A 230686-nucleotide genomic window follows, 5' to 3' on the forward strand; every position below is an offset into this window, starting at 1 on the left:
TTTAGTTCATTGCTTAATGTTGTTGTAAAACTACTACCTTTATGACTCTGTTGTTGTGGTCTAGGATAATCTGTCCGCAGGTCGAGCACAGGGATGTCATCGGAAAATTCTTTTAACCAGTATTCTCCTTGAGAACCTAAATCTCTTGCATTCTGCCACGCACTGAAATCCTTATATTGTGCATTAAGTTCTGGTAAATCTTCACCATTGTAAAATCTAGATAAATCACCGAGTAATACTCCTTTGGATCCGTCATCGTAGATGATGTGATGGATGTCTATCATGATTATGGTTTCATCTTCCGCAATTTTTACAGCCTTCGCTCTCATTAAAGGGGCTTTCTTCAAATCGAATGGACGGATAAATTCTGTTAATACTTTTTGAATATTTCCCTCGTTCTCTTCTACATACTCTAAGTTTATATCAACTGAATCGTCTATCATTTGAAAGAACTTATGTTGATCATAATTAAAATGTGTTCGTAATATTTGATGGCGCTCGCACAACTGTTTAAGAGCTTTATTTAGTCGTTCTAAATTAAGAGAACCCTTAAGCTTCAAAACCATTGGGATATTATAGGAGATGCTTCCTTCTTTCATTTGGTCAATAATAAATAATCGCTTCTGGGCAGAGCTCATTTCATAGCTGTCTTTTTGAGGTTGCAACTCAATTGAGGTATAGTATGTATAATTAGTTGCATCTCTTACTTTTTCAGCAATATTTCTTACTGTATTCCCTGTTAATACTTCACGTAATGGGATTCGCACCCCTAATTCCTGTTCAATAACATTTACTAACTTGGTAGCTCTTAACGAATGTCCACCTAATTCAAAGAAGTTATCGTCAATCCCTATTCGATCAGTTCCTAAAATGTCTTGAAATGCTTTTGCAATGCAGATTTCTATGTCGTTTCTCGGAGCAATATACTCCACCATGCTTATTACTTCAGGTTTAGGTAAAGCTTTTTTATCCAACTTTCCGTTCCTTGTTATAGGTAGACTCTCTATTTGGATAATATATGCTGGTATCATATATTCCGGCAATTTTTTTCTTAATTGTTCTTTGATGCTATTGCTATCAAGTTTTCCATTTCCAACCACATATCCACACAAATATTTATCGTTATTCTCTTCTCTTGCAATGACAACCGCGTTTTGAATTTCTTCCAAATTTCTCATTTCACTTACAACTTCGTCAATTTCTATTCTATATCCTCTGATTTTTACTTGCTCATCTATTCTTCCTAGATACTCGATATTGCCATCTTCCATCCAACGCGCAAGGTCCCCAGTTCGATAGATTTTTTCTCCTTCACAAAAAGGATTTTCTACAAATTTCTCTGCCGTCAATTCAGGTCTATTTAAATATCCCCTTGATACTCCTTCTCCCCCAATACATAGTTCACCCATCATACCAATACCACAAAGTCTATTACCGTTTAAAATGTATATCTTTGTATTGGAAATTGGTCTTCCAATATGAACAAAGTCCAAATTAAAATCTGTGGGCACATCAAGGGATGTCGCAAAAACAGTCGTCTCTGTAGGTCCATAGGAATTAATAAGCCCCACTTTCCCGTTGCAAATTTGGTTGAAACGATTAGCCAATTCAACCGGTAAAGCTTCTCCTGACAATTGTATTTTGCGTAAAGTTTGTGTTACTTCAGAATTAACATAAGAAGTAAAGCCTTCTAATACTGACGGTACAAATGATGTCCTAGTAACATGATGCTTTTTTATTTGTTCTGCAATTTTACTTGGATCCATTTCATCTTCCATAGGTAGAAGCACCAATTTTGCTCCTGCTAAATATCCAACGAAAAATTCCCAAATAGACAAATCAAAGGTAAATGTAGTTTTTTGGAGAATAACTTCGGACTCATGATATTCATTTTTCAACATCCAAGTTACCAGATTTACGACATTACCATTTTCAACCATAACCCCTTTAGGAGTGCCTGTTGTTCCAGAAGTATAGATAACGTATGCCAAGTTATTTGGTTTAGAAATCAGTTTTAAATTTTGCTCTTTTTCTCCTTTACATTCACATAAATCAACCACATTAATATTTTGTAAATCCTTGGATATATGCCTACTTTCGGTCCCTTCAAGAAGTACATTTGTTCCACTGTCATTTAACATAAATCTTATTCGATCTATTGGGAGACTTGGATCTATAGGTAAATAAGCTCCTCCTGCTTTTAAAACCCCATAGATCCCAATCACCATTTCAATAGACCTCTTTGTAATAATTCCAACAATACTATCAGATTTTACTCCCTGTTCTCTTAACAATTCCCCCAAATAATTTGCCCTATTATTTAATTGTTTGTAAGTAAGCGTTTGTCCTTCATATTCTAATGCAATATTATTTGGTGTTTTTACGACTTGTTCTTCAAATAATTCAATTATAGTTTTTGTAGTTGGATATAGATCGTCACTATTATTAAATTCATGAAGTACCTGGTTTAATTCAAAATCATCTAAAAATGTTATCTCATTTAGATAGTTTCGTTTCTTTTTACTCATTTGCTCACATATTTTCATTATTCGTTTATGTGTCAAATCTAACATTTGTTTACTAATGGAGTCTGAATTAAATTCATAGATAATTTTAATTTTTTCATTATTTCGAGATATGCCAATGGTTAAATCATATTCCCCTCTATCATATACACAACATTCTGAATACAGGGAATATAAAAGGATATCTGGAGAATTTGATGAATGCGAATTTCCACTTTCAGTTTGTTCATTGACCTTTGATAGATATTCACTTGCCATATCCAAATACTTTTCCATGGTTTGCTCATGATTTACCATCAAAGAAGCAAGAATAACGGAATTCTTATTGTTAACTAAAGCAATCGATTCAGGGTTATTTCCTGTAACGAGATTTTTATACAATATCCATGCGGAAGTAAATAGCTGTACTACGTCCATCTTATGATAGATGCAAGCTTGATTTATTTGATTACAATAAACCTCATTAATAACGTACTCTATTACATGCCTTTTCCTATCTGCAGATCTTTTTCTTAAACCAAAAATGTTATGTTGAGTAGATTCTGATACCAAACTGTTGCAATTTTCATTGTTAATAGTAGTTATATTCATATCAAATTCGCCTCCAATGAGTTTAGTGACATTTCTGCTAATAATGTTTTATTAATAATTTTTACAAATTCTTCAGTGTAAAAATTAATAAAAAAATGATTTCCTTCCATTTTATAGTATCTACAAAACTTTGTTGTATGTTTAGACCATTCATAGATTTTTTCATTCTTATTTTCCTCATCTGAATAGACGATAGTTATATTGGATAATATGGGTTCTGTTTTCATCATATAATTATATTGTGTATACAGTTTCAAATCTGAGTAAAATATTGGAACCATTAAATCTATTAATTCTTCATGATGAAGCACTTCATGAAATTCCCCACCCATTTTAGTCAAATTTTTAGTTAATTTTTGAGCAGCTTTGTAGTAAGACATTTCTTGTATCTCTCTTACCTCTGGTGCTACATGTGCTGCAAAGAAAATATGAACTGGTCTTCTTCCAGTACGCCTATAAATTTCATAGTATACTTCATATGCTACTAAACTTCCCATACTATATCCAAGAAGGGCAAATGGTGCATCAGTTAAATTTTCTATAATAGTTTTTGCTACATCACTAACCATTTCTTTGAAATTACAGTAAAATTCTTCTGAAATTCTTTCTCCATGTCCCGAATACTCAAGTGGAATAATTTCAATTACTTCATTGATGTATTTTTCAAGTGAGTTATACATTACAGCAGATCCTCCAGCATACGGTAAGCAAAATAATTTAATATCTTTCACATTCATTCCTCGATTCTACTCTATCTTTTGCTTTGTATATTATTTACTACTTTTATTCACTCACTGATACTTTCTGATTAATATCCACTTGTTCAACTGTGCTAAACAATTTTTTTGTCACTAATGCCAGTAAGACTGTTATGACTGCTACTGCAAATATTAATGTGTATACATTGTCTGCAAATTTATCAATTAATGTACCAAATAATACTTGACCAACAGGTACTGAACAAGTAGATACCGCTGTTAAAATTGCCATTACTTTACCCAGCAATAAATTTGGAGTTTGTTGTTGCAGTAATGTAATGATAAATATATTAATAATGGTTATAGCGAACATAATTAGCATTGAACTGAACGAGAAAACAAGAAATTGTAGAGTTATTTCCCCACTATTATTTACAAATTCAGGATAAACGGTAATTGCCATTGGAATAAATAGAATTCCACTTGCAACAAACCAGAGATACAGATTATTTACTTTAAGTTTTTTTGAAATAAAACCAATTGCAACAGCTGCAAATATCATACTTAAAGAAATACCACCTTGCGTTAGTCCAAATAAACTATCGCTCATGCCTAAAGTGATCTTGATAATATACGGAATTCCTACTAAAAATAGAGGTGTAATAAATAAATTTAATGATGCTGCTATTAATATTACTTTAGAGATAAATGGATTTTCCTTTACAATGTATGACACGCCTTCCTTAATATCCAGAAGAGTTGTCTTCACTGCCCCATAAGGTTGCTCTCTCTTTTCAAATGGGATTTTTATGAACAGCTCTATTACAGCTGAGAGAAAAAAGCTGATGCAAGTTATAATGACGATCATTTCAATGCCTGCGATACTATATAAAAGACCTCCTAAAACCGGACCTGCAAAATTAGTTATAGAAGAAACTCCTGACACAATTCCATTTGCCTCTAGTAGTTTATCTTGTTTCACTAATACAGGAATACTTGCCTGTACAGTAGGTTGATAAAAAGCACTAACAATCATCAGCAAAGTCATAACAATCCCAATCATCACAATATTGGATGATTCACTAGTAAATAAAAATATTGCCAATCCACCAACTATGACACTACTAATAACATCAAGTATCACCAACAAATTTCTTCGGTTGATGCGATCGGCGATAGCACCACCGATAGGTGCTAAGAATATAGTCGGAATTGTTGAAATGGCTAATATTAAGCCAAATATTTTTGCTGATCCAGTAAGATCAAGGATATACAATGATAATGCAAATCTTAAGATGGAGCTTCCAAATAAAGTGATAACCTGACAAATAACCAATACTCCAAAATTCCTATTTAAATTAGCCAATTCCAAGAATGCCTCCCAATAATTATTTGTTTACATAATTAATAATTCCACTAACAAACGCACAGCATGCAATTATTATCAACCACCATGCCCACTTGTAGGGTGTCCCGTTCTTCTTTCCAACTATTAATCCAAAGATCCCTGCAAATAACAACAAAACAGCTACTATTGTTCCTACTAAAAATGGGATTTCCATGTTTTTTTCTCCTTTATAAAGATGAATTATAATATGTCAAATCAAGTAAAAACTCACTAGACCCTTTATTCTTTCGATACTTACTGGAGTAGTAATCTACTTCAGTTATCACTATTTTAAATTTTTGATATTGAAAAAGAACCGCCTCTAATTTCTGCACTAAATATATTCTTTCCATTTTTGTATATATAAGAATCTCCAGAGTGCATTAAAGAAAAATCACTTTTAAAGTTTCCTGAAAGTTTTTTCAAATGACACGAAAATCCGTCATTCTCTGGAATCTCTACTTTTACATTTGCCCCTGTAGAAGTCGATTCGATTTTCTGTATCATAGTTGAGGAACTTACTTTAGTAGTTCTACCAGTTGAGTTGACATTTATTTCTGAAAATTTTCCCAAAAAATCTATTTTTGTTGATGTCGTCTGTAAGTGTAATTTCTGAATTTCCAAAAATTCTCCCGATACGTTAGATCCGATGGCATGGAAAGTAAATTCCTCCATTTTCCCTGAAAGTTTAGCCGTGCCAGATGTTAAATGACATTTGCATTTTATTGCATCAAGATGATCAACAAACAAATTAACTCCAGTACAGTCAATAGAAATAGAATCAAATTGTTTTTTAGGTAGGTATATTTCCAAATTTGTTTTATGAAGATTGAATCCAATTTGTATCTTCTTTTTCCTACCATCTGTAATGGAAAGCTTTCCGTTTTTTACTGTATGATGAAAAAGTTTATGTTCTGGAAACTTTGTATCGGTGATTTGAACAACTTTTATTTCATCATTCTCATTTTCAAAAATATGAATATCACCTGTGATCCAATCTAGTGCAATATCTGATATCGTATGATCTAAACAAACTTTTTTTCTATCAATCAATTCACTATATCCAACCATTTCGTTTTCTCCTTTTCATTTATTATTTTCATATTTCAGCTATTCAAAAACAATCTGCATCTCGTAATACTAATCACGAAACGATCATAATGCCATTTTCTATAAAATCATTCCACTTCGATTCTATTAATTTTCCCCATCAAATTCATTGTGGCAATGATTCCTGCAGCTGTAGAAATCGCTAATAAAATCAGGCTTAAAGTACTTTTCTCAAAACTTCCGATAACAGCATTTCCAAAGAGAGCACATAACAAAAGAGCTGACACAATGGTACTAGGAACTGATTTATTGATAAAACCTATTCTCATGGCAATTAAGGAAATCCCATTCATACCTATAGACAAAATAATGATTGTTTTAATGACTGAAAACAGTAATTCTGAAGATAGCGTATCATTAACAATTGGTGAGAAAGTTTCAGTAATACTAAAAATAACGATTGGAGGAATATTACTGATAATCATTGAAGCAGTTGAAAACACAACAACTACCGCGATTTTAGAAAGTAATATTTTTTTTCGATTGACTGGATAAGAAAATAAAAGTATCATCTTTTTCCCTTTATATTCTTCTATTACAAACCGTGAAAACATAGTTGCAGAGAGGATGGAAAAAAAAAACATACTCATAATACTAGTGAACAAAAAGATATTCGAATATTTTTGAAAATCCGGCTCATTTTCTACTTGTGCTACAACAGCTACAAAATAGATAAATCCAATAAGAAACAGACATCCAATCATACTGATCTTCATGTAAGTATTAAGATTATTTCGTCTTAGCTCCAGTTTCATTAATTTATACAATTTTGACACCCCTATTCGTCATTTCAAAGTAGAATTCCTCTATTCCACTAGGATACTGCCTTTTGATATCGGACAACGTTGCTTCTCCTTTAACAACTCCGTCAACAATGATGCTCACTGTATCAGCAATTTGCTCAATTTCACTGAGAATATGACTGGAAATCAGAATGGTCATTCCATAATCCTCTACAAGATCCAAAAACAATTTTCTCATATCGCGAATCCCAGAAGGATCTAGTCCGTTTATCGGTTCATCTAATATCAGTAATTTGGGTTGATGGACTAACGCTCTTGCAATTCCTAATCGTTGTCGCATGCCTAATGAAAACTTTGAGACTGGCTGTGAACCTGTGTTAGCAAGCCCTACCTTTTCTAATGCTTTAGAAATATCAACCTCTTCTCTGTTCAAATAAGCAAGATGCAGACTTAAATTTTCTTCTGCTGAAAGATGTTCATAAAAAATAGGCACTTCGATAATACTACCGATGTTTCTTAAAATTTTATCCCTATTGACAGTAACATCCATACCAAGCACTTCTACTTTTCCTGCTGACGGTGTAAGTAAACCCGTTAAAATTTTAAAAATGGTTGTTTTACCCGCCCCATTCGCTCCTAAAAAACCATAAATAGATCCTTGTCGAACAGTCATATTGCATCCTTTTATTACTTCTACATTAGAAAGCACTTTTACCAGATTTTCTGTTTTTACTACAACATCATTGTTATTCATTTTGAATGTATCCTCCAATATCAGAATAATGATCAGATATTTTTTTAATCAGTTGATCACTGACAATATCCGCCCCCAATCCCTTCATCATCTGTTGTAAAAATCTTAAACGATTAACTGTATCATCATGTTTTCGTTCAAATAGAATAGGGTTAATCCAAATATTTACTAACAGCATAAAAATCTCTGCACATTCAGTTGGATATTCCGTATTGATTGACCCATCCTCTTTTCCCTCTAACATGATTTTCGCAATATTAGGTGCATCCTTATTAACACCATTTTTAATTCCCGTTAAGACAAATTGAGGATTTTTAATCTGCTCGCTCAAGAAACTGTCTATGGAATGTGCTTTAGGATCTGCTACAATGTGTTCTAAAATCTTTGCAAGTTTTTCTCTTGAATTGGCTGCTTGAGTATTATTAATCAAGTCGTCTAACATTTGTGCAGCATAACTAAATTGTTGCTCCATCACTGCAAGTAATATTTCTTCTTTTGATCTGAAGTGATGATAAATCGCTCCCTTCGACATACCTAACTCGTCAATAATATCTTGTATACTCGTCTTTTCATAACCTTTTTCTTTAAAGAGTATTGTTGACACCGATAGTATTTGTTCTAAAGTTTGTTCTGGATATTTATTTCTTGCCATTTTCTTCCTCCTCTTTAATACCAACCGTTGGTATCTATAACACATAATACACAACAATTTTTTCCTTGTCAATATAAGGTAATAGTCCAAATTTTAATAAAAAGGTGAACAGTTACTTCCCTTTAACAAATTTATTAGCTGATTGCAAGTTATCATGAGGATGATGTGGCAGACCGTTTAACCTTGCTTCTCAACCGTCGTTAGGGGCAAATCAGCCATTACTTGATAGAGGCATCATTTTCACACAATCATAAGCACTAATTTTGATTTACATTCTTCACATACCAATACATTTGTGTAAAAAATATATTCAGTAGAATTTATGATATTTTTTAAAGTTAAATAGATATTAAAAATAGATTAAAGTATGATTTCTCTTAGTCATTAACTGCTGTTCAATAAACACCTATTTATAATATAAAAACGGATTCTACTCTTCTTTTATTTAAGATAATAAAAAAGGCGTCCAACAAGTATGAAAAATACTCATTGGACACCTTATACAATTAATTATGCTTTTTGGTAGCGAAGCACTGGTGTACGAGCAGCACGTGTTTCGTCTAGGCGAGATACGACTGTTGTATGTGGTGCTTCTTGAACGATTGATGGATTTTCTTCTGCTTCTTTTGCAATTTGAATCATCACATCGCAGAATGCATCTAAAGTTTCTTTTGATTCTGTTTCTGTTGGTTCAATCATTAACGCCTCTTCCACATTTAATGGGAAGTAAGTTGTTGGTGGATGGTAGCCAAAGTCCAACAGACGTTTCGCAATATCTAAAGTACGAACGCCAAGTTTCTTTTGACGACGTCCTGATAATACAAATTCATGTTTACAATGACGGTTGTATGGTAGATCATAGAATGCCTCTAAGCGACGCATCATATAGTTTGCGTTTAGTACTGCGTATTCTGTAACAGCTTTTAAGCCATCTGGACCCATTGTACGGATATAAGTGTATGCACGTACGTTAATACCAAAGTTACCATAGTAAGGTTTAACACGTCCGATTGATTGTGGACGTTCGTAATCGAAGTGATATGTTCCTTCTTCTGTTCTTACTAAAACTGGTTTTGGAAGGAATGGAATTAAATCAGCTTTCACTCCTACTGGACCTGAACCCGGGCCACCGCCACCGTGAGGACCTGTAAATGTTTTGTGTAAATTTAAGTGTACGCAGTCAAAGCCCATATCACCAGGACGTGCTTTACTCATAACTGCGTTTAAGTTTGCGCCGTCATAGTATACTTTACCGCCAACAGAGTGAATTAGCTCTGCCATTTCGATAATGTTTTCTTCAAATAGACCAAGTGTATTTGGATTTGTCAGCATCAATGCCGCTGTATCAGATCCAACTACTTTGCGTAAATCCTCAATATCTACTAAACCATCTTCATCTGATTTAACAGTGATAGTTTCAAAGCCTGCAACTGTTGCCGATGCTGGGTTTGTACCGTGAGCAGAGTCAGGGACAATAACTTTATTACGGTGACCTTCACCATTTGCTTCGTGGAATGCGCGGATCATCATTAATGCTGTCCATTCACCATGTGCACCTGCTGCAGGTTGTAATGTCACTTCATCCATACCTGTAATTTCAACTAATGAAGTTTGTAGATCATAAAGAAGCTCCATCGCACCTTGAGTTGTTGATTCATCCTGTAATGGGTGAACATTAGCAAAGCCTGAAATTCGGGCAACAGCCTCGTTAATTTTTGGATTATATTTCATCGTACAAGAGCCAAGAGGGTAGAAACCTGAGTCTACACCGTGGTTTCGACGAGAAAGTGCTGTATAGTGGCGCATAATATCAAGCTCAGAAACCTCTGGTAATTCCGCCTCTTCAGCACGTACTAAGTTCGCAGGAAGTAAATCTGCAAGGTCAACCTCTGGTACATCAAGTGCTTCTAAGCTATAGCCTACGCGACCTTCTTTGGAAATTTCAAAAATGAGTGATTGATTTTCGTTATTCATTAAGAGCCCCCATTTCTGCAACAAGTGCATCAATTTCTTCCTTCGTGCGTAATTCTGTTACTGCGATTAGCACGTGATTTTTAAGAGATTCATATGTTTGACCTAATGGGTAACCACCGATGATACCTTTTTCAATTAGGCCTTTATTGATTTCTTTCACACATTTATTTGTTTTCACAACGATTTCGTTAAAGTGTGCACCTTGGAATGCTACTGTAAAGCCTGCCGCTTCAAAAGCATTTTTAGCATAGCGAGTTTTCGCAATATTTTGCGTAGCCATTTCACGAACGCCTTGTTTACCTAGAGCAGTCATTGCAACAGAAGCTGCAAGTGCAAGAAGTGCTTGGTTAGAACAAATATTAGACGTTGCTTTATCACGACGGATATGCTGTTCACGTGCTTGTAATGTTAAAACATAACCACGACGACCTTCTCCGTCCACTGTTTCACCAACAAGACGGCCTGGAACTTTACGCATAAGCTTAGTTGTTACAGCAAAGAAACCACAGTGTGGACCACCAAATGCCTCAGAAATACCGAAGACTTGTGCGTCACCTACACAAATATCAGCACCTAGCTTACCAGGTGGTGTTAAAATTCCTAGTGCAAGTGGGTTTGAAGATACGACAAATAAACTTTTTGCCTCATGTGCAATATCACCCATTACTTGTAAGTCCTCTACCTGACCAAAGAAGTTAGGGTATTGTGCAATAACAGCTGCCGTATTATCATCGATTAGTTCTTTTAATGCTTCTACATCTGTCACACCATCTTTATGTGGAACAGTAACAATTTCAATTGATTGTCCGTATGCATATGTAGCAACGACATCGCGATACTCAGGATGAACCGCTTCAGATACTAAAATTTTCTTACGGCGTGTATGGCCAGCTGCAAGCATACCTGCCTCAGCTAACGCTGTTCCCCCATCATACATAGAAGAGTTTGCAAGATCCATACCTGTAAGCTCTGCAATCATCGTTTGGAATTCAAAAATTGCTTGTAATTCCCCTTGAGAAATTTCTGGTTGATACGGAGTGTATGCTGTGTAAAACTCTGAACGTGAAATAACATGGTCCACGATAATTGGTTTATAGTGGTTGTATACGCCAGCGCCTAAAAACGATACGTTAGCATTTGTATCTTTATTTTTCGCAGCAAGTGCTGATAATTCTTTTAATAAAGCTGATTCAGATTTTGCTTCTTTAATATCATACAGGCCTTTAAAACGTACTTTTTCTGGAATATCCCCAAATAACTCATCAACTGAAGATACACCAATTACGTCTAACATTTCTTGTTTATCTTGCTCCGTCATTGGTAAATAACGATGTTTCATAAATGTAGCTCCCTCTTTTCACCTATTATTTTGAACGCTTGTAAAACGGTGTTTCAACTGTTACTACCTTTAATTGCTTACCGCGAATTTCGATTTCCAACTCAGTTCCGATAGTTGCGAATTGGCTGTCAATTAATGCGTTACCAACATTACGTTTAGAGGAAGGAAGCTGAGTACCTGTTGTCACTTCACCGATTTCCTTACCATCCTTAAACACTTTATAGCCATGTCGAGGAATACCTTTATCGATCATTTCAATGCCCACAATTTTACGTGACAACCCAGTTTCTTTTTGTGCCACTAATGCCTCATGACCATTAAAGTCTTCTTTATTTAATTTCACAGCAAAGCCAATACCCGCCTCAAGAGGTGAAATTGTCGCTGATAGCTCTTGCCCGTATAATGGCAGACCTGCTTCAAAACGAAGTGTATCGCGGCAACCTAAACCTGCTGGCACAACACCTTTGTCTTTTCCAGCTTCTAAGATTTTATCCCATAAAGCTTTAATATCTTCTGGGGAGCCGTATAATTCAAAACCATCTTCTCCTGTGTAACCACTACGAGAGACTAATGCTTTATGACCAGCAACTTCAACATCTGCTTGGAAACGGAAGTATTTAATGGCACTTACATCAGTAGCTGTTAATGATTGAAGAACTTCTTCTGCTAATGGACCTTGAAGGGCAATTTGTGCATAAGCATCTGATTGGTTGTCGATCGTCACGTCATATTGATGTTGATTTTCCATCATCCAATCATAATCTTTTTCAATATTTGACGCATTTACACAAAGTAAATAATGATTATCTGCTAATTTATACGTTAATAAATCATCGACAACACCACCATCTTCATAGCACATTGCATTATATTGCGCTTGACCAACTGCAATTTTCGAAATGTCATTTGTCAAAAGATTTTGTAAAAAATTTAGAGAATCAGGGCCAGTTACTAAAATTTCACCCATATGTGATACATCAAATAAACCTGCACGATTACGTACTGCATCATGTTCTTCTTTAATAGAAGAGAATTGTACTGGTAATTCCCATCCACCGAAGTCAATTGTTTTACCACCATACTTTGCGTATTCGTCAAATAGAGGTGTACGTTTTAATTCGTTCGCCATTCTTTTTGCCCCCTTATTGTTAGTTACATTTTTACTAGTAGTAGTTCGTCTGTTCTTCTTATATTAGTACAGTTCATGTTTCACTTACTTGTTCATCCAAATAAATAAGAGGAAATTAGGCAAAACATTCTGACATAAAAAAAGACAGACGAACCCCTTTTCGGGATTCTCTGTCCTTGCACCTGAAAGTTACACCAGACTGGCTCGCATTGTTACAATGCCAATCAGCCGGCTTTCCCCTTTGGTGGCTGTTGTATTACAGCTCTCTCCAGAGTTGCGTCTTGTACGAGTCCTTTTACCTGAGAGATTCATAACACTTTGCTACTTGCTCCTTCGGTGACGTCTACACGTGCTCTCCCCGCACAATCATCCGCCCAAGATAATCTTGGTACTATTTAGTATTCAATGAACATTAAGTTACTTATTTGTCTATATCCTAACATTAATTGCATTGAAAAGGCAAACATTTTTTATTTTATAATGAAACACGAACGTTAAAATCATCAATACACATTATCGTTCGCCTTTTAACCTTTTAACTTGGAATACTAAATACTCAAGAATTTGGCGGATTGTTCTACCTTCAGTTAACACTTGTATATGTCCTGCCTCACGATAGAACTTTCTTCTGTAATGATACAGATTCTCAAGCTCCTCTTTTGTTGAACTTTGTACAATCGGTCTGTTTGGGTCATGCTGTATTCGTTTGTAAATATCTTCGAATGTCGCATCTAAAAAAAACACGAGTCCGCTGCGTCTCATTATTTTTCGATTTTCAACATTGACCGCAACTCCACCACCTGTTGAAATAATACAAGCTTCATCTCGGAAATTTTTCAAAAATTCTGTTTCTATTTCTCGAAAACGTGCTTCGCCGTATTTTTCAAAAATCTGTGGAATGGTCATGCCCTGCTGTCTCACTATTTCATGATCCATATCATAATATGGCATCTTTAGTAAATAGCTTAAACGTCTTCCTAACGCACTTTTCCCGCAGCCCATAAAGCCAACTAAATATATTTTTCGCATTCGAATCACCTTCTTATAACTACGATTCTACACTGTCTGACAAAATTTGTCCTAATAAATTTATCGTAGCTCGAACATTCATCTTTTCTAGCCCTTCATATGTTCGAAACTGAATTTCATAAGACGCACAATACGTAAGAACAAAAGTAGTTACAAAAAATAATAATGCAATTGCGATTAAAAAAATAGCCCCTCTGTCATTTTTCAATAACCGGTACATAGAAGGTTCGCTCCTTTTGGATACCACTTGGAAGTTCAACAGTTACTGTTAACATATTTTTTTCATATTTGAACTGGCATTTATTAATACCAATTAGCAGTGGCACATGACCACCCTTCACTTGATCGCGAATAATATTACTATAACAATCAATATTATGAGTTGCATCTGCTGCTTGGAAGGTTATTCTCTTTTGATCTTTTCGAATCGTGAATGATGAAATATCCTCTAAATACATATTCAAATCATAAACAAATAGCTCCCACTTCGATTGTTCATCGGATAGTACCGTTACTTTCATTTCTGCGAACCATAACATAATGAAAACAACAAGATGTGCAATAAGCATAAAAACAACTAATTGAAACAATGCTTCTAATAATGTATAACCCCGCTCATTCATCGACTTCACCTGTCTGCTGGATACATTTTTTACGTAATTCTCTTGTATTTTGAAAGCTTACACATACCCCTTGTCCATCAAAAGCCCAAGTAAATTCTACATTTTCAATTATTTTAGAGCCTTCCGCTTGCTGTAAATAGTAATATTGCTTTAAACCTTCATAAGCCGTTTCAGCTGCGATGACCTCTAGCTTCTTGTTATAAAGCGTTGTTTTCATCGTGTAGCTAATTGGTATTAACGTCGTGCATAATAACATGACAATGACCACTGATAAAATCGTTTCTACAAATGAATAACCAGATTCATTCAACTCTTGATCTCCCTCGCCCTAACGTAATCACAACCTTTTTAATGCCCTGAGGTGTATTAAAATAAATAGTCCCTGGAGTCATGACGGTCCCATAGTAGTTATAGATAATCGTGTGAACCGAATTTGATTCAGGTATGAATTCTACCCCTTTCGGAAAAGGTCGTTCATATAATTCGGTATAAAAATCTTTTTTAATGATATATCTTTTGGATGAACTTTCAAACTTCATCGAAATATATTCCCTTTGATGCATACTATAAGTTTGTATATATTGAATATCTAATTGAATTTGCGTGAAAAATCGCTCAAGCTCCCTAGTTTCCGCTGCTTTTAACGAATACTTAACGACAATCACTGACAAACACATAACGATAAACAATACAATGATCATTTCAACAAACGTATAGCCACGCTCACTTTTTATAACATCCATCAGCTACCAGAACCTACTTCAGAAGATGGCTTTGCCAATCGTACCTCTCCATCATTCGTTATCTCGATCACTTTTTTATTTGGACAGGTCGTTTCATTCTTCTTCAAATAGCCTTTTTCTACTAATTCCCCAATTGTTGGATATGCCATAAAATCTACTCGATACGCCTCTACTTGCCCCTGCACCATGCTAATATACGCTTTACAGCCCTTCTCATCAATTGTGGCAAAATGTTTCGTAACGTTTGGAATTGTGATTAAAATTAATATTGAAATAATAAGCAGAACGATTAACATTTCGATCAATGTAAAGCCAGCTTGCTGCTTTAGACGTTTCATTATTATCCTCCTATACTAGTTCAATCATTTGATATATTGGTAATAATAAACTTACATACGCGGCAACTATACACACTGCAATAATAATAAAGAAGGTTGGCTGCACAAACGCAAGGATTTTATGCAATAGTTGCTCCTGCTTTTCTGTCAGTAATTCGCTATACAGTACTAGCTCTTTCCCTAAATAGCCACTTTGCTCCCCATGTTCAACAAATACGGAGAAATCCTTCTGCCAAACTTCCATCAAATTTACAGCTCGTGTGAGCGTATCACCAAAAACAACACGCTCCTTTATACATCGGGCCAAATGTTGAAGAAATGGTTGAAGTCGCTGCTCCTCTAAAATTTGTAGACTTGCCTGTAAAGAAAATCCACTTTGTAACAAACTTCCTAAATACGCAGCAAATTGTCTCGTTAAAGATATTCGTATATACATCCGAATAAATGGAGTTTTTAAGATGATTTTTAGCCGCTGAGCAATTGGTTGTCGTTTGAGATACAGCTGAAAAATCAAAATGCTACAAATTACGGCTATCCCTACAACAAATAGAGCGTCGGGAAAATGCAATAATAGCTTTGACAAAGCAATACTACTTGTTTCCTCTTTGCCGGTAGTTCGACTTGTCACCATTTTTTCTATATTAGGAAAAAATACGGTGCGAAATACTAAAAACAACAGCAACAAAAATAGAAAGAGTACCACTGGATATAAGAGTAGCTTCATTAACTTTTTCTTCGTCGCCTCACTCAAAGCCATTTGCTTAGCCACACCTTTTAACGTTTCGATCATATGCCCATTGTTTTCTGCAACTGTAATAGCCACTAAATACTGCTTTGAAATGTGCAAAGTTTCAAGAATTCCTGAAACACCGACTCCCTGCCTCAGCTTTTCATTGATTAGCTTTTGTATTTCTTCATGTGCTTCAATATGATGGGGTAATAGAATTGAAATAGCTTGCGGGAATAAATAACCTTCCTGCATTAGCACGCTTAATCGGCTAAAAAAATGGGCTTGCTCCCTAACTCGCCAAATTGTCGCCTTTTTGTAATCAAGACGAATTCTCTCAATCAATTTTCGTATTCGCATAGTTCGGACTCTCTATTAATTCTCTTTGACCTGAAAGTGTTAACTCATGTGGTAGCTCATAGCTAGTTTTTTGCGTAATTGCCTTTAAGGCCATTTGAAGATGCACATCGCTTAATATTTCAAATAATGCACGGCGTTCTTCTTTGATTATTGGCGATTGGAAAAGAGTTTGAGCAACAATACCTACAACTGTTTGACGAAGTTCTTCCACTGAAACGCCTAAGTCAATGAATCGATAAAGGCAATTGACTGAATCCTTGGCATGAATCGTCGTGACCACTAAATGACCTGTTAACGATGCCTCGATTGCGATTTTTGCCGTCTCTTTATCACGTATTTCTCCAATCATAATAACGTCAGGTGAGTGGCGCAAAATAGCCTTTAAGCCTGTAGAATATGTAACTCCTGCTCGTTCGTTCACCTGAATCTGAAGAAGATTAGCCTGATTATTTTCGACAGGGTCCTCTAATGAAATGACGTGTCTATTTAACTCTGAAGAACAATAATGGATCAGAGAATACAAAGATGTTGACTTACCAGATCCGGTTGCACCTGTGAAACATAATAGCCCTTGTCGATGTTTCACTAGTTCCATCAACATGTCTGCTGCATACTTAGAGTAAGATAGGGAAGTAAGTGGGAAAGCATGATTTTGTAAAAGCAGTCGAATAATTAGACTTTCTTTTAAAAATACTGAGGGAAGTGTAGAGACACGGAAGGCATATTGATCTTCTTCCATAGCTTTTTGGAAAGAGCCGCTTTGGGGTTTTCGCCGCTCGCTTATATCTAATGCCGCTAAAAATTTATAATAGGAAATCATTCGTTCCGCAAGATCGTACGGTAACTCACCTGCTTGGAGTAGCTTATCATATTTTCGAAAATAAATACGATATCGTACTCTTTCTGGAACTAACAATAAATCTGATGCACCGAAATGATATGCTTTTAGTAAAAGTTGCTCACATTTTTGTTCGACAATTGTTTCAAAATTCTGCATATTCGCACCCCTATTCTAGTTCATTCGAATATGACCGCTCTATTCGTTATCCCTAGTATAGATACGAATTTGCCACAAGAAAAGCCCTTTTCTTAAAATAAAAATTTACTATCAAATTTCCTTTCAAATATGTTTTTTACGATAAAACTGTGAATAACGCACAAATTTTCACTAAAGATGAACATAGTCATATGAATGATGAATGCACAAGACCTCATCACCATAACGTGTGGTTGATTTCCGTTCCTACTAGGGCGTTTTATAGCTGTCGCTTTGCTTTCGCTACAGAAAACATTTGGTGTTGGTGTTGCTGTCGCTTCGCTTTCGCACAGAGCAAAGCTTCCTGGGGAGGCGTCCGATGAGCCACTGATTCCCAAGGAGTCGCCCTGCTGGAACGAAGATCGACTAATATACATGGAAAATGTTTCAATAAATGTCATCCACCATTTTTGATGATGAGCTAAAATTTTGTTTAAGTTAGAAAATTAAATAAGACTAAGTCCTTCATCTTTAAGTTCTTAGACCTATTTTTCTCTTAAATATAAACCCTCAGTTGAACTGATTGTATCGATAAGTTTTCTATATTTCTCATCTTGAACAAATACAGAAACAATTAATTCATTTACCCATGCAATAATCTTTAATTCTGGTAAATAAATTATAGTTTGCTCGTACCCTCTTAGACTTAATTTTAAGTAATTACTTAATTCTTTCGGGGATATAATTTGAATAAAAGGATGGTCTTTCATTTTTAAAAGATAATCTTTTTCTTCATTTGTGAAGAAATCTGGTATCTCTCTTTCTGAAAAGTAATAAGAACTTTGTACCAACAAAGAGCTATAACACGATAAGATAGTTAAAGTATTTATAAATTTTTTTTCAACTTCAAAAAATTCTTTTGGTGTTTGTTTATTTTGACTAAAACAAACGTCCAGAGGAGCAAACCATTCCATCGATTTACTAATAATCATGGGAAAACGATCTATTATTAGAAAATTTTCTGGGTACTTAGTGTAAATCTCTTCTTCTTTTTCAAGATACCCAGTAAGATCGAAATTAATGGAAAGATTAAATGAATCAATCATATTTTTAATAATCTTATTTTGATTGGAAAATTTTTCACTCATCTAAATAGTCACTCCCTTTAATAAGCTTATTATATTTTCTACAACATCGTACATTTTTCTGGAACTAAAAATCATCTGATACACTGAAATGATGGGCTTTTAGTAAAAGTTTCTGTACTTATTTCAAGATTCCGAATATTCACACCCCTCTTCTAGTCCATTCGAATATTACCGAGCTATTCGTTTTTTCCTAGTACACGATACGAATTTGCCACAAGAAAAGCCCTTTTCTTAAAATAAAAATTTACTATCAAATATGTTTTTTACGATAAAACTGTGAATAACGTGCAAATTTTCACTAAAGAACTGTATCTTTTTCAATAATACAATATAATAGAATTAACATGTTTTTCCTAACACTGGTAGAGCAGATATTATTTAAAAAATTTATAGAGGTGATACAAATGATCCATCCATTAAAAATTACGAGTACATTAGCCGATGAAACTAGATACTCTATTTATGAGTACATCCTGAAAGAGAAGAAAACTGTAACAGTCCAAAATATCGCTGATGAATTCGGCATACATCCAAACGTTGCACGTCTACACTTAACAAAGCTCTCAGAAATTAATATTATAACAGCTGATTTTGCCAAGACAGGAAAAGGTGGCCGACCTGGTCGTGTATATAAGGCCTCAGATAAAGGCGTATCATTATCGTTCCCAAGACGTGATGAGGATCGACTACTAAAATGGACAATTCAATTAATTCAAGAATTTGGACCATCTGCATTAGAAAAAGGCAAGGAAATTAGCTACCAAGATGGTTATCAGCAAATGAGGAATTATGTAAATGCTGAGTTATCTTTAAATAATACTCTTTCCTTCGACCAAAAACTTCAGCTATTAACTGACAATGCAGCATTAATTGGCTATATTCCGCAAGTAACGCAAACAGAGCAAGGTAAAAAGGTGACATTCTCCATTTTTAATTGTCCGTTCCAGGAGCAACTTGCTACTCATTCAGAAATTGTTTGTTCTTTACATGAATCCTATTTAAAGGGACAGTTAGATGCGTTATTTTCTAACAATGAATTTATACATATTGAAAGCATGATACATAATTGCGATTTATGTAAATATGAAATAAACGTGACAGAAATTGATAGCTAATTTAAAAATCCATTTGTTTGTCACAAAGAAGCAGAAGTTCCAGTTTACAGATACCTTTCATATCATTTATAATGAGTAAGAGATTATTGTGTCGTGGGCAAAAGGAGGGGAAATCTTCATGGATAATATGTATAAAGTTATGGCATTCTGGACAGGTATTTTTGCAGTCATGTTCTACCTTGGTGGTATGAACGAGGTATCGCTATTATTCGTAGGTAATACAGGTTTATTCTTATTATTAGGCTTCTTAAACCTTTCAGAGCGTATGTACATGTACATTTTCGGAGCCTATTTAACTGTATTCTTCGCTGGCTTCACGTACTATACAACATTCATTCACGTACCTGGCGGCGGTCATTAATACAAAGAAATCGCGTGTCTCATCGAATGTGAGACACGCTTTTTTTATGAAATACATAGTAAAATCCCCCTTTGCAATGAAATAGGATAGAAGTTGATTTATTCTATCTATCCTACAAAATGCTAGGGGGATTTTTGTATGTTATGAAGTTACTTTACCCATACCGATCATTTCAATCTATTGCTTAAAAACCATTTAAAAAAGGATTCGTCTCCATTTCTGCACCGACCGTTGTATAATTACCATGGCCAGGGTAGATAATCGTATCCTCAGGTAGTGTCAATAACTTATCATGAATCGATGTCAGTAATATTTTTGTTGAGCCTCCAAGTAAATCTGTACGTCCAACACCTTGCTCAAATAGCGTATCCCCAACAATAGCAAAGCCATCATTTTCAAATATATATGAAATACTACCTGGTGAATGTCCCGGCGTAAAAATAGCTTTAAAACTAAAATTACTTATTTCAAATAACTGTTCTTCTTTAATAATATTTTCTTCAGCAGGGGCAGCGACTATATAATCTGGTAATGCTGCGTATTTGCTAGAGCCATTTTTTGTTGGATCTCCTAACCAGCTAACTTCTTTTTCATGAATCCATACCGGAACATTAAAAGCTTCACGGACAGCATCTACGGCACCGATATGATCGAAATGTGCATGTGTTAAAAAAATAGCTAATGGTTTTAGACCGTTACTCCGTATAGTCTTGATGATTCGATCTGCTTCTTCTCCTGGATCAAATATTATGCATTCCTTATTTTTATTCGATACGATATAACAATTCGTTTGAATTGGTCCAAGCGAATAACTTCGTACGTTCATCATTGTCATCACCTCAATTTCATATTATACAGCCTTTGCCACAATTTGACGATAAATGTTCATAGTTTACGCTATTTTAGTTCTCGACAAAAACAGGTAGAACGTTTACAATTAAGGAGGAATATTGTTTACGACATTCATTTTCTGATGTCGAAAGGAGTGTCTTTTTTTAATGAACTTATTAATGGTTATTTTTGGTCTAGTGGCGATTTTAGCAGCAGTTGGTACATTCCAAGCAATTAAAGAAAAGAACCTTTTAAGCGTTGTTTTCAACTTATTAAGTGCGGTAATATTCGGTTGGTTCGTAATTATGACAGTTATTAATAGCGGGTACCCACCAACACACTAAAATTTAGACAGAAACAAGAGCAGTCTCAATTATGAGACTGCTCTTTTTCTGTCGTTTTTAGCTCTATTTCTCCTATCTACTAACTGAACGCTCATCTCTTCCACGTGGGCTGTTTATTTGCCTTCCTGAGCGCTTAGAATTTAGATTTGATATTAAACCCTCTATAACATGAAAATATTTCCACATGGCTCCTGTTTAAGTGTAAAATGAGGCTTTAAAATATTTGTCGAGGTATTCATAAGCTAGCGTGATGGATTGTAACCTCGAACCGACCGATTGAACATGTTGCCCACTCCAACATTTGATATAGAATCGAGTAGGAGGGAGTGATTAACTCCCTACCTCTCACACCACCGTACTTACGGATCCGTATACGGCGGTTCCATGAAGTCTGACGAACAGCGATTTTGTATCTCCCTATTCGTTATGCTTTTCGGTCTCTCCTTGCCACTTGTATTCTCAGCCCTCTTAATGTCTCCCATGGGATTCACCATTTCTTCCACTAAATAAGTCCATCTTTGGATTGTCTGCTTCATCGAATAAGTGAAATTTGAGTTTATTCCACACTCCTTCATGGTTCGGTCCTTCCCATGTAAACGGTACTATGACCTCTGCTGACTTCTGATGGTTCAGCTACCTATCGCTAAGTAGGTTACAAAGTGTACTTTGCATTTCCATCAGACCTCCCCGGGTAAGCGCATGCACTTTCACACCATCTATCCGCCTCATTTACTCGATATGACCTTCGACAGAAAGGACTTTGTTTTGTTATGCAAACTCATCCAATCATACCTAGCCTTCTATGAGATTCGTGTTCCTCGGACCGGTGTTTTGCCTCCAGCTTCCTTCAGATTCCGCGTCGCCACGGACACCCTTGCTTCTTGGCTAACCTCTACTTCTGTCTTCGGGGTTCGGGACTTGCACCCTATAGCCGGGCGCACATCAAAAAAGAGATCTCATGTCCAATGAGATCTCTTTTTTATTATTTGACAGATTCTTGCTTCAAGTTACCTGTCTTTTCATCATAGAAGCGAAGCAAATCGCCGTTAATGATAGCATCAGAATTTTCTAGTTCTGTCGTAGCCCGATCAGCGTATGGCTGACATGGCTTGCCATCAATTTCTTCACCAGTAGCTTTGTCATAGCAAGCTTCACCAGCATAAACATATTTATCTGTTACAAAACGACCGTCACGGAAAATAACGAAATCTTCATGCTCTGGTGAGAATAAGTCAGCACCAAGTTGCATATCTTTTGAAGTTTCAATGCCAAGAAGGTGTAGAATTGTTGGACGTAAATCCATTTGTCCAGACACTTCTGTCATTTCTTTACCATCACCAGCTCCTGGGATGTGGATGAATAAAGGTACTTCTTGTAGCAGTGCATTATCAAATGGTGTAATGCTTTCTTTTCCTAAATATTGAGCCATCGCTTTGTTGTGGTTTTCTGAAATACCATAATGGTCACCATACATTACGATAATTGAGTTATCATAAACTCCTTGATCCTTTAAGTTTTGGAAGAAGTCTTTTAGTGCTTCATCCATATAACGAACGGTTTGGAAGTAACGGTTTAATGTACCTGAGTTTGAAGTGTATTCAGGAATCATTACGTCTTCTGGATCCAACGTAAATGGATAGTGGTTCGTTAATGTAATTAGTCGAGAATAAAATGGCTGTGGCATATCTTTCATTAATGCCGCAGATTGCTCTAAGAATGGAATATCTTTCATACCCCAGTTAACAGCTTCGCCTTCGTTAACTTTATATGAATCTACATCATAGTATTTATCAACTTTTAATGATTGATACATCATGTCACGATTCCAGAATGATTTATTATTCGGGTGCATGACATTAGTAAAGTAACCATTTTCTCCAAGGCGCTCAGCCATTGAGTTATACGTATTTCCACCGTGTGTGAAGAATACCGCACCACGGCCTAAACCGAACAACGAGTTTTCTACAATAAACTCTGAGTCAGAAGTTTTCCCTAACCCAGTTTGGTGATAGAAGTTGCTGAAATAAAACGTATCTTTATCTTTTGTTAACGAGTTTAAGAATGGTGTAATTTCATGACCATCCATCTGGTTATTAATTACAAAGTTTTGTAAAGACTCCATTGAAACAACAATTAGGTTACGATCTTTGTATTTCCCAAACATTTCAGGGTTAACCGCTGCTTGATTAGATCGAATAGAGTTGTTCACTTCTACTAATTCACTGCCATCCGCTAATGCACGTTGAGCAGAAGATTTAGATTGAATATAGATGTCATACAAATGGTAGTTATAAGTCCCAATGTTTTTCACAAGTAATTCACGGTCAAAGCTACGTGTTAATAATTGCGGACGCTCTATTTCCGCTAATCCTAAGTTTAAGAAAGTCATAGCAACCGCCAATACGAAGTACGCGCGGCGGAATTCCACATTGACTTTCACAGCTGTTTTCATTCTAGGCGCATATTTATTAGCTAAAATTAGAATAAATACGTCGATGAAATATAATACATCCCAAGGGTTTACAATCGCCGATATAGAAGTTCCTAAATCACTAAAGTTACTTGTTTGGAATAATACCGGTAGCGTAATAAAGTCGTTGTAGAAACGATAGAACGCCACATTTCCGTATAAGACAATTGATAAAATAACACTGACTGTAATAATATAACGATTTTTACCTTTTGGAGATTTAAAGAATAACGCTAAACCATAAGCAAATAGCAAGAAACTTAATGGATTAATAAACAAAATAAATTGTTGCATCGCATTTTCGATTTTCATCTCAAAGCTTGTGTGATAAACAATGACCGTTTTTATCCAAGTTGCTACAATTGCTAGTATCATAAATGAATGTTTAGGCCACTTTATTGATTTCATTCCTAACATCCTCCCTACTTTCTAACACGAAAAAATAATAATTTTTAATAATTGTTACTGAAACAAAATATATCTTAATCTTTTTTTAACAGTTACGCAACAGATATATTTTGGGATACCTTTTCACATTGCTCGTCTATGCGCTCGATACTTATATATACGTCTTTGTTTGTAAAAAGTTTCACAAAATCATAAAAACAGTGGAAAACCACTGTTTCTTACAATATTACATACATGTTACATTATTTTTACAATACCCCAATTGAATTATATTTAAAACATTATTGATTGTTTTCTTTCATACGAAGTTTTGTCGTTTCTTGCCGAATTAGTAATAATGCCATTTGGTAATCTTTAATATCTAGGACATTCGCTTTATACAACTCACGAATTTCATCCTCCATTAACATCAAATCACCAATAGGATCTCGTGTATAAATAAATGTGCCATATGTTTTTAATAATTCATAAATATCTAACATCTTGTCCATTTTAATTCGCTCCTCGTTGTGTTACACAGTCAATACGTTTTGTAGGTGTCACAATGATATCTACTGGGCAATCGTGTACATCTGTAGGTACTTGTTCATATAGCTGCTCATCAAATAACAGCGATATGAGCTTACCTTTTCTGTAGTTTATTACATAGCGATCATAATAACCACCACCATAGCCTACTCGATAACCGAACATATCAAAAACAACACCTGGAACAAGTATGACATCCATTTCATTTGCGTCAATAAACTCACTTTTTTCTGGAATTGGCTCACGCAAATGCATATAAACAGTTTCAAGCTGGTCAAACGATTCAATGGCGTAAAATGACATTTCTCTTGTTTTTGGGTTGCATTTAGGTATAGCGACTTTTTTACCAAGCTGCCACAGTTCTTCAATTAAATGAATTGTGTCGACTTCTGGCTTATTGGAAATGGTAATGCCAATTGTATTTGCTTCTATTATATATGGTTCCTGTAGCACTTTTTTCACTACAGTAATAGATCGATCATGGTAAGCTTCTTCACTCATTTTAGTAAGAACTTCCCTTACCTCATTCCGTATAGTTGTTTTATCCATGCTAAGCTACCTCCTAATCAATTTCGACTTGGCGTAATTGATAAAATGTAGAAAGCCAAAACCACTTGTGGTTTTGGCTTAATGAGCAATTACTTAGTTTCACGGTGAAGAGTGTATTTCTTCTCGCGAGAGCAATATTTTTTAAGTTCAAGACGCTCTGGATTGTTACGCTTGTTCTTTTTAGAAATGTAGTTACGTTCGCCGCAATCTGTGCAAGCTAAAGTAATGTTTACGCGCATCATTAACCCTCCCACTCTATATCAAGAATTTAAATTTTGAGCATGATTTATACGACTTACCTATTATAACACAAACTAAAAAAAAATCCAGCTTCATTTCATATTAAGTTTGCATATGGTAAAATACCTTATAATTACATAACTTAATGAGGTGAAACTATTGGATTTATCCATAATACTTATGATTGTTGGAATTCTTCTAATCATCGTGTCGTTCTTTTTCAAAAATAGCGCGAAAAAAGTCGAACAAGATGTAGAAGAGTTATCCATCTCTATTTTTCAAGAAACAAATAATTTAAAACGTCGTCTAAAAATTGTTGAGGAAGAACTATTATTAGAGCCTGAATTCCAGGTTAAATCAAATTCAGCTCCAAATAAGATGCAAAATCCAAAGGTTCAACAAGTGATGCAGGCTGTTCAACAAGCTGCTCAAGCATCAAAAGCTGAACAAGGATTACCACAAACAAAACCTATTCATCAAATTATCGTAAGTCAGGTGCTTGAATTAAATAAGCAAGGTCTTTCTGTAGCCGATATAAGTATTCGCTCAAATTTAACAGAAGAGCAAGTGCGACAAGTGATTGCAAATGGAGGTCGGTAGTACATGAATAAATCCTCTATCCGTGCATTTGGCATTGCACTTTTTCTTGTCGGAGCTATGCTAGCTTTAGCAACTCGTTTTGATCTCAATATTGGTCTACCAACTAAAGCTTCCTCAAGTGAGGATAATGTAGAGGAGCTACAAAAAAAGCTCGAACAGGCAAATAAAGAAATTGCATTGCTAAAGAAACAAGTTACGCAATCTCAAAAGGAAAGCCCTAAGAAGACTGAAGCAAAGACGAAAGACAATCATGAATCGGCAGATACCCCAGCTGATGTTACCACTATGACACTTCAAATTTACAGTGGTATTACACCATATATTGTAGCGCAAAAGCTTGAAGATGGTGGCATTATTGACAATAGTGTTGAAATGGAAATTTTACTTGCTAACCCTAAATACGCTCGAAGCTTACAAATTGGTTCCTATGAAATCAATTCCTCGATGCCTTTAGAGGAAATTGCAAAATTGATTACAGGGAAAAAGAAATAACATGATTTCTTATTGAAAGAATAAATAGGGTGTGTTGATTAACCATTTTTATCCATGCAAAGAGGCTGATTTCCGCTACGGGCTACTCGCTTTGTTGCAGCTGCCACTCCGCTTTCGCGCAGATAAAACATTTGTCGCTGACGCTTCGCTTTCGCGCAGGTAAAACATTTGTCGCTGACGCTCTATTCTTCATAAAAAAACGGCTGTCACCCAAAAATCACAACTGCTGATTTTTGGGTGACAGCCTATTTTGTTTCGTTTATGAAATTTGTTCTAAGAAGGTTTGCATCATTATACCGCCCTCTTTCGTCCCAATGGATTCTGGATGAAATTGTAACCCCAAAAGTGGATAATCCTTATGTTGAATTGCCATAATCTCACCATCATCACTGGAGGTTGCTAAAATAGTGAAATCCTCATGTAACGTGCTTTGCTCAATGATGAGAGAATGATAGCGCATTACTTCGATTTTACCTTCTAGCTGAGCAAATAAACCTGTTTTTTCGTATTGAATCGTAGATAATTTTCCATGCATAATATTTTTGGCTTGAACGATGCTACTGCCAAATGCTTGCCCGATCGATTGGTGTCCAAGACAGATGCCCAAAATCGGAAATTCCGTATAAAGCTCTTTGACAACATCCACCGTTATCCCTGCATCAGTTGGCGTACCTGGACCAGGCGATAAAATAATAGCTGCTGGTTGCATTTTCTTAATTTCTTCTATTGTAATTTTGTCATTACGCACTACTTCTACGTCTTTTCCAAGCATACTTATTTGTTGAAATAAATTATATGTGAATGAATCATAGTTATCGATTAGTAAAATCATTTTTTTACCTCCAATAGCGCGCGAGCTTTATTGAGTGTTTCCTCGTATTCAGACAATGGCACAGAATCGTACACAATACCAGCCCCTGCCTGCACATGAGCACGATCATCTTTAATGATCATTGTGCGAATGGCTAGAGCTAAATCCATATCCCCGGTAGTGGAAATATAGCCAACTGCGCCTGCATAGACCCCACGTTTTACGGGCTCTAACTCATTAATTAGCTGCATAGCGCGAATTTTCGGCGCACCTGATACTGTACCAGCAGGTAAGCAAACTCGAAGAACATCCAAAACATGTACATCATCGCGTAATTCGCCGATAACCTCTGATACAATATGCATAACATGTTTATAGCGCTCAATATTCATATATTTCACAAGCTTCACTGTACCAATTTTGGCAATTCGCCCAAGATCGTTACGACCTAAATCCACTAACATACGATGTTCAGCAATTTCTTTTTCATCATTTAGTAAGCCTTCCGCAATCGTTTTATCCTGCTCCACTGTTTTGCCTCTAGGTTTTGTTCCTGCGATTGGATTTGTCGTTACCTTTCTCTCCTTCACCTTCACGAGACTTTCAGGAGACGTTCCTAAAACGGTATACGGGCCAAAATCCATATAGAACATATATGGTGACGGATTTGATGTACGCAACTGACGATATAAATCGAAAGGATTACCTGTAAATGGTGAGGTGAAACGTTGTGATAAAACAATTTGGAAAATATCACCCTTACAAATATACTGTTTAGCTCGTTCAACCATTGCTACAAAATTTTCTTTTTCAATCAGTGGCTTGAAATTAAGCTCTCCAAGTGTCATGACATCAAATGTTTTCCCAGCATAAAGCTGCTCTTCCATCGTAGAAATAGCCAACTCCATTGCTTCAAGAGAGCGCCCTTCATGAAATAAATCAATTGCCGCTAATGTCACTTCTTGCTTTAAATGATCAAAAACAATAAATGTATCATAGAAAAAAACATGTACATCTGGCATTTCTAAATCATCCTGCAAGAATTCTCCTATTTTCTCTGCATAAAATGCAGTTTCGTATCCAAAAAAACCAATCGCTCCTCCAAAAAAGGCGAAAGGATATTGTGCCTCATGGAATGGCATTACCTGCTTTAATTTAGTGAGTACATTTCCACTCGCTTTTTCGCTTTCTCCGCCTTTGGTAAAGGAATAACCATCCTTATCTCCAATCAATTCTGCAACTGGATTAACGGCGATAAACGAGTAACGCCCACTTTCTTCATGTTTCGCGGACGACTCAAAAAGCATTTTCCGCTTCCCTTCAAGTGATTGATAAACGGAAATCGGCGTCATCATATCACCCTGTAATACCTTCATAGCAAACTTTCTAAGCTCAACTGTCATATTCTTTCTCTCCTTTTCTATGCTCTGCTCTTCTACACTAAAAAAGGCTTTTCCATCACAAAAGGACGGAAAAGCCGTGGTGCCACCTTCATTGGTCTTAAGAATTATGCCCGGGCATAATTGCGTCGCAAGGCGTTAAAAGACCTACTCTATACCCTATAACGTAGGCAAACGCTAATCCATACTTTATTCAGGATTAGAGCTCCGAAGTCCATTCACCATTCATTTGTACTAGTTTCCACCAGCCACTAGCTCTCTACAACAAATAATAATAGCTACTACTCTTCATCAAAGCTGATTACTCATTATCATTTTAAAACAAAGAAACTAACAATTCAAATTATTTTTTCTGACGAAGCCATTCATCTTCTGCTGGGTCAGCTAGCTCAATATTTTGTTCCTCAAATATTTGTCGAATAGCAAATAAAATATCCTGTCGCGTACTTAGCATCACGGCCGTATCATTTGTTGCTACAAAGAAACGTATAAGAACGCGATAAGAAGTAGGATAAAATTCATCTATAAATACATGAATCAATTCTTTTTCTGTATTTGTATGCAAATAAATTTCCTTTTGGATAGCACTTAAAGCATTTCGTAATTTTTCTTCTTTATTTTCAGCAGCTACATATAAAAATTGTTCACATTTTCGTTTTTCTCGTCTAGATAAATTATAGATTGGCCGATTGACTAAATATGAGTTCGGGACATAAACAAGCCCTTTATCACCCGTTTGAATTAAGGTACTTCGAAGATTAATATCTTCAATGGTTCCATCTATTTTTTGATCTTCTGTCGCTATCCAGTCGCCAATTTTAAACGGGTTGTCTAATGCGACTGACATACCACCAAAAACATGGGCTAAAGTATCTCGAATACCAAAGGCAATCGCTACACCAGTTAAACCAATCCCTGTTAAAAAGCCATTCAAATTAAAATTCCAGAAAGAAGCAATCGTAAACATCGCTGCTATCATAATAAGCACTTTGCCTATACGAAGAAAAAACGGTAACAGGACATTCGGCTCTTCTTCACTATTCAATGGTAGTGGCTGCTTCGTATAAAAATGTAAAACATCATATACACCTTTAAATGCAAAAAACACAATAATGGACAATACAAAATTCTTAGTCACTGCATTTGTAAATAAATTTTCTTCCAATAATATAGTTAAGCTGAGTACAATAACAGCTGACATAAATGCATAGCGAATCGCTTTATTGAATTGTTCTAGCACCGTTGCCTGAAAGTCTTGCTGACGATTTCTTAAAAATGTAACAATACGATTAATAATTCCCTTTATAACCAGTTGCTGAAAAAGCCAACCTACGACGCAAATAACGATGGCGATAATAACGTCCATCCACGTTGGGGCTGTAATATTCGGTAATAACCATTTCATTGAATCCATATTCTTCTCCTCTAACTACTATGTATATTTACACAAAAAGAAGCCGATCAACGATGATGATCAGCTCCTTTTTTATTGAATAGCATCATCCGCAAAAAAAGCCTTGTTGGCAAACCAAAATTGCTGCTCATTAAAATTATGTTCCTGCATGGTGATAACCGAAAATTCAGCACAATACTTACTCTTCATCTCATTAAGTATGGTTTTCGCTTTCTTTCCAACAAGATGCTGCCCATCAATAGGCGTACCTTCAGTAAAAATAATAATATCCGATTCTGTATAATGTTGATTTTCTTGGAGCAAACCCTTTACAAAATGAAGCACAGGCAAAATTGCAGCTTCTCCCTTTGCCTGATATTCGATAAAACCCTTAAAATCGCATAAATTGATATGACCGTTTTCAAATCGATAATGTACATGAATTTGACAATCATATGGAACGATATATAAATCTCGACGTTCACGGTGCGCATTCATAAAAAACGGTAAAATCATACTTTTACAAAGCTCTGAATATGCTGCCATACCAGTAGTTTGTTCAAGACAAATAATGATTGGACCTGGTTCTTTTTTGTATGCATCAAACGGGACATATAGGATATTTCCTTTTTTGGTTGTTTGATGCTTTAGCTTTTGACGTCTAGCAACTTGCCACTTTCGCTCATAATACAAACGCTGCTCTTTGCCATTGGCTAATCGTTCAGCTTGCTCAATAGCTGGTATGTTTTCACACATCTCGCGTATGACGTCTGCCAATTCAAGTGAAAATGCTGCCATATTTCGTAATGTTTCACTCTTGTAAAAATAATCAATAAAAATTTGTTGTTCCTTGTCACTTAATTCTTCAAGATGTAAGTGATCATATAGAAAACGTAAAAAGTCACGTTGTTCTAAAGTGATTGTAAGAGCAAATTTCTCTAAAAGTGATTGTACAGCGTCTTTCACGAAGCAACACCTCCAAAGTATGTTTTTTTGGATAATGTCTATAGTATAACCAAAATAATTTTTTGACAATACAATTATGCTTGCAGTATTTTGACGCTATTTTGCTCAACAATGTTGCTGTTATCATATAGCTTTACATCATAGACAGTAAAAAGGAGAAGAGCTTGTTAGCGGCTCTTCTCCTACTAATTATTCAATTCATAATGTTTGCCTTTTATTAAGTAAAATAAGTGTTCAGCAATATTTGTTGCATGGTCAGCTGAGCGCTCTAAATATCGGCATACAAATGTTAAATGTGTGATTTGAGAAATATGTGCTGGATTTTCAGCTCCCGCACGCATCAATAGCGTTACCGTCGCTCCATATAAATCATCGATGTAATCATCTAATTCTGCAATTTCCTTGGCACGAGCAGTATCTTCATCCGTAAAGGCTTTTATAATACTTTCTAACATTTCTACAGTCTTGTTACACATCGTTTGCAAATTTGTTGTAGGAAAGACAAGTGGTTCTTTTCCAATACGAATCGTCTCTTTGGCAATATTAACCGCATAGTCCCCTACTCGTTCCATATCTGATGCCGCTTTGACAAGCACCATAAGACGACGTAAATCTGTAGCTACAGGCTGTTGCTTGGCAATCATTAGAATAACATGATCATTGATTTGTTCTTCCAAACGATTAATGATTAAATCATCCTCAAGAATCTTTAAGGATTTCTCTAAATCCTGCTCTATTAATGCTTCAAATGCTAATTTAAGAGCATTGATACTACTAGTAGCAATCTCGATAAATTGCGCTTGAACTTCTTTTAATTCTTGCTCAAAACGTTCACGTACGACCATCTTCTGCTCCCCCTTAACCGAAACGACCTGAAATATAATCTTCAGTACGTTGATCTGCTGGTGTTTGGAAGATAACGTCTGTTTTATCGTATTCAACAACTTCTCCACTTAGGAAAAATGCTGTACGATCGGAAATTCGTGCTGCTTGTTGCATATTATGTGTCACGATAATAATGGAATAATCTTTTTTCAGCTCTTGTACAAGCTCCTCAACTTTTAATGTAGAAATTGGATCAAGTGCGGATGTTGGCTCATCCATTAAAATAACATCTGGTTCAATCGCTAAACAACGCGCGATACAAATACGTTGTTGCTGACCACCTGATAAACCATATGCATTTTGATTTAAGCGATCTTTTACTTCATCCCAAATTGCTGCACCACGTAAAGATTTTTCAACAATCTCATCAAGAATCTTTTTATTTTTTATGCCATGGATACGTGGACCATAAGCAATATTATCGTAAATAGACTTCGGGAATGGATTTGGCTTTTGGAATACCATCCCTACACGAGTGCGTAATTCTTCAACAGTATAGTTTTTATCTAAAATATTGCGCTCACGATATACTATTTCCCCTGATGTTCGAACACTTGGTACAAGCTCCACCATTCGATTTAAAGTCTTTAAATAGGTAGATTTACCACAGCCAGAAGGGCCAATTATAGCTGTTACTTCATTTTCATAGATACTTAAATTGATATCTTTTAGACCATGATGATCGCCGTACCATAAATTTAAATTACGTGTATCGTAGACTACTTTTTTAGCAACTTCAATTGAAGGCTTTGTAGCCGTATGAATCGATTTGACAACTGATTTTTCCTCTTTAAAATCTAGTACCATAAGGTCACCTCATTAATAACGTTTTTGGAATTTATTTCGAATAAAGATGGCAATAGAGTTCATCAGTAAAAGTACTGTCATAAGTACTAATATACCGGCTGCCGCTACATGTTGAAATTCCTCTTGCGGGCGTTTTGCCCAATCATATATTTGCATTGGTAAAGCAGTGAATTGACTCAATAAACCATTAGGTAAAAATTGTAAAATAACAGGAATTCCAATAACAACAAGTGGTGCTGTTTCACCAATCGCACGAGACAACGCTAAAATACTTCCCGTTAAAATTCCAGGAATGGCCGCTGGTAGCACAACACGCACGATCGTTTGCCATTTCGTCGCGCCCATACCATAAGAAGCTTCTCGTTGATCATTCGGTACTGCACGAATTGCTTCCTGTGCCGCAACAATAATAACTGGTAAAATTAATAGACTCATTGTTAAGCCAGCTGCTAAAACACTTTTTCCTAGTCCCATCATTCGAACGAAAATTGTTAAACCTAGTAAACCAAAAACAATGGAAGGCACACCTGCTAAGTTAGAAATATTCAAACGAATAAAGTCATTTAGTTTATTTTTCTTTGCATATTCCTCTAAATAAATGGCTGTCCCTACACCTAAAATAATGGACACTGGAGCAACAACTGCCATCAACCAAAGTGAACCTACTAGAGCCGCCTTTATGCCCGCCTTATCTGCAAAACGTGAAGCAAAATTTGTTAAAAAATCAATTGTTAAATAGTCGACCCCTTGAGTCACAATGCGATAAAGCAAAATAGCTAGTGTCACTAATGCAAATGTCGTTGCTAGGAAAAATAAAGCTTTCCAAACTTTATTCAAAGTAATACGCTTTGTCATTCGTTTTATGACGACCGTGTCATCAATATAGCGCATGCTAGTAAACCTCCCTGAAGCGTTTCGAAATATAATGAGCGAGTAAATTCATCACTAAAGTAAAGATAAATAATGTGAATCCAACTGAATAAATAGAATAATAGATTGTCGTACCATAACCAGCATCGCCCGTTGCAACTTGTACGATATACGCAGTCATCGTTTGAATCGAGTCTGTTACATTTAAATCGAATTTAGGTGTAGCACCACCTGCCAGTGATACGATCATCGTTTCTCCAATTGCCCGGGAAATAGCGAGAACAACTGAAGCGATAATGCCTGATAATGCGGCTGGTAATACTACTTTTACAGCAACTTCAAACTTTGTTGCGCCAAGAGCTAGAGCTCCCTCACGCATACTATTTGGAACAGATGACATCGCATCCTCGGAAAGTGACGTAATCATTGGTAAAATCATAATACCCACAACAATACCTGGACTAAGTGCATTAAAAAGTTTTAATTCTGGAATAATTTGCTGTAACAACGGTGTTACGAACGTTAATGCAAAGAAGCCATAAACGATTGTTGGCACACCTGCTAATATCTCTAAAATAGGCTTAACAATTCGTCTTACTTTTTCGCTTGCATACTCACTTAAATATATTGCTGAAGCAATCCCAAATGGTACCGCAACGACAACAGCAATAAGTGTGACTTTCAATGTTCCTGCGATTAATGGTAAAATCCCAAATAATGGTTCATTCCCTGAAAACGGTAACCACTCTGTACCAAAGAGGAAATCCGTAATCGAAACACGTTTGAAAAATTCAAACGTTTCAAAAATAAGGGTGAAAACAATGCCAAATGTCGTCAAGATTGAGATAAGAGCTGCAGAAAATAATAGAGCTGGCATTGCTTTTTCCACTATTTTCTTTGTTTTATGATTGCGCGAATTTGCAATTAATTGCTGCACAGATGTTGTTTTGTTTTCTTTTTGAGAAACCATTAGGTACTCCTTTCAAATAAGTGAGGGAAAGAGCATACATCTCTTTCCCTCTATGCATGTCTTCTTATTTTAAGCCTTCTAAAGTTTTTAAAGCTTCAGCATATTTATCTTCAGGTAGAGGGACATAGCCAACTGCTTCTGCCATATCTCCCGCATTTTCTAGAGTAAATTTGATGAAATCATACGCTGCTGCGTTATCTTTCATCGCACTATTTTTTACATAAGTAAATAATGGGCGTGAAAGTGGCGTATATTTACCATCTTTGATTGTTTCATTAGTTGGTTCAACACCATTTACTTTTACAACACTTAATTTATCTTTATTTTCTAGGTAGTAAGCGTAACCGAAGAAGCCAATTGCGTTTTTGTCACCCGCTACACCTTGAACTAGCATATTATCATCCTCTGATAATGTTGCTGTTTTTGCTAGATCAGCACCGTCTAAAATCACTTCATCAAAGTAATCGTACGTACCTGAGTCAGTACCTGGTGAGTAATACACGATTTTTTCATCTGGCCAAGATGGGTCGATATCAGACCATTTTTTCTCTTTACCATCTTCAACCCAAATTTTCTTTAATTGTTCAACTGTTAAATCCTTCGCCCAATCGTTTTCAGGATTCACGACTACTGATAAACCGTCATATGCTACAGGAAGCTCTGTAAAAGCAATTCCTGCTTTGTCTAGTTTTGCTTTCTCTTCATCTTTTACTGGACGAGATGCATTAGAAAAGTCTGTCTCACCTGCGATGAATTTTTCAAAACCACCACCAGTACCAGAAACACCTACCGATACTTTGACATCTGGTTGAGTCCCTGCATACTCTTCAACAACTGCTTCAATAATTGGTGCTACTGTTGATGAACCATCTCCAGCTACAGACCCTTGCAGTTTTTCGTCAGCAGCATCTTTTCCTGAGCTCGCTGGTGCGCTTGTTTCTGCATTGTTACCCTTTTGCGCTGAGTCGCTACCACATGCACCAAGCATTAATGCTGAACCCATTACCGCAGTCATCGTTAAGTACTTCCACTTTTTCATCTCATTTGCCTCCGTCACTAACATTTTTATAGTTATTTGTCTTACATTCTTTACTATAATGACTTATTGTTGAAGTCGTATAAACGGTTCGTAAAAGAGATGTAAAGGAATGTAATGCTTTGTAAACGATTGTAAAGATGAATTTACAATTGCAATCAATTTAGCCTTGCGTAATTGTAGCTGTCGCTTCGCTTTCGCACAGAAAACATTTGTTGTTACTGTCGCTACAGATAAATTGCCACAGGACGTGGCGTTCTTAGATTAACGTAGTAGGTGTTTAGACAATAACTAAAAAGGGATCACATCCGCATTCAACTCTCCATCCTCAGAGGTGGGAATCTTATTCTAAATGAGAATAAATTTGCTTCCTATTGGAAAGATGCTATAATAAGCAATTGTGTCAGGAAATATTCTAAGAGGAGTTAGACTTTGTGATTAAGCATGCAAAAGTACAAAATGCCGATTACTTTAAAACGTATTTAACACTTGTTATGGATCATCGAGAATTTACGCTACAGGAAGCCATTGATTTTATGGTAGAGTCTTATTTCTGTAATAATATAGAGCTTTATGGAAAAAAACCGAAGCAACAATTTGAATTAGCTATTCAACAATTATCAGTATAATAAGTCTTCTATTTATATAGAAATAAGTAAAACACGGTATGAAATTGATTTTTCATACCGTGTTTTTTGTTTTGTGGGTATTCCAGAACTTTCCGTGAGTAATACTCTGAAACTGTAAAAAAACCGCTAGGCATTTGAATGCACTAGCGGTTTCTTTTATTTTTGCTCATCTTCACCAATTTTTTCTTTTGTGATTGCTGGTAAAATTGGTTGTTTTACATTACTCTCTGTCACTTTCTCAGCTTCATATTTTGCTTTTAACTCATAATATTTATCGACAGAACGTCTTGCAATATCGTTATTATTAGTTAAATGTTGATTTAAGTTTGTTGTTGCCCATGGAATCACTACTGCATAGGCAATTTCAGGATTTTCATATGGTGCAAAGCCGACATGGGTTAAGTTAATCGTATTTGTACCGTAATACTGTTTTAAAGGTCCATAATAAACTACCTCAGCTGTCCCTGTTTTACCTGCTGCAGTATATGGTGCATTGGCAAATTGATGTCTAGCTGTACCTTTGGCACCCGTATAGACACGACGTAGCCCTTGTTTCACATAGTTGATTTCTTCTGGTGTATTATCAATTTGATTTAAAATAGTTGGTCCTATTTCAGTTACTAATTGTCCTAACTGTTGCCCATCTTTTGATGGCTCACGTACCTCTTTCACAACATGTGGCTGAATACGATAGCCACCATTGGCGATTGTCGAGATATACTGTGCCAATTGTAATGGTGTATACGTATCATATTGTCCAATCGCTAAGTCGAGTGCTTTACCCCCATAGGTTGGACCAGAAGGACCTTGCACGCCGCTAAATTCATTTGGTAAATCAATCCCTGTATTTACACCTAATCCAAATTGGGCATAAGAATTACGCATTTTCGGGAATGTATCTTCATTTAAACGTAGAGGCATCCCATAGCTATATGGTGTTCCGTTAATAAGTAAAGCTGTTTTAAACATATAAACGTTAGAAGATTGTTCTAGCGCTCTTAAACCATCCATTGATATATAGCCTGACTGATTAAAAATTGATCTTTTAAAATCAGTACCCGCTAACTTGATTGGTTCATCTCCTAGTACAGTGCTTGTTTCAATGGCTCCTAATTTATATCCAGTTAGTAATGTTGCTGCTTTAACTGAAGAACCCGACTCATAAGCTGTTGTAAATGTACCATACGAATAATCAACGACTTCATTTTTCCCTGTTTCAGGATTTTTTTCAATCTTCTTACCAACATTTGCTAAAATATCACCTGTATTTGGGTTCATCATTACTAAAAAGGCACGATCTAATAAATGTGAGCCAGAACGTGCTTTTAATTTAAGCAATTCTTCCTCGACAATTTTTTCTGTTTCAGCCTGTAACTCACTATCTAGTGATAAGACTAAATCTTTACCAGGCTCACCTTCATATGTCGTAACGGTGTCAACTACTTGCCCTTTTTTATTCGTAATATTTTTTACAACTGCTTTTTGTCCTTGTAGTAATTCTTCATATTGCGCTTCAATATAACTTTCACCAACACGATCATTTCGTGAATAATCACGAGCTAAATAATAATTCAGGTTTTCTTTTGGAATACCTTTTGTTGGTACGGTTGTGCGTCCTAAAATACCAAGTGATGATAATTTCACACGCTTCCAGTCTGTCGTTGTGTTGACACCTGGTAATTCAGTTAAACGCTCAGAAACACGTGCAAATTCGTCGGCAGTAACATTTTCACTCTTAATAATTTGCGGTGATAAGTTATAGCCTGATACCATCTCTCGATAGATTGCTAATACTTCTAAATCAGCCTCTGTCAATTGCTTTATTTCTTCGTGTGTAATTCGTTCACGTACAAGCTTATCAATCTGTGCATTGGTTTGACTTGTCGTAATATTTTCTTGTGCTCCAATTTTCTTTTTCTCTGCCTCTGTTACCTTTTTATAGGCAGCGTCATGATTTTTTAAAATCCAAAAATCCTGTTTATCACGTAAAGTGACACGGTCTGTTGGCTGTTCAATCAATTGTGCCAGCTTTTCAGCTATTTTCAACATATCTTCCGTTGTTGTTGACTGCATTTTCGTATATGTAATCGCATTTTCTGGTTGGTTATCCACTAAAATACGTCCGTTACGATCATACATTCTTCCCCTTGGCACACTTGTATTGACAGGTACTTCTTCTGTACGCTCTAAAACACGTACATAATCTTCCCCTTTTACGATTTGCATATAGCCAAGCCTGAAAATTAACATCGAAAATAAGATAAATATTGCAAAGAAAAGGACATTCATACGAAATGTTAAATTAGAGTGATGTTTTGCTTTAACACTCGTCGCGCGATTTTTCCCAGGTACTTTGCGCATATGTATTCCCCTCCTCATCTAATTACATTTTAAATACACGATACTTAGTATACCATTCGAAGGTACGACAGGAAAGCATGCACTTGCGAATTCATGATTGAAAACACCATTTATTTGACGGCACTTCGCAGTAAAAAGTTTCTGCCCTTTAGCAAGAGCTTGAAAAAAGATGCTTCTCTGTCGTTTTTGGGATTCTATCCGTAGCTTTGACTTTTCTATCCATCGCTTTGGAGGCTTTCCGTCGATTCGGCATTTCTATCCGTCGCTTTGGCAGCTCTATCCGTCTCTTCAGCAATTCTATCCGTCGCTTTGGCAGCTCTATCCGTCACTTCAGCAATTCTATCCGTCGCTTTGGCAGCTTTATCCGTCGATTCAGAGGCTATCCGTCGCTTCGGCATTTCTATCCGTCGCTTCGGCGAGGCTATCCGTCGCTTGAGCAGCTCTATCCGTCGATTCAGCAATTCTATCCGTCGATTCGGAGTTTATCCGTCTCTTCGGCAGCTCTATCCGTCACTTCAGCGAGGCTATCCGTCGCTCTGGCAGCTCTATCTGTCGCTTTGACGATTCTATCCGTCACTTCGTTAGCTCCATCCGTCGCTTCAGCAGGGCTATCCGTCGCTCTGCTGAAGCGGGTATTCTCCTGCTTCGCACGGATATTCGCTCTGCTTCTGACGATTCTATCCATCGATTTTTCTACTACCCCTAAAAAAACCAATAAAAAAGGCTATGCCGGGGTGATTCATCACCTGACATAGCCTTCTATCTAAACAATAATTATTTTGCAGCTTGGAATTTAGCTTCCACTACATCCCAGTTTACTACGTTCCAGAATGCACCGATGTAATCTGGACGACGGTTTTGGTAGTTTAAGTAGTAAGCATGCTCCCAAACGTCTAAACCTAGGACTGGCGTTTTACCTTCCATAACTGGAGAGTCTTGGTTTGGAGTAGATGTAACAGCAACTGAGTCACCATCAACGATTAACCAAGCCCAACCTGAACCGAAGCGAGTTGTAGCAGCTTTTGCAAATTCTTCTTTGAAAGCATCGAAAGAACCGAATTTAGCATCGATTGCTTTTGCAACTTCGCCAACTGGAGTATTTGAACCGCCTGGAGCGATTAATTCCCAGAATAATGTATGGTTAGCATGTCCACCACCGTTGTTACGTACAGCAGTTTGTTTGTCAGCTGGAAGAGCATCAAGGTTTGCAATAAGATCGTTAATGTCTTTTTCAGCAAATTCAGTGCCTTCTACTGCTGCATTTAAGTTTGTTACATAAGTATTGTGGTGTTTTGAATGGTGAATTTCCATTGTTTTTGCATCGATATGTGGTTCTAATGCGTCGTAAGCGTAAGTTAATTGTGGTAATTCATAAGCCATTGTTAAGTTCCTCCCTAAAGTAAAGAAATAATTAGTACACTCTTAGATTATCAAAATTGGTCAAACCATTCAACGAAAAATACTTTTAAATGAAGATTTCAGCCTTTTGACCGAAAAACCAATACGATTACTATCCTACCCTCTTTTATCAATTATGCCTCGGCATAATTGCGTCCGGAAGCTTTAACTTCTTTCAGCATATGTTTGGACACCCGCTGAAAAGTGACTTAATACCGCATTCATCTTGTAGCTGACGCTTTTCTTTCGCTTCAGAAAATAATTGCTGAAAGAAGTTAAATCACTAAACTTGCATGGGAAGAAAATCATATCGCTATAAAGAACACAATAATCATGACGATTTGAATGACAGCCTTCGCTATTGTTGATGTTAAAAAGCCAACTAGAGAACCAACACCACTTTTCACAGCCTCTTTTAATGTACGGCGCTCTACGAGTAACTCTGCAATCACCGCTCCTAAAAATGGGCCAAATAAAATCCCTGCAACCGGAATGACAAATGGGCCAATCAATAAACCAATGGTACTGCCCCACATACCAGCATTCGAGCCACCGAATTTTTTAATACCAAAGGCATTTGCCACAGTATCAGCACCAAATAACAAAACAACAAATAAAATTTCAATCGCCCAGAACCACCAGCTTAACTCTGCAAATGAGAAAAATAACCCATATACTATAAAACCACCGAGTATAAATAACATACCTGGAATTATCGGGTACACTAATCCAACAAATGAAACGATAAAGCAGGCAATCACTAAAATCCAGCCAACAACTTCCATAAAAATTCTCTCCTTTTGTCGTGCATTGCCTTTAATACGAAATTACAAAATAAAAAGTTTCATTCGTTTAATGTCGAATTCCTAATATGGAGTCCGCTATATTCACTGCATGATCACCTATACGCTCTAAATTGCTAACGATATCCGTATAGACGATACCTGCCGCTCCATTACATTCATTTGTATTTAAGCGAGCAATATGCTTTTGTCTTAGTTTATCTTCCATGTCATCTATCAAGCTTTCGAGCTCAGTTACTTCCTGTGCCAAGCTTAGACTTGCCGTATCTAAAGCCTCTATACTCTTACGAACAGCTTCAATCGCTAAACTAAACATGCCTATTAAATCTTGTCGTGCTGACTTACTTAAACTTACCTCGTGATGATCTTTATACTGTAAAAGTTCTAAAATATTTTCAAAATGATCACCTATACGTTCAATATCTCGTACATTTGTTAAAAGTGTATGGTGTCTTACTGAGTCTGCACGAGAAAGTGGCTGCTTAGACACCATTACTAAATAATCCGTGATTTCCTCGTCCAAATGATTGAGCGCTACTTCTAACTGTAACACTGTTGGAATGTGTGCAGCTTCTCCTGTTTTCATATATAAAAATGTTTCTTCTAGACCACGGAGTGCATGCTCACCCATGCGTAACACTTCCTCCTTTGCTTGACCAAGTGCTATCGCTGGAGAGGAATCAATGAAGGATGGATCTAAATGCTTCGTTGTCACATCAATATTTCCATCATGTCCAGGAACTAGTTTCGTGACAAGTGCAGTCAATCCTCCAATAAAAGGTAGCTGAATCAGCATATTCATCACATTAAACGAGCCATGCGCTATCGCTATTTGCATTTTCGATTCTAAATGGAATAGCCCACTAATCCACTCAACATATTGCATAAATGGTGTAAAGAATATCATGAAAATAATAGTACCTATTACATTAAATAGTACATGTGCCATTGCTGCACGCTTAGCATATATAGACGCACCGAGCGAAGCTAACACTGCTGTAATGGTTGTGCCTATATTTTCGCCAAACAAAATAGGTAATGCACTATCTAAGCCAATTAATTGCTCAGCATATAGGCCCTGTAGCACACCGACAGTCGCTGTTGAGCTTTGAACAAGCAATGTAAATACTGTCCCTAGAAAAATCCCTACAATAGGCTGATTACTTAGATGAAGCGTTAATGATTCAAAGTCAGCTAATTGATGAAGCGACTGCATGCTTGCACTCATAAGCTCCAGCCCTAAAAATAATCCCCCAAAGCCAAATACTATTTGCCCGATATGTTGATATGTGGCTTTCTTAAAGAAAAATAACAACCCAGCACCAAGCGCTAGTAACGGATAAAAATAAATGCCGATATCAATACCAATTATAAATGCGGTTATTGTCGTACCAATATTAGCTCCCATAATGACACCGATTGCTTGACGCAGTGTTAAAAAGCCTGCGCTCACTAGCCCAACCGTAATCACTGTCGTTGCAGAGCTCGACTGTATACAAATCGTCACAATTATGCCTACTAATACGCCCATTAAAGGGTTTGTTGTAAAGCGATTTAACCATTCACGCAGTCGATCATCTGCCGACTTTTGGAGCCCATCCCCCATAAATTTAATAGAAAATAAAAAGACTCCTAAACCGCCTAAAAATTGAAACATTATGTTTTGCCAATCTATTGTCAATTGTATTCGCTCCAATTCTTACGTCTCTACTACTCTATTCCTAATCTTTAAATGATAGTGTACAAAAAGTAAAGAAAACCTTTAACTTTTTTACACAAAGTTAACATTTCATTATCGTATTCTCAGTTATTATTACTTATTTCATATCTTGTCAAAGTTGAACATGATAGAATAGCGATTGGAGGAGATATGTTATGAAACACTCACAATTATTTATCGATAGCCTAATTCATCCAAAAAAACTCGCTGCCTATCGATTATTACCTATCGGAAAAGTTATTCAATATACCTTTCTTCTAATTACTGTTGTTACAGTTTTCTCTTTTGGTCGCTTTACGGCTGGTTTGTCTATTGATACATTCGATATGAATAGTTTAGATGGTATAACTGAATACATAGAAGACATTAAATGGTTATTGTATCCAGCAACATTCATCATGCTTTTTGTTTTTACAACGATGCTTATTTTTGTACAAATTGCTCTCTATGCATTGGCAGGTCTATTTATTTTAAAAGTCATGAAGCGTCGTGGTGAATACCGTCATATTTGGCGTACTACAACATTTGCTATGACTTGGGCAGTCCTTTTAAGTATGTTATCAGATTATTTACCAATTAACAGTACAATAATCTCTGTTTTTTCTTTACTTTTAACGGTAACTCTATTAATTGTTGCCTTCATAAAATATCCAAAACAACCAATTGCAAAATAATGTGCATGAATCCCCTCTCTTCTAAATATAGTGTAGAAAAGGAGGGGATTTTTTGCGTGCATTAGTGTTTACAGCTCTCATCATTATTTTTGCTTTTGTCGTGAAAGTAGATTTAACAGAAGGGTCATTACATCTCACTGCGTTTTATCCGAAAGATACAGAAAATGCTCTTTGTGAAAAACAGCGAGAGCCAAATTATATCACTGTACAAACTATTCCTGGTGATACCATTCATAGCTTGTTTGCACTACATCCTGCAAAAGTACCTATGACCTTTCCCGAACGCTTACAATTATTTTATGAATTAAATCCACACTTACAATTACAGGAACTTGTCTCAGGTGAAAATATTAAGCTTCCTCTGTCATTTGAATTTGAAAACAAATGCGGAAAATGAAAAGTTAGCGTTTCTTCCTTGTCCTTATTTTCTTACACTGCTAAAATAAATGTCAGTGACGGTCGAAAGTATGGCCCGAAAAGGAGAGAAAGTTAATGAGTGAAATTTGTCACCGTACAAATACACGTCCTGTGCGTGTCGGTAACTTAACAATTGGTGGTAGTAATGAATTATTCATTCAAAGTATGTGTACAACAAAAACACATGATGTCGAAGCAACAGTAGCAGAAATTCTTCGTCTTGAGGAAGCGGGCTGTCAAATTGTTCGTGTCGCAGTACCAGATGAACGTGCAGCAGATGCGATTGCGGAAATTAAAAAACGTATCAATATTCCACTAGTAGCTGATATCCACTTTGACTATAAATTAGCATTAAAAGCAATTGAAAATGGTATCGATAAAGTTCGTATTAACCCTGGTAATATCGGGCGTAAGGAAAAAGTAGAAGCAGTAGTTAATGCTGCTAAGGCTAAAGGTATTCCAATCCGTATCGGGGTAAACGCTGGTTCATTAGAGCGTCATATTTTAGAAAAATATGGTTACCCTACTGCAGACGGTATGGTAGAATCTGCCCTTCACCATATTAAAATTTTAGAAGACTTGGACTTCCACGATATTATCGTATCCATGAAGGCATCAGACGTAAATCTAGCGATTGAAGCGTACGAGAAAGCGTCTAAAGCCTTTAATTACCCTCTACACTTAGGGATTACTGAATCAGGTACATTATTTGCTGGTACTGTAAAATCAGCAGCTGGCCTTGGTGCAATCCTTTCTAAAGGTATTGGTAATACGTTACGTATTTCTCTATCTGCTGACCCAGTAGAAGAAGTTAAAGTAGCACGTGAGCTATTAAAATCATTCGGTCTTGCTTCTAATATGGCAACACTTATTTCATGCCCAACATGTGGTCGTATCGAAATTGATTTAATTTCAATCGCCAATGAAGTAGAAGAATATATTTCTAAACTTAGTGTACCGTTAAAAGTAGCTGTTCTTGGTTGTGCGGTAAATGGCCCTGGTGAGGCACGTGAAGCAGATATTGGTATTGCTGGTGCACGTGGTGAAGGTTTACTATTTATGAAAGGCAAAACAGTTCGTAAAGTGCCTGAAGAAACAATGGTTGAAGAGCTGAAAAAAGAAATCGATAAATTAGCAGCTGAAATGGCAGAAAAACGCGCGGCTGAAGAAGCAGAAAAAGCGAACGCCTAAGGAGGTGCTAGCATGAAAAAGCCCCGTTTTGGGATTGATATTGATGGGACCGTGACATGTCCTAGTACACTCATTCCACATATCAATAAACAATACAATGTAAATATTACGCTTGACGATGTGTGCGAATATGATTTTTTATCAGCATTCCCCCACCCTGTTGATCGTATTGCATTTAATACATGGTTTAAAAAAAATGAGCCATATATGTACGAGGTATCTGAAGCGGCTAAAGATGCAAAAGATATTTTAAATGCATGGAAAGATAACTACGAGCTTTATTACATCTCTGCTCGTGGCGAGAATGTATCAGATGTAACGCTAAATTGGTTTAAAGCGCAGTCTATTCCTTACGATCATATCGAGCTCATCGGTAGTCACGATAAGGTTTCTGTAGCTAAAAAGCATGGTGTTGAGGCATTTTTTGAGGATAAGCATGATAATGCAGTCATACTTGCGGAGGAATTAAAAATACCTGTTGTATTATTTGACACTCCGTATAACCGTCTTGCTGTTCCTGATAATGTTGTACGAGTTTATAACTGGCAAGAGGCAAATCAATTTATCACAAACTATTTTAAGTAACTATAAAGAGTCGTGTTCATGCGCTGAACACGACTCTTTTTTTATCTCTTTATACTTCAAGTATCCCCCGCAACCAACGCTCAACAAAATTTTCAAAGGTAATGCCATAGTTTTCATAAACACTATGGTAAACAAAATAAGTCCCTAATCGCTCAAGTAATTCATCATTAATCTTCATCCAAACCGCTCCTTTTCCTTTATTAATTTGCTGAATTTTCAGATACTTAAAATTTCAATTTCTTGAACATTCAGTGGCGTGCGCATCGTTGCAAAACCGTCACAATCTGCCTCCTTCATGCCCTTTCTTCGTATTTTTCTTTTCGTTAATATAGTAGTAACAACTTGCAAAACTGGAGGGACTACATGTGAGATGGATGACAAAAGTAGCAAGTATAGCATGCCTCTGTGCGTTGCTAGCTGGCTGTGGAGATCGGCTATCTGAAATTAAAGATGCAGCATCAGGCATAACTTCAGCAGCAAACTCCGCGGCTAGTGCAGTTAGTCGCGATGTACATGCTGTACGAGCAATTGACATTAACTATAAAGATACAACTTTTACGGTTAATGACCTATTTAAAACTATTTTACGTGACATACGTTGGGATTATGACGCAGAAAAAAATGAGCTTCATGTGAGAGGTACATGGCAGGCACCACTATTTTCTGAACAAAAGTGGAATGATACAATGAAAAAACAACTCGCAGAAACAGGTGTAGTAAGGGTTACATTCACTTTAACAGACAATAAAATTGATAGTGCTTCTACAAATGTAACACTTGTTTTTAATGATGAAACAATTTTAGAAATGACTGGTGAAGATGCACTTTATCACCTATATGATACATATTTACAAAAATAAACTCCGTAGCTTTGAAACGAGGCTATTTTCCACAAATTAGGCTAATCACCATAACGTGTGGTTGATTTCCGTTCCGACTGGGCGCTTTGTTGCTGTCGCTTCGCTTTTGCGCAGAGCAGAGCTTCCTGGGGGCGTCCGATGAGCCGCTTCACTCGCGATGCTCGCTCCAGGGTCTCATCTGTGACGCTGATCCCCGAGGAGTCGCCCAGGCTCCACTCCAATCAACTAATATACAGCGCATATATTTTAAAAAATGTCATCCACAACTTTTGGTGATGAGCCGAAAAATTATTACTATTTAAAAAAAAGGAAGATTTAATCTACAAAACGTGTAGATTAAATCTGCCTTTTTTGATATTTCGCGAATCGAAAATAAAACTAATGTACCCCGTATATCAGTTAGAACAGTTCCCTAAGACGGTTAATGGAATATTTTCCGAATAGCAATAGTTCTCTCGGCTGGACCACCTGTTTTTGCATAGGAGTACTCACTTCAAGAGTAATCAAATGAATAAAGTCCTTTAGAAGATACGATTGAATGGTTTGTTTTTGTTTAATTGTTAGTGTCATTGTCTCGTTGCAGCTCCTTCTAGACTGTTATTCTGTGATGCTAGGTGAGGATATGTATTTTTTCTAAATAATACTTCACGATAGCTAAATATTCTCTGGTGTAGTACTTAATACGAAATTCAGATGGTGTTGCAGCTGGTAAGCCGGTAACATTAAGTCCTAAATCTTCAGCAATGGATTCGGCTCGATATAGATGGAATCGGTTTGTTACAACTACAACTGTGGAATCTTTGTCTATGTAATCCATTGAATACTGAAAGTTTTCAAGAGTGCGAGTAGAATTGGATTCGGTGATGATTCGTTGTTCATCAATACCTAATTGTATTAATGATTCTTTAATTACAGAAGCTTCAGACACAATTTCGTCCTGCCCCTGGCCACCTGAAGCGATTGCAATTGTATTTGGATTTTCTTTTAAGTAGGCAGCTGCGGTCTTGATGCGCTCGAACAGCAGACTAGACGGTTGATCCCCCGATAAACGAGTACCTAAAATAATGAGGTAATCTGCATTTTCTTTCGCAGTATCTTTGCCTTGAGACACGATAAGTAAGTGTAGGCAAAGAAAAAAAACAAGTACTGCCACGAGCAATATAGTGATAAGCTTGAATACCTTCTTCATAATAACCTCCTATTTACACTGTAACGATTGACATTATATAAATTATTGGTAGCAAATTTCAATATATGAGATTGCTTTTTTAAGCTATTTTCTAAAAGATCGTCGCTATAACGACTGCTAATAAGCTCAGAATAGAAAATTGTATGGTTGATGCCCAAAATATAAATATAACATCTTCACCTAAAATAATCTCGCTCGGTGGCAATTCTTTAGTAAATAAGTCCATCCCCCCGAAGAAATCTTACAATTTAGAAATATAGGGCTCTTCTATTTGAAACTGACCAAACCATCACGTTATAATCGAAGTATCACGTGATGGTTGGAGGTGTTTGTATTGGGACAGAGAAATTAAAAATTGGCGAGCTTGCAGAAAAAACGAGTATTACAAAAAGAACAATCGATTACTATACAAACATAGGTCTATTAGAAGCAGAACGTTCTGCATCAAATTATCGCTACTACTCCCCTGCAATGATTGAACGACTTCATTATATTGAGCAACGCAAACAGGAGGGTCTTTCACTCATAGACATACAACACGAACTTAACATCACTCCGTTCGAAGAAATCGATGTACAACTATTACGTATAAAAATGCAAGACCTAGAGCATGATGTAACTTTTTTACTTGAACAAATGAACAAACAAGACTATAAAGATATTGAAAAGATTAAAAAAAATGTTTCACCCGAAAGTATTGCACTTATGCAATCTTTACTTTTACTTATTCATAATTAGGAGGTGACGTTCTGTTCATACAGAACGACTATTTGGAGACCATACTTAACTTATCGATTTTCACTATTTTATTAGCTTTAACTGGCTTTTTCGTGGCAACAGAGTTTGCCATTGTAAAAGTGCGTTCCTCAAGGCTTGACCAATTGATTGCAGAGGGCAATAAAAGAGCTATTTCTGCTAAACATGTTGTCAACCATTTAGACGAGTACTTATCTGCCTGTCAGCTTGGTATAACTGTGACAGCACTTGGTATCGGGATGGTCGGCGAAAAAACATTTGAATTTATGCTACACCCTCTTTTCGACTTAATCGGCATTCCAGATAAATATATGATGATTTTTACAATTGGTGGCGCTTTTGCCATTGCAACATTTTTACACGTTGTAGTCGGTGAGTTAGCACCTAAGACTGCTGCCATTCAAAAGGCTGAAACGATTACACTCCGTTTTGCCAAACCTATTATGTTGTTCTATAAGGTAATGTATCCATTTATCTGGTTCTTGAACGGCTCAGCTCGCGTATTAGTTGGCATATTTGGTATGAAGCCTGCTTCTGAGCATGAGTTATCACATACAGAGGAAGAATTACGCTTACTGCTATCTGAAAGCTTTAAAAGTGGTGAAATCAATAAAACAGAGCTAAAGTTTGTCAATAATGTCTTCGAATTTGATGAACGTATTGCTCGTGAAATTATGGTCCCTCGAACAGAGATTGTTGGAATTGAAATAAATGAAACTTTTACAAATATCATTCATTTTATCGCGGATGAAAAATATACTCGTTATCCTGTTTATGATGGAGATCGTGATAATATTTTAGGTTTCATCAATGCCAAGGAATTGTTTACACACGGTTTGCTTGAGCAACTAACAGACGATTCATTAGTCCTTGAAGATTTCATTAATCCTGTGATTCGAGTAATTGAAACAATTCCAATTCAAGAATTACTTGTGCGTATGCAAAAAGAGCGAATTCATATGGCCATTTTAATGGATGAATACGGCGGGACATCAGGGCTTGTTACAGTCGAGGATATTTTAGAAGAAATTGTTGGTGAAATTCGCGATGAATTTGATGATGATGAAATTGCAGAAATTCGAAAAGTAAGCGACAATCACTATATTTTAAATGCAAAAATGCTCATTGAGGATGTCGAAAATCTATTAAACGTAACACTTGATGCAGAAGAAGTTGAAACATTAGGCGGTTGGTTTTTAACATTGAATAACGGCATTAAAGCAACTAGAAATATCGAGTTAGCACCATATATATTTAGCATCTTTGAGCAACATGGCCATCAGATTCATTACATCGAGGTTCGGCCTCTTCGCGAAATTATGCCCATTGTAACAGAAGCATAATACATCTGGTACGATTTTCACAATTTCGCCTTTACAACTATCATGCAAATAGAGCTGTTCTAACTGTTCCAGATACTTTCGTCTCATTCCATTATTAGGAATATACGTATATAATAAATGAATGAATATGATTCTATTTTCAGGGGGCATCACATATGAAATTGTTTAAGCTATATCATTCGGACGGTATTCACATCATTACTGACGTCAAAAAACACAAAACTAACATTGAATTAAAAACGATTACAGGCGAGGTATTATATATTATCGTTGTAACAGATGAAAACTATACAGTGTACGATGATCGCTTTGCTGGCGCTTCAAAGCAACTAAATTCTGTGGAGGCATTTGATATTGACGGAAGCTTCCGTAGCTTAGATTTTGATAATATGCGTTCACTATTCAAAGAAGCATTTACGATGTTATTACAAGAAATTGCAGGATGCGTTAATGATAATGACGAGCTCGTAGATATTGATACACTACGTCATAAAGTAAGTGCTCAAATTAAAGGTATCCATTTCCGCGTTATTTCTGACACAAAAAAGTACGAGATTTAAATATTTTACAGACTGTCCAATGAATAAATTGCTGGGCAGTCTGTTTTTTTACGTTGCAAAACGAATCAAAATACTCGCGATTCATCGAAAAAATCTCTGAATATCCGCGGTTTAACTACAATTACTAGTGAACAGAAAACACCTCTGCCCACTTTCATGTATAATGGTACTTAACTATCTGAAAGGGAGGGTGTTTGGATGAATCGTGAACAATTAATCACACTTATTTCAGAAAAACTGAAATTAATCCGTACCGAAAAAGATTTAACACAGGATCAGATGAGTGAGTTACTAGGACTTTCTAAAAAAACACTTGTTCAAATTGAAAAAGGTCGTACTCAGACAGGCTGGACTACAGCTGTCGCGGTTTGCGCATTATGCCGAGAAAGCTCAATTTTACAGCATGAGCTTGGTGGTGACCCACTTGAGGTTGTTGACTTAATCGCTAATAACGGGACATTACAACCTAAAGAAAAAACGATGGGTGGATACATATGGTGGAAAAACCTTAGCGAGTACAATGGTTATCGCCTACAACAAAACGCCATTAGTCAGCATTTTCGAATTTTAGATACCCACAACTATCGACTACTATCAACATTTGACGAGTCAATAGCGAAGCGAGAATGGGAAAATATTACAGGCTAAATCCATTATGCTCGGCATAATTACGTCCGGATTTGCTGAAAGAAGTTAAATTTTATACTCGCGCTTAAAAACGGAATGGCTCTACATTAAGCGCGAGTAGTACCACAATCCCGTACCTTCCGATGATGTAAATAAGTTAAGACCAAAATATGGACTATTCCACTACGAGAGGACACAGTGTGGTCTGAGCCTCATAGTCGCTCATTGCGCTTTCATACCAACCTTCCTTTTCATCAAGAACAGATTTTAATATGGTTCCCTAAAAAATTTGTTACAGCTTCTATTAGCATCACGCCAATTACTATAAATCTTCCCCTTCGCTATCCAACACTATAGACGAATGAATAAGGAAATGAAATCACCTCGTCATATGATAAAGTATTACTAGACACCAATGGTATGGAGCCATAACTTTACAGTCAATGTTTTGATGTAAAGTTAGATTAGTCGAATTTTGTAGAACTATTCTTTATATTTAATATTTAATAGAAACTGCACTAATACTGGAAAGGATGCGCTTTATGGATCGATTACTAGCAATTAGTGATATACATGGGGAATTAGAACTTTTTGAAGAATTATTATTAAAAGCTAATTACGATACTATGCAAGATCAGCTATTTTTACTTGGCGATTATATTGATCGTGGCCCTGCATCTTGTGGCGTTTTAAACTTAGTAGGAGAATTACAAGCAAAAGGTGCACGTGTGCTACTAGGAAATCACGAGGCTATCATGCTAAAAGCCTGTCGCTCTGGCCATCCTAAGCCATGGAATCATTGGGTAGGACTTTGCGGCGGTGATGCAACACTTGCAAGCTATGGCTATCAGTTAGACGATTTTAAGGATGCCATTGAAAACAATACATTACCTAACTTTATTCAGACCTTACCAAAGCTCGAAGAACATTTACAGCTTATCGAAACCTTCGATATTTACATCGAATTAGAGGATGTCATTTTTGTACATGGTGGAGTCGTACCTGGAGTAGCTATGGCAGAGACAGATCCTATGCAATTTTTATGGATTCGTGAAGAATTTCATGCAGGTTATCAAGGAGAGAAAACAGTAATTTTTGGTCATACCCCTACCTACAAACTTCACCAAAATCTAACAGATTACAGTGTCTATTTTGGTGAAAATAATATCATTGGTATTGATGGTGGGGCTGTCTTTGGGGGTCAGTTACACGCAATAGAATGGCCAAGTCGTCAAATAATCTCTGTGGAAAAGGAAAAGCCAACAAGTGTAGAATAACCTGTTGGCTTTTCGTGATAAATCAATTTCGCCTTAGCGTAATTGCGTCCGAATGAAGATGAAAGCTTTAATATAATTTAAAAAGAACACCTACTAAAGAGTAAATAATAACCGTTGAAAATAAAATTGTCATATGGATAAGCGAGAAAACAAACATTTTTGTTGCCCACTTTGTTTGATCTTTATTACTATGATAGCCGTAAATACTCATAACAAGCCATGCAATGCTTAACAATATTGCAACAAGCATAATGCCAACACTTAAAGTACCAAATAAGAAGCTTGATAATATTAATAAAATTAAATAAAAGTTCGTTTGATAATAAGTACGACGCATCCCTTTTACAACTGGTAGCATTGGTACTTTGGCCGCTTCATAGTCAGCATGCTTACGAATAGCAATGGCATAAAAGTGAGGCATCTGCCAAATGACCAAAACCAAAAATAGACCAAGTATCGCAGGATGTGTAATATCATTAGAAACAGCAGCCCAACCAATTAAAGCTGGCATCGCTCCACCGATACTCCCTATTTCCGTGTTATAAATTGTACGTCGTTTTGTCCACATTGTATAGGGTACTACATATAAAAACACCCCTAAAAGGCCAAATGCTGCAGCTAGTGGTGAAGCAAATCCTAGCAAAGTTACCCCGATAATAAGCATGGCAAAAGCTAAAATCAACGTGGATTTCGCTGACATTTCACCTGTTACAGTTGGTCGACTTTGCGTACGAGGCATAAGAGCGTCAATGTCTCGGTCATACACATTATTAAAAGCTCCAGCAGCTCCAATAACAAGTGCAGAACCAGTCGTAGCAAAAATAATTTCTGGTATATTCTCTACAAAAGTCATTTTATTTTTGTACATACCTAGCGTTAAACCAGCCCACATAGGAATTAAATTTGATTTAATGATTCCTGTTTTAACTGTCTGCGCTAAAATAGTAGAGCGTGAGGACTTCCCTGATGATGTCTCGGAAGATTGTGGTTTATGCTCCGTTTTTAGATTTTGTTCCATTCATCTTAATTCCTTTTCTCTCATAATTTCTACACGCTTTACTCGATAGAAAGCGACAAAATTTGCATTAAACATATCAAATTATAATTTTACCTCTTTTAGATAGATTCTGTCCCTATGTTCACATAAAGTACATGATTTTCTTTATCTCTTTATTTTCGGATAAATAAAATCAATTACGGTTTGTGGTATTTGCTGCTGTCACTTCACTTTCGTTTGGACATCCACTGAATCAATCGTATTCATCCCACCAATTGGTCTTCTAATGAATGAAAATAAAGATACACGTTCATTCACAACATCTTCTATAATACCACCGACTGATGTGAATTTGAACCTAATTAGCTTGATTCTTTGCATATTGCTATTCAAGTAAAACAATCTACTCTATACTAATGTGTATGTTTTAACAATATGAAGGAGTGTCTACCACGTGAAATACGGATTTATCGGCCTTGGGAATATGACTACAGCTATTATTAAAGGAATGTGCAAAAGCGGAGATTTTGATTCCACCTTTATTTACGGCTTCAATCGTACCAAAGTAAAAACAACAAAATTAGCAACCTCTTACGGTATTCAGGCCGCAAGCTCTATTGAAGATATTATGTCTAATTGTGACGTCATTATCCTTGGTGTCAAACCCCAAATGTTGCCTGACGTTTTACCAGAGGTGAAAAAGCATTTACAAGACAACCATGTCATCGTTTCCATTGCTGCAGGTAAAAATATTAACTACTTACAAGGTTATTTATCTGAAGTTACCCCAATTATTCGTGTAATGCCAAATATCAATGCGCTAATCGGTGCCTCCACAAGCTGCTATACAACAAGTGAGCAAGTATCAGATACACAGCTTCAGTTTGTCATTTCACTGTTTGAAACAGTTGGCACAATTATCGAGATACCCGAACACTTATTTTCTATATTTACAACGATTGGTGGTGCTTCACCAGCGTTTACCTATATGTATATTGACGCTTTAGCACGTGCAGCTGTACGTGAAGGGATGCCAAAAAACATGGCTCTTGATATTGCAGCAAATGCAGTACTCGGCAGCGCAAAAATGATTTTACAATCACAGGAACATCCATGGGCACTAGTAGATCAAGTATGTTCACCAGGCGGAACAACTATTCAAGGTGTATCCTCATTACAAAGCAATCATTTTGAAACAACCATTCACGATGCAGTAGCTGCTGTGACTGACAAAGATCGCAACTTATCGAAATAAATTTTGATTGATATACTATGTTTTCTGCAGCGAAAGTGAAGCGGAGCGCAACGTCAGCGACAAAGCGCGGATGAGAGATTTATCGGAATAAATTTGTGTTTTATCGGAACAATTTCGCGATTTATAGGAACAATTTCAAATTTTATCGGAATGTTTCATCATGCAACACTATCTGACCGCACTGAGGCAAAATTTAACATCAAAAAAGCGCGAGAAATCAATTTTAGAAACGTTGATTTCTCGCGCTTTTTAAAGCTTTGACCAGTTTTGTCCCAGCCACTTTATTTTTATTGAATAGTATCTTGTAATTCCTGTGCTAAAAATGCAGTTAGATCACGCAAATTTTCTGGTGTAACACCGTGACCATCTGGATACTGTTTAAATGTCACAGTAGCTCCAAATTGTTCAAAGATTTCTTTACTTTCAATGCCCCATTGCGACGGTATGACATAATCATAATCACCATGAGAAATAAATGCATGTAAATGATTAACTGGGCGAACTGCATATTCCTCTGTCACGAATTTTGGCATGTAGCCACTTAACGCCACTATTCCCGTAATTAAATTCCCCATTACAAAAGCAAGTGATTGTGCCAAAACAGCCCCTTGACTGAATCCAAGCACGTACACCTTATGTGGATCAATTTGATATTCGTCAATTGCCTCTAGCACAAAGCGTTGTAATGCAATTAAAACTTTCTCAAAAATTTCACGGTCTGGTTTTCCGACCTCCTGGATCGTGAAAAAAGCATAGCCAGGCTTTTGAGTAATAGGTCCACGTAAGCTAAAAACATGGCATTGTTCTTTAAAATCCTGTACTAATTGCGGTAAATCATCTTCATTGCTACCCATTCCATGCAATAAAAAAATCGCTGGATATTTTTTATTTGGGTCCATATTCGTTGGTTGTGTATGTTTAAATGTAAATGGTGTATTCATTGATTAAATTCCTTTCAGGTGACCTTAGTATCACCTCATTATACTGCATAAGGTATCTAGACAAAAACAGGATTGCCTCATTGTCATTTTTAGCTATTATTATTATGCTTATCATTATAACGTGGAGTTGATTTCCGTTCCGGCTGGGCGTCCAAGTATCCAACCTCAAAATCCAGCAAAAGCAAGGAAGTTAGTCGGGAGATTAACTACCCATAAAAGCTCGATTGGTGAAGACTAATAATCAGTGGGATATCCAATTGATTACAGTTTCACTTTATTAATAATCCCATCAGTGTGATAGGCAATATAGCCGTTAATAATACGAATAGTTTCTTGTGGATCTGCATCAAATAGCACTTTTGATTGTTCTGGTGTTGAGACAAGTACCGTTAATAAATCTATGCGCATTGAGTGTCCAGCAGAGCTATATGCATAATCGTAGACAATAGCTTCCTCTGTCATACCTTCTGTTTCATACTGCTTATGGAACAACTCTTTAGCGGCATCCATTTGTTCAGCGACCTGCTGACGAATACGCATTTGATGCATCAATAGCTCTTCCTCAAATACAGTAGCCTTTAACCACTCTTTCTTTTCGAGCATTTTCAAAAATACGTTTTCCCAAACTTGCTCATTTTCAGTAAAATACAGCATATTCATCATTAACATATCAAAAAAATCAATTTGAGATTGTGCCGATTTACGCTGTATCGCGATTGTCTCTTTAAAGTGCTCCTCAATCTTTGTAATATTTAAATTGCGCACTAAATGATTACATACATTTTCAATAAATTTATTTGCCACTTCTTGTGCCATCAAAAAAACCCGTCCTTTATATTACAAATCATTTCCCCACTATCATACCATGATTGTAGAATATAAAGAAACGGGCAACGTTTAGGCTTTCAATGTAGGCTGTTGAAATATTTTTCATCGTTTGCATAGCTTCAGAAACAAAAAGGAACATCTTCGTCATATACTGAAACGAAGATGTTTTCAATTGTCATATTATCCTTCAATTGTAGTAATTGAATCTAAAATACACTTTGCATTCTCGTGTAGCGTTTGATAGTTTTCCTGTAAAATATTTGGAGGTATCGGTTTACTAAATAAAAAACCTTGTACAGTATCACATTCTCCTGCTACTAGATATGATAGCTGTTCTAACTCTTCTATTCCTTCTGCAACTACCTTTAACTGTAAATGCTTTGCCATAGAAAGAATCGTGTCTACTAAAGCCTTATCTGTAAAGTTTGATTGTATTTTTTGAACGAAAGACCGATCAATTTTTAAGCAATCAATAGGAAAATCCTTTAAATACGACAATGATGAATAGCCCGTCCCAAAATCATCTACCGCGATTGTAACCCCAAGTGCCTTCAATTGATGCAAAATCGCCGTCATATGATCGATATTAATCGTCATACTTTCTGTTATCTCTAACTGTAAATATTGTGGCTCTAATTGTGTTTTTTCAAGAACATCCTGAATCATTTCAACTAAATTTTGCTGAAAAAGTTGACCTAATGACAAATTGACTGCCACTTTAATAGGTGGCAATCCAGCTCCCTCCCACCGCTTCACTTGTTTACAAGCTGTTTCTAGTACCCATTGTCCAATAGGGATAATTAAACCCGATTCCTCAGCAATTGGAATAAAGACCCCTGGCGAAATCCAACCTTTTTTAGGATGCCGCCATCTGATTAAAGCTTCTACTGATTTAATTTGGCCCGTCTGTAAATCTAGTTGTGGTTGATATTCTAAAAAAAGCTCTTGATTAGCTAATGCATTGTGTAAATCATTTTCTAATAAAAGTCGTTCAGTCATTCCGCTAGACATTGAGGACTCATAAAACCGTATACGTGTTGGCATTTTATGTGCTTCATGCATAGCATAAAGTGCAAATCTAACAAGTTCCTCTTCCCTATAAGAATCTGTTGGAAATAACGCAATGCCAATATTTAATTGACTATTTAGAGAAAAATGTTGTATTTGAAATGATTCTTCCATAACCAATTGAAGCTGTTGACTTAGCTGAGTTAGTTGATGGGTATTATTCACCTCATCAATAAAAACAACAAAATAATCTTCTCTCAGTATGCATAGAGGATACTTCTCTGGTAAAACATTTTTCAGCCTTTGCGCTATTAGACTGATCATTTGGTCCGCATATGTACTGCCTAAAGATGCTTTAATAGCAGGAATTCTTTCTATCCCGATAGCAATAATTGCCTTTTGAGATTTAGATATGTATAAATTTCTATTTAATAATTCCATCAAAAAACGTTCATTTGGTAAATTCGTAACTTCATTATGATAAGCCATATAACGCATCTTTTCGCGAGACTTTTCCAAATGCCCTTGTGTATCAATTAATTGTTGAAAAGGTTTTTCAATAGATGAAAAATAAATAGCTCTAAATAAAAGATAAAATGCACTTAACTCAAAAATATGTCCAATGAAATTTTTAATATCATAAACATCTTGATAAATTGTAAATAGATAATCGCTCATTATTAAATAAATTGAACTACCTAATAATAAAAATACAATTTTTGGTACTTTCTTAAAGTTTTTCAGCAATAGAACCACAATCACCAAATTTAACGCAACAGCTGTATATTGCAAAGTATTTTTTAAAACAGTAGGACCTTCACCTTCTATCACAAGAGGTGGCAATATTGGCGTTGGTGCATAGATGATAACAACAAAACAAGTGATTATTACAAACGGTAAACTATAAATAAACCAACGATAAGTTGATTTGATTTTCTTCTCCTTAACAAAATAAATAGTTAGAAATCCAATCGATAATAGTAATCGCCCGAGCATATAAAACCATGTTGCAGCATATGGTGTACTTTCAGTAATGAAAAAAGGCATTCCTTTATAGGAGAGCGCATGCGCAATTTCTATTAAGCTAAATGTTAAAAACAATGCCCCAGCATAAAGAACTCTATTCGATAAAATATATGGTGAAATTAACCACGTCTGAATCGAAATAGCCATCGTCACCACAATGATGAGAATTTCCATCATTAAATGAATCGTGACATAATTATTCTCACCAAATATTCCATAAAATTTATCTCCACCTAGTCCAATGACGATTAAGAAAATCATTGATAGTAGGATGAATTGAATGCCCTGCCTCACAAATGAAAAGTCCTCATTAAATTTCCACATCTAACACCCTCCTTTGATTTCAAAATATTTCTTTCTATTCACTATTTCACAAAGGACTTTTGGTATAATTATACTATAAGATTACCATGAAAAATCGACTTTTCAATCAAAACTATAACAGAATAAAATAGTAATAAATTATTATAAAATAATATTTACACCATACGTAGGGTCGATTTTCGTTCCGGTTGGGGGCTTTCCTGAGGGCGTCGGGGCGACGGATGTTTTCTGTGCGAAAGCGGCAGCGACAGGTGTTTTCTGTGCGAAAGCGTAGTGCTAACGTAGCAGCAGTGATAGGACGTTGGTCACGAAGGTGTTATCACAGGACGTGATGCCTTTAGCCTTCGTTCCCCTACCCGCTTCGCTTACGCTCCAGAGTCTCATCTGTGACGTGCTATCTCCAAGGAGTCGCCCAGCCGGAACGAAGATCAACTTCAATACTTAGTAATAACAAATACCATCCCCTACTTTTGCTGATGAGCCATATATACGCCAAGACAATTTTAATTTAACATGTTATTCAAAAACTCTAACAAGCCAGATTTCACCGCAAAAAAAAGACGCCCCAACTTGAGACATCTTTTTAATGTTATGAAAATACATAGCTATCCATATTATCTATTGTATTTTGAATAGCATCCTTTAACGATCGTTGATGCTCGCCACAAACAGTCAGCGCCTCCTCTAATGCAATCGCTGCATTGGCCATAAACGGTGCCATCTGTAAATCCTTCGCTAATTGAATAAGAACAAGTGCTTTATTCCATTTCCAACGCGCATTTTTTGGATCTAAATTAATAGCTTGTTCTAAATAACCAAGGGCATCGAATGGCATCCAACCGAAACGATGCATTGTTTGTCCTGTAATCCCCCAATATAAAGCTTTATTAGGGTTTTCTTGTACGGCTTGTCTAAAACAATGGACGCTCTCATTGTAGTGATGTGCAAATAAAAACAGTTCTCCCTGTGTAAAAAATGATTGTGCCTTTTCATTTGGAGTACCTGTTTTTGCTACATCCTCTAGCTCTTTAATACGCATAGAAAACTGTGCTTCATCTTTTATTGCACGAATTTTGACGACGGCATCTGATTCAGGATAACTTTCATCTGTTCGTTCTATATGCTGAGTTTCTACAAACAACGTAGGCTTTGGATAGCTAGTAAAATCATACTCTTCCAATAATTTAATATATTTATCAGCTAACGCTTTCTCGTTTTCCTCTGTAACTTGCTTAGCTACCTCATAACATTTCATTAGCTCACCATTATAAAAATAATCATCCATTGTCATGCAATATTCCCCCAATATACAACTCTTCAGTATATTTAGTATACACAAAAAAAGACTGCTCAAAAATAACTTTTGATACAGTCGCTGCTTTTCTTATTTTTTTAATACTTCTTTATTTAAAAATGCACGTAAATCTTCTTCTGGTAATGCACCTACAAAACGAGTAACCTCTTTACCATCTTCAAAATGAATGAATGTTGGTGTCGCTTCAAAATGGTATTTATCAAATAAATCCCCGTATTCATAAGTATTTAACTGGGCAATTTCAATGCCTAGCTCCTTAGCAATCGGCATTAATACTGGTGTGAAGACTTGACAGTGTCCACATACTGGGCTGAAGAAATAAGCATTTACATCTTCACCAGCTTTTATTTTTTTGTCAAGCTCGTCAGGTAGCATAATGTTTTGGTAATTTTTATCATCCAATTGATCTATTGTTTCTTGTTTTAGTACTTTGTCGCCATAAGGATTTTTTGCACTTGTTACCTTATTATTGTTCGATACATTTGTTAGCACAATAATTGCTATAAATAACACAACAATAACTGAGCCAATAATTAGTAGTTTTTTCACTAGATTGTGTTCCTCCTTTTTCACACTAAAAAATCCTAATTTTAGTGTATTCGCGATTGATTATAAAGTTTTTTTAAACCCTAGTAAACTAATTCGTCTTTGAAAAATAAGTTTTTCTACAATTCAAACATAATTTCGCCCAATTTTGGGAACATACATATATAATGCTCAAAACGAATGTGGGGTCGTTAATATGAAACACACTATCCAACATGTTTTTCAAATTTATAAAGGTGATATCCATAATATCTTAACAAACTGGGTAGTGGCTGTCATTATTGGTGGACTAATCTTTTTACCTTCTCTTTATGCGTGGCTCAATATTTATGCCTCTATGGATCCCTATGCCCACACAGCTAATATGAAAATTGCTGTTGTCAATGAAGACACCGGAACGAGTGTTAGAGGAGAGGATATACATGTCGGTAACGAGGTAATAGATAATTTAAGTACAAATAAAAACTTTTCTTGGGAATTTACATCTCGTGAAAAAGCCATTGATGATTTAAAAAACGGTGATTATTTTGCGGTTATTGTCATCCCTAGTGATTTTTCTCAAAAATTAACCTCTATACTGTCAAATCAGCCTATTAAAGCGCATATCGATTATTATGTAAATGAAAAAATAAATCCAATCTCACCCAAAATTACAATTAAAGGTGCTAGTGGCCTAACTCAACAAGTATCTAGTGAATTTATCTCAACTGTCAATGGAACACTTTTCTCTATTTTTAATACGATCGGTGTTGAGATGGAACGGGAAATTCCAGACTTTAGAAAGTTTGAAAATTATATTTTTACAATAGAACAACATCTTCCCGGTATTGAAACATTTTTAGCACAAACCTCTAAAGGCGGGAAGGAAGCGGAGACATTACTGAACCATACGATGACCCAAGTTCCTGAGGCTGAAAAATTAACAAATGATGGTCTAACAACTATCGATCAAGGCTTAAAATTGATTAATGAAGCTGACACACTGTTCACCCAGCTATCCCCTATCATTAAAAAGGATTTAGGAGCTGTTCAAAATATTGCTCAACGATTTACAGAGCTAATAGGGAAGCTACAAAATACTAATGTGGATTCAGCTACTATTGCACAAATAAAGGATACGATTAAAAACCAGTTGGATACATCTCGTGAAAAAGTAAATTCTAGTATCCAAACACTTGAAGCACTCCAAAAATTAACACAAGCTGATGCTTCGTCTCGTAAACAGCTTGATAACAATGTGCAAAACATCCTGACGGCGCTACAGCAAAGCAATTCTGAAGATGTAAAGACTTTACTAACTAATAATAAAATTATTGAACAACTTGAAGCTATACGTGGAAATTTACAGGCAAATCCTAGTATAACCGATTATTCTTTAAGCTCTCTAACAGCATTAAATCAGCTAAATACATTACTAACTGACGTCTCAACTAAAGTACAGCAGTTAAATAATATTGATGTCGAAACGATAAAAAAAGATCTGGCTGATGTTCAAAGTGTTGCGCAAAATGTTTCTAACAATCTGCAGCAATTCCTTACTCATTATAACGATAACCTAGAGCCACAAATTCACACAACCTTGGCTTCTGCGAAAAATACATTAACAAATGCATCATCTATGTTAACGAATGTAAAAAGTCTTCTACCTCAAGCAACAGATCGTTTAACAAATGCTAAAAATATGTTAGTAACAGCTAATAAGACAATTGGTACAGTACAATCGAATTTCCCTGCTTTAAGTACAAAAATTAAGGCTCTTGCAGATAAGCTGCGAACATTAGAAAGTGAAGCTGATATTTCTGAAATCGTTCAATTATTGAAAAATGACGTCAATGCTGAGCGGGATTTCTTTGAGGAGCCTATTAAACTTAAGGAACATAGGATGTTTCCGATTGCTAATTACGGAACAGCTATGACACCATTTTATACTGTGCTTTCCGTCTGGGTCGGTTGTTTATTATTAATTTCACTTTTATCTGTAAATATTCACGATAATAATCAATACAGTATTCGTGAAATATACTTTGGACGTTTATTAACATTTGCAACTTTTTCATTTATCCAAACGCTCATTATTACAATAGGAGATATAGTTCTTTTAGATGGATCCATTAGTGCTCCTTATTTCTTTATACCATTTGGGCTATTTATTAGCTTAGTGTTTGTTACGGTTGTCTATACGCTAGTTTCTGTATTCGGAAATGTTGGGAAAGCGTTAGCCATTGTCATGCTAGTATTGCAAATTGCAGGTTCTGGTGGCACATATCCTGTAGAACTATTACCAAAGTTCTTCCAAATAATAAATCCATTTTTACCTTTTACTTATGCAATCGAAATGATGCGTGAGGCTGTTGGTGGTATTATTTGGTCTAAAGTATGGATGGATCTTGCCTTTTTATCTTGCTTCTGGCTCATTTTTATTCTGTTTGGTTTCTTCTTGAAAAAATTACTGAGTGAAAAAATGGAACTTTTAATGAACAAAACACGTGGATTAGATATTTTTCATTGATTTCTACCTGCGCTTCTTGTAAATGTTTAAGCGAACGATGGTATAATGGCTGTATTGTAAACATGTAGGAGGCGCTCTTATTGAAAAAACTTTTATCTATTTTTGTTTTATCGTTATTAGTGTTAAGTGCTTGTGGTGAAGATAAAAAGGTTGTTGAAAAAAATCAAAATGAAACGCCAATAGAAGCTTCACACGAAGAACATGCACATGCTTCTGGAGATATTCAAGAGGAAACTGCATCTGCTAATGTGCTACCATCCTTTTTAGATAATCAAACTGAAAACATTCGCTTAGTGTATCAAATTGCTGGACAATCTACCGAAATTCTAGAATGGATGCCATGCTATTGTGGATGTGGAGAATCAGTTGGACATAAAAGCAATCTAAACTGCTTTATTCAGGAAAAGCGTAAGGATGGAACAATTGTCTGGGATGATCACGGTACTCGTTGTAACGTTTGCCTAGAAATCGCTGTACAGTCTGCAAAAATGCATAAAGATGGCATGAGTCTCAAAGAAATTCGTCAAAAAATTGATGACACATATAAAGAAGGCTACGCAAAACCAACTCCGACAGACATGCCTGCTTAAGAACAAATAGTTAAAGAGCTACATCCTCGGGGATGTAGCTCTTTAGTCTAGAAGAAAACTATGCTTTTGGTTAACCACAATATAGTTTCTTTTATCAATAAAGAGGCGGGGACAAAACCTCATTTTTCTGCAGCGAAAGTGGGGCGGAGCGCAACGACAGCGACAAAAATCATTAATGAGCTGCAGTTTTGAGATTTGTCGAGAACTTTTGATTGTTTATCGACCAACTTTATCGATTTATCAACCAACTTTTGAAAAATATCGACATCTACCTTCATGCAACACTCTCTGACCGCACTGATAAATTGCATCGCTATGACATAAGCATATTTTTTTACGCAAAATTGATTTATCGCGCTTTTTAAGGTTTTGACCAGTTTTGCCCCATCCATTTTTTGTTATTTAACAAGCTGTAGCACTGTTTTAAAATGTGGATGATCTGCACGTTGTAGTAGCTCATATAAAATCATTTCTGTGCTTGTTGGTAAAATTCCAAGTGCCTTCATCTTCTCTAGCCCTATCTCCTTATTGGCCTTTGTACGAGAGGACACAGCATCTACAACAACTTCGACCTCAAGCCCTTGCTCTTTTAAATGTCGCGCTGTTTGGTAGACACAAATATGCGCTTCGATACCTGTCACGATAAATTGAGTACGACCACTCGCCTTCAATGCAGCAACAAATTCTTGCTCCTGGCAAGCACTAAATGCCATTTTTGCAATCGCTTGCCCTTGAAGATGCTGAGCAATATTTAACGGAGTCCCACCTAAACGACTAGGATTTTGTTCAAGCCATAAAATGGGTACTTCCAATACCTTCATAGCTTGTACCAGCTTTGCCACATTTTCAACCACTGCTTCACTTTCATCAACAATTGTCGCTAACTTGCCCTGCACATCGACGACAACTAAACACGCTTCCTCTATTGTAAACATTCAAAACACCCCTTATTTCATTTTCACAGTTCATTATACCGAAAGTTGCTTGGTTTATGGGGAAAGATCAATTATGCTCGGCATAATTGCGTCCGAATCGGCTTTATGCTTAGACCTGCATGATGCAGGACAGTTAGCCGTTATCGCATGGATGTGATGATTTTGGGCTAACATCCTTTTATTAACGCCTTTCCGATTCCGTTACATCCGCTAGAGGCTTTAACTTCTTTCAGCGGATGTTTGGACACCCGCTGAAAAGGGACTTAAAACCGCATTTGCTGAAAGAAGTTAAAAAAATTCCGTCCATCAAATAGTAACGGTAAATACAATCAATATTACATCTTAGCCTCCATCAAACCAGTGGATATACCGATAATATGGACAACATAAGAATATCTAAACAACTGATATTTTAAAACCTTTATTTTTCTTTTCGTTTTGAAACATTTAATTTAAATTTCTTATGAACAAAAAATAGAACTAAATAATTTAAAAGAATATTTATTGCTAGTATTCCAATATTGAAATTGGTTTGAGTAAAATTTTTTGAAGTAAATAGCGAGAAGAAATTATTTATATCATTTTTACCGTAAAAAGTAACCCATTGAAAAGGCGCTCCAAAAGTTGTAGATTTATTCGAAATAAAAATAGTTGAAAGTAATGCTATAAATATACTAATCCAAATTATTTTTTTGTTATCTTGCATCATTTTCCCCTCCAAATTTTATTTGTAATAAAACAACAACACCTCTAAAATTTCAGATAATTATATATCTTTAAATACTGAGCAATGTTAATATCAATATCACGACGAAAAAATTCCATTGCTACAACGATTGCAGCCGACGCCATTCCACACAAACAAACACGAACATTTTATATTTCCGCTGATTAACTAATATGTAAATTACGAAATATAAGCTCATATATACCTATCTATATTTCCATTCGTTCGTATTTAAACCTAAAAAGCATTTTGGATTTATCTCAATTGTGTACATTTTGTTGCTTACCTGTCATTATTCTGCTCGAATAGTGAGAATTTTATTTTTTCTCTTGAAATTTGAGTTATAATCCAGTAAAGTGCTTTTATCCCGCTTTAACGGTCTATTTTGATAGTCTATGAAACTGACCATATAAGCCCGATAGGTTCAACAACCAATTAATAGGGAATAATAACTTCCTATGATTGAGATTTCACCTTATTAAACATAACAAGGAGTGTATCGCTTTGACACAACGTGCATACAATTTTAACGCAGGCCCATCTGCACTACCAGTAGAAGTATTAGAAAAAGCCCAACAACAATTAGTAAACTTCCGTGAATCAGGTATGTCAATTATGGAAATGAGCCATCGCAGTGCCATTTTCGATGAAGTACATAATGAAGCAATTGCTTTATTGAAAAAGCTTTATGCTATCCCAGAAAACTATGAAGTCCTTTTCCTACAAGGTGGAGCTAGTCTTCAATTTACTATGATCCCAATGAACTTCCTACAGGCCGATCAAAAGGCAAGCTACGTATTATCAGGCTCTTGGTCTGAAAAAGCATTCAAAGAGGCAAAATTTTTTGGTACGCCTGTTGAAGCTGCTAGCACAAAGGAAAATCAATACCGCAATATCCCAGCTTTAGCTGACATTCAATTTAATGAAGATGATGCCTATGTGCATATCACTTCGAACAATACAATTTATGGTACACAATGGAAAGAATTCCCTGAAACAGGTAATGTATCGTTAGTTGCAGATATGTCTAGTGATATTCTTTCTAAGCCAGTTGATGTAAGTAAATTCGGTCTAATTTATGCAGGGGCTCAAAAAAACCTTGGTCCATCTGGTGTAACAGTAGTCATTATTCGCAAAGATTTGCTAGAAAAAGCGAATAAAAATATTCCAACAATGCTAAAATACACAACACATGCTGACAGTAACTCTTTATACAATACACCACCAACTTTTGGTATCTATATGCTAGGTGAAGTATTGAAATGGGTAGAGTCTAAAGGCGGCGTTGCTGAAATTGCGAAGCATAATGAATTAAAGGCAAAAGTAATTTATGATGCCATTGACAATAGCAATGGATTCTATAAAGGTCATGCAACACCTGAAAGCCGTTCTTTAATGAACATCACTTTCCGTGTTGCTGACGAAGAGCTTGAAAAACAATTCCTTGCTGAAGCAAAAGCAGCAGGATTTGTTGGACTAAATGGACACCGTTCTGTAGGTGGCTGTCGTGCCTCTACTTATAATGCTGTACCATTAGAGGCTTGTGAAGCATTACGTGACTTTATGGTAGCTTTCCAACAAAAACATCAATAATAAAAAAAGACGAATGAATACTTTAACGTAATCATTCGTCTTTTTTTATCTTTACTACTAGCAATACATCGAGAAGACACTTGAATATGGCTCATCCTCAAAAGTTGTGGATGCCATTGTTAAAACATATGCGCCCGTGTATTAGTTGATCTTCGTTCCGGCTTGGCGACTCCTTGGAAATTAGCGTCACAGATGAGGCCTTGGAGCGAGCAACGCGAGTGAAGCGGCTCATCTGACACCCCGAGAAGCTTTGCTCTGTGCGAAAGCGAAGCGACAGCAACAACTAAGTGCCCAATCACCCCCCTCTTTTTTTGCCGAAGAGCCAAAAAAAGAGTTGTCTCAGCGCAAGAGAAAACTCTTTTTTTAATATTGAAAAATAAAGTGATCAAGGTAATCTTTGTGAATGTTTTAGTGTCGAGCTCCAAAATAGAATCGCTAAAGCTCCTTTCGTTCGTTTTATAGGAATACTTTGAAGATTTATCGAAACAAAATCGCTCTTTATCGAAACTATTTGAGCTTTTATCGAAACAAAATCTCATTTTATCGAAACTATTTGGGCTTTTATCGAAAAACGAGCTCTTTCTATCAAAGAAATCAACCACACGTTTTGCTGAAGAGCCAAAAGAAGACAAACCCCTGTGATACAAACCAAATTATGGCTCATCACCATAAGTTGTGGATGACATTTTTAAAAATATATGCACTGTATATTGGTTGATTGGAGTGGAGACTGGGCGACTCCTAGGGGATTAGCGTCACAGATGAGACCCTGGAGCGAGCATCGCGAGTGAAGCGGCTCATCGGACGCCCCCTGGAAAGCGCCCAGTCGGAACGGAAATCAACCACACGTTTTAGTGAAGAGCCCAAATTATACAAAAACAGCAAAATCCCTCTATCAATATTTAAGAAAAAATAACTTTTTAAATTACCTATCGGACATTTACCAATCTCTTTTTCTTGATAAATAATAGATTACAGTGTAAGGTGCAAACTTTACACTAATAGCCACGGGGCGGTCTTAGTAATGGAAGATAATCGATTCGCAACACATATGAACTGGGATTACAGCAAGTGTCATAAAAAATGTTGTCATGAAATGGAAAAATACTCTAGTAGATTCAGCCATAACTGTAAAGATTGTATTTGCCATCAATTAAGAAAATTAGAAGTCCCAACTAGACTAGACATCTTTTTATCTGGATGTAGTAGTTTCCTTGGTGTGACATTCATTGCCTTCGACCCACAAAATTGTTGTGCAACTTTCCTAGAAACAACTTCAATAATTCTAACAATTGATTGCAATAAGATTGATGCTATTCGCAGAATTGCTTAGAAACTATTAAAGGGTTAGTTCCAAGTGAAACATCACTTGGAGCTAACCCTTTTTTTAGTATTGTCATTTTAGATTTACAGTAGTAAAAAACTCAAGCTTTAAAAGGCTTCATGTTTACATTCTGGACATTTACCATAAATCTCAAATTTATGATTTTCAATTTCATAGTCTGGTAGTTTTTCTCCGAGCATTTCCATAGGACAAAGATTTAGCTCCTTGACATTGCCACAATCCATACAAATAAAATGATGGTGATGATGTTCAGACTCGCAATGCATACGGAAATTTCGCTCCCCAGATAACTCCGTTTCATCCAGTATTCCAAGCTTCACAAACGTTGCTAGGTTGCGATAAATTGTATCAAAACTCATACCAGGAAAATCTTTTTTTAAAACATCCAATAAGTCACGAGCCGTTAGATATTTATCTGTTGCTGCAAACATATCTAAAATTAACTCCCGCTTATCTGTTTTTTTATAGCCGTTCTTTTTTAAAATTTCCCACGCTTTCGAAACATTCACTAAGCAACCTCCTCTTGTTTTGCAGTTATTTTAAATACTACTTTCTTCCCTAGAATAACTAGCAACAAAATGAAGATGGAAGTGACGACAATTGTACCACCAGGCGCTAAATCCAGATAAAAAGCACTGACAAGACCTATTAACACAGCTGCTTCCCCAAAGACAATCGCATAGATAATCGTTTGCTTAAAGCCCTTTGCCAAGCGCATGGCAGCAGCCACTGGTAATGTCATTAGTGATGACACAAGCAAAATACCAACTATACGCATACTTGCAGCAATAACTAGTGCTGTCACAACCATAAATAAGAGATGAATCCAACGTGCAGGTAGACCGCTAGCTTTTGCATATTCCTCGTCAAACGATAAAACAAAAAGCTCCTTAAAAAATAACAACAAAAAGATAATAACAACGGCAGCAATTCCTACCACTACCCATAAATCCTGACGTGACACAGCTGATACCGAACCAAATAAATAGCTCATTAAATCCGTGCTAAAGCCACTTGCAAGCGAAATAAATATAGCACTAATCCCAATCCCACCTGACATAATAATTGGAATGGCAAGCTCTTCATAGTGCTTATATAAACGTCTAAGACGCTCAATTAAAATCGAACCGCTGACAGAGGCAATGATGCCTAAATAAATTGGATTTAGCATGGCCAAGGCCGGGACAGATTGACTGATATATAAGCTACCCGCTATACCTGCGAGTGTCACATGTGACAAGGCATCTGCAATAAGTGACAGCCTGCGAACAACAATAAAAACACCTAGCAGTGGTGCCAATATGCCAATTAATATTCCCGAGAAAAAGGCATTTTGTAAAAATTCATAGTTAAAAATTGCTTCAATCATTGTGCCTTCTCCTTCTAGTGAATCTTTCTCACAGAATGGCCATACCAAGCATCAAGCGCATCCTGAGAAATTGTATCAAATTCATTTTTGTAACCATGGAAGTGTATAGTTTGATTTAAACATGCTACATGGCTGATACGGTTCGATACTGTATCGACATCATGTGTAACAAGAATCATTGTAATTCCCTGTTCCCGATTCAATTTGACCAGCATATCATAAAATGACTGTACATTCTCATGATCAATGCCGACAGTTGGTTCATCTAATATTAGTAGCCTTGGTTCACTGACTAAGGCTCTTGCAATGAAGACACGTTGCTGTTGCCCACCGGATAATTCACCAATATTACGATTCATAAAAGCTTCCATTCCAACAGCTTTTAATGCTTCAAGTACTTTTCCTTTTGCATCTCGTCCAGGTTTTTTAAATAGCCCTAATTTTTTAGTTAATCCGCTTTTTACTACCTCTTGGACGGTTGCTGGAAATCCTGAATTGAAGGCATTGGATTTTTGTGACACATACCCTATCCATTCACGATGCTTAAAAGTTGCACTTGGTTCACCAAATAATTTTATTTCTCCAGACATTGGTCTTAATAATCCTAAAATAATTTTTAATAATGTCGATTTCCCAGAACCATTTGGACCGAGAAGTGCTAAAAAATCTCCCTCTTCTACACGGAAAGAGATATTTTTTAATACTTGTGTATAGTCATATTGAAATGACACGTTTTCAATTTCAATAAATGCTTTTTTCATGCACGATCGCTTCTTTCTAATTCAAAATCATTACGATTTACAAATTGTAAGTATAAATGAAAGTACCGTTTTTGTAAAGGAAATTATCAGCCGTGTTGATTAGGAAAAAAACAGGTTTATTATAAAGGCTTTTTCTCGTTGCTATTTTGCCAATATATTCCTATTCGAAATCAGCCGATTTGAAGTAATGCAAATGTATAAAAATGGCTAATCAATATACCTAGAAAATTAGTTTGCTTTTATGTGTCTAATATTGTGGTCTTTTCGCTTAAACAAAGATTTTATTATTTATTTGAACCGCGCTCAAATTAAATTGTAATAGGCATTGATTCTAACACTTTTAAAGTAAGGGTTTTCATTGTTGTCACGGCGTTCACAAGAAGGATTTCGTTTCAAAGAAACTAAAAAACTTTAAAAGGGGGATTGGCTTTGAGTATTCAATTTTTACAGCAATTAGCACAAAGTAGTGATAAAGAAGTTGTTGCCATTGCTCGTGCCGAAGGATTTGAAATTACAACTTCTGAAGTAAAAAAACTTCGACCTTATTTGGAGCAATTCTCATTTACTTGGCTCTTTTTAGGTATTCCGAAAGATATACTTGTAGAGGTTGAAGCTGTTTTAGGTAGAAAGCGTTCTAGACAGCTTATCGCACTATTTACAAAATAATAGAAAATAGCCCGACAATCAGTATTTATGCTAGCTGATTTCGGGCTATTTTTTTATCCTCTTAGAGCATCGATTAACTCAGGTTTAAACTCTCCATTACGTAGCATCTCTATTTCATGTTTATAAGGAGCCGATTTTGATTTGGCATCACTATTTAATGCGACAAATGGTGTTTCTAGGATTTTAGGAATCTCCATTAATTGTGGATGATGTACAATATATTTTAAGGCGTCAAAACCAATATGTCCGAAGCCAATATTTTCGTGACGGTCTTTTCCTGCACCACGAACATTTTTTGAATCATTGATATGCAAGACTTTGATACGATCTACACCTATTAATTTATCAAACTCATTTAATACGCCATCAAAATCCTCGACAATATTGTAACCCGCATCATGTGTATGACAAGTATCAAAGCATACTGAAAGACGCTCATTATGTGTCACACCATCAATAATTTTGGCAAGCTCTTCAAAGGAACGACCACATTCAGTTCCCTTCCCTGCCATCGTCTCTAATGCGATTTGTACTGGGTAGTCCTGTGACAATACTTCATTTAAGCCTTCAATAATCTTAGCAATACCTGCGTCCGCTCCGGCACCAACATGTGCACCAGGATGCAATACAATTTGTGTTGCTTCCAATGCCGCTGTACGTTCGATCTCAGATTGCAAGAAATCTACACCAAGACGGAAAGTTTCAGGCTTTTCAGTGTTCGCAATATTGATAATGTATGGAGCATGGACAACAATATTTGTCATACCATGCTCTTTCATGTGTAGTAAGCCGTTCATAATATTAAGGTCAGCAATTGCCTTACGACGAGTGTTTTGAGGTGCTCCTGTATAAATCATAAAGGTATTTGCCCCATACGAAAGAGCTTCTTTACTTGACCCGAGCATCATTTCTTTTCCACTCATTGAAACATGTGATCCAAGTAGCATTTGAAAGCCTCCTTATTTTTTACCGCGAGCTTTTAAACGACGTTCACGTTTTTTAATTTTTTCCATTTCCCATTTCATATTACGTTTGTAGCCTGGTTTTACTTTTTTCGGCTTACGAACTAATGATTTGGCTTTCGCATCGATTTCATTTTCCTGCTTCACACGATTTTTACGTGCATGACGCTCTTTTAATTCAGACCATTCGCCATTTTTTACGTCTTTTTGAACAAATGGAATGCCCATTTTCTCAACACGTACTACTGCATCCTCATCTGATGGCTCAAACAATGTGATAGCAGTTCCTTTATTACCTGCACGGGCTGTACGTCCTACACGGTGAACAAAGAATTCTAAGTCCTCTGGAATTTCGTAGTTAATGACATGTGAAATCCCTTGAATATCGATACCACGCGCTGCAAGATCTGTTGCAACGATATATTGATAATCCAAATCTCGAATTTGCTTCATCATCTTCTTACGATCACGCGGACTTAAATCACCATGTATTTGACCACAGCGAATCCCGTTTTCATTTAAGTAGCCTGCAACGTGCTCTGCAGTTTTACGTGTGTTAGTGAAAATGACAGCTAAAAATGGATTGATCCCTTCAATAACTTCCAACAAACGTTTGTTACGTGATTTAGAACGCACTGGTACAAGTACAAAGTCAATTCCTTCTGCGACCGGGCGTTTATCGTTCATATGGATATGAACAGGTGCTTCCATATATTTTTTTAAGAAAGGCTGAAGCTTTTCTGGAATCGTCGCTGAGAATACAAACATTTCAAGCTTTTCAGGCATTTGAGAGGCAAAGCCGTCAATCTCCTCTATAAAGCCCATATCAAATGCTAAATCTGCCTCGTCGACAACTAAAATTGGCGCCGTATGCACAAATAACGCTTGCTCTGTAACAAGATCACGAATACGTCCTGGCGTCCCAACAACAATTTGTGGTTGCGTTTTTAACTTATCGATAGAGCGTTGTTTGTCCGTACCCCCAATAAATAGTTTCGCTTGAATAGTTGTTCCTTCTATTAATTGATTTAACGCATCAAAAATCTGTTGAGCAAGCTCACGTGTTGGTGACGTAATAATAGCTTGCACTTCCTGCTTGTCGGGATTAATACGTTGCACAATTGGAATTAAGAAACTATGTGTTTTTCCTGTTCCTGTATGTGCCTGCCCGATTGCACTCTTCCCTTTTAGTAGTAGCGGAATGATTTCCTTTTGAATTGGCGTTGGTTCTGTGAAGCCAAGTTTTGCAATTGCGTCCTGCAAAAATGGCTGAAAATTATAATCAGTATATTTTGACATAATTCGTTCCTCCTAACATCTTTCTCATTGTATCATGATTCAACTTTTAGGTATATTAACGTCCTATTATCTTAAGCATGAACATTATTTTATTCTTTAATCATAGCTGTAGCGAAGCCCTTATCAAAGTTACTCGAAATGCTGTTAATATGCAATAAAAAAAGCGCTCAGTTCAGGCAAACGCTACTCTTGATTGCATAAAGCTGTATGATATTTTAATCGTAAGACCTCAATATTCCCATTTTGTGAGGTGCGTCAAAACCGTCTCGTTCTATGGTGAGCTTCCAATATAATGTAGTCTAGATCTTTTTAGTATGTTAAACATAGCTTTAATACTATTTTGATTCAGTTTGCTACTCAGACTAATGATGAGGAATCGTTTATTTTTCATGGAGAGTGATGATTCCTGTGGGATAACTTGCGCGGAAATCCCTATTTGGAGTGAAAATCAATCTTTGTTTTTTGATACACTTTATCAGGTATGTTGATTAGGAAAATATAGATTTATTACAGACTGATAAAAGGATTTTTTTGTTGTTTTTTTGCTAATCAGCCTCTTCGAATGTATAAGCTGAAATGCTGATGAAAAAAGTTAAGAATTAGTATATTTTATGTCAATTCATCGATAACTAATGATTTGAATAATTACCATATGTTACGATAAAAATGTAAGATATTAGAGGAGGTTGATTTATCATGAAAGCAGCAAGATGGTATAAAGCAAAAGACATCCGAGTAGAAAACATTGAAGAACCAGTAATTGCCTCAGGAAAAGTGAAAATCAAAGTACATTGGACAGGAATTTGTGGAAGTGATTTACATGAATACGCAGCTGGCCCAATCTTTATTCCAGTGGAACAACCTCATTATGTAAGTAAAGATATTGCGCCAATTGTTATGGGACATGAGTTCTCTGGTGAAGTAGTAGAAATTGGTGAAGGTGTTACAAAAGTACAAATTGGTGATCCTGTAGTTGTAGAACCTATTCTTGCATGTGGCGAATGTGCTGCTTGTAAAAAAGGGAAATATAATATTTGTAAGCACCTAGGATTCCACGGTCTTTCTGGCGGTGGCGGAGGTTTCTCTGAATATACAATGGTAGATGAAAAAATGGTACATAAAATGCCTGAGGGGCTTTCCTATGAACAAGGTGCACTAGTTGAACCAGCAGCAGTAGCATTACATTCAGTTCGTCAAAGTAAATTAAAAGCAGGTGATAAAGCAGCAGTCTTTGGAACAGGTCCAATCGGTCTTCTTGTTATCGAAGCATTGCGTGCTGCTGGAGCAGCTGAAATTTACGCTGTAGAACTTTCAGCAGAGCGTGCTGCCAAAGCTTTAGAGTTAGGCGCAACAGCAGTTATTAATCCTCAAGACGAGGATGCGGTCGCCCGCCTACATGAATTAACTAATGGTGGCGTAGATGTTGCATTTGAAGTAACAGGTGTCCCTGTAGTATTACAACAAGCAATTGATTCAACAACATTCGAAGGTGAAACAATTATCGTTTCTATTTGGGAAACTGATGCTTCTATTCTGCCTAACAATATCGTACTGACAGAGCGTTCTGTAAAAGGTATTATTGCTTATCGTGATATTTTCCCAGCAGTTATGGAATTAATGAAACAAGGTTACTTCCCTGCTGAAAAACTTGTTACGAAACGAATTGCTCTTGATGAAGTCGTAACAGAAGGCTTCGATGCACTTATGAAAGAGCGCAACCAAATTAAAATCCTTGTAAATTCACAAGCGTAAAATAAAGTCAGGTAGAGAAAATAAAGACACTTTTCTCTACCTGTTTTTGATTTGTTAACTCTCATAACGTACGGTTGATTTCCGTTCCGACTGTTCGACTCCAATCAACTTTTCATGTCCTACGTTTTAACATATGACATCACAACTTTTATTGATGAGCCTCATTTCCCTCCATTTTTTTCATAATATCTAGATTGGCCATAAGGAAGTTCACCTTATTTTCGCCAAAAACTCCAAATGACCGTTTTTCCGTATTTGCCTCTATAATTTTTTCAATCTCTTCCTCAGAGAGCCCACTTGCTTGGGCAATACGTTTTACTTGTATTTGTGCAGCTTTTACACTGATATGGGGATCTAACCCTGAACCTGAAGCAGTCATTAAATCAGCAGGTATGTCTTGTCGTTTTACGGTTGGGTTTGCTACTAAAAACTTCTCGATATCTGCTTCTATTCTCTTCTTCAATTCCGGATTAGATGGTGCATAGTTAAAAGTTCCAGAGCTTACACCGCTATAATTCACCTGGCCATTTTCATCTGGTATCGTATCCTCTTTTGTATAAACATTGTAATTGACGGATGAAACACGTCCCGAGAAGTACTCAGGCGCTGTAAAAGCTTGACCTATTAATTCTGAACCAACTGCTTCACCGTCGATTTCTATTAAACTGCCATTTGCTCGATGATGAAATAACCCTTGAGCTAATGCAGTCACAGCAAACGGGTATATAAAACCACATAGAACGAACATTGTTATTGTGATCAATAATGCTTGCTTTGAGTTCTCAAAAAATTTTCGCATGTACCTTCCTCCTATAAACCAAACGTCCGGAATAGTGGCCCAACTAGTAAATCGATTAACTTAATGCCAATAAACGGAGCTATTATTCCACCTACTCCATAAATAAGTAAGTTTTTATTTAATAATTTTGCAGCACTCATTGGCTTATATTTTACGCCTTTCATTGCAATTGGAATTAGCAATGGAATGATGATCGCATTAAAAATTAATGCAGAAATAATTGCGCTTGAAGGTGAATTGAGCTTCATAATGTTTAATGCACTCATCTCAGGTACAGCGACCATTAGCATAGCTGGGATAATGGCAAAATACTTTGCAATATCATTAGCAATACTGAAAGTCGTTAGTGCTCCCCGAGTCATTAGTAATTGTTTCCCAATCTCTACAACTTCAATAATTTTAGTTGGATTTGAATCTAAATCAACCATGTTTGCAGCTTCCTTCGCTGCATTCGTACCTGAGTTCATAGCAAGCCCTACATTCGCCTGTGCCAATGCTGGCGCATCATTCGTACCGTCACCAGTCATAGCTACCACTTTCCCTTGCGCCTGCTCATCTTTAATGACTTGAATCTTGTCTTCCGGCTTACTTTCTGCAATAAAGCTGTCCACTCCCGCTTCCTTTGCGATAGATGCTGCAGTAAGTGGGTTATCTCCTGTACACATGATCGTTTTAATACCCATTGCACGAAGCTGCTCAAAGCGTTCCTTAAGTCCTGCCTTGACGACATCCTTTAAGTAAATAACACCTAAAATTTTGTCGTTTAACGTTACTACAAGTGGTGTCCCACCAACAGAAGATACTTGATGGATCAGCTGTTCCAAATTTGCAGGAATGCTATAACCTGCTTTCATACTTTCTTTTTTTATCGTATCGTAGGCTCCTTTTCGAATTTTTGTGCCATCCTTCATATCCAATCCGCTCATCCGTGTCTGTGCAGTAAATGGAATATGTTCACTTGACTTGATAATGTTTTCTTCACCGCCTGTATTTACTCCTAATTCGCAAGCAAGTGACAAAATAGATTTTCCTTCAGGTGTATCATCTGTTAAGGAACTAAGCCATGCAGCTCGGATTAACTCTTTACTTTCTACGCCTGTTACTGGCAGAAATTCAGCTGCCATACGATTTCCATAAGTAATCGTTCCTGTTTTATCTAAGATTAATGTATCCACGTCTCCACACGCCTCTACGGCTCTTCCAGACATCGCTATTACATTAAACTGTGTAACCCTATCCATTCCCGCAATTCCGATCGCCGACAATAATCCACCAATCGTTGTAGGAATTAAACAAACTGTCAAGGCAATTAACGTTGCGATAGAAATCGGTACATTTAAATAAGTTGTCATTGGATAGAGTGTCACAACAACTAATAAGAAAATAATTGTTAAGCTTACTAAAAGTGTATTGAGCGCTACTTCATTTGGCGTTTTTTTACGACTAGCTCCTTCGATGAGCGATATCATTTTATCTAAAAATGATTCACCAGGCATTGAGGTAATTTCGATCATCAGCCAATCACTCGTAACCGTCGTACCACCTGTAACTGATGAAAAATCACCGCCCCGCTCCTTTACAACTGGTGCAGATTCACCCGTTATCGCAGATTCATCTACGGTAGCAATTCCATCAATGACTTCTCCATCGTTTGGAATAACCTCTCCTGCCTGAACTAAAACGATATCGCCCTTTTTTAACTCATGCGCCTGTTTAAATATTTCAGAGCCATCACTAAGCAGAACACGAGCCTGTGTCACTGTTTTCGTCTTTTTTAAAGTTTGAACCTGTGCCTTCCCTCGTCCTTCAGCAATCGACTCAGCAAAATTAGCAAATAGAATGGTTACAAAAAGAATAACGGCGACGATCGCATTATACAATCGGTCATGTTCCCCTACTTCGTTCCCAAATATGTTAGGAAATAGGGTTAATAACAGGACAAACATAAACCCTATCTCTACTACAAACATAACAGGATTTTTCACCATATATACTGGGCTAAACTTCTTTAAAGCGTCTATCATCGAGCTTTTAAACATTTTGCCCGTAATAAAACTTTTTCTTGCAGTTTCCATAAGTGTCTCTCCTTATTAAAAATCAATTTCGCCTTGGCGTAATTGTGCTGTCGCTACGTTAGCACTTTGCTTTCGCACAGAAAACATTCGTTGTTGCCGCTACGTTAGCACTTCGCTGTCGCTACAGATAACAATGCGTCCGAAGGCTCTTCAACCACAACCGCAACATCTTACCGCATTAACAGGCGGGATTCTTAAGTTGAAGGAAGATAAAGTTGTAAGTGCTCTGTAATTGGCCCAAGAGCTAATGCTGGTAAAAATGTAAGAGCACCGATCATTAAAACGATAGCAACAAGTAAAAATGTAAAAATAGTATTATCCGTTTTCAATGTTCCCACCGAATCACTATGAAACATCTTTTTAGCAAGTAGAGACGCTATAGCTAGTTGAATAATAATCGTCAAATAACGTCCAAAGAACATGGCAAGACCTGTCGTCACATTCCAAAATGTTGAGTTGTCGGCTAATCCTTCAAAACCTGAACCGTTGTTTGCAGAGGCCGATGCAAATTCATAGAGAACCTGCGATAAACCATGTGCACCTGGATTCGTTATGCCCGCTACTCCTGCTGTTGTTGCAACTGCAAGTGCTGAAAATAGTAGAATAATAGCGGGGTGGATCAAAATACAAAGAGCAATTAGCTTCATTTCCTTCTCTTCAATTTTCTTGCCTAAAAACTGAGGTGTTCGACCAATCATTAAACAAGCGATGAAAATTGTCAGTAACACATACATCATCATGTTCATCAGGCCGACTCCCTTGCCTCCAAACACAACATTAAGCATCATATTGAACATCGGTACAAGACCACCAAGCGGCGTTAACGTATCATGCATATTGTTAACAGATCCCGTTGTAAAAGCAGTAGTCACTGTTGTAAATAATGCTGATTGTGCTACCCCAAAGCGCATCTCTTTTCCTTCCATACTTCCAAGCTCCTGCGAAATTCCGAGCTCACTAATGATTGGATTACCCGCTTTCTCCGCTACATAGACAGTCGCAAGTCCAACTAGGAACAACACACCCATTGCCGCAAAAATGGATAGCCCTTGTTTGCCAAATATAGTTTTCTTTTTTCTATATACGACCATTAAACTAAATGCAACTACACAAGCACCTGGTAATAACATCATAGATAGCATTTCCACAATATTAGAAATGACCGTTGGATTTTCAAAAGGCGTCGTTGAATTCGCTCCATTAAAACCACCACCATTAGTGCCTATATGCTTGATGGATTCAAGAGAAGCTACAGGTCCAAGGGCAATATCTTGTGATTTACCTTCTATTGTTTGGACAGTTTTATTCGCACTTAAGGTTTGCGGAGAACCTTGAGCTACTAAAATAATGGCAACAACAATAGATAGAGGCATTAACACACGTGTAATAACACGAACGAAATCCACAAAGAAATTCCCTATAGTGTCAGTTTTAGCAACTAGACGACGGCAGAACGCCATACACGCGGCATAACCAGTAGCTGCAGATGTAAACATCATAAAGATAATGACTAACATTTGTGATAAATAACTGAGTCCTGATTCGCCACTATAATGTTGAAGATTCGTGTTCGTCATAAATGAAATAATAGTATTAAATGAAAGTGTTGATTCCATATTGTCAATATTATTTGGGTTTAAAAACAGCATCGCTTGAATGCGTAATAGAATATATCCAATAAACACCATAAAAGCATTTGAAAGAATTAATGAAAGTACATACTGTTTACCAGTCATATCGACTTGTTTAATGCCGCATAACTTATAAATAACAGCATCAAATCTATCCATAATTGGATCAAGCCATGTTTTTTGATGCATCGTCACCCGAAATAGATAGTGACCAGTTAAAATAACGAGCGGTAAATAAATGATTAATACAATGGCGATTTGCCACATACTGTAGTACCTCCTACCAGCCTATTAATATTTTTCAGGATATAGTAATGCATGCCCTAGATAACCGAAAAGGAATACAAGTACAATCCCCATAAAAATCCACATTTTCATTCCTCCTTACTTCTCTTCTACTAGCTTGAAGCACCAAGCGGTTAACGCATAAAGACATGCAAAGCTTATAATGAGTAAGCCAATCATATAAAAGTCCATCAATCGAAACACCCCTCTTCCAATTAGGATGCTCTCATCATACTGACTTTCAAATTAATGTAGTGTTAGGAATTCGCTTTTTCTATTAAGAAACTATAAAGAGCGAAAATCTTAACACTTTCTTAATGGCAGATAACGCTATAATACAAATGAGGTGAAAGAGGATGGAAAATACACGTCCAACTCCAGAGACGTTTTTAGCGAGGCTTCAACAGGAGGAACAATATGTAGGAAAACTAAAGATCTTTCTTGGTTATGCTGCTGGAGTAGGTAAAACTTATGCAATGCTGGATGCAGCACATCAGGCAAAAAAACTTGGTAAAGATGTGGTAGTTGGCTATGTAGAGCCACATCCTCGCCCAGATACATTAGCTCTACTCGAGGGGCTTGAGCAAATCCCTATGAAAAAAATAAATTATAAAGGAAAAACTTTTCAGGAATTGGATATAGATGCGGTACTGCAGCGCAAGCCAGAAATTGTCCTTATTGATGAATTGGCACATACTAATGTTCCAACGATGCGGCACAAGAAACGCTTTGGAGATGTAGAGGAATTACTTGCAAAGGGTATTCATGTCTATACAACTGTAAACATTCAACACATTGAAAGTCTTCATGATTTAGTAGAAGAAATAACTGGCATAAAGGTACGAGAACGTATTCCAGATTATTTAATTGATCAAGCGGCACAAATAAAGATTGTCGATATTGAACCAGATGAGTTAATTCAACGCCTACAAGAAGGCAAAATTTATGTAAAACAACAAGTAGAAAAAGCGCTGCAATCTTTTTTTCGCAAACAAAATTTAGTATCCCTGCGTGAAATTGCACTACGGAGAGCTGCCGATACGATTAACTATAAGCAAGTAAATAGTAACGAATCTCCTAAACATCATGTACAAATCGAAGAGCATTTACTTGTTGGGATTAGTAGTTCTCCTACGAATGCTAAAGTTATTCGAACTACTGCAAGGCTTGCACAGGCATTACATGGCAAATTTACAGCTCTTTATGTACAAAACGTACAGGAGCATGATCGAAATAACGCAAATTCAGAACGACTTCAGCAGCATATGAAACTTGTTGAACAGCTTGGTGGCCATGTCGTAATTGTTCAAGAAGACGACGTAGCCGCTGCCCTGGCCAACTATGCACAAATTAGCGGTGTCACTAAATTAGTCATCGGTAGAACGAGCATGAGAAAAAAATGGTGGCGACCAAACGCAAAAATTAGCGATCGACTTAACGAATTAGTACCGAATTTAGCCATACACATAGTGCCAGATCAAGAAAATGAACAATTCTACTTTCCTAATGTAAAAAATAAGCTGTCATTTGAATGGCTTGACTTATTTAAAATGGTCATAGTGTTTGGCATAGTATCAATTGTCGGGCTCTATTTCTACACAATTGGTGTAAGTGAATCGAACATCATTACGATCTATATTTTAGGTGTTTTAATTCTTGCCATTTGGTCATCAGGGTGGATGATGAGCATCGTTAGCTCCAGCATAGCCGTACTCCTTTTTAATTACTTATTTACAGAACCACGTTTTTCATTTGAGGCCTATCATCGCGACTATCCGATAACCTTTATGATCATGTTTCTATCAGGAGTAATTACAAGTAGCTTAACGAAAAAAATAAAGGAGCAAACCATTGTAGCCGTTCGTAAATCTTATCGAATGGAGGTGCTCCTTGATACAAATCGCAGGCTTCAACATGCTAAATCTATCGAGGAAATTATTACTGAAGGCATGTCGCAAATCGTTAAGTTAGTAGAAAAACCAGTACAATTCTTTGAAATAGAAAATAATTTAATTGTGAAATCTACTTTTTTCAGTACTGAGAGCATGTCTAGCATTGAAAATAAAAAAATCGCGTCCCTTTTTAACAATCCGAATGAGCATGGTGTAGTAAGCTGGGTCATAAATAATAAGCATGTAGCAGGAGTGACCACTGATATATTTCCTGAAGTAAATGCCTATTATTTACCGGTTATTTCTAACGAGAGTGTTAAGGGCGTTATTGGCATTGCACTGTCAAAGCAATTACTATTACCCGCTTTTGAGCGTAATATTTTACATGCCATTATCAATGATTTTTCATTCGCACTCGATAAGTGGTATTTACAGAAACTCAATGAAGAAGTAGCTAGAGAAGCTGAACTGGAACAGATGCGAGCTAACCTTTTACGCGCAATCTCTCATGATTTAAGAACACCACTTACTGCTATTTCCGGAAATGCAGATATATTACTGACCAATGCATCGCAAATTCGAGATGATGAAAAAAACAAAATATATGAGGATATTTATAAAAATTCTAAATGGCTTGTACAAATGGTGGAAAACTTACTTGCTGTTTCTAAGTTAGAAGATGGACAACTTGCTTTAGAGATGCAATTAGAGCTTGTAGAAGATATTATTCAAGAGGCATTAACCCATGTCGTTTGTTTAAACAACACACATAAAATATCCTATCATATTGAACCAGAATTTTTACTCGCTGTAATGGATGCACGACTTATTATTCAAGTACTGATAAATATTATTGATAATGCATTGACTTACACACCATCAGGTAGTGTTATTACTATAACGGTTAAAGAATCTGATGGCTTAGCACAATTTAGCATTTCTGATGATGGACCTGGTATTGATGATGCTATAAAAAGCAACCTTTTTGAGCCATTTACAACAGGAAAAATACAACGTAGCGATAGTCGAAGAGGTCTAGGATTAGGCTTAGCACTCTGTCAAACGATATTAAAATTACATGATAGTGAAATAACTGTTTCAGACAATAAACCTAAAGGAACGACTTTTACCTTTTCACTGAAAAAAAGTCCATTACCACAAGTTAGGCATGACATTTATTAAAAATATGTCGTGTATATAAGTTGATTGGATTGGAGAATGGGCAACTCCTTAGTCAGCGTCAAAGATGAGACCCTGGAGCGAGCCAGCAGAGGAACCTGCCGCTTCGCTTTCGCACAGTAAACATTTGTTGGCCCAAGCGGCTCATCGGTCGCCCAAAAGAAAGCGCCCAGTCGGAACAGAAATCAACCTCATGTTATGGTGATGCGCCAAAAAGGAGTAATGAAATTTGATGAATAAACGAATTCTAGTAGTAGAAGACGATATAGCCATTGGCAATTTAATTAAAATGACGTTAGCTACGCAGCATTATGAATACGATATTGCACGAGATGGTAATAGTGCCCTACAAAAGGCTCTCGTCATGAAACCAGACGTTATTATTTTGGATTTAGGACTACCAGACATAGACGGTGTAGAGCTTATATCGAAAATTAGAAGCTGGACTCAAACTCCGATTATCGTTGTTAGTGCGCGTGGTGAAGAACACGATAAAATCAATGCATTAGATGCAGGTGCAGACGATTATGTCACAAAGCCTTTCAGTGTTGAAGAACTATTAGCCCGTATTCGAGTAGCCTTAAGAAGATTAACGTATGAACATCAATTAGAAAATGAACCCTCTATCTTTGTAAATGGTCATTTACAAATAAACTACTTGGCAAATACTGTGTTTGTAAATGGAAAAGAAGTTCATTTGACGCCTATTGAGTATAAGCTATTAGTTATTTTATCAAAGCATGTCGGTAAAGTTTTAACGCACAACTTTATTTTAAAAGAAATTTGGCACAATGTACTACAATCGGATGTTCCAAGTCTTAGAGTTTTCATGGCCACACTTCGAAAGAAAATAGAGGACAATCCAACTAATCCAAAGTTAATCCAAACACATGTCCGCGTTGGTTACAGAATGCTTCGTTGTCATGACGAAGAATAAGGGTCTGATCAAGCTTTAACCTCAACTTTTTATTGATAGATGTGATAAATAATGATACTATAATACTTGTTGATAATGATTATCAATCACAAGGAAGTAGGTAGATCTCATGAACCTTCATACTGTTCAATTGGGTGAAAAAGTTAAAGTAAAAGATCTTCAGCAAATTGACTCTCTTTTATGCAAACGTTTAAATGCTTTTGGCATAAAGGAAGGCTGCCAAATTTGTATGGTCCAAAAAGGATGGTTTTCTGGAGCATGTATATTGGAATGCCAAGGACAGAAAATCGGGCTTAGAAAAAAAGATTTAATGGAGATAAAGGTCGAGCAATTATGAGTAGATTAGCTTTAATAGGTAACCCCAATATCGGTAAAACATCATTGTTCAATACGTTGACAAATTCATATGAATATGTTGGCAATTGGAGTGGTGTAACCGTTGAAAAAAAAGTAGGACAAATAAAGAAACTACAAAAGGAAATTATTGATTTACCTGGTGTATATACGCTTAATCCCATTTCAAAAGATGAAAGTGTTGTTACTTCATTTTTACTGGAAGATCAGGTAGATGGAATTTTAAATATTATTGATGCTTCGAATTTCGAACGAAATATGCAATTAACTGTAGATATACTTGAACTTAGTAAGCCTGTTTACATTTGTTTAAATATGATTGACGTTGCGAAAAAGAAAGGTATTTCCATTGATGTCGAGAAATTACAGAGTTTTTTAGGAGTACCTGTTATTCCAATAAGCGCTCGTACTGGTAAAGGTGTTGACGGTATTTATACTGCTATTCAAGCCTCAGATCGTACTCAACAACGTTTCACATTAACCTATGATACTCTCATTGAAGAAGGTATCTCAAAAATTGAAGCATTGTTACAGCATGTCCCTGAAGAACAACGCAGATGGTGTGCTATTCAATTTTTAATGGAAAATGAAGCGATTGACGCTTATTTGAAAGAAAAGGAATACTTTGAAAAGCTAGTTGCAATGCGTGATGCTTTAGAGAAGCAAATAGGTGAACCATTAACGAATGCTATTGCTAAAAAACGTGATTTATATATTTCTAACATTTACAGCGAAGTAATTATACAAGAGAAAAGTGAAACACAATGGTCAGAGAAAGTTGATAAAATTTTAACACATCCGATTTTAGGTATTCCGATTTTCTTAGCGCTTATGTATTTAATGTTTCAAGCAACATTTGCATGGATCGGTACCCCACTTTCAGATTTCTTGGACGGCTTTGTAGGTGGACCATTTACAGATACAGTGACGCAAGGCTTAAAAGCTATTGGTGCATCCCCTTTTATTATTAATTTAATATGTGATGGGATCATTGCAGGTGTTGGTGGTGTCTTAGTTTTCATTCCACAAATCTTTGTACTATTTTTCTTCATTTCACTATTAGAAGATTCCGGTTATATGGCGAGAATTGCTGTTGTCATGGATCGCATTATGGAATTTTTCGGCTTAAACGGCAAGGCTTTTATTCCGATGATTGTAAGCTTCGGATGTAACGTTCCTGGTGTAATGGCTGCAAGAACAATTGAACAGCCTAGAGAACGTCTATTAACTATACTTGTAGCTCCGTTTATGAGCTGTTCAGCAAGGTTACCTGTGTATGCTTTATTTGGTGCAGCATTCTTTACTGAACATCAATCTTTAGTAGTATTCTCCTTATATATTATGGGGATAGTGATAGCGCTTATTGTGACAAAAATATTATCTATGACGATTTTGAAAAATGAAACTTCAGTTTTCATTGTTGAGTTACCAGCCTATCATGTACCACAGTTTAAAACACTTTGGCGTTCCACTTGGGAAAAAGGAAAAGGATTTTTCCGCAAAGCTGGTACTATTATCTTTGCTGGTTCCGTTATCATTTGGCTCCTTTCTTATTTTGGACCACATGGCGCTAATGTTAATATGGATGAAAGTTTCTTAGCAATTATTGGGGGCGCTTTTGGCGTGTTGTTTATCCCGCTTGGATTTGGAACGTGGCAAGCTGGTGCATCCCTTATTTCTGGATTCCTAGCAAAAGAAGTGATTGTTTCGACAATGGCGATTATTTATGGCGTGAGTGAGGGTGTCTTATCCTCTACAATGACAACTCATTTTACTGCTTTAAGTGCCTATACATTCTTGGCATTTGTTTTACTTTATATGCCTTGTTTAGCAACAGTGGGTGCAATAAAAAGAGAAACACAGTCTGTAAAATGGACTTTATTTGCAACACTTTATCCATTTGCTGTAGCTTATATTATTGCACTTATCATTTATGGTATTGGGAATTTATTGATGTGAGGTGTAGAGAATGACTTTATTGATTAATATTTTAATCGGTTGTATTATTTTTGGCTATGCTGGTATTACCTTATATAAGAGCATTAAAAAGCAGAAAAAAGGCAAATGTGCAGCTTGCTCATTACAGAAGAGTTGTTCTACCAACACATGTGCACCTCCTTCTAAACTGAATGATATTACCCATAAATAAATTTGTAGAAAATACAGCGAGGTAGCTCCAAATCCTTTGGAGACTACCTCGCTTTTTATATGAACTTTTAGACTTGGAGGTTTCGTTTGAAAGCCCAAGTATTTAGGAGCGGCTCATCGGATGCGCCCTGTCAGAACGGAAATCAACTCTACGTTATGGTGAAGAACCGCTTAAATTTTAAATTTATTGATTTCTTCCTTCACTGATACCGCTTCGTCACTTAATGATTTTGCAACTGCATTAATTTCTTGAATAGTTGCAGCTTGCTCTTCTATTGTCGATGCAATTGTATCAGATTGCTCTGCGGCATGTACGGCAGAAGAAGACATTTCATTGACTGATGCTGCCATTTCTTCAATACTTGCTGAAATTTGTTGTGTAGAAGCTGACACATCCTCGATTTGAGATGTCATACCACCAATCGCATGTAAAATTTCATCGAAGGAATTTTGCGCATTTTGAATAAATGTGACACCCTCATCCACGTTCACTACAGTTACACTTACCGCCTTTTCTACTTCCTTCGTTTCTTGCTGAATAAGTGCAATTACATCTACTATTTGATTAGCAGATGTTTTGGATTCCTCAGCTAATTTGCGAACTTCATCTGCCACGACCGCAAAGCCTTTGCCATGCTCTCCTGCACGAGCCGCCTCAATCGCAGCATTTAGTGCTAAAAGATTTGTTTGCTCAGTAATCTCAGTTATTACTTTCGTTATATTAACGATTTCAGCCGATTGTGTGCTTAGCTTCTTAATACGTTCATTTGTTGTATTTGAAGATTGTTGGATAATCGACATTTGGTTTTCTGCGATATGCAACGTTTTTTCACCATCGTTTGCAATAGATTGTGTGTCTACTGCTTTAGAATGAAGCATTTGAGTAGCCTCTGCTATACGTTGAACACCTTGTGCTGTTTCATCCATTGCTACCGAACTTTCACGACCAGTAGCAGCCGCTTGATTATCACTGATGGCCATTCTCTCTACTAGGTTTGCAATATCATGAGATGAATGTGAAATTTCATCTGTACTTGCTGCTAATTGTTCAGCTGCTGATGTTGTATGTTCAACACTTACGGTCATACTATGTATTAGTGAATGTAAATTAGACTTCATCACATTAAAAGAATTTGCCAAATCTTTAATTTCATCCTTTGCTCTGACTTCAATGTCCTTTTGACATAAATCTCCTTTAGCAATTACCTTAGCTGCAGAAGTTAGCTTATTTACAGGAACAACGATGGAACGTGCGAATACAACCCCAACGACTATACAAATAATTACAATAATGATGAACATCCATAAGAACCACTGCATATTATCATCAATGAGTTTTTCAACATTTGCTAAAGAGTTTTGTATTTCTGTAATGTTTTCTTGCTGAAACATATCTACTTTTTCGTTAATCTCAACTGATGTAGTATCGAATTCTAGCATAATTTTATTCCCTAGCTCAGGCCCACCTTGAATATAGCTATTAGCCATTTTCTGACCAGTACTATAATAATCATCAAACGCTACTTTAATCGCATCTAATCTTTTCTGATCTTGCGGATGCAAATTTTTCAGTTTCTCCAAATTCTGATAAAAAACTTTGCTATATTTTTCTGCTTGCTCAAATCCATCATCTAAATTATTGAGTGCTCTTGTGGCACTAATATCAGTCAAATACTGCTGAACCTGTACAACCGACAACTTCATCTCATCTGCTAGTAGTGTCGTTTGAAGTGTTTTTTCTTTCATTAAATGTACTTGCTCAAGTTGGGATTTGGCATTTTGTTCTTGGAAAATCCCCATCATTAAAACTAATATTACAATAAGACCAAATGACACTATACTTCTAACTTTAATAGTCACAGAATACCTCCTAGTTTTAACCTCTGCTATTTTAGTCTAGCAAAAGTCTCATCACTATAATTTGGTGTTGATTTCCGTTCCGCCTGAACGCTTCACTCCAATCAACTTATATACATGGCATAGGTTTTAACAAACAAATGTCATTCCCAGCTTATGGTGATGAGTCTAACTAAAATATTGTAACAATTTATTTACAAAAACGTAATATATTTCACTATTTTTTAACAAAATCAACTTTTTTAAGGCACGTCACCAAAACGTGTGGTTGATTTCCGTTCCGACTGGCGCGTCCGATGAGCCGCGTTGCTTGCTCCAGGGTCTCATCTGTGACGCTGATCCTCAAGGAGTCGCCCAGCTGGAACAAAGATCCAATCAACTTATATACAAGATATACGTTTAACAAATGTCATCCACAACTTTTGGTGATGATCCATTTACTAACAAAATAGTATCCCCTTTCAACCAGTATGATTCTACATATGGACTGAGAAAAAACTACATGACTTTCGAGGGATACCTTCACAATCACCTTACTTGTTTATTTGTCTTTGTCGAACGCTAGCATCCCCTTCTGCATATCATATTTATAATCAGGTATGTCATCAATGTTAAAGAAAGGAGATCGTTATGGTATTTAGACCACCTTATCCGTTCTCAATGTATCCTGGTGGCATGAGAATGCCCATGCAAATGCCGATGCAAATGCCACAAATGCCAACACCGATGTCACCGCAGTCCTTTTTCACGCCTGGAGGCTTCCCAAATCAGCCACGTATTCCAGGTGGCTTTCCAAATCAACCGCGTATTCCAGGAGGCTTTCCAATGTCCAGTGGAATAGGATCATTCGGAGGACAAATGCCAATGCCCCCAGTGCAGGATGCTTCAAAGATCGGTTCATTTTTACAAAATGCGAATAACATATTTAACACTGCTAAAACATATACGCCTTACATTCAGCAAGCAATGCCAATGGTAAAAAATATCCCGTCACTTTTAAAATTGTATAAAGGATTTCAAGGTCTACCTTCTGCAGGAGCTAAAGCAGGGGCAGGAGCAGCAACTGAGGCTGCGGCAAGCGATGGAGTAGGTTCTACTAAAAGCCGAAAAACGTCGCGGCAAAGTGCATCATTTACTCCTCCTGACCCACTTCCATCCAAGCCACGTATTTTTCAGCCACCTATGTAGATGAACGTTTCTTTGTATTCGCCGTCCCTGTCCGTTATAATGTAGATAGGTAAGCTTGAAAGGAGTCACAACCATGCAAGTATTAAAAATTAATCCACGTGGCTATTGCTACGGTGTTGTTGATGCGATGGTCATCGCTCGAAACGCCGCACTCGATAAAACATTACCAAGACCTATCTACATTTTAGGTATGATTGTGCATAATAAACATGTCACGGATGCCTTTGAAGAGGATGGCATCATTACATTAGATGGTGATAATCGTTTAGAAATTATTCAACAAGTTGAAACTGGCACTGTTATTTTCACAGCGCATGGTGTTTCACCTGAAATTCGTGAAATTGCAAAGCAAAAAGGTTTAGTATCCATTGATGCTACATGTCCTGACGTTACAGTTACACACGATTTAATTCGTGAAAAATCAGCAGAGGGCTATGATATTATTTATATCGGTAAAAAAGGCCATCCTGAGCCTGAGGGAGCAATTGGAGTTGCACCAGATCACGTACATTTAGTGCAATCATCCACTGATATTGACGCATTAAATTTAACAAATGATAAATTACTGGTAACGAATCAAACGACAATGAGTCAATGGGATGTCGCTCATTTAATGGATAGTTTAAAAGAGAAATTCCCACATATTGAAGTGCATAAAGAGATTTGTTTGGCAACACAGGTACGTCAAGAGGCGGTTGCTCAGCAAGCTGGGGAAGCCGATTTACTTATTGTTGTTGGTGACCCTAAATCCAATAACTCGAATCGTTTAACGCAAGTGTCTGTTGAAATAGCAGGAACACCATCATATCGAATCGCAGACGTTTCCGAGCTGAAAATTGAATGGTTAAAAGGAATTAATACTGTCGCTGTCACAGCAGGTGCTTCAACACCAACGCCTATTGTAAAAGAGGTTATTTCATTCCTTGATCAATTTAATGAGAATGATGAATCAACACATATTATTAAGCGTACCGTTACATTAGATAAAATTTTACCTAAAATTAAAACACCAAAACCTGTCGAAAAAATTATGCCTCACTAACAACAAATGCGCTAAAGCACTCGTTTACATCCGACAAGCGCTGGCGAGCCCGAAGCAAAAGTAAACGCTCCACCATTTTTGCCCGAGGGATCAAAGCGACCTCGAGGATATAGCGCTTTAGCCTAGACGAAAACTATGCTTTTGGTTACCCACAACTTAAAATTTTAATAAAAAAATCCTGATTGCCTATTTGACAATCAGGATTTTTCATTATTTACTAAAATAATAATTGACTGGACGACCAATACCACCATAATGCACATCCATCGTTATTTCCTCTTGTTTCTCTAAATAATCTAAGTATCGTCTTGCTGTTACGCGTGCAATGCCTACACCACTCGCAACATCTTCTGCCGATGCTCCTTCTACAGATTGCAAATAATGCACAACTTTCTCCAGAGTTGCACGATTAAAACCCTTTGGTAAACTTTTTTCTGACCGTGAGACATTAGATTGCTGAACCTCATTATGCCCACTATGATAATGGAATAACTGATCAAGCTCGCCTTGCGTTAGCTCACGTTCTGTTTGCATTTGCTTTTTGAAACGCAAATAATTTTCAAGTGTTCCTTGCACTCGTTCAAATGAAAAAGGCTTCATAATATAATCAAAGACGCCGAGATGCAGTACCTGTTTTACAGTTTCCATATCATTAGCAGCAGTTACCGTAATTACATCTACTGGTAATTTGAGTTCCCGAATTTTTCGTAAGCTTGTCACTCCGTCCTGCTCCGGCATGAAAATATCCATAAATACTAGTTCTGGTTTAAGTTTATGAATTTGAGCAATCCCCTCAACTCCATTTGAGGCTTGTCCAATTACTTCAAATCCAGCTATCTTTTCAATAAATTGGCGATTTACCTCTCGCACCATTGGATCATCCTCTATTAATAAAACCCTCATCTGTGTCACTGTCAGACCTCCATACACTCTGTTCTATCTCTATATGTGTAATATTGAACCTAAGGAGAGCGTCACAGGTCCTCCTAGAATCACTTGCCTTTGCTAGAAAATTAAATCACCTTGTGTTGTTGATTAACCATTTTTATCCACACTAATTAATTTGAAGGCTCTGATTTCCGCTATACGGGCTACTCACTTTCCTGCGAGCGTCGAGTAGCCCTACGCTATAATCAGTTAAAACGGAAATATATCGGCAAAATTAGTAACAAAAAAATCGTTTTATCCCTCAATAATAAACCTATTTTTCCTAATCAACCCGCCTTTTTCAATTACTAAATTAATGATGGTAAAAAGTTATTAAAAAGCTCGTTCCCTTATTTGGTTCACTTATGACATCTACTTCACCTTGCCCTTTTTGCACAATTTCCTTTATTAAATAAAGTCCAATGCCTCGACCTTTTCTATCTTTTGTTGAATAGCCATTATCAAAAATATGTGCCTTTACTTCATCTGTCATACCAATACCATTGTCCGTTACTAATATTGCCAGTACATCCTCATCCTCATCAACAGAAACATGGATAATTTTTTCTTCAATCTGTACATCCCTTAATGCATCAAAAGCATTTTCAATTAAGTTACCAAATAAAATGACGAAATCATGATGATCTAAATTTTTTGGAAATGTTGTCAGGCGACTTTCTCGGTCAATCTCCAAACGAATTCCTTGTTCTTTTGCATAGGAAATTTTACTAAGCAATAGCCCTGAAATATTTTCATTTTTAATCCGTTCATTTAAAAAGTTTGTAATTTCATCATGCTCTTCCTTTACTTGTTGTAAATAGGAAAGTGCTTGTTCATGATGTCCAAGTTGTAAAAGACCAGCAATGGTGTGCAATTTATTTTTATGCTCATGTGTTTGTACGCGTAATGCTTGTACAAATGCCTTAACACCTGTTAATTCCTCCGCAAGCTTTTTCACTTCTGTACGATCCTTAAACATGGCCACAGCTCCAACTGTTTTTCCGTTTACTTGTATAGGAATGCGATTACTCATAATACTGTGACCATTAATATAGAGCTCACGATTGAAAATAGGATGATCTAGCTCTAAAATCTCTGGTAATCGTGTATCGGGTAACACGTCAAAGATTTTCTTCCCTATTAATGTTGACGGTTGTTTGTGAACATCTAATATTTCACATGCTTTTTCATTAAATATTGTAATTGTCAATTCATTATCAATGGCAATAATCCCTTCATGCATCGCGTTAAAGGTTTCTGTTCGTTCTACATACATTTTAGCAATTTCATGGGGCTCTAGCCCAAACATTTGCTTTTTCATATGCAGCCCCAATGTATGAGCACCCAATGCACTAAAGAAAAGAGATAATAAAATTGTAATAATTAACTCTGTTTGAATAGATTGTAGCAACTCAGCAACAGTTAAAACACTATAACCTACTACTACTACACCTATTTGTTTTCCTTCATTACTCATGATTGGGACGAATGCTCGTACCATATCTCCATGTTCGCCGTGTGCAATAGATGTATAGTAATGCTCAGCAAACGCCGCGTTTAGATCACCTGACTGCGAAACTTGACCGATTTCTTCTGTATTTGGATGTGAGTACTTACGTCTATTCATATCAAGTACAACAATATACTGTGCACCATTTATATCACGTATTTCTTCCACTACAGGATTAATGTGTTGAGTAGCCTCGTTAAAATCATTATTATTTGAAATGTAGGTTTTAAGTTCAGGAAGCTGTGATACGGTCTTTGCCACAAGCAAAGCCTGATTTTCAAGCTTATCCTTCTGCTCATTCATTACAAACCCTAGCAAAAATGTACCACCTATACTAAAGGAGAGCATGAGAATAAAAAAAGTTAGAGACATAATTTTTCTCTTCATCGATAATTTTTGAAATTTCAAGATATTCTCCTCCTTATACTATATTTTAGCTTACTCCATATGTTAGAATAACAAAAACATCAGAAAATACGAATTAATTGGGTGTAATAGATGAAAAAATTTATTATTGGAACAATAGCAACCGTTTTACTGTTAACAATAGCAATAGGCGTTCAGCAAGATTTACTATTTGCCAAGCCTCTTCCCTATGATGATGAGCAAAAAGGCTTAGACACACAAATTACCATTCATTTAAGTCACGTTGTAGCTGAAAATACGCCAAAAGGACAGGCCGCAAGTAAATTCGCCGAGCTTGTTGAGGAAAAAACAAATGGCGAAGTGAAGGTACACGTCTACCCAAACTCCTCCTTGTTTAATGATGAAAACGAGTTTCAAGCTTTACAAAATGGAGAAGTAGAAATGATTATCCCTACTTTTTCAAAGATGACATCCTATCTACCAAATTGGCAGGTTCTTGATTTACCCTACCTTTTTAATACGGATGAAGAAGTTCATGAGGTTCTAACTGGATCGATTGGTGAACAATTGTTAAATGAGCTTGAGCCTTTTAAAATAAAGGGGCTAGGCTTTTGGCATAATGGCTTTAAACATTTAACCTCTGTCGATCACCCTATTCATACATTCGAGGATTTAAAAGGTTTACGAGTCCGTACAATGCCGAGTGAAACTCTTGAAAAGCAATTCGAGGCTGTTGGAGCAACACCAATCCCGATTTCCTTTAGCGAGGTTTTTACTGATTTAGAATCGCATGCCATTGATGCGCAGGAAAACACAGCGTCAAATATTTATTCTAAAGGTTTTTACAAAGTGCAGAAGCATATGACATTAACAAAGCATGGGATTTTAGGATATGCTGTTTTAATTAACGATAAATTTTGGGATTCATTACCTCCAAAAATCCAAAAACAGATTATGGAGGCTATGAAAGAAACAACAGACTGGCAATTTGAACAAGCTGTACAAATGAATGAAAAAGATTTGCAAAAATTAGAGCAACAAGATAACTTTGAAATTTATACGATGAGTGATCAGGAACGCCAACGCTTTAAAGAAAAGCTAGCACCTGTCTATGACTATTATAGAAACAATGTACAAAATAATGATGTTCTATCGGAAATTGAAAAAATTGTTTCCCCATAAGTATTTTGGGATCATCACTAAAACGTGTGATTGATTTCCGTTCCGGCTGGGGTCGTCTGTTGAGCCTAAAGGAGTCACCCAGCTGTAACGAAGGTCAACTTATATACAAAGCATACGTCTTAAAAAATGTCATCAACAACTTTATTTTTGTTCATTTATGATAAATCCTCACATTAAGTGGGGATTTTTCTTTTTGTATTATAATAGCTTTCAAAACTACAAAACTACTATAAAACAGCTTGAACCCTTGCTATCACTAGGTTTATTCATTTTTCAGCTAAAAATGACCAAAATGAACAATAGAAACATTACGGTCATAAAAGCTATTGTCGGAAAATTTCAGCTATGATAACCACATGAAAGCGTTCACAAAATTTTCATTACTAGTGTAAGGGGAGAACTTTATGCGTATAAATTTTAAAAACTTAACTGTACAAGTACTGATTGCTATTGTACTAGGTATTATTGTCGGTGCTGTGTTTCCAGAATTCGGAGCGCAGTTAAAAATATTAGCTGATATTTTTATTAAATTAATTAAGATGTTAATAGCTCCTATCATCTTCTTAACGGTTGTTATCGGAATTGGTAGTATGGGCGATGTAAAAAAAGTTGGTAAAATTGGTGGGAAGGCATTACTTTATTTTGAAATTGTCTCTACTTTCGCACTAGCGATTGGTTTAATCGTTGTCAATATTGTACAGCCAGGTAAAGGCTTTAATACAGAAGCTGCAAACGGTGCAGATGTTTCTCAATATACACAGGCTGCTGCTCAAACAGAGCATGGTTTTGGCGCATTTATTATGAATATCATTCCTGAAAATGTTGTCGGGGCACTTGCAAACGGAGAGTTATTACCCGTTTTATTCTCAGCTGTTTTATTCGGATTAGCTGCTGCTTCTATTGGAGAACCAGCTAAACCAGTTATTAAATTTTTCGAACAAGTAGCGGATATATTCTTTAAAATTGTTAATATGGTCATGAAGATTTCCCCGATTGGTGCATTTGGTGCTATGAGCTACACAATCGGAAATTTCGGTCTTAAATCACTTGGAAACTTAGGGTTTTTAATGCTATCCGTTTATGTTACGATGTTTATTTTTATCGTAGTCATCCTCGGCCTAATTACACGTTACTTTGGGTTCAATATTTTTAAGTTTATTAAGTATATTAAAGATGAAATTTTCATTGTTATCGGGACATCATCATCAGAATCTGCACTCCCTTCGATGATGCGCAAATTAGAAAACTATGGTTGCTCTAAACAGGTGGTTGGTCTTGTTGTGCCAACAGGATACTCCTTTAACTTAGATGGTACGTCTATTTACTTATCCATGGCGGCTATCTTCATCGCACAAGCTTATGGGGTTGATTTAGATATTTGGCATCAAATTACATTACTTGCTATTCTAATGCTGACATCTAAAGGTGCTGCTGGAGTAACAGGCTCAGGCTTTATTACGCTCGCGGCAACACTAGCGGCATTCCCAATGATTCCAGTAGAAGGAATTGCACTTTTAATTGGTGTCGACCGATTTATGTCAGAGGCTCGCGCCGTAACAAACTTAATTGGTAATGGTGTAGCAACAGTTGTCGTTTCAAAAATGGAGAAAGAATTCGATCCAGAGCAGGAAAAACGTGCTCTTGCAGGAGAAGCAATCATCAAATAATAAAATGAAAGGCTGTCCGAAAGTGAAATATTCACATTATCGGCCAGCCTTTTATTTTTCCTTTTCAATATGAAACCTCCTGTAATGCTTACTCGTATAGTAAGTAAATTGGAGGTTTTTATATGACTACATTTACCCTTACCTACCCAAAAGCTTTCGAAAGCTTTTCAAATATTCCTATTAAGAATGAACAAAATGAGACAGTATGTTTGCTACAAAAAGTTGAACGTTCATCCGTTGGAAAAGTAATGAATGCTGTCATACTAGTAGCTGCACAGCAGTCTTTACCACATCGTTATGAAACACGTTCTACTTTAGGTGCACCTCTTTTTCAAGTGCAATCCACACTATTGACAAAGGGTGTCAGCCATCAGCTTATCATGCCAGATGGATCCATTTTTCCAATTCAAAGGAAGACGGTTCAATTACTTGAATCCTCCTACTCTTTTACAATGGATGGACTCGCTTTTCGCTTTGAAAAAGATTTTACATCTACCGCCTATTTATATTGCAATGATGAGAAAATAGCAAGTGCTAGTAATATAGAAACTGATCTCGTACGTACTGGTGTAGCTTTTAAGCTTTTTAACTCAGATGATACGCTTTTTGTTGCTTTGCTAGCAACTCTGTATCAAGCATTATTCTCAATGAGTAATTAGAAATATCACCATAACGTGGGTTAACTTCCGTTCCGACTAGGCCTTTGCCGCTGACGCTTCGCTTTCGCACAGATAAAACAGTTGTTGCTGTCGCTTTGCTTTCGCACAGATAAAACAGTTGTTGCTGTCGCTTCGCTTTCGCACAGATAAAACAGTTGTTGCTGTCGCTTCGCTTTCGCACAGATAAAACAGTTGTTGCTGTCGCTTCGCTTTCGCACAGATAAAACAGTTGTTGCTGTCGCTTCGCTTTCGCTACAGAAAACATTTGTTGTTGTTGTCGCTACGCTTTCGAACAGATAAAACATTTGTCGCTGCCGCTTTGCTTTCGCGCAGATAAAACATTTGTTGCTGACGCTTCGCTTTCACACAGATAAAACATTTGTTGTCGCTGTCGCTTTGCTTTCGCTACAGAAAACATTTGTTGTCGCTTTCGCACAGAGTAAAGCTTCCTGGGGGCTTCTAGTCGGAACGAACGAAGATCAACATATACAGGACATATAGTTTCATAAATGGATCTCCGATTTTTGATGATGAACCATAAAGGCTGGGACAAAACCTCATTTTTCTGCAGCGAAAGTGGGGCGGAGCGCAACGGCAGTGACAAAAATCTTTAATGAGCTGCAGTTTTGAGATTTATCGAGAACTTTTGATTGTTTATCGACCAACTTTATCGATTTATCAACCAACTTTTTTAATTTATCAACCAACTTTTGCAAAATATCGACATCTCCCTTCATGTAACACTCTCTGGCCGCACTGATAATTTACGTCGCTTATGACATAAGCATATTTTTTATTGATGTATCGGGCTTTTTAAGGTTTTGACCAGTTTTCGTCCCAGCCACTATGATATTAAAAATTATTAAGTAGCTTTTTTATTGCATCTACCACTATCGAAGGTGCATCATTTTGTATGTAGTGCGCACTATTTTCTACGAGAATAAATTCACTTTGAGTAGAAATTTGCAGTATTTCTTTCTGCATTTTATTCCACAGTTCTTGAGATTCCTTCGTATAATGATGTTTGTTACCTGCAGAAAGAACAATTAACGGCATGTTTAATTTTTTCTGATGGTCTTTTAATTGTTTTAAGCTTTCCTTAAATTCTTTATAATTGCCTTCGTATACAAATTGTTTCTTATACGCCTCTTGAAATTCCCTTGTCATAGTGGGAAGGAATCTTTCTTGGTAGTCCTCTGGAGTAGAATCAACCAATAACAATCCCGCAATTTCATTTGGATATTTACTGGCATATAGCCTTGCATTTACTCCACCAAATGAATGACCTACAAATATATATGGAGGTGCTATCTCCAATTTAATAAGAAGCTCTTTCAGTTCCTTTACCATTTCTCGACTTGTTCTAGGATTTGAACTTTTTTCACTTTTACCAAGTCCTGCTCTATCGTAAACTAACACTTCTGTAAATGCTGACACATCAGAAATTATAGAAACCCACCCTTTAGAATAATCACCATATCCTGCATCCATAACCACTGTAGGTTTACCATTTTTTTCACCTATCAATTTAGCATACATTTTAACATCATTAATTGGTACAAACATTTCTTTAGACATATTATCGTTTCCTCTGTTTTTTAACTTAGATTTCATCGAGTAATCAAGAGCTAGTTCTGCTTTTGCTAGAATCATTCAATATATTCCGGGACGCGAAATAAATTCGCTTTGTTTTGACACTTTTATGCCATCCCTCTAAAAGAGGAGTACACTAAAGAGGTAGAAATACTATACTTTAGGAGGCATTTATTTATGGATACAAAAGCAGCAGACATTAAAAACTTGATGACATTAAACCTTCTTGTACAAATTCTAGAAGAACGCGGTATTATGACAGACAGGGAATTAAAGGAACGTCTCACTAATAACGTTAAGCTTTCCTCAATGGATGCAGATTTGAAAGAAAAAGTCATTGAAGAAATAAAACATTAATGGAATGGATGACATTCCCCAAAAAATGGCCGCTTCTTAAGTGATGAAAAAACTTTAAGCGGCCATTCTTATTAAATTCCTACCTTTAGTTCCTTCACATGCACAGCAGTTCCAGTGATCGAAATATTTAATGTCCCTTTTTCATTTTTCACATGAACATGGACACGTCCATCCTTGCCAAGTTCCTGACCTTGTTCGATGATTAGCGTTTTAGGCAATTGTGCTTGTCTATCAATATACTCTGCAAAATAAGCTCCCATAACACCAGAGGCAGTACCAGTCGTAATATCTTCAATTGTTCCAGAGTATGGAGATGAAAAATGCCTTGCATGCATATCAGCACTCTTATCAATTGCCTCTAAACAAAAAGGATGCAAGGATGCTTTAGGCATTTCTTCTAGGATCGCTGGAAAATCTGCAGATTGAGGCGTCATTTTTTCAAAGTATGATAAATTTTTAATAGGGATTAGCAATGTCCAAATTCCGGTACTTCCATAAACTATCGGTAATTCAGGATGTATCGCTTCCTCTGTAAGTCCTATTGATTGTGCAAGTTTAGATTTTGAACCGTTAAAGGCTTCAAACTGAGGCGTTGCATGTTGCATGGTGATGTAAATTTGTCCTGCTTGTTGTTCTTTTATCTCAATTGGAAGAATTCCTGCTTTCGTCTCAATCGTTAGTTTTGACTTATCTTCTAGTAAACCTTTTGTTTTTAGTGCATAAAGCGTTGCCATCGTAGCATGTCCACATAAATTCACCTCATGTCCTGGTGTGAAATAACGAATACGTAAATCTGCTTTATCCGATTTTAGTGCAAAGGCTGTTTCGTTAAAGCCTACTTGCTTAGCAATAGCTTGCATTTCTATTTCACTATACTGATCTCCCTCAACGACAACACCTGCTGGGTTACCTTTATTAGGTATCGTGCTAAACGCATCGTAATGATGAACTGTAACAATTTTCATATGCTTTTTCCTTTCTCTGTAATGCTCTCTAGAAAGGCGGATACTTTAGCGTGTACTACCAAGTCTTTCAAATGGCCACAATACAAATTCTGCTGTTCCTAAAATTTTATCCTGCGAAACAAATCCGACTTCCTGCTTTCGACTATCTATGCTTCTACGACGATTATCTCCAAGAACGAAAAAATGCCCCTCTGGTACAGTCATTTCACCTAATTGTTCCTCTAGGGTGAAATCATAAGTAAAATTACCTTTATCACGTAATGCTTCTTTATATTCAGTTAAATAAGGCTCATCATAAGCTTTTCCGTTTATATATAAAACATCATCTTTATAGGCTATATGATCACCTGGTAAACCGATAATTCTTTTAATAAAATTTTCATCTTCTTTTGCTTCAAAAACAATAATATCGAAGCGGTCATAATTTGAGATTCGTGGTCCCACTTTATTAACAATTACTTTATCTCCATTTTCAAAAGTTGGCTCCATTGAAGCACCTTGTACAGCTACAGGAGATACAATAAAATAACGGACGCCCATTGTTAAGATAATTGCTAGTCCAATTGCTTTAAACCATCCCCAAAATTCATTCCTTGTTTGTTTTTCTGTCACACTTTACACTCCAATCCTTCTACTCTAATATCCAATTGTCTTACATTAATGGATACGAATTTCCTGCTAAAAAGTTTCATAAGTTCAAAGCATCGAAGCGGAGACATGACACGTAGTGGTATTGAATGATGTGTACCTCAGCGATTCTAAAAAGTTTTTTCTTTAAAAAAAATTGAAAGAATTAGCACGGAAGCTCTTTTACCAAAAATATTGCTAGTAGATGGTGTTCGTTCTCTATGTTTTAAAAGCAATGAATTTGTTTCCGCATAAAAAAAGCAATATGCACTTTTTTCGGTACATACTGCTTAAAGCTCTTATCGAATTGTTTTTAATGCTGTTGCCCAAGGAATAAGTTGATCTAACATTTGATTTACTGAATCTGTTTGTACATCCTTTGGTTTAATTGTGCCGTTTTCGAAGTCTGTAAATAATGATAAAGCAGGATGTACACGAACATCTGCTACTAATAATTCACCAAGAATACCACGTAAATGTTCAGCTGCTCTTGCGCCACCAACAGAACCGTAAGAAACAATACCTGCTGCTTTATTATTCCATTCGTTACGTAAATAATCTAACGCATTTTTTAATGCACCCGTAATGGAATGGTTATATTCTGCAGCGATAAATACAAAACCATCACAGGCAGCGACTTTTTGTGACCAAGCAGCTACTCCTGAAGTATCTCCTCCTGGCTCACCTAGAAATGGTAATTTAAATTCAGCGATATCAATTATTTCATATTCGGCATCACCGCGTTTTTCTGCTACTGCCTTTACCCATTCTCCAACTTGTGGACTTAAACGCCCCTCACGTGTACTTCCTAATATAACCCCAATTTTCAACATATTACTCCTCCTCATTCATCCCTCAAATTGTGACCGAATCATTCATTTGAATTTAAAAACGGTTTTCCTAGCCATGTTGTACAGGAATCCATTCCTTTATTCAATGCATAGATGGTTAATTTATTTTGAATTAAATTATCTTCAATCCAAGATAAAAATATCATACATTTATAAAAATTTCCAATTATTTGATTCGGAATCAATTATGCCTCGGCATAATGTGTTTGGACACCCGAAAGAAGTTAATTATTTTATCTTAATTGGTCTTTCTAATGCTACAAGTTCTTCCTCAATCGATGCATATTGTCTTTCTACAACATATTTTGCATCCGAAATAGCCGTATTATAAATATGCGGAGCAATGTTTTCCTTGATAAAGTCCAATACTCGCTCTGCTTCAAATTCTGTAATATCCTCATCTCGATTATTATAGAAAAAACGTTGAATATCAGCTATTATCGTTTCTTGCTGTTCTTTTGTTAAACGAATAAACATTCCACAACTCTCCTCTCATTGCAATTTATACTCACCTATCATATCACTCTAAAATTAATCCATGCATATACAAAAAGACTGAATTATATTAAATACTATAATTCAGTCTTCATATTCTCTATTATGTCAATTAATTAAAGAATCACAATAAATTATGTTGGGCTCTTCGGCAAAACGAGAGGTTGATTTCCCTTCCGGCGGCGCTTTCCTGGGGGCGTCGGATGAGCCGCTTCACTCGCGTTGTTATCTGACACCAGAATAACGTATAGTATTACAGCACTCGCCTTCGCTCTATATCCACATTCTACATTTTTTTAATTTACTGCTTCGTATCTTTATTATGAAGAAGTTGAATTTGATGATGATAGCATCATCGGGAGGTTAAGACAAACAAACATTGAATTTGAAGAGATTTAAAGAAAGATAACCTCTGGAATATTTCAATATTGGATCTTCATTTTGAAGAACGACAACCTCACTTGGAATAATGGAAAATTCAAGCGACCTAAGAGATATGTTTGTCAAAAGAGAAAATTAATATAATTTTAAAAGCCATCATTAAAGATTGAACTTTATCAAGTTTTGTTCAATTAATAACAAAACTTGATAATAGACCGGTAGCATAGGGTTCTCTAAAGAATTTATGAGTACTTAAATGTTCAAAATATTTTAAGTTTATTCTAACAACAGTTCTTTATTGCGATTTCGAAGAGAAAACAGTGAATGATTTTCTGAATTTCATCATTTTTTGTTCATTTAATGAAAAAAGTTGATTTTTAAATATTTATTGCTAATGATATGCTATTTATCATACCCGGGTAAAAGTAAGAGGTTGACTGATGTCCTGAATACACAGAAAATTCACACTCTTCCAAAGAACAGCGTTAATCAGTAATGGAGGTGATTTAAATGAACCCACATTTCCGTAATGGCGACCGCTAATATAGCGTGCTAGAACACTAAAAATATTGCAAAAATCCCTTTTATAAAAAACAAAACAGAAGAATCTACACTCTTTCTGTTTTGTTTCAATTCAAAAATAAGGTTTTAATTGGAGGAATATTTCTATGACCGAATTAAAGATAAAAAAGACTTTGCAGCCTTTAATTGTAGGAGAAAAAATAGTCTTTGGATTAGGCCAAGATGGAATCGAAAGATCAATAGAAAAAAGTGAAATGAACATTGATATTATAAAAGTATTAAATGGTGAGAAAGAACGTTCAGAATTAAAAATAAGCGAAGAAAAGTTTAATAATAAAATTAATGTTCTAAAGAATTTAGGTCTACTTACTACAAATGAATATGATAAAAAGTATAAATATTCACGTAATATAAACTTTTTCGAATGGATGGATATCTCGAATAATATAAACCCTTCCATTTATCAACAAAAATTAAATGAAGCACATGTTTTAATAGTTGGTTTAGGCGGAATTGGTTCGAATGTCTGCGAAATCTTAACTAGATTGGGTATTAAAACATTCACTATCATTGACAATGATGTTATAGACGAATCAAATTTAACTAGACAGGGTACATATTTCAAAGAAGATTTAGGAAAAAATAAAGCTGATATAGTTGATAAATATATAAAAAAAATAGATCCAAATGTAAATGTAAATAAAATTAATAAATACATATCTACCAAAGATGACTTAAAGGATATTTTCAAAGAATATAATTTTGATATTTCAATATGTTGTGCCGATACTCCAAAGTACAAAATTGACGTTTGGTTTGATGAATTGTCTATAGAATTTAATAAACCTTTTATTTCAGGATCATATGCTTCTACAGTTATAAATACATTTTGTATGAACCCAAATATAACAATTACAAGCTCTGAACTATATGGAGAACAAGGTGCTTCAAGAGAACAGCTTTTGGAAAACATATCATTCCCGACAAGTGTTATAGCTCCGATTACTTATATGGCTGCAGGATTAATTTCTTATCAAGCTCAAAGTGTCATTACACAACTAAATTATAAACCAGAGGCAATTCAAATCGACTTATTTGACTGGAACATATATAAATATGACCTTAGCAAAAAATAAAAACTTCATTTATTTAATTTCTGGAAGGTTAGCAACAAATTTCGGAGATAGCTTATATACAGTTGTTTTAACCTATATAACAATATCTATTTATAACTTTGGTGCCAGTGCTTTAGCTATCTTCGGATTAATAGCTTTTTTACCATCCTTAATGAATTTTGCCTTTGGAACTTTAATAGACAACTTTAAAAATAAAAAAAAATTATTAATTAGTTTCGAAATTATCCAATTAATATCTATAACTGGAATATTATTAACTGTGTACTTTAGATCAGATATAATATTAATTTTTTTATTGCATTTCATATTTTCATTTGCAAATACAATGATTTATCCAGCTCAATCAAGTTTTGTTCCAGAAATATTACAAAACAAAAAGGAAGATATTGAAAATTCCGTTTATATAATGAATATCACTAATAATACAGTTGATATAATATCAAACTTCCTCTCAGCAATTATTCTTATATATATGTCCGTAATAAGTATACTTGTACTTGATATATTTACTTTTGTATTATGTATAGCATTATTCTTAAAAATTTCGTATAAAAACATTGATAATACATCAATTAATGACAATCACTCTCAACAAAATCTTAATTACAAAGATAGCATTTTGTACTCATTTAAATATTTTTGGACAGAAAAAACACCTTCAAGAATTGTTGTAATGGAAGGTATTTTAAGTGGCCTTACAACCATGGTTATGCGAATTGTTGGTGTTTATCTAGTAATAATAAATATTGGAGTTGAATATTTAGGTATTCTTTTAGCTATCCAAAGGGGATCTGAGTTAATTGGAGTATTTCTCTCAAACCATATTAAGATGCCTTTTAAAAACTTTTTCATGATAGATTATCTGATTTCTGGTACAGCTATAACATTGATTGTCTTTACAGATAACATAGCAATAAAAACAGTTCTCTTTTCTTTAACATTTTTGTTAATTGGTATGTCAGGAACAGTTTATGGAAAAATGATCTATCATTTTTATGATTATAAACATATAGGTAAAGTTTCATCTGTAATAAATACAGTTTCTTCATCTGCCATTGTTGCATGTATGCTTATCCCTATGATTTATGACGATGTAGAAAAATTAATATTTATCACAGGAGTTATCACTATAGTATTTGGTTTATATCTTTTATTTTTTAACAAATCTAAAGATTCATTAGAAGACGTTTAAACGATGGCTTGGAACGGAAATTACCCTCATTTTTTGAGCACAACATTCTCAAAGATTTCCTTAAGCGTTTTATTTTCAACACAAAAAGGCTGAATTATATTACATAGATTAATTCAGCCTTTTTATTATTACTGGTTACATTTAAATGAATAGTTTGTTGATAGAAAACTCTTTTCCTTTGAGACGATAGCTTCTCCACCGTCTTTTTCACATTGCTCTGTCATTGCATCAATCTTTTTTGCATTCATCGAATTAGTCATAAATGTCATCCCTATTCCAAACACAGCAATCAGTAAACCAATCATAATCCATAACTTACCAGCTTTATTGCCAGCAGGTCTTTCACTCGACACATCTATTCCCCTCTCTTACACGAATAAAAACGGTTCTGTATGAATAGTAGACTGCACAAATTCAACAATAAATTTTTTATCCTCACACATTTTTGCCATCTTTTTAGCTACACCGGCAATCATCACTTTTTCCACATGATGACCTGGATCCACAATTTGAAGACCAATTGCTTGAGCGTCCTGTGCAGTATGGAAATACATATCTCCTGTTAAAAATACATCTGCTCCTGCACGCTTTGCAGAATAGATATATTTATTGCCGTCGCCACCGACAAGCGCAACTTTTTTCACTTTCGACTGTAAATCACCAACAACTCGGACAGCTGGTACATCTAGCTGCTGCTTTACAAATTGAGTAAATTCATGAAGGGTCATTTCTTGTGGTAAGAAGCCTACACGTCCTAAGCCCATTACATTTGTCTGCTGGTCTAGGCGAATGATATCATAGGCAGGCTCTTCATATGGATGTGCGTTTAACATTACCTTTAATACACGATTGTTTATAGATTCCGGAAATACCACTTCCACCTTCACTTCTTCTTCAACATGTAACTCACCAATAGAACCTACATGTGGATTTGCACCTGCTAGTGCACGGAAACGCCCTTCTCCCAACGTAGTATAGCTACATGCTTCATAATCACCAATACGACCTGCTCCAGCCTTTGCTAATGCCTCACGTAGAGCATCTGCATTGGCAGTCGGTATAAAAACAGCTAGCTTCAGCATATTTTCCGCATATGTTTCTTCTAAAATAGATCGATTTTCAAGCTGTAGAGCATCTGCTAGTAAATCATTGACACCACCTTCAGCTACATCTAGATTCGTATGTGCTGCATAAACGGCAATATCATTTTTGATAAGCTTTTCATATAAACGTCCAGCTGGATTGTCAGTACGAATATTCGCTAAACGTCTGAATATTGGTGGATGGTGTGCAATTATTAATTCACAACCTTGCTCGATTGCCTCTTGCGCCACCGCTTCATTAACATCCAACGTGACTAATACTTTACTGACAGGCTTGTTTAATGTGCCAATAGCAAGCCCAATTGGATCATTTTCCATACAAGCAAGCTTTTTGGGTGACCATGATTCGAATAATTGGATAATTTCCTGACCGTTTACTGTCTTCATCTCACAAAACCCCTTCCACTAAACTAAGTAGTGCGCCTAACTCTGCACGTTTTTCATCAATTTCAGGTGTTTGATCTGCCCCTTCAATGGACTTTAATACACGTTGCCAATTTTCTTTTTCACGCGACCATTTTTCAATAAATGCTGGTGATTTTCGCTGCATTAATTTTGGTCCAAATAAAATTTCTGGGTCTGTTAACTTCATTGGACCTCTTTGTAATACAAGAATTTCGTAAATTTTTTCGTCTTCTTCTAAAATCTCTTCATCCTGTATTGCCCAATTATGTGCTAAAGCCCATTCGCGTATCACCTTAGCATGAATATTCGGTTGCAAAATAAGACGTGTTACCCCTTGCAGCTTTTCAGGGTGCTTCTCTAAAATGGAAACAATAAGAGGTCCCCCCATTCCAGCAATAGTAACTGTATCTACGTGATCAGTTGTTTCCACTGCCGCTAAACCACTTGCAAGACGCACCGTAATTTTTTCTGTTAACCCTTCTTTTTGCACTTGTCCAACTGCTGATTCAAAAGGTCCTTTCACAACTTCCCCTGCTACCGCAGAAGAAGCAATACCTTTATGAATTAAGTAGCATGGTAAATATGCATGGTCGCTACCAATATCAGCTACAACTGCACCTGAGGGAACAAATTTTGCTACTGTTTCTAATCGTTTTGATAATTTCTGTGCGTTCATTTTTTACCGCCTGCCTTATATAGAGTCCATTCTTAGTATGTATGATGTCGTGAAAAAAAACAAATGGAGTTGCCTCAAATTTTGAGCAACCCCATGTTTCATTTGAAATGAAGATAAAATAAATTGTAGCTGTACTAATTACGCAATTTAACGCTTTTTTAGTACAGCTACTTTTTTTACTATTTTAGAGTTGAAATGTACTTAGCGATTTCTTTTGCTTCCGCTTCAGTTTTCATTCCAGGTTGCATTGGAGTTCCTTCGATACCGTTAGTTAAAACGTCAACGATACGAGCCTCATCTAAGCCATGTAAGTTTGGACCTACAGAACCTTTTAAGTCACCACCGTGACAGCCAATACAAGATTGTACTAAAGCTGAACCGTCATCAGTAGCTTCAGTCTTTTCGCCACCGCCCTCTTTTTCAGCAGCAATTTCTTTTTTGTCTCCTGAACCTGTTAAAGACATGAAGAAAATAAGACCAATACCAAATGCAAGAATTAAGATGTAAGGAACGACTGGATTGTTTTTCATATGTTTCCCCTCCTCATTGTAAATCTACTTCTATTATAATATAGAATCAGTCAACACCTAATATTGTACTTCATTAACCATGAAACGAAAAGCCCTATTCGCTAAGTTTTCCTTTGTTTGTAACAAATTCGACATTTCTGTAACTATTGGATAAAATATGTCTTGAAATCGCCAATATTTGGACTATCTATTAAAAATCTAGCTTCTTCACACAGTTATTTTTCCACTCTTTACGCTTTCATATACCTGAAATTAAAACAATTAATTAACTAAATAAGCTATACTATTATCTCAAAATACTATTATTCTATGATGAACAAGGTTTTTCCCAAAAAAAGAGATGCAAAAAAGAATCTGTAAGCTATATGAAAGCAAACAGATTCCCGTCATTAAAAAGAAGTTATACAAGGTGAATTCTTATGATAAGTTTATGATATAGTAGCCAATCAGTGCTAGTAATCCTAGAACACCTGAGACCGTGAAATAAAATAGCTTCATTTTTATACCTGACCAAAGCCAAACACCGCAATTTGCTGCAATCAAGCAAAACAATGCAATATTATTTCCATTAAAATATGTAGTGTAAATACGAATAGACATACTAAATAACAAAACCGCTGCTAATAAATGAAAAATAGGAGCTAATAAATCATTTTTCTGTGCCACCCGAAACGCTGTAATGAATAATGCTAGTGTAGCTATTCCAACGATTACCGTTAAAATTAACATTAATGAGGTTATTGTAAAATAGATAAACAGAAGAGCAATTATAGCGATACATATACCTGCAATTAAAAGTACCAACTTTCTCTTTTCTGAAGGTATTATAGCTTGTTTATGATGTATTGGATCTAGCTCCTCAAGATCAGCTCCTTCTGCGTAAAGAGCCGCTAAAAAGTCACAGTAGTGCTCCGGTAATAGCTTGTTCTGCTTCCAAAACAAAATCTCATTTAAGATTATTTTTTTTCGAGGATTTGTCATAGTGTTTACTCCAAACATTGCTTGATAATGGTTGTTATTACAATTTTATCTCAAAATCTTCAAAAACACATCTGTAAAAAGTAGCAAAAATATTAAAATTGTCTCATTCAAATTACTCGATATAAGTAATTATTGAAATAATATTTACTATGATTGAGATGAGATGAGAAAAAGGTTGGAGAGTAATTTAAGATTGAAGGGTTTTTTGGTGAGAAGGGGTTTCTACGGGCGCGCGGATTTTCGCTTCGCTTCCGCGGGTATTCTTCCCCGGCGCGCGGGTATTTCCTTCGCTTCCGCGGGTATTCTCCATCGGCGCGCGGGTATTTGCTTTGCTTCCTCGGGTATTCGCTTCGTTTCTGCGGGTATTTTCCCCTGGCGCGCGGGTATTCTCCCTGGGCGCGGATATTCGCTTCGCTTCCGCGGGTATTCTCCTCCGGCGCGCGGGTATTTCCTTCCCTTCCGCGGGTATTCTCCTCCGGCGCGCGGGTATTCGCTTCGCTTCTGCGGGTATTCTTCCCGAGCGCGGATTTTCGCTTCGCTTCCGCGGGTATTCTCCATCGGCCCGCGGGTATTTCCTTCCCTTCCGCGGATATTCTCCTAGTTTAATGTTCAGGTCGGTATAATAAGAGTTTAAAAAAGGGCCTTCCAATTAGTCATCACTAATTGGATAGCCCCAACATGTTTATCTTTATTCTAAGAAATCTTTTAAACGTTTGCTGCGAGAAGGGTGGCGTAGTTTTCGAAGCGCCTTCGCTTCAATTTGGCGAATACGTTCACGTGTTACACCAAATACTTTCCCTACTTCTTCTAATGTACGTGTGCGACCATCATCTAAACCGAAACGTAGGCGAAGAACATTTTCTTCACGGTCAGTTAATGTATCTAACACATCTTCTAGCTGCTCTTTTAACAATTCATATGCTGCATGGTCAGATGGAGATTGAGCTTCAGAATCCTCAATAAAGTCTCCTAAATGTGAATCGTCCTCTTCTCCAATTGGTGTTTCTAGAGATACTGGTTCTTGCGCAATTTTTAAAATTTCGCGTACTTTTTCAGGTGTTAAATCCATTTCTTCACCAATTTCTTCTGGAGATGGCTCGCGACCTAAGTCTTGTAATAATTGGCGCTGTACACGAATTAATTTATTAATTGTTTCAACCATATGCACTGGAATACGGATTGTACGTGCTTGGTCTGCAATTGCACGTGTAATTGCTTGACGAATCCACCATGTTGCATATGTGGAGAATTTAAAGCCTTTACGGTAGTCAAATTTCTCAACAGCCTTGATAAGCCCCATATTCCCCTCTTGAATTAAATCAAGGAATAGCATACCACGGCCAACATATCGCTTCGCAATCGATACAACAAGACGTAAGTTTGCTTCTGCTAGGCGTTTACGAGCTTCCTCGTCACCTTGCTCAATACGCTCCGCTAATGCGATTTCTTGCTCGGCAGAAAGTAAATCAACTCGCCCAATTTCTTTTAAATACATGCGTACAGGGTCATTTATTTTAACACCTGGTGGTACACTCAAATCATTTAAATCGAAAGTCTCTTCAGATGCTTCTTCTTTCATTAAGCTTTCTTCTTCAAATTCTTCTTTTCCGATAATTTGAATGTCTTTATTCTTTTCAAGATCCTCAGCAAAGTGGAAAATCTCTTCATTCTCCAATTCATAAGGCGCTAGTTTCTCTGAAATTTCTTTCATCGAAATTTCACCTTCTGTTTTTGCTTTTTCTTGTAGTATTTTTTTTGCTTCATCTAATGTAATTTCTACTTCTACCTCTTTTGAACGTTCTGACTTGTCCGCCATAAACCTTCCTCCTTCTAAACAACCGAATCGGGTTAAATCGCCGATAACGATTTTCTTAAATGAATAATCTGTTGGGCGATTTCAAGTGCACGTACATACTCATGCATCTTCTCCGCTTCCTTTGACTCATGCATCTTTTGTTGAATTTCTTGCTCAATTCTATATTTATGCAGCTGACGTATTGAGTCTGTGACCTCCGCTTCTGCTTGGTCGGGGTCTCGTTCTACTAAAGCCGCTTCCATAACAATTTTTCGTAATTCTGAGTCATCTAATATCTCAACAAAACGCTGATAATCAGGATGACCATATTCCTCATAAAATCCTACTAAGCGAACAAAAACTGCCATATAGGCATCTCGTACAAATGGCTCTTTTTGCTCACTACGTAATACCCTGTCCACTACATCTATATTATGAAGCATATGAGCTAGTAATAAACGTTCGGCACGTTCGGCTGCGTCCATAGGCTTATGTGACTGCGTGACCGGCATCGAAGGCGCCTGAACAGGCATTTCTACTTTTGTAGAACGTACCTGATTTGCCTCCAGCTTTCGGAACTGAGCATAAATTGCTTCTTCCGAGATATTTGTCTCATTCGATAGCTGTCTTATATACAAATCTCGTTCAACCGGTGAGGATCTACCTACCAATTGTTCAAGAACCTCTTGAATATATTGAAGCGTATCATTTTCAAATTGAAAGTTCTTATTTCGTCTAGCATGCATCATCATAAAAGCAATATACGCATGAGGATTTTCCAAAATTTGCTCTTTAAATGCTTGTCCACCTAAACTACGAATGTATTCATCGGGATCTAGCTTGTCTGGTAACACCGCAATATTGACTTTCATACGTTCCGTTTGGAGTAATTGTGCCGCTCTTTTTGCCGCATCAAACCCAGCATTATCACCGTCATAGCAAATCGTAATCTGCTCTACTAAGCGCTTTAGCTTTGTAATATGCTGATTCGTAAGCGAAGTACCCATTGTTGCTACGGCATTCGTTACACCAACAGAAGTTGCTGCTAAAACATCCATAAATCCTTCCATCAATACTACTTGACGATTTTTTCTGATTGAGGTTCGTGCTTTATCTAGGTTATATAGCACTTCACTCTTTTGAAATATTGGTGATTCTGGACTATTTAAATATTTTGCCTCTTCACCAGTCGATGAAAGGATTCGTCCTGAGAAGGCAATAATCTTTCCATTCTCATCACGAATAGGAAACATAATACGTCCTCTAAAACGATCAAAATAGCGCTCTTCCCCTTCTCGCTTGATGATTAAACCACTTTCTGCGATTTCTTGTAAGTTATAACCTTTTCTTTCAAGCAATATCGTTAATGCATCAAAGCTTGGAAGAGACCATCCAATGCTATTAGATTCTATAAGTTCCCTTGTAAATCCTCTTTCTAGCAAATAATTTAAAGGTTCTTCACCATCTTCCGTGTTTAACAGTAAATGATGAAAAAAATCTGCTGCAAAAGCGTGTGCTTCTTTCATCCTTTCTTCTGCTTTAGATACCTTTTTCGTTACTTCAGGTAAACTAGGCCCAACATCTAAGTGTATGCCAACACGTTCACCAAGTTTCACAACTGCGTCAGGAAAAGAAATACCTTCTATATCCATGACAAAAGTAATAGCATTCCCACCTGCACCACAACCAAAGCAATGAAAAATTTGTTTGTCAGATGACACAGAAAAAGAAGGCGTTTGTTCTCCATGAAAAGGACAGAGGCCAAACCAATTGCGCCCACGCTTTGTAAGCTGCATGTATTCGCTTATGACATCAACAATTTCCGATTGTGTACGAATCTGTTCAATCACTTCTTCTGGAATTTTCCCTGCCAAATCATCACCATCTTTAAATTACGTACTAAAACACAATTCGCTATCCGATTTAAAAATCCTTTATTTCTCGACAAAAAAATAGGATTTTTCTCTTTATAAATATTTTTACCACAATTTTATTATTATAAAACATAAATTAGTTTTTATCTATACTATTTTCAAAACCGACTCAAAAAAACCGCCTCTTACAACCGAGGTGGTTTATCGACATTCATTTCTTATTTACAGGTCGAGATATACTCAATAATAACATTTGCTGTTTCTTCTACAGCCTTGTTTGTTACATCAATAACCTTACAACCAATTTTACCGACAATTTTTTCAAAATGCTGGATTTCTTCTAATATACGCTTATGTTGCGCATAAATCGCATCGTCATTCAATCCAAGGGTCATTAATCTTTCTTTTCTAATTGAGTTTAATTTATCAGGAGAAATAATTAAACCGAAACATTTTTTTGGGTCAATCTTCAATAATTCTTCAGGTGGCTCTACTTCTGGTACTAAAGGTACATTCGCCACCTTATAACGTTTATGTGCTAAATATTGTGATAACGGTGTTTTAGAGGTACGAGAAACCCCAACGAGCACTATATCAGCCTGTAATAGACCACGTGGATCTCTACCATCATCATATTTTACTGCAAATTCAATAGCCTCAATTTTTTTAAAGTAATCATCATCTAGTTTATGAACGATTCCTGGTGCTTCTAGTGGAATCTCTTCCATAAATGTTGCCATTGTTTTTAAAGCAGGTCCTAAAATATCAATTGCATGTACCTTTTCTTGTTCACACAGTTCATGTAATAACGATCGCATCTCCTGTCGTACAAGCGTGTACACAATAACTGCCTGTTGTTTCTCCGCAAGACAAACAATTTTTCGGATGAGCTCCTCTGATTGAATATGAGGAAAACGCCGAATCACCGTGTTTTCCAAACCAGGTCGAAACTGGCTAATAACTGCTTTTGCTACTTGATCACCTGTTTCACCGACTGAATCAGATACAACAAAAACGCGTAGTCTTTTCATACTGTTCTCCTTCAAGTATTTAGACATTCTGTGCAAGTGATAAGAAAGCTCGTGTAATCGTCGTTTTTGTAAGACGACCGACGATTGTCAATCCGCCTTCCTGAGGCTCTACTACTGGTAACGAATCAACTTCTCGTTCAATTAGTTTATTCGCTGCGACAACTAAAGAATCTGATCTCTCACAGTACGAAATATTTGGCATACGTGTCATGATGATATGTACAGGGATTTTATTTAAATCCTGAGTACCAATACTTGTACGTAGTAAATCCTTGCGAGATAGTACCCCTGTCAAAAACTCATTCTTATCCACGACAAAGAGTGTTCCAACATCCTCTGAAAACATGAAGCAAATCGCATCATAAACAGTCATTGTTTCTGGTACTACAACAGGTCCTGAATGAAAATCTTTCACCTTTAAATTGTTAATACTATCCGTCAATGTAGCGGATGTTTTTTTACCTGAATAGAAATAGCCAACACGTGGTCTAGCATCTAAAAAGCCCGCCATTGTGAGTATAGCTAAATCTGGTCTTAAAGTCGCTCTTGTCAGACTGAGACGTTCTGCAATATGTTCGCCTGTGATCGGGCCGTTTTCTTTCACAATTTGTAAAATGTCTTCCTGACGTTTATTGAGTTCGATTGGACTCACCGCCTCAAATCTAATAGTGTTATACTTATGCTCAATTATTATATACTATTTTAATAATTATTGCGAAGAAAAGAACTACATGCTACAATATTGACACATACGCTTGCTCTAGTTGTATTTTCGAGCGATTTGCGTTATACAGGCGATGACGGGAAAAAAAGTATCTGTTCCATTTTAAAGCGAGTAGAAGATGGTGAAAGTCTACGTAGTAACAGAGAAAAGGCACTCCTTGAGCTAACTTTTTGAAAAGAGGTTTTAAACATCACGTTTAAAACAATCAGGGTGGAACCGCGGGTTTTAGCACTCGTCCCTGGGCATTTATTGTGCCCGGAGACGGGTGCTATTTTTAATTTAGTTCTTACTAAATTAAGAAATATCTCTGGCGAATTTGTTGATCAGTTTTATTAATTCGCTGAAAACTATGAAGGAGGCTATTTTTATGGCTAACAAATCAATGGAAACAATCGTATCATTAGCAAAGCATCGCGGCTTTGTCTTCCCTGGTTCTGAAATCTATGGAGGCTTAGCAAACACTTGGGATTACGGTCCACTAGGTGTTGAATTAAAAAACAATGTTAAAAAAGCATGGTGGCAAAAATTTGTCCAAGAATCAGAGCACAATGTTGGTATAGATGCTGCCATTTTAATGAACCCAAAAGCTTGGGTGGCTTCTGGTCACGTTGGTAACTTTAATGACCCAATGGTTGATTGTAAAGCATGTAAAGCGCGCCATCGTGCTGATAAAATCATCGAAGACGCTGCGCTAGCTAAAGGCGATGAAATCATTGTCGATGGTATGACATTTGACCAAATGAAAGAAACGATGGTTAAGTATGACGTAGTTTGCCCAGATTGTGGTAAAGCTGATTTTACAGATATTCGTCAATTCAATTTAATGTTTAAAACATTCCAAGGTGTAACTGAATCTTCTACTAATGAAATTTATTTACGCCCAGAAACTGCACAAGGTATTTTCGTAAACTTCAAAAACGTACAACGCTCTATGCGTAAACGTACACCATTCGGTATTGCTCAAATCGGTAAATCATTCCGTAACGAAATTACTCCAGGTAACTTCACATTCCGTACGCGTGAATTTGAACAAATGGAGCTTGAATTTTTCTGCAAGCCAGGTGAAGATCTTGAATGGCACGCATACTGGAAAGAATTTTGTAAAAACTGGTTGTTAAACTTAGGAATGAAAGAAGAGTCTATGCGTCTTCGCGATCATGAGGAAGATGAATTGTCTCACTATTCAAATGCTACAACTGATATCGAATTTAAATTCCCATTCGGTTGGGGCGAACTTTGGGGCGTAGCGGATCGCACAGATTACGATTTAAAACAGCATATGGAGCATTCTGGTGAAGATTTCACTTACATCGATCCAGTATCGAACGAACGTTATGTTCCATATTGCATCGAGCCATCTTTAGGTGCAGACCGTGTAACATTAGCATTCCTTTGCGATGCTTATGACGAAGAAGAGCTTGAAGGCGATGATAAACGTACAGTTTTACGCTTCCACCCTGCTCTAGCACCATTTAAAGCTGCAGTCCTACCACTTTCTAAAAAGCTTTCAGATGAGGCTACTGATGTTTGGGCAGAGCTTCGCAAAGCATTCCCAGTTGACTTTGACGAGTCACAATCAATCGGTAAACGTTATCGTCGACAAGATGAAATCGGTACACCATTCTGTATCACATACGACTTCGACTCAAAAGAGGATGGTCAAGTAACAGTACGTCATCGTGATTCAATGTCTCAAGTGCGTATGCCTATTACAGAAGTTAAAGCATACATTGAAAAACACCTTCAATTCTAATTTAATACGTATATATGGAGGGAGTCGCTTATCATGCGACTCCTCTTTAAATGCACGCCGCTTCGCTTTTGCACATAAAACACCTTTGTTCCAAGCAACTCATCAGATTTTCCCAGTCGGAACGGAGATCAACCCCACATTATAGTGATAGCTAATTTTTTACAGGATAGTATTCCCTCTATTCTCACCTTCATCTTTTTGATATAAATAAAGTATTATAGTTAATCTTTAAATAACAACAATTCACTACAATTCCAATCTATTAACATTCAATCTCCCAGCATCAATACTAAAATCTGTTCCAGACAAAAAAGTATTGTGACTATAAAAACATATGGAGAGACGAGTGCCCCTGTTTTTGCGATCCCATAGGTATAAGTGACAAGGAGGCTCAGGTCTCCCTCACTGAAAGCATCCTTACGTAACAGAAAGTGCAGTTAAATACATATTTTGGTGAAGAGTCAACGTCTGGAAGTTTGAAATTGTAAATGGTAGGATTATAGCAAAAGGCAATACTATAAAATTTTTTTGACTAACTTTGGAGGAAATAATTTGAAGAATCATCGTTTTTATCAAATCGCAATGGCCTCAGCACTAGTAACAAGTGCTATTGTAATTGCACCCTCGGCAACTGCTGCATCAGTATTCCCCGATGTAAATGCATCAACAGAGGAAGGTAAGGCTATTATTAACTTAGCCGGACGTGGCATTATTTCAGGCTACCCAGATGGCACATTTAAACCTGCTAATCTAATTACTCGTTCACAAGCGGCAAAAATTTTGGCCGGAATTTTAAAGCTCGATACGGTTCATGTAAAAAACCCTAATTTTAAGGATATAAAACCTGGCGATGAAAACTATGGTGCGATCGCTGCTTTAGCAAATGCAGGCATTATTAGTGGCTCCAATGGCTATTTCTACCCAACTAAAAATATTACACGTGGACAAATGTCAAAAATGATTGTGAAAGGTTTTCATTTACCAATCACAAATGGCGTTGACATTCCTTTCAATGATGTCAAGGCAGGCAGTGAATACGAACCCTATATAAAAACACTATTTGCCAACAGCATAACAAAAGGTACAACTCCTACTACCTTTGGACCGCAAAGTAATGTAAAACGCTCCCAGTTAGCATCGTTTGTTGTACGTGCTGAAAATGCTCAAGGTAACTCTACCGTTTATGCTAGTCAATTTAATCAAGACTATATCTTCGCTTCTTATGGCGGCATTAAGCCTGCAGAGGATATTTTTACCTGGGATGAAGATGAAGAAGATTATCTGACGGAATCCATTACAATTAAACCACTAAAAGAAGGCACAGGAAAATTAGTAATTACGGGCTTTGAGGAAGATACTCAAGATTTAAAAGATTTCTTTTACTTAGTACATGTGAAAAATGTAAATGGAAAGCTGCAAACAACACTTCAAGAAGTGAATGAAGGGGATTATGTAGAAAACTTACCGCTCAACTTATCAGAAAGCGGTTTAAACTTTGTCCCTACAGAGGTAAGTATTCAAACAGCAGATGGTCAAGCCTTATCTCCTGAATTGTATAATTTTAAATCAACTAATAAAACAGCTACACTTTCTATCTATAAAAATGGGCAATATACGCTAACATTCAGTAATGGTACACAACAACAAACGATGGTAGCTGATGTCGATACGTATGATTTCGTGCGCAGTATTGATTTGTACCAAATTACAGATGAGTTAGCGTTTTCAAATGAGGATCTATCGTTCGAGCCAACAAGTGTTGCTTTAGAAAAGTTAAATTTTGAGCCAGCAGCTGTGAAAGCTTCGATAAAGGAAAACAAAGTAAATGTTACACCACTAGCAGAAGGCACTTCTATTTTACATATTACAGGTAAAAATGGTGAAACTGCATACCTATATATTGAATTTCTAAAAATCGCTAATAAATGGGCTACTTCTTACGAATTTATGGATGATCAAGAAGAATTTTAAAGTAAAATGCCAGAAGATCAATGTTAATGGTCTTCTGGCGTTTTTTCTTGATCGGCACTTGTTCTTAACTGTAATTCAGGCGTTCTCTCAAGCTGCTCGATAAATTTTTTAGTCTTAAAACGAATTCCTGTTTGCTCTTCATAAATTGTTGAAATTATTTTTTTTATAAAATACTTTGTTTCTTTTTTTAATTCTAATTTCCCAATCTGGTCAATCGGTACAGTATAGAACATTCGAATAAGCTTAAGCTGAGTCGGTGTCAATCGAATGATATAGGGATCATGATGATAACAGCGATGACATAAAAAGCCTCCCTGTGTAAAGGAAAATGCAAATTCACCATCGACTGAACCACAAGTAGCACACGCATGTAATATAGGCTGCACTCCTGTATAGGGGAGCATTTTCCATTCTACGAATAATGTAATAGCCTCTGGGTCATAACCTTCCTCAATTGCTTGTAATGCTTGTAGGAGCACATCGAATGCAAATGGCTCAGCTTTTCCTTCTTCTACTACACGTTCGACAAGTTCCATTATATAACTTGCATATGCCGTTGCCATGATATCCTCACGAATATGGCGCATTGAATTAAGATGCTCACCTTGTTGCATTGTCCCCATACCAGTATGATGCTGTACCATAAACATGCCATACGTGAACGGCTGTGTCACAGATGCTAATCTACTGGAAGGCTTCTTGGCACCTCGAGCCATCGTAGCAACCTTCCCTGCTTCTTTAGTTAATAATGTGACAATTTTATTTGATTCCCCATAAGCTCGTACCTTTAGGACAATTCCTTCCCATTTATAAAGCACTAGTCCTCCTCCTTTCTACAAGCTTCGCATGAAAATAGAGCTCTCCAATAAATTATTGGACAGCTCCATTTAAAACTACAGCGACAAATAGGAATGCTGTAAAGTTGTTTCGAACATGATGTTGGTCACTCAGTAGTGCGTTGTTGTTGTTGTTGCTGTCGCTTCGCTTTCGCACAGTTAAATTGCCACAGGACGTGGCGTTTTTAGACTGAGTTCCTCTATTTCAGCGGATGTTTGGACACCCGCTGAAAGAAGTTAATATTCATCATCACGGAAACCGAAGTCGCGTAAATGTGTTGATTTATTTCGCCAATCCTTCTGTACCTTTACCCAAAGCTCTAAATACACTTTTGAACCAAGAAGCATCTCAATATCTTTTCGTGCACGAATTCCTACTTCTTTTAATAAGGCCCCGCGTTTACCAATAACAATCCCTTTTTGAGAATCTCTTTCCACGATAATTGTTGCCGCCACACGAATTTTATCTTCATTTTCTTCATCACGGCGAATTTTATCAATGACAACAGCAATGGAATGAGGAATTTCTTCGCGTGTTAAATGTAACACCTTTTCACGAATTAACTCTGAAATAATAAATCGCTCAGGATGATCCGTAACTTGATCTGCTGGATAATATTGCGGACCCTCCGGTAAGTATTTCGTTAATGTCGCCAATAGATTATCTACGTTATTTCCTTGTAAAGCTGAAATGGGAACTATTTCTGCAAAATCATAACGATCTTTGTAGCTTTCAATTATCCCCATTAATTCATCAGGATGAATTTGATCTATTTTATTGATAACTAGGAATACAGGGGTTGGATTACCCGCCAACATTTCTAGGATGAATTCGTCACCCTTTCCAAGTTTCTGCTCTGCATTTACCATGAACATAATAACATCCACTTCACGCAATGTATTTTTAGAAACCTTTAGCATAAAATCCCCTAGCTTATGTTTCGGCTTATGGATTCCTGGTGTATCTATAAAAATCATTTGGCTATCATTTGATGTTAGTACACCTTGTACTTTATTTCGTGTTGTTTGTGGTTTATCACTCATAATCGCAATTTTTTGACCAATAACACGGTTTAAAAATGTTGATTTCCCTACATTTGGTCGACCGATTATGGAGATAAATCCTGACTTATAGCCATTATTATTTTCCAGCATTCTCTAAATCCTCCGTTGTAAATGCAAACGGTAGTAATTCGCCTACAGACGTTACCGTGACATCACCTTTTAAGTTTGTTAAATATACAGGCATAGATGGCTTGCAAAATTCCATCATCACTTGACGACAAGCTCCACATGGCGCACAAGGTCCATCCGTATCAGCTACAATAGCAATCGCCTCAAAATCATAAATACCTTCTGACACAGCTTTGAAAAATGCTGTACGCTCAGCACAATTGGTCATACTATAGCCAGCATTTTCAATATTGCAGCCATGAATAACCTCTCCATTTTTCGTTAAAATCGCCGCGCCAACTTTAAATTTTGAATAAGGTACATAAGCCTTTTCACGCGCTTTTTTTGATTCTTCTAGTAATGCATGCATATCAATTGTCATCAATGTTCTCCTCTACTTAATCAATTTCACCTTGGCGTAATTGCGTCCGGATTTTGAGTTGTGTCCGCACAATTCAAAATCCGTGACATCCGCCTGAGTGAAGATAAAATATTTCCCCAGCACAATCGCAATTACTCTATACCGATTAATGAATTTATTAAGTTAAAACCATTTCGGTATAAAGATGAGTAATCCGATTATAGCACTGAATATCGCAAATACAAGCACTGCACCCGCTGCAAGATCTTTAGCTTGTTTAGCAAGTGGGTGTATTTTTGGCGAAGCTAAATCCACTACTCGCTCAATTGCAGTATTAACTATTTCAAGCGCAAACATTAGTGCTATTAATAGTAGCACAATATACCACTCCACACGTGATAAACCTGTAAAATAGCCAGCAATTAAAACAATTCCTGCACTTAGCAAGTGAGACTTAAAGTTTTGCTCTTTACAGGCTAAAACGATACCTTCAAAGGCATAACCAAAAGATCGGATATATTTGCGAACATTCATTTAATCTCGTCCTAAGCCAAAAGACTGTAAAATTTCATCCTGCTTACCGAACATAACTTTTTCATCTTCTGGTACCATATGATCATAGCCAAGTAGATGTAAAAAACCATGAACCGCTAAAAAGCCTAATTCTCGTTCAAAAGTATGCCCATATTCCTCTGCTTGTTCTTTTGTACGATCCGTCGAAATAATAATATCTCCTAAAACACGAGGCATCCCTTCAAATGTTACTTCCATTTCTCCTTCACCTAATTCCTCCAGAGCAAATGAGATAACATCTGTAGGTTGATCCTTGTCACGATATTCTCGGTTTATTTCTTGAATCGCTTCATTTGTAACAAACGTCACCGACACTTCTGTTTCTGGCTCAATATCTTCTATTTTTGCAGCATGCTGTAAAAGCTTTCCAACAAGCTCCATATGCTCCGCAGTTACTTCATTTGTTTCATCTGTAAAATCAATTGTTAAAATCATAGATCCTCCTTCTTATCTGCCTTTGGATATTCAATACGTGAGTGGAAAATTCCATTCAACGTTTCACAAAGTACTCGCTCTATACATTTTAACTCTTTTATCGAAATATCGCATTCATCAAACTGATTATCTTGTACTCGATCATCAATAATTGCGCGTACCAATTTTTTTATTTTTTCTGCATTCGGTTCTTTCATCGATCGAACCGCTGCCTCAACGCTGTCTGCAACACTAATAACTGCTGCTTCCTTCGTTTGTGGTTTTGGACCTGGATATCTGTAAGTTGTTTCTTCTATACATTTTCCTTCTTCCTTCGCTTTAAAGTAGAAGTATTTTAAAAGACTAGTCCCGTGATGTTGCAAGGCAATATCAATAATCTCCTGTGGCATCTTATAACGATTTAGCATTTCAGCCCCATCCGTTGTATGTGCAATTATAATTTCTGCACTTGTTTCCGGGGGCAATGAATCATGCGGATTAATACCAGACATCTGATTCTCGATGAAAAAGGCAGGACGCTTCGTTTTGCCAATATCATGATAATAGCATCCTACACGTGCTAGTAATCCATCTGCTCCAATTTCCTCACATGCCGCCTCTGCTAAGTTAGCCACCATTACACTATGATGATATGTTCCTGGGGATTCCATTAGTAATTTTTTCAACAATGGATGATTTGGGTTAGAAAGTTCAATTAATCGCAACGACGACAATAAACTAAATGCCGATTCAAAGAATGGTAAGAGCCCCATTGTGAGAGCACCTGAGAGTAGTGCCGATACCAATGCCGCGATAAAGTAAAACATCCACTCTGACAAACCATAAGTAGATTGTGTCATCAGTAAATAAAATGCGATAAACGACATATTCACTAACCCTATAACCCCTACTGCATGTAGAATATGCGAACGCTTTTCCACACTACGTAAAAAGAATAAGCTCGCAAAGCCTCCAAAAATAATATACAGTGTAATTTCCATCTGCATGACAGATGAATAACCCTCTTGGAAAATAACACCAGCCGATGCCGCTGTCATAACTGTAATAAGAACTGCAGCACGATCATCCACTAATAGCCTTACAAGCATTGTTGCCAGCGCTGTCGGGAAAAGGAATGCAACAGTAACATCAAAGCCACCTGAGACTAGGCTAATAAATTTCATTAGCAAGATGGATAAACTATAAACAATTACTGTCACCAATAAAGCCTTACGTTTCTTATTTTCATCCGCATCCGAACGTTCAAATAAAATAAACATGAACACCATTTGCAGTAGTATTAAAATAATAATACCTGCAATCGGTTTCATCGATGCTTTATTACTCACCATACCTAGAAGCTCTAATTGACGGAACGCCTCATTATCAATAATTTGTCCTTCCTGTACGATGACTTGACCTTGAAGAATTCGAGTAGGTTCAACCGATTCTTTTGCCTGGTCCTTTCGAATTTTCGTTTGTTCCTCATTAATCGTTTCATTTTCGATAATACTCATACGTCCAATTAAAACTACCGTATTAAATATTTTATCTGGATAGCCTCGTTGTCCGCGAATTTTTGTTTCAAAATCATTTTGAGCCACAAACAAATTTTCTGAGCGAATAGATTTTTGTAAATATTCCTGTACAAGTTTTGATAGTTGCGTACTTGTTCTTTTTAAATCTTCTTCACTTTGTATTAACAAACCTTCTAGCTGTGAATCAGTAAAAATAATTGGCATTTGATCTGAATCAATGGATTCAAATTTTTTTCGGAGTTGCTCGACTTGATCGCCAATCGGAACAGGTTCTTTCTTGCTAGCAACATCCTCTTTTACTTCAAGAACATAGTCAAATAAAGAAGTTACAATCGCTGCTCGCTGCTTAGCGACATCCTCGGAAAATTCATAAACTGGCTCAACAGCACTTGCTGCTTTTTCTCGCTCCTGTTGGGTTTTAAAAGTGTCTTCAATCGTTTTAGTAGATCGGACTGTTTCAGGCGCTAGTTGCAATGGTTTAAAATCATATGTAACACCTCTAACATTGCCATACATAAGAACAAATTGTAGGGCTCCTGTTAAGATGAGAACGACAATTAAAAAATAACGGAAACCAATAAGCTCTGTAAATTTTTGTAGTTGTTTCTCCATCTGGCACCTCCTCTATCTACCTACTATCATACCAATTCAAAAAACATTTTTCCCGAAAAATGTATAAGAAAGCAAAAAAACAGCTATACAAATTGTATAGCTGTCACATTTTTTCCATTTTAAAGACTTTCTCCCGAAGCGTGTAGTTGATTTCCGTTCCGACTGGGTGCTTTGTTGCTGACGCTTCGCTTTCGCTACAGAAAACATTTGCCGCTGACGCTTCGCTTTCGCTACAGAAAACATTTGTTGTTGCTGTCGCTACGCTTTCGCACAGAGCAAAGCTTCCTGGGGGGCGTCCGATGAGCCGATTCGCTTTCGGCGCAGACTTTCAAACCCCGTTGCACCTGCCGCTTCGCTTTCGGTGCAGACTTCTAAAAAACCGTTGCACCTGCCGCTTCGCTTTCGGTGCAGACTTCTAAAACCCGTTGCACCTGCCGCTTCGCTTTCGGTGCAGACTTCTAAAACCCGTTGCACCTGCCGCTTCGCTTTCGGTGCAGACTTCTAAAACCCGTTGCACCTGCCGCTTTGCTTTCGGTGCAGACTTTAATATGACTCCTAAGCGGTCATATTAAAGTTGCTGTTCTTCGTAGGCTTTGATGATTTTGGCTACGATTGGGTGGCGTACTACATCGCCTTGTTCTAAAATTTGGAAATGTATAGATTTTACATATTTTAGTGTGCGTTCTGCCACAATTAATCCAGATTCCGTATTTTTCGGTAGGTCGATTTGTGTTTTATCGCCTGTAATGACCATTTTTGAGCCAAAGCCTAGTCGCGTTAAAAACATCTTCATTTGCTGATGTGTCGTATTTTGAGCTTCATCTAAAATAACAAAGGCGTCATCTAATGTACGGCCGCGCATATACGCTAAAGGTGCAATTTCGATTGTGCCTCGTTCGATAAGTCGTTGAGTTTGTTCTGCCCCGTAAATATCGTTTAAAGCGTCATAAAGAGGGCGTAAATATGGATCTACCTTTTCCTTCAAATCTCCTGGAAGAAAGCCTAATGACTCTCCTGCCTCTACTGCAGGGCGTGTTAAAATAATACGCTTAACGTGCCCATTTTTTAGTGCTTGTGTTGCCATGACTACCGCTAAATACGTTTTCCCAGTACCAGCTGGACCGATACCAAAAACAACGTCTTTGTGACGGATTGCTTGTATGTATTCTCGTTGACCGATTGTTTTTGCACGGATAGGCTTTCCTTTCGTCGTGCGTGCTATTTCTTCATCATAAAGTTCTGCAAAATATTCGATTGTTCCTTTTTGTGTCATTTCAATAGCTGTTGCAACATCACGTTGATCAATATTAATTCCTTTGCGAATGACCTTCAAAAGAGCATGTAAAAGGTATGTCGCTTGTTCCTTCGCATCCTCTTCACCAGCAAGCTGAATTTGTTCACCACGTGTAATAATATGGACTTGTAAAGCCTCTTCGATTAATTTCATATTAGCATCTGAAATTCCGAGTAGCATGACCGCTTCGTTTGGATTATCCACTTGTAATACAGTTAAATGTTCTGACATAATCATTCTCCTTGTAGGCCTTGTATTGGACTGGCAATGTTTTCATTGACTAAAAATAGAACTTTCCCTTCAACTGTACCATTCCCCCACTTTACCTGTAAAAGGTTTTCTTTTTTTATAACCGTTTTAGTAGGTAATGAACGCAGCACCTTTTCATGAAGTAATGGAATGAGCATTGAATCTATTTTGGATTCATCAAGCTCTACTTGCATTTTTTTAGTATATTGTTCCTCAACAATCGATACATATGGATCGAGCCAATTAGGTAAATCTTTCTTTTGCACATAGTCAACTTTTTCTTTATGAATGCCTTTCACTAGTACACGCCATCGCTTCTGTTCTAGTGTTTCCATCGTTAGCTTTGTTGGAATTTTAAATGAACATTCAAGCCAATAATCAGCATAGACCTCTCCTTTAGCTCCAACAAAAACTTGATCTTCACCACTTTCAATTACCCCACTTACGAGAGTATCACCTTCGTATGCAGTATCGTTCACCGAAATTTTGCGTTCACCATTTTGAATATTAAAGTGAGTAATAACACCACTTTTTGTTGCCACTAAATGCGACGCTAGTTTTTCATTCGTTTGTTTAGTTTGTTTCGGGGACTCCTGAGATCGTAAAATTACACGTCCGCCATACTTTTCAATATGCACCCAGGAAAGATCTCGATGCTCTTCTAAAAGCTTCTGACGAATGACAGCATCTGAAGGTAAAGCTTTTTTAGACATGGGCGTTTCTAATTGAAATGTATCTTGAAAGGTCTTACCCAGACGTTGCTCCAACTCTGGTGAAGCCGCTTCAATGTCAACACGCCATATAACCTGTGCGCACAGTAATGGGATTAATATCATCATCGCAAGGCCAAGCAAGGTCCAAAGCTGTGCTCGAAAAACGTGAAGCTCATCAGCATAATAGACAGCCATTTTAAGTCGATAACGACTACGTACACGACGAATTTTTGGTAGATAATGCATAGTTGTTTCAAAGGCAACCTCTTGCTCACGAAAGACAACACGTTTTAATGGTACATGTTGTGCATGCAATGCTTGAATAAAAGGATGAACATTTTCGTGGCGCTTTATACGTATGATAATTGGCCGATTATTCCACATTATCGCTCACACCCATATCCTTTGTCATTTTCATATGAAGCTCCTGCAAATCCTCTACAGAAAGATGAAGCATTTCTTCTTTAAGAGCATTAATTTCCACTGATTTTCCACGCACAGTAATATGATAGTCGGCATAGATAAAAGAGCATGACGAAGCATCAGCATGTAGGAAACGATATGGGCCAATGATTTTTAATGTTTCATATTGTAATAATTCAAGTAGTGGCGTTAATTGAAATAGTTTTCTCATAAAAAATGCCTCCTTCTTCGGCAATATATGCATCGAAAAAGGAGGACATGCTGATTATTTTCTTTTTGCTTTAGGAGGGCCTAAAACCTCTGCCATTACTATAGCCTGCATTAATGATTTTTTAGACTTTGGTAATTGAAAGGCCGAATGTGATCCAGTTACTTCCACATCTTTTTTCCCTGCCGCCAAACGACCAATACTTTCTCTTTTCGTGGTACGACTAACTGTCTCAGTTGGGATTAACGGTTGTGCTGTATAACTTGGTACTTGCTCTTTTACTCTTTTTTCGACATTTTTCCTAAGCTCTTCTACTTTAGGCTGCCCATTCTTCCATTCCCCTAAAAATTCACGCGTAAAATCCTCAAAGCTTTGCGAATTAGCAGTAGGACGTTGTTGTTGAACCTCCTTAACTGGAGGCTCAACATGTGAATCTTTATTAAAAGGTGGCATTTGCTTTTGTTCTTTTTTATTTTTTGATTTCCCGAAAATAGAGCTGACTATGGCAATTATCGCAACTATAATTAATTGTTCCATTTATTAGTACCGCTCCTTTCCGTTTTTTTATGCGTTAGGTTCATTTGTTTCAGACTTATCTGAGCTTACTTTTGAAATGGAGTCTCGCATAGCTGTATCCGCTTGAATGTTTCGGTAGTTCATGTAATCCATAATACCAAGATTACCTGAGCGTAGAGCTTCTGCCATTGCCTGTGGTACTTCAGCTTCTGCTTCTACTACTTTCGCCTTCATCTCTTGTACACGCGCAATCATTTCTTGCTCGTTCGCTACGGCCATTGCACGACGTTCCTCGGCCTTCGCTTGGGCAATGTTTTTATCTGCCTGTGCTTGTTCAATTTGTAATTCTGCACCGATGTTTTTGCCGATATCAACGTCTGCAATATCGATCGATAAGATTTCAAACGCTGTACCAGAATCTAAGCCTTTTGCTAATACAGTTTGAGAAATCATATCAGGATTTTCAAGAACTGTCGTATGACTAGAGGCACTACCAATTGTAGAAACGATCCCTTCACCTACACGGGCAATAACCGTTTCTTCACCCGCACCACCGACTAAACGTTCAATGTTTGCGCGAACTGTAATACGTGCCTTCGCTTTTACTTCAATACCGTTCATAGCAACACCTGCAATAAATGGTGTTTCAATGACTTTCGGGTTAACAGACATTTGTACAGCTTCTAATACATCACGACCCGCTAAATCAATTGCCGCACAACGCTCAAATGTTAACTCGATATTTGCACGGTGAGCCGCGATTAACGCATTTACTACACGGTCAACATTACCACCTGCTAAATAGTGACTTTCAAGTTGATTGATCGTAACAGGTAACCCAGCTTTATGTGCTTTAATTAACGGATTCACGATTCGCGATGGAATTACTCGACGTAAACGCATCCCGATTAATGTGAAAATACTAACACGGACACCTGCAGCAAGCGCAGAAATCCACAGCGCCACTGGTACAAAGGTAAAGAATACCGCTAGAACAATGAATAATAAGACTAGCCCAACAATTGGACCTATTAAAGCTAAATCAAACCCCATTTGCTATTCCTCCATCTCTATTTCTGTTTGTCTCACAACAATTCGTGAGCCCTCTACTTTAATAATTTCTACATGTTTCTCTGCATCAACATAGCCACCTTCTGATACTACGTCAATGCGTTCACTGCCAAATAGCATCGTACCTGCCGGACGGAGTGGCGTAAGCGTTTTACCCACTTTTCCAAGCAACTCTGTGCGATTTACGTTAGAGACATAGCCTTCTTCCGTCGTTGTCGCATCCAGCAAGATCAGTTTGTTTAAAACATGCAATTTTTTACCGAAAAATTTCATCAGGATCACCATTCCTATTATCGCTACAATTAGCGCAATGAAAATCGCTATAATCATTTGCATCATGTTTGCACCTGCCAGTATTAGACTTAGTAATATTAGCAAACCACCTAAAATACCAACGATACCTCCGGGGACAAAAAATTCCGCCATGACGAGCGCTAAGCCTACTATGAATAAAAGTAATGTTTCATACCCCGCAAAGCCCGCCACCATATGACCGAAGAAAAATAATCCCAAAGCTGACAATCCCACTATACCCGGAACACCAAACCTAGGAGAAAATAGCTCCATTACAAGGCCTAAGCTCGCAATCGACAATAAAATCGGAACTATAATCGGATTCGTAATAAAACGAGCAATTTTTTCAGAAAAAGTAGGCTCAATTGAAACGATATCACTATCCATTAAATGCGTTTTTTCTAAAAGGTCCTGGAAATTTGAAACCGTTCCCTCAGAATAACCAACTTGTTTTGCCTCCGAAGCAGATAAAGTTAATAAATTCCCTACTCCTGCTCGAAATTTTGATAAATCCACAGATGCTGCTTTCCCTGCAGAATCGGTTATTGCAGCCGCCCCAATTGTTCCATTTGGCACCATATAGATTTCATCCGCATGTAAGGCTAAAAAAGCACCTGCAGAATGCGCGTCTTTGTTAATATACGCAATCGTACGTATATCCGTTGCATCCATAAGCCTAGCAATATCACCCGCTGCATTCACGAAACCGCCAGGCGTATGAATGTCTAAAATAATCGCCTCTGCATCGTTTTCCTCCGCCTCTTTAAAAGTTCGTTCTAAAAATGCGTGCAGTCCTCGTTCTACTTCATCATGAATAGGTATGTGGTAGACCTTGCTACTTGCAAAAGCAGTTGTTAATGGAAACGCTAACAAAAATGTCATCCAAATAACTAATAAATAGCTGAGGATTCTCCGCCTCCGCATCTTTTTCCCTCCCTTCTAACATGCTTCTCTCTTGTATATACGACTGACTTTGCAAAAAGTTTCAAAAATCCTAATAATTTTATTATACCGTGAATTTTTAATCTGTGGGTCTTTTAATAACCTTATATTAACATAAAAGCCGAATGAATCTTAATGATCACATTCGGCTTCTTCAATATGTACGTAAATTGAGCACAAAGTAAAATACCCGAAATTAATCGCAATGCGATTAACTTCAGGTATATTTTTGTCTGCTCAGTGAATCATACAATTGCGTGTTATGAACGTAGGGATTTTTAATGGGAAATTAAATTACCACTTACGTTTACGTGCAGCTTCTGATTTCTTTTTACGTTTAACGCTAGGTTTTTCGTAGAACTCGCGCTTTCTAACTTCTTGAATTGTACCACTTTTTGATACAGTACGTTTGAAGCGGCGAAGAGCATCTTCAAGCGATTCGTTTTTGCGAACGACAGTTTTTGACATCTCTCTTTCCCTCCCTCCGAACACACGTCAATACACAAATAGGCAAATAACCATCTGTTGTGTACTAAAGAATTATATCGTATTGTCTAATAATGGTCAATAGAAAGTGCACGAAATAATATCGAGAATTTTTGGTTTTTTTTCTTTAGGAATTTTCGACTTACATTTTGACCACAATAAACATAAATATTGTTACCTAAAAATTAAGGGTTTACAAAAAATAGAAAAAGGGCGTAGAATTATCACATTCAATTATATATCAGCCAAATCTCAATAATTTTCGAGAACGGAGGACCCAGTATTTTGGGGTTAATTCTGCATTTGCAGAAGGAATGAGAAACTCTTTCGCCATTCTACCCGTCAGCTAACTTCGTCGGCTAAAAGCGAAGGAGGTCATGTTTAGACCACCATTAACTAGTATGTGTTTTATGCCTAAATCATCTGGAAGCATACTAAAAATAGTTGGTCTTTTTATTATGTTTTTTTAAAATCTTTATCCAAACATTGAGGAGAATAAGATGAAAACAATTAAAAAGAAATTAAATCCTCCTAAAATACTTGTGCTGGGTTTTGCAACTATTATCCTAATTGGAACATTTTTGTTAACTCTTCCTATTGCAACGGAGAATGGTCAGGGACTTTCATTTTTAGACGCCTTATTTACCGCTACTTCTGCAACGTGCGTAACAGGACTGGTTGTTGTAGATACTGGCGATACATTTTCTACATTTGGAGAATTAGTTATTTTATTTCTTATCCAAATTGGTGGATTAGGTTTTATGACGTTTGCAACATTAGTATTTTTACTATTAGGAAAAAAAATTTCCTTAAAAGAAAGACTTTTATTAAAAGAAGCCTTCAACAATATTACAATGGCTGGTCTTGTTAGACTGGTTAGAAGAATACTACTATTTACTGCAGTAATTGAATTTATAGGTGGTTTAATTTTATCTATCCGTTTTTCGTTCGATATGCCTGTAGGTAAAGCTATATATTTTGGCTTCTTTCATTCCATCTCGAATTTTAATAACGCTGGATTTGATTTAATGGGAGGCTTTAATGGGTTGACCGAATATGTAGACGACCCATTTATCGTTTTAACTATTTGCGCTCTTATTACAATCGGTGGCTTAGGGTTTATCGTCATAAATGAACTCTATGAATATCGGGAAACAAAACGCCTTTCTGTGCATTCAAAAATCGTATTAACTACAACGCTTATTTTAACAGTTGGATCGACGATTTTAATTTTCTTATTTGAATATGGAAATAGTAAAACCCTTGGACCTTTGTCTGAATGGGGCAAAGTTCTTGGTTCATTATACCAAGCTGTTACTCCAAGGACTGCAGGCTCTAATACCCTTCCTATAGCAGACTTAACACAATCTACATTATTTTTAATCATCCTGCTGATGTTCATTGGAGCAGGTTCTGGTTCCACTGCTGGGGGAATAAAAATAACAACCTTCGCACTTTTGGTTGCTACGATGTGGTCACAAATTAGAGGAAAAGAAGATGTTGTCCTCTTTAGACGTAGAATAGTTAACGAAACAATTTTAAAAGCTTTAACAGTGACAATGTGTGGAATGATGATTGTTATACTCGTCACGTTTGTCTTAAGTATTACCGAGCAAGGACATAACTTTATGATGTATTTATTTGAGGCCACCTCTGCTTTTGGTACAGTTGGACTATCGATGGGATTAACTCCAGAGCTATCACCTGGTGGTCGTCTAGTCATCATACTTACAATGTTTGCAGGTAGATTAGGTCCATTAACAATTGCTTTTGCCATAGCAAAACGACGGAAATCTGAAGCATTCCGTCATCCTAAAGGTAATATTATGATTGGGTAATCACGATAAAGGAGAGTAGAGTGCAATGACTATCAAACAATATGCTGTAATTGGCCTAGGTAGATTTGGAACAAGTATAGCTCGCAAATTACATGAGGCTGGGCAGGAAGTGTTAGGAATCGACATTAATGAGGAAAGAGTCGAAGATGCCGAACTATATGTTACACATGCAGTAGTCGCTGATTCGACAGAAGAAAAAGCTCTTACCGCTTTAGGAATAGGCAATTTCGATTATGTCATCGTGGCAATAGGCAATGATATGCAGTCGAGCATTTTAACCGTATCATTATTAAAAGAACTCGGAATCAAAAAAGTGATTGCAAAGGCTCTTGGAAAAAGACACGGGCAAGTTTTAGATAAAGTAGGAGCAGACTGGATTATCTATCCTGAACGAGATATGGGAGAGCGAGTTGCCAATCAGCTTCTCTCACCCAATATGCTAAACTATATTGAATTATCAAAAGAATACAGTATAGAAGAAATTATGATTCCTTCAAAGATGGCTGGACAAAATCTTCGAGATTTAGATCTTCGTGCGAAGTATAATGTAAGTGTCATTGCGATTGTTCGAGAAGGGGACATTATCATTTCTCCCTCCCCTGAGCAGATTATTGAAAAGGAAGATTTATTAGTAATGATTGGTCATCGGAAGGATCTTGCTTTATTTGCCAATATTGAATAATAATCAAATAGGCTGTGTCAAAAGGAGTTTTCTTTTGAACCAGCCTATTCACCTCTTTTAAAAGACCTTCTTGCTATCCCTATCATCTTTTAAAATCTCTACAGCCTCTCTGAAACGTAGAGAATGGACGATTTCTCGTTCACGTAAAAATTTCAAGCTATCATTCAAATCAGTGTCATCTGATAAATCAATAATCCACTGATATGTCGCACGTGCTTTTTCTTCTGCTGCAATATCCTCATACAGATCAGCAATCGGATCCCCTTTAGCCTGAATATATGTTGCCGTAAACGGTGATCCAGCCGCATTCTGATAAAATAATGCCCTGTCATGATTGGCATAGTGCTCTCCAAGACCAGCTTCTTTTAACATCTCTGGAGTTGCATCCTTCGTGAGTTTATAAACCATCGTGGCAATCATTTCTAAGTGGGAAAATTCCTCTGTCGCTATATCAGTTAACAATCCCACCACTTTATCAGGGATCGTATAGCGTTGATTCATATAGCGAAGTGCTGCGGCTAATTCTCCATCTGCCCCTCCATACTGCTCAATTAAATACTTAGCTAGCGTAGGGTTACATGTACTCACCCTGACAGGATACTGGAGCTTCTTTTCGTAATACCACAAAAAAATTCCTCCTAGTTACTTATAATCAATGATGCCTCCGCATAATTGTGTCCGGAATCGGCTTTGTGCTTGCACAAAGAACTCCTTCCCGTTTCCGTGACATCCGCCGAGGTTTCACTTACGTTACTAAAAACATCTATAGCTTTCGATACAAAACATTTGTAGCTGACGTTACACTTTCGCTACCAAAACATTTGTAGCTGACGTTACACTTTCGCTACCAAAACATTTGTAGCTGACGTTGCACTTTCGCTACCAAAACAATTGTAGCTGACGTTGCACTTTCGCTACCAAAACATTTGTAGCTGACGTTGCACTTTCGCTACCAAAACATTTGTAGCTGACGTTGCACTTTCGCTACCAAAACATTTGTAGCTGACGTTGCACTTTCGCTACCAAAACATTTGTAGCTGACGTTGCACTTTCGCTACCAAAACATTTGTAGCTGACGTTGCACTTTCGCTACCAAAACAATTGCTGAAAGAAGTTAGACTTGCCATGGCCAAGGTGTATCAATCCAATTAAAAGGATAATTTGAATAACTTCTCCCAAAATTCATAAGTGGACCAAATTTTTGCTCAAAATCAACCTTAAGTTGCATACTTTTCTCAGTATTTTCATTAAATTGCTGAATGGCAGCATAATCGTGAGGGTGAGTATCTAAGTAAAGATTTAATTCTACTATTACAAAATCTATTGCTTGTATTTCTTCCAATAACGTATAAAATTCAGGCGGCATCTCCTTACTCATGCTTCATCCCTCCTTTTTGGGGATTTGGATAGGGGCTAAATAATTGGGGCCAAAGCGTTCCAGATTTAAGTGCTTCTCTTGGGGTTGGATATTGTGGTAATCCAGGCGGTTGAAAATTTATATACAATTGTGGTGGTGTAGAAAAACTTTTAACCCTGATAGGCGGACATGGATCGAATGGGCTAATATAAGGCTTCCAATACTTATATTGCGTAAACATAGCATCCTCCCTTCTACAATAAATTACATCAGTGGAGTATATGAGATAGATTAAATTTTTATTCAGTTTCGTGTGAGGCTTATGGTACGTTCATCTAACAGATTGTTCAATTAGAGAAAATGTCTGTTGAACTTGTTTTCGAACGAACTCGAAAACTTCCGTCACGTATAGTGTAGTTACTGGAGATACAGGCCGGCTATAATTGCCGATTTTTTAGTTTTAGTGGTGGAACTTGTCCCGTTAGCGGCGTTGTTTTCACTTTTAGCGGCGGAACTCGATCCTTTACCGGCGTTGTTTTCGATTTTAGCGGCGGAACTTGTACCTTTACCAGCGTTGTTTTCACTTTTACCGGCGGAACTCGTCACTTTACCGGCGTTGTTTTCGATTTTAGCGGCGGAACTTGTCCCGTTAGCGGCGTTGTTTTCACTTTTAGCGGCGGAACTCGTACCTTTACCGGCGTTGTTTTCACTTTTACCGGCGGAACTCATCACTTTACTGGCGTTGTTTTCACTTTTACCGGCGGAACTTGTACCTTTACCGGCGTTGTTTTCACTTTTACCGGCGGAACTCATCACTTTACCGGCGTTGTTTTCACTTTTACCGGCGGAATTCGTCACTTTACCGGCGTTATTTTCACTTTTAGCGGCGAAACTCGTCACTTTACCGGCGTTGTTTTCACTTTTACCGGCGGAACTCGTACCTTTACCGGCGATTCGTAATTTCATTAGATTTGCCTTTAACTGTAATGTTGAAATATTCCACCCCTCATTCTTAAGAGTGAAAATTATAGTAGAACACTCAAGGCGCATGAAAAAAATCAAATTCTAAATGAAAAACGGGGCTAGTTCATAACGAACAGCCCCGTAACACTTACAATATAAGGATTTTTAAATAACATTAATAATTAGAATCTGCAATTAATCCATTCATAATAGCTACACCAGAGCTTGCTCCAATACGAGTTGCTCCAGCTTCAATCATCTTTTTCATATCCTCTAAGCTTCGCACACCACCAGAAGCTTTTACACCTAAATCAGGTCCAACTGTTTTACGCATTAAAGCAATATCTTCTGCTGTTGCGCCACCTGTAGAGAAGCCAGTTGATGTTTTCACATAATCAGTACCTGCTGCCACTGCTAGTTCACATGCTTTTACTTTTTCTTCATCTGTTAATAAGCATGTTTCAATAATAACTTTTACAAGCGCGCTATCTTTTGCCGCTTCAACAACTGCAGCAATATCCGCTTGTACAAGGTCATAGTTTTTATCTTTTAATGCGCCGATATTAATAACCATATCTACCTCTTTAGCACCGTTAGCAATTGCATCTTTTGCCTCAAATGCCTTAACTGTTGGAGTATTAGCACCAAGAGGGAAGCCAATTACAGTACAAACTAAAACATCTGAGCCTTGTAAAAGCTCGCTGCTATATTTTACCCAAGTCGGATTTACACAAACAGAAGCAAAGCTAAATTGTTTTGCCTCTGCACAAAGTTTTTCAATTTGCTCTTTTGTTGCTTCAGCCTTTAATAAAGTATGATCAATCATACGCGCGAAATTTTGTTCCATCAATTAGACTCTCCTTCTATCAACAAGTTGTACGTACCTCTCTGGAATCATAACATTTTTTAACGTTTCCGTCTAATTTTGAATGAAATTAGATGAATTCAAATTATTTTAGAAACAACGCCATTATCCTTAGGTAAAATCGCCTCTAAAGTCGGACTGCTGAAAGAAGTCAATGCAACTACAATGTTTTGATTAAAATACTAGCAATAACGACTGATCCAACTGTTACAGTTGTAAATCCACCTATTAACATTGGCGTCAATATTTCATTTAATATTTTTTCTTCTTCCTCTTTATTTCTACCTACACTTCGACTAATTTCCTCACAAACAAGATAATCACCCGGGAACCCTACAGTTGCTGTTAGTGCTACTGGAAGACCTTTTAAAGGATCCCATTTAAATAATTTTGAGCCAAAAAATCCTCCAATTGAAATACCGATAATTCCAAAAATCATAATTAGAAAAGTTTCAGGGAGACGACTAATAAACATACTGAACGTAATGTCATTCATTGTGGCAATAATCAAAAATACAAGTCCAGCCATCCCTACTGTAAAAGCATTAGCCCGCTCCATTGCACGGTCTGGATACAAACCAATTAATCTCCCACCAACACCAATCGCCAAAGCCCACAAACTATATGGTATGCCGGTTAAACGATCTAGAGCAATAGCAATAGCACCACCGATAAAAAGTAAGAAAAGTAGAATCAGATTCGTTTGATATTTCTCCGGAATCCAAGTGCTACTTCTTACCTCTACTTTTTCCTCATCGATAACATCTTCTTCTCTCACATCCAATGTAGAAGCTACATACGTTTCGCAATCTATTGTATTCCGAAACTTTAATGCATATCGACGTAACAAATTTGCAGAGAGTGGCATACCAAATAATGATTGTAATGAAAGTATTAAAGCTGGAATTGTCATAAGACTTTCCAAGCCCATTTCTTTTAGCCCTTCCGAAGTCACAAGAAAAGCAATTATTCCACCTGTTAATGGTCCTGTCCCCGCAACAGCGGTTTCATAGTCAAAGATCATTGGAATGAAAAGAAGGATTAGACCTGCACCAACAATAATGCCCATTAAAGAAATGACTACTGCCTTCCATTGACTACGAATAGTATTAATAGGAATTAGCGTCCCCATATGAATAATGATCGGAGCTGTTCCCAATACAGCGCCAATTTCAATAAATTTAGAATCACCGATAAGACTCTTCGGTAAAATTCCCGTCCAAATTAACATAAGATAACCAATAATAGCGACTAAAAACATAGAAACTCTGGCTCTTGTCAAAATAGAAATAATTTCCCCCAATGCGATTAGCGAGAAGATAATCATAGTTGCAATGACAGGTTCATGTATCATTCGTTCATCCCCCTTTATTATCTATTTTTCAATGGAAATAGATTGATTTTTCATGTATCTTTTTTGAACCCTCTATCCCTAATAATTTAAAAGATGATTGAATAAACAGTTCCACACCAATCTCTAATGCATCTTCATCAAAGGTAAAGCGTGGATGATGGTGCGGATGAATAATCCCCTTAGTTTGATTTCCAGCACCAACAAAGATGAAGCAACTTGGTCGTTCATCTGAAAATGCCGAAAAATCTTCACCGCTCATCAATGCGGGTAATCTTAGTAAATGATCCTTTCCCCATACCTCACCTATCGTTTCTTCTACCAACTCTCTTACCCTATCGTTATTGATTACCGAACTATAGCCAAAATGATAATCTACCTCAAATGATGCATTATGCGCTTCTGTAACTCCCTTAACGACTTTTTTAATTAAACTTGGAACTTGTTGACGGATGTCGGGTTTAAGGCTTCTCACCGATCCGCCTATAATAGCAGTGTCAGGAATGACATTGTAAGCACTTCCGCTATGAAACTTCGTGATAGATACGACTAATTTTTCAAGTGGATTAAGATTTCTTGAGACAATATGCTGAAGATTGTTGATTACTTGTGCGCCAACTGCAATTGGATCTACCGTTAAATGAGGTTCGGAAGAATGACCTCCTCTTCCTTTAATTTTTAAATCAAACGTATCGCTACCTGATGTAGCTGGCCCATCGCAAATCCCAATTTTACCAATCTCAACTGTGGACGCAAGATGAATTCCGATTACTTCATCCACACCCTCTAACACACCTGCTTTAACCATTTCTTGTGCACCACCTGGGAATAACTCTTCAGCATGTTGAAATAAAAAGCGTATCTCCCCCTCAATTAGATTCTTTAACTTTGTAAGAATCTTTGCTGCACCAAGTAGCATCGCTGTATGCCCGTCATGTCCACAAGCATGCATCACGCCTTGATGCGTAGATACAAAGTCAAATTCATTTTCTTCATTAATTGGAAGCGCATCCATATCTGCCCGTAGCGCGACGACTTTACCTGGTTTTGGACCAATTAAGCGGGCCATTACACTTGTTTTAGTTGGTCGTGAAATTTCCAAATCTCCAAAAGTCCGTAATGTTTCATAAACAAATTGTGCTGTTTTATCTTCTTGAAAAGATAACTCAGGATATTTATGTAAATACCTTCGCCATTCAATAACCTCATCCTTAGTAATTCCAACTAATTCTTGAATCATCGACATTAAAGACATACATCTCAGCCCCTTTTCAATTTTCCTTTTAAGGATTATTTAAGGAAAAAAATCCTTAAATGAAGTATAAAAGTTTAGATGTTTAATTTCAAGACTTTTCTGAAAATATAAAATGTAAAATTTTAGTGAAACTAAATTAATGAACAAAAAAAGCACCCAAAGAGGTGCTTATAGCAATCGATATATTTTAGTTGGTCTTCCACGAGCAGCATACGTCTCTTGACCAATGCATTGTGCCAAATCAACTTTGCACATATCTGTAACAATACGTCTAACGTTACGCTCTGTCATCTCAAGGTGTGTCGCTAAGTCCTTTGTTGTAAAATCCGACCACCCCATCTTTTGTATAAGTGATACTATTTTTTTATATGTTTTCACACTGATGTTACCTTGTTTTAACTTTTCAATAAGAAGTTCATTTTGTGTACGGCTTGAATAATGTAGTTCCCCTTTTTTTCCTGGAGATTCTACGATTAGTCCATCTTCTTGAACAATGACAATTTCACGCTTCTTCATTGCTTTTGAATGTTGAATCGCACGAAAAGCGTTAATTTCTGCCGAATAAGCCGTTTCTCCAAATCCAATACCAACCGCAACAGTAGTATCTGCTTCAAACGCTAATCTTTGAACTGTATCTTCAAGTGTTTCGATTTCCCGCTCAATAGCACCACGGGAACTAAAAATCATATATCTCCCGTTTCCCTTATCAGAAAAAGAGCCATTTATTTTCTCACCCAGTTGAATTAACATTTCTTTTAGTCGAAGTTCTAAATACTGTAGATTATAGGGTGTTTTCATTTCCTCCGCTACTTTGTTAAAATATTCAACTTCAATAATTTCAACTCCTATTTGAGTATCTTTAAAATAGGAGGTCTTTACTTTTTCTGACAGCGCCCGAAGTGATTGTTGTATTTCCATCGTACTCATTGACATTTTGTATGCTGGAATTCCCTGTTCTCTTAGTGCTTTACACACAGATGGAAAACAAGTTAGCACACCTTCTGTCTTTCCCTCACCCCACAGGTTTAAATGAAAATTTAACAATTCATTTGTATCTACATTTAAATCAAACATTTTCGTATACATCTTCGGGATATTCACCGTTAACTTTGACATAGCTTCTTTACTAATATTATTCGAAGTCATCGTGTCAATACTTAGCTTCTCAATAATTTGACCCTGTTCATAAATCATCTCTAAGATAGCTTTATAAAGACCTGATTCTGTAGCAGGAACATGCACCATTATTTTATCTGTACCTAATTTTCTTTGGGCAATTTCATATGGAATGGGCCCAGAAAAAAACCAAGCGTGCACATGACATTCATGTTCCACTATAATTTTCTCAATTTCATTAATTTCTTCATAAGGAAGGGATATAAATTCTAACTCATGTTTATATTCATCTGTTAAGTCCACTATTTGATCGATAGAAGTTTTTAGTCCAACTAATCCAATTTTATACATGCTATTTACCAACTTTCTTTATCAGTTGACATAAGTTCAGGCATTATACCTCAGCATAATTTCGTCAAGAGGCTTTAGCTTCTTTTAACGGGTTTTAGACACCTGCTGAAAGAAGTTAAATAAACATTTATAGTAATCTAATTACTTATAAACTATTTTAGCATGATATTTGTAGGAAAAATACGTGATAACTTTAAATCAATTATGCCTCGGCATAATTGCATCAGGAATCGATTTTGTGTTTGCACATTCGTCTCCGCTTCTGCGAGTATTCTCTTCACTTCCGCGGGTATTTAGACAGAAAGAGATTAAAACATAGCAAAACACCGTTCAAAGTTTGAACGGTGTTTCTATTCATAGGTACTCTTTTGTTATTTTACAGTTTCTAATACACGCACAAATTGCCCTTTAGAATGAGGATATCCAGCTTGGGTAATTTTCACCTTCACAAGCTGACCGATTAGGCTTTCAGGACCTTCAAATACTACTTTTAAGTAATTATCAGTATAACCTGTTAAAAGCCCTGCCTCACCGCTTTCATCATGCACGAATTCTTCAGGTATTACCTCTAGCACTTGATCTTCAAAGCGAGAAGAATATTCCTTCGCTAATTGATCATTTAAAGCGATTAATCGGTGAACACGTTCGTTTTTAATATTTTCGTCAATTTGGTCCTCCATGCGCGCAGCTGGTGTACCTGTACGTGGAGAGAACGGGAATACGTGTAATTCAGAAAACTTATGGTCACGAATAAAGTTATATGTTTCCATGAACTCTTCCTCAGTTTCACCTGGGAAACCTACGATTACATCAGAAGTGACAGCCAAGTCTGGTAAAGCTTCATGTAGTTTAGTTAAACGTTCACCGAAGAACTCCATTGTATACTTACGTCGCATACGTTTTAAAACTGTATCAGAGCCAGATTGGATTGGAATGTGTAAGTGGTTAACAACGATATTTGATTCACGTAAAACTTCAATCACTTCATCTGTTAATTGACTTGCCTCAATCGAAGAAATACGAAGGCGTTTTAAACCTTTCACATTTGCCTCTAAATCACGTAGTAGCTGGGCTAAATTGTAATCTTTTAAGTCTTGTCCATAGCCACCTGTGTGAATACCAGTTAGAACAATTTCAAGATACCCCGCATCCACTAGTTGTTGTGCTTGGCTCAAAACTTCCTTAGGATCTCGAGAGCGCATTAACCCACGTGCCCATGGAATAATACAAAACGTACAGAAGTTATTACAGCCTTCTTGTATTTTTAAAGATGCGCGTGTACGGTCTGTAAATGCAGGCACGTCTAATTCCTCATACACACGATTTTTCATAATATTGCGTACAGCATTAATTGGTTGGCGTTCAGTAAGATATTGGTCTATGTAGCCAAGTAATTTTGTACGATCCTGTGTTCCTACAACAATGTCAACACCAGGAATCGCCATAATTTCTGCTGGAGAGGTTTGAGCGTAACATCCTGTAACACAAATAACAGCGTCTGGGTTTTGACGAATAGCTCGACGGATAACTTGACGTGATTTTTTATCCCCTGTATTTGTTACTGTACATGTATTAATGACATAAACGTCTGCTTGACGATCAAACTCCGTACGTTCATAGCCTTCTTCTTTAAATAACTGCCAAATCGCTTCTGTTTCATAATGATTTACTTTACAACCTAGAGTATGGAAACTCACGATTTTTGGTCGCTCGTTACTCATAATATATATCATCCTTTCAAGAGTACACTACAATAAATTAAATTATCAACGTGTCTTATAATAGCACAAATAAATATAATGAGCCTAGCTTTTTGGCTAGTCTTATTAAAAAACAGGCACCACAAATTAAGTATCTACCAATGGGAGGCATTTTATTTGGAGCAAAATTGATCATTTTGTCCTTGCAGCTCCATAAAAACGAGACTTCTTCTACTGCCCTACTAATACTCTAAATTACATCCTCTGAATGTAGAATCAATATTTAAGACATATCTAAATAAATAAACCGTTTTTTATTGTGCGTTCAGTAAATTTGTTCAAAATATTTTTGTAAACTGTTAAATACAATTCTACAATCCACAAGATCCCCCCAATTACATCGGTATTAGAAATCTCATCAAAAAATCCCATTGGTTATTAAATTGCAAAAGGCAGTTAAATATTAGATTCAACTGCCTACTCAAATATTGAATTTTTATTAATGCCCATTAAATATTACATGGTTATTTTTTTGATTACATTTTTTGGCAGTAAACTACCTTTTTTTCTTGTTCTACTCCTCTAAAAACTAGAGCTATTAAGGACTCACAGGAGGAGTAAGCCCTAAAAGATTAGGAGTTATTACATTAGTGCCTGCTCCAAGGCGGATTTGTTGAACTTGCAGTACTTTTACAGTAAGCTCTAGTACGATTTTTTCACGTAATGTGCTGAAAGTACTTTCTGGTGCTGCCATAATTGGTGAAAAATCAAGTTCAAAGAAGTTTGCAGCTACTAATTCGCCAAATGGTTGTTCATTGTATTTAACGAGATTTTGGAAGAAAGCCTTATCCAATCGAGCATCCATTTGCGTTTTTTCATTAAGGAAGTTCGCTTCGGCAAACTCAGAAATTCCTAAGATTGGAGTAGTACCTCCTGGTGTTTGTGGGAAAGCAAGGTCTGTAAAACCTGAAAACTGAACATCAGCAATTCTATCTCGAAGTGCCCCATTACATGCTGATGAAGCATATTCTATATTTTTGCGAATATGTCCCGCTACAAATAATTTAGCTCTTGTTACCCTGAAAAAGTCAGTGCCATCAATACGTAAAAAGCTAACAGGTACTAGTTTAACTTGATTTAGGAATACATTTTTTTTCACTCTTTTGATTTCAGTTGCTGCAGGGGTAAGGGTAATATCTGACTCCACAACTATTTGAAGTGTTGGTTCCGCTAGTACAACTGGAACTTTAATAGTTGGAGTTGTAAGCGGTGTAGCGACTACTGGAGTAGTAGCATTAGTTAATGGTAATTGTTCAGTTGATGCTACTGGGCAAGGCTCGCAATGATTAACAGGACTATCTAATTTACTTTCCAATTGTTCACTCACAAAAAAACCTCTTTTCATTGTTTTTATGAGACATCTCTCATATCGCTAGAATATGTAGCGATTTAATCTAAACATGGACATATACACTAGTTTTTTTAAAAAGAGTTTTTTGAGCAGAGAGATAAGCTTCAAGTATCCTCTAGATCCTTGGCACTCGAATATTCTGTACTTGTAGCATTTGAATGATTAATTCTAATACTATGTTTTGACACATTTGATTTACATGAATAAATGACTCATTCTGTGCAGGTGCATTCTGAGTGTGAGATGCAGTATATTCAATCCCCTGATGAATATAACCTTCAATATATAAATTTCCCTTCAATGCTGAACATGTCCCATTACCTAATGATTGTGAAAACTGATTAGGAACGAATCTACAATTGGTTAATACTACCTCATTCGAGATATCTTTAACTCCCACAATTCCTTTTTCGAATACTATATTCTCTTCAAGGCATATTTCTATTTTATATTCCCCTACTACAACTGGAACTCTAATGTGCATAAAGTCATCTGAACTGTAAGAGTGATTATTTGTTTCTCCTTGTTTAAGTGATTGTGTGTTATGTAAGGGCATTCCAACTGATTTAGATGGATAACTCTTCTGATTATGTTTATCATAAGTATCAGTTTTCATTAAAAATATAATTTCATTAATTTTTGAGTGAACCAACCGACAATCAGGCTGTTCAGGATAATCCATTGTAGTACTAAATAGTTTGGTTTCAAATTGAGGAGAAAGATGATTGTCTAGATCAAGAAAATCAAATGTATTTTTAGCAATCTCACCACAGATAGGAGCATGAAGAAAATCATCAATTTCCACGTGAGTAGAAATTAGAATTTTTTTTGTTATAGAACATACTTTTCCTTGCACTGACCCAGTAGATGCACTATCATGACCCGCAGGATTGTTTTTCTCCAACTCTTCTGTATCAATAGGACTCATAATTTTATCCTCCCCGTTGGATTCAGAAGGACTTAAAAATTCACGATTAGAGTCTAGTTGAGATGCAAAATCTTGTTCTTCCACAAGATTTGTTCCTTTTACCTCATCTATATCAAGCGGATCATTCACTTCATCTTCAACAACAATTTCAGAAGGGATAGGTAGCTCACAATTGGAACCTAGATGCGCTGCAAGGTCCTGTTCCTCTACAGGATTGGGATTTAGATGAGCTGTAGAATCTTGTTCTTCTACAGGATTGGGATCTAGATGAGCTGTAGACTCCTGTTCTTTTACAGGGTTGGGATCTAGATGAGCTGTAGAATCCTGTTCTTCTACAGGATTGGGATCTAGATGAGCTGTAGAATCCTGTTTTTCTACAGGATTGGGATCTAAATGAGCTGTAGAATCCTGTTCTTCTACAGGATTGGGATCTAGATGAGCTGTAGACTCCTGTTCTTCTACAGGATTGGGATCTAGATGAGCTGTAGAATCCTGTTTTTCTACAGGGTTAGTTTCATCCGCTGCTTTTATATCAAGCAGATTATTCTTTTCATCCTCAACATCAATTTCAGAAGGGATAAGTAGCCCACAATCGGAGTCTAGATGCGCTACAAGTTCCTGTTCCTCTACAGAATTGGTTTCATCCACCTCTTCTATATCAAGGAGATCATTCATTTCATCCTCAGCATCAACTTCAGAAGGAATGAGTAACTCACGATCGGGATTTAGATGCACTGCAAGGCTAGTTTCATCTTCTTTTTCTATAGTAAGGAGGTCATTACAATAGACGAAAACTTTTTGCTTGGAACTTATTTCTTTCATCTCTCTATAATTAATCCATGGAGTTTTCATTAGTTCACTCCCAAATAATGTTTTGACAAATAAAGTGCAACAGTTAATCTGTAAAAATTCTTATGTACTTTTACAGCCAAGAAGTCTTTTTTGGTCAATTTATTTTTTATGATAAGATTTTATGAATTCTTCTAGAGAGACTTGTTCAAAATCCGTTTTCTTCAGGGAAAACTTACGAAGTAACCCGTTTTTCAATTTTTATTTCTTCCACTTACCTTGATGAATAGATTGGTTAAAAAAAAACAGCGTTTTCCCTTTCCTTTTCTAATATCTGATAACAGCTAAACACTTTTGCTTTTATTGCTCGAAGATATGATGGATGTATATAGTTTAAAATGAATGGATCATCACCAAAACGTGTGGTTGATTTCCGTTCCCGCTGGGCGCTTTATTGCTGTCGCTTCGCTTTCGCACAGAAAACATCCGCTTCACTCCAGGGTCTCATCTGTGACGCTGATCCCCAAGAAGTCGCCCAGCCGGAACGAAGGTCAACCTATATGGCATACGTTTTAACAAATGTCATCCACAACTTTTGGTGATGAGCCAAATGAATACCTCTTTTTTCAAATATTGTCAAATGAAATTCAAACGTTATCATTATGAGCTACTTTTATTTTGATCTATGTGTTGCACTTATAATTACTATCCATTTTATGCATTACTTTTACTTTTGTCCCTAGTACTTTCAAAAATCTCAGTAGCAATTGAGATACTAATGCGTTTGATAGACGATTGCTTAGTAAAAACTAAAATTTTATCTTTACATTATTTTCTTCAACTCGATTATTTTGATAGCACCTATTAGTGCATTTACGATCGATATTATTATAGAAAAAATGCAGTTGAAAATTCGATTTAATCGAACTTTCAACTGCCAACTCAAATATTGGATTTTTTCAGTACCTTCAAATGTCCTTTTATCTCTAATTTCCTCCTCTAAAAATTAGAGATTAACAAGATTCAGTAGGATGAATAACAGGAGTAGGACTAACTGGAGGAGTAAGTCCTAAAAGATTAGGAGTTATTACATTAGCAACTGGAATTTGAAGTTGTTGAACTTGCAATACTTTTACAGTAAGATCTAGTACGATTTTCTCACGTAATGTGTTGAAAGTGCCTTCTGGTGCTGTCATAATTGGTGAAAAATCAAGTTCAAAGAAGTTTGCAGCTACTAATTCGCCAAATGGTTGTTCATTGTATTTAACGAGATTTTGGAAGAAAGCCTTATCCAATCGAGCATCCATTTGCGTAGTTTCATTAAGAAAGTTCGCTTCGGCAAACTCAGAAATTCCTATGATTGGAGTAGGACCCCCTGGTGTTTGTGGGAAAGTAAGGTCTGCAAAACCAGAAAACTGAACATCAGCAATTCTATCTTGGAGTGCCCCGTTACATGCTATTGAAGCATATTCTATATTTTTGCGAATATGTCCCGCTACAAATAATTTAGCTCTTGTTACTCTGAAAAAGTCAGTGCCATCAATACGTGTAAATCTAACCGGTACTAATTTAACTTGATTTAGGAATACATTTTTTTTCACTCTTTTGATTTCAGTTGCTGCAGGAGTAAGAGTAATATCTGACTCCACAACTATTTGAAGTGTTGGTTCTGCAAGTACAACTGGAATTTTAAGAGTTGGAAGCGTTACTGGTGTAGGAACTAGTGTAGTAGTTGCAGGAGTTAATGGTATTTGTTGTGTTGATGTTACTGGACAAGATTGGATTGGATCACATTGATTACTCAAAAATTTTCCCTCTTTTCATTTTGTAGTTTTTGAGAGCTCTCCATATAGAATATGTAGCAATTAAATCTATGAATGGACGTGTATACTAGTTTTTTACTGATTATTATTATAGAAAAATGGCAGTTGAAAATTCGATTTAATCGATTTTTCAACTGCCAACTTAAAGATTAGATTTTTTTCAGTACCCTCATTTGTCCTTTTATATCTAATTTCCTCCTCTAAAAATTAAAGATAACAGGAGGATCTATTATGGACTAACTGGAGGAGTAAGTCCTAAAAGATTAGGAGTTATTACATTAGCAACTGGAATTTGAATTTGTTGAACTTGCAATACTTTTACAGTAAGATCTAGTACGATTTTTTCACGTAATGTGTTGAAAGTGCCTTCTGGTGCTGTCATAATTGGTGAAAAATCAAGTTCAAAGAAGTTTGCAGCTACTAATTCGCCAAATGGTTGTTCATTGTATTTAACGAGATTTTGGAAGAAAGCCTTATCCAATCGAGCATCCATTTGCGTAGTTTCATTAAGGAAGTTCGCTTCGGCAAACTCAGAAATTCCTATGATTGGAGTAGGACCCCCTGGTGTTTGTGGGAAAGTAAGGTCTGCAAAACCAGAAAACTGAACATCAGCAATTCTATCTTGGAGTGCCCCGTTACATGCTATTGAAGCATATTCTATATTTTTGCGAATATGTCCCGCTACAAATAATTTAGCTCTTGTTACTCTGAAAAAGTCAGTGCCATCAATACGTGTAAATCTAACCGGTACTAATTTAACTTGATTTAGGAATACATTTTTTTTCACTCTTTTGATTTCAGTTGCTGCAGGAGTAAGAGTAATATCTGACTCCACAACTATTTGAAGTGTTGGTTCTGCAAGTACAACTGGAATTTTAAGAGTTGGAAGCGTTACCGGTGTAGGAACTAGTGTAGTAGTAGCAGGAGTTAATGGTATTTGTTGTGTCGATGTTACTGGACAAGATTGGATTGGATCTAAGTGATTACTCAAAAATTTTCCCTCTTTTCATTTTGTAGTTTTTGAGAGCTCTCCATATAGAATATGTAGCAATTAAATCTATGAATAGACGTGTATACTAGTTCTTATACTCATTTTAATAAAAGGGATTTTTGAGCTAAAGATAAGCTTCAATTATATTCTAGTCCCTTGGCTATCATAACCGACTCGAATTTCTGTAGTTCTAGGAAATGAATGATTAATTCTAAAACTATGTTTTGACACAATTGATTTGAATGAATTGCTGACTCATTTTTGTATAGGTACTGTTATACCAAATTAATAAGGACTCTTACCTTTCCAGCGCCAAGAACTTACGAATTTTACAAAGTTTGTACTAGCTGATGCCTTAAACATTGAGAATATTTCAAAAATCATTCAATTTAAAAAAGCAGATGACAATTAGGTTGTCTGTTTTTATTGGGTACATCATCATAACGTGTAGTTGATTTCCGTTCCGACTGGGCGCTTTCTTGGGAGGCGTCCGATGAGCCACTTGGGCCAACAGATATTTTTTGCGCGAAAAGGTAGCGGCAGCAACATGGTTTTCGTCTGTGCGAAAGCGAAGCGACAGCAACAGGGTCTCATCTGTGCGAAAGCGAAGCGACAGCAACAGGGTCTCATCTGTGCGAAAGCGAAGCGACAGCAACAGGGTCTCATCTGTGCGAAAGCGAAGCGACAGCAACATGGTTTTCGTCTGTGCGAAAGCGAAGCGACAGCAACATGGTTTTCGTCTGTGCGAAAGCGAAGCGACAGCAACATGGTTTTCGTCTGTGCGAAAGCGAAGCGACAGCAACATGGTTTTCGTCTGTGCGAAAGCGAAGCGACAGCAACATGGTTTTCGTCTGTGCGAAAGCGAAGCGACAGCAACATGGTTTTCGTCTGTGCGAAAGCGAAGCGACAGCAACAGGGTCTCATCTGTGCGAAAGCGAAGCAACAGCAGGATGTTGGTCCCGAAGGCGTTATCACAGGACGTGATGTTTTTAGCCTTCGTTCCTCTACTGCACGATCTAGAGCACTCAGCTTTATCAAAAATCATGCTTTAGAGTAAGATTTAGAGGCGTTTAAGGAATTGATATTGGGGCGTAAACAAGTATTAAATGAAATGATAATAGACCAAGACGGCAATTAAGCTATCTTGGTCAGCAGTCGCTACCACTCTCAAAGAAATGTTGAAGGTATAAAGTTCATTCGACATTTCTCAGGGAGAGACAATGGATTATTTTTTTAATTCTATTTTCTAGTCGCCACGTTTCTCTAGAGTTTTAGCAGTTTTTACTTTGGTCAACATCCTTTTGGTTTTTAAAGGTACCCATGAGAAAATCATAGGCCAGGTTCGTAACACCATACCAGTAATTTTCATTTTTGAAATGATGCCATAAATGAACCTTCTTCATCCAACACCCCCATGCCCTAATTCTCCTAGACATTTATTTTAAACATCATTTAAATTTTCCTCATAAAGATTATTGAAATACGAATCTATTCTACGTTCACTAATTACACTTGTTATTAACAAACAGGCCTATAATGTAATTGAGCCGATTCAAAGTTTTTTGAATCGGCTCTTGTGTGGTCTTCAAACCTTACAACGACTGAATTTATACGCAATCATAATGACGTTTACTCATGCACCGCTAGATGTGAAAGCCACTTTTGACAAGGCTAAACATCTCTTTCATTCAAATTCATAAGATATTGCAGACAGTGCATAAAGCGGCGCTGTTTCTGCTCGTAAAATTCGGGGTCCTAAAGACATAGTTTGGGCACCGGCTTGAAGCAGGGCATCTGCTTCTTTTCGTGCGATGCCGCCTTCTGGACCAAAGATAATTAGTATTGATTTCGACTTTTTGTCATACGCGTTTTTTAGCTTCTCCGCAAACCTTGTGCGTTTTTCTGCTTTTGCATCCTCTTCATCTGCTATAAAAACGACGTCGAAATTGGCCGTTTGTTTTACTAGCTGTTTAAAAGAGATTGGTTCATGAATTTCTGGGATATGTGTACGATGGGCTTGTTCAGCTGCTTCTTTTGCAATTTTTTGCAAGCGCTCTTGCTTTTTCGCACCTTTCTTCTGATCCCATTTAACGATGGAACGCTCCGCTTCAAACGGCAATAGGGCAAACATTCCAAGCTCTGTTGCCTTTTGTGTAATAAGCTCTAGTTTATCGCCCTTCGGCAAACCACATGCCACGGTTACATGAACAGGTAACTCTGGAGAAGGAATTGTCTGTCCTGTAGATTGGACAAGTACCTCATCTTCTTCAAAAGCTGTAATTGTACAAATATAGGCGGTATTTTGTGCAACAACAACGATTTTGTCGCCCTCTTTCATACGCATTACTCGTTCAATATGTCGTGCATCCTCTCCGCTAATACGTGCTTCCTCTATGGTCGTCTCAATAAAATAACGTTGCATGTTAGACACTCCTTTATAACAAGAAGAGAAAACGCCAAATCACAAGCACTCGGCTCACGATTTGGCGCTTCCTCAGTCAACTTATTGTGGACGTCGGGCAATGATAGCTACCCAATCTTCCATTAGTAATACTTCTTCGATCACAAAGCCTGAAGCTTCTAGTGCTGCTTTTACATCATCACGTTTTGCGCCGATAATGCCTGAAGTGACATATAATCCACCCGGTTTGACAATTGAAAATGCATCGTCAGTAAAGGACATAATAATTTCAGCTAAAATATTGGCTACAACGACATCAGCTGGTTCCTTTACTGTATCTAACAGGTTTCCATGAAAAACAGATACTGTATCATCAACTTTGTTTAACGTAACGTTTTCTTGTGCTGAACGTACAGCTACTTCATCTAAATCAAGCGCATGTACGCTCTTAGCTCCTAGTAAGGCTGCACCGATTGAAAGAACACCTGACCCCGTTCCAATATCGATAACCAAGTCTCCCTCTTTTACAGCCTTCTCAAGCCCTTGTAAGCACATAACAGTTGTTGGGTGTGTTCCTGTACCAAAGGCCATACCAGGATCTAATTCAATTATTAATTCATCTGTTGATACTGGTGTATATTCTTCCCATGTTGGTACAATTGTAAAGCGTTCAGAAATTTTTACAGGATGATAGTATTGCTTCCATGCTGTTGCCCAATCTTCCTCGTTTACTTCTACAATCGATACAACATTTTCACCAATATCGATGTTGAAATTCGTTAAATTTGTTATAGCCGCCTTAATTTCTTCGACTGTTTCATTTAAAAAACTAGACTCCGATAAGTAAGCCTTAACAATAACTCCATCTTTCGGAAAATCCGCTTCATTTAGCGCATATATTTCACCATACTGATCTTCACGTGGCTTAGCAAATTCAGCTGAATCCTCAATAACAACACCACTTGCTCCTGCTTCATGCAAAATATTCGAAATTGCTTCTACCGCTTCATTTTTTGTATGAATGGATAATTCTGACCACTTCACGTAGCTCTTCAGCTCCTCTAATTATTCACCTTGGAATTTTTTCTTAATTTTATCGAATAGTGAGCTTCCTTGCTCTTCAGGAATATCACCACTAATTTCCGCAAATTCACGTAGTATTTGTTTTTGTCTTTCTGTCAATTTTTCTGGCGTTACAACTTTTACTGTTACATATTGATTCCCTGTGCCATAGCCATGTACATTTTTGACACCTTTGTCTTTTAGACGGAATTGCGCACCAGACTGTGTACCCGCTGGAATACGTAATTTCACTTTCCCATGAACAGTCGGAACTTCAATTTCATCGCCAAGAGCTGCTTGTGGGAATGTCAGTTTCAGTTCGAAATAAATATCATCGCCATCACGTTCAAACTCTTTGTGTCCTTGAACGCGGAACATAATATATAAATCTCCTGCTGGTCCTCCATTTATACCTGGTTCACCTTGACCAGACACACGAATTTGCTGACCATCATCAACACCTGCTGGAATCGTTACTTTGATTTTCTTACGTTGTTGAACTTTTCCTTCGCCACGACATGTTGAACATTTTTCTTTAATGATTTTACCTGTACCCTGACATGTTGAACAAGCACGACGATTCATCATACGTCCGAATGGTGTATCCACTGCTTGATTTACTTGACCAGCACCTTTACATGTAGAACATGTTTCAGGATTAGTACCCGGTTTTGCCCCAGAACCGTGGCAAGTATCACATACTTCATCTTTAGGGATTTCGATTTCTGTTTCTTTTCCGAAAATCGCTTCCTCAAATTTAATATTCATACGATATTGTAAGTCATCACCTTTGCGTGGTGCATTCGGGTCTTGTCGACGACCGCCACCACCAAAGAACGAACTGAAAATATCCTCGAAGCCGCCAAAACCGCCGCCGCCTCCAAAGCCACCACCAAAGCCTGCATTTGGATCCTCGTGGCCAAATTGATCATAGCGCGCTTTTTTTTGATCGTCACTTAATACTTCATAAGCTTCAGCGATTTCTTTGAATTTTTCATCTGCACCTGGCTCTTTATTTAGATCAGGATGGTATTGCTTAGATAATTTACGGTATGCTTTTTTAATTTCATCTTTAGAAGCCGATTTCGTTAAACCAAGCACCTCGTAATAATCGCGTTTCTCCATGATTCACACTCCGCTCTTTTTGCATAAAATCTATTGTATCACGCAGTTAAAAAAACTGCCTCTATTTTATTATTAATTATTCATTAAAATTGTTGCACCACATGTTTTTTCACTTTTCTCGCAGATAACCTATGCAACTAGATGATTATATGTGCGTAGGATATAGCAAAAAATAAAGAGAAAAGCCAAAGCCGCAAGCGGTCTTTGGCTTTTTCACTTAACTGTGTTACTTACTATTATTTATCTTCTTTTACTTCTTCAAAGTCAGCGTCTACGATACCGTCGTCTTTTTTACCAGCGCCCGCATCTGTACCCGCTTCGCCACCTTGAGCTGCTTGAGCAGCTGCTGCAGCTTGTTCATATACTTTCATTACTAGCGGCTGTAATACGCCTTCTAATTTTTCTTTAGCAGATTTAATGCCTTCTAGTTCGCCAGCTTCAAGCGCTTTTTTCAGTTCATCACGAGCATCTTCAACAGATTTTTTCTCATCTTCTGTAATTTGTTCACCTAAGTCAGCAATTGTTTTGTCAACTTGGAACACTAATTGGTCTGCTTCGTTGCGAACATCTGCTTCTTCTTTACGTTTAGCATCTGCATCAGCATTTGCTTCAGCATCTTTTACCATGCGTTCAATATCTTCCTCTGATAAACCAGAATCAGATTGGATAACAATTGTTTGTTCTTTGTTTGTACCAAGGTCTTTCGCTTTAACAGATACGATACCATTTTTATCAATATCGAATGTTACTTCGATTTGTGGTACACCACGTGGTGCTGGTGGAATATCTGCTAATTGGAAGCGACCTAATGTTTTGTTGTCTGCTGCCATTGAACGTTCACCTTGTAATACGTGAATATCTACTGCTGGTTGGTTGTCAGCTGCAGTTGAGAATACTTGTGATTTAGATGTTGGGATCGTAGTGTTACGGTCAATTAATTTTGTGAATACGCCACCCATAGTTTCAATACCTAATGAAAGTGGAGTTACGTCTAGTAGAACTACGTCTTTTACATCACCAGTTAATACGCCACCTTGAACAGCAGCACCCATTGCTACTACTTCGTCAGGGTTTACGCCGCGGTGTGGTTCTTTAGCAGTTTCTTTACGTACAGCTTCTTGTACAGCTGGAATACGAGTAGAACCACCAACTAAGATTACTTGGTCAATTTCAGATGTTGATAGACCTGCATCAGATAATGCTTGACGTACTGGACCTACTGTACGGTTTACTAACGGTAATGTAATTTCGTCAAATTTAGCACGAGTTAAAGAAATTTCTAAGTGTAATGGACCCGCTTCACCAGCAGTGATGAATGGTAAAGAAATTTGAGTAGATGTTACACCTGATAAGTCTTTTTTCGCTTTTTCAGCTGCATCTTTTAGACGTTGCATAGCCATTTTATCTTTAGCAAGGTCAATGCCGTTTTCTTTTTTGAATTCTGCTACAAGGTACTCGATGATAGCATCGTCGAAATCGTCTCCACCTAGTTTGTTATCACCAGCTGTTGCTAATACTTCGAATACACCGTCACCTAATTCAAGAATAGATACGTCAAATGTACCACCACCAAGGTCAAATACTAATACTTTTTGATCTTGATCTTGTTTGTCTAAACCATAAGCAAGTGCAGCAGCTGTTGGTTCGTTGATAATACGCTCTACTTCTAGACCAGCGATTTTACCAGCATCTTTTGTAGCTTGACGTTGAGCGTCATTGAAGTATGCAGGAACTGTAATAACTGCTTTTGTTACTTTTTCACCTAAGTAGTCTTCAGCATAACCTTTTAAGTATTGTAGAATCATTGCAGATACTTCTTGTGGCGTATATTCTTTATCTTCCACTTTAACTTTTTCAGATGTACCCATTTTAGATTTAATAGAAATAATTGTGTTAGGATTTGTTACTGATTGACGTTTTGCTACTTCACCAACTTGACGTTCGCCATTTTTAAACGCAACAACAGATGGTGTTGTACGGTTTCCTTCTGGATTTGGAATTACTTTTGGTTCTCCACCTTCAAGTACAGAAACACAAGAGTTTGTTGTTCCTAAGTCAATACCAATAATTTTGCTCATTAAAATTTCCTCCTATTTAAACGCAAAGATGCGTTTTCTACTAAATGTAATTGACTAAATAGTGCTATGACTATTCGTTTACTGATACCATTGTTGGGCGTAATACACGATCCTTTAACATATAGCCTTTTTGAAGCTCGCGTACGACAACACCCGTTTCTTTTTCACTATCTTGCTCTTGCATGACAGCTTGGTGAACATTTGGATCAAACTGCTCACCTTCTGCTTTAATAATTTGTAAGCCTTCCTTCTCAGTCGCTTCTAGTAGGGAGCGGTACACCATTTCGATACCTTTTACGATAGAAGCAGTTTCTTCTGAAGTCGCTTCAACTTGTAAAGCACGCTCAAAATTATCGATTACTGGCAGTAAATCTGAGAGTAAGCTCTGCGCACGGTACTTTTCAGCAGCCTCACGATCAAGTTGATTGCGACGGCGTATATTATCGAAGTCAGCTCGTAAGCGTAGATGACGATTTTCCTCGTCGGCTAGCTTTGCTTGTAACTCAGCTAGCTTTGCTTCGTACTGTTCTTCGATTGTTAATTCAGCTTGTTGTTCTTCTTTAACTTCTGTTGCTTCTACTTCTACTGCATTTTCAGCTTGTACATCCTTTTCTTCTTGTACAAGGTCTTTGTTTTCAGTTGTTTCCGTCACTTAAATCCTCCTCATTATCAATCACTACGATTCTTCGTAAAGGCTTGTGTTAAATCCATCCGTATTACGTCTAGTAAAGCAACAACACGTTTATAATCCATACGTGTAGGGCCAATAATTGCTATAGCTCCTTGTTGATCTTCACCAATAGAATAAGTGGTCGTAATGACACTACAGTTTTCCATTTCTAACTGTTTATTTTCTGAGCCTATACGAATTTGAATGCCCGATTCATTAGGATGGAAGAGCGACTGAACTTGGCTAGTCGTTTCCATTAAGTCCAAAATCATACGGACTTTATTTAAATCGTGGAATTCCGGTTGGTTGAACATATTTGTTTTACCACCATAGAAAATTTTACTTTCTGAATTATGCATCGTCGCTGTAACGAGAGCGTGAATAAAATCATCCGCTGATCGAACATGCTGCTGTAATACTGCTAGCACTTCAGCTTCGAGTTTTTTATGAATATCCTCTAATGAAACACCAACTAGGCGTTCATTTAAGATATTAACCATTTTCTCTAAATCAGAAGCGGTAAAATTAGGAGGTAAACTAAACATCCTATTTTCAACATGTCCGTTATTCGTTACGATTATCGCAACTGCTGTATCGCTAGAGAGTGGCACAATTGAAAATCGTTTAACACGATGTCTTTGAACATCAGGTCCTAAAAGAATCGATGTATACGATGTCAGCTCTGATAATATATTGGCTGACTTTCGAATTATATGCTCTACTTCTACTAAACGATCGTTGAAAATTGATTGAATTTGCTGAATGTCCCTTGAATTAATGCCCTGTGGGTTCAACAAATGATCCACATAAAATCTATAACCCTTTTCCGAAGGCACTCGACCAGAGGAAGTGTGCGTTTTTTCTAAGAAGCCTAATTCCTCTAAATCCGCCATTTCATTTCGAATTGTGGCTGGACTAAATGTAATCTCTTGCTTTTTGGAGATTTGGCGAGAACCTACCGGCTGTGCAAACATAATGAAGTCGTCTACAATGGCTTGCAATATTTGTAATTGCCGATTTGTTAGCATGATTATCACCTCTGTTAGCACTCAGCTAAGAGGAGTGCTAATACTATTAATAAGTTATCAAATCCCACATTTTATGTCAACGATATCGCTCAATCTTCTAGTAAAAATTGTTGAAATACTTCATTACCTACAAAACGACCTTTTCGGGTAAGACGAATTCCATTAGTATCATATTCCAAAAGATCTTCTGAAACTAGTTTTTCGATGACATGTCGGTAACGTACATGTATCGATTCTTTAAATTTCTCTTCATATATAGTGTGTGTAATTCCTTCTGTTTTACGCAGACCTAAAAACATTTGCTCTTCTCGTTTTTCATTCTCTGTTACAACATGTTCATATACAATTGGTAGTACCCCTGCATTCACGGTATCCATATACTTTTTCAACGGTCCGTGATTTGAATAACGCACACCTGCTAGATATCCATGAGCCCCGGCACCAAAGCCTGCGTATTCATCGTTTTCCCAGTATATTTTATTATGTTTAGAACTGAAACCAGATTGTGCAAAGTTGCTAATTTCGTATTGTTGAAGTCCATGTGCCTCCATCTGGTCCATCAGCACATCATACATATCTGCTTCAAGATCTTCAGTTGGTAAATGTAGCTTACCTTTTGTGTATTGATTATAAAAAATAGTTTTTGGCTCCACGATTAGTGAATACGCTGAAAAATGTGGTAAATCAAGCGCAAACGCTTTTTCTAAGGAGTCCTTCCATTGTGCCATCGTCTGCCCCGGTAAACCATACATTAAATCTAGACTTATATTTCTGAAACCTACCTTTTTCGCCATAGAAATTGTTTCATAAACGTGATCGTTACTATGTGTACGACCAATTTTCTTTAACAACTCTTGATTAAAGGATTGCACACCCATACTTAAGCGATTTACACCACCATCAAACAATGCCCGCATTTTCGCTTCTGACAGCTCGTCTGGATTAGCCTCTGATGTAAATTCTGTCACACTGCTCATCGGAATATACGTACGAATAAGCTCAAGAAGCTTCTCTAATTGTTGAGGTGATAAAGCTGTTGGTGTACCACCGCCAAGAAATATCGTTTCAATTTGTTTAAAACTCTCGGGATATTTTTTTGTAGCAAGCTCCATCTCCTTGCCAAGCACTTCTATATATTCATCAACTGGTTGATTTTTGAAATAAAATTTATTGAAGTCGCAATAGTTGCAAATTTGATGACAAAAAGGAATATGAATGTAAACACCTCGTGCCATAGCTATCCCTTCTTTCTCATTAGTCTTTTTCCATTTCCTCATTATAAACAATCGAGGCAGGGAACGCCATGAATCCAACTAGTAAAAATAACTACCAGGTGTGTTACTTAGCCATTTTTATCCACATCAATTAATTAGAAGGCTCTGATTTCCGCTACAGTCTACTCACTTTGTCGCTGACGCTTCGCTGTCGCGCAGAGCAAGGCTTCCTGCAGGAGAGCGTCGAGCCACTTGCTGCGCGACATCTACAAGAATGTCTTTTACTGCAAAGCGAAGAGGATGATTATGATCTACAACAGTTTATTCAAAAAGGGTCATTTCTGCTAGCTGAACGTAAATTTCCTGAGTTGATGAAATCTCTTAAACTTTCTAAGGAACGGTTATTAGCACTAATTAATCAGCTTCAGCACTAACACTACTGCCTTGCACTTTGAACTCGGTAGATGACATCGAAAATGTTACACCAGATATTGTCGTTGTTATCAAAGATGGCGCATTACAGCATTGTAGCTGAAATATTTCAGCCGCTGATTAACAATTCATTATTTCTCGTCAAACTCTGCAATATCATATGAAGAAACTAGCCATTCGAAAAGAAGAGTTTATATAATTCAATTCATTTCACACAAAAAAATCAAAACCACAATACGCGGTTTTGATTTTTTTGTGTACTTAATAACATACAATTCCTATACAAACACCAACTAACACAAGCACATAAGGTTGAATTTTCCAACGTATCAAGCACCATAAAAAAACAACCGCAATCACTATGTCTAGTCCATTTTGAATTGTCTGCGTAACAATAGGATGGATAAAAGCAGCAGCTAAAATCCCAACTACCGCAGCATTTGCTCCAGCCACCACTCCTCTTAATCCTGCGATACGGTTAAGAGCAATCCAAAAAGGCATCGCCCCAACTATCAGTAAAAAGGCCGGTAAAAAAATGGCTACAGTAGCTATGATGGCTCCTGGTACTCCGGCAATAACCAGACCTATATAGGAGGCAAACGTAAATAATGGACCAGGGACCGCCTGTGTCATTCCGTAGCCTGCTAAAAAATCTGAAGAACTCATTAATCCACTTTGGACAAACTGTGCCTCAAGTAAAGGCAACACCACATGACCTCCACCAAAGACTAATGCACCTGATAGATAAAACTTTTCAATTATCGTAAACCATTCATTTTGAATAAATGGGCTTGCGACTGGTAAACCAATAAGTAATAGAACAAACAGCACTAAAAAACATACACCGGTCATTTTTGAAATCGGCACAATCGTTTCTTTTAAGTCCTCTCTTTCATCGGTCTTCTTAAAAAATTGATAACCTATGACCGAAGCAACGATAATAGCAGTTACCTGTGCAAGTGGATGAATCCATAGAAGCACTACTACAAGTGCTAATAAAGCAATTATAAAATGGCGAATACTAGGGATTAATTTTTTTGACATATCAAAAATAGCTTGTGCAACAATCGCAACCGCCACTAATTTTAAGCCATGAACCCAGCCCATCTCCATCTCAGTTTGTGTAGAAAAATAGGCAAATGCCATAAGCAGCAAAACTGATGGTAATGTAAAACCAAGAAATGACACAATACTTCCAAACAATCCGCCTCTTAATAAGCCAATACCCATCCCTACCTGGCTCGATGCTGGTCCCGGCAAAAATTGACTGAGTGCTACAAGCTGACTGTAGTCATTGTCAGATAACCATTTACGCTTTTGAACATATTCATTTTGAAAATACCCTAAATGTGCAGTGGGACCCCCAAAGGAAGTACAACCTAATTTAAGCGAAACTAAAAAAATTTCCCATAACCTTCGCAATATCTTCAACCACTTTCCATATCATTTATATTCATATTACGTGGGCTAACCATCCTTTGGGATTAAGATATTGTAAAGTTTTTTAATTAATTTCGCATTGGCGTAATTGTAGCTGACGCTTCACTTTCGCTACAGAAAACATTTGTTGCTGTCGCTTCGCTTTCGCTACAACAAACAATGCGTCTGGATTTTGAATTGTACGAGCTCTACTCCAAATCCATTCGCCTCCCTCTAAAAAGGAACCACACCTACATTCATTTCATCACCTTAAGAAATGGGAATCTTCTATCGCTGACGCTGAATGTAGTTAAAATCACGGTAAAATATAGTTATTTTTCTTCAATTTCAACTGCTGAACCAAGCTCACTTCCATCTGCAGCAAGAGAAATTAGCCTATAGTACTCCTCCGTTAAATATACTGTATCGAGGCGAACACCCCACTTCGTATAATCTACATTTAAAGGATAAGCAGAATTAAAGTGCCAAGATTCCCCTGATGCTGATTGGATTTTTAAATGTATCGCTTCATTTAAAAGGCTATTCTCGGATTGAAAGTAAATCGTTGTTGAAATTGGTGTAGAAACAACCTTTTCTATCGTTATCTCCTGACCATCTAACAGCTTTACTTTTTTCTCAACAGAGAAGACCTTTCTATCTTCTTGTAATTGCTTTTGTGAAGCTTCCACTTGAAATTCCCACGGCTCGTCAATCTTTTTTTCTCCGTTCCAGTCGTTATAGCGAATATCTAAATTTAATATTTTATCCTTTGGTAATTCGCTTAATTTCACACTACTATAGATTGTAAAAGTTTTATCGGATTGCGCGATGGACTGTCCTCCATTTCTAACTGTTAATTCTTGACCATTCACAAAAACCTGTGGAACGAAAAAAAGTTGATCATCGAAATTTAAGTCCTTTACTGGTTTATAGGTAGCATTCAATAGTATCTGATTATCGTCAATTATTATTTCATTTAACGTTAAACGTCCGAGGCTATTTTCAGTAGTTTTACCAACAACTGTTTTGTAGGCTTCAAAATTCAAATCCTTATTAAACAAAAAATAAAAAACAAGCATACAAGTAGCTACCAATAAAAGCAATACTACAATAAACCATGCTTTGCGTCCTCGATTTACCTTAGGCTGAACCTCGACTATCAAATCATTGGACATCATGTACACCTCATTTAAGAAAGAATGTCTACACAAATGCTTTTTATCTATTGTAGTTTTTAGATGAACATTATATAACCTCTAACGAAACAAGGAGTGACTGATTTCACTATGTATCTAATAGGCTGGGACATAACTGATCAAAACCTAAAAAAGCATGAGAAATCAATTTTAGAAACGTTGATTTCTCGCGCTTTTCTGAGGTAAATTTTTTTAATTTTACTTTAAAAATATACTTATGTCCCAGCCTCTTCATGTTGTTGAAAAACTTGAAGAAAAAAAGGTCAAGGAAATCTTTGTGATAGTTGCAGCACTTTAAATGAGTGTGATTCTGTTTCATGCCTCGCGTTCGTGTGAGCAAGCGTCAAACCGCTTTCTTCGCTTACATTGTTGCTGTCGCTACGCTAGCACTACGCTTTCGCACAGTCAAAACCATTTGTTGCTGTCGCTACGTTAACACTACGCTTTCGCTCAGTCAAAACCATTTGTTGCTGTCGCTACGTTAACACTACGCTTTCGCTCAGTCAAAACCATTTGTTGCTGTCGCTACGTTAACACTACGCTTTCGCTCAGTCAAAACCATTTGTTGCTGTCGCTACGTTAGCACTACGCTTTCGCTCAGTCAAAACCGCCCAGCCGGAACGGAAATCAACCAGTCGTTTTGCCAAAGAGCCACGCTTTGTATGACACCTTAATAATTCCCTTCACAAAATAACACTATGAAAGGAATAATATATCCCTTACTCTTGATGACGAATCTTTTTGGCCTCTTTCATTAAATAATCTACAAATAACTCATCTTTAACTAACCATGCTTGATAATTTCTTTTTAAAAACCATTCCGCTTCATAAAAGCTTGTGAAGATTTGATCTAATGGAAGTTTGTTTTTTTCAATTACCCAATCAAAATCACTTATTGAATATAGGAGGAAAACTTCTTCCTTAAGGTTTTTATACAATGTCCCAAAAGAAGAAAACCTTAAATTATAGCGATTTCGCTTCGCATCCTCTGGGATTGGTTCTATATGAAATGTTTGTGCCACATACTGCTCATAAGCTTCATCTGTTAAAGAGCAACCAGCCGCTTTTTGATGACCGCCCCCTCCAAATTCTCCTGCAATTGCCGAAACATCTATGTGATCATGAATCGTACGAAAGGAAATTTTTTTGCCCCCCATATTTAATATAGCTATATAATCAAGGTGTACATTTTCTTTTCCTAATTCATTACCAAGCTCTGAATGATAAGATTCTGCATAAACCACACCTGTAAAATAATCTCCAATTGCTGTTTGCACTAGCTCCCTTTTTTTCCGTCGGATATAACGTTCTATTTTCTCTTCTTCCATGTTTAAAATTTTCTTTTCAAATTCATCAAAATCAAAATGCCCGCTTGTTTTTAAACGTTCAAGCATCTTTTCTTCAAATTCCTCGATCGACACCAAAAAAAAGAGAGTATTTAGACGATGGGCTTGGTGATTTTCATTCTTTTCCCATTCCCATGTATCGTATTGTCTAACTAACTCTACAAATTCTGTGATGGAATTCGTTTTCTCTAATAATCCATGTGTAACTAGATACTGATAAAATAAGGATGTTGCCGATGTTAAATATCCATTTTCATCCTCTACCAACACTTTACCCCATTCATATTCGTTCAAATGATGAGCTGTTTTATGGTGATCAAGCAGTTGAACTTTGCTAGTAGCGATATAATACTCATTCAATCTCTTTTCATTTTTCTCGTTTGGAGATAAATCGGTAATAAATAAAAAAGTATCTTGCTTGGTATTGTCTAAAAAATACTCAATCTCATGGTCAAGCGACGCAATCGAATTGTATCTTACTTTTACTTGGTCATGAAAGGCAAGCTTGGCTAAAATTCCGCAACCTACTCCATCTAAATCATTATGTGATAGCAATTTATACATTTTTTCACCTCAAAATTAGTATGGTTTATCATTGAAAAAATTATTGGTATGCGGAACAAGAAAAATCAAGTGAGTTCGGAGAATGCTACCACAATATTTCGAATAAAGCGAACAAAGAAATTAACAAAAGTAATTCTCCCTCAAATAGTCATAAAGTATTATAACATTCACTTTTTCAAAAACTAAAAGTTATTCTTTGAATAGTATTTACTATTAAGCAATCTATTTCTTCACACTATTTAGCAAGCACTAATTTCTGCAATGATTTTCTCGAAAACATCATAAAAACCCTCTACAATACAGCCTTTCCAAAAACACCCTATTGCCAAACCACCCTCACAAAAAGTAATTAGATTATTTTAAAATGTCAAAAAAGAAAATATAAATTCATTTTCTGTTATAATATGTTATTATAATTTTAGTAAAACGACCTATTTTTTTGAAATAAAAAATAGAGGAAATATGAACTATAAAGGATGATAAACATGAAAAAAATCCAACAATTATTCCAAAGTGAAGACGGAAATATCGAACAAAGAGAGAATTTATTATCTCTATTAGAGAAAATTGTTTCCTCTTTAGATGAGTTAAAGGACCCAAAATCAACAACTCTTGGACCGATGAAAGAGCGTTCTGACAATTTTTACAAAGAGCTAATGCAAGATAATCAAGTACCAACTTCAGGTGTAGGACTTGATCAGGTTGTGGATGGATTAACACAATTGATGCAAGGACATCCTTACCATACACGCAACTTTGTAACAAATGTTTTACCAATGGCCAGCATTCCTGGCATATTAGGTCAATTTACAAGTGCCTTACTTAATGGTAACAATCTATGGGATGTATACGGACCAGCTGCCGCAGAATGTGAGGTAAAGGTGGTCGCAATGATGTCGAAGTTAGTTGGCTACGACTATACACAAAGCTTCGGTTACACAACTTGGGGTGGACAAGGGGCTGTTTTCAGTGGGCTACGTCTTGCAATCGCTAAACAATTCCCTAACGCAAAGGAAGATGGCGTACCAAATAATTTATATTGCTTCGCTTCAGAAAATGCGCATTACAGCTTATTAAAATCAATTGAAGCAGTCGGCATCGGTAGCAAGCATTTAATTCGTGTAAAAGCTGGACAAGATCATTCAATGGATATCGAAGACTTACGTTTGCGTATGACTGAGGTTATCGAAAACGGTGGCATTCCAGTGTATGTAGTTGCTACAACAGGCGCTACAGATCAATTTGCTATTGATGATGTACAAGCAATCAAAAATGTTACAACTGAGCTAGAACAAAAACATTCCTTAAAACCTATACATATTCACGCTGATTCAGCTTTAGGTGGTTTTTACGCATTCTTCAACGATTATGACTTTAAGGCAAATCCACTTCAGTTTGAGGCTGATGTTTTACAAGGTTTAGAACAAATTAAAGAACGTATGCAATATTTACCTATTGCAGATAGCCTTTGCTTCGACTTCCAAAAGCTTGGTCAAACACCGTATTTAACAAGCTTATTCTTAATAAAAGAAGGAAAACATTTGCAGCTATTAGATATTGAGGACTTCGACACACCTTATGTAGGAAATCGAGGCTATGGTTCTTACCATACAGGCTATACATTAGAGTGCTCTCGTATGGGTAGTTCAATTGCTATTTATGCTGCATTACAGGCGTTTGGTAAAGAAGGCTACCAACAAATATTAGCGAATTATGTGCGTGTAAATTTAGCGTTCCGTGCGCAGTTAGCTGAGAAAACGCCTATGTTACAACTAGTAAATGAGTCTAATATTGGACCAGTCACAGCCTTCCGTTTATATCCAGAAGGTTTGAATTGGAAATCTGAACAGTCAGGTAGCTATACACAAGATCAGATTGAATATATTAATGGCCTAAATGCTTCTTTATTTGAAATTATAGGTGAAGGTCGTGACGAAGTATTTTTCGGCGATACAACACGGGTTTGCACTGTCATCACTAGTGATACAAAACAACAAATGCCAGTCGCTGCTGCAAAATTCTTTTCTATTTCTCCTTATACTGAGACGGAGCATATTGGTGACATGATTCATTTCTTACAACAAAAGTTGAAAGTTTTGGAGGATGCTAAAGTTGAATATAGTCTCTAAGCTAAAGAGTTCTTTACTCTATAAATATATTGCCAGCTTTACTATTCCAATTACGATTATTTCATTATTATTTAGCGTCGTATTATTTATTGTGTGTAATCAAATTATCAATAATTATGTTATTAAACAATTTGAGTCGTCTTTAAATGTTGTATCTAAAACTATTTTTGAAGATATCGACAAAAACGATGTCAAAGCTGCAGATAACGGCGATAAGGATAAATATGAAGAACTATTAAATCAATTAAATGAAACACTTAAAAATTTTGATATCGAAAACGCCTACGTCCTTTCACGTGCAAATGGCAAGGAACATATAGTTGCATTAAGCAATAAAAATAATCATCAAGAGGCCTATACTTTTAGTAAAGAAATGCGTGAAGCGTTAGATTCTGGAACTGTTAAATCTAGTGAGATTTATGAAGATGAATACGGAACCCATAAATCGATTTTTATACCATTTGAAGATACCGATATTCTTTTTGGTTTAGATATGGACGCTTCTTTCATTTCTAAACTTGAAACAAATCTTATTTGGAACTGTATCATTATGACCGTGATTTTTGTGATATTTGGTATTATTGTGGCTTACTTCATTAGTAAAGGTATTATAAAACCAATTAAAAATATGACTGGTTATGTTGGTAAAGTAGCAAAAGGAGACTTAGCTGTTGAACCACTTCATATAAAGGGTTCTCATGAAATTGCCCAGCTCTCTGAAGGCATTGAAAATATGACCGCAGACTTACGTTCGCTTATTCAGCAAATTGCTGAAAATGCTGAGCAAGTAGCCGCTATGTCTGAAGAGTTAACGGCAAGCTCTGAGCAAACAAGTGCATCTATTCAACAAATTACCTCTTCTATGCAAGAAGTTGCTGCGGGATCAGAAAAACAAACTTCCTCTATTGAAGAAGTAGAAAATCATATTATAACAATCTCCACAAAGATGTCAGAAGTTGTATCGAGCGTTAATGATGTCACTGCTAAAGCATTTAGTGCATCCTCTATTTCAGAAAAAGGCAATACAACGATTCAAAGTGCTACAGAAAAAATGACGGTCACATCTAATGCTATTCAAGAGTCTACAAAGGTTGTGGAACGTTTAAGCACATACTCAAATGAGATTGGAGACATTGTAACCTTAATTAATGAAATTACGGATCAAACAAATTTACTCGCTTTAAATGCATCTATTGAAGCAGCACGTGCTGGTGAGCATGGTAAAGGCTTCGCGGTTGTAGCTGAAGAAGTTCGTAAACTCGCAGACCAATCGTTAGCAGCGACAAATAGTATTCGAACACGTATTGAAACGATTAAGGAAGAGTCTGCCCAAGCTGTTAAATCCATGGCAATTAGTAGTAATAACCTTGCAGAAAGCTCTAACGCCTTTAATGCATCAGGTGAAGCCTTTGGAGAAATCTATTCGCATATTACTGCACTAACTCAAGAAATGGATCATGTTAATAATATCATTACAAATATTAATGACGGGGTTAGCAGCATTGCAATTTCTGTAGAGGATGTAGGTGTAGTAGCCGTTCAAGCATCTGGAAACATTCAGAATGTAGCAGCTGCTTCTGAGGAACAATCTGCAAGTATTGAAGAGATTACTGCGTCTTCAAATAATTTAGCTGAGATGGCACAGCAACTTCGTAATATCACACAAAAATTTCAGTTATAAGAAAAACTAAGCAATAGTATTCTTCTTTCTGATAACAAAAATCCGCTATACTTTTTGTGGGTAAGTTTCTCCCAACAGAAGTCTATGCGGATTTTTGTTATGATTTTTCATGCGTGTTGATTAACCATTTTTATCAACACTAATTAATTTGAAGTCTCTAATATACACTACTGGTGAGCGTCAAGTAGCCCCACGCTACAATCAGTTTAGCAACAAAAAAATCCTTTTATCGCTCAATAATAAACCTATTTTGCCCTCTTGTTCATCCATACAATCGTTTCTTCTAGCCCTACTCTATATGCAGTATGTGGTAAAGTGCCTATTTCCTTTTCGTATTTTTCCCCACTTAATATGACCGGTTTTTCTGTTAAATACAATATCTCAACTACTTCTTTCATAGAAGGAGAAAAAACTCCGATAAAACGTATCATCCCTTTAGAGATTGTACGAATACCTTTTTTATAACCAGTAATTTCACGTAATATTTTTATCAGTTCATCCCCTGTTATCGGATGAATAGCTGGAACATTCCAATTCTGATTATATGCAGCATCTCGAGAAGCAAGCTCAACCATAGCCTTTGCACCATCAACTGTATAAAGGAACTCCCTTTTCACCTGCATATTTCCTACAAAATTAGCTTTTTTACCTTGTGCAACGTTTTTTAGCGTTTCATAGAGTATTGTATTCTCTGCATTTGGCCCATATAAATCAGGCAAATGAACGATTAACGAGGGTACATTACTTTCCTTCAATTTGTTTTCCATTGCTAAACGAATTTTCCCCTTCTTTGTTTGCGGTTCTTTTCTCCCCTCCTCTGTAATTCGATTTGTGGACTGTCTTCCATATGCATAAATATTATCTACAAGCGCAATCTTTGCTCCTTGCTTTTCGGCTATTTTAATGACCATATCTAAGCACCGGTTATGCTTCTTTTCCCAATCCTGATATGGAAAACTAATAGCATGAAAAATAACATCCACATCATTTGAAGCCTTCATCATTTCCTGTTCATTAAATGCATCGCCAGAAATGATTTCGACATTTTTGTCATGCTGAAAAAGTGCAACTAATTTTTCTTTATTTCTAGCAAAGGCCTTTACCTTTATATTGCGGCTTACTAATTCATTAACTAAAGCATAACCCATCCCACCAGACGCCCCAATAACTAATGCAGTTTTCAAAAAAAATACCTCCTTTATTAACCACTGGTCAAATCGCTGTAAAAAGTAAGTTCTAGATTATTGAAACCTAGAACTACATTTCCTTATGTTAAAGCGTTAAAAAGAAATTTTGCATGTACATCTGCTGCCTCTTTCGCTTCCTCATAATTTTTTACATAATGACGATAATGTGCAACAAAACCATGTAGAGCAATAAATGTAGAATGTATATCTGAAATCAACAGTTCAGTCTTTGATAAGGACTGTACAGATTGTGCAAATTTTTCATAACTAAAATTTGCTGCCTCTTGTGAAAGCCCATCCATTTCACTGTCCCTTATTATAAACATTAATTCATATTGGCTTTGATTATTTAAACCAAATGCCATAAAGCCTACAAAAATATTCAGCAGTTTAGCATTATTATCTTCAGGACCATTCACAGTTTCATCTAAAGTATTATTTAATTCAGAAAAATAATCACCTAAAATTGAGTAAAAAATTTCTGCTTTATTTTTAAAATGATAGTAAATAGCCCCATGACTGCAACCAAGCTCTTTAGCTATACTGCGCATCGATACTTGATGAAAATCCTTCGCTATAAATTGCTTATGTGCCTCATTTACAATCATTTCTTTCGTCAAATCTTTTGTTGACTGTTTACGTGGTGACATAATGTCCTCCTTGTTTGACCAGTGGTTAATTAATAGTATATGGATAATATTCACATTTAGCAATAGCTACTAAAAGGAAATCTTGCTTCTTGGACCAAAAGGATCTATAACCAAATCTGCGAATCAGTTGCAGTTATTCTATGCTGGTGTACTTAGATAGTAAGGTAAACAGATGATTGTTAACCAAAACAATCGGATCACCTACATGGAAGGCGATCCGATTTTAACTATAATTATGAAATTAAACTCTTCACAACTTTTGAGATCATAGCACCTTCTGCTTGACCAGTTAATAGAGGTTTTGCAATTTTCATCGCATCCCCCATATTCATCCCTTTTACAACGCCAGCTGCCACAAGTTTTTCTACAATTTCTTCTTCAGTTAATTGCTTCGGTAAAAATGATTTTAATAGGACTAATTTCGCTTCCTCTTTTTCAATTAAGTCAGCTCGCCCTGCATTTTGAGCACCCTCTAATGCCTGATTTGTTTGCTTAACCTCACGATTAACGATAGCAATTTCCTCTTCAGTCGATAAAGCTTCTCCCTTTTCCTTCTCAGCTAAATCTAGGGCAGATTTCAAAAGCGATAGTACGCCTTTTGCTAATACGTCCTTTTCTTTCATTGCCTTTTTTAATTGTTCAAATACCTCTGTTTTTAACAATATGTTCACTCCTTCTAGCCATTTATTTCATATAAGATTATATCATAAAAAAATACCGTAACCTTAGGGGATACGGTAAGTTAAGATCGATTATTTTGCTTTTTGAAGAACAGACACTTCAGCTTTTGTCTCTAATAGATCAAGTGATACAATTCCAACTTTTGAATCAAAAACATCAATTTTTTTACTTAAATTTTGTTCAACCTTATCTAATCTTGTTCCCACTGCATCGATTTGTTGCTGAAGATCTAATTTCATGTCTTGCATTTGCTTAGAAAGCTCCAAAATTGCTTGAAGGATAGTATGTTGATTCACTTCTTGTTCCATGATCGTCTTCCTCCACTCTTTTTTATAATTCATTATCTATTAAATTCACGACATTAATCACATTGACACAACAAAAAAGTAGAGTTACATATAAGTAACTCTACCTGTCATTCTATCTATGATTTATCTCAAAGTCAAAGTATTAATAGATGGGATTTGTTAAGTATTCATCCGTTAATTTTACTTCATATAATCGCATGGCTGCTAGATCTCCTTTATATGTAAAGACGCCTTGCTTAATTAAAGTGCGCAAACGATATTCAATCCAACTACTGCCACGATATTGTTCCATATGTCCCAATACTTCCCCAATTAATCTTGCTGCCTTTCTATACATAACTTCCCCATCCTCCTCATGCAAACGTTTAGCACATGTAATTATGAAAGCATCATCCCGATCTTCATTTATATTGTGCCAAAGTTCATGATGCTCCCACGAACGGATTATATTGTAATCATCAACAAGCATTCCTAAGCCTTCCTCATATAATGCTTGTTGTTTTGCTTTATTTAAAGGGCGTAACTCGTAATGTTCATAAAATAGGAGTAAATCCTCTGATTTTATTTCTCCTGAAGACATCGGATAATTTTCTTCGGCTAATTGCGGAAACGTATAAGTTTCATGAAATGCTTGAAAAGTATCTAGTACAAATACACGATTTAGCTTATTTTTTAACAATGCCAAAACTAGACGGAGCCCTGTTTGCTCATGAGCATTTTGGCATGTCCAAATCATTATATCCTGATGAGGAGGGATATTCTTTATTTTTTCAAAAGCATCTATTATATCTTGTTGATAAACTTTTAGCTCATCATTATCTATACTATATCGCTCTTGTAACCACATTACACGTGCCTTAATTCCAGACTCTTTATGTAAATCATTTACTGGACCAACAGAAAAATCACTTGGCAAAATAATAATATCTTCAGTAATTTCATAGTCCGTCTCTCTGAATGCGGCTCTCAAGCTTCCACCAGTAGAATGACCAAATACAATATGTACAGTTTGTGCATTTTTGAATTTGGTGTGATCTTCTGCTTGCTTTAAAATAAATTGCTGCATATCTTCAGTTGATTGTTTATTAATTAAGGAAAAGAAAAGCATGGATTTTGCATCTGCTTCACTTAATTTGTGTATCGCATCTTTCAATTTCTTAATATTTTCCACAATCTTCACTCCCTCATGAAACATTATTACCCTTGCTAATACTAAGATTATCATAACTAAATAAATTAAGCTTTACTAATTGTCGTACCAAGGAAGCTGCAATAGCAATAACTACTGAATATTAATCTTTTGCATTTACCCAATAGACAAAACCAATAACAGCTCCCCCAATGATATTACCTAGCGTTACGGGTACTAAATTTGAAATGGCACCTGCAAACGATACGAGTTCACCATGAGGTATTAAGAGAGCAAGGCTAAACAATGTCATATTTGCTATACTATGCTCAAATCCAATTGTAACAAACGGGAAAATACAGCAAAAAATCATCACTAATTTTGCGGTTTCTGTTTTTAATTTATAGGTACACCATACTGCCAAACATACTAGTAAATTACATAAAATACCTCGACATAAAAGTGCAACAAAGCCAGCGTTCATCTTAGCTGTAGCCAGTTTTTCAATGTAAGCTGCTGTGTCTCCTACTACTTGCCCCGCGTTATAAAATAATAAGGCTCCTAAAAGAGCACCAAAGAAATTCCCTATGTAACTAAACGACCAAATTCCTAACATTTCTAATGGGGATGATTTTTTTGATAGTGTACTAACCGTTAAAACTAAATTATCACCAGTAAATAAATTTGCACCAGCCATCATGACCATACTAAGTGCCACACCGAATGCTAATCCTTGTATGATCTTCATACTCGGTACCCCAGCAGGATCTAATAAGCCGCCAATAGTAACGATGAGCATAATACCAAAACCAACAAAAAGTCCTCCAAAAATCGCCTGCAGGAAATAATTGACAGGTCTTTGCTTCATCATTCTAATTTTTGTTCCAGCTGTTGTACAAACAGCAGAAATTGTTTCTTTCATACTTTCATCTCCTAAAAAACATCAAACTAATTTAATAACTCGTTTTTAACGCTGATCATAAGTGGTCACCCCATTTCCACTCTAATCAACTTATAAGGCTCTTCACCATAACGTGTGGTTGATTTCCGTTCGGCTGGGCGCTTTCCTAGGGGCGTCCGATGAGCCGCTTGGGCCTACACGATGTAGGTCACGAAGGCGTTATCACAGGACGTGATGTTTTTAGCCTTCGTTCCTCTGTATGCTCGCTCCAGGGTCTCATCTGTGACGCTAATCCCTAAGGAGTCGCCCAGCCGTAACGAAGATTAACCTATATACATGGCATACGTTTTAACAAATGTCATCCACAACTTTTTGTGATGAGCCACTTATAAACAAGAGTTACATTTTATCAAATTTCATCCAAAAATTTAGGTTTTAAGCAAATTTAAAGTAAATTGCATCAAATAAGCATATATTCATGTATTTAAAAAGTGAAGAGTGACAAAAGTTGTAAGGTTTATGGAACGGAGGTTGTACCTTTTTTCAGATGTTCCAGAAATGGTAGCTGACTTGATAATGAAGCCAACCCAAACTATTCATCAGCTAATAACTTGGTCAAAAGAAGCACTTGAGATCGAATGAATACCCAAAGCTAAAAAAACGAAGGGTAGAATAGACTCCCCTTCGTTTCTCTATAGGCTATCAATAGCTTGTCACCCGTTGAAAGAAGTTAAAAAAACCTTCCCTTTAGTTGTTTTAGACGATTCAACTGCCGCTATTGCCTTTTTAATGTCTAACAAATCATAATGAGAATCAACCACCATCATTTTTAACGTACCACTATTAACGAGATTGATTAACTGATGAAATGTATCTTGCCATCTTTCTATCGAGACTTGTTTATTCCAATGACGTAAATGGAACATACTTGCCTTGACATTTGCCTCTTTAACAATACTTTGCCAATTCACTTGTACACCTGATAAAAGACCAATTGCTAAAAAATTGCCTCCAGGTTTCAAACAGAAAGCAAGATCATTGCCTGCTGCCCCACCAATAGAATCAACAGCAGCATCAGCACCTCTTCCATTCGTTAGTTCCATTACTTTCTCATAGAGCGGTTCAATAGAGGTATCTATTACATAGGAAGCTCCAAGCTGAATTAAATCAGCGGTATGTCTATTATTTCTAGTGACCGCGATTAACTGAAAACCTAGCAATTTTGCCAGCTGAGCAAAAATATGTCCAATTGCGGACCCACAGGCATTCACTAATAAAACATCATTTGGTTGCAATTGTAAAATATCTATACAAGTCACCCAAGCCGTCATTGGGTTAATATACATTTGTGCTGCAGTAAAATCATCTATAGAATTTGGAATTGGTACTGCAAATTTTGCGTTTGTTTTTACAATTTCCTGCCAAGTTCCTTCTCCTCGTAAAGGTAATACACGCTTTCCGATAAGATTTTTAGAAACAAACGGACCTACCTCCTCTACAATACCCACTCCTTCATAGCCAGGAATTGTTGGTAAAGAAATTCGATGAGCATACTTCCCCCATATTGGTATTAAATCGGAAGGATTAATAGGTCGTGCCAGCATTCGAACAAGAATTTCTTGTTCTTGAGGGGGGTAAATCGTTTTATTTTCAAACTTTAAAACTTCCCGAGGGCTTCCAAATTCATATAATTTAATGCTTTTAGCTTTCAAAAAATTAACTCCTTTATGATTGATTAATAGCATTTTTTGCAACTACTCAAAATGAAACCTTCAGGAGTGGTTTTTCTTATCTCCACCGATTATTTGTCTTCACCAATCGGGCTTTTATGAGCAGTTTTTCTTCCGCTTAATTTCTTAGCTATTGCGAATATTAAATATTCCCCTAATCACTTTTCGAATAAATATACTTTTTTATTCAATAAAAATTATAAGGTGGTCTGATGGTGTTTTTAAAGCTGTGAAATGGTAAAATCACCGTTTTCGGTCATACATAGTTGCAAGTTTTTATTGATTTCTATCTTAATAGGACTAACAATTGCTTTTTTATTAGAAAAATACCAAACTCGTTCACTTGGTCCTAAAAGTAAATTTGCTCCATCCTCATAGTTCCCCATAAACGTGAGAGCATTTGAGCGAATTTCGTTATGATTCATTGGCGTTATACCGTATTCTTTTAAACTATCGGCTACTGAATAAATAGCATCCGTCGTTAAATTCATTTCGGCAATATTTAGTACATGCTCGGGTGAAAAAGACTTTACATCCTGTTTTGGATTTACTTCCTGCCTTGAAATGAGCTCAATAATATTTCCCTCTGGATCATAAAAATAACAAGAATGAGCTTTTAATGTATCAAAATATACTTCATCCTGTCCCTCTGAAAATAATAATTCTGCATATTCTTTTACCCAGCTTTTCGCTTGCTTAAATAAATTACATGGAATATTTAACGCAAAATGATATTGCTTTTTAACCAAATACGATATTTTTTCAAAAGTGATAACACTTTCACCAACAGCTATATCAAAAACATTATCCGTATCCCGTATTAATGTAAATCCTAAATGATTGCAGTAAAATTCTTTCGTTTTATGTACATCATACACATATAGTGTCACCTTTGTAATCTTCATTCGTAAAACATCCCCTTTGCAATTGTTAGCATTTACTATACTTACTAAAATAAATATCTACCTCATGCAAAAGAATGAAACTTACTTTATGGTTGGATACGATCGCCTCTACTATTTGGCTGTGAAATGACCAAAAACTCTACATCATCCTCTGAATCATTTCGCATCTGATGCGGTTTAAGGGACGGCACTTCAATTCCTTCATTCTTCTGTAAGACGATACGTTTTCCGTCAATATCAATTGTTGCTGTTCCAGATAGCACAAAGAAAAATTGTTGTGCATGATGATGATAATGATTTACCTCTGCTGTTTTAGCGGGCATACGCTCATGAATAATGCTAAGCTCATTGTTTTTAACTAAATGCCAGCCATCACATTGATCTCCCCAACTATAATGTTCTGCATACTGTTTGCTAATTTTCAAAACTAATCAACACCTTCATTCCTATGGATATTTTTCCAATATTTCTATACAGTATAAATAAAGAATATTATTTCAAAAAATTCACGCAGTAAGGAGTGGGAACGATGAATATCAAAAAACAATTGCTGGGCACAACCCTCGGCTATATACTGGGAATATTAATTGCATACATCTTTTTCGATTATTTTTCTTGGTCGTTTACTATAGGCTCTTTGGTAGGTATTTGTTTATTTGCTCTAATTTTAAAGTTTATGAGAAAGGCATAATGTATTTAATAACTTTTCAAACTTGTTTGCACTCATAATTTCATGTGTCATAAACCGACCGTTGTAAAACAGTCCAAAGGTAGTCCATATGATAGGTGCATTCTGCGCTTCATCTTTCGTCATTAGTTGATATGCACAAAAAGGAATGCCCCTTTTCTCTGCTATATTTTTCAAATCATCTATAACACCTACTGCAAACGGACATTGAGCTGTGTAATATATCACAATACCATTATTGTTGACTAAAGGATTTTTCACCTGTAATTTAAACGAAGGATCTTCTACCCTATCATTAAATTTATAGACAGCTAGCTGAAAATATGATGCTGCATAATCTACAACTGTAAATCCTAAATGTTCAAAAAAACGTCTATCACTTAGAAATGGGAGTTTTTTCTTTCCTACTATATGTACGATGCCATCCATACCTTGCGCTAGTGCATCTTCCTTACACTTTTCAAACAATTGTCTAGCATGATTTTGATTTTTGTATTTACCTGAAACCCATAGGCAATTAATATACATATAATTCGGTGCATTAATTGGAACCCAAGCTTGATTTGCAGGTAAATATTCAATAAACACCTTTGCCCGATCATTTAAACGATAAAAGACCAATCCTTCATCCATGCGGTTCATTAGCCATTCCTTCTTTTCTTTCACCGCATGCTCGTATTGCTTCGCACCAAGTGCACAACATATATGCTCCTGTTCAATATTGTTCCTAGTAATTTGAATATAATCCACTTTACCATCCCCTTCTCTCTTATATTACATCTTTTCGGGGAGTTGCTATCAAAATACACTTAACTTTTTCATTTGATAAATTTACAATAATATTACAGCTACTTGAAATGGAGGAATACATTTGGAGAGAATTATCATCAGCCGTCCCCAACCAACAGACACCGAAGAGTTGCATAAGTTTTTTTTACTTGTTATTGCCGATACATATGCAAAGGAAGGACTTGCAGAGCTCTATGACGAGCAAAAAAGCGAATGGGAAATGAAAAAACATTATTTAAAATTGGATTTAGATAGCCAAGGTGAGGAGCGATTTTTCTGGTTAGCAATTCACGAGGAGACAAAGAAAATTGTAGGAACAATAGAATATGGTATCGCAAATGAATTGATTCAAAAAAACGTTCAGGAAGATCTAACAGACTTTCCTGAGATTGGGACAGTTTTTGTGCACCCCATCTATCAAAATCAAGGTATAGGAACGATGTTACTTCAAAAAATGTTAACAACGCTAGAGAGTAAAAATAGTAGAGGTTTTTGTTTAGATAGTGGTTATAAACAGGCTCAATTTATTTGGCAGAAAAAATTTGGCAAGCCAGACTTTTTACTTGAGCATTATTGGGGTGAAAACAGTCACCATATGATTTGGAAACGAAAATTCCCAATATAAAAGAGGAGGAATAATTCATGCAATACAAAATTTCACAAGAACTAGATACTGGCAAAAAATCTTATATTAATAACAAGTTATATGAATTTAATTTAAAGCATTTTCCAAATGATTTAAGGGGTAGATATCAAGAAATCAATTTATTTCTTACAGATGAAAAAGATCAAATTCGTGGAGGCATTCTGGGGGAAATTTGCTGGAATTGGTTAGAGATACATACACTTATGATCGATGAGGATCTTCGTGGATTAGGGTATGGGTCTAAATTGTTATTAGACATTGAACAAATTGCTGTAAATAACGAATGTGATTTCATAAAGGTAGATACTTTAAGTTTTCAAGCTTTAGATTTTTATCAAAATCATGGATATGAAATCTATGGTACATTGGACAATGTCGGAAGAGATTATAAACATTATTATTTAAAAAAGGATCTTTCATAGGAGCTGCTAAACAAAAATTGAGCTCTCATCATTGTGCATGGGCTATCAAACTTCGACGGAAACCAGAAAATGCTATAGGCGATGTTATATAACTTTAAATACCTCTACTAATTGTTTCTATACTTGTTTTCTACATCACTATTTCACAGAATTGAGCTTCAGGAAGCCCACTTCTTCAGAGGTGGGAGGAATGAAGTGCTTTTTTCTTTACAGAACATACGTTTTTATTGTATATTGTGAATAATCAAAAAATAAAGGAGTGACGGGTAATGACAAAATCGAAAAAAGATTGTTTTATTATAGAACTCAAGTTAGTTATAGATACATGGCAAACGGATATCCTATTAAAACGTTTTGAAATTGCCCGTACACTCTATAATACGACTTTGTCTTATGCAGTAAAACAATATACTTTAATGCAGGAATCAAAACACTATCGAAAACAATTACGTTGCTACCAAAAAGCGAAAAAATCTAATGATACAAAAGAATTGAAGCAGACCGCAAAAGAATTAAATAACATTCGTCAATCTTTTGGATTAAGTGAAAATCAACTGCATGCGTATATTAAAAAGCATCAACATAACTATAAAAAACATATAGATAGCAATACTTCCCAGAAAATCGCCTCTACTGTTTGGAAAGCGGTTCAGGATGTTCTATTTAAAGGGAGCAAAGCACATTTTAAACGTTACGGAATGCTTCATTCTGTAGAAGGGAAATCTAATAAAGCAGGCATTCGATTTAAAGAGAATGTTGTCTATTGGAACGGATTAACCCTTCCTGTTCGTATTCGCAAACAAGATTTATTTGTAGAAGAATCCCTTGCTCTTCATACCATTAATTATTGTCGTCTAGTCAAAAAAGTGATTCGTGGAGTACATACTTTTTACGTACAACTCGTGATGAATGGGATTCCTCCTGCAAAGAGAATTTCATCTACAGGAGCCTTTCGGCATGCCTATCAAAAACAAAAACGAGTAGGTATTGACATCGGTCCTTCTACCATTGCGGTTGTTTCAGAAGAAACCGTTTTCATCCAACAACTTGCGCCAGAAGTACCTTTATTGGAGAAACAAAAAAGACGTTTATTACGCAAATTGGATAGAAGTCGTAGAAGTACCAATCCTAACAATTTCAACAAGGATGGTACTATCAAACATGGCGTCAAACTCCGTTGGACATCTAGTAAAAACTATCAAAAAACAAAGAAACAAGTAAAAGAATTATATAGAATGAAAGCTTCCTACATTAAAGAAAAACATGGTGCGTTAGCCAATAAAATCTTGTCTCTTGGCGATGAAGTGTACATCGAAACCATGCATTTTAAAGGATTAGCAAAGCGTACAAAAGAAACCAAAACAAATAATCAGGGCAAATTCCAATCCAAAAAACGTTTTGGAAAAAGCATTGGGAACCATGCCCCTGCCATGTTAGTGGAAATCATCCATCAAAAATTAGGTTACACAAAGCAAACGATACAGAAAGTAAATACGATCACCTTTAAAGCCAGTCAGTATAACCATGTGACGGATCGTTATGAAAAGAAAAAACTCCATCAACGTTGGAGTCAAATTGGCAATCATCTCGTACAACGGGATTTATATAGTGCGTTTTTACTGATGAATAGTGATACAAATTTACAACAAACAAATCAAGACTTATGCAAGAAAACGTTTATTACCTTTTTAGAGTTACACAATCAACATATAGAAGACTTGAAACAAGTAAAGAAAATATTCCCTCTTAGCATGGGTATCAAACAAATCAAGTGAGGGGTATTCCTCCGTAGGTAGAGCTACCTGCCTTCGTTAAAACTTATTGCCAACACAACATCGGTTGTGTAAATAAGAAAGTCTTATAGAACAGAAGATAAATCAAAGATGTTGTACACAGGACATGGCAACACCATCTGTGGAGAGCTTTGTAACGCTTCTCTTAAGTATATAAGAACCCCGCTGCTTTAGCTGTGGGAGTAGTCAGAAGCTTAAAAAGGAACTGCACCAGGTAAACAAGAAAAATAGTTAAAGGTGCAGTTCAATCAGCATGTTCTTTTCTTGGTAAAATTAAATTGTCACAGATAATATCACATTGTTTCAGCATCTGAAAGAATTTTTTAAGGATTATGTAAAAAGGACGTAATTTCAATAATTTAAGCTAGTATGTAGGAGCTAAAATTGAAATAACATTCTCTAAAACAGCTTGATACTCAATTTTTTCTTTAAATAATAAACAAATCAATAATATATAGTCGAGGTGTGTATGACTTTTATGTATTTCGGATTTATTCCGCTTATCCTATTTTTTATTTTTCTTTTTTCTTATCTGAAGGATCCTAGAAAAATAATAAATGGCTTTTTATTTAATGCCTTTTTCTGTTCATTTCTTTTATTTTGTACGATTGCATCTCTAGTATCTGAAAATAACCATATAAAGCTTATAGTTATTATTCCTTTACTAGCACTTTTCTTCATTATACCTTTTGGAATTGTAGCTTTGATGTTCGGCCTATTTCTTAATGCAAGAGTTTTAATGAAAAGAGAAGGAAGAAGCTTAGCAAACTCTTTAACTTTAATTGTAGCTATCATTATTTTACTTTATATCCTAATCCCTATCATAAATCCAGTAAGTTTTTTATCCAATATGTTCCAACCTATATTTGGTGGAATTTCGCTAATTATTTTTTATTTTTCGATCCATCTATCAAACTTCCTAACTGCTTATTTCCTATATCAATTTAATAGGCCAAAGTATAACCAAGATTTTATCATCGTGCTGGGCAGTGGGTTAATTAACGATAAAGTACCACCTCTTCTAGCAAGTAGAATTAATAAAGCTATTGATTTTTATCAGAAACAAGCAGCTGTTACAACACCACCAACAATAATTTTCTCTGGTGGGCAAGGTTCAGATGAGAATCTTCCAGAAGCGGAGGCGATGCAAAGATATGCTATTGAAAAAGGAATTCCTATCGAGCATACTGTGCAAGAAAATCGTTCAGTAAATACATATCAAAATATGTTATTTTCAAAACAAATTATGGATACGTTAAAACCAGATGGTAAATACAACAGCATTTTTACTACGAACAATTTCCATCTTTTCCGTGCTGGTCTATACGCTAGACAGGCTGGTCTGAATAGCCAAGGAATCGGCTCAAAAACAGCATTTTATTATTGGCCAAATGCAATGGTTCGTGAATATGTTGCTATTGTTGTAATGGGACGGAAACGACATATGAAAGTTGTTGGAGTAATTCTTGGAATCTCTCTATTCTTTTCTTTATGCGGCATATTATTCTTTTAGTTAAAGACACTATTAGGCTGCTTTTATTGGTTAACCATCTTTATCTATCTCGATTAATTTGAATGCTCTGATTTCAGCTACTCGATTGCTGGCATAATTTCAAAGCGATTGCAATCTCCACCCTATTGATATAAAAACTTTCAAACCATTACAAACATTGTTATATCGACGTTATTTTGTATCACCCATCTTCAGGTGTATAGACGACATGCCCTCGACTGCGAAGTTCTGTTGCTACTCCATCCCAGAAGTGAGCATTGGCCCAAGAACCATGCACGAGCACGAATGTAAGCCGTTGCTGTGAGAGGAAACTGTATCTTTCATCAATTTCAAGGGCACCATCACTCCAGAGCGACCATCCTACAGAGTAAGAGGAGTAAACCGCTTGGCATAAGCCTATAATCGAGATAGGGAAATTGATGAAATTCTTGGAGGCAAGGAAACATGTGCAAGACACCCTTTCAAATCGACATATAGTATCAGATTATACCTTCTACGTTTGGAGAGGTTCCCACACTCGAATCGCCGAAAAAATTACATGAGAGAGGTGTAGTAACTTGTTTATGTTCTTCCAAATCCTATATCCCCCCCTCTATATGATGAATAAACAAAAAAAGCCCAGGCTCAAAATTATTTTGAGTACCTGGGCTTTTTTTGAAGTTTAGGTTTAGGAAAAATATGAAATCTTACATTGATACAATAACACAACAACCTAAACAAAATCTGAACAACTATTATGCAGCTACAACATTGGCAACTTGTGCAAGTACAGCTGTTTTAATCTTATTTGCGCCAACTTGTGCTGCAGCCATTCCAGTAAACGTACCTGTTTTAACTCACCATAGCTTGCCTTCTTAACCATAGTAATAAGCTAAGAACTTACTTTCACGCATGTTTCGAGGACAATTTTTACTGCTAAAATGATTGTACTGGACCACATTATTAATTGGAATACCTTCATCTTTCATGATTTTAGCAACTAACTCTGTAGCGTTCTAATAGTTACCATCACTATTGACGCAAACCTCTACTTGTATTACTTGATAATTACCTGTGTAACTACGTGCAGCCCTACATTAATAGAGAATGGTACACCTGTTAAAACTGTTCAAAAAAAGATTAGGACATAGCAGAGCTTCCGTCACAGAAGATCTCTATGTCCATCTCACTGAGAAAATGGCCAGAGATGCCGATAACATCTTTGAGTCATTCGCTCTAGATATATAAGAATTGCTAACCTATTGTAGATTTTTTTGTATCTTCTTATATCCGATAATCCTTTTAAAATTAATGGATTGTCGGTTTATTTTTACCTTATTTTATTTTTCTTTATCTGTTAATATACCATGTTTATTTGCTATACATGGTGGCAGTAAGGTGGCAAAAAACATTAAGGCCACCCATCACGGAATGGTCTTGTTATTTGTTATTTAATTAAAGTGCCTGTTACTTGACGATTTCTATGTATAAGCAATTCTGCAACGATTAAATTCGGCAACCAACAAAGCCAAGCTATAATAGCGTAACTAAGATTAAAATTTTCAAATCCAAATAGTACAGTAAACAAAACTAGCCAAATTCTTAATGTTACAGCTGCAAAAGTTAGGGAATAATTTCTTATCATCCACTTTTGATGTTCATAAATTTTTCTATGTTTAATTTTAACTAGCGCTTGGGATGCTGTTATCATCCAGATTATAGCTAGGAAACCAAAACCCAACTGTGATACCAAGCCACCTGTAGCATAAAATGCTAAATAAAGCCCTGAAGCACCGCCGAATAAAATACCTATCATATATATTTTCCCTAACATTCGATGACGATTGATATTTTTTTCTCTAAACTTCGAGAATAATGTAAAGGGACCTATTACTAACGCTACTACACTGAATACAATATGTATATAAAGCATAGTGTACCAAAACGAATTCAATGTAGAAATATACATAAGCTTCAATTTAACAAACCCTGCCTGATGCGCATCCATAATTAAATATTGAAAAATGGAATAACCAGATATTAAAATAGCTAAGCTACTAAATATAAGCCAAGTTTTTTTATTCATTTCTGCCTCCTAATATTTTATTTCCATAAATAATTTCCCTATTACTAACACGCGTTCCTCCACTTTTCTTTTAATTAAATTATCAAAGAACGAACTCACTTTCCTCTGTTCATAATGTAACATTATATTTTATAAGATTTGCGCTTTACATTATAAGTGGTAATAAAATGGATATAAAAGGCCTAATATTATAAATAACAGCCATACATATTGAAATTAGGAAAAAAAGGTTTATTATTGAGCGACAATAGATTTTTTACTGTTATTACAATATATCCCTATTTTAACTAATTATAGCGCAGCGCTACTCGAGTACTTCTGTCGCTTTGCTTTCGTCGCGGAGCAAAGATTCCCGCGGGAAAGCGAGACAGACGAGCCCCTGCACGGATCGAATGTTATTTGTGCGTCAGCGAAGCGGCAGCATCAAATGTTTTATCTGTGCGAAAACGAAGCGGCAGCAAAAAAGCGAGTAACCCATAACAGAAATCAGAGCCATCTAATTAATTGGGATGGACAAAAATGGTTAATCAACATACCTGATATGTAAATATAGAAACAGAAAGAAGGAATAATTTGAATCACCAACATGAAAAAAGTAAAGAATTTTATCCAATCATTTTGACTTTAGTTTTATTTATAATCGCTTTACTTGTTTTTTTTATTTGTCGGTTGTTTCCAAATAGCAGTCTCTGGATTCCTATTTGTTTTTATATGATAGATGTTGGTTTTGTGATTTCGTTAATTCTAGGTGCTAGGTCTAAAGAAATAAGTTTTAAATTATTCAGTATCCTATCAAATGTTATATTAATAATACCACTATCAATAGTTTTATATTTATTGTTGTTGGCAAATGGAATTTCAGAACCATAAACAAAAAAACCACTTCTTCCCTATTAGGTAGGCAATATAAATTTATTTCTAAGGGGAGTATTTTAGTCATTTATTTTTGTAAATTATAAGGAGGAATCAGTCTTAAGGCTGAGGAGTCGTACCGTCTAAAGTTTGTTGCCGATAAAAAGAAAATACACTACAATTACACCATTGAAGGATAAATTTCCAATTGCGACGTTAACGATAGAAAGGGGATGTTTTATTTTTTATGAAAATATGGTGGGCTATAAATATTATGTGGTTAATCATTTTTGCTGTTGGAGCAATATTTATAGGAGTAAGAAAGATTGATGCTGTAGGAGTAGTTCAAACTCCTGAAATTAAAATGGTATCATTCGCTATTTTGGGTATTGTATTTATAGGTGTTGTACTATTTCAACTAATTCTACTGATTTTCCTTCGTTTTGTTAGAAAAAATACAGCGCAATAATTCAACAAAAAGTTCAGCTCCGCTAAAATAGCTTTGCTGTTCTTTGTCGTTTTCAAAGTCACGCAGACTGCATTGCTCCCTATTATAGACAGATTAAAAAATATAAATCTGTTATCTAAGGGGAGTATTTTTTATGGTCCTATACAAAGAGCAACTCTACATTGTACAACTACTATATTAGAAATTACTCAACTAATTCTACAGAAAGTGTAGTAACCGTAAGTGGTGCTGTACCTTGAACTGTACCATCATATCCAACTTTCACCTTATCACCAACCTGAAATGTTTCGTCTGGATTCTTTGCAAGGTTTACATAAATTATTCCATAAACTGGACTGTCTTCTGTTTTATTTACATAAACAAAAGCTTCCCGATCATTTATCATCTCTTCAATCACCCCTATAAAAGTTGCTTTAACTTTACTATTTGAGTTACATGTAATTAATAAACCGCAGCATAGTAAAAATGTAATTATCAAACTATATTTCTTTTTCAAAATAGTCCCCCCTCATAATTCTACTTCACAAACTACAACCTTCTTCTTTAGATTAACATTATCTCAAATTAACATTTATTGATATATTTATTTCACTTACCATTCCAGCCAATTCTCAAATTACAAGGTCTATTACTTATTCAAAAAAACCCAGGCTCAAAATTAATTGAGTACCTGGGTTTTACTATTATTATTTAGTTGTACCTGTTACCGTTGCACAAGAAATAACTGAAGTGGAAGCATCAGGGATATTACTTGCATCTTCTGAATCTCCTTTGATACCTGGGTCTTCTTTATCACCTTTAGGACCTTTTGATTGCTACTTTTTCTTATTATAGCGTTTGTTCTTATACTCCCAAATGTTTAAAACAAATCTTCGTTATGCATATATTAATTGTTATTAATTCTATCTAGTAATGCTGCGTGAATTAAATTTGTTTTTCGAACCTTTTAAGTGCCTCAGACATTCTGTTAATAATCTCTTCAACCTGTTGGCTTGTAATAATAAGCGGTGGAGCAAGAGCAACCGTATTTGTTCCCTTCCAATCGAAGTAACGCAATTGCAGCCCTAAGTCCATGCATATATCTGTATACAAAGCCGCGGCGTGTACCGACGGATCAAATGAGATGCCGTTTTCAGGATCTTTAACTAGCTCAATACCGGCAAGTAGACCAAGACCTCTTACATTCGTTATATATTTATGATTGCTTTCGAGATACTTAAGTCCTGTTAATAATTCTTCACCGCGAAGTCTACTATTCTCAACAATTTGATCTCTCTCTAATATCTCAAGTGTCTTCAAGCCAACTGCGCAAGCCATTGGATGTCCACTATATGTGAATCCATGGAACATCATTTCATCTGATTGAATAAATGCTTCTCTTACATGTTCTCTCATAATTACGGCACCCAGGTGAGCGTAGCCACTTGAGATTCCTTTTGCAACACATAGAAGATCCGGAACAATGTTCCAATTATCAACACCAAATGTCTTTCCGGTTCTCCCAAACCCACAAATCACCTCATCTGCAATAAGCAAAATGTTGTGTTCATCGCAAAGTTCGCGAACAGCTTGAAGATATCCGTCAGGTGGGAACCTTACCCCGCCTGCACCTTGGATTGGCTCCAGAATGACAGCGGCTATGGTGTCGGATCCTTCTGATTCAATTATCCCACGAATAGAACGTGAGTAATTTGGATCAGTTTTGTCACCAAGTTCTGCATTCAAAACATGCGCTGCAGCTGTAAGGAAGTTAGGAGCATTGGAAGTCGTAAATTTGTTGAATCCCTCGATTCCGGTAGCACTTGTGGCTCCTACTGTAACCCCATGGAAAGATTGTTCAAGAGAAATAATTTTAGTTTTCTCTGGCTGACCTTTTACTTTCCAATAAAAACGGGCTAATTTAAAGGCTGTATCATTAGATTCCGAACCTCCCGATGTGAAGAAGCAAACATTCAAATCACCAGGTGCTAATGAGGCCACTTTCTGTGCTAAAAGGATAGCGGGTTCATTGGATTGTCCGCTGAATGAAGAGCTGTAAGAAAGTTTTAACATCTGCTGTTTTGCTACCTCAGCAAGCTCTTCATTCCCATAGCCAAGGTTAACATTCCAAAGCATCGAAACCCCATCAATACGCTCTTTCCCCTCTATGTCTTTCAGATAAATTCCTTTGCCTTCTGTAAAGATTGTTGATGGCCCTGATAAATAATGAGCTCTTGGTGGTGTAGTTGGATGCAAATAATGTTTTTTATCAAGTTCTGATAATTCCAATTTACTTAGGTTCTTCCGCTTTGTAACGTATTGCATATTTATTCCTCCTTTAATATTTAATAGACAAATATAATTAAGCATTGTTATTTTATTTAACTAATATTCCGCCCTTCTATATCTGTTAAGAGTTTCTTGGATTCTTTTGAATACAGGGATTGAATTGCGAAATAACAAACACCAACTCCCATCCAGGTAAATCCAACTATTTTTCCGGCTGTTGAAAGCCCCCACAAGATATAAAGACAAATTAACATTCCGATTAATGGAATAATCAAATATTTAACGATATTTTTTTGCTTATTTTCAAATAGTAATGATTAATTACACAAATATTCACGAAGGCAAATCCTAATAATCCACCAAATGCAACTAAGTCGGATACAATTTGCAGATTCAAAGATACCGCACCGATAATTCCAATTATTGACATTAGTAAAATATTATTAATCGGTGTTTTATACTTTGGATGGATATAGCTAAAAAATTTTTGAGGAACGACATTGTCACGTCCCATCCCCAAGAGCAGACGACTTGAAGCTGATTGGCTAGCTAAGGCGCTTGCAATTCCAGATGCGATAATCGTAAGTGTAATATAAGTCTGAAGAAACCCGCCCCCTATAGTCTCTAACACGTTGAAGAAGGCTGTGTCGGGATTATCAATAGCTAAATAATTTCCTACAAGAATCACTGCTAAATAAGTGACGGAAACATAAAATACCGTTTGAATGACACATGTAAACAAAATGGCCAAACCAATTTTATTCCCCCCTACGTTCGTCTCTTCAGCCAAGGTTGTAATAGCATCAAAACCTAGGTAAGCGACAATAACAATAGCTGCCCCGCCAATAACAGCTCCTATTGAAAATGAATCACCATCATAAATTGCCTTATAGTTTAGTAAATTTAAATCGCCCGTTATAATATAGTGACTTGCGCTGGAAACGAAGGCAATCACCGCGATAATCATGAGGAGCACTAAAACTGAATTCAACTTAGCTGCTATATCAATTCCAATTATATTTACAATCGTGATTGGGATAGCGAAAATGAGAACCCACCCCCAAACTGGAATGCTTGGTACAAGGGCGTTTGCAAAATTTGCACTGATCAAAAAAGTTAACATGGGTATCAACAGATAATCAAGGAGCATTCCCCATCCAGCTATAAATCCTATTTTAGGGTGTAACGCTTTATGGGCGTAGGTATAGGTTGAGCCTGCAACTGGGTAAGCTTCAACCATTTTACCGAAACTGTACGCCGTAAATAACATTGCAACAAAACCAAGAACATATGAGAGGACAGAATGGCCCTGCGATACCAATGTGATAATTCCAAACATTGACATCGCTGCAACTGGTGCCATAAAGCCAAGACCAAAAATAACTAAATCTCGCATCTTTAAACTTCTCTTTAGACTTTGCCCATCTGATAAAGTTTGAATGTTCTCTATTGATTTTTGTGTTTCTATATTCCCTACCCCCATTGGTGTTATTATCATTTTGTTATTTATAAAAAGCGTTACCCTTCTAAAGTTCTCCCCCTGAAAAGGTCCACATCTTCCGGTCCGGCCTCGGATAATATGGCGTTCACTTTCCAGTTCTAGAATTAACAGACTCAAATGTTCTGCCTGACACAGCCTCAACCCAATTACCATTAAACAGTTGGTATTTCGTCATTCATCTGACTCCCCCTCTTTTGTTTTGTTGATGTCAACTTTTTCTTTAAACTGTAGTAGGAAAAAGAAGCATTCTTTTATATTAATTACAGATTATCAAATTATGATAATTTGATATTGTAAAAATCGGAACATTCTAAATTTTCATTCATAAACTCTTCTAATATACGCATGCCAGGCGCACTTAAAAAAGCAATTACTCAAATAAGTAATTGCTTTAGCTATACAAACATTATTTTGCAGGTTTTTAGGCTACTCTTTTGCCCTGTTAATTGATAAGGTGTCATGCATCCAAAATTCCGAAACTCATGAATCAAATGGGCTTGGTCATAATAACCATTCTCATAAATAACATCATTTAACGTAAAGTGAGTTGCCCTCAGAAGCATATTTAGTGATGATTGAAATCTTACTATTTGGCTAAAAAATTTTGGGGAAATTCCAATATGGTCTTCAAATTGTTTTCTTAAATATCTAGTTGAATATCCTACTTCTTCTGCAAGTTGAGTTATGGTAATATTACCTCTTGTCGCGTATATATTATATAATGCTTGTTTTATTAGTTTTGTTGATTTATCAATCTCAAAAATTTGACTTTCCAATATTTCGTTGAATATATTGACTTTCTCCATAAAACTTTCTTCGGTTACTACCCTTTCTAAGATATTCGTATTTACAGGAAACATTTCATTTAAGGAAACTTCTTTATCTGTAAGGTCTTTTATATCGAATTTTATTTTCTTAATATCTAGGCATGGTAGAAAACGAATACCAAAGTATCTACTGTTTGGGAGAAGGTTAATCACTCTACTTTTAGTAACGCTTCCACAAATATTACCGTAATGCTGATCACAATTAATGAGAATATCGATACACCCATCCGGGATAACAGAAATTTGACTACTTCCCCCTCCCATTTTAAATTGGTAAAACAGAATAGGTGGTTGATTTGGTTTAATTCTAACTTTTTGTTCAGTATAGTACTCTGTCTGAAATTCAAAGGCAGGCTGAGACGGCAAGTAACTAATTATTTTCGAATTTAAAGGACTAATCAACTTTATACCCCCTGTAATACAAATTAGTAAACGCTTACAAATTAATACTTAATATGTGATTATTTCCTAGGTTAATTTAATAACAGCTAAATCAACGGTTTACTATTTTTCTTTACAGATTTTCCGAATGAGAAAGCCCATGCAGTGTGTAGCCCTTATTTAGACATGAGATGATGAAAGTAAGGTCAGACAAGAGATAGCTTTTGCTACCTTAATTGTCTGAAAAGGTGTTGTACTTCATGCATAGACAGTAAAAGTCTTAATGAAACTTTTAGAAAATTCTAATAATCAACCTTCTTCCCTCTGTGCTACTAATTTTTTATTTGATAAAGATGGTTATTTCTTTATTTTAGATCGAAAAAAGATGTAGGTAGACTCACTATTTATCCAAGGGAAATTAAAGAAGTTCTATATTCATATCCCAAGTTATTTGAAGCAAGTGTCATTGTAGTTCCTGATCCAATCATGGGCAAAGAATTAATGGCCTTAAAATCCAATAGATCCTATTGGTGAAGAAGAATTAAGAAACTATTGTAAATTACATTTGACTCCATATAAAATTCCTAAATTCTTTGAAAAAGTAGACGAGTTACTAAAAACGAAAAGTGGGAAAATTTGAAAACAGCAATTAAGAGCTCTTTCACATTCATAAACATTATCGGTAGCTATGTTTAAAGCCTGTATCCCTTGCCAACTCAAGGTTACAGGCTTTTCTAACAACAGGTTTATTAACGGTTCAATGTTTTATTGAGAAATATCTTCAAATCTATTAATATCCTCTTAATCGTATCAAGCTATAGTTACTTGAATTTCGCTGTAATCCTAAAACGGATAATCTAATTTACTCGTCTGTACAGATACCCATTTCGTAACAGTAAACTCATCTACAATCCATTCATATCCAAAACGCCCAATTCCACTTTGTTTCACTCCACCAAATGGAACATTTCCTTCTAGCACTGCAGGCATATCATTTATATGTGTTGTACCAGATTCAATCTCAAGAGCTAATTTTTCCCCTCTTTCTACGTCACTAGTTATAATAGCAGAGGATAATCCATATTCCGTATCATTGGCAAAACGAATGGCCTCTTCATCACTTTCAGCCTGAATAATTTGTGCAACAGGACCGAAGATTTCAAAAGATGCAAGACTTGAATCATTAGGTACATCAACAAATACAAATGGAGAAATAACATTCCCTGTACGTTCACCTTCTACAGCAACTGTTAATCCACTTTCCTTTGCTTTATTAACTAAATCCATGATTTTATCAGCTTGTTTTTCATTTATAACAGGTCCAATAATTGTGTTAGGATCCTTTGGGTCTCTTACTGTTAATCCCTTTACTTTTTCTACGTATCTAGCAATAAATTCATCATAAATATCTCTATTAACAATAATTCGGTTTGTAATCGCACAGATTTGGCCACTATGCAAAAATTTCCCGAAGATGGCGACTTTCACTGCTTGTTCAACGTCGGCATCTCTTAAAACTAATAAAGGATTATTGCCTCCAAGTTCTAATGCCATTTGTTTTAATGTTCCGCCTGTTACCTTATTAATATGTTTTCCTACTGCAGTTGATCCTGTAAAACTGATAAACGAAGAATTCGTATTTAACAGGAATTCATCTCCGGCTTCTTGAAGATCAGTTAAAATGGAATTAAACACTCCAGCAGGAAATCCAGCTTCTTCGAAAGCCTTTGCAAAAACTTGTCCGCCAACTATTCCAACTTGGAGATCTGGTTTATGAACAACACTGTTCCCGAGAGCAATGGCAGGAAAAATTGTTCTTGTTGCCATGTTAAATGGAAAGTTAAAAGGTGTGATGGACGTAATAACACCTAAAGGTAATCGATATACACGACTAACCTTTCCTGGTGTAGTAGATGCATAATTTTTGGGTGTGTATATTTCATCAACCATTTTAATCGAATCTTTTATGTCACTAACCCCAAAGCCAAACTCAATATGAGCTTTAAGTAGTGTTCCACCTGTTTCTCGTGTAATTAATTCCAAAATATGATCTTTATTTTCCTCTAAATAGTCTAATGCGCTCGTTAAAACTTCTCTTCTTTGTTCTGGCGGAGATTTAGCCCATTCCTTTTGTGCTGCTTTTGCTTTGTGATAAGCGTCTTTTATTTGCTCTACATTCGCTAATTCTACAGATGTAATAGTTGATTGATCATATGGATCCTTTATTGAATAAGTTCTTTTACTGCCACCATCTACCCATTGACCTCCAATATAACTTTTGTTTATTTTACTTGCCCATTCAATGCAGTTCACATCTACAGCCAGATTCTTTGTCATTTAAAGTCCCCTTCCTGAAATGAAAATCTATCTTTAACGCGATGTAACCTAAATTGTAAGCGGAATTAATTATTTTTTATTGTAAAAAGCGGAACTATGCAAAAGTTCTAATCAATAACATAAATAGTGTTTATATAACTTCTGTTTTTGCTTTTGTTTCTGTTTCATTACAATCAATCTATTACCTTGAACGCAGATTGACTTTCAGCCCTCTTACTTTTTAAAACGCTTATGAATATTGTTATACTTGTAAGTACCTTCCTCACTGAATTCAATCAATTCCATAGATAATGCCAGATATCGCCTAGTAAATAGATCAGCAAAATGATCCTTGATTACTTCGAATAGTTCGTCACAAGTTTCTTTCTTATTTTCAGCCGATCTCCCCGCCCCTATTTTTAATATAGCATGAACAAATGCATCATCTTCCGCTCCATCTGCTACTCGGTAATCTTGAAGTTCAACTGCTCTTGATCGAATTCCTCCAGTCGGAAAAAGATTACTACGGCTAATCAAAACATCATTCACTTTTTTAAGCAAATTCGGAATGTCTGCTTCTTTCTTTATGTTTTCGGTATACTCAACAATAAAATGCGGCATGTTTTCATCCCTTTCACTAACTAAAAATGGCGTTATCACTTTCCGTTCTTAAGAAATATTTTTCACTAATAACGGTATTTACTAGTCGTCCCACTCCTTCAATTTCAGTAATGACTTCATCTCCTTCCTTTGTATCAACTAAGCCCTCAGGCGTACCAGTAAGGATAATATCGTTTTTATTTAATGTCATAAAACTACTTAAATACTCAATTAATTGCGGAATACTAAAAATCATATCTTTCGTTGTGCCTTCCTGCGTAATTTTTCCATTTACATAAGTACGCAATGTAAGATTCATAGGATCTTCAATATCTTTTGCATCGACTAGCCATGGACCGATCGGTGTGCAAGTATCTCTATTCTTTACTTTTAAGTTCGGACGATAATAGTTTTCTAAATAATCACGGATGGCATAGTCATTTGCAACGGTATATCCTGCTACATAATCATAAGCATCTTCTCGTTTAATGTTAGTCCCTGAACGCCCAATGACAACTGCAAGTTCACATTCATAATGCATATTGGTAGCCTCAGCCGGTCGGTAAGTCTGACCTCGATGACCAATAAAAGTATTAGGACCTTTTAGAAATACTAAAGGTTCTGTTGGTGCTTCAAAAGCAAGTTCCTTTGCATGATCTGCATAATTTAGTCCTAAAGCAAAAACGGTTCTAGGTTGGACAGGCGGTAGCCAGACCACTTCCTCCTCAGAAACAATTTGTCCATTATCTAGTTTCAGGTGACCATCAGTTGTTTCAATTGCGTGATGAATGACATCCTGAAATACTACACGTGCATGTTTCATAATAATCGCTCTCCTTTACAAAACAATGAGATTCTCATTTAACTGTATTTTCTAAATAACCGATTCCATCGATTTCAATTCGTACTCGATCTCCCTCTTTCACAAGGGGAGGATTTTCAGGTACCCCAACCAGTAAAACATCTCCCTCATACAACGTCATAAATTCAGAAATTTCAGAAATCAGTCGTGATACAGGACGAATTAAATTAGCCGTTGTATTCTTTTGTTTTAATTCATCGTTAACGAATACAGTAATCGTCAACTTATTAGGGTCAGAGATTGCATCGCGTTCAATAATCCATGGACCTACAGGGCAAAAGTTATCTCTTGCTTTTTGTTTAATAGCTGGTCGATAAAAATTTTCATGTGGAATACTCACATCATTTACAATGGTGTATCCTAATACATAATCTAAAGCTTTTTCTTCTGTTACACGAGTAGCATTTTTCCCAATGACGATGCCTAATGAGGCACCTACTTGCAGATGAGATGTATCCTCAGGTAATGGAATTGAAGATTTAAATCCAGTAATGGTGTTCACCGGTTTTATATATAAGACAGGCGCTTTCGGGGGCTGTTTATAAGGTTCATTAGTTAACGATGAACCTAATGCTTTAAGCTCGCCACTATAATTTAATAAAGCCCCATATACTGTACCCGAAATTGGCGCCTCCAAAGAGGACTGCTCTACTGTTAAATTTCTATCACCGAGAATAATTGTATTGCTTTTAAGATCTACTTCCACTTCTTTTGTATGAAGGGTTTCACTAAATTTAATAATTGCCTTACTCATAACTATTCACGCCTCTCATAAACTCTCGTAAATTCTTCTGATGATTACTTAATCATATTGAGTTAGCAAAACTATTACTAATGATTAACTACACCTTTAACATCATTACCTATATTTGACTTAACGATAATTTCTGAAAAATTATCCTCTACATTTTTTGACTTACGGGCCCCTATAAATGTGCCAATATAGCAACCTAAGAAACCTAATGGTATAGAAACAATTCCTGGTGATGCAAGAGGGAAAATAGGATTCCCAGTAAATAAGGCTACACCTGGTTCTGGATTCCAAACGTTTGGACTTAACATAACCAGACCAATCGTGCTAATCAATCCTATAAGCATCCCAAAGATTGCTCCAGCTTTATTGAATTTTCTCCAAAAAATAGTTAATAAAATAACTGGTAAATTCGAACTCGCTGCTAATGTTAGAGCGATTGAAGATAAAAAGGCCACATTAAAATTTTGAAGAAATAGTGATAAGGCTATGGCTATTGCAGTGATGAGAATCGATGCAAGACGTACCATAAACATTTGCTGTTTTTCGGTTGCTTTCCCGTCTTTTAAAATTTCGTTATAAAAGTCATGGGAAAATGCTGTTGCTCCCGTAACCACAATACCAGCAACAACTGCGAGAATAGTAGCAAAAGAAACCGCAGAAATGAAAGCAAACATAAGGTCTCCGCCAATATACTTTGCTAATAATGGCGCTGCCATATTTCCTGCTGGATTTGCCTCTATAATATTCGAAGTTCCAACTAGTTTTGCTGCTCCAAACCCGAGGAAGATGACCATAATGTGGAAGAGTCCCATGATCCACATAAGCCAAACAACTGACTTTCTGGCAACCCGAGCATTAGGTACAGTTAAAAAGCGAACTAATACATGGGGTAGACCCGCTGTCCCAAGAATGAGCCCAAGTGTTAAAGAAGCTGCATCCCAACCGTTTTTATATTTTAAACCAGGATTTAAGTAATCAATTCCAAAAGGAGTGGCTGTTTTCATATCAGTAAAAATGCCAATAAAATTAAAATTAAATTTCCACATAACCATTACAAACATAATAAAGGTTCCACCTACTAAAAGAACGGCTTTAATAATTTGAACCCAGCTTGTTGCGGTCATTCCTCCAAACAAAACAAAAGCTAACATAGCAACACCAACAATAAGGACTGAAGTATTATACGGAATACCTAATAATAATTTGAATAAAGCTCCTGCAGCAACAAGCTGTCCAAGCATATAAAAAACTGAGATGATTATTGTATTGAAGGCAGTTACACCTCGTACTTGTTTAAACTTAAATCGAGCAGTAATCATATCACCTAACGTATATTTCCCAAGATTCCTTAATGGTTCTGCAACTAAAAATAAAATGACAAGAAAAGAAACAAGGGCACCGTACATGAGGAAAAATCCGTCATATCCCGTTAAAGAAAAGGCCCCAATTAACCCTAAAAAGGTAGATGCAGACATAAAGTCTCCAGCTAAAGCAAGACCATTTTGCCTAGCAGTCAGACCACCTCCAGCTGTATAAAAAGAACCTGCCGTTTTTGTTTTTTTGGAAGCATAGTACGTAATGAAAAGTACCCCTATTGACATGAGTACAAAAAGAAGAATAATATCCCATCCCATATGTCTACAGCCCCTCTTTTACTAAGATTTTCTTTACCTTTTCGTCAAATTCAGCAGACTTCTTTACATAAACACTGCACACCCCAAATGACATAAAGATAATTGAAATACCATAAATCCACGCCAACGTAATGTCTCCTATTACTTGGACATTTAATATATTTGTAAACAAGGCTAGGAATGGTAAAGCTAGTGAATAAGCCAAATAAAAAATTGTATATGGAATAATAAACTTTTTCTTATATAAAAGTAGTTGTTTAAAATCCTCCGAAGTGGCAATTTTGTCATAATCTATTTGTTTGTTGTCTTGTTGTTCGATGCCTTTTTTTACACTACTCTGTTCTTTTACTAGTTCCAAATTGATAGCACCTCTTTCCTAATAATTTAATAGGGTTCTTAAATGCTTCTAATTCTTCGATTTTTAATTTCTATTAAAAACCACTAGCTTTAGCTCTGTCATTTCCTCTACAGCATATTTTATTCCTTCTCTTCCAACTCCACTTTCCTTCACACCTCCATAAGGCATGTTATCTACACGAAACGTTGGCATGTCATTAATCATTACGCCACCAACATGAAGGTTCTCAGCTGCAGTTAACGCTGTATGAACATTATCCGTGTAGATTCCCGCTTGGAGACCATATCGCGAATCATTTACTTGCTCAATTGCTTCCTCTACTGCTTGAACTTTATTGATGATAACAATTGGAGCAAACACTTCTTGACACGAAACTTTTAAAGAAGACTCTGCATTTAATAATACCGTTGGCAATAGAATATTCCCTTTTGCAATTCCCCCAGTTGCTACTTCTGCTCCATGTTGTTTCGCATCATGAATCCAATCTAAAGTACGTTCCACATCTCCTTTTGAAATAAGCGCTGAAACATCTGTACTTGGATCTAAAGGGTCACCAATTTTGAGTTGTTGAGTTGCTTCAACGAATTTTTGCACAAAAGTTTCGTACAAACTTTCATGAATATAAATTCGTTGTAATGATATACATACTTGTCCTTGGAATGAAAAGGCTCCCTTCACACAACGATTAATAATTGAATCAATATCGATCCCTTTATCAATAATAACGGCTGCATTTGAACCCAGTTCTAATGTCACGCGCTTCAGTCCTGCTTTGTTTCGAATACCAATCCCAACAGCTGGGCTTCCCGTAAATGTAATAGCTGCAATTCTATCATCGGTCACGATTTTATCCCCCACGACTCTTCCGCTTCCAGTAATAATATTAAGAGCTCCATTAGGTAAACCAGCCTCCTGTAACAACTCTGCTAAAAAGAAAGAAGATAGTGGAGTTTGAGATGCTGGTTTTAATACAATTGTATTTCCTGCTGCAATGGCAGGACCTACTTTATGGGCAACTAAATTCATCGGGAAATTAAATGGAGTAATCGCTCCAATAACCCCAATAGGTTCACGCACCGTATATGCTACTCGTTTTTCTCCACCTGGTGCAGCATCCAATGGAAGTGTTTCCCCATGAATTCGCTTTGCTTCTTCAGCTGCAAACTTATACGTTTGTATTGTACGTTTCACTTCATCGATTGCAGTAGCAATTGGTTTAGCTGCCTCTAACGCGATAATTTCTGCAGCTTCATCTAAACGCTGCTCAAACAAAGCTACCAAACGTTCCAAAATTGCAGCACGTTCGTGAGCTGGCATTTTCGCCATTACTGTTTTTGCACGACATGCAGCTTCAATTGCCTCATTCACTTCTTTTTCATTAGCCTTAGGAATATACGCAATAACATCTCCAGAGTATGGAGATGTTAGAGATGCATGTTCAGTGACTTCTTTCCATTGACCATCAATGTATAAGTTTTTCTTTCTTGCCTGCACTTTTAAATTCATAGTCTACTCCTTTCTGTTATAGCTTACTATTCATTAGATCACTAGCTCATCTTTTTTCATGTATTCATTCATTCCGTATGACTCATTCTGCTTGCCATATTTATAATTTAGCCACTTTATCTTAATCCGCTTCTTGTATGGGTATACAGAACAATCTTTTAATTGTATTAATAATGAAGGGTGTTGCTCATTTATAGATATTTGGTGGCAGGTTCCATCATAATTATTACCATCTATTTCAACTTGAATATGGTAAATACCAGGTTTAGGCATTCGGTATTTCTTTTCTACTATTAATTTAAGAAACTGATGTTTTTTGTAAAAAAGGGAACTTTGATTTACTTCTCCATTAATTTCATAAAAATCGCCCAAATACATAGGAATCTTTTGCACATGACCTTCATCGAGCAATTTTCGGATTGCTGTTGAACTAATTTTTTCATCTTCATGTTGGATCTTTGGAACAGTCGTTACTTCCAAACTTCCGGGATTATACTCTGATAACGTTTTCATACTACCGAGTCCTTTATAGCCATAATGATAATCAAAGCCTGCTACAACATGTATACATCCAAGTCCTATAATGTATTGTGCAATAAAATCGTTAGGAGAAAGACGGGCAAACTCAGGGCTAAACTCAACAACAAATAATTTCTCAACACCCAGCTTTTCAAATCGATCTTCTTTCAAAGGAAGCGGAGTTAAATAAGTCATTGGCTCCATATGAGGAAAGAGTATATCTTTTGGGTGCGGATAAAACGTCATAACACCAAAAGCGCATTGTTTTTGCACAGCAATTCGTTTTGCTGTTTCAAGAATTCTTTGATGACCGATGTGAACGCCATCAAAAAAACCAAGGGCCAAAACACAAGTTTCCTTTTCAGTGAACTTTGATTTATCAATTGAACTTTTGCTTTTGATATAAATTGTCTCCATCGTTTGCCCTCTCCTTTTATGTTAAGTTAACTGCGGTGCAGCGATCTGGCCATATTTCCCTGTAAAGAATGTCAGAGGATTTCCTTCACGAAGGACAATCTCTTCTACTTCTCCAATGAACAGCGTATGGTCACCAGCTACTTGCTTTCCATATACATTGCATACAATATTTGCCAGCGCATCCTTTACTACCGAGATTTCGTTTAGGCGGTCAAATTCCGGTTCACGCTTTTCTTTGATCTGGCCGGCAAATAACATAGAAACTTCTTGCTGGTCTTCCGATAAAATATTTACCGCAAATTTACCGGAGCGGTTGATTTTATCCAGCATTTTTGCATTTTCTTTAATCGATATTAGTACGAGTTTCGGGTTTAGCGACACTGACATGAAGGCATTTGCCGTCATGCCATGAGGCTCTCCATCAATGTCCGTTGTAATAACTGTTACACCGGTTGCAAATTTACCCATCGCATCTCGAAATGTACGATCATCCATTGAAATTCCTCCATTCTTTTTATTTAAATAACAAGTTCTGGTTTGCGCTGTGCAAGGGTTGGTGCCGTCGATTGAATTTGTTCGTTGGTTTCAATATCTAAAAACGGAGATGTTTCATTAAACCAACTGTCCGGTGCTTTTGCACCCCATAATGTTTGACGCCGTGGGTCATTTAAATCCCATCGAATTGGCTCGAAATCATTGTCACTTGTTAAGTAATCTCCGTTATACAGCTCTATGCGATATCCATCTGGATCTCTTAAATACAAGAAGAACGCATTGGATAAGCCGTGGCGTGCTGGACCTCTTTCAATGTTCTCTGAATAGCCAAGAGAAGCTAAAACATCGCAGCAGTGAATTAGAGCAAGTGGATCCGGTAGCCAGTAAGCAAAGTGATGAAGACGCGGACCATCACCGTTCATAAAGGCTTGATCATGCACGGTCTGTTTGCGGTGAAGCCACGCAGCCCAGATATTCCCATCTTCTATAGTTGTATATTCAGAACATGCAAAGCCTAGCTCGTTGATAAAGAAGTTGTAAGCTTTTTCTACATCCGGTACAGCACAGTTTACGTGATCAATCCGCTGAATTCGGGCACCGCTGTATAAGTCGTAGCGCTGAAGTAAGCGCTCTGCTTTTTCAATCTTGCAGAAAAATTCAAGGGGCATCCCTGAAATATCATGTACATGCAGTGCACGCCCAAGAGCATGCTGAGTACCTTCCTTAAGCCACTTTGTTTTTAAGCCTTTTGATTGAAACAATTCAGCCAGACGGTCAAGATCTTCTTCTTTTTCTACTTTGTAACCGAGTGCGTGTACCCCTAACGTCTCGGACTTTTTAAGAACCAAGCTGTGGTGTGTGTGTTCTTCAAGCCCTCTCAAATAAACACAGTCGTCCTTTGTTTCCGTTTCAATCATGCCGAGCGCTTTTACATAAAAATCTTTTGAACGCTCTAAATCCTTCACATTTATAACAGTTCTGGCAATGCGAATGATATTGAAATCCATACTCCTCATCTCCCTTAGTCGATTAATTAGTTATTTTTAACTAACGCTTCTGATCGATTCAAAAATTCTTTTACACGATCAACATATTCCTGTTTGTCATACCCGTTATAAAGCGTACTTGCCATTCTAATTGGATCGCCGAAGAAGAAGCGCTCATAAAGTGTTTGTCGAGAACCGAATGAACTTACACATACATCCCATGCCAAACGATAAAGTTTCACACGATCATAGGCATCTCCAGTGGCTGATTGTAAATACTTATCAAGATCCGGACGAATCGCAGAATTGAAGTCTGATTCTGATGGAATCGCCATTAGGCCACTTGCACCCATTAATTGCATAATTTCTGTAAAGCGAGGGTAAATTTTCGGGAAGTAATGACGTGCTGCATTTAACGGTGCAAATTCTGGTGTCATAGTTCCCCATCTATCCACTTTTGCATTTGCTTCGGAAGCAACGACATATGCTTTCATCGTTTCAAGTGCAATAATTACCTCAGAGATTTTCTCCTGTATATGTTGGTATTGGCCAATATTAATTGTCTCTGCCATTAATTGAAGGATACCAAGTACAAACTCTGTTTTTGCGATATTTTTTGATACAACTTGATGTGTCATATGAACAACTGCATTACTTTCATTGTAGGCCTGGTTGCACACATTAACATCACCAAGGGCAAAGACCCGATTCCACGGAACGACAACATCATCAAACACAACAATAGTATCCATTTCTTCAAAGCGAGATCCTAGCGGATGGTCGAAATGAGACTTACCATAATCAAAAGATTCTCGACAAATAAATTTTAAGCCCGGTGTGTTATTAGGAATAGAAAATGCAAATGCATATGGATTTTCTTCAGCAGATTGTTTCAACAAAGTAGATGGGAATACCATGATTTCATCGGTAATACCACCTTGAGTAGCAAGCAATCTTGCCCCTTTAATAACGACCCCTTCAGATGTTTTCTCTTTAATCCGTGCAGCAATATACGGATCTGGAAGCTGTGCTGAATTTACTCCCCTATTGACTTGAGGCTGAATCAACGTATGTGTTAAAGATAAATCATTTTCACGGCAATACTCGTAGTAGTTGGCCATATTTTCGGCATAGATGGAGTCCTGTTTTCCAAACATTTCTGCAGCTGAACCATACGCCATCATCCCGACATTAATGTAATCAGGGGAACGTCCCATCATGCCACCGTTATATTTCGCCCATTCTTGCATCATTTTGCGACGTGTCACCAATTCTTCTTTTGTTTTTGGCTGTATAAAAGATGTACCTACCCGTTCACCAGTTGTTGGAGACTCATATGTCATGTAATCCTTTTTGTCTGGATCATGTTGCAAATCGTAAAGTTCTGCCTGAGTTTTCATAACTCCTTTAAAAGCTGGATGTTCAGAAATCTTTCCTTCTACTCGTTTGCCATCAATCCATATATTTGCCTGTGCATTATCAACTCTTTCAATATATTGCTTTCCTGTTTTTGCTGGCATTATTGTTTCCCCCTTAAAAAGTAGTTTTTACTTCCCAAATTGCGGAATATGATGATCACCTATAGCTACATGGATGACCTTTGGTTCTGTATAGAATTCAAACATTGCGTAATGACCGCCCTCTCTTCCAATTCCACTATCCTTCATACCACCAAATGGAATTCGAAGATCTCGTACGTTTTGAGCGTTAATCCAAAGCATACCTGCTTCAATAGCATCCGCCATACGATGTGCTCGTTTTAAATCTTTTGTCCATACAAAACCAGCTAGTCCGTAAGATACGTCATTTGCCATATGAAGTACTTCTTCATCTGTTTCAAATTCGATTACGGCCATAACGGGACCAAAGATTTCTTCCTGACATACTCTCATGTCATTTTTTGCATTTAATAAAAGTGTCGGTGGTACAAAATTACCTGCCTTTACCTTCTCCGGAACCACTCCCTGAACTACTTTACAACCTTCTTGTTTAGCGATTTCTATATATTTTTTTACTTTGTTGTAGTGACCTTTTTCAATTAGCGGTCCAAGCTCAGTTGATGAATCCATTGGGTCACCGATTTTAATGTTAGCGACACGTGCTTTTAATTTTTCAACAAATTGATCTTTAATATTTTTATGCAGGAATACTCGAGAATTGGATGTGCAACGTTCTCCATTAAAAGAGAAAATCCCCCATATTGCTGCATCTAGAGCTCGTTCAAGATCTGCATCATCAAATATAATTAAAGGTGACTTCCCACCTAGTTCCATCGATGTTTTCTTTAACGTATCTGCAGAGTTTTTAATAATAGTGGAACCTGTAGTCGTTTCACCTGTAAATGAAATCGCTTTCACATTTGGGTGAGCAACAAGAGCAGCCCCTGCTGTTTCTCCAAAACCATGAACGACATTAAAGACGCCATCCGGAACTTCAGCTTTATGAATAATTTCAGCTAATTTATTTGCAGTCAATGGTGAAAGTTCAGCTGGTTTTAAAACAACAGTATTTCCAGTTGCTAATGCAGGCGCTACTTTCCAAGTCTCTAACATGAATGGGGCATTCCATGGCGTAATTAACCCTATAACTCCTAAAGGTTTATAAACTGTATAATTAATGAATTCATCATCCATTGGGTAAGATTCGCCATGCAATTTCGTCTCAACCATTCGTGCGTAGAAACGGAAATTTTCTGCAGCACGTGCGGTTTGGTTTCTTGTTTGGCTAATTGGCAGACCTGTATCTAATGATTCTAAGAAAGCAATTTCTTCAATCTCCTCATCGATAAGATCTGCAATTCTATTAATATATTCCATTCTTTCTTTCAATTTCATCTTGCTCCACGGGCCATTCTCAAACGCTTCTTTTGCTGAAAGAACAGCTTGATTTATATCCGCTTCACGGCCCTCAGCGATATAGTTATTTATTTCATTGGTAAATGGATTTTTATTTTCAAAAGTAGCACCTGATTTACTGTCGACAAACTGTCCATTAATATAGAGTTTTATATTTTCTACTTGCGTGTGTTCGTGATTTTTTTTAGTCTCAGTTACTTGAACTTGCATGTGATTACACTCCTCATTCTTCTCTTACTCCTATAATAAGGAGTAAGAGAATTTTTTAGATTTTGAATGATCATTTAGTTACAATTTCATTTGATAAAATGCCATATTGATGTAAAACTTCACGAATTTCGTTTTGCAGTGCCTCAGATGGTAAATCCATTGGCTTACGTAAAACTGGCGTAATTTTACCCATCATACCCAGCGCTGCTTTTACTGGTCCAGGATTAGTCTCTTTGAATAACACATCATTTAATGTCATTAATTCAAAATGAAGATCTAACGCTTTTTCAGTGTCGCCTTCCTCCCAAGCATTGTGCATTTCTGCTACTTTCGCTGGTGCAACGTTTGCTGTAGCGCTAATAGAACCTTTTCCACCGATTGTTAACATTGGGTAGCAAAGAAGTTCAATCCCCGAGAATAGACTAAAATCTCTCCCACAATTTAATAACACTCGATTGACATGTTCAAAATCTTTATTTGACTCCTTGGCACCAATAATATTCGGGCAATCTTCAACAAGTCGAGCCATTGTTGTTACTTCCATATTCACCCCTGTTCTTCCAGGAATGTTATATATAATAATTGGAATATCTACGGCATCTGCAATAGTTTTATAGTGTTTATATAATGCTTGCTGGGAAGGCTTGTTATAATATGGAACTATGACCATCGCAGCATCTGCTTCCATTTCTTGAGCAGCCTTTGTTAGCCGAAGCGCTTCATTATGATTTACTGATCCCGTTGCTGGTATAAATGGAACTCGTCCGTTAATCGTTTTACTTGCTGTTTCCATCACAAGCTCTCTCTCTTCGATCGTTAGAGAACTAGGTTCCCCAGAAGTCCCGGTTACCGAAATACCATGGCTCCCACTTTCTATTTGCCAGTTAATTAAACTTTTAAATGTCTGTAAATCTAAACTTTCATCTTCCTTGAATGGTGTAATAACTGGTGCAATCGAACCTTTTAAACTTTCTTTAGCTTTTCGAATTCTAGACATTTTATCTTCTCCTTTTCATGGAATCATTTTCAAGATTAATGTATCATTAAGTTTGTAATATTTAAAATATTTAAAATGTTCGCAATGCATATAAAATAAATATACTTTCAAAGGAGGAATTTCGTGGATATAAGACAATTGCGATACTTTGCCACTATTGTTGAAGAAGGCCAAATCACTAGAGCAGCAAAAAAATTACATATGGCCCAGCCCCCTCTTAGTCAACAGCTAAAAGCGCTGGAAGAAGAACTTAGTACTCTTTTGATAGTACGAAATGGAAAGAATATAGAACTAACAGCAGCAGGAAAAGTTTTGTATAAGAGAGCAACCCATCTTTTAAGTCAGATTGAAGAAACAATTATGGAAGTGAAAGAAGTAGGGGAAGGTCTTAAGGGTACCTTATCAATTGGATCTGTAAAAACATGCTTTTCTTACCTACCTGAACGCATTCGTTTTTTCCGAGAAAAGTATTCAAACGTTACATTTCGTTTATACGAAGGGGATACCTATCGATTATTGCAAGATTTAAGAAATAGACATATTGAGGTTGCTATAGTCCGGTTACCTTTAGAATCAGAATCAGATGACTTATCCTCACTGCCATTACCTCCGGACCATTTTGTAGCCGTTATCCCTGAGACGTGGAATTATGAAAATACAATAAGACTAGATGAACTTTCAAGTATGCCACTAATGTTGCTACAACGAATTAAGGGTGTTGGTCAATACGAGCTGGTAATAGAAGCTTGTAGAAAATATCACTATGAACCAAATATTGTCTGTCAATGTTCAGACGCTGCTATGATTATGTCTCTAGTTAGAGAAGGTGTCGGTGCTTCCTTACTTCCAAAGTCTGTCTTACGTTCATTTTCTATGAATGGCCTGAAAATATTGGAGCTTGAAGAACTTAGTATTCAATCAGATTCCGCCGTTATCTGGTTGAAGGACCGTTACCTTTCAAAAAGTGCTGTTAAATTTATTGAAACTTTTAAGAGTGAGTATAATTTAAATATTTCACAAGTAGAATGACTCGAATATCTTCATGATTCTATAAATCATATGTGTTGTCGATTAATATTGGGTACATTTCTACCAAAGTAAAAAATACCCGCCTAAGATTCCTCTTAGACGGGTACTTTTTAAAATTTTGCTTGTATATTTTCATTTATAAATTGCTGGCACAATTTAAAAGCGGTGGCAATCCCCACCCTACTGATATAAAAACACACAATTCAAATCCTTATAAACGGTATATCAATGTTACTTCGAATCATCAATTTTCAGAACAGCCATGAATGCTTCTTATAGAAATGTTATATTCAGGCGTATCTATTCGTATTTATGTTTAGCCGTCAAACCTTTTATATATAAGGGTTTGACAGCTGTTTTTTTATTTAATTTTATTCATGGATAATTTGATTTATCGAGCTTTATTTTCTGCAAATGGTGGGGATATGATGGGGAAATTAAATAGACCACTCAGCAATATGGTTTAATAATAAAAAAAGAAACAGAGGAAGAGAAAGCTGCACGTGAAGCAAAAGAAAAAGCATTAGCTGAACAAAAAGCTAAAGAGGAAGCTGAAGCTAAGGCTAAAGCAGAGGCTAAGGCTAAAATAGAAAATGCACCACGTGAACATAAATTAGCATTACAAAAAGCTGAACAGTATGCTTCAACTATGAAAATGTCAAAAGCAGGTATTTATGACCAATTGGTTTCTGAACATGGAGAAAAGTTCCCTGCGGATGCTGCACAATTCGCAATAGATAACATTGTATTTGATTGGAAAGCAAATGCATTAGCAAAAGCTGAACAGTATGCTGAAATAATGAGTATGTCAAACCAAGCTATTTATGAACAACTGATATCGCAACATGGAGAAAAATTCACAGCAGAAGAAGCACAATATGCTATTGATAATTTAAAGTAAATATAATGCCTTCCACAGTTTTTTTATATATAAAATTATAGTCACTCAAACGAGTCGCTTTTTAGATAAGGAGGATTAAATGATTAAAATACATACATTAAAAAACTTACAACAACGTGATGTTTTTGAATTCATGCGCGGCGATTATAAAAATGAACATTGGCATGAATCTTCATTTTTTTTAACAGAAGAAGCATTTACTTTTTTACATCTACATATAGATGAAGTTTTACCGAATTTTAATTACTTTGGCCCAAATTCAGTTAACCTTGAACAATGGAATCAAATCGCTTTCATTGCATGTACTTTAAACAATTCAATGGACATCGATTTCATCCGGTTTTTTAACAAAATAGATGATTGGGTGCAAAAAAATTTCAAAGAACACACTCGTTTCTCGATTTGTGGTCCATAGCAATTTCATAAAAATCTTTAATATTAATCTATGAAAAAAAAGCCCAGGCTCAAAATTAATTGAGTACCTGGGCTTTATAGATTTTTTTATGGCTATTAATGCTAAGTATTATTTAACAAAAAACGTTTTGATTTTTGAATTATTCTAGCTGGAAGTAAGATATTAATATCCTCTGTTGGTTTCCCCACTAATACAAACCTAATACTTTCCACATCTGTAACTTTATTAAGATCGACAGGCAATATTACTTCTGAATTCGCTGGTACGATTATTTGATCTAACTCCTCTACCTTATAGTCTGCAATAATTTTAAATGCGATTCTAATTTATAATCACTCGGATTATTAATAGCTAAATAATAGTTTTTTTTCTCAATAGAATTAACTTCATTTGATAAATTTAAATCTTCATATAATTCTAAAGAAAGCCTATTCATTTCTTTAGAAATTCCTACTTTATCAACTTCTTTATAATTCTGATACTATGTCAAGAAAATGGACAGGGAAAATTGAGATTTTGCTTTAAATCTAAGCGCGCTATCGCTTGCTCGCCTCACAAATAATTTAAGGGGCGTAACCCTTAAATTATTTGTGAGGTTAAAAGGGTTTAATTATATGACCTTAGTTTTTTGTGAAGTTTTGAAATATTGCTTTTCGTATGCAATGGGCGACATATAATTTGTAAAAGAATGGATACGCTTGTAGTTATAAAAACTAACGATGTATTCAATGATACTTTTCTTGGCCTGATCTCTCGTTTTATACTTTTCATGAAAAACTAACTCTCTTTTGATGACGCTATGAAATGACTCGATACATGCATTATCGTAACAGTTTCCTTTTCTACTCATACTTGTAATCATTCTGTTAGTTCGTAACACTTGTTGGTATTCCTTCGACGCATACTGGCTCCCACGATCTGAATGATGAATGAGCCCAGGCGTTGGAGTCTGAGTTCTGATTGCTCGTTTTAAGGCGAGGATCACTAATTCCTTTGTCATTCTCTCATCCATTGCCCAACCGATGATTCGTCTTGAAAACAACTCCATAATCGTTGCTAGATAGAGCCAACCTTCACTGGTCCATATATACGTAATGTCAGCTACCCACGCTTGTCCAGGGCGTTCTACTTTAAATTGTTGGTCTAATAGATTTGGATATACTGGTAGATTATGTTTTGAATTCGTCGTCGCTTTGTATTTTTTCACTGTTTTTGAGCGAATGCCTTCTTCTTTCATAATTCGCGATACTGTTTTTTGCGATACAGAGACTCCTTCTGAATTCAATTGTTTTGTAATTTTCGGACTACCATAATTTCTTCTTGAGTCCAAATACACTCGTTTTATTTGGCTGGTTAACTTTTCTTTCCGTTCTTTTTGATTACTCTTTGGTCGGTTCAGCCACTCGTAGTAACCACTTCTTGAAACACCTAATACTTCGCACATCTTTGCCACACGGAATTCGTGTCGGTGCTGTTGAATAAAGTTGTAAATTACTTCCGGTCTTTCGCAAAGATGCCCATAGCCTTTTTTAAGATGGCATTTTCCTCTTCTAGGTCACGTATTCTTTTTTCTAATTCTTTATTTTCCTTATCCTCAGGCTTTAAATTCCCACTACCAACAAATGCAACTTCGCCATCTTTACTAAATTTCTTTACCCAATTGTGTAATGTCTGTTCTGCAAGATCCAGCTCACGTGCAACCTCAGCAACTCTCTTGCCACTTTCAACTAATTGTACTGCCTCTAATTTAAATTCTTTGTCATAACTTTTTCGTTTTGTCATCTTAGACACTCCTAGTAAATTGTTAAGATTATTATACTTTATAAACTCCCAATTCTCTGTGTCCATTATTTAGACTAACATCATTCACATCAACTATCGAAGGTTTAATATTACTATTCAAAACCTCTAGAGAAAAATAGTTATGTGATACTACTTCTTGTGTCTGTTTTATTTCTAACTCTTCTTCGATATCTTTTTCAAGATACTTTTCGCCTAATAAATAAATAATATGTTCCCCAGCTGGTAATCCCGTTAAAGTTAAATCAACTTTCTTCTCCCCATTTTTCGGAACAACAATTTCGTGATACTGTGCTTTTTTACCATTTATATCAATTATAATCGGGTTATTATCATTTTCTAAAAAGGAATAAATTATTAATTTTTCGTCTTTTTGAGTGCTGTGAGTAAGTATATAAGAAGCTTGTATTTCTCCATTGCTATCTGTTTTAAAAGCCAACTTATTTCTATCAATTTCAAATTGTTTCTCGATATCAACCTCAACTCGCCTTCTCTCAACAGTTTTCTCAACAGTTTTCTCAACAATTTCCTTTTTAGATGAATCTACTCTCTCCTCATCTCTACCTTTCATAAGTATTATTATTAACAACATGACAATTAGGATTGAACAAAAATATATTATCGCTTTTTTTTCCCTTCTCATCTCAAACTCCCTAGTTTTACAATTTTTTATTTAATAGCAAAACAACCACAAAGAATTACACTTTGCGGTTGAATAAAAATTTTATTTTACTTCCTTTTTCTCAGTTGTTACCTTAGTATCATTTACTAATCCCAAATCAACATAATGAACACCTTCAGCAATCATTGTAGACCCAACTACCCCTGTATTCCCTGTAGTTTGAGAAACAACCATCCCTTTAGAAAAATATGCAATATCAGAATCAGTATCTAATTTCACAAGTTTACTTGACCCTTTATCTTGTCTATATAGTACCCCATGAACTGAATAACTAGCCGCAACTTCATCAAGTGTTGTAGCACTAGTTCCATCCCAAGTCAAACCATCTTTATTTAAATAAGTATGTCCCTCTCCACCTACAATAGGCTTAATAGCCTTTGGATTATTGTCTTGATCTTCAAAAAGTATTGCATGTGAGGGAGGTAAATTATCTAAATCGGGGTTATCAGGATCAATCCTACCAGGTACTGTCAACAACCATTCCGGCGTGTTTACTTCTAGATTATTTACATTTATTTCTTCTGCGAAACTATTAGTTGAAAAATAAGGCGTAACAGTGATTCATATTGCTGCAAGTAATATAACAATTTTTTTCATTTTTATCCTCTTTTCATATTTATATTACGAGCCATAGCATCACTTACCCTCGAGTTAACTACACACTATCATTACCAATATAACCATTTCAATGGTAATTTACCGCCATTTTTTGGCGGTATTAACAACACTTTTTTGGCGGTATAATTATAAATTACAATAAATCACGCCACACCCCGCCATATACAACGCCTATTTTCGGGCGCGATATTCTCTTTTTCACAGTTCAAAAGTTTTATTTATTTCATGTTTAACACAGAATGTTTGACATTTATATTTAAACTACTCTTTTCTTATTCATTATTTTTGAATGATAATTTCACAAATCTGTCATTTTTATTCTATTAATATTCATCAAAAAAAGACCAGCTCTGCTAAATTTGCTTTGCTGGTCATTGATAATTATATGATTAAATTCAATAGGTACCGTACTGATTTTGACTATTTTTTATTATTTCTGCGTTGCTGAATCGTAATATTCAACCCTAATAAACGATCAGTTGTCATTGCTCCACTTTGAAAATCCTTCAAATGTGAAGCTTGGATAATACCATCCTTTACAGCCTGTGCAATATAATTTTCCGTTTCAGTCTTCATAGCCACCTCACTGAGAAAATGGCCAGAGATGCTGCAAACATCTTTGATTCATTCGCTCAAGATATATAAGAATTGCTAACGTATTTTTTTATGGTGGGGAATTGGTGGGGAACCCCACCATTTGACCCTAATATAAATTAACTAAATACGTCACAAAACCTTATCATTACTGAATTACTTCGAATCATCCATCTTCAGAACAGCCATGAATGCTTCTTGTGGTACTTCGACTGAACCTACTTGTTTCATACGTTTTTTACCTTCTTTTTGTTTATCAAGAAGTTTTCGTTTACGGGAAATATCCCCACCGTAACATTTTGCTAAAACGTTCTTACGCATCGCTTTAATTGTTGAGCGCGCCACAATTTTTTGGCCAACTGCTGCTTGAATTGGCACTTCAAATTGTTGACGTGGGATTAATTCTTTTAATTTTTCAACGATGACTTTACCGCGCTCGTACGCAAAGTCACGGTGTACGATAAAGCTTAGTGCATCGACTTGCTCACCATTTAATAAGATATCCATCTTCACTAGTTTTGAAGTCTGATAACCAATGAGTTCATAGTCAAATGACGCATAGCCCTTCGTATTTGACTTTAAATAATCAAAGAAATCATAAACGATTTCTGATAACGGCATTTCATAAATAATGCTGACACGTGTAGTATCGATATAATCCATTGTCATGAAGTTACCGCGTTTTAGTTGACAAAGCTCCATAACAGCTCCTACATAATCGTTCGGTACCATGATTGTAGCTTTTACATATGGTTCTTCCACTCGATCAATTTTTTGAGGATCCGGCATAAATGACGGGTTGTCAACCTTAACTGTAGATTCATCTGTCATGTGAACATTATAAATTACAGAAGGCGCTGTTGTGATTAGATCAATGTTAAACTCACGCTCAATACGCTCTTGAATGATTTCCATGTGTAAAAGCCCTAAGAAGCCACAGCGGAAACCAAATCCTAGTGCTTGTGATGTCTCTGGCTCATATTGAAGAGCAGAGTCATTAAGCTCTAACTTTTCTAACGCTTCACGTAAATCATTATATCTCGCTGTATCAATTGGATATAATCCGCAGTATACCATTGGATTTAAACGACGATAACCTGCTAATGGCTCAGTTGCTGGGCGATTAGCAAATGTAACTGTATCCCCCACACGAGTATCACCTACATTTTTAATCGATGCTGTTAAATACCCTACGTCACCAACTGTTAATTCAGACTGTGCTACAACTTTCGGTGTGTGTACACCAACTTCAATAACTTCAAATTCTGCTCCAGTAGCCATCATACGAATTTTATCGCCAGCTTTTACTGTACCTTGCATAATTCGAATGGAAATAATAACACCTTTATAAGCATCATAAACAGAGTCAAAAATAAGGGCTTGTAACGGTGCATCTGGATCACCCGTTGGTGCAGGCACTTTCTCTACAATTTGCTCTAAAATATCTTCAATTCCGATACCGGCTTTGGCAGATGCTAAAACCGCTTCAGAAGCGTCTAACCCGATTACGTCTTCAACTTCTTGACGTACACGCTCTGGATCTGCTGCTGGTAAATCGATTTTATTGATAACTGGTAAAATTTCTAAGTCGTTATCAAGCGCTAAGTAAACGTTTGCCAGTGTTTGCGCTTCAATGCCTTGTGCTGCATCGACAACTAAAATTGCGCCCTCACAAGCAGCTAGACTACGTGATACTTCATATGTGAAATCGACGTGTCCTGGTGTGTCGATTAAATGGAATGTATACACTTCGCCATCTTTAGCTTCATACTTTAATTGTACTGCATTTAATTTAATCGTTATGCCTCGCTCACGTTCTAAATCCATTGAGTCGAGGAGCTGTGCCTTCATTTCACGAGATGTTAATGATTTCGTTTGCTCTAAAATACGGTCAGCAAGCGTTGATTTCCCGTGGTCAATATGTGCAATAATAGAGAAATTTCGTATATTCTCTTGTCTTTTTAAACGTGCTTCTCGGTTCATCTTTTCCACTCCTAATTAAACTATAATGAATTATACTATGAAAGATATGCAAAGTACAACAACAACTAAACTAGAAAGCCTATTACATCAATACTTGTAAGGGTTTTATGTGGTTTTTAGATTTTGCAAGTTAATGTATATTACAGCATGATTTTGGGGCTATTTGGGGCAAGTTTGGGGCTAATAAAATACGGCGAGCGTGTGTAAAGAAATGCGTGAGTAAGAAAGATTGAGGCTAATTGTTTCGACCTTTTTTAAAATTATAAGAATATCTCACTTACATAAAAAATAGCACTGTACATATTTGTCCAAGGAATATGTTCAGAACATCTTTCGCATTTATCTACGTATTTATCACGTAAAATACCATTTTCTAAAAGACATGCCATTGTTTATCCGATTAAACTTTACGAGTATAATTCAAAACATTTCCCGAAGATTTACGAGGTAGTTATCAAGAAATCGACCGCTTCCTCACAGATGAAAATGATCAAATCCAGGGCGGCATATTAGGAGAAATTTGTTGGAATTGGTTAGAGATCCATACACTGATGATTGATGAAAATATTCGTGGATTATGTTACGGTTCCTAACTTATTAGTAGAAATCGAACAAATTACTTTAAGTAACAAATGTTATGCCTCTCCGTTTGTCAGAATTGTTTTCTAAGTTATGTCTAGGCCAGCTGTTAAACCGCTTGGCGCTTTAATAATGCACTTCAAGACCCCACAAAAAGCTGATTGGCCATTTTACAACGGGCAATCAGCTTTTTTGTCGTTTAGAGATAATTAATATACGTTGAATTGAAAACTACTCGCCACTTAGCTAACGCTTGAAGTGGGCGTCTTCTGTTGGGATCTGATAAAAAATCCTACCGACAACGCTCGGCGCTTGGGGATACCACCCGCAATAAACTAGACAGAAAACTACTGTCATTATTTTCGCCTATCACAGTAGGCGCCTTCGCTGAATGATAGAATAGATCTTTTCCAATATATCCAGTAAAGCAATAGTTGCTTACCCGAATTGCCACGGACGATTTGTGCCCGCTTTTTTCCTTGGCTTATTGGTCCCTAATTCTTCTCGACTCATTAATTGCGGTTCCATTCCCTTTTCGATTTGCGAACTAAGTGCTCTCGAAAGTGTATACACATTAGGTGCAAAATAGACCCGATTTGACTCTAATTGGCAAATAGGACAAGTTGATTTGTCTTTATTCCCTGCCATTGATTTAAAAAATAACGTAAAATCTCCACAATCATTGCAACGAAATGTGTAACTAGGCAAGAATAAACCTCCTTATCCTATCATTTTGGCATAATATTTTTATCGAATATTTTTGTAGGGATTGCAATGGTACAACAAGCATTTGGAACATCGACTATGCCATTGATTCGACTTTCAACTGGTGCTGTACTCAGCAACATATAGGCTTGTTCACCTGTATAACCCAGCGTTTTTAAATACTCAATGGCATTCAAGCATGCCCGACGAAACGCAAGAGTAGCATCTAAATAATGTTGTTTCCCATCCTTATTATCTACTGAAATCCCTTGGAAAACGAGGAAATCATTATAGTTTGGATCTACTGGGCCGGGTTGGAATACAGGATTTTCGTAAATTTTATAGGTTTCCATGCCACCTTTAATGACATCCACCTTTAGATCAATCCATCCTGCCATCTCGATACCACCACAAAATGTGATTTCTCCATCCCCTTGTGAAAAATGAAGATCTCCTACCGATAACTTCGCTCCCTCCACAAATACCGGGAAGAAGATTTTCGTCCCTTTAGATAGATTTTTAATATCACAGTTCCCTCCATTTTCCCTTGGTGGTACTGTTCGAGCTCCTTCCTTAGCTACTCGATCAAACTCAGCCCCTTTTAATGTGCCGAGCACTGCCCTCTCCGGAGTCGGTGCATTGGCCAACGTTGGAACCCGGTCTGGGTTGGTCATGATGAGTTCTTTTTCTCGTTCATTCCATTTTTGCAAAAGTTCCATAGAGGGAGCAACGCCTATTAAGCCAGGATGAATAATCCCAGCAAACTTTACACCAGGTACATGTCTCGAAGTCGTATAAATGCCTTCAAAATCCCAGATTGATTTAGCTGCTTCTGGAAATTCTTCAACTAAGAAACTTCCCCCATTCTCTCTTGCGAAAATGCCGTTAAACCCCCACGCCGAATCTTGAAAAGTACCAATATCTAAAATATCTACGACAAGTAAATCTCCAGGTTCAACGCCGTTCACATAGACCGGTCCACTCAACACATGAACACGTGCAAGATTCACATCCCGAATATCATTTGGACTATCATCATTTTTAATTTGTCCATCTGTCCAGTCTTTACATTCCATTCTAAAAGAAGTGCCTGGATCTACTGAAAATGCTGCTGGTATGTCAGGGTGCCATCGATTGTGACCAGGATGCGCCTGTTCTTCCATTGATTTGCTTAAATCTAGTTTGTACAGAGTTTTCACCATTTGATTTACTCCCCCCAGTTTCTATGTAAGAAATGTATGCGTTTTCATATTATCAAAGATAAATAGTAGTGTCAAATTATTCCGAATATTCCATCTTCCAATTAAGAAACAAACTAGAATGAATTGAGGGCAGTCAAATGTATTATTTCTTTTTAAAAACCTCACACATTCAGTATCCCCCTCAACTCATCACAATTCCCCAAACGTTCTGATTGTTTACTAGAAAAATGGATGCAAACAACTATTTATATAAAGTTGTATTATTTAATTTCTTTGTCATTTATTGTGCATCTAAAAATGGTTTGTAACTAGGCTCATTAATCTTTTTTTATGCAAATATGGATTGACAATAAAGTACAGTATATTGGAACGCCAATGTAGAATGAAAATCTCGTATCTGGATTGGAGGCTGTGTCTATCAGATTTACGGCCATGTATTGAAGGAATTAGAGGAGCAGTCTGTAACACTGTTTAGTCAAAGTTTTATTGGCAAGTGGGGCAAATTTTAGGGCTAACAACTAGTCCTACACGTTCTGAACCCTTGATATAAAGGGATTTCTTGAAACTTCAAACTAATATGAATTATATTATGAACCTTATATAAACCACAACATTTGAACGGTATAAAGGCAGTCAAATCAATCGTTATTCTGATGGATGTGCCATTTCCTCTGGAAAACATTACGAAAAGCGATAAGAAGGTGGCTGCAAAAGGTGGTTCCTATACCCTTAACAAAAAATAGCCAGCTACACCTAAAACATGGTGCATGCTGGCTACTTTATTACTTAATGATTATCTATCGATTGTTGAATAAGGTTTGTTAACGTATCAATACCTTTTTGTTCTAAATGTACGCCGTCTGGAGCAAAGAACTCTGGATGGTTGATTGCAGCCGAATGCCAATCAATCAATGTAATATTATCTTGCTCTTGAGCTTTTTGTTGTAATGAATAATTCACTTTACCTTCCCAAGGTCGCGGTACCCGAGCATTCACTAAATAAATATCGGCATTTGAGAAAGCTCCAAGTAGTGCATCAATCTGATCATTCGAGAAGAAACCATTTGTACCAAGTTGAATAATAACTGCTTTATCTGGTTGATTAAAACTAGCATAATTTGGTGCCAGTTTGACAGCTTGTGAAACTTGGCGACCAATTTTTGCATCAATTGTAATGTTAGGATAGACCTGATGTAAGCTTTTAGCAATATCTATCATGACAGAATCTCCAATGGCTAATATTCCAGTATAAGATTCATCGATAGCGTTAGCAGCTGTATCATCTTCCTCCTGTTCAGGCTCTTTTATGTCCGGTTGAGTACTAGTTTCAACTTTCTCATCCTCGACATTCGATGAATCACTTTCTGCTGTTTCTTTTTTCGTTACGGTATCGTCCTGCTTAGCAGCTGATTCTGCACCATTAATTTTAACTTCTGTTATCTGGGATTCTTTTGATTCCGTTTGTTCTTTTCCTACGACACCTGTCATTCCAGTCAAAAATACTAAAAGGCATAGAGGAATGAGCACCGTTGAAATTTTTCTAGTTACCGAAAAGCTTCCCCATTTATTTTTATTAAATTTAAGGTACTGTCGGTAATAAGAACGGAATCCTTCCTTACGTATGGGCATTTCGATAAAACGATACGATAATTCAGCAATTATCAAAATAAGAACTAACTGTAAAGCAACTCGCCAGTACGAAGGATTGCCTATTTCGTGGACTGGCGTACCTAATACGATAATCGGATAATGCCATAAATAAATTCCATACGATCTTGAACCAAGCCAACGTAGAGGCTTCAAAGAAAGTATTTTCCCTAAAAAGCTAATAGGATGACAAACACATGCTATTAATACAGCTGCATTCAAACAAAATAGGAACATACCTCCTCTATATAAGAAAGTTTGATATTCATCTACAAAAATAATACTTAAAATGAAAATAGTAAAAGCAACCACGCTGATAATATTTAGTTTATTGACATGGTCAGTAGATAGTTTTTGTGACGATAGTCTTTTCATCGGCCAAACGAGAGCTAACCAACAGCCTATTAGTAATTCAAAGCAACGCGTATCTGTCCCGTAATAGACACGACTCGGATCAGCTCCAGGCTCATACAGTATGCCCATTAACGTAGCTGAACATAATGCACCGATAAAGATGAAAATGGCTAATTTACTCTGCTTTTTAACAATATAAAGCCCAATCATTAACAGAATCGGCCAAATAATATAGAATTGTTCCTCAATAGCTAAAGACCATAAATTTTTTAAAGGTGAAGGGGATCCGAAACTATCAAAATAAGAGAGTTTATGAAAAATGAACCACCAATTACTTGAGTAAAAAATAGAGGATATTGCATCTCCGCGCAATGTATTGAGAAGTTCCTGATGAAACAGGGTCGCCCAAGCGAATGAAGTAATAATCATTACGTATGCAGCAGGTAGTAAGCGTCGAAATCGACCCAGCCAAAATTTCCCTAATCCTACTGTTAACTGATTTCCTTTTAAAGGTAATATGGTAGAGGTTATTAAGTAACCTGATAAAACAAAAAAGATATCTACTCCTAGGAACCCACCACTGGCCCAGCTGAAGTTAAAATGATATGCAATAACAGCTAGTACTGCTAAAGCTCGAATCCCATCAAGCCCAGGGATATAACGATGATTAAACGTCTTGCCTGACATAATATTCCTTCCTCTTCTTCCAATAATATACAAAACCTATTAAGTAAACTTTACTAAAGCCAAACATCGTCCCCTTTTAAATAACATTCAGTACACTCACTTATATGATTGACGGGTGAGTAACTATAAAAGTTTATATAAAATGATAGCTTAGAAAATTTTTATCAAGCTTGTTGATTTACTATATTTCACTAGCATATTGAAGATGAAGTTGAATTCCGCTCCAAATGGCTCGCTTTCCTCGAGCACCTTCCGCTACAAAACTAAAAAGTCTCTTTCAGACAGCTAGTAGTTCTAGAGAAACAACACCCCGATATTTTTCAATCAATTCGCATGAATTTTTATATTTAAATTTCCCTTTTATCACATAAACAACACAATTAATCTCTTCATATGTATAGTTGTGCTTTATCCTTTTGGAATACTCTCTAATTTTTTCTATAATCTTGCCGTCAAAAAAGCATCTCCAAAAATGGTAGATGCTTTAAAAGCGTATTTCGCCTATTGCATATGCCGTTACAAAACTTCCACAACTCAAATCTTTATGATCCGACTTGAAAATTATAAGACAAGAAATGAACAATTTAAAGGTCTAACCACTATTTTTTCTAAAAAAAATTCTTGGTAATTTTGCTAACAATAGGATTCATCACTTAAAAGTAAGGGATAACAAATGTATGCCAAGGATAGAAGTTGATTGGAGTAGCGTCTGAGCGACTTCTTACGTCTTGTGATAACGCCTTCGTGACGTGACCACACAGCTAATCGGACGCCCCCAGAAAGCTCTGTGCGAAAGCGAAGCGTCAGCCCAGCTAGAACGGAAATCAATCACGTTATAGTGTGTCTACTTGTCCAAGATTGTTAAGTAAGACGTTCTTACAAAAATCGGCAAAAAGGATGTCATCTTAAACAATCCATCTTTTTGCCAATTCCAATATATAAATTATAGTAATCTTATACTAGTTTTAAAATAAGATGCGTATTAATTTTGTTTTCCTGTAACAAAGGATTTTGCAATAGCTTTTCCTATAACGGCAATTGTACGATTCAATTCTTCTTCTGTATTATCAATTCCACCTAGTTCGATTAAAATCATTTCTTTTGTTAAATCCTGATTATAGCGTCCATCTACATTGTCACCACTTTTAGAGATAACACCTCTTGAAATTTCTGGCACAATTTCATTCATAGAAGCAGATAGACTTTCTGCATAAGCAGTATTCCATCTATAATTCTTATGCTCTGCACCCACGACAATTGCAATACGTGCATAGGATTCGTTGTTATGTGTGATTGTTGTTGCTTTTCTCTTAGCAGAATCTCTATGCAAATCAATAACTAAGTCATAGGATTGCTCTTGTAAACGTTTTGATAAGTAAGGACGCACCGTGTTGTAGGAAGCCGGAAAAGTTTTTCCCTTACGTTTCAATTCCTTCATAACATCAACCTCTAAAACGTCCGTCTGTATACCGTTCATGCTAAAATGCTTGGAAATAGTATCTTGTAAATTATAAATATTTGTTTTTTCATCATAAACGGCAGCTTTCCCACTAACAGCTTTTACCATCGGTTGATATGATTCTTGCGAATGCGTAAATAATAATAATACTTTAAACGGATCTTTTGCCTGCTCTTGTGTCTCCTCTTTTGTCTGCTCTTTTGTCTCCACTTTTGTCTGCTCAAGTGCACTTTGTTCAGCTATATTAGTAGCAGCATACACGACTTGTTGATCCTCTGGTTCTTTAATCGGAGTCGATGCTTGCTTGTTGAACGGAAGTTGCCCAGCAATGACAGGTAATACGAAGAAGAACAATAATAAACCAAATGACCACTGTAGTTTTTTTAGCAAAGTCACACCCTCCTCCCCTTAACGTATGGAGGGGATGTGCCTTTTAGAACGAAAAAAACTATAGATTATTTGCCCATTTCATAAGCATAGATGACACGAGTTTCGCATACTTATCTATCCAGTAATCGGCTTCCTTTGGCGTAACCATCAGTTGTGTATGAGAGCCTGAAAATGTCTCAGCAAACAATTGCTGACGCTCTTCTTTGGTCCAAGTAGCCCATTCACCGAAAATTGGTTTTACTAAAGACATATCTAGCTCTTTATTGGTATCTGGTTGCCAAGATGATAATGACAATTTTGATGAAGGTTTACTCCGTTCTGCAACTCGTGCAGCTATAGAGCGTAGCATTAACTCTACAGCATCTGCAATTAATACAGGTGCATCAACGACTGTTGGGATACCAATGGCGGTAACAGGAATGCCAAGCATTTCATATGAAATTTCCTTACGCTGATTTCCTACGCCTGAACCAGGATGTATTCCTGTATTCGTTAATTGAATTGTTTTACATAAGCGATTACTAGCTCTTGTTGCAAGTGCATCTACGACAATAATCAATTTGGGTTTTAGTCGTTCAGCCACTGCCGCTACAAATTCACCTGTTTCATAACCCGTTTGCCCTGTAACACCTGGCGCGTACATGACAAACTTTTCATCTATAACCTCTAGACTATGCAAGTGATCAATAAGATAGGGTCCTATAGCATCGGGTGTAATGGTACGATTACCTAGGCCAATAATTAAAATTTTGTCAGCTTCATTCCATGACATTTCTTCATGCATTTTTTTAAAATTCACAAGCAATTCTTTTTCAAGCTGCTCAAATCCATCCTGATCATCAAGCGTCAAAGTAGGTACGGAAAGTGTAATGTACTGTCCTTTCTTCTTACCAATTTGCTTCTCACCATCTGCATTAACGAGCACATCAGTGATTTTTACCCGACCGGTATTCCGATCTTCTATTTGGACGCCAGGCTTTTCCTCAAGCGTTTCTTTTTGTTCTTTCGTTTGATGTAAAACGACCTCTTCCGACTCATCAATTAAATCCGTACGTTGCCAATTTAAATTTTGCATACAGTTCACCTCAACCGTAGTTTGTTCAAACTGTCAAGTAAATATTCTTTGCATTTATCTATTGCAATTTAGCCTAGCGTTTGTTAAAATGATTTTTGTTGTATTGACACAAGAAATCAATGAGAAGATATCATCTCGTACCTAATTTAGGAGGTGAAAGATATGCCAAACATTAAATCTGCGATTAAACGCGTAAAAGTTAACGCTAAAGCTAACGCTGCTAACACTCAAGCTAAATCTGCAATGCGTACTACAGTGAAAAAAGCTGAAAACGCTGTTACTGCTAATGCTGAGAACGCACAAGAACTTTTACAAGCAGCTTACAAATCTTTAGATAAAGCAGCTTCAAAAGGACTTATCCACAAAAACGCGGCGGCTCGTAAGAAGTCTCGCCTTGCTAAAAAAGCGTAATTGTTATAAAGATCAGTATACTCTATTTAGAGTAGCTGATCTTTTTAATTTTTATAGATAATTAATTACATCTAAGCCGAAATTGTCTTTGACGCCTTACTTTCGCTCAAAAACATTTGCTGTATGAAAATAAAGAGCTGCCCATATTGCTTAGGACAGCTCGCTGATATGTGTTTTCTCTCTAAACAATCACTGTAGCTTAAAGTTGGCGCAGTAAAAAGAGTTCTAAATAACGCTCACGATTGCCCCCTGCTGTTTTCAGCTGTAAATCGACCTCTGCTAACTGATATAATGCTTTCAATAAACTTTCCTCTGACGGACGATTACGCTGCTCAACCATAAGTTTGACACGATAAGGATGTATTTTTAAATTTTTTGCAATTTGCTGTGGGTGATAGCCTTTTTTTAATAAGTAAAATACATTGGACATCGTACGTACATTTGATGCAAGTAATCCAACAAGCATGATGGGTTCTTGCTTTTGACGTAGTAAATCATGATAAATAGACAATGCCCCTACTGAGTCATTGGCAAAATATGCATTTAACATTTTAAAGGCATCCTGCTCTAACGTTTTTGCCACTAAATCCTCGACTAACGTAGCAGTAATTTCACCACTATCTCCTAAATACAAAGTTAGCTTCTCAATTTCCATTTGCAACTGTAGCATGTTCGGTCCTACCATTGCGACAAGCTGCTCAATCGCATTTTGTGTTATGCTGTTCCCTTCTGCTTTGACTCTACTTTGAATCCACACAGCTAAGTCCTGCTCCTTTGGTGTTTCAGCTTGAACTAAAAAAGCATGCTCCTTCATCATTTTAGTCACTTTTTTTCGTTCATCCAATTTCTCATAAGGTGCGATAAAAACTGTGACTGAAAAATCGGAAGGGTTAGCTAGCCATGTTTCTAAGCGCTTTACATCATGGTCAATTTTTTCTTTTCCTTTTTCAGTTGCCTTTAAAAAGGATGCATTTTTAGCAATTATTAACTTGCGCTCAGAGAAAAATGGAATTGTATCTGCTTCATCTATCACGACATCCACTGGCATTTCTTCCAAATCAAATGTTGACATCTCGATCTCTTCTTCGGGCCCTACTGCTTCTTTTAACCGTTTAACTGTTTCGTCTATAAAATAGCTTTCTTCACCAACAAGTAAATAAACTGGTGAAAGCTGTCCTTTTTTAATATTATTCCAAACCGTTGAAATCATAATTTTCCCTCCATCTAGCAATACTACTAGTATACATGATTTGAAATTCCTTTGTGACTTTGACCGAATTGTGTCGATTCCTTGCCACACGGCGAATTCTCCTTTTCGATATAGCTTTTCTGAAAATGTTGCCTTATAATAAATAACAGAATTGGAGGGATAACAATGAATCCATTTGAAGGAAAAAACATACAATGTCGCCGTAACGATGCAATCGATTCTGGTGTTGGTTTCGGTGTATCATTTGGAGCTTTCACAGTTATGTTTTTCATCGCAATCATAGTAGAATTCGTATCTAGATAATTGAACTTTATTTACGTAGGAAAAGACCTTGCTCATTGGACAAGGTCTTTTTCCTTTTTCACGGACCAACTATTTCCCCGAATTCGTACTTCAATCGTCCCATCTATTCCGGTTGTTAAAGTAGATAAATTTCGACTTGTAAAACGCTCTACTACTTCATCATGTGGATGACGATAGCGATTATTGAGTCCAGCGCTAAAAATGGTTAATTCAGGCTGTAACAGCTCTACAAATGGCTCAATGCTAGATGTTTTACTACCATGATGTCCAGCCTTCAACAACGTCATGCCCGCTAATTGCGTGTTGTAAAGATTAATAAGCTGCCGTTCACCATGCTCCTCTAAGTCACCCGTTAACAATGCTCGAAATGATCCCTGTTGCAAATACAAAACAATTGAATCATCATTCCCCTCATAATGGGTGTCACGGGGCCATAAATATTGAAAGCTAGTATTTCCTATGCGCCAAGTTGTTCCATCCATCTTTTCTTTCACGGGAACCTTGTGCTTTTTGGCTTCCAGCAGTAAATCTCGCATCATAGGCTGATCCATTGAACCAGGAGTGAGGTGAATTTCATGCATATTAATCTCTTGCAAAACCTCCTCAGCCCCCTCCATATGATCCGCATGAGCATGAGTGACGATAAAGATATCAATGTTTCGTATCCCTTTTCCTTTTAAAAACGGTACAACAACCTGTCTCCCAACCTCATATAAGCTATCTGAAGCCTTCCATAGGTCCTGCTCCATGCGCAGTAAGCCTCCTGAATCAATAACATATACAGCTCTTCTAAACGGTAATTCAATAACTATACAATCACCTTGACCAACGTTTAAAAACGTAAGTTTCGTTTCATTAAAAAGCATCGGCAATAAATGAATACATAATGCAGGAATGAAAATTACAACTGCAAATTTACCATAATGCTTTTTCTCTAAAAAATAGAAGCCTGCTAACACACTGATCAATGCCACGCAAATAAGCCAAATAGCAGGTTTTCCTGGCGACCACAGCTGAAACGGCAATTCCTGAATATATAAAATGAACTTCGTTAACCACACACGGAGCGGCTCGTACCCAATAAATAAAACTTTTGCTACTGGCATCGAAATAATCGTTACAACAAACAATACAATATTCATAGGTAAAATAACAAAGGAAAACAATGGTACGAAAATAATATTTGCTAAAAATGAAGAAATAGAAATTTCATAAAAATGATGAAGTAATAATGGATAAACAAGAAGCTGACAAACAAATGTTATGAAAAATGAGCGGATTAGCCAATTCGTAGACTGCTTAAAAATGACACCCGAATAGACGAGACTAGCCGTTGCTAAATATGACAACTGAAAGCCAATCTGATAAATGACACCTGGTTCAAGTAGCACAAAGCATATAAAGCTAATGGCTAGAGCATCATCAATAGATATTTGCCACCTAGCGTAGCGCATCAGCATGATTAATTCAACGACAGATACTGCGCGCCATACGGAAGGAGCACCACCCGCTATCACCCCGTATATAGGTAAAATGATGAGCAGAACTAAAGTCGCTATTTCTTTTCGTATGCCTACACGTAGAAGACCTTCAAAAAACAACCATGAGACGAGTGCCACATGCAGACCAGAAATGGCAAATAGATGTGTGATGCCAAGCTTTTGATAGGCTCGTTGAAGCTCATGATCGACTTGATCCTGTAATCCTATTAGCAGTGCTTGTGCCTCTGCAACTAATGACTTGGGAAATGTAGTTTCAATATGTTTTTTCATAAAGTTTCTCTGTTTAGCAAGAAACGAACGAATGGATTTTTTCTCTTCTTTAAAGGTCCAGCTTGAAACTTCAAATATTCCACTAGCACCTTTACTTATTAAATATTTTTCCATAGAAAATGCATAAGCATGTGCAGGCGGAGAAGGTGCTATAAGTTCTCCTTGAACAAGGTAAGTCCTGCCTGTTAATGACGTATTTTCATAAAAGCTTTTCTCTTGTTCTGAGGAGAATGTATACACGACATACAACTTCTCACTTGTTTCAGTTTTTACAAAGCCTCTGAGTTTTTGACCATTTATTTTATATTCACTCGACCAAGTTATTTGGAATGTTGACGGTAGAGGGGAAGGTTCCGTCAGTTGAAATGAAACGATGAAGAAATAGGAAAGAAATCCAATGACTATAACAAGAGCTGAAATTAAACGGGTCTCCCCTTTCATCTTAAGCCATAACGCGAAAAGCAGAAGAATAGCTAGTAGCCAAGCTGACTTGTGTGCCGCTATTGAAGCTACAAGTACAGCTAGCGCTACGTAAACCCATTTATGTTTTAGAGCTTTTTGCCAAATAATGCACTCACCTTCTGTTCATATGGGAGCAATTTTTCTGCAGGCATACCACTCTCACGAAGCTCGTTTAGCATGTCTATGTACAAGGCTAATTTTTCGTCGCTTAAAAAGTCGATTTTACGTTCATCAAATGGAACGTGAACAACTTCTACACCTGCTTTTTCAAATAATTCCTGTACATAAGGGTTATTTTTATAATCAGTAGCGTAATAGACGCGTTCAATACCTGCTTGAATAATAGATTTCGTACATGGTAGACACGGGAAATGTGTCACATATAAGTCTGCACCTTTTGTGGGCGTACCATATTTAGCACATTGTAGAAGTGCATTCATCTCAGCATGCACTGTACGCACACAATGATTATCAACAACATAGCAACCTTCTTCAATACAATGTTCGTCACCTGTAATTGAACCGTTATAGCCACCTGCAATAATTCGCTTATCTCGAACGACGGTTGCTCCTACTGCCAGTCTTGTACATGTGCTACGTAATGCGAGTAAATGGCTTTGCGCCATGAAAAATTGATCCCAAGTAATTCGCTCCATATGACTACCTCCAAAATTTTACATACATTATTAATCAATTTCGCCTTAGCGTAATTGCGTCCGGATTTTGAATTGTGTCTGTACAATTCATTCCTTTGAAAATCCGTGACATCCGACTGTATCAGTCACTATGCTCTATAGTGTAGCCCGTTTTGAAAAGAATCGTCAATATCTCAAATCTTACTGCCGTTACTTAACTGTAATGAAATCCTTTAGCTTCTCAAACGTTTTTTCGCCAATACCACTCACTTTTTTTAAATCCTCAATGGTTTTAAAGTCACCATTCTCCTCACGATAGGAGATAATACTTTGAGCCTTTGATGGACCAATACCTGTCAATGTCGTAAGTGTTGCTTCATCTGCTTTATTTAAATTAACCTTTTGATCTTTCATACCGTTATCGCCTTGTGATGTTCCGCTAGTAGGCATCGTCAGGATATTTGAGGTTATTTCGTCTAGCTTTTCCCCTTTTACAGGAATATAAATAACCATCTCATCCTGAACTTTTTGGGCATGATTAATGAGTTGCGTATCAGCATCCTGGGTATACCCCCCTGCAAGCTGTACGGCATCTATAATTCGTTGGTCGGGCTGTAGCTCATAAACGCCTGGATACATAACAGCGCCCTTTATATCAACAAATACCTGCTGTATGACCGCTTCATCCACAGGCTCTTCTATTTCATGTTGTTTCATAGGTTGGATTGTTTCGATGAGCTCTTCTTGGGGAGGTGAAGAGTCAGAACTCGAAAAAAAGAAGTAACAAAGTCCACCGATTACAAGTATGCCAGGGAATAACATACTTTTTTTATACTTTTGCCAAAAAGATTGGATCATCTATAACATCCTTTCCTTTGCAAAAGGTAATCATATGGAGTCCCTTTCATCTTACAATATCATTCATGCGTTGAAAAGATGTATTATCTATTAAGACAAAAACGAAGGCATCCCTGAGCTTTGCTTATTATGACACTGACATAATGATGTAAAATTATGTTATTATTTTAATAATAAGGTTTCACCATCATAATGTGTGGTTGATTTCCGTTCCGACTGGGGGCGTCCGATGATCCCCAGTCGGAACGAAGATCAACTTATATACAAGGTATACTTCTAAACAAATGTCATCCACAACTTTTGGTGATGAGCCATAATAAGAAAACACATTATGCCTTTGCGTTTAGAATGGAGGAAAAATATGCAGCTAACAATACAGGCAAAGGGAGAAAATGTGAAAGCTATCTCCTACTTACTATCAAAAAATCCGAATAATTTATATGAACGGCGTGTAAAAGATCATTTAGTTCGACTTGTCTATCATGAGCTTTCTGAAACAAACCTTGCTGTGACAATATTTGTTACGCCAAATGCACTCGCACTTGTTCAAAATGACAACGCGCTTGATATTACACATTATATTAATGACCGCGAATTCGCCGCTAGTAGTATTTTTTTATCCATGATCCGTTCTGCTTTAGGTACTTCAATCAATTATGCCTCGGCATAATTGTGTCCGGATTCGGCTTTGTGCTTGCACAAAGAACTCCTTTCCGATTCCGTGATATCCGCCGGAGGCTTAACTTATTTCAGCGGATGTTTGAACATCCGCTGAAATAAGTTAAATGGCAAACCAAAAGAACAATATATGGAATGGGTAACTCAAGCATTTTCATTTGAATTTGAATTCGGTCCAATCGCTTCAGCTATGACAAATGAAGAGATAAATGAATTGTTTCAGCCTCTTGGCTACACTGTCAACATCGAGGCTTTGAATAACGACCATCGTGCGCGTTTTCTCACATTATCTGCGGACATTACGCTACAACAAGCACTACAACATCTCTTTGTACTCATCCCCGTTTTAGATGATTATAAGCACTACTTTATCAATGAGTTGGAAGTGGATAAGCTTAAACGCTACGGAGAAGGATGGTTAGATACACATCCAATGAAAGAATTTATTTATAAAAAAGCTCTACGCTTCTCCCATTTATATGATGGTAACACAACACCACAAAATGTAACGCGGTCACTCAATACATTACGCTACGAAAAAATTGTTGAAACTATTAAAAATCTACCTCGAAAATCATCAATCGTTGACTTTGGTTCTGGCGAAGGAAAGCTTTCTAGTTTACTTGCCTACGTTAAAGGAATTGACGAGTTGCTTGCGGTTGAACCAAGTGAAGCTGCAATGAAAAAAGCAATCAAGCGTTTTGAAGGCTTAGAGGATGCATTTGTAACCCCAAAACCTACATGGGGCTCGCTATTTTATTACGATGCACGATTACAACATAAAGACGTCATCGTTTTATGCGAAGTCATTGAACATATTAATGAGGAACGATTACCTAAAATAATGGCGTTGCTTTTAACACAATATAGTCCTCAAACATTAATTGTGACAACGCCAAATGCTGAATACAATGCTGTTTACGAATTAGATGAAATGCGTCATGATGATCACCGATTTGAATGGACACGCAAACAATTTCAAGAGTGGTGTCATGCGATGAATCGTAATGAACAATATGAGCTTTCATTTACTGGCATCGGCAATCAACATGATAGTTACGGACAACCTACCCAAATGTGCATCTATACGAAAAAGGAGGAGAATGTATGAACATCAAGATTCCACATGCAGGGATTGTTCTGCTAATTGGTCCATCCAATAGTGGAAAATCTACTCTTTTACAACAATGGGTTAATACAGGTATGCTTTCTCCTTCTGAAATTATTAGCTCTGATACTTATCGGACACTTGTTTCAGATACGGATTATATCGATTTTCAACATCATTCAAAGGAAGAAGCAGATTTATTATATGATGAATATTTCGCTATTTCAGCACAAGCCTTTGCTGTTATGGAACGCGTATTAGAGGCTAGAAGCTCATTAAATAAATGTACCTTTGTTGATGCTACACATTTACAATCAGAGGAACGTCAAAAATACATCTTGCTAGGAAAAAAACTACATGTTCCAGTAAGTGCAATTGTCTTGGACATTCCACTTGAAGAATTGATACATCGAAATACTTTGCGCCAAGACCCAAGAGGAAGTAAACGTATTAAACAGCAGGCACGCTTATTAAAAGCAGAAAAACGATTTATTAAAAAAGAGTCGTTTACTAAAACTTATTTTGTGACAGAGACAGATGGACTAACATTATCAAGACAAAAGTCGCCGCTACTGTTAAATGTAGAGGCTGGGCTTGATATTATTGGTGATATTCATGCATGTTTTGATGAATTTATCGAATTACTTAGTAAGCTAGGCTACGAAGAAAATGAGGAAGGTTACTATATTCATCCACAAGGTCGTCGCTTTGTTTCAGTTGGTGATATTATGAGCCGTGGACCAAAATCGATCGCAACGATGGACTTTTTTGATCGCCATATAGAGCGTGGGCTTGCCTATATGACTGATAGTAATCATGGCTGGAAAATCGCTCGTTGGTTAGATGGACGCAAAGTAACATTACATCATGGGGATGAGCTAGTTGAAGCTGAATTTAACGCTTATGAAAAAGATTACGGAGCGGAGCAAACAAAGGCCTTAAAAGCTCGTCTCGCGAAATGTTTACTTGCTGCTCCCTCTCACTATGTGTTAGTGAATAATGGCATTTCTTCCGCTGTTGTTACACACGCAGGTATCCGTGACCGTTATATAGGCAAACAATCGGCAAGAATTTCTGATTTCTGTCGTTACGGTGATGTTCAGGGTCAAGATAAATCTGGAAAACCTATTCGTAATGATTGGTTTATAGAGCATCAAACATCACAGCTTATTGTTTGGGGGCATGATCCTAAAATTCATCCGTTAAAGCAAAATAATACGTTGAATATTGATCAAGGAGTTGTTTTTGGCGGTCAGCTAACTGCTTTTCGCTACCCTGAAAAGACAATTGAGTTTGTGAAGGCGTATAAAAACTATGCCGGTATCGAACGAAATCCTCTACTTGAGGCAAAAGCTATACGTTTTGACCCACCAAATATAGGGGCATTTTTAGAAGGATTCACAGTGGAAACTGCCTACTTTAACAATGTACAAATAGGCGGTGCTCATGCAAAGGCAGCGATCGACAGTGTTTCTCATTATGCACTGCCGTTAGAACAGCTAGTTTATATTCCACCAACGATGAGCCCAACGCCACAAACTTCTGCATTAGCAGATACGTTAGAACATCCTTCTGAGGCATTTGCCTATTATAAAAAGCATGGTGTCCAGACAATGATTGCCGAGAAAAAACATATGGGCAGTCGCGCTGTTCTCTTACTGTTTAAAGATGCGCTTATTGCAAAGGAATATGTCGATATAGAAACACTTGGTATTATTACAACTAGAGCAGGAAGACGGTTTTTCGATAAAGAGACGGAACAACAAATTTTGCAACAACTTCATACAGAATTAATAGAGAAAAACTATTTCGAACAGTTTAATACAAATTTCGTACTACTCGATGCAGAAATTTTACCTTGGAACTTAAAAGCGCAAAAACTAATCGATCAACAGTATGCACATGTAGCTGAGCAAGCTCTAATGGACCGCACAAAGCTTATGGAGAAACTACGTGACACAGTTTCAGAATGGCTTCAGGAGTATAAGGGGTTACTTGAGAATGCACAACGATTTTCAACTGTTTACCAAAATTATTGTTGGGATGTCCAGGATGCTTCAGCTATTCAAATTGCACCCTTTCATGTATTAGCACATAGTTCGGAAACGTTTTTCCATAAACCACATATATGGCATATGGAAATGAATCGACTTTATGCAAAAAATTCAAAGCTATTCATTGAAACAGAGTTTAAAGTCATTACGGATGAAGCTTCTGAACAGGAGATCATTACTTGGTGGGAGGAAATGACTGCTGCTGGTCATGAAGGAATTGTTATTAAACCTGAAATATTTGTCACAAAATATAATGGCAAGCTTATTCAACCCGCAATTAAAGTACGTGGTCGTGAATATTTACGAATTATTTATGGTATGGACTATTTAGAGCCTTCAAATTTAGCGAAACTGAAGGAACGTAATCCAAGTAAAAAAATGAAGCATGCATTGCGAGAATTCGCACTCGGACTAGAAGGAATAGAACGTTTTGTAAAAGGGGAATCGACTGCCCGTATTCATGAATGTGTACTCGGCACATTAGCACTCGAAAGTGATCCTGTCGACCCTAGACTTTAGTAAGGCGGAGAACACAATGTGTTACTACCTCAAACATTTTGGTGAAGAACTCTCTTTCTGAATGGTCCTAACGTGAAAAGTGCCACACTGCCTATTGGACAGTGTGGCACTTTTCAACATGACTTTCTAAAAGCGTTATTCTTCTAAGATGTCATTAAATTTCGCTTGAAGCTCAGTCGTTAAAATTCCCTCATTGTAAAAATGGCGAATAAATACATTTTGCATCATATCATCCTCTTGAGCGGGATTCATTTGCATTAATATTTGATTAATCTTCTCCGCGAGCAGTACTGGATTGGCGTACATCGTATTCCATGCACGAACCTTTAACTCTAAATCTTTACCGAGAGCCGCTTCCTCCAAATCCTGTGCTGGTACTGGCTCGCTAAAATGTGCATACGGGTCTTCATATGTATCTGTATGTAAAAAATGAATACAATCCTCTAATTTGTCTGCTACACGTATTGTATCTACAAAAATACCTTGATCATTTTCATATAGATGGCTATTTTCTAAAATTAAAAACGGTGCGTGTTGCTGAATCCCGATTACTCGTTTTTTTAATTGAGGTGTAATAAAGATTAAACCATGCTCTAGCTGCAATGTTTGAACGTATGTAGAAAAATTACCATTTTCAGCAAAATCACTATATGTTTTTGGGCGATAATAAAATTCAGCGTCTAACTCCTCTGCTTCAATCGTCCATTCTACCTCTGGGCAATCAAAAATAACACGAAGTGCAATGCCATTCGCGGTTTTTCTAAGCTCATCATAAATATAAAACTGCGCTGGTTCTACTTGACCTAACTCACTTATAATATTGTTAAACTTTAGATAAATGATTGATTTTGCAGTAAAGCCCCCTGCCATATCAAATGTTAATTCAACTTGAGTAGCATTACGTTGAATACTAACTATTGTTGCATCATGAAGACTTTGCTCAAAGACCTCTCTCGCCTTCGGTTCCATATAAGCTAACGTTTTCTGCTTTTCCTCATATGTGGCATCGAGAATATTTTCAAATAGCTGCTCCTGTTCATTTCTCCATCCTAAAAAATCTTCTCGTATATGTTTAGGAACATCTGGTGTATTCAACGTACCATCTAAAACATATGGTTGAAATCGCAGTGGTAAATAGTTCATTAAACTATCGCGTATTTCGTCTAACTCCTGCTTTTTTTCCTTATATGGATCAATATCATTTTCCTTTGCATAGGAAAGGTAATCTGTCCACTCCTCATCAGATTCATAAATAAATAGTTTCATCGCATTTTCATACGCTTTTTTCTCTTGCATTGTTAAGTGCCACATAATTTCAGCTCCTATATTTTTTTCGGTTTTCTGTTCGCTCTCGTGACAATCTCAATTGTATGTAGTCAGCATATTTATTAAAGAACTTATTGGTAGCTCTTTCGGTTATAGCATTATTAAAAGAAGCGGTTGTATAGATAGACACGAACCGCTTCTTAACATTTTCTTTATTTTTAAAACGCTGATTACAACATCTTACTATCGTATGGTTTATTTTCACGAATAAACTCTTCCACAACGGTTAACACGCTCTCTAAATCTCTTATTGTCCAATTATCCTGCAACTGTGCTCTATCCCCTGGTACATGATGATGATGGTGTGGGTCACTTTTGAGCCCTTCTGGTAGCATGTGGTGCGGAACAAAATGATACTCATTTTCCCAAGCACTGATATGGCCAGGTTTCTTTCTATTCTTTTCCCATGAATAGCGGTATTGTATTTTATTGTCATTTTTATCAAACCATTCACGAACCCTAAGTTGGGTTTCGCCATAAAAACCGCTATCAAAGTAGAATGTAATTTTAATTACTGTATTGTCTGGATTAATAGGATCGTCTTCAATTAATAAATCTGTAGGTTGACGTAGGATTGAATTAAAGCGAGTCAATAATGCTGCATAATCAGTTAATTTAGGCATTAGTACCTTTATTAGCCTGTAATTGCTTTAACAAAGCATTTTTCTGCACTATATAACCCTTCCAATCAAAAACGTCTACAGCTTCATCTAATCCGTCAATTAGGCTATCACTTTTATTTCCATACAGATGTTCAAACTCTCCGCCATATTCAATTTCATATTCAGTTATTCTACCTTGGATAACCTCCAACTTTTCTTCCAGTGTTTGGGTTCTACGTTTTTTCTCTTGGTGTATCCATTGCATTTCAAACGATGTAGCTGGGTCTGACCATAATTTAAGTGCAACTCTAGGAATTTTTTTAACGTTGTTAATTAATTTATGCTCTAGACCATTATTTAGATACTTATAAATAGTTGGCTTTGAAACCCCTAAATATTCTGCTGCTTGCTCAGTAGAGACTAACTCGGCTATATCATAATCATAATCTATATATCCACAATCTGTCGTTTCTAAAAACAGTTTTTCAAATGCCAATTTAACAGCACCTAATTCATTTTTTTTCTGATTTTTTTCATCCAATAGTTCTAATGCTTGATCAAAAAACAGTTTAATTGTGTCCGACATGAGTTTTTCAGCTGGCTTTAATTTTGTTTCTCTTAATTGAATATAACGAACTGATTCTGAAAATGTATCAGGGATAAAATCCCCAAGAGAGTATAAAAGGAATTGTGTTTCTTTTTCTAATAGATCTGCGTCTTTGGTTTGAAATGCTAAGTCAATTGATTCTTGTGTTTTTTGGATTACTGCTAAACTCATTTTCATCACCTCTCACCTCCATACTATATCTTTTTTTACAAAAACACAATTTTATATGTTTACAATATCCCCTTTTTGTAAAAATATATGCGAATTATCTGAAAATAATTTGTGCTATTAAACATTCTTTTCCGCTTTATTCACCACTTCAAAATCAATACTGTACAATTCTGTTTTCTTAGCAACGAATTTGTTCACAAAACAAAAACAGCTCGCTGGTCAGTTTACCAGCAAGCTGTTCTTCTATTTCACCGCACGGATAAAAATGCGTTCACTTTCATATTCAGGACCTTCATCTGTAAAATCTGCTGTTACTTCTACATGACTAAAGCCAATCGTACGAAGCCATGTCATATATTGCTCAATTGAGAATGTGCGCTGGACATGCTCTTCATCGAAGCGTTCATACAGATTACTTTCAGCATCGCGCACATAAAACGTCATTTGA

The 230686-nt window shown here is 36.5% G+C and carries 224 protein-coding genes, 3 pseudogenes, 2 riboswitches and 1 other annotated feature (2 of these 230 cut by a window edge); of the genes and pseudogenes, 60 read left to right on the top strand and 167 right to left on the bottom strand.

Translation table 11 applies throughout. From position 1 onward, the window contains the following. From QUF91_RS18020 to QUF91_RS18120, 21 genes are all read right to left on the bottom strand, one after another. Nucleotides 1–3116, bottom strand: partial view of a non-ribosomal peptide synthetase gene (locus tag QUF91_RS18020; RefSeq protein ID WP_289418919.1) — the 5' portion only. It extends 5587 nt beyond the left edge of the window; only the first 3116 of its 8703 coding nucleotides appear in the window; its start codon is at nt 3114–3116; its stop codon lies beyond the left edge, outside the window. Then, complete coding sequence (locus QUF91_RS18025) at nt 3113–3847, bottom strand: thioesterase II family protein (RefSeq protein WP_289418922.1); 735 nt, start codon at nt 3845–3847, stop codon at nt 3113–3115. Before QUF91_RS18025 ends, QUF91_RS18020 begins: the two co-directional genes overlap by 4 nt. A 52-nt stretch (nt 3848–3899) precedes the next feature. After that, nucleotides 3900–5180 (bottom strand): MFS transporter, encoded by a 1281-nt coding sequence (locus tag QUF91_RS18030; RefSeq protein ID WP_289418924.1) that lies wholly within the window; start codon nt 5178–5180, stop codon nt 3900–3902. Nucleotides 5181–5202: 22 nt separating this feature from the next. Beyond that, nucleotides 5203–5376 (bottom strand): hypothetical protein, encoded by a 174-nt coding sequence (locus QUF91_RS18035; RefSeq protein ID WP_289418926.1) that lies wholly within the window; start codon nt 5374–5376, stop codon nt 5203–5205. A 116-nt stretch (nt 5377–5492) separates the two neighbouring features. Next, nucleotides 5493–6272 (bottom strand): DUF4097 family beta strand repeat-containing protein, encoded by a 780-nt coding sequence (locus QUF91_RS18040; protein WP_289418928.1) that lies wholly within the window; start codon nt 6270–6272, stop codon nt 5493–5495. Nucleotides 6273–6379: 107 nt separating this feature from the next. Further along, nucleotides 6380–7078: an ABC transporter permease gene (locus tag QUF91_RS18045; RefSeq protein ID WP_289418930.1), complete on the bottom strand. Its 699-nt coding sequence runs from the start codon at nt 7076–7078 to the stop codon at nt 6380–6382. After that, nucleotides 7071–7808, bottom strand: coding sequence for an ABC transporter ATP-binding protein (locus QUF91_RS18050; RefSeq protein ID WP_289418931.1), 738 nt, complete (start codon nt 7806–7808; stop codon nt 7071–7073). The genes QUF91_RS18045 and QUF91_RS18050 overlap by 8 nt, the downstream gene beginning before the upstream one ends. Then, on the bottom strand, nt 7801–8460 hold the full coding sequence (locus QUF91_RS18055; protein WP_289418933.1) for a TetR/AcrR family transcriptional regulator: 660 nt from the start codon (nt 8458–8460) through the stop codon (nt 7801–7803). Before QUF91_RS18055 ends, QUF91_RS18050 begins: the two co-directional genes overlap by 8 nt. Nucleotides 8461–8970: 510 nt before the next feature. Continuing rightward, on the bottom strand, nt 8971–10434 hold the full coding sequence (gcvPB, locus tag QUF91_RS18060; protein WP_289418934.1) for an aminomethyl-transferring glycine dehydrogenase subunit GcvPB: 1464 nt from the start codon (nt 10432–10434) through the stop codon (nt 8971–8973). Next, nucleotides 10427–11773 carry an aminomethyl-transferring glycine dehydrogenase subunit GcvPA gene (gcvPA, locus tag QUF91_RS18065; RefSeq protein ID WP_289418935.1) on the bottom strand — a complete coding sequence of 449 codons (1347 nt, stop codon included), beginning with the start codon at nt 11771–11773 and terminating at the stop codon, nt 10427–10429. Before gcvPA ends, gcvPB begins: the two co-directional genes overlap by 8 nt. A 25-nt stretch (nt 11774–11798) precedes the next feature. Then, on the bottom strand, nt 11799–12902 hold the full coding sequence (gcvT, locus tag QUF91_RS18070) for a glycine cleavage system aminomethyltransferase GcvT (RefSeq protein WP_289418936.1): 1104 nt from the start codon (nt 12900–12902) through the stop codon (nt 11799–11801). 277 nt (nt 12903–13179) lie between these two features. Then, a riboswitch (glycine riboswitch) is annotated at nt 13180–13272 on the bottom strand. A 143-nt stretch (nt 13273–13415) separates the two neighbouring features. Next, nucleotides 13416–13931, bottom strand: coding sequence for a shikimate kinase (locus QUF91_RS18075; protein ID WP_289418937.1), 516 nt, complete (start codon nt 13929–13931; stop codon nt 13416–13418). Between the two features lie 19 nt (nt 13932–13950). Beyond that, nucleotides 13951–14151 carry a hypothetical protein gene (locus QUF91_RS18080; protein ID WP_285398066.1) on the bottom strand — a complete coding sequence of 67 codons (201 nt, stop codon included), beginning with the start codon at nt 14149–14151 and terminating at the stop codon, nt 13951–13953. Next, nucleotides 14129–14554, bottom strand: coding sequence for a competence type IV pilus minor pilin ComGF (gene comGF / locus QUF91_RS18085; protein ID WP_289418939.1), 426 nt, complete (start codon nt 14552–14554; stop codon nt 14129–14131). The genes QUF91_RS18080 and comGF overlap by 23 nt, the downstream gene beginning before the upstream one ends. Further along, nucleotides 14547–14864 carry a hypothetical protein gene (locus tag QUF91_RS18090; RefSeq protein WP_285398064.1) on the bottom strand — a complete coding sequence of 106 codons (318 nt, stop codon included), beginning with the start codon at nt 14862–14864 and terminating at the stop codon, nt 14547–14549. The genes comGF and QUF91_RS18090 overlap by 8 nt, the downstream gene beginning before the upstream one ends. Further along, a complete protein-coding gene (gene comGD, locus QUF91_RS18095; RefSeq protein WP_285398063.1) occupies nt 14857–15297 on the bottom strand; it encodes a competence type IV pilus minor pilin ComGD in 441 nt (146 codons plus the stop codon). Before comGD ends, QUF91_RS18090 begins: the two co-directional genes overlap by 8 nt. Further along, on the bottom strand, nt 15297–15635 hold the full coding sequence (gene comGC, locus QUF91_RS18100; RefSeq protein WP_285398062.1) for a competence type IV pilus major pilin ComGC: 339 nt from the start codon (nt 15633–15635) through the stop codon (nt 15297–15299). Before comGC ends, comGD begins: the two co-directional genes overlap by 1 nt. A gap of 10 nt (nt 15636–15645) precedes the next feature. Then, nucleotides 15646–16722: a competence type IV pilus assembly protein ComGB gene (gene comGB / locus QUF91_RS18105; RefSeq protein ID WP_289418941.1), complete on the bottom strand. Its 1077-nt coding sequence runs from the start codon at nt 16720–16722 to the stop codon at nt 15646–15648. After that, nucleotides 16700–17719, bottom strand: coding sequence for a competence type IV pilus ATPase ComGA (gene comGA / locus QUF91_RS18110; protein ID WP_285398060.1), 1020 nt, complete (start codon nt 17717–17719; stop codon nt 16700–16702). The genes comGB and comGA overlap by 23 nt, the downstream gene beginning before the upstream one ends. 259 nt (nt 17720–17978) lie before the next feature. Then, the gene (locus tag QUF91_RS18115; RefSeq protein WP_289418944.1) at nt 17979–18149 is read right to left on the bottom strand and encodes a hypothetical protein; all 171 of its coding nucleotides are present in this window, start codon (nt 18147–18149) and stop codon (nt 17979–17981) included. Nucleotides 18150–18243: 94 nt separating this feature from the next. After that, complete coding sequence (locus QUF91_RS18120) at nt 18244–18846, bottom strand: hypothetical protein (protein WP_289418946.1); 603 nt, start codon at nt 18844–18846, stop codon at nt 18244–18246. A 404-nt stretch (nt 18847–19250) separates the two neighbouring features. Here QUF91_RS18120 and QUF91_RS18125 point away from each other — a divergent pair, with 404 nt between their 5' ends. Continuing rightward, a complete protein-coding gene (locus tag QUF91_RS18125) occupies nt 19251–19961 on the top strand; it encodes a helix-turn-helix transcriptional regulator (protein ID WP_289418947.1) in 711 nt (236 codons plus the stop codon). A 118-nt stretch (nt 19962–20079) separates the two neighbouring features. Next, nucleotides 20080–20322 carry a DUF2626 family protein gene (locus tag QUF91_RS18130; RefSeq protein ID WP_024361272.1) on the top strand — a complete coding sequence of 81 codons (243 nt, stop codon included), beginning with the start codon at nt 20080–20082 and terminating at the stop codon, nt 20320–20322. Nucleotides 20323–20506: 184 nt separating this feature from the next. On the opposite strand, the gene QUF91_RS18135 is transcribed toward QUF91_RS18130, so the two are convergent. Then, nucleotides 20507–21151: an MBL fold metallo-hydrolase gene (locus QUF91_RS18135; RefSeq protein WP_285398056.1), complete on the bottom strand. Its 645-nt coding sequence runs from the start codon at nt 21149–21151 to the stop codon at nt 20507–20509. Between the two features lie 169 nt (nt 21152–21320). On the opposite strand from QUF91_RS18135, the gene QUF91_RS18140 reads away from it, so the two are divergent. Further along, complete coding sequence (locus QUF91_RS18140; RefSeq protein WP_285398055.1) at nt 21321–21497, top strand: DUF2759 domain-containing protein; 177 nt, start codon at nt 21321–21323, stop codon at nt 21495–21497. 982 nt (nt 21498–22479) lie between these two features. Here the strand turns inward: QUF91_RS18140 and QUF91_RS18145 are convergent. The 4 genes from QUF91_RS18145 to rpmG all read right to left on the bottom strand — a co-directional run bounded on the left by QUF91_RS18145 (nt 22480) and on the right by rpmG (nt 25691). Further along, nucleotides 22480–24375: an LTA synthase family protein gene (locus QUF91_RS18145; protein WP_289418950.1), complete on the bottom strand. Its 1896-nt coding sequence runs from the start codon at nt 24373–24375 to the stop codon at nt 22480–22482. A gap of 281 nt (nt 24376–24656) precedes the next feature. Then, nucleotides 24657–24866, bottom strand: a complete 210-nt coding sequence (locus QUF91_RS18150; protein WP_068983531.1) for a YqgQ family protein — start codon at nt 24864–24866, stop codon at nt 24657–24659. 1 nt (nt 24867) lies between these two features. Then, nucleotides 24868–25452, bottom strand: a complete 585-nt coding sequence (locus tag QUF91_RS18155) for a 5-formyltetrahydrofolate cyclo-ligase (protein ID WP_289418953.1) — start codon at nt 25450–25452, stop codon at nt 24868–24870. 89 nt (nt 25453–25541) lie between these two features. Beyond that, entirely contained in the window at nt 25542–25691 is a 150-nt protein-coding gene (gene rpmG, locus QUF91_RS18160; RefSeq protein ID WP_008408521.1) for a 50S ribosomal protein L33, read from the bottom strand. 151 nt (nt 25692–25842) lie between these two features. Here rpmG and QUF91_RS18165 point away from each other — a divergent pair, with 151 nt between their 5' ends. Continuing rightward, nucleotides 25843–26292, top strand: a complete 450-nt coding sequence (locus QUF91_RS18165; protein ID WP_353957854.1) for a hypothetical protein — start codon at nt 25843–25845, stop codon at nt 26290–26292. Nucleotides 26293–26295: 3 nt separating this feature from the next. Beyond that, entirely contained in the window at nt 26296–26784 is a 489-nt protein-coding gene (locus QUF91_RS18170; protein WP_289418956.1) for a hypothetical protein, read from the top strand. Between the two features lie 259 nt (nt 26785–27043). Here QUF91_RS18170 and QUF91_RS18175 read toward each other — a convergent pair whose 3' ends face one another. From QUF91_RS18175 to QUF91_RS18215, 9 genes are all read right to left on the bottom strand, one after another. Beyond that, entirely contained in the window at nt 27044–27616 is a 573-nt protein-coding gene (locus tag QUF91_RS18175) for an anthranilate synthase component II (RefSeq protein ID WP_289418957.1), read from the bottom strand. Next, on the bottom strand, nt 27613–28998 hold the full coding sequence (gene trpE / locus QUF91_RS18180; RefSeq protein WP_289418958.1) for an anthranilate synthase component I: 1386 nt from the start codon (nt 28996–28998) through the stop codon (nt 27613–27615). The genes QUF91_RS18175 and trpE overlap by 4 nt, the downstream gene beginning before the upstream one ends. A 58-nt stretch (nt 28999–29056) precedes the next feature. Beyond that, nucleotides 29057–29299 (bottom strand) — a binding site (T-box leader). Between the two features lie 39 nt (nt 29300–29338). Next, the gene (locus QUF91_RS18185; protein ID WP_289418959.1) at nt 29339–30409 is read right to left on the bottom strand and encodes a mechanosensitive ion channel family protein; all 1071 of its coding nucleotides are present in this window, start codon (nt 30407–30409) and stop codon (nt 29339–29341) included. Between the two features lie 72 nt (nt 30410–30481). Further along, a complete protein-coding gene (locus QUF91_RS18190) occupies nt 30482–31354 on the bottom strand; it encodes a vWA domain-containing protein (protein ID WP_289418960.1) in 873 nt (290 codons plus the stop codon). A 185-nt stretch (nt 31355–31539) separates the two neighbouring features. Continuing rightward, nucleotides 31540–32199, bottom strand: a complete 660-nt coding sequence (gene phoU / locus QUF91_RS18195) for a phosphate signaling complex protein PhoU (protein WP_285396301.1) — start codon at nt 32197–32199, stop codon at nt 31540–31542. Nucleotides 32200–32212: 13 nt separating this feature from the next. Next, a complete protein-coding gene (pstB, locus tag QUF91_RS18200; protein WP_285396302.1) occupies nt 32213–33046 on the bottom strand; it encodes a phosphate ABC transporter ATP-binding protein PstB in 834 nt (277 codons plus the stop codon). A gap of 12 nt (nt 33047–33058) precedes the next feature. Further along, complete coding sequence (gene pstA / locus QUF91_RS18205) at nt 33059–33937, bottom strand: phosphate ABC transporter permease PstA (protein ID WP_289418962.1); 879 nt, start codon at nt 33935–33937, stop codon at nt 33059–33061. A gap of 1 nt (nt 33938) precedes the next feature. Continuing rightward, nucleotides 33939–34886, bottom strand: a complete 948-nt coding sequence (gene pstC, locus QUF91_RS18210; RefSeq protein ID WP_289418965.1) for a phosphate ABC transporter permease subunit PstC — start codon at nt 34884–34886, stop codon at nt 33939–33941. 64 nt (nt 34887–34950) lie between these two features. Next, on the bottom strand, nt 34951–35925 hold the full coding sequence (locus QUF91_RS18215) for a PstS family phosphate ABC transporter substrate-binding protein (protein WP_285396305.1): 975 nt from the start codon (nt 35923–35925) through the stop codon (nt 34951–34953). A gap of 431 nt (nt 35926–36356) precedes the next feature. Between QUF91_RS18215 and QUF91_RS18220 the strand changes: the two genes are divergently transcribed. Then, nucleotides 36357–36551: a hypothetical protein gene (locus QUF91_RS18220; RefSeq protein ID WP_285396306.1), complete on the top strand. Its 195-nt coding sequence runs from the start codon at nt 36357–36359 to the stop codon at nt 36549–36551. Between the two features lie 156 nt (nt 36552–36707). On the opposite strand, the gene QUF91_RS18225 is transcribed toward QUF91_RS18220, so the two are convergent. After that, on the bottom strand, nt 36708–38912 hold the full coding sequence (locus QUF91_RS18225) for a peptidoglycan D,D-transpeptidase FtsI family protein (RefSeq protein ID WP_289418968.1): 2205 nt from the start codon (nt 38910–38912) through the stop codon (nt 36708–36710). 206 nt (nt 38913–39118) lie between these two features. On the opposite strand from QUF91_RS18225, the gene QUF91_RS18230 reads away from it, so the two are divergent. Further along, complete coding sequence (locus tag QUF91_RS18230) at nt 39119–39667, top strand: hypothetical protein (RefSeq protein WP_289418970.1); 549 nt, start codon at nt 39119–39121, stop codon at nt 39665–39667. A 19-nt stretch (nt 39668–39686) separates the two neighbouring features. Here QUF91_RS18230 and QUF91_RS18235 read toward each other — a convergent pair whose 3' ends face one another. The 3 genes from QUF91_RS18235 to QUF91_RS18245 form a co-directional block, all read right to left on the bottom strand. After that, nucleotides 39687–40292 (bottom strand): superoxide dismutase, encoded by a 606-nt coding sequence (locus QUF91_RS18235; RefSeq protein ID WP_285396309.1) that lies wholly within the window; start codon nt 40290–40292, stop codon nt 39687–39689. A gap of 323 nt (nt 40293–40615) precedes the next feature. Continuing rightward, entirely contained in the window at nt 40616–41095 is a 480-nt protein-coding gene (locus tag QUF91_RS18240) for a DUF456 domain-containing protein (protein WP_285396310.1), read from the bottom strand. Between the two features lie 67 nt (nt 41096–41162). After that, nucleotides 41163–42794 (bottom strand): Na/Pi cotransporter family protein, encoded by a 1632-nt coding sequence (locus tag QUF91_RS18245; RefSeq protein ID WP_289418972.1) that lies wholly within the window; start codon nt 42792–42794, stop codon nt 41163–41165. A 194-nt stretch (nt 42795–42988) separates the two neighbouring features. Between QUF91_RS18245 and QUF91_RS18250 the strand changes: the two genes are divergently transcribed. The 4 genes from QUF91_RS18250 to QUF91_RS18265 all read left to right on the top strand — a co-directional run bounded on the left by QUF91_RS18250 (nt 42989) and on the right by QUF91_RS18265 (nt 45700). Next, nucleotides 42989–43507, top strand: a complete 519-nt coding sequence (locus QUF91_RS18250) for a DUF1189 family protein (RefSeq protein WP_289418974.1) — start codon at nt 42989–42991, stop codon at nt 43505–43507. 52 nt (nt 43508–43559) lie between these two features. Beyond that, the gene (locus QUF91_RS18255; RefSeq protein ID WP_285396313.1) at nt 43560–43904 is read left to right on the top strand and encodes a hypothetical protein; all 345 of its coding nucleotides are present in this window, start codon (nt 43560–43562) and stop codon (nt 43902–43904) included. 95 nt (nt 43905–43999) lie between these two features. Further along, nucleotides 44000–45115 (top strand): flavodoxin-dependent (E)-4-hydroxy-3-methylbut-2-enyl-diphosphate synthase, encoded by a 1116-nt coding sequence (gene ispG, locus QUF91_RS18260; RefSeq protein ID WP_285396314.1) that lies wholly within the window; start codon nt 44000–44002, stop codon nt 45113–45115. A 12-nt stretch (nt 45116–45127) separates the two neighbouring features. Then, a complete protein-coding gene (locus tag QUF91_RS18265; protein WP_285396315.1) occupies nt 45128–45700 on the top strand; it encodes a 5' nucleotidase, NT5C type in 573 nt (190 codons plus the stop codon). A 49-nt stretch (nt 45701–45749) separates the two neighbouring features. Here QUF91_RS18265 and QUF91_RS18270 read toward each other — a convergent pair whose 3' ends face one another. Next, nucleotides 45750–45878 (bottom strand): hypothetical protein, encoded by a 129-nt coding sequence (locus tag QUF91_RS18270; protein WP_285396316.1) that lies wholly within the window; start codon nt 45876–45878, stop codon nt 45750–45752. Between the two features lie 196 nt (nt 45879–46074). Here QUF91_RS18270 and QUF91_RS18275 point away from each other — a divergent pair, with 196 nt between their 5' ends. Then, nucleotides 46075–46560, top strand: coding sequence for a hypothetical protein (locus tag QUF91_RS18275; protein ID WP_285396340.1), 486 nt, complete (start codon nt 46075–46077; stop codon nt 46558–46560). 41 nt (nt 46561–46601) lie between these two features. Here QUF91_RS18275 and QUF91_RS18280 read toward each other — a convergent pair whose 3' ends face one another. Together QUF91_RS18280 and QUF91_RS18285 are read right to left on the bottom strand one after the other, a co-directional pair. After that, complete coding sequence (locus QUF91_RS18280; RefSeq protein WP_289418975.1) at nt 46602–46781, bottom strand: hypothetical protein; 180 nt, start codon at nt 46779–46781, stop codon at nt 46602–46604. Nucleotides 46782–47170: 389 nt separating this feature from the next. Continuing rightward, nucleotides 47171–47749: a YdcF family protein gene (locus QUF91_RS18285; protein ID WP_289418976.1), complete on the bottom strand. Its 579-nt coding sequence runs from the start codon at nt 47747–47749 to the stop codon at nt 47171–47173. 315 nt (nt 47750–48064) lie between these two features. Between QUF91_RS18285 and QUF91_RS18290 the strand changes: the two genes are divergently transcribed. The 5 genes from QUF91_RS18290 (at nt 48065) to QUF91_RS18310 (ending at nt 52312) form a co-directional block, all read left to right on the top strand. Beyond that, nucleotides 48065–48487: a MerR family transcriptional regulator gene (locus QUF91_RS18290; RefSeq protein ID WP_285396318.1), complete on the top strand. Its 423-nt coding sequence runs from the start codon at nt 48065–48067 to the stop codon at nt 48485–48487. Nucleotides 48488–48519: 32 nt separating this feature from the next. Beyond that, nucleotides 48520–49848 carry a hemolysin family protein gene (locus QUF91_RS18295; protein ID WP_285396319.1) on the top strand — a complete coding sequence of 443 codons (1329 nt, stop codon included), beginning with the start codon at nt 48520–48522 and terminating at the stop codon, nt 49846–49848. Between the two features lie 155 nt (nt 49849–50003). Further along, complete coding sequence (locus QUF91_RS18300; protein WP_285396320.1) at nt 50004–50408, top strand: hypothetical protein; 405 nt, start codon at nt 50004–50006, stop codon at nt 50406–50408. A gap of 198 nt (nt 50409–50606) precedes the next feature. Further along, on the top strand, nt 50607–51056 hold the full coding sequence (locus QUF91_RS18305; protein ID WP_285396321.1) for a helix-turn-helix transcriptional regulator: 450 nt from the start codon (nt 50607–50609) through the stop codon (nt 51054–51056). A gap of 521 nt (nt 51057–51577) precedes the next feature. Continuing rightward, nucleotides 51578–52312: a metallophosphoesterase gene (locus QUF91_RS18310; protein ID WP_285396323.1), complete on the top strand. Its 735-nt coding sequence runs from the start codon at nt 51578–51580 to the stop codon at nt 52310–52312. A gap of 67 nt (nt 52313–52379) precedes the next feature. Here the strand turns inward: QUF91_RS18310 and cyoE are convergent, their stop codons facing one another. Both cyoE and QUF91_RS18320 read right to left on the bottom strand, forming a co-directional pair. Further along, nucleotides 52380–53330 carry a heme o synthase gene (gene cyoE / locus QUF91_RS18315; RefSeq protein WP_285396324.1) on the bottom strand — a complete coding sequence of 317 codons (951 nt, stop codon included), beginning with the start codon at nt 53328–53330 and terminating at the stop codon, nt 52380–52382. Nucleotides 53331–53531: 201 nt separating this feature from the next. Next, entirely contained in the window at nt 53532–53702 is a 171-nt protein-coding gene (locus QUF91_RS18320) for a hypothetical protein (RefSeq protein WP_285396325.1), read from the bottom strand. Between the two features lie 61 nt (nt 53703–53763). Between QUF91_RS18320 and proC the strand changes: the two genes are divergently transcribed. Beyond that, nucleotides 53764–54564 (top strand): pyrroline-5-carboxylate reductase, encoded by an 801-nt coding sequence (gene proC, locus QUF91_RS18325; RefSeq protein ID WP_289418977.1) that lies wholly within the window; start codon nt 53764–53766, stop codon nt 54562–54564. A gap of 287 nt (nt 54565–54851) precedes the next feature. Here the strand turns inward: proC and QUF91_RS18330 are convergent, their stop codons facing one another. The 5 genes from QUF91_RS18330 to QUF91_RS18350 all read right to left on the bottom strand — a co-directional run bounded on the left by QUF91_RS18330 (nt 54852) and on the right by QUF91_RS18350 (nt 60555). After that, nucleotides 54852–55505 (bottom strand): alpha/beta hydrolase, encoded by a 654-nt coding sequence (locus QUF91_RS18330; RefSeq protein ID WP_289418978.1) that lies wholly within the window; start codon nt 55503–55505, stop codon nt 54852–54854. A 261-nt stretch (nt 55506–55766) separates the two neighbouring features. Then, the gene (locus QUF91_RS18335) at nt 55767–56321 is read right to left on the bottom strand and encodes a hypothetical protein (protein ID WP_289420096.1); all 555 of its coding nucleotides are present in this window, start codon (nt 56319–56321) and stop codon (nt 55767–55769) included. A 192-nt stretch (nt 56322–56513) separates the two neighbouring features. Beyond that, the gene (locus QUF91_RS18340) at nt 56514–58691 is read right to left on the bottom strand and encodes a bifunctional diguanylate cyclase/phosphodiesterase (protein ID WP_289418979.1); all 2178 of its coding nucleotides are present in this window, start codon (nt 58689–58691) and stop codon (nt 56514–56516) included. Nucleotides 58692–59280: 589 nt separating this feature from the next. After that, nucleotides 59281–59982, bottom strand: a complete 702-nt coding sequence (locus QUF91_RS18345; RefSeq protein WP_289418980.1) for a tetratricopeptide repeat protein — start codon at nt 59980–59982, stop codon at nt 59281–59283. Between the two features lie 93 nt (nt 59983–60075). Further along, nucleotides 60076–60555 carry a thioredoxin family protein gene (locus QUF91_RS18350; protein WP_289418981.1) on the bottom strand — a complete coding sequence of 160 codons (480 nt, stop codon included), beginning with the start codon at nt 60553–60555 and terminating at the stop codon, nt 60076–60078. Between the two features lie 193 nt (nt 60556–60748). Here QUF91_RS18350 and QUF91_RS18355 point away from each other — a divergent pair, with 193 nt between their 5' ends. Then, nucleotides 60749–63061 (top strand): YhgE/Pip domain-containing protein, encoded by a 2313-nt coding sequence (locus QUF91_RS18355; protein ID WP_289418982.1) that lies wholly within the window; start codon nt 60749–60751, stop codon nt 63059–63061. An 80-nt stretch (nt 63062–63141) separates the two neighbouring features. Then, nucleotides 63142–63651: a PCYCGC motif-containing (lipo)protein gene (locus tag QUF91_RS18360; RefSeq protein ID WP_285396333.1), complete on the top strand. Its 510-nt coding sequence runs from the start codon at nt 63142–63144 to the stop codon at nt 63649–63651. Between the two features lie 119 nt (nt 63652–63770). On the opposite strand, the gene QUF91_RS18365 is transcribed toward QUF91_RS18360, so the two are convergent. The 3 genes from QUF91_RS18365 to QUF91_RS18375 form a co-directional block, all read right to left on the bottom strand. Next, nucleotides 63771–63929 (bottom strand): hypothetical protein, encoded by a 159-nt coding sequence (locus tag QUF91_RS18365; protein ID WP_289418983.1) that lies wholly within the window; start codon nt 63927–63929, stop codon nt 63771–63773. A gap of 120 nt (nt 63930–64049) precedes the next feature. Continuing rightward, complete coding sequence (locus QUF91_RS18370; RefSeq protein ID WP_289418984.1) at nt 64050–64586, bottom strand: isochorismatase family protein; 537 nt, start codon at nt 64584–64586, stop codon at nt 64050–64052. Nucleotides 64587–65007: 421 nt separating this feature from the next. Beyond that, a complete protein-coding gene (locus QUF91_RS18375) occupies nt 65008–65292 on the bottom strand; it encodes a hypothetical protein (protein WP_289418985.1) in 285 nt (94 codons plus the stop codon). Between the two features lie 525 nt (nt 65293–65817). Between QUF91_RS18375 and serC the strand changes: the two genes are divergently transcribed. Together serC and QUF91_RS18385 are read left to right on the top strand one after the other, a co-directional pair. Then, nucleotides 65818–66906, top strand: a complete 1089-nt coding sequence (gene serC, locus QUF91_RS18380; protein ID WP_285396338.1) for a 3-phosphoserine/phosphohydroxythreonine transaminase — start codon at nt 65818–65820, stop codon at nt 66904–66906. A 787-nt stretch (nt 66907–67693) separates the two neighbouring features. Further along, complete coding sequence (locus QUF91_RS18385) at nt 67694–67822, top strand: hypothetical protein (RefSeq protein ID WP_289418986.1); 129 nt, start codon at nt 67694–67696, stop codon at nt 67820–67822. 515 nt (nt 67823–68337) lie between these two features. On the opposite strand, the gene QUF91_RS18390 is transcribed toward QUF91_RS18385, so the two are convergent. From QUF91_RS18390 to QUF91_RS18400, 3 genes are read right to left on the bottom strand one after another with little or no spacing between them, the layout of a single operon-like run. Beyond that, nucleotides 68338–68760, bottom strand: coding sequence for a Fur family transcriptional regulator (locus QUF91_RS18390; RefSeq protein WP_285394853.1), 423 nt, complete (start codon nt 68758–68760; stop codon nt 68338–68340). Next, nucleotides 68760–69620 carry a metal ABC transporter permease gene (locus QUF91_RS18395; RefSeq protein WP_285394850.1) on the bottom strand — a complete coding sequence of 287 codons (861 nt, stop codon included), beginning with the start codon at nt 69618–69620 and terminating at the stop codon, nt 68760–68762. Before QUF91_RS18395 ends, QUF91_RS18390 begins: the two co-directional genes overlap by 1 nt. 14 nt (nt 69621–69634) lie before the next feature. Next, nucleotides 69635–70381: a metal ABC transporter ATP-binding protein gene (locus QUF91_RS18400; protein WP_285394849.1), complete on the bottom strand. Its 747-nt coding sequence runs from the start codon at nt 70379–70381 to the stop codon at nt 69635–69637. Between the two features lie 429 nt (nt 70382–70810). Between QUF91_RS18400 and QUF91_RS18405 the strand changes: the two genes are divergently transcribed. Next, complete coding sequence (locus tag QUF91_RS18405; protein WP_068983573.1) at nt 70811–71047, top strand: Nif11 family protein; 237 nt, start codon at nt 70811–70813, stop codon at nt 71045–71047. 53 nt (nt 71048–71100) lie between these two features. Here the strand turns inward: QUF91_RS18405 and QUF91_RS18410 are convergent, their stop codons facing one another. After that, a complete protein-coding gene (locus tag QUF91_RS18410; RefSeq protein ID WP_285394847.1) occupies nt 71101–71994 on the bottom strand; it encodes a deoxyribonuclease IV in 894 nt (297 codons plus the stop codon). A 12-nt stretch (nt 71995–72006) separates the two neighbouring features. Beyond that, entirely contained in the window at nt 72007–73308 is a 1302-nt protein-coding gene (locus QUF91_RS18415; protein WP_289418987.1) for a DEAD/DEAH box helicase, read from the bottom strand. 696 nt (nt 73309–74004) lie between these two features. Here QUF91_RS18415 and QUF91_RS18420 point away from each other — a divergent pair. Beyond that, nucleotides 74005–75060, top strand: a complete 1056-nt coding sequence (locus tag QUF91_RS18420) for a 2,3-butanediol dehydrogenase (protein ID WP_285394844.1) — start codon at nt 74005–74007, stop codon at nt 75058–75060. Between the two features lie 148 nt (nt 75061–75208). On the opposite strand, the gene kdpC is transcribed toward QUF91_RS18420, so the two are convergent. From kdpC to QUF91_RS28165, 4 genes are all read right to left on the bottom strand, one after another. Beyond that, the gene (gene kdpC / locus QUF91_RS18425) at nt 75209–75859 is read right to left on the bottom strand and encodes a potassium-transporting ATPase subunit KdpC (protein ID WP_289418988.1); all 651 of its coding nucleotides are present in this window, start codon (nt 75857–75859) and stop codon (nt 75209–75211) included. 11 nt (nt 75860–75870) lie between these two features. Further along, entirely contained in the window at nt 75871–77934 is a 2064-nt protein-coding gene (gene kdpB / locus QUF91_RS18430) for a potassium-transporting ATPase subunit KdpB (protein WP_285394842.1), read from the bottom strand. Nucleotides 77935–78128: 194 nt separating this feature from the next. Beyond that, nucleotides 78129–79832, bottom strand: a complete 1704-nt coding sequence (gene kdpA, locus QUF91_RS18435; RefSeq protein WP_289418989.1) for a potassium-transporting ATPase subunit KdpA — start codon at nt 79830–79832, stop codon at nt 78129–78131. A gap of 24 nt (nt 79833–79856) precedes the next feature. Continuing rightward, nucleotides 79857–79943: a potassium-transporting ATPase subunit F gene (locus QUF91_RS28165; protein WP_353957872.1), complete on the bottom strand. Its 87-nt coding sequence runs from the start codon at nt 79941–79943 to the stop codon at nt 79857–79859. 263 nt (nt 79944–80206) lie between these two features. On the opposite strand from QUF91_RS28165, the gene QUF91_RS18440 reads away from it, so the two are divergent. The 5 genes from QUF91_RS18440 (at nt 80207) to QUF91_RS18460 (ending at nt 86361) form a co-directional block, all read left to right on the top strand. Then, on the top strand, nt 80207–82924 hold the full coding sequence (locus QUF91_RS18440) for a sensor histidine kinase (protein WP_289418990.1): 2718 nt from the start codon (nt 80207–80209) through the stop codon (nt 82922–82924). Between the two features lie 229 nt (nt 82925–83153). After that, entirely contained in the window at nt 83154–83858 is a 705-nt protein-coding gene (locus QUF91_RS18445; protein WP_289418991.1) for a response regulator transcription factor, read from the top strand. A 109-nt stretch (nt 83859–83967) separates the two neighbouring features. After that, entirely contained in the window at nt 83968–84195 is a 228-nt protein-coding gene (locus QUF91_RS18450; RefSeq protein ID WP_285394837.1) for a FeoA family protein, read from the top strand. Then, a complete protein-coding gene (feoB, locus tag QUF91_RS18455) occupies nt 84192–86171 on the top strand; it encodes a ferrous iron transport protein B (protein WP_289418992.1) in 1980 nt (659 codons plus the stop codon). Before QUF91_RS18450 ends, feoB begins: the two co-directional genes overlap by 4 nt. A 10-nt stretch (nt 86172–86181) precedes the next feature. Beyond that, nucleotides 86182–86361, top strand: coding sequence for a FeoB-associated Cys-rich membrane protein (locus tag QUF91_RS18460; RefSeq protein ID WP_285394835.1), 180 nt, complete (start codon nt 86182–86184; stop codon nt 86359–86361). 170 nt (nt 86362–86531) lie between these two features. Here QUF91_RS18460 and QUF91_RS18465 read toward each other — a convergent pair whose 3' ends face one another. Together QUF91_RS18465 and QUF91_RS18470 are read right to left on the bottom strand one after the other, a co-directional pair. After that, nucleotides 86532–88220, bottom strand: coding sequence for a methyl-accepting chemotaxis protein (locus QUF91_RS18465; RefSeq protein ID WP_289418993.1), 1689 nt, complete (start codon nt 88218–88220; stop codon nt 86532–86534). A 214-nt stretch (nt 88221–88434) separates the two neighbouring features. Further along, a complete protein-coding gene (locus QUF91_RS18470; protein ID WP_285394832.1) occupies nt 88435–88563 on the bottom strand; it encodes a hypothetical protein in 129 nt (42 codons plus the stop codon). A gap of 284 nt (nt 88564–88847) precedes the next feature. On the opposite strand from QUF91_RS18470, the gene vrrA reads away from it, so the two are divergent. Both vrrA and QUF91_RS18480 read left to right on the top strand, forming a co-directional pair. Beyond that, on the top strand, nt 88848–89405 hold the full coding sequence (gene vrrA / locus QUF91_RS18475; protein ID WP_285394831.1) for a VrrA/YqfQ family protein: 558 nt from the start codon (nt 88848–88850) through the stop codon (nt 89403–89405). Nucleotides 89406–89478: 73 nt separating this feature from the next. Further along, a complete protein-coding gene (locus tag QUF91_RS18480) occupies nt 89479–90447 on the top strand; it encodes a 4-hydroxy-3-methylbut-2-enyl diphosphate reductase (protein WP_285394830.1) in 969 nt (322 codons plus the stop codon). A gap of 210 nt (nt 90448–90657) precedes the next feature. On the opposite strand, the gene QUF91_RS18485 is transcribed toward QUF91_RS18480, so the two are convergent. Together QUF91_RS18485 and QUF91_RS18490 are read right to left on the bottom strand one after the other, a co-directional pair. Then, the gene (locus QUF91_RS18485) at nt 90658–91359 is read right to left on the bottom strand and encodes a response regulator (RefSeq protein ID WP_285394828.1); all 702 of its coding nucleotides are present in this window, start codon (nt 91357–91359) and stop codon (nt 90658–90660) included. Between the two features lie 328 nt (nt 91360–91687). Beyond that, nucleotides 91688–93271 (bottom strand): ATP-binding protein, encoded by a 1584-nt coding sequence (locus QUF91_RS18490; RefSeq protein ID WP_483308104.1) that lies wholly within the window; start codon nt 93269–93271, stop codon nt 91688–91690. Between the two features lie 111 nt (nt 93272–93382). Here QUF91_RS18490 and QUF91_RS18495 point away from each other — a divergent pair, with 111 nt between their 5' ends. The 3 genes from QUF91_RS18495 to QUF91_RS18505 all read left to right on the top strand — a co-directional run bounded on the left by QUF91_RS18495 (nt 93383) and on the right by QUF91_RS18505 (nt 96758). After that, nucleotides 93383–94432: a TRAP transporter substrate-binding protein gene (locus QUF91_RS18495; protein ID WP_289418994.1), complete on the top strand. Its 1050-nt coding sequence runs from the start codon at nt 93383–93385 to the stop codon at nt 94430–94432. Nucleotides 94433–94836: 404 nt separating this feature from the next. After that, nucleotides 94837–96099 (top strand): dicarboxylate/amino acid:cation symporter, encoded by a 1263-nt coding sequence (locus QUF91_RS18500; RefSeq protein WP_289418995.1) that lies wholly within the window; start codon nt 94837–94839, stop codon nt 96097–96099. Nucleotides 96100–96221: 122 nt separating this feature from the next. Continuing rightward, complete coding sequence (locus tag QUF91_RS18505) at nt 96222–96758, top strand: tubby C-terminal domain-like protein (RefSeq protein WP_289418996.1); 537 nt, start codon at nt 96222–96224, stop codon at nt 96756–96758. Nucleotides 96759–96778: 20 nt separating this feature from the next. Here the strand turns inward: QUF91_RS18505 and QUF91_RS18510 are convergent, their stop codons facing one another. From QUF91_RS18510 to QUF91_RS18525, 4 genes are all read right to left on the bottom strand, one after another. Next, complete coding sequence (locus QUF91_RS18510) at nt 96779–97063, bottom strand: hypothetical protein (RefSeq protein ID WP_289418997.1); 285 nt, start codon at nt 97061–97063, stop codon at nt 96779–96781. Further along, entirely contained in the window at nt 97039–97194 is a 156-nt protein-coding gene (locus QUF91_RS18515) for a hypothetical protein (protein WP_289418998.1), read from the bottom strand. Before QUF91_RS18515 ends, QUF91_RS18510 begins: the two co-directional genes overlap by 25 nt. 121 nt (nt 97195–97315) lie before the next feature. After that, complete coding sequence (locus QUF91_RS18520; RefSeq protein WP_289418999.1) at nt 97316–97495, bottom strand: hypothetical protein; 180 nt, start codon at nt 97493–97495, stop codon at nt 97316–97318. Nucleotides 97496–97610: 115 nt separating this feature from the next. Continuing rightward, the gene (locus QUF91_RS18525; protein ID WP_289420100.1) at nt 97611–98336 is read right to left on the bottom strand and encodes an alpha/beta fold hydrolase; all 726 of its coding nucleotides are present in this window, start codon (nt 98334–98336) and stop codon (nt 97611–97613) included. A 192-nt stretch (nt 98337–98528) separates the two neighbouring features. Between QUF91_RS18525 and QUF91_RS18530 the strand changes: the two genes are divergently transcribed. Continuing rightward, nucleotides 98529–98708, top strand: coding sequence for a hypothetical protein (locus tag QUF91_RS18530; RefSeq protein WP_289419000.1), 180 nt, complete (start codon nt 98529–98531; stop codon nt 98706–98708). A gap of 71 nt (nt 98709–98779) precedes the next feature. Here the strand turns inward: QUF91_RS18530 and QUF91_RS18535 are convergent, their stop codons facing one another. The 4 genes from QUF91_RS18535 to QUF91_RS18550 form a co-directional block, all read right to left on the bottom strand. Continuing rightward, nucleotides 98780–99673 carry a PhzF family phenazine biosynthesis isomerase gene (locus QUF91_RS18535; RefSeq protein WP_289419001.1) on the bottom strand — a complete coding sequence of 298 codons (894 nt, stop codon included), beginning with the start codon at nt 99671–99673 and terminating at the stop codon, nt 98780–98782. Between the two features lie 45 nt (nt 99674–99718). After that, nucleotides 99719–100285 (bottom strand): signal peptidase I, encoded by a 567-nt coding sequence (gene lepB, locus QUF91_RS18540; protein ID WP_289419002.1) that lies wholly within the window; start codon nt 100283–100285, stop codon nt 99719–99721. Nucleotides 100286–100599: 314 nt separating this feature from the next. Further along, the gene (locus QUF91_RS18545; protein ID WP_285394819.1) at nt 100600–101133 is read right to left on the bottom strand and encodes an NADPH-dependent FMN reductase; all 534 of its coding nucleotides are present in this window, start codon (nt 101131–101133) and stop codon (nt 100600–100602) included. A gap of 246 nt (nt 101134–101379) precedes the next feature. Next, entirely contained in the window at nt 101380–101628 is a 249-nt protein-coding gene (locus QUF91_RS18550; protein WP_285394818.1) for a DUF2164 domain-containing protein, read from the bottom strand. 1067 nt (nt 101629–102695) lie between these two features. Between QUF91_RS18550 and QUF91_RS18555 the strand changes: the two genes are divergently transcribed. Together QUF91_RS18555 and QUF91_RS18560 are read left to right on the top strand one after the other, a co-directional pair. Next, a complete protein-coding gene (locus tag QUF91_RS18555) occupies nt 102696–103685 on the top strand; it encodes a ThiF family adenylyltransferase (RefSeq protein ID WP_285394817.1) in 990 nt (329 codons plus the stop codon). Then, entirely contained in the window at nt 103666–104877 is a 1212-nt protein-coding gene (locus QUF91_RS18560; protein WP_285394816.1) for an MFS transporter, read from the top strand. Before QUF91_RS18555 ends, QUF91_RS18560 begins: the two co-directional genes overlap by 20 nt. Nucleotides 104878–105005: 128 nt before the next feature. Here QUF91_RS18560 and QUF91_RS18565 read toward each other — a convergent pair whose 3' ends face one another. The 9 genes from QUF91_RS18565 to ccpN all read right to left on the bottom strand — a co-directional run bounded on the left by QUF91_RS18565 (nt 105006) and on the right by ccpN (nt 113924). After that, nucleotides 105006–105230: a hypothetical protein gene (locus QUF91_RS18565; protein ID WP_285394815.1), complete on the bottom strand. Its 225-nt coding sequence runs from the start codon at nt 105228–105230 to the stop codon at nt 105006–105008. Nucleotides 105231–105245: 15 nt separating this feature from the next. Continuing rightward, nucleotides 105246–106367 (bottom strand): Nif3-like dinuclear metal center hexameric protein, encoded by a 1122-nt coding sequence (locus QUF91_RS18570; RefSeq protein WP_289419003.1) that lies wholly within the window; start codon nt 106365–106367, stop codon nt 105246–105248. A 1-nt stretch (nt 106368) separates the two neighbouring features. Further along, nucleotides 106369–107061 (bottom strand): tRNA (adenine(22)-N(1))-methyltransferase, encoded by a 693-nt coding sequence (locus tag QUF91_RS18575; protein WP_285394813.1) that lies wholly within the window; start codon nt 107059–107061, stop codon nt 106369–106371. Between the two features lie 179 nt (nt 107062–107240). After that, nucleotides 107241–107591, bottom strand: a complete 351-nt coding sequence (locus QUF91_RS18580; RefSeq protein WP_285394812.1) for a c-type cytochrome — start codon at nt 107589–107591, stop codon at nt 107241–107243. A gap of 417 nt (nt 107592–108008) precedes the next feature. Beyond that, entirely contained in the window at nt 108009–108572 is a 564-nt protein-coding gene (locus QUF91_RS18585) for a hypothetical protein (RefSeq protein WP_289419004.1), read from the bottom strand. Nucleotides 108573–109260: 688 nt separating this feature from the next. Further along, a complete protein-coding gene (rpoD, locus tag QUF91_RS18590) occupies nt 109261–110388 on the bottom strand; it encodes an RNA polymerase sigma factor RpoD (RefSeq protein ID WP_285400179.1) in 1128 nt (375 codons plus the stop codon). A 32-nt stretch (nt 110389–110420) separates the two neighbouring features. After that, nucleotides 110421–112241 (bottom strand): DNA primase, encoded by a 1821-nt coding sequence (dnaG, locus tag QUF91_RS18595; RefSeq protein ID WP_285400180.1) that lies wholly within the window; start codon nt 112239–112241, stop codon nt 110421–110423. A 218-nt stretch (nt 112242–112459) separates the two neighbouring features. Next, complete coding sequence (locus QUF91_RS18600; RefSeq protein ID WP_285400181.1) at nt 112460–113272, bottom strand: pyruvate, water dikinase regulatory protein; 813 nt, start codon at nt 113270–113272, stop codon at nt 112460–112462. A gap of 19 nt (nt 113273–113291) precedes the next feature. Next, nucleotides 113292–113924 carry a transcriptional regulator CcpN gene (ccpN, locus tag QUF91_RS18605; RefSeq protein WP_285400183.1) on the bottom strand — a complete coding sequence of 211 codons (633 nt, stop codon included), beginning with the start codon at nt 113922–113924 and terminating at the stop codon, nt 113292–113294. A 439-nt stretch (nt 113925–114363) separates the two neighbouring features. Between ccpN and QUF91_RS18610 the strand changes: the two genes are divergently transcribed. Beyond that, nucleotides 114364–115749 (top strand): glycine--tRNA ligase, encoded by a 1386-nt coding sequence (locus QUF91_RS18610; RefSeq protein WP_285400184.1) that lies wholly within the window; start codon nt 114364–114366, stop codon nt 115747–115749. 552 nt (nt 115750–116301) lie between these two features. Next, nucleotides 116302–117720, top strand: a complete 1419-nt coding sequence (locus tag QUF91_RS18615) for an S-layer homology domain-containing protein (RefSeq protein WP_289419005.1) — start codon at nt 116302–116304, stop codon at nt 117718–117720. Nucleotides 117721–117743: 23 nt separating this feature from the next. Here the strand turns inward: QUF91_RS18615 and recO are convergent, their stop codons facing one another. From recO to rpsU, 15 genes are all read right to left on the bottom strand, one after another. After that, the gene (gene recO, locus QUF91_RS18620) at nt 117744–118538 is read right to left on the bottom strand and encodes a DNA repair protein RecO (RefSeq protein WP_285400187.1); all 795 of its coding nucleotides are present in this window, start codon (nt 118536–118538) and stop codon (nt 117744–117746) included. A gap of 52 nt (nt 118539–118590) precedes the next feature. Next, entirely contained in the window at nt 118591–118713 is a 123-nt protein-coding gene (locus tag QUF91_RS18625; protein WP_289419006.1) for a hypothetical protein, read from the bottom strand. A gap of 80 nt (nt 118714–118793) precedes the next feature. Further along, nucleotides 118794–119711 (bottom strand): GTPase Era, encoded by a 918-nt coding sequence (gene era / locus QUF91_RS18630; RefSeq protein WP_289419007.1) that lies wholly within the window; start codon nt 119709–119711, stop codon nt 118794–118796. Then, nucleotides 119698–120111: a cytidine deaminase gene (locus QUF91_RS18635; protein WP_142509859.1), complete on the bottom strand. Its 414-nt coding sequence runs from the start codon at nt 120109–120111 to the stop codon at nt 119698–119700. The genes era and QUF91_RS18635 overlap by 14 nt, the downstream gene beginning before the upstream one ends. Nucleotides 120112–120273: 162 nt before the next feature. Beyond that, nucleotides 120274–120624 (bottom strand): diacylglycerol kinase family protein, encoded by a 351-nt coding sequence (locus tag QUF91_RS18640; protein ID WP_285400191.1) that lies wholly within the window; start codon nt 120622–120624, stop codon nt 120274–120276. Then, the gene (gene ybeY, locus QUF91_RS18645; RefSeq protein WP_289419008.1) at nt 120625–121098 is read right to left on the bottom strand and encodes an rRNA maturation RNase YbeY; all 474 of its coding nucleotides are present in this window, start codon (nt 121096–121098) and stop codon (nt 120625–120627) included. It lies immediately after the preceding gene. After that, on the bottom strand, nt 121095–123227 hold the full coding sequence (locus QUF91_RS18650; RefSeq protein ID WP_285400193.1) for an HD family phosphohydrolase: 2133 nt from the start codon (nt 123225–123227) through the stop codon (nt 121095–121097). Before QUF91_RS18650 ends, ybeY begins: the two co-directional genes overlap by 4 nt. A 36-nt stretch (nt 123228–123263) precedes the next feature. Then, nucleotides 123264–123470, bottom strand: coding sequence for a hypothetical protein (locus tag QUF91_RS18655; RefSeq protein ID WP_285400194.1), 207 nt, complete (start codon nt 123468–123470; stop codon nt 123264–123266). A gap of 325 nt (nt 123471–123795) precedes the next feature. Continuing rightward, nucleotides 123796–124752: a PhoH family protein gene (locus QUF91_RS18660; RefSeq protein WP_289419009.1), complete on the bottom strand. Its 957-nt coding sequence runs from the start codon at nt 124750–124752 to the stop codon at nt 123796–123798. Between the two features lie 2 nt (nt 124753–124754). Then, nucleotides 124755–125867: a sporulation protein YqfD gene (locus tag QUF91_RS18665; RefSeq protein ID WP_289419010.1), complete on the bottom strand. Its 1113-nt coding sequence runs from the start codon at nt 125865–125867 to the stop codon at nt 124755–124757. Next, nucleotides 125857–126117 (bottom strand): hypothetical protein, encoded by a 261-nt coding sequence (locus tag QUF91_RS18670; protein WP_285400199.1) that lies wholly within the window; start codon nt 126115–126117, stop codon nt 125857–125859. Before QUF91_RS18670 ends, QUF91_RS18665 begins: the two co-directional genes overlap by 11 nt. Nucleotides 126118–126171: 54 nt before the next feature. Next, nucleotides 126172–126651 carry a hypothetical protein gene (locus QUF91_RS18675; RefSeq protein WP_289419011.1) on the bottom strand — a complete coding sequence of 160 codons (480 nt, stop codon included), beginning with the start codon at nt 126649–126651 and terminating at the stop codon, nt 126172–126174. A 27-nt stretch (nt 126652–126678) separates the two neighbouring features. Next, nucleotides 126679–127683: a flotillin-like protein FloA gene (floA, locus tag QUF91_RS18680; protein WP_285400203.1), complete on the bottom strand. Its 1005-nt coding sequence runs from the start codon at nt 127681–127683 to the stop codon at nt 126679–126681. Nucleotides 127684–127686: 3 nt separating this feature from the next. Further along, on the bottom strand, nt 127687–128919 hold the full coding sequence (locus tag QUF91_RS18685) for an NfeD family protein (protein ID WP_289419012.1): 1233 nt from the start codon (nt 128917–128919) through the stop codon (nt 127687–127689). A 312-nt stretch (nt 128920–129231) separates the two neighbouring features. Then, complete coding sequence (gene rpsU, locus QUF91_RS18690; RefSeq protein WP_004227078.1) at nt 129232–129405, bottom strand: 30S ribosomal protein S21; 174 nt, start codon at nt 129403–129405, stop codon at nt 129232–129234. Nucleotides 129406–129656: 251 nt separating this feature from the next. Continuing rightward, a riboswitch (cyclic di-AMP (ydaO/yuaA leader) is annotated at nt 129657–129799 on the top strand. A 124-nt stretch (nt 129800–129923) separates the two neighbouring features. Between rpsU and QUF91_RS18695 the strand changes: the two genes are divergently transcribed. Together QUF91_RS18695 and QUF91_RS18700 are read left to right on the top strand one after the other, a co-directional pair. Next, nucleotides 129924–131261 carry a TrkH family potassium uptake protein gene (locus QUF91_RS18695; RefSeq protein ID WP_285400211.1) on the top strand — a complete coding sequence of 446 codons (1338 nt, stop codon included), beginning with the start codon at nt 129924–129926 and terminating at the stop codon, nt 131259–131261. 25 nt (nt 131262–131286) lie between these two features. Further along, nucleotides 131287–131943 (top strand): potassium channel family protein, encoded by a 657-nt coding sequence (locus QUF91_RS18700; RefSeq protein ID WP_285400212.1) that lies wholly within the window; start codon nt 131287–131289, stop codon nt 131941–131943. A gap of 57 nt (nt 131944–132000) precedes the next feature. On the opposite strand, the gene QUF91_RS18705 is transcribed toward QUF91_RS18700, so the two are convergent. From QUF91_RS18705 to QUF91_RS18765, 13 genes are all read right to left on the bottom strand, one after another. Continuing rightward, the gene (locus tag QUF91_RS18705; RefSeq protein WP_285400213.1) at nt 132001–132570 is read right to left on the bottom strand and encodes a manganese catalase family protein; all 570 of its coding nucleotides are present in this window, start codon (nt 132568–132570) and stop codon (nt 132001–132003) included. A 487-nt stretch (nt 132571–133057) separates the two neighbouring features. Then, complete coding sequence (locus QUF91_RS18710) at nt 133058–133321, bottom strand: spore coat protein CotJB (RefSeq protein WP_285400214.1); 264 nt, start codon at nt 133319–133321, stop codon at nt 133058–133060. Then, nucleotides 133314–133541, bottom strand: a complete 228-nt coding sequence (locus QUF91_RS18715; RefSeq protein WP_289419013.1) for a spore coat associated protein CotJA — start codon at nt 133539–133541, stop codon at nt 133314–133316. The genes QUF91_RS18710 and QUF91_RS18715 overlap by 8 nt, the downstream gene beginning before the upstream one ends. A 176-nt stretch (nt 133542–133717) precedes the next feature. Then, complete coding sequence (locus QUF91_RS18720; RefSeq protein ID WP_289419014.1) at nt 133718–134266, bottom strand: hypothetical protein; 549 nt, start codon at nt 134264–134266, stop codon at nt 133718–133720. Between the two features lie 172 nt (nt 134267–134438). Then, nucleotides 134439–135110: a deoxyribose-phosphate aldolase gene (gene deoC, locus QUF91_RS18725; protein WP_285400221.1), complete on the bottom strand. Its 672-nt coding sequence runs from the start codon at nt 135108–135110 to the stop codon at nt 134439–134441. Between the two features lie 178 nt (nt 135111–135288). Then, nucleotides 135289–136482, bottom strand: a complete 1194-nt coding sequence (locus QUF91_RS18730; protein WP_289419015.1) for a hypothetical protein — start codon at nt 136480–136482, stop codon at nt 135289–135291. 28 nt (nt 136483–136510) lie between these two features. Beyond that, complete coding sequence (locus QUF91_RS18735) at nt 136511–137734, bottom strand: amidohydrolase (RefSeq protein ID WP_483308093.1); 1224 nt, start codon at nt 137732–137734, stop codon at nt 136511–136513. 168 nt (nt 137735–137902) lie between these two features. Next, nucleotides 137903–139201, bottom strand: a complete 1299-nt coding sequence (locus QUF91_RS18740; protein ID WP_289419017.1) for a hypothetical protein — start codon at nt 139199–139201, stop codon at nt 137903–137905. 371 nt (nt 139202–139572) lie between these two features. Further along, complete coding sequence (gene mtaB, locus QUF91_RS18745) at nt 139573–140922, bottom strand: tRNA (N(6)-L-threonylcarbamoyladenosine(37)-C(2))-methylthiotransferase MtaB (protein ID WP_285400222.1); 1350 nt, start codon at nt 140920–140922, stop codon at nt 139573–139575. 577 nt (nt 140923–141499) lie between these two features. Continuing rightward, nucleotides 141500–142288: a CsxC family protein gene (locus QUF91_RS18750; protein ID WP_285400223.1), complete on the bottom strand. Its 789-nt coding sequence runs from the start codon at nt 142286–142288 to the stop codon at nt 141500–141502. Between the two features lie 139 nt (nt 142289–142427). After that, nucleotides 142428–144092 carry a BC_2427 family protein gene (locus tag QUF91_RS18755; protein WP_289419018.1) on the bottom strand — a complete coding sequence of 555 codons (1665 nt, stop codon included), beginning with the start codon at nt 144090–144092 and terminating at the stop codon, nt 142428–142430. Nucleotides 144093–145042: 950 nt separating this feature from the next. Continuing rightward, the gene (locus QUF91_RS18760) at nt 145043–145834 is read right to left on the bottom strand and encodes a CsxC family protein (protein WP_289419019.1); all 792 of its coding nucleotides are present in this window, start codon (nt 145832–145834) and stop codon (nt 145043–145045) included. A 247-nt stretch (nt 145835–146081) separates the two neighbouring features. Then, nucleotides 146082–146843 (bottom strand): CsxC family protein, encoded by a 762-nt coding sequence (locus QUF91_RS18765; protein ID WP_289419020.1) that lies wholly within the window; start codon nt 146841–146843, stop codon nt 146082–146084. A gap of 493 nt (nt 146844–147336) precedes the next feature. Between QUF91_RS18765 and QUF91_RS18770 the strand changes: the two genes are divergently transcribed. Further along, nucleotides 147337–147900, top strand: a complete 564-nt coding sequence (locus QUF91_RS18770; protein WP_289419022.1) for a hypothetical protein — start codon at nt 147337–147339, stop codon at nt 147898–147900. A 189-nt stretch (nt 147901–148089) separates the two neighbouring features. Here QUF91_RS18770 and QUF91_RS18775 read toward each other — a convergent pair. The 8 genes and pseudogenes from QUF91_RS18775 to hemW form a co-directional block, all read right to left on the bottom strand. Continuing rightward, a pseudogene (locus QUF91_RS18775) lies at nt 148090–148267 on the bottom strand (sterol desaturase family protein); the annotation flags it as partial. A gap of 260 nt (nt 148268–148527) precedes the next feature. After that, a complete protein-coding gene (locus tag QUF91_RS18780) occupies nt 148528–149265 on the bottom strand; it encodes a 16S rRNA (uracil(1498)-N(3))-methyltransferase (protein WP_289419023.1) in 738 nt (245 codons plus the stop codon). Nucleotides 149266–149346: 81 nt separating this feature from the next. After that, nucleotides 149347–150288, bottom strand: coding sequence for a 50S ribosomal protein L11 methyltransferase (prmA, locus tag QUF91_RS18785; protein WP_285398430.1), 942 nt, complete (start codon nt 150286–150288; stop codon nt 149347–149349). Between the two features lie 21 nt (nt 150289–150309). Next, a complete protein-coding gene (gene dnaJ, locus QUF91_RS18790; RefSeq protein ID WP_285398432.1) occupies nt 150310–151431 on the bottom strand; it encodes a molecular chaperone DnaJ in 1122 nt (373 codons plus the stop codon). 236 nt (nt 151432–151667) lie between these two features. Beyond that, complete coding sequence (dnaK, locus tag QUF91_RS18795) at nt 151668–153509, bottom strand: molecular chaperone DnaK (protein ID WP_285398433.1); 1842 nt, start codon at nt 153507–153509, stop codon at nt 151668–151670. Between the two features lie 70 nt (nt 153510–153579). Next, the gene (gene grpE / locus QUF91_RS18800; RefSeq protein ID WP_285398434.1) at nt 153580–154161 is read right to left on the bottom strand and encodes a nucleotide exchange factor GrpE; all 582 of its coding nucleotides are present in this window, start codon (nt 154159–154161) and stop codon (nt 153580–153582) included. Nucleotides 154162–154178: 17 nt separating this feature from the next. Then, nucleotides 154179–155207, bottom strand: a complete 1029-nt coding sequence (hrcA, locus tag QUF91_RS18805; protein ID WP_285398435.1) for a heat-inducible transcriptional repressor HrcA — start codon at nt 155205–155207, stop codon at nt 154179–154181. Between the two features lie 89 nt (nt 155208–155296). Next, nucleotides 155297–156442, bottom strand: coding sequence for a radical SAM family heme chaperone HemW (hemW, locus tag QUF91_RS18810; protein WP_285398439.1), 1146 nt, complete (start codon nt 156440–156442; stop codon nt 155297–155299). A 170-nt stretch (nt 156443–156612) separates the two neighbouring features. Here hemW and QUF91_RS28170 point away from each other — a divergent pair, with 170 nt between their 5' ends. After that, complete coding sequence (locus tag QUF91_RS28170) at nt 156613–156855, top strand: RNA polymerase factor sigma-54 (protein WP_353957855.1); 243 nt, start codon at nt 156613–156615, stop codon at nt 156853–156855. A 259-nt stretch (nt 156856–157114) separates the two neighbouring features. Here QUF91_RS28170 and chrA read toward each other — a convergent pair whose 3' ends face one another. From chrA to QUF91_RS18825, 3 genes are all read right to left on the bottom strand, one after another. After that, entirely contained in the window at nt 157115–158275 is a 1161-nt protein-coding gene (gene chrA / locus QUF91_RS18815) for a chromate efflux transporter (protein ID WP_285398437.1), read from the bottom strand. Nucleotides 158276–158604: 329 nt separating this feature from the next. Then, the gene (locus QUF91_RS18820) at nt 158605–159447 is read right to left on the bottom strand and encodes a DUF4179 domain-containing protein (RefSeq protein WP_285398438.1); all 843 of its coding nucleotides are present in this window, start codon (nt 159445–159447) and stop codon (nt 158605–158607) included. A 740-nt stretch (nt 159448–160187) separates the two neighbouring features. Beyond that, complete coding sequence (locus QUF91_RS18825) at nt 160188–161378, bottom strand: DHH family phosphoesterase (RefSeq protein ID WP_289419024.1); 1191 nt, start codon at nt 161376–161378, stop codon at nt 160188–160190. A 485-nt stretch (nt 161379–161863) separates the two neighbouring features. On the opposite strand from QUF91_RS18825, the gene QUF91_RS18830 reads away from it, so the two are divergent. After that, nucleotides 161864–163507, top strand: coding sequence for a pyridoxal phosphate-dependent decarboxylase family protein (locus QUF91_RS18830; RefSeq protein ID WP_289419025.1), 1644 nt, complete (start codon nt 161864–161866; stop codon nt 163505–163507). Beyond that, nucleotides 163482–165188, top strand: coding sequence for a methyl-accepting chemotaxis protein (locus QUF91_RS18835; RefSeq protein WP_289419026.1), 1707 nt, complete (start codon nt 163482–163484; stop codon nt 165186–165188). Before QUF91_RS18830 ends, QUF91_RS18835 begins: the two co-directional genes overlap by 26 nt. A gap of 245 nt (nt 165189–165433) precedes the next feature. On the opposite strand, the gene QUF91_RS18840 is transcribed toward QUF91_RS18835, so the two are convergent. From QUF91_RS18840 to QUF91_RS18885, 10 genes are all read right to left on the bottom strand, one after another. Continuing rightward, complete coding sequence (locus tag QUF91_RS18840) at nt 165434–166372, bottom strand: SDR family NAD(P)-dependent oxidoreductase (RefSeq protein ID WP_289419027.1); 939 nt, start codon at nt 166370–166372, stop codon at nt 165434–165436. 83 nt (nt 166373–166455) lie between these two features. Next, nucleotides 166456–167025, bottom strand: a complete 570-nt coding sequence (locus tag QUF91_RS18845) for a TetR/AcrR family transcriptional regulator (protein ID WP_289419028.1) — start codon at nt 167023–167025, stop codon at nt 166456–166458. A gap of 233 nt (nt 167026–167258) precedes the next feature. Continuing rightward, nucleotides 167259–167687, bottom strand: coding sequence for a GatB/YqeY domain-containing protein (locus QUF91_RS18850; protein ID WP_289419029.1), 429 nt, complete (start codon nt 167685–167687; stop codon nt 167259–167261). A 90-nt stretch (nt 167688–167777) separates the two neighbouring features. Further along, on the bottom strand, nt 167778–168014 hold the full coding sequence (locus QUF91_RS18855) for a hypothetical protein (RefSeq protein WP_289419030.1): 237 nt from the start codon (nt 168012–168014) through the stop codon (nt 167778–167780). A gap of 142 nt (nt 168015–168156) precedes the next feature. Continuing rightward, nucleotides 168157–169185 (bottom strand): DUF1835 domain-containing protein, encoded by a 1029-nt coding sequence (locus tag QUF91_RS18860; protein WP_289419031.1) that lies wholly within the window; start codon nt 169183–169185, stop codon nt 168157–168159. A 121-nt stretch (nt 169186–169306) separates the two neighbouring features. Further along, nucleotides 169307–170065 carry a formate/nitrite transporter family protein gene (locus QUF91_RS18865; RefSeq protein ID WP_285399329.1) on the bottom strand — a complete coding sequence of 253 codons (759 nt, stop codon included), beginning with the start codon at nt 170063–170065 and terminating at the stop codon, nt 169307–169309. A gap of 692 nt (nt 170066–170757) precedes the next feature. Next, nucleotides 170758–171756, bottom strand: a complete 999-nt coding sequence (locus QUF91_RS18870) for a zinc-dependent alcohol dehydrogenase family protein (RefSeq protein WP_289419032.1) — start codon at nt 171754–171756, stop codon at nt 170758–170760. 239 nt (nt 171757–171995) lie between these two features. Continuing rightward, nucleotides 171996–172679 (bottom strand): VOC family protein, encoded by a 684-nt coding sequence (locus QUF91_RS18875; protein ID WP_285399331.1) that lies wholly within the window; start codon nt 172677–172679, stop codon nt 171996–171998. A gap of 86 nt (nt 172680–172765) precedes the next feature. Then, nucleotides 172766–173104 carry a cupin domain-containing protein gene (locus QUF91_RS18880; RefSeq protein ID WP_289419033.1) on the bottom strand — a complete coding sequence of 113 codons (339 nt, stop codon included), beginning with the start codon at nt 173102–173104 and terminating at the stop codon, nt 172766–172768. A gap of 242 nt (nt 173105–173346) precedes the next feature. After that, nucleotides 173347–174117, bottom strand: coding sequence for a GNAT family N-acetyltransferase (locus tag QUF91_RS18885; RefSeq protein ID WP_289419034.1), 771 nt, complete (start codon nt 174115–174117; stop codon nt 173347–173349). 121 nt (nt 174118–174238) lie between these two features. On the opposite strand from QUF91_RS18885, the gene QUF91_RS18890 reads away from it, so the two are divergent. From QUF91_RS18890 to QUF91_RS18905, 4 genes are all read left to right on the top strand, one after another. Then, the gene (locus QUF91_RS18890; RefSeq protein ID WP_289419035.1) at nt 174239–174781 is read left to right on the top strand and encodes a GNAT family N-acetyltransferase; all 543 of its coding nucleotides are present in this window, start codon (nt 174239–174241) and stop codon (nt 174779–174781) included. Nucleotides 174782–174798: 17 nt separating this feature from the next. Beyond that, nucleotides 174799–175224 (top strand): GNAT family N-acetyltransferase, encoded by a 426-nt coding sequence (locus tag QUF91_RS18895; protein WP_285399335.1) that lies wholly within the window; start codon nt 174799–174801, stop codon nt 175222–175224. A 269-nt stretch (nt 175225–175493) separates the two neighbouring features. Continuing rightward, a complete protein-coding gene (locus tag QUF91_RS18900) occupies nt 175494–176999 on the top strand; it encodes a hypothetical protein (RefSeq protein WP_289419036.1) in 1506 nt (501 codons plus the stop codon). A gap of 496 nt (nt 177000–177495) precedes the next feature. Continuing rightward, nucleotides 177496–178530, top strand: coding sequence for a YdcF family protein (locus QUF91_RS18905; RefSeq protein ID WP_289420103.1), 1035 nt, complete (start codon nt 177496–177498; stop codon nt 178528–178530). A gap of 1426 nt (nt 178531–179956) precedes the next feature. Here QUF91_RS18905 and QUF91_RS18910 read toward each other — a convergent pair. Further along, nucleotides 179957–180595, bottom strand: coding sequence for a DUF2306 domain-containing protein (locus QUF91_RS18910; protein ID WP_289419037.1), 639 nt, complete (start codon nt 180593–180595; stop codon nt 179957–179959). A gap of 1099 nt (nt 180596–181694) precedes the next feature. Here QUF91_RS18910 and QUF91_RS18915 point away from each other — a divergent pair. After that, a complete protein-coding gene (locus QUF91_RS18915; RefSeq protein WP_289419038.1) occupies nt 181695–181916 on the top strand; it encodes a DUF3923 family protein in 222 nt (73 codons plus the stop codon). A gap of 184 nt (nt 181917–182100) precedes the next feature. Here QUF91_RS18915 and QUF91_RS18920 read toward each other — a convergent pair whose 3' ends face one another. The 4 genes from QUF91_RS18920 to QUF91_RS18935 form a co-directional block, all read right to left on the bottom strand. Beyond that, nucleotides 182101–182412 (bottom strand): hypothetical protein, encoded by a 312-nt coding sequence (locus QUF91_RS18920; protein WP_289419039.1) that lies wholly within the window; start codon nt 182410–182412, stop codon nt 182101–182103. Between the two features lie 428 nt (nt 182413–182840). Continuing rightward, nucleotides 182841–184220, bottom strand: a complete 1380-nt coding sequence (locus QUF91_RS18925; RefSeq protein ID WP_289419040.1) for an aminotransferase family protein — start codon at nt 184218–184220, stop codon at nt 182841–182843. Between the two features lie 235 nt (nt 184221–184455). After that, a complete protein-coding gene (locus tag QUF91_RS18930) occupies nt 184456–185667 on the bottom strand; it encodes an APC family permease (RefSeq protein WP_289419041.1) in 1212 nt (403 codons plus the stop codon). Nucleotides 185668–186080: 413 nt separating this feature from the next. Next, nucleotides 186081–186914: a helix-turn-helix transcriptional regulator gene (locus tag QUF91_RS18935; protein ID WP_289419042.1), complete on the bottom strand. Its 834-nt coding sequence runs from the start codon at nt 186912–186914 to the stop codon at nt 186081–186083. 505 nt (nt 186915–187419) lie between these two features. Between QUF91_RS18935 and QUF91_RS28175 the strand changes: the two genes are divergently transcribed. Further along, nucleotides 187420–187533, top strand: coding sequence for an AMP-binding enzyme (locus QUF91_RS28175; RefSeq protein WP_350224334.1), 114 nt, complete (start codon nt 187420–187422; stop codon nt 187531–187533). A gap of 203 nt (nt 187534–187736) precedes the next feature. On the opposite strand, the gene QUF91_RS18940 is transcribed toward QUF91_RS28175, so the two are convergent. From QUF91_RS18940 to hpaI, 13 genes are all read right to left on the bottom strand, one after another. After that, nucleotides 187737–189230: an aldehyde dehydrogenase family protein gene (locus QUF91_RS18940; protein ID WP_289419043.1), complete on the bottom strand. Its 1494-nt coding sequence runs from the start codon at nt 189228–189230 to the stop codon at nt 187737–187739. 213 nt (nt 189231–189443) lie between these two features. After that, complete coding sequence (locus QUF91_RS18945; protein ID WP_285395080.1) at nt 189444–189830, bottom strand: 5-carboxymethyl-2-hydroxymuconate Delta-isomerase; 387 nt, start codon at nt 189828–189830, stop codon at nt 189444–189446. 16 nt (nt 189831–189846) lie between these two features. Next, a complete protein-coding gene (locus tag QUF91_RS18950) occupies nt 189847–190632 on the bottom strand; it encodes a fumarylacetoacetate hydrolase family protein (protein ID WP_285395081.1) in 786 nt (261 codons plus the stop codon). A 34-nt stretch (nt 190633–190666) separates the two neighbouring features. Next, nucleotides 190667–191425, bottom strand: coding sequence for a fumarylacetoacetate hydrolase family protein (locus tag QUF91_RS18955; RefSeq protein ID WP_289419044.1), 759 nt, complete (start codon nt 191423–191425; stop codon nt 190667–190669). A gap of 77 nt (nt 191426–191502) precedes the next feature. Continuing rightward, nucleotides 191503–193059 carry a solute symporter family protein gene (locus tag QUF91_RS18960; protein ID WP_289419045.1) on the bottom strand — a complete coding sequence of 519 codons (1557 nt, stop codon included), beginning with the start codon at nt 193057–193059 and terminating at the stop codon, nt 191503–191505. Nucleotides 193060–193063: 4 nt separating this feature from the next. Then, nucleotides 193064–193417, bottom strand: a complete 354-nt coding sequence (locus QUF91_RS18965; RefSeq protein ID WP_289419046.1) for a DUF485 domain-containing protein — start codon at nt 193415–193417, stop codon at nt 193064–193066. A gap of 63 nt (nt 193418–193480) precedes the next feature. Then, nucleotides 193481–194923 carry an aldehyde dehydrogenase family protein gene (locus QUF91_RS18970; RefSeq protein ID WP_289419047.1) on the bottom strand — a complete coding sequence of 481 codons (1443 nt, stop codon included), beginning with the start codon at nt 194921–194923 and terminating at the stop codon, nt 193481–193483. A gap of 33 nt (nt 194924–194956) precedes the next feature. After that, nucleotides 194957–195859: an FAD synthetase family protein gene (locus QUF91_RS18975; RefSeq protein ID WP_289419048.1), complete on the bottom strand. Its 903-nt coding sequence runs from the start codon at nt 195857–195859 to the stop codon at nt 194957–194959. A gap of 21 nt (nt 195860–195880) precedes the next feature. Further along, on the bottom strand, nt 195881–196354 hold the full coding sequence (locus QUF91_RS18980) for a flavin reductase family protein (protein WP_285395087.1): 474 nt from the start codon (nt 196352–196354) through the stop codon (nt 195881–195883). Nucleotides 196355–196377: 23 nt separating this feature from the next. Then, the gene (hpaD, locus tag QUF91_RS18985; RefSeq protein WP_285395089.1) at nt 196378–197361 is read right to left on the bottom strand and encodes a 3,4-dihydroxyphenylacetate 2,3-dioxygenase; all 984 of its coding nucleotides are present in this window, start codon (nt 197359–197361) and stop codon (nt 196378–196380) included. A 26-nt stretch (nt 197362–197387) separates the two neighbouring features. Continuing rightward, nucleotides 197388–198860 carry a 4-hydroxyphenylacetate 3-monooxygenase, oxygenase component gene (hpaB, locus tag QUF91_RS18990; RefSeq protein ID WP_289419049.1) on the bottom strand — a complete coding sequence of 491 codons (1473 nt, stop codon included), beginning with the start codon at nt 198858–198860 and terminating at the stop codon, nt 197388–197390. Between the two features lie 27 nt (nt 198861–198887). Further along, nucleotides 198888–200405, bottom strand: a complete 1518-nt coding sequence (gene hpaE / locus QUF91_RS18995) for a 5-carboxymethyl-2-hydroxymuconate semialdehyde dehydrogenase (RefSeq protein ID WP_289419050.1) — start codon at nt 200403–200405, stop codon at nt 198888–198890. Nucleotides 200406–200475: 70 nt separating this feature from the next. Then, nucleotides 200476–201402 (bottom strand): 2,4-dihydroxyhept-2-ene-1,7-dioic acid aldolase, encoded by a 927-nt coding sequence (hpaI, locus tag QUF91_RS19000; protein ID WP_285395093.1) that lies wholly within the window; start codon nt 201400–201402, stop codon nt 200476–200478. 123 nt (nt 201403–201525) lie between these two features. Between hpaI and QUF91_RS19005 the strand changes: the two genes are divergently transcribed. From QUF91_RS19005 to QUF91_RS19015, 3 genes are all read left to right on the top strand, one after another. Beyond that, a complete protein-coding gene (locus QUF91_RS19005) occupies nt 201526–202431 on the top strand; it encodes a LysR family transcriptional regulator (RefSeq protein ID WP_285395094.1) in 906 nt (301 codons plus the stop codon). Nucleotides 202432–203017: 586 nt separating this feature from the next. After that, on the top strand, nt 203018–203332 hold the full coding sequence (locus QUF91_RS19010) for an Ltp family lipoprotein (protein ID WP_350224335.1): 315 nt from the start codon (nt 203018–203020) through the stop codon (nt 203330–203332). 79 nt (nt 203333–203411) lie between these two features. Beyond that, entirely contained in the window at nt 203412–203747 is a 336-nt protein-coding gene (locus QUF91_RS19015; protein WP_285395095.1) for a hypothetical protein, read from the top strand. 610 nt (nt 203748–204357) lie between these two features. Here QUF91_RS19015 and QUF91_RS19020 read toward each other — a convergent pair. The 5 genes from QUF91_RS19020 to lepA all read right to left on the bottom strand — a co-directional run bounded on the left by QUF91_RS19020 (nt 204358) and on the right by lepA (nt 209424). Then, nucleotides 204358–205529, bottom strand: a protein-coding gene (locus QUF91_RS19020) for an IS3 family transposase (RefSeq protein WP_285397716.1) whose coding sequence is annotated in 2 segments (ribosomal slippage) — nt 204358–205268 and nt 205268–205529 — 1173 coding nt in all. Because the reading frame shifts where the segments join, the coding sequence is not laid out codon by codon here. A 31-nt stretch (nt 205530–205560) separates the two neighbouring features. Next, complete coding sequence (locus tag QUF91_RS19025) at nt 205561–206190, bottom strand: hypothetical protein (protein WP_289419051.1); 630 nt, start codon at nt 206188–206190, stop codon at nt 205561–205563. Between the two features lie 81 nt (nt 206191–206271). Beyond that, complete coding sequence (locus QUF91_RS19030; protein ID WP_285395097.1) at nt 206272–206703, bottom strand: hypothetical protein; 432 nt, start codon at nt 206701–206703, stop codon at nt 206272–206274. A 564-nt stretch (nt 206704–207267) separates the two neighbouring features. Next, a complete protein-coding gene (locus QUF91_RS19035; RefSeq protein ID WP_285395098.1) occupies nt 207268–207423 on the bottom strand; it encodes a hypothetical protein in 156 nt (51 codons plus the stop codon). A gap of 174 nt (nt 207424–207597) precedes the next feature. Continuing rightward, on the bottom strand, nt 207598–209424 hold the full coding sequence (lepA, locus tag QUF91_RS19040; RefSeq protein WP_285395099.1) for a translation elongation factor 4: 1827 nt from the start codon (nt 209422–209424) through the stop codon (nt 207598–207600). A 363-nt stretch (nt 209425–209787) separates the two neighbouring features. On the opposite strand from lepA, the pseudogene QUF91_RS28330 reads away from it, so the two are divergent. Then, nucleotides 209788–210060: pseudogene (locus QUF91_RS28330) on the top strand (hypothetical protein); the annotation flags it as partial. Nucleotides 210061–210441: 381 nt separating this feature from the next. Here QUF91_RS28330 and QUF91_RS19045 read toward each other — a convergent pair. From QUF91_RS19045 to gpr, 5 genes are all read right to left on the bottom strand, one after another. After that, on the bottom strand, nt 210442–210711 hold the full coding sequence (locus tag QUF91_RS19045; protein WP_285395100.1) for an FmdB family zinc ribbon protein: 270 nt from the start codon (nt 210709–210711) through the stop codon (nt 210442–210444). A gap of 20 nt (nt 210712–210731) precedes the next feature. After that, nucleotides 210732–211910, bottom strand: a complete 1179-nt coding sequence (gene fmdA, locus QUF91_RS19050; RefSeq protein WP_285395102.1) for a formamidase — start codon at nt 211908–211910, stop codon at nt 210732–210734. A gap of 786 nt (nt 211911–212696) precedes the next feature. Continuing rightward, entirely contained in the window at nt 212697–214598 is a 1902-nt protein-coding gene (locus tag QUF91_RS19055; RefSeq protein WP_289419052.1) for an acyltransferase family protein, read from the bottom strand. A 982-nt stretch (nt 214599–215580) separates the two neighbouring features. Then, nucleotides 215581–216453: a stage II sporulation protein P gene (gene spoIIP, locus QUF91_RS19060; protein WP_289419053.1), complete on the bottom strand. Its 873-nt coding sequence runs from the start codon at nt 216451–216453 to the stop codon at nt 215581–215583. 52 nt (nt 216454–216505) lie between these two features. Further along, a complete protein-coding gene (gene gpr / locus QUF91_RS19065) occupies nt 216506–217522 on the bottom strand; it encodes a GPR endopeptidase (protein ID WP_289419054.1) in 1017 nt (338 codons plus the stop codon). Nucleotides 217523–217684: 162 nt separating this feature from the next. Between gpr and rpsT the strand changes: the two genes are divergently transcribed. Beyond that, nucleotides 217685–217933, top strand: coding sequence for a 30S ribosomal protein S20 (rpsT, locus tag QUF91_RS19070; protein WP_289419055.1), 249 nt, complete (start codon nt 217685–217687; stop codon nt 217931–217933). 199 nt (nt 217934–218132) lie between these two features. On the opposite strand, the gene holA is transcribed toward rpsT, so the two are convergent. Then, nucleotides 218133–219143 (bottom strand): DNA polymerase III subunit delta, encoded by a 1011-nt coding sequence (holA, locus tag QUF91_RS19075; RefSeq protein WP_285395109.1) that lies wholly within the window; start codon nt 219141–219143, stop codon nt 218133–218135. A 165-nt stretch (nt 219144–219308) separates the two neighbouring features. Here holA and QUF91_RS19080 point away from each other — a divergent pair, with 165 nt between their 5' ends. After that, complete coding sequence (locus tag QUF91_RS19080; RefSeq protein WP_083226922.1) at nt 219309–219446, top strand: YqzM family protein; 138 nt, start codon at nt 219309–219311, stop codon at nt 219444–219446. A 32-nt stretch (nt 219447–219478) separates the two neighbouring features. Here the strand turns inward: QUF91_RS19080 and QUF91_RS19085 are convergent, their stop codons facing one another. The 3 genes from QUF91_RS19085 to QUF91_RS19095 all read right to left on the bottom strand — a co-directional run bounded on the left by QUF91_RS19085 (nt 219479) and on the right by QUF91_RS19095 (nt 223173). After that, nucleotides 219479–221659, bottom strand: a complete 2181-nt coding sequence (locus QUF91_RS19085) for a DNA internalization-related competence protein ComEC/Rec2 (RefSeq protein ID WP_289419056.1) — start codon at nt 221657–221659, stop codon at nt 219479–219481. A 107-nt stretch (nt 221660–221766) separates the two neighbouring features. Continuing rightward, nucleotides 221767–222336: a ComE operon protein 2 gene (locus QUF91_RS19090; protein WP_289419057.1), complete on the bottom strand. Its 570-nt coding sequence runs from the start codon at nt 222334–222336 to the stop codon at nt 221767–221769. A 189-nt stretch (nt 222337–222525) separates the two neighbouring features. Further along, nucleotides 222526–223173, bottom strand: a complete 648-nt coding sequence (locus tag QUF91_RS19095; protein WP_289419058.1) for a helix-hairpin-helix domain-containing protein — start codon at nt 223171–223173, stop codon at nt 222526–222528. 361 nt (nt 223174–223534) lie between these two features. On the opposite strand from QUF91_RS19095, the pseudogene QUF91_RS19100 reads away from it, so the two are divergent. From QUF91_RS19100 to QUF91_RS19110, 3 genes and pseudogenes are all read left to right on the top strand, one after another. Then, nucleotides 223535–224311 (top strand): annotated as a pseudogene (locus tag QUF91_RS19100) (hypothetical protein); the annotation flags it as partial. Further along, nucleotides 224285–224962 (top strand): methyltransferase domain-containing protein, encoded by a 678-nt coding sequence (locus QUF91_RS19105; RefSeq protein WP_483308105.1) that lies wholly within the window; start codon nt 224285–224287, stop codon nt 224960–224962. The pseudogene QUF91_RS19100 and the gene QUF91_RS19105, both read left to right, overlap by 27 nt. Further along, complete coding sequence (locus QUF91_RS19110; protein WP_289419059.1) at nt 224959–227532, top strand: polynucleotide kinase-phosphatase; 2574 nt, start codon at nt 224959–224961, stop codon at nt 227530–227532. Before QUF91_RS19105 ends, QUF91_RS19110 begins: the two co-directional genes overlap by 4 nt. A 135-nt stretch (nt 227533–227667) precedes the next feature. On the opposite strand, the gene QUF91_RS19115 is transcribed toward QUF91_RS19110, so the two are convergent. The 4 genes from QUF91_RS19115 to QUF91_RS19130 form a co-directional block, all read right to left on the bottom strand. Beyond that, a complete protein-coding gene (locus tag QUF91_RS19115) occupies nt 227668–228843 on the bottom strand; it encodes a DUF4085 family protein (protein WP_289419060.1) in 1176 nt (391 codons plus the stop codon). 185 nt (nt 228844–229028) lie between these two features. Further along, a complete protein-coding gene (locus tag QUF91_RS19120) occupies nt 229029–229481 on the bottom strand; it encodes a toxin-antitoxin system TumE family protein (RefSeq protein ID WP_289419061.1) in 453 nt (150 codons plus the stop codon). After that, nucleotides 229474–230238: a helix-turn-helix domain-containing protein gene (locus tag QUF91_RS19125; protein WP_289419062.1), complete on the bottom strand. Its 765-nt coding sequence runs from the start codon at nt 230236–230238 to the stop codon at nt 229474–229476. The genes QUF91_RS19120 and QUF91_RS19125 overlap by 8 nt, the downstream gene beginning before the upstream one ends. Nucleotides 230239–230481: 243 nt before the next feature. Then, nucleotides 230482–230686, bottom strand: partial view of a class I SAM-dependent DNA methyltransferase gene (locus tag QUF91_RS19130; protein WP_289419063.1) — the final stretch only. It continues 536 nt past the right edge of the window; the window shows 205 of its 741 coding nt (coding positions 537–741); its start codon lies off the right edge, out of view; it ends in the stop codon at nt 230482–230484.

Source organism: Lysinibacillus sp. G4S2 (assembly GCF_030348505.1).
Lineage (GTDB): Bacteria > Bacillota > Bacilli > Bacillales_A > Planococcaceae > Lysinibacillus.

Bases quoted from the DNA above. Each gene is read 5' to 3' on its own strand.
- QUF91_RS18235 (WP_285396309.1), bottom strand. From the start codon at position 40,292: ATGGCTTATGAATTACCACAATTAACTTACGCTTACGACGCATTAGAA.
- QUF91_RS18855 (WP_289419030.1), bottom strand. From the start codon at position 168,014: ATGGAACAAGAAGTGAATCAACATACTATCCTTCAAGCAATTTTGGAG.
- QUF91_RS18905 (WP_289420103.1), top strand. From the start codon at position 177,496: ATGTATTTCGGATTTATTCCGCTTATCCTATTTTTTATTTTTCTTTTT.
- QUF91_RS18305 (WP_285396321.1), top strand. From the start codon at position 50,607: ATGAATCGTGAACAATTAATCACACTTATTTCAGAAAAACTGAAATTA.
- QUF91_RS18310 (WP_285396323.1), top strand. From the start codon at position 51,578: ATGGATCGATTACTAGCAATTAGTGATATACATGGGGAATTAGAACTT.
- QUF91_RS18375 (WP_289418985.1), bottom strand. From the start codon at position 65,292: ATGCAAGATAACAAAAAAATAATTTGGATTAGTATATTTATAGCATTA.
- era (WP_289419007.1), bottom strand. From the start codon at position 119,711: ATGCTGGAAAATAATAATGGCTATAAGTCAGGATTTATCTCCATAATC.
- QUF91_RS19085 (WP_289419056.1), bottom strand. From the start codon at position 221,659: ATGAAAGGGGAGACCCGTTTAATTTCAGCTCTTGTTATAGTCATTGGA.
- QUF91_RS18930 (WP_289419041.1), bottom strand. From the start codon at position 185,667: ATGGGGGTAGGGAATATAGAAACACAAAAATCAATAGAGAACATTCAA.
- feoB (WP_289418992.1), top strand. From the start codon at position 84,192: ATGAGTAGATTAGCTTTAATAGGTAACCCCAATATCGGTAAAACATCA.
- QUF91_RS18290 (WP_285396318.1), top strand. From the start codon at position 48,065: ATGGTTGGAGGTGTTTGTATTGGGACAGAGAAATTAAAAATTGGCGAG.
- QUF91_RS18055 (WP_289418933.1), bottom strand. From the start codon at position 8,460: ATGGCAAGAAATAAATATCCAGAACAAACTTTAGAACAAATACTATCG.
- QUF91_RS18145 (WP_289418950.1), bottom strand. From the start codon at position 24,375: ATGAAATCAATAAAGTGGCCTAAACATTCATTTATGATACTAGCAATT.
- QUF91_RS18655 (WP_285400194.1), bottom strand. From the start codon at position 123,470: ATGTTTTCTGTAGCGAAAGCGAAGCGTCAGCGGCAAATGTTTTCTGTA.
- hpaE (WP_289419050.1), bottom strand. From the start codon at position 200,405: ATGCAAGTTCAAGTAACTGAGACTAAAAAAAATCACGAACACACGCAA.
- pstC (WP_289418965.1), bottom strand. From the start codon at position 34,886: ATGGTTTCTCAAAAAGAAAACAAAACAACATCTGTGCAGCAATTAATT.
- QUF91_RS18275 (WP_285396340.1), top strand. From the start codon at position 46,075: ATGACAAAAGTAGCAAGTATAGCATGCCTCTGTGCGTTGCTAGCTGGC.
- QUF91_RS18660 (WP_289419009.1), bottom strand. From the start codon at position 124,752: ATGTCAGAACATTTAACTGTATTACAAGTGGATAATCCAAACGAAGCG.
- QUF91_RS18120 (WP_289418946.1), bottom strand. From the start codon at position 18,846: ATGAGTGAAAAATTTTCCAATCAAAATAAGATTATTAAAAATATGATT.
- hrcA (WP_285398435.1), bottom strand. From the start codon at position 155,207: ATGCTAACAAATCGGCAATTACAAATATTGCAAGCCATTGTAGACGAC.
- QUF91_RS18400 (WP_285394849.1), bottom strand. From the start codon at position 70,381: ATGAAAAAAGCATTTATTGAAATTGAAAACGTGTCATTTCAATATGAC.
- hpaD (WP_285395089.1), bottom strand. From the start codon at position 197,361: ATGGATTTCAATATCATTCGCATTGCCAGAACTGTTATAAATGTGAAG.
- QUF91_RS18635 (WP_142509859.1), bottom strand. From the start codon at position 120,111: ATGACAATTGATATGCATGCATTACTAGAAGAATCAAAAAAAGCGCGT.
- QUF91_RS18420 (WP_285394844.1), top strand. From the start codon at position 74,005: ATGAAAGCAGCAAGATGGTATAAAGCAAAAGACATCCGAGTAGAAAAC.
- QUF91_RS18155 (WP_289418953.1), bottom strand. From the start codon at position 25,452: ATGGATAAAACAACTATACGGAATGAGGTAAGGGAAGTTCTTACTAAA.
- QUF91_RS18130 (WP_024361272.1), top strand. From the start codon at position 20,080: ATGGATAATATGTATAAAGTTATGGCATTCTGGACAGGTATTTTTGCA.
- QUF91_RS18345 (WP_289418980.1), bottom strand. From the start codon at position 59,982: ATGACAATGGATGATTATTTTTATAATGGTGAGCTAATGAAATGTTAT.
- QUF91_RS18175 (WP_289418957.1), bottom strand. From the start codon at position 27,616: ATGATTTTACTAATCGATAACTATGATTCATTCACATATAATTTATTT.
- comGF (WP_289418939.1), bottom strand. From the start codon at position 14,554: ATGAATGAGCGGGGTTATACATTATTAGAAGCATTGTTTCAATTAGTT.
- QUF91_RS18560 (WP_285394816.1), top strand. From the start codon at position 103,666: ATGACCTTAGCAAAAAATAAAAACTTCATTTATTTAATTTCTGGAAGG.
- QUF91_RS18185 (WP_289418959.1), bottom strand. From the start codon at position 30,409: ATGGATTCAATGAAATGGTTATTACCGAATATTACAGCCCCAACGTGG.
- QUF91_RS19090 (WP_289419057.1), bottom strand. From the start codon at position 222,336: ATGGAGCGAATTACTTGGGATCAATTTTTCATGGCGCAAAGCCATTTA.
- QUF91_RS18720 (WP_289419014.1), bottom strand. From the start codon at position 134,266: ATGAAATTACGAATCGCCGGTAAAGGTACGAGTTCCGCCGGTAAAAGT.
- QUF91_RS18700 (WP_285400212.1), top strand. From the start codon at position 131,287: ATGACTATCAAACAATATGCTGTAATTGGCCTAGGTAGATTTGGAACA.
- hemW (WP_285398439.1), bottom strand. From the start codon at position 156,442: ATGGCACGAGGTGTTTACATTCATATTCCTTTTTGTCATCAAATTTGC.
- lepA (WP_285395099.1), bottom strand. From the start codon at position 209,424: ATGAACCGAGAAGCACGTTTAAAAAGACAAGAGAATATACGAAATTTC.
- QUF91_RS18125 (WP_289418947.1), top strand. From the start codon at position 19,251: ATGATCCATCCATTAAAAATTACGAGTACATTAGCCGATGAAACTAGA.
- QUF91_RS18330 (WP_289418978.1), bottom strand. From the start codon at position 55,505: ATGAATACACCATTTACATTTAAACATACACAACCAACGAATATGGAC.
- QUF91_RS18915 (WP_289419038.1), top strand. From the start codon at position 181,695: ATGAAAATATGGTGGGCTATAAATATTATGTGGTTAATCATTTTTGCT.
- QUF91_RS18640 (WP_285400191.1), bottom strand. From the start codon at position 120,624: ATGAATGTTCGCAAATATATCCGATCTTTTGGTTATGCCTTTGAAGGT.
- QUF91_RS18355 (WP_289418982.1), top strand. From the start codon at position 60,749: ATGAAACACACTATCCAACATGTTTTTCAAATTTATAAAGGTGATATC.
- QUF91_RS18555 (WP_285394817.1), top strand. From the start codon at position 102,696: ATGACCGAATTAAAGATAAAAAAGACTTTGCAGCCTTTAATTGTAGGA.
- hpaB (WP_289419049.1), bottom strand. From the start codon at position 198,860: ATGCCAGCAAAAACAGGAAAGCAATATATTGAAAGAGTTGATAATGCA.
- QUF91_RS18075 (WP_289418937.1), bottom strand. From the start codon at position 13,931: ATGCGAAAAATATATTTAGTTGGCTTTATGGGCTGCGGGAAAAGTGCG.
- kdpA (WP_289418989.1), bottom strand. From the start codon at position 79,832: ATGTGGCAAATCGCCATTGTATTAATCATTTATTTACCGCTCGTTATT.
- QUF91_RS18240 (WP_285396310.1), bottom strand. From the start codon at position 41,095: ATGGAAGTTGTTGGCTGGATTTTAGTGATTGCCTGCTTTATCGTTTCA.
- QUF91_RS18970 (WP_289419047.1), bottom strand. From the start codon at position 194,923: ATGAATTTAAAAGTGCAGGCAAGAAAGAAAAACTTATACATTGATGGT.
- QUF91_RS18900 (WP_289419036.1), top strand. From the start codon at position 175,494: ATGACAAAATCGAAAAAAGATTGTTTTATTATAGAACTCAAGTTAGTT.
- QUF91_RS18265 (WP_285396315.1), top strand. From the start codon at position 45,128: ATGAAAAAGCCCCGTTTTGGGATTGATATTGATGGGACCGTGACATGT.
- QUF91_RS28165 (WP_353957872.1), bottom strand. From the start codon at position 79,943: ATGAAAATGTGGATTTTTATGGGGATTGTACTTGTATTCCTTTTCGGT.
- QUF91_RS18150 (WP_068983531.1), bottom strand. From the start codon at position 24,866: ATGGACAAGATGTTAGATATTTATGAATTATTAAAAACATATGGCACA.
- QUF91_RS18610 (WP_285400184.1), top strand. From the start codon at position 114,364: ATGGCTAACAAATCAATGGAAACAATCGTATCATTAGCAAAGCATCGC.
- QUF91_RS19080 (WP_083226922.1), top strand. From the start codon at position 219,309: ATGAATCCATTTGAAGGAAAAAACATACAATGTCGCCGTAACGATGCA.
- QUF91_RS18450 (WP_285394837.1), top strand. From the start codon at position 83,968: ATGAACCTTCATACTGTTCAATTGGGTGAAAAAGTTAAAGTAAAAGAT.
- QUF91_RS18520 (WP_289418999.1), bottom strand. From the start codon at position 97,495: ATGAAGGGAGATGTCGATATTTTGCAAAAGTTGGTTGATAAATTAAAA.
- cyoE (WP_285396324.1), bottom strand. From the start codon at position 53,330: ATGGAACAAAATCTAAAAACGGAGCATAAACCACAATCTTCCGAGACA.
- QUF91_RS18370 (WP_289418984.1), bottom strand. From the start codon at position 64,586: ATGTTTACAATAGAGGAAGCGTGTTTAGTTGTCGTCGATGTGCAGGGC.
- QUF91_RS18300 (WP_285396320.1), top strand. From the start codon at position 50,004: ATGAAATTGTTTAAGCTATATCATTCGGACGGTATTCACATCATTACT.
- QUF91_RS18665 (WP_289419010.1), bottom strand. From the start codon at position 125,867: ATGTGGAATAATCGGCCAATTATCATACGTATAAAGCGCCACGAAAAT.
- gcvPA (WP_289418935.1), bottom strand. From the start codon at position 11,773: ATGAAACATCGTTATTTACCAATGACGGAGCAAGATAAACAAGAAATG.
- QUF91_RS18495 (WP_289418994.1), top strand. From the start codon at position 93,383: ATGAAAAAATTTATTATTGGAACAATAGCAACCGTTTTACTGTTAACA.
- QUF91_RS18980 (WP_285395087.1), bottom strand. From the start codon at position 196,354: ATGGATGATCGTACATTTCGAGATGCGATGGGTAAATTTGCAACCGGT.
- QUF91_RS18035 (WP_289418926.1), bottom strand. From the start codon at position 5,376: ATGGAAATCCCATTTTTAGTAGGAACAATAGTAGCTGTTTTGTTGTTA.
- hpaI (WP_285395093.1), bottom strand. From the start codon at position 201,402: ATGTCTAGAATTCGAAAAGCTAAAGAAAGTTTAAAAGGTTCGATTGCA.
- QUF91_RS18480 (WP_285394830.1), top strand. From the start codon at position 89,479: ATGCAAGTATTAAAAATTAATCCACGTGGCTATTGCTACGGTGTTGTT.
- QUF91_RS18530 (WP_289419000.1), top strand. From the start codon at position 98,529: ATGGATACAAAAGCAGCAGACATTAAAAACTTGATGACATTAAACCTT.
- pstA (WP_289418962.1), bottom strand. From the start codon at position 33,937: ATGCGCTATATTGATGACACGGTCGTCATAAAACGAATGACAAAGCGT.
- QUF91_RS18875 (WP_285399331.1), bottom strand. From the start codon at position 172,679: ATGAAGATTACAAAGGTGACACTATATGTGTATGATGTACATAAAACG.
- QUF91_RS18415 (WP_289418987.1), bottom strand. From the start codon at position 73,308: ATGTCAAAATATACTGATTATAATTTTCAGCCATTTTTGCAGGACGCA.
- comGC (WP_285398062.1), bottom strand. From the start codon at position 15,635: ATGAAACGTCTAAAGCAGCAAGCTGGCTTTACATTGATCGAAATGTTA.
- QUF91_RS19015 (WP_285395095.1), top strand. From the start codon at position 203,412: ATGATTAAAATACATACATTAAAAAACTTACAACAACGTGATGTTTTT.
- QUF91_RS18285 (WP_289418976.1), bottom strand. From the start codon at position 47,749: ATGAAGAAGGTATTCAAGCTTATCACTATATTGCTCGTGGCAGTACTT.
- QUF91_RS18910 (WP_289419037.1), bottom strand. From the start codon at position 180,595: ATGAATAAAAAAACTTGGCTTATATTTAGTAGCTTAGCTATTTTAATA.
- QUF91_RS18830 (WP_289419025.1), top strand. From the start codon at position 161,864: ATGAAAAAAATCCAACAATTATTCCAAAGTGAAGACGGAAATATCGAA.
- phoU (WP_285396301.1), bottom strand. From the start codon at position 32,199: ATGGTCGTACGTGAACGTTTTGAGCAAGAATTAAAAGAAGTTCAAGCG.
- QUF91_RS18740 (WP_289419017.1), bottom strand. From the start codon at position 139,201: ATGTATAAAATTGGATTAGTTGGACTAAAAACTTCTATCGATCAAATA.
- QUF91_RS18895 (WP_285399335.1), top strand. From the start codon at position 174,799: ATGCAATACAAAATTTCACAAGAACTAGATACTGGCAAAAAATCTTAT.
- QUF91_RS18250 (WP_289418974.1), top strand. From the start codon at position 42,989: ATGAAACACTCACAATTATTTATCGATAGCCTAATTCATCCAAAAAAA.
- QUF91_RS18675 (WP_289419011.1), bottom strand. From the start codon at position 126,651: ATGGAACAATTAATTATAGTTGCGATAATTGCCATAGTCAGCTCTATT.
- fmdA (WP_285395102.1), bottom strand. From the start codon at position 211,910: ATGGTGAAAACTCTGTACAAACTAGATTTAAGCAAATCAATGGAAGAA.
- QUF91_RS18215 (WP_285396305.1), bottom strand. From the start codon at position 35,925: ATGAAAAAGTGGAAGTACTTAACGATGACTGCGGTAATGGGTTCAGCA.
- QUF91_RS18585 (WP_289419004.1), bottom strand. From the start codon at position 108,572: ATGACAAATCCTCGAAAAAAAATAATCTTAAATGAGATTTTGTTTTGG.
- QUF91_RS19095 (WP_289419058.1), bottom strand. From the start codon at position 223,173: ATGATCCAATCTTTTTGGCAAAAGTATAAAAAAAGTATGTTATTCCCT.
- QUF91_RS18335 (WP_289420096.1), bottom strand. From the start codon at position 56,321: ATGGCACAAGAAGTGGCAAATAAATTTATTGAAAATGTATGTAATCAT.
- QUF91_RS18715 (WP_289419013.1), bottom strand. From the start codon at position 133,541: ATGTTTACGCAATATAAGTATTGGAAGCCTTATATTAGCCCATTCGAT.
- QUF91_RS18865 (WP_285399329.1), bottom strand. From the start codon at position 170,065: ATGAAAGAAACAATTTCTGCTGTTTGTACAACAGCTGGAACAAAAATT.
- QUF91_RS18580 (WP_285394812.1), bottom strand. From the start codon at position 107,591: ATGAAAAACAATCCAGTCGTTCCTTACATCTTAATTCTTGCATTTGGT.
- QUF91_RS19105 (WP_483308105.1), top strand. From the start codon at position 224,285: ATGAAAGAATTTATTTATAAAAAAGCTCTACGCTTCTCCCATTTATAT.
- QUF91_RS19120 (WP_289419061.1), bottom strand. From the start codon at position 229,481: ATGCCTAAATTAACTGATTATGCAGCATTATTGACTCGCTTTAATTCA.
- QUF91_RS18500 (WP_289418995.1), top strand. From the start codon at position 94,837: ATGCGTATAAATTTTAAAAACTTAACTGTACAAGTACTGATTGCTATT.
- QUF91_RS19110 (WP_289419059.1), top strand. From the start codon at position 224,959: ATGAACATCAAGATTCCACATGCAGGGATTGTTCTGCTAATTGGTCCA.
- QUF91_RS18525 (WP_289420100.1), bottom strand. From the start codon at position 98,336: ATGTCTAAAGAAATGTTTGTACCAATTAATGATGTTAAAATGTATGCT.
- QUF91_RS18395 (WP_285394850.1), bottom strand. From the start codon at position 69,620: ATGATTGAAGCAATTTTTAACTATGAATTTTTACAAAATGCCTTTTTC.
- QUF91_RS18135 (WP_285398056.1), bottom strand. From the start codon at position 21,151: ATGATGAACGTACGAAGTTATTCGCTTGGACCAATTCAAACGAATTGT.
- QUF91_RS18440 (WP_289418990.1), top strand. From the start codon at position 80,207: ATGGAAAATACACGTCCAACTCCAGAGACGTTTTTAGCGAGGCTTCAA.
- QUF91_RS18940 (WP_289419043.1), bottom strand. From the start codon at position 189,230: ATGACAAAGAATCTGGCTGTAGATGTGAACTGCATTGAATGGGCAAGT.
- QUF91_RS18505 (WP_289418996.1), top strand. From the start codon at position 96,222: ATGACTACATTTACCCTTACCTACCCAAAAGCTTTCGAAAGCTTTTCA.
- QUF91_RS18650 (WP_285400193.1), bottom strand. From the start codon at position 123,227: ATGGAGAAACAACTACAAAAATTTACAGAGCTTATTGGTTTCCGTTAT.
- QUF91_RS18735 (WP_483308093.1), bottom strand. From the start codon at position 137,734: ATGTCTTTAATGTCGATGATTCAAGAATTAGTTGGAATTACTAAGGAT.
- gpr (WP_289419054.1), bottom strand. From the start codon at position 217,522: ATGCAAAATTTAAATTGGCAACGTACGGATTTAATTGATGAGTCGGAA.
- QUF91_RS18770 (WP_289419022.1), top strand. From the start codon at position 147,337: ATGAGCCACTTGGGCCAACAGATATTTTTTGCGCGAAAAGGTAGCGGC.
- QUF91_RS18570 (WP_289419003.1), bottom strand. From the start codon at position 106,367: ATGAAGACAGTAAACGGTCAGGAAATTATCCAATTATTCGAATCATGG.
- QUF91_RS18755 (WP_289419018.1), bottom strand. From the start codon at position 144,092: ATGAAAACTCCATGGATTAATTATAGAGAGATGAAAGAAATAAGTTCC.
- QUF91_RS19115 (WP_289419060.1), bottom strand. From the start codon at position 228,843: ATGTGGCACTTAACAATGCAAGAGAAAAAAGCGTATGAAAATGCGATG.
- QUF91_RS18685 (WP_289419012.1), bottom strand. From the start codon at position 128,919: ATGCGGAGGCGGAGAATCCTCAGCTATTTATTAGTTATTTGGATGACA.
- QUF91_RS18780 (WP_289419023.1), bottom strand. From the start codon at position 149,265: ATGCAACGTTATTTTATTGAGACGACCATAGAGGAAGCACGTATTAGC.
- QUF91_RS18925 (WP_289419040.1), bottom strand. From the start codon at position 184,220: ATGCAATACGTTACAAAGCGGAAGAACCTAAGTAAATTGGAATTATCA.
- QUF91_RS18460 (WP_285394835.1), top strand. From the start codon at position 86,182: ATGACTTTATTGATTAATATTTTAATCGGTTGTATTATTTTTGGCTAT.
- QUF91_RS18170 (WP_289418956.1), top strand. From the start codon at position 26,296: ATGAATAAATCCTCTATCCGTGCATTTGGCATTGCACTTTTTCTTGTC.
- QUF91_RS18080 (WP_285398066.1), bottom strand. From the start codon at position 14,151: ATGTACCGGTTATTGAAAAATGACAGAGGGGCTATTTTTTTAATCGCA.
- vrrA (WP_285394831.1), top strand. From the start codon at position 88,848: ATGGTATTTAGACCACCTTATCCGTTCTCAATGTATCCTGGTGGCATG.
- deoC (WP_285400221.1), bottom strand. From the start codon at position 135,110: ATGGAACAAAATTTCGCGCGTATGATTGATCATACTTTATTAAAGGCT.
- rpsT (WP_289419055.1), top strand. From the start codon at position 217,685: ATGCCAAACATTAAATCTGCGATTAAACGCGTAAAAGTTAACGCTAAA.
- QUF91_RS18040 (WP_289418928.1), bottom strand. From the start codon at position 6,272: ATGGTTGGATATAGTGAATTGATTGATAGAAAAAAAGTTTGTTTAGAT.
- QUF91_RS18670 (WP_285400199.1), bottom strand. From the start codon at position 126,117: ATGAGAAAACTATTTCAATTAACGCCACTACTTGAATTATTACAATAT.
- QUF91_RS18975 (WP_289419048.1), bottom strand. From the start codon at position 195,859: ATGGAGACAATTTATATCAAAAGCAAAAGTTCAATTGATAAATCAAAG.
- QUF91_RS18825 (WP_289419024.1), bottom strand. From the start codon at position 161,378: ATGTATAAATTGCTATCACATAATGATTTAGATGGAGTAGGTTGCGGA.
- ispG (WP_285396314.1), top strand. From the start codon at position 44,000: ATGAGTGAAATTTGTCACCGTACAAATACACGTCCTGTGCGTGTCGGT.
- QUF91_RS19035 (WP_285395098.1), bottom strand. From the start codon at position 207,423: ATGAAGACTGAAACGGAAAATTATATTGCACAGGCTGTAAAGGATGGT.
- QUF91_RS18730 (WP_289419015.1), bottom strand. From the start codon at position 136,482: ATGATACATGAACCTGTCATTGCAACTATGATTATCTTCTCGCTAATC.
- QUF91_RS18710 (WP_285400214.1), bottom strand. From the start codon at position 133,321: ATGAGTAAGGAGATGCCGCCTGAATTTTATACGTTATTGGAAGAAATA.
- QUF91_RS19055 (WP_289419052.1), bottom strand. From the start codon at position 214,598: ATGTCAGGCAAGACGTTTAATCATCGTTATATCCCTGGGCTTGATGGG.
- QUF91_RS18340 (WP_289418979.1), bottom strand. From the start codon at position 58,691: ATGTGGAAATTTAATGAGGACTTTTCATTTGTGAGGCAGGGCATTCAA.
- rpmG (WP_008408521.1), bottom strand. From the start codon at position 25,691: ATGCGCGTAAACATTACTTTAGCTTGCACAGATTGCGGCGAACGTAAC.
- QUF91_RS18535 (WP_289419001.1), bottom strand. From the start codon at position 99,673: ATGAAAATTGTTACAGTTCATCATTACGATGCGTTTAGCACGATACCT.
- QUF91_RS18550 (WP_285394818.1), bottom strand. From the start codon at position 101,628: ATGTTTATTCGTTTAACAAAAGAACAGCAAGAAACGATAATAGCTGAT.
- QUF91_RS18410 (WP_285394847.1), bottom strand. From the start codon at position 71,994: ATGCTACTTGGATCACATGTTTCAATGAGTGGAAAAGAAATGATGCTC.
- QUF91_RS18600 (WP_285400181.1), bottom strand. From the start codon at position 113,272: ATGAAAAGACTACGCGTTTTTGTTGTATCTGATTCAGTCGGTGAAACA.
- rpsU (WP_004227078.1), bottom strand. From the start codon at position 129,405: ATGTCAAAAACTGTCGTTCGCAAAAACGAATCGCTTGAAGATGCTCTT.
- gcvT (WP_289418936.1), bottom strand. From the start codon at position 12,902: ATGGCGAACGAATTAAAACGTACACCTCTATTTGACGAATACGCAAAG.
- dnaK (WP_285398433.1), bottom strand. From the start codon at position 153,509: ATGAGCAAAATTATTGGTATTGACTTAGGAACAACAAACTCTTGTGTT.
- QUF91_RS18695 (WP_285400211.1), top strand. From the start codon at position 129,924: ATGAAAACAATTAAAAAGAAATTAAATCCTCCTAAAATACTTGTGCTG.
- floA (WP_285400203.1), bottom strand. From the start codon at position 127,683: ATGGGGTTTGATTTAGCTTTAATAGGTCCAATTGTTGGGCTAGTCTTA.
- QUF91_RS18490 (WP_483308104.1), bottom strand. From the start codon at position 93,271: ATGAAGAGAAAAATTATGTCTCTAACTTTTTTTATTCTCATGCTCTCC.
- gcvPB (WP_289418934.1), bottom strand. From the start codon at position 10,434: ATGAATAACGAAAATCAATCACTCATTTTTGAAATTTCCAAAGAAGGT.
- ybeY (WP_289419008.1), bottom strand. From the start codon at position 121,098: ATGATTTTAACAATTGATTTTACAGATGAAACAAATGAAGTAACTGCG.
- QUF91_RS18445 (WP_289418991.1), top strand. From the start codon at position 83,154: ATGAATAAACGAATTCTAGTAGTAGAAGACGATATAGCCATTGGCAAT.
- QUF91_RS18510 (WP_289418997.1), bottom strand. From the start codon at position 97,063: ATGTTTTATCTGTTCGAAAGCGTAGCGACAACAACAACAAATGTTTTC.
- QUF91_RS18225 (WP_289418968.1), bottom strand. From the start codon at position 38,912: ATGCGCAAAGTACCTGGGAAAAATCGCGCGACGAGTGTTAAAGCAAAA.
- holA (WP_285395109.1), bottom strand. From the start codon at position 219,143: ATGATTTCAACGGTTTGGAATAATATTAAAAAAGGACAGCTTTCACCA.
- comGD (WP_285398063.1), bottom strand. From the start codon at position 15,297: ATGGATGTTATAAAAAGTGAGCGTGGCTATACGTTTGTTGAAATGATC.
- kdpC (WP_289418988.1), bottom strand. From the start codon at position 75,859: ATGCGAAAATTTTTTGAGAACTCAAAGCAAGCATTATTGATCACAATA.
- QUF91_RS18835 (WP_289419026.1), top strand. From the start codon at position 163,482: ATGCTAAAGTTGAATATAGTCTCTAAGCTAAAGAGTTCTTTACTCTAT.
- QUF91_RS18945 (WP_285395080.1), bottom strand. From the start codon at position 189,830: ATGCCGCATTTTATTGTTGAGTATACCGAAAACATAAAGAAAGAAGCA.
- QUF91_RS18955 (WP_289419044.1), bottom strand. From the start codon at position 191,425: ATGAGTAAGGCAATTATTAAATTTAGTGAAACCCTTCATACAAAAGAA.
- comGB (WP_289418941.1), bottom strand. From the start codon at position 16,722: ATGCGAATACGAAAATTGATTGAGAGAATTCGTCTTGATTACAAAAAG.
- kdpB (WP_285394842.1), bottom strand. From the start codon at position 77,934: ATGGAAACTGCAAGAAAAAGTTTTATTACGGGCAAAATGTTTAAAAGC.
- pstB (WP_285396302.1), bottom strand. From the start codon at position 33,046: ATGGTACTAGATTTTAAAGAGGAAAAATCAGTTGTCAAATCGATTCAT.
- QUF91_RS18950 (WP_285395081.1), bottom strand. From the start codon at position 190,632: ATGAAACATGCACGTGTAGTATTTCAGGATGTCATTCATCACGCAATT.
- QUF91_RS18140 (WP_285398055.1), top strand. From the start codon at position 21,321: ATGAACTTATTAATGGTTATTTTTGGTCTAGTGGCGATTTTAGCAGCA.
- QUF91_RS18960 (WP_289419045.1), bottom strand. From the start codon at position 193,059: ATGGGATGGGATATTATTCTTCTTTTTGTACTCATGTCAATAGGGGTA.
- QUF91_RS19025 (WP_289419051.1), bottom strand. From the start codon at position 206,190: ATGAGAAGGGAAAAAAAAGCGATAATATATTTTTGTTCAATCCTAATT.
- QUF91_RS18270 (WP_285396316.1), bottom strand. From the start codon at position 45,878: ATGAAGATTAATGATGAATTACTTGAGCGATTAGGGACTTATTTTGTT.
- QUF91_RS18365 (WP_289418983.1), bottom strand. From the start codon at position 63,929: ATGAAGGTAGATGTCGATATTTTTCAAAAGTTGGTTGATAAATCGATA.
- QUF91_RS18845 (WP_289419028.1), bottom strand. From the start codon at position 167,025: ATGTCACCACGTAAACAGTCAACAAAAGATTTGACGAAAGAAATGATT.
- trpE (WP_289418958.1), bottom strand. From the start codon at position 28,998: ATGACAGTTGAGCTTAGAAAGTTTGCTATGAAGGTATTACAGGGTGAT.
- QUF91_RS18050 (WP_289418931.1), bottom strand. From the start codon at position 7,808: ATGAATAACAATGATGTTGTAGTAAAAACAGAAAATCTGGTAAAAGTG.
- dnaJ (WP_285398432.1), bottom strand. From the start codon at position 151,431: ATGGAGAAACGCGATTATTACGAGGTGCTTGGTTTAACGAAATCGGCT.
- mtaB (WP_285400222.1), bottom strand. From the start codon at position 140,922: ATGAGTAACGAGCGACCAAAAATCGTGAGTTTCCATACTCTAGGTTGT.
- QUF91_RS18820 (WP_285398438.1), bottom strand. From the start codon at position 159,447: ATGTCCAATGATTTGATAGTCGAGGTTCAGCCTAAGGTAAATCGAGGA.
- QUF91_RS19125 (WP_289419062.1), bottom strand. From the start codon at position 230,238: ATGAGTTTAGCAGTAATCCAAAAAACACAAGAATCAATTGACTTAGCA.
- rpoD (WP_285400179.1), bottom strand. From the start codon at position 110,388: ATGGCGGACAAGTCAGAACGTTCAAAAGAGGTAGAAGTAGAAATTACA.
- comGA (WP_285398060.1), bottom strand. From the start codon at position 17,719: ATGCAGAATTTTGAAACAATTGTCGAACAAAAATGTGAGCAACTTTTA.
- QUF91_RS18575 (WP_285394813.1), bottom strand. From the start codon at position 107,061: ATGAACGCACAGAAATTATCAAAACGATTAGAAACAGTAGCAAAATTT.
- QUF91_RS18545 (WP_285394819.1), bottom strand. From the start codon at position 101,133: ATGTTGAAAATTGGGGTTATATTAGGAAGTACACGTGAGGGGCGTTTA.